Below are 221380 nucleotides of genomic sequence, written 5' to 3'. Positions count from 1 at the left end.
CCGGAGATCGCGTCGGGCGCAGCGCCCTGCCACGCCGACGCCTCGCCGACCAATTGGAAGTCGGCGTCTCCGCCGTCCGATCCCTCGGACTCCGACGCCTCGTTTTGCTCCTGCCCGGGGTACTCCCAGTCGTCGAACGGTCCCTCGACGAGTTCCTCCTGCTCCCACATCGCGTGGATGAACGGCTGGGTCTCGCCGTTGGGGAGTTCCATCGCGGTCGGCACCGGGTCGTAGACGGGTCCCTGGTCGGTCGGTCGGATCGGTAACACCACGCCGTGCGTGTGGTGGATCCGCCCCGCGATCGTCTCGTCAGGCGTGAGCGGCAGTTCCTCGTCGAGGGGCATCCGGTATCGCTCGTCGCGCACCGTCTGGGTCGTCATGAAGTGGATGACGCGGAACCCATCCTCGGTTGCCAACTCTCCGTTGACGTTGACGTTACCGACGCCCCACGACGCGCCGTAGGTGTACGCCTGTGGAAACAGCGGCGAGCCGGTCCCGGTGATCCCGTGAAGTTGCTGGCCCTGCAGGACGCCCCCGCCCGTCTCGTAGCCGGGAATGGGCGGTTGCACGACGTGGTCGTGTTCGATTTCGTACTCGTTGCCCGCCGGGTCGGTGAACTGCGCGTCGAGGTCGACCGCATCGGTCGTCTCGCCCGGTTTACCGGGGAGATCGTACGGCTGGTGATCGTGGTAGGTAATCTCGAACGAACCGCTGGTCACTTCGGCATTATCGCTGTACAGCGTCGGTTCGGTAAACCGCTCCTGAGCGATGCCGTCCGACTCTCCGTCTTCGATCGGTTCCCGGGCCTCCTCCGGCGCGGCCACGAGCGGCGGAAGGTCCTGCAGGAGCTGCGGAATCGCCTCGTCGAGCGGTTCCGGCATCCCCTTCGCCTGTTCGATGCGCGCCTCGAGCAGGTCGGTCCCTCGCAGCGGGTTTTCGGGCGTTCCGAACACCTGCGGGCTCAGCCGCCGCTCGCCCGGCAGCACCCAGTAGAAGGCGTTGCCCGGTTCCTGTCGCACCGTGACGCCGTGCCCGGAGTCGGCGGTCCCGTCGCCGCCGTCGTCAGTCTCGTGTTGGTCGAACGCCGGCCGGTTCGATCCTGCCCCGACGCGTCCGACGAGCGCACCGAACGTCGTCGCGCCGCCGGCTGCGAGCAGCGCTCGCCGCGCTACGCCGTCGTTCGAATCGTTTTTATTCGTCATGTGTTACCACACCTGGATGCCCGTCGATTCGGGAAAAGAAAGGAGAGAATCGTTGTGGCACGGCAAGTGCTCATTCACGTAATACTTTTGTAGGACTCGTTCCGAGCCCGGGCGCACCCGAGCGATCCCGGTCGAGATCGACGCGGCTAACCCTCTCTTACCGGTTTGAACGTCGGCGAAAAGGGTCAGTACCGGATGGCGGCGTCGAGCGGGTACCGGCGGGTCGATCGAGGCTCGCGGGTACGCCGCGCCTCGAGTCCCGATCGATCGTTCGAACTCTCGGCTCGAGGAGGGGCTCTCGAGGGATCTCAGAACGTGATGATCTCGTAGTCGTCGTCGACCAGCGACCGCATGCTGGGATGCCCGTCGTTCTCGTCGATGCGCACGAGGCCCGCGTCCTCGACCGCGTCGTCGGCATCGAACGCTCCGGCGCAGTAGTCACAGACGGCCGCTTCGTCCTGGACGGACCGATAGAGGTCGTGGTAGTCGTGGTTCTCGTCCTCGAGTTCTTCGACCCACTGCGTGGCGGCGCCGTCGAAGATGAGTTCCAGATCGTCTTCGTCGTTCTCGGAGAACTCCTTGGCTGCCTCGAGGCCGTTGACCAGTCGACCGGTATCTGCGTGCGATTCGGTGCCCGCGAGAATGACGATGGCTGCGTTTACCATTGCACTCGAACGCAGGCGACCTGCGCATAAAACGGGCCGGCGCCCGTGTGCGCTCGATGCATCACCGCCGGGATCGAGTACCCTGGGACCCCGGACCGAGATTCCGGGGTTAGTGGTCGTGATCGTGGCTGTGGCCCCCCTCGTGATCGTGCTCGTGGCCCCCATCGTGACCGTGATCGTGGTCACGACCGCCGCGGGTGAACTGCCCCGAGAACGCCCGCTGAACGACCTCCGATAGCGCGGGGTGGATGTGCACCGACTCGCGGATGTCCCGGACCGTCCCCGACCCGGCAGTCATCGCGACGACGACCTCCTCGATGAGGTTCGACGCGTTCGGGCCGACGATGTGACAGCCCAGGATCTCGCCCTCGAGGGAGAGGAGCGGCTTGACGAACCCCTCTGCGTTCATCGCCGAGCCGCGGGCCGTCTCCTCGTACCGGTACGTTCGCTTGGCGTAGTCGCGATCGGCGGCCCGCAGTTCCCCCTCGGTCGCGCCGACGCCAGCCACCTCGGGCGAGGAGAAGACGGCGAAGGGCATCGCGGTGTAGTCGACCGGCTCGAGGTCGTCGCCGAAGAGGTTGCGCGCGACGGCCTGCGCTTCGTGGTTGGCGTTGTGCTTGAGCAGGTACTCGCCGACGATATCACCGAGCGCCCAGACCCCCTCGGCGGTCGTCCGCAGGTACTCGTCGGTCTCGACGAAGCCCAGTTCGTCAGTCTCGATCCCCGCCGCGCTCACGTTCAGGGTGTCGGTGTTCGGGACGCGTCCGGTCGCGACGAGCAGTTCGTCGCCGGTGACGGTGACGCGCTCGGCCACCCCCTCGCCGCTCTCGGGCCCCGGATGCGGAGTCGACTCCGCTTCCGCCTCTGCTTCGGGACCCGGATACGGTTCCGCTTCGACGGTCACCTCGCCGTTCGACGACGAGACCGCGGTGGCCTCGTATCCCGTATAGACGTCGAACCGATCGGCGAAGCGGTCGGTGAACTCGGCGGCCACCTCCTCGTCGGCGTCGGGCAGCAGTTGCGGTCGACGGCCGACGATCGAGACGTCGCTACCGAACGCGCCGAAGAACTGGCCCAGTTCGGCCGCGATGTAGCCGCCGCCGATCACGACGAGGTGGTCGGGCGGTTCCTCGAGTCGCAGCGCTTCCGTGCTCGTCAGGTAACCGACGTCCTCGATGCCGTCGACCGCCGGAACGCCGGGCCGGGTCCCGGCCGCGACGAGGACCGTCTCGGCGGTCACCCGCTGGCCGTCGCGGTCGCCGCCCGAGAGTTCGAGCGTCCGGTCGTCGACGAACCGGCCTTCGGCCTGATAGAGGTCGTGCTGCGAGGACGACTCGAGACCCCGGCGGATCGATTCGGAACTCTCCGCGACGTCCTCGTTGACCTCTCGAACGATCTCTGCGAAGGCGACGTCGTCCACCGAGGCTTCGATGCCGAACTCCTCGGCGCGCTCGACCGTCTCGAGGACCTCCGCGCGGTACAGCAGCTTCTTCGAGGGGATACAGCCGCGGTTGAGGCAGGTACCGCCGAGCCGTCCCTTTTCGACGACGGCGACCGACTGGCCCCGCTGGGCGGCCGCGTTCGCCACGTCCAACCCCGACCCGGAACCGACGACCAGAAAATCGTACTCCTCCATGATGAGAGGTGGCACGCCTGCGGTAATGAAGCACAGGCCGGAATGCCCACGTTGGGGAACTGCGCGCCGTTGCAGGCGCTCGAGCACTACACCAGCGCCGAGAGCGCGAGGACGACGGCGGCCGCGAGGACGGGATAATCGAGCCGCGAGAGCGCCAGCGCGGGGAGGGTGGGGTTCCACGCGAAACACCGCGCCTGCATGGCGAGCGCGAGGCGGTCGGCCCGGTCGAACGCCCGCGTGAGGCCCAGCAGCCCGAGCGTACTCGCGCGGTCGACGGCGCTGCGCTGATCGCCAAGTCGGGCCGCCATCGCGTCGCGGATCGTCCGGAGGTCGGCCTGCAGAACCGGGAGGAACCGGAAGACGAGGGCGACGCCGACGCCCAGTAGCTGACCGGGTTTGCCGGGAACCGTCCGCTGTATCGCCGCTCGAGACGCGCGGACCGGCGTCGAGCGGACGTAGGCCGCGCTGACGAGCAGGACGAGCAGGACGCGGTAGCTCGCCCGCGCGGAGGCCAGCCCGTCCGCGCGGTCGATCCACGGCGATCCGAGAGTGACGGCGGCGAGCAGCGGCGCGAGCGCGAGGAAGACCAGCGCGAAGCGGTAGGCGTACAGCGTCTCGAGCAACGAGACGCGAGCGGCGAACAAGATCAGCGCTGTCACGACGGAGAGGGCGACCAGTGCCGGAAGCTCCGTATGGGCCAGCGCGGTCGCGGCGAACCCGAGCTGGACCGCTAGCTTCGAGCGGGGGTCGAGTCGGTGGGCCAGCGTGTCGTCGGATTCGTAGGTGAGCATCGTCGGTAGGTCGAAGCGGACGCGAACGGTCAGGTGTCGACGTCGGGGACGCGAACCGCGAGATCGGACAGCGCCTCGAGCGCGCGTGCGGGGTCGTCGTCGACGACGATCCGACCGTCGGCCATGCCGACGACGCGGTCGGCCAGTTCGAGCACGTCCCGGAGGTCGTGCGTCGAGAGCAGGATTCCGGTGCCGTCGGTCGACAGCGCCTCGAGTCGGTCGAGGACCGATCGTCGAGACGGATCGTCGAGACCGGTGAACGGTTCGTCGAGGACGAGATGGGTGGGGTTCATCGCGAGCGCGCCGGCGATGGCCACGCGAGACTGTTCGCCCCCCGAGAGCGCGTCGATGCGCTCGTCCCCGCGACCGGCCATGTTGACGGCCTCGAGGGCCTCGGTGACGCGGCGGTCGATCGCGTCGCGCTCGAGACCGAGGTTCTCCGGGCCGAAGGCGACGTCGGCGCCGACCGTCGCGGCGACGAACTGGTCGCGGGGGTGCTGGAAGACCATGCCGACGCTCGAGCGGGCGCCGACGAGGTCGTCAGCGACCGGCGTCCCGTTCACGAGCACCGCGCCCGCGTCGGGCGTCAACAGCCCGTTGCAGTGGCGCAACAGCGTCGTCTTCCCGCTGCCGTTGGCGCCGGCGAGGAGGACGAACTCGCCGTCGTCGACGGTGAGCGAGACGTCCTCGAGAACGGGCACGTCGTCGAACGCGTACGAGACCGATTGGAACTCGATCATCGCGTCCTCGCCGGGACGGTCGACGGCGCTCGAGCGATCACGAGTCGACCGGTTCGAGTCGCCCCGTCCTGACGATCGCGATCGCGGCGACCATCTTGAGCAGTTCCGCGGGAACGAACGGGAGCGCGTAGCCGGCGATCGCCTCCCAGGGCTCGAGGTGCTGGAGCCACGCCGCGTACCCCGCTCCCATGCCGTAGATGACGATCGTTCCGGCGACGAGCGCGACGACGACGATCGGCAGGGGGACGTCCGCGGGGTTCCGGAGGTCGGTGCCCCGGTGGACGACGGCGCCGATCAGCGCCGCCGCGACCGGGTACGACCAGAGGAAGCCGCCCGTGTGTCCGACCAGCGGACCGAACCCGGCCTCCATCCCGGAGAAGACCGGCAGGCCGGCCGCGCCGGCGGTCAGATAGCAGAGCATCGAGACGGCTCCCCAGACCGGCCCCAGCACGAGTCCGGCGAGGAAGACGAACAGCACCTGTAACGTGATCGGCGCCGGCGAGAACGGGTACGGTATCGTCACGAATATCGACGCCCCGACCAGCGCCGCGAGCACCGCCGCGCGAGCGAACTGCCTGACGACGTCCCCCTCGACGAGTTCGACTGCGTTTCGTTCCGTTGCCATACGAGTGGCACTCTCGTAAACCGAGTTCAACACTTCGGTTTCCGAAGGAAGAGACAGCCCGCTGTCAGTTCCGGGTGGTCGGTACGACGCCGGCGCCGCAAGGAACGGCGAAACAGCGCGCTTCCGCCCGACAGTCGGACCGGTGCGGTGTCGGCACCGACGACGAACGCGGATTCCCACGAGAGTCGGGCTACCCGTCCGTCTGCAGCCACGACGACGACGATCGTGAGGGGCGTAATGGCCTATTACGTTCGATTTCTGACCGAAACGACCGCGGGGCTTATGCAGTCGTTCGGACCGATGATGGGAAACCGATGCTATCTGTATGTCGACGGTTCGAACCGGGGTTGCACGACAGTTCGGTAGGGACACGCTGCACGTCGAAACGGGACCGGCGCGAAACGCGGTTTCTCGAGCGATCGGTCGGTAGCCGAGGCCAATCACCCCTCGTGAGGAGGGGGAGCGGACAGGCTGTGACGCTGCCGCCGAAACGGAGTCCGAACGGCAGCCACACGGGCAGCGGAGGGGCCGAATCATGAACCAGGGCCTCGGTGCCGCGATCGGGGCGGTCGCGGTCGCGATCCTGGTGGTCACGAGCGTGCTGGCGCTGCCGTTGCTGGGCGTCAGCGTCGGTCCGTTCGACGACGGCGGTAGCGAATCCGTCCAGCAGGAGAACGGCGAGACCGAGTCGACGGAGACCGATACCGACGACGGCGAGTCGCTCGAGTTGGTGTCGATGGAACCGACGACCGACGCCGACGGAACCGAGGCGAACGCGAACGGCTCGGGCGCTGAAGGCGGCACCGACGCGGAGGGTGCCGAGGGCGGCGCCGACGCGAGCGCGTCGCTCGCACAGGAGCAGGTCGACGCGGTCGAGGCCGGCGTCGACGAGGGGATCGAACTCGCCCAGTCCCAGGGCGTCGAGGTGACCCAGGAACAGCGCGAGGCGGCCGTCGAGGGCGCCCGCGAGTCGGTTACCCGGCATCAGGGGGCCGACGCCGAACAGGTGCAGTCGGCCACGGCGGGCGCCGTGCACGGCTCGCTGATGCAAGAACAGGCGGTCGAGGCCGAGCAGGTCCAGTACGCCGTCGGCGGGGCGACCGACGGTGCCCTCGCCCAGCACCAGTCCGTCGAGGCGAGCCAACTGCAGAGCGCGGCGTGGGGCGCGACCCACGGGTCGATGGCCCAGAGCCAGCGCGTCGAGGTCGAGCAACTGCAGGTCGCGGCCCGCGGCGCCGCCGCGGGGGCCGCCCACGAGGCCGGCGAGTCGGGCGTCGACTCGACGCCGAAGATCCAGGAAGCCGCGCAGGGGGCGTCGTACGGCGCCCTCGAGCAGTACCAGACGATCACGGTCGAACAGCGCCAGCGGGTCACCCTCGAACACGTCCAGAACGCGGCGGCCGGCGCGTCCTCCGGCGCGCTCGAGGGCAGTTCCGAGGCGGCCGTCGACGAGGAGCAACGCGACGAAGCCGAACAGTACCAGCGGATCGACATCAAGCAGGTCCAGAAGGCCGCGATAGGGGCCGCGAAGGGCGCGCTCGTCCAGCGCCAGGAGGTGACCGTCGAGCAGACCCAGGCGGCCGCCCACGGTGCGGCCAAGGGCTCGTTGAAACGACTCCAGACGGTCAGCGCCGAGCAGGTCCAGCGCATCTCGATCACGCAGATTCAGGAGGCCTCGTTCGGCGCCGCCAAGGGTTCGATCCACCAGAGTCAGTCGGCCACGGTCGAGCAGATTCAGGCCGCCGCCGACGGCGCCGCGGGCGGGGTCCTCGTCCAGCAACAGGAGATTTCGATCACGCAGATTCAGTACGCCGCGTTCGGCGCGTCCCAGGGCGCGATCGAGTCGGCCGTCCAGTACCAGGAGATTTCGATCACGCAGATCCAGGCCGCCGCGTTCGGCGCTGGCGAGGGTGCGGTTCTGCAGAAACAGGTCGTCGACGTCACGCAGGTGCAGATGCTGGCCAGTGGCAGCGCCAGCGGCGCCCTCTCCCAGTACCAGTCGGCGACCGTCGAACAGATCCAGTTCGCGGCCCGTGGCACTGGTCAGGAGATCGCTCAGGTGATCCAGTACCAGCGGATCAGTATCACGCAACTCCAGATTCTGACCCAGGAGACCGCCGCGGACGCCACCGCGTACGTGGCCCAGGAGGGGATCGACGACGTCGGCGAACTCGAGCAGTACCTCGAGGACGACCTCGAACAGCGTCTCGACGACGTCGAGGAACGCGAGGGTGAGGCGTCGATCACGTTCGACGATCAGGAGAGCGACGGCGAGTCGGTCGTCGTCGACGAGGTCGACCTCTCCGACGGCGGCTTCGTCGCGATCTACCCGAGCGACGCCGCCGCCGATCCGGCCGCCGTGATCGGCACGTCCGACTCGCTCGAGGCCGGCGAATACGGCAATGTCAGCGTCGACCTCGAAGAATCGATCGAGAGCGACCAGTCACTGGTCGCGGTGGTCCACCACGATACGACCGGCGACGGAACCTTCCAGTACGCGGAGAGCGACGGCCCGGAGGACGACCCCTACGTCGGTTCCAGCGGCTCGCCGGTGCTCGATACGGCGCTCGTCACGGTTGGCGGCGGTGACACACCGGAGGAGCCCAACGAGATGGACCCGGGCGAACCGAACGCGACGCTCTCGGTGACCGATCAGACCGGCGACGGCGAGTCGCTTGTCGTCGACGAGGCGAACGCAACCGTCGAGTACGTCCTCTCGGCCGAGTACGACGGCGACCGCGTCGACAGCGATTCGTTCGAGGCGAACGAGACGGTCTCGAACGAGACGCTCGACCTCGAGCCGCCGCTTTCGGAGAACGCGACCGTCGACGTCTCGATCCGCGCGGCAGACGACGACGCGGTGTTGGCGAACGACTCGATCGAGTACGCGCTCGAGGAGGAGGACGATAATCTCGTCACTACTGCTAACGAGGCAGAACTTGCAGTAACTGACTTCGAGATCGACGTTGGTGAGGGGAATCAATCGGATGAATACGTTACGTTACAGAACACCGGCAACAATACCATCGACTTCTCGGGGTGGACACTACAGGATCGATTGAACGAGGGAATCGTCGATACCCCCGGCGGTGGAAGCGCATTGGAGTTTCCTGACGGCTTCGTGCTTCAACCTAATGCGGAAGTGACGATCGTTACGGGTTCTGGCGAGAATACGGAAGAGACTCTACACTGGGGTATTGAACGTCCGGTCTGGAACGCTTCCGGAGACGAGGTTGTCGTTCTCGATAACGACGGAGATATCGCTCTACAGGAACCGATTGAAGCCGAAGAATCGAACGAGTCGGAGCCGTCGGCAACCCTCGAAGTGGCCGACCAGACGGGTGACGGCGAGAACCTCACCGTCGAGTCGGCGAACGCGTCGGTCGAGTACGGCCTGACCGTCACCGACGCGGACGGCGAGCAACGCGCGGCGACCGACACGTTCGCGGCGGGCGAAGCGGTTTCGAACGAGACGCTCGACCTCGAGCCGTCGCTCGAGGAGAACGCGACGCTCGACGTGAGCGTCGTCGACGGAGCGGGGGCGGAACTGGCGACCGACACCCTCGAGTACACCGTCGCGAACGAAACGGAGCCGTCGACGGCGTTCGAGGCCGAGTTCGTCGACTGCTCGCGGGCCGAGGTCACCGGTTCGTTCGAGGACGGCGACACCATCGTCGTCGCGACCGGCTTCTACGAGTCGAGCGGCTTCGGGAACTCGATGGGCGAGTACGCGATCACGGTCGGCGACCACGTCGACGCGCCGCTCGAGGGAACGGTCACGTTCGAGACCGGCGACGAGTTCGCGGTCGCAGAGACGGACGACGGCGCGAACGTGACGGTGCCCGAAGGCGAGTTCGGCGCCGCGATGACCGGCTTCGCCTCGCCGGACGCGATAGCGGGCGATATCGACCACCCGAACCCGCAGGGGCGCGAGTGCCTCGACGAGGTCCGGCCCGAACAGCCGACTATCTCCGTCGAGAACGCGACGCCCACCGAGGACGGCATCGCGGTCACGTTCGGCTACGACAACCCGAACGACGCCCAGCTGTTCGCGGACAGCGAGTTCGTCGAGGGAACCACCGACGACGTCCCCGTCGAGGAACTCGAGCCCGGGGCCAACAACTTCACCGTGGAGTGGACGCCCGAGAGCGACGACGAGCGACTCGTCTGGGAGGTCGGGCTGAGCCACTACGACTACGAGGAGACGCTGACCGCCGAGACGCCGCCGGCCGGCGAGATCCAGTCGGCCGACCCGTCCAATCAGACGGTCGGGATCGAGGACGCCCCCGAGGAATCCGAGACGACGGCGACACAGGAGCCGACGGGCGATGAGCCGACCGAACCGGAGGAACCGACTGAGCCGACGGAGCCCGCCGACGCCGGAGAATCGGCTAACTCGACGGAACCCGCTGCACCGACGGAGCCTGCTGAACCGACGGAACCGGCAGAGCCCGCCGAATCGACTGAGCCGTCTGAGCCGGCCGAATCGGATCCGTCCGCAGAAGCGCAGGAGCCCGCCGAAACGCAAGAAACACCCGAGGAACCGACCGAACCGGAGGCGCCGACCGAATCAGAGACGCCGGCCGAACCCGACGCACCGGGGCCGGAGACGGAATCGGACGGGAACGCGTCCGCGGCGTAGGTTCGCGGCACTTCTTCTATTAGGGAAATCAGCGCCGGGTCGTTCCGTCCGTTTTCGCTGCTACCGCGGCAGCGGCGACGGTGACGATCGAACGCGTCGCTTCCGTTTCGGTCGCGACGGTCGGAAAATTCCGCTCGAGTCGATTCTCGGCGCGATTCGGCGGTCGTATTCGAGGCTCCTCGCGACTGACGTTTCGTCGGTCAGTGCTGGTGTCCGGTCGCTTCGCCGTAGGTGACGCCGAAGCGTTCCTCGAACAGTTCCATAACGCGGGCTTCCTGGGCCTCGAGTTCCGCGTCGGCGTCCTCGCCGTGGTGGACGATGTGGTGGGCGCGGCTGGCGAAGGAGAGCAGCGCGATGTCGCCGATCGTTTCGGCGTCGCTCTGATCGCCCTCGGCGACGAGGTCGACGAGCCCCGCGGGGATCGTGATGTCGTCGGTCGTGCCGTCGTCGGCGCTGATCTCGAAGGTCGTCGTCTCGACTTCCTCGGTCATACCCCTACCGTAGTGAACCGTCCCTAAAGGTGCTGTGGCTTGCGTCGGGTCGGGACGGGTGAAACCGTGGTGTCCCGTCGCGTTTTTGGCTCACTCGTCGCCCGCGGCGGCCCGCCGGACCGACTCCCACCGGCCCTCGGACTCGAGGTGGGACTGGAGTTCGTCGGCGTACTCCTGGGTGAGCCGTTCGGCCGCCCGTCGTTTCTCGGCGTCGGAGCCGCCGTCGTCACCGCCGCCCATGCCGAGGGCGTCCTTGATCGATCCGAGGACGCCGCCATCGCCGGAGCGGTCCTGCTGGTTGGGTCCCGGACCCCCCATCGCACCCATCCCGGTCGGCATGTTGTCGAGTTCGGGGATCACCTGTTCGACCTGCTCGGTGTTGGCGACGAGCTGCGCACGGTCGGGGTCGTCGGCCTCGTGGATCTCGAACTCCGTCGCGGTCATGATCAGACTCCACTGCTGGCTCGAGAACTGCGACTCGGTGATCCGCGAGGAGAACTGTTGATCGACGGTCATCCGCGCACCGACGATCCGATCCGTCCACGATGTGTCGCTCATGGCTATCGCTTCGCACGGGGGCGCTATCAGGGTTTTCATCGGGCGGCTCGCTCGAGTCGTCGAGACGCTCGCGACGAGCGTCTTCGATCCACGGATCGATACCGCCACAGGTCCGGCGTGCGGTGGCGCGCGCTGCACGAGCAGGACGCTCGAGCGCCACCGACTCGCCGCAAAAACGGATCGGAGTCAGTCGATTCGTTCGGAGGTTTCGGCGTATTTCCGCGAGAGTTCCACGTAGCGGTCGGCCGTCGCCTCGAGGTGGGACCCGTCCTCGATCTCGGTCTTCGGTTCCGCGGGCGCGCCGGTGACCAGCGTCGAGGGCGGGACCTCGGTCCCTTCCGTCACGACGCTGCCGGCCGCGACGACCGCTCCTTCACCGACGTGCGCGCCGTCGAGGACGACCGCGTTCATGCCGACCAGCCCGCGCTCGGCGACGGTCGCGTCGTGGACGATTGCGCTGTGACCGACCGTCGAGTAGGGCTCGAGTGCGGCGTGCTCGTGGAGGACGGCGTTATCTTGAATGTTCGCGCCCTCGGCCACGACGATCCGCCCGTGATCGCCGCGGATCGTCGTGTTCGGCCAGACGCTGGCGTCGTCCTCGATGACCACGTCGCCGATGACGACCGCGGCCTCGTCGACGTACGCCGAGTCGGCGACCTGTGGCTCTTTTCCGTCGAACGATCGTAGCATGTCCGCATCTGCCTCGAGGAACGCCTTGAACCTGACCATCGGGACCCGCGGGAGACGCACCTCGATCGGTGGTCGACGACTCGATACGCGACGTCTCACCACCCATCCCAATATTGTTTGGCACCGCGGCTATTGCACAGTCTCCCGAACCGAGAAGATGCAGCGGCGCCGCGTCACCGACGGGCGACGTTCCGCTGCTGTGTCATCCCACCCATCCCGAACCACCACGGGGCACCACCCCCGTCTTCGCTCCACGCCTCCCCCCAACGCGCTCCTGCTTTCGACCATCTGCTTCCGACTCCCCCATTTCGCTCCCGTCGCCTCGAGACGCGTCTCCAACCGTTATTCGTCCGGCAGTCGTTCGGAGAGACGGTCGAACCGGTCCTGCGCGTCGTCCCGTCGCTCCCGTTCCGCCGACGGCCGATACGTCAGTTCGCGGATGGGGTCGCTCTCCTTCGCGTCCCCTTCCTCGTCTCCGTCTTCCCCCTCGTCCTCGAGTTCCAGATCGAAGACGGCCCCCTCGTGTCGGCCGTCCTCGGGAAGGCGGTCGACGTCGAGGACGCGCTCGTCGACCACCGCGCCGTCGACCTCGAGTAGGAGCACGGCCGTCTCGCCGTCGACGATTCGATCGAGGACCGCGGTGTAGGTCTCGGTCATCGTCCCTGAGTAGGGGCGGGAACACCATCAACCACCGGTGCCGGCGGCTGTCCGAGCGCCGGCCGAACCGGCGCAGGTTCCTCGAGCGGCGGTCGCGGCTGGAGCGACGACGAGTGCTCGAGCGGTCCCCGTACCGAGGACGACGACTGCGCCTCGTGCTTTCGCTCGAGCAGCGCCGCCGGATCGGTCGGCCCCTCGCGTTCGGTCGTCACCGAGACGTTCTCGCCGTCGGTCTCGAGGACGATATCGCCGTGGACGCCGGTCCAGTAGGTCTCGATCCCGCGGTCGGCGAACGCCTCGAGCACCTCGTCGTGGGGGTGGCCGTACTGGGAGTCCAGCGCGCTCGAGACGACCGCGATTTCGGGGTCGACGGCCTCGAGGAACGGCGCCGTCGACGAGGTCGAAGAGCCGTGGTGGCCGGCCTGGTAGGCGTCGGCCGCGAGGTCCTCCGCGCGCTCGTCGACGAGGCGCCGCTCGGCGGTCTCCTCGGCGTCGCCCGTCGTCAGGTACGAGAAGCCGCCGTACTCGACGGCGAGGACGACGCCGTCGGCGTCGATGTCGTCCCCGCCGTCCTCGGGTGGGTTCAACACGGTCGCGTCGACCGACTCGTCCTCGAGGGGTAACGAGTCGCCGGCGGTGACCTGATAGAGCGAGACGTCGTACTCCTCGACCGCGTCGAGGTAGCGGTCGTAGGTCGCACTCGTGGACGCGACGCCGGGGTCGTAGACGGCCCCGACGCCCTCGCCGCGCTCCTCGAAGTGTTCGATGACGGCCGGATGACCGCCGATGTGGTCGGCGTGACCGTGGGTCGTGACCAAGTGGTCGATCCGGTCGATGCCTTCGGCCTCGAGGTAGTCGATGACTTCCCGACCGTCGGCCCGCCAGTCGCCCGTGTCGATCAGAATCGTCTCCCCCTCGGGCGTGATCAGCAGCGTCGAGTCGGCCTGTCCGACGTCGATGTGGTGGATCTCGAGCTCGCCGTCGGTCGCGTCGGGGGCGTCCTGGGCACCGTCGCTCGGCGCGATCGCACCGAGACATCCCGACAGGACGAGCGCTCCGGCGACCGTCGCGACCACGAGACCGCGGTGGCGTCGCATACCCGTTCCGACGAGGCCGCCGACCATGTGGGTTCGGACCGGTCGGTCTCGGTTACTGTCGCCGGTGGCGACGGATCGGCCGGACGGCCGGACCGACGGGATCGCCGGTACTCGAGACGTTGCACTCGGATCGCGTTCCTCGCGTGGTCCTCGACGGTGTCGCCTGCTGACGTGCTCAACGTCGCCTTCCGACACGCTCAACGTCGCCTACTGACGCGTTCAGGCGGCGTTGCCCTCGAAACTCGTCTCCGCGTGGAGGCTGTCCTTCAGCGCGTCGTGGACCTTGCAGAGTTCGAAGGCGCGCTCGATGATCTCCTCGCCGGTGTCCTCGTCGACGTCGCCCTCGACGCGGATGTCGAACTGGACGGACTCGAGTTTGTCGTCGTCGTTCAGTTCGCCCGTGATGTCGATCTCGATCCGCCCGAGGTCGTCGGCGTCGCGCTGCTGACCGCCGACGCGCAGTGCGGGGACGTAACAGGAGCCGTAGGCGGCCAGTAGGGCCTCGAGCGTGTCCGGCGCCTCCTCGCCGGTGGCGTCGATCGTCGTTTCGAACTCCCGGGTCTCGTTCGTGGCGCTGTATCCCTCCTCGGAGACGGTGGTGACCTGCTTCGCCATAGCACTCGAGTCGTCCACGAGCGACGCTGTAAACGTTTGGTGGTGTACTGCCGGTGCGAGCCAGCGAGCGCGAACCGCGTCTACGAGCGCGGTTCGTCGATCGGACGACGACGTGGCGAGCGCGTCGTCGCACCGAGAACGGGACCCTGCGTTTGCAGCGCGATTCGATTTATCAGTTCGTACGAAACGTTCGCGGACGAACAATGATGCGATCCGACAGGGAATCGGCGAACGGACTCGGCGTCGTCACGCCGCCGCGGGACGGCGCGCGACGGTGTTCCCTCACGGGTCGCGAACGAGCGGGTTCGCCTCTCTCGGCGCTGCCATGCGGTCGTCGCGAGTTCCCGGCACCGGGACGCCGGTCGTATCGCACCCTCGAATCACTCGACGGTATCGGTCACTCGAGTACCGATGGTTGACGTCACCGGGCACTTCGGCATGGCGCTGTTGTTCGCCGCACCGGCGTGGCTAGTCTGGGGACGGCGAGGAGCGATCGCGTTCACGGCGTTTGCGATGGTGACGGCGATGATCCCGGACGTCGATCTGGTCCTGCAGGGCTACCTCCCGATCACTCACCACGGGATGACGCATTCCCTGCTGTTCGTGGTGCTGATCAGCGTCCTCGTCGGTGCGATCGCCGCCCGGTATCTCACCGACTGGTTCAACGCCCACCGACGGATCCGAAGCACCGAAATCGAGAGCGAGACGGTCTTCGTCTTCGCGACGGCGGGACTGCTTACCGGCGGCGTCAGCCACCTGTTCGCGGACATCCTCTCCGCGCCGGACATCGCCCCACCGATCAAACCGTTCTGGCCGGTCTACTCCGACCCGGTGATCGTCGACGTGATCTACTACGACTCGCCGGTCTGGAACTTCGGACTGCTCGCCGTCGCCATCGGCCTCCATCTGGTGCTGGCCCGATACGAGCGCTATCCGCTCGAGACGCGCTACCGGATCGGCGGCCGCTCCGAGAGCGATAGCTGATACGACACGAGCGGGAACGACTGAGGACTCGCGGCAGCACTCTTTCTTTCGAAGAAACGCCCAGCCGTCGGTGATCGACGGTCCGTCGTCCGTCGACGCGCCCGCTCACCTCACAGTTCGTACGGTTCGCCGGTCTCACTCCGTCCAGAAGCCGCGTTGGCGCTCCTCGATTGCTGTGAGTACCGTCGAGAGGACGTCACGCCAGTCGGACGGATGTGACACGTTCGTTCCCGGTGTCGGCGCATCGGGTCCGGGATGGACGTGATCCCGGGTGTTATGATCGGAGGGATGTCGATCCCATCGATGGTCGAACGTCCCCTCGGCGTGGTCCTCGTGATAGTGAACGGTGAAGTCGCCGTTCTCGAACCAGACGATTTCCAGTCTCGCCTCGCGAACGCTGCGCGGATAGAACCCGGGATCGTAGACGCACGCTACTCGGTCCGGTGCGAAGTCGGGGGTCGCCTCGACTTGCGTGAAGCGATCGTCCGTCGAGAGCCGTTCGGCGAGGAGGTCGAGGCGATCGAAATCGACCGGTGCGCCGTTGCCGTCGGCGCTCGCCCCCTCGTCGCTCCGGTCGGTCATACGGCGGTCCGTTCCTCGGAGGATCCACCGGAGCCGGTCGTGATCGCTCGCTCGAGGAGGGCGATCCGTCGTCGAGTCGTCTGCCACGCGGTGACGTCCTCCCAGACGTCTTCCACCGTTCGATCGACTTCCGACGCGTGCGCCGTTATCGAAACCGCGTCCGGGGAGTCGACGTCGAACCGGTCAGCGTACTCCTCGTCGCGCTCCGTCTCTGCCGACAGATACTCGAGGAGTTCGTCAGTGGTGTACTGAGTTCGGAGCCGTTGGATCCGACGCCAGCGAAGGTACTCCTGGTTGCGTTCGTAGGTCGCGGGCGACTCGGTGACCTGCGTCGCGATCCCCATCCGTTCGAACCACTCGAGGTACTCCCGCGCCGCGTCCGTGCCGTGACCGGCCCGATCCGCAATGTCGCTGATCGTCGCCGGGCTGTCGAGTCCGAGAACGGCGTCGAAGAAGTCGTCGCGCGTTCGCTCACCACGAACCAACTCTCGAGGTGGCGTCAGTGACTCGAAATCCGGTGACTCCGCGCGTTCGTCGGCGTCCGCCTTCAGATCCGAGCGCGGCTCGTCCATGCTCGAAGCGACGGGCTCTATCGGAATAAAACTCGGGTTCTTCGGTATATTCCGCGGATCCCATTCCGCAGCCCGCTGTCTCGAACGGGTTCCCGCCAACTGACGGTCCGATTCGAACGCAGTTCTCGAGACGCGTGTCGAAAAAACGAGCCTCGGATCGGGATCAGCGACGGCGCTTCAGATCTCGTAGGTCTCGTCGCCCTCGAGCGCGACGACCTCGGCGTCGCTGCCGGTGCCGGCGACCTCGCTCTCGAACTCCTCGGGGTCCTGCTCGATCGGCGGGAACGTGTCGTAGTGTTGCGGGAAGGCGACGTCGACGTCGAGCCAGTCGACGGCGATGGCGGCCTGCTGGGGCCCCATCGTGAAGTGGTCGCCCATCGGAACCGCGGCGGCGTCGGGTTCGAGGTACGGGCCGATGACCTCGCGCATCTCGGTCATCAGCGAGGTGTCGCCGGCGTCGTAGAAGGTCGTCGACTCCTCGTCTTCGATCTGGGTGGGTTTCGTATCGGAGATCACGAAGCCGGCGGGCATCCCGCCGGTCGCGTCGTAGTCGGTCATGATCCCGTTCGTGTGGTCGGCACGGACCATCGTCACGTACGCGTCGCCACACTCGACGGTGCCGCCGAGGTTCATCCCCATCCCGCCGACGGCGTCTTCGAAGCCGAACTCGTCCTCGCAGTAGGAAACGATCTCGGGCGTCGCGACCAGCGTCGCGTCGGAGAACTCGCCGGCGTGGGCGATGTGGTCGGCGTGGCCGTGCGTCAACAGTACGTAGTCGGGCGCGTCGACGTCGGCCGGCTCGAGGTCCGTCTTCGGATTGTCGAAGAACGGATCGATCAACAGTTCCGTCTCCCCTACGGTGACGTGCCACGTCGAGTGGCCGTGCCAGGTGACTTGCATTGCGTGCGATTCGTTCGGCCGAACGCAACTTAAAAGTGGCCGAGCGGGCCGAAACCGGCCGAGAATCTGTCGATCGAACGCCCTCGGCTACGGGAGATCGATCGTCCCGACCGTGAGATATCGGCCCCCTCGGCTATCGGGCGCTGGCCGGGGCGTCGCCGGCGCGAACGTCGGGATGGTCACCGGCACCGGCACCGATGGCCGGTGGCCGTCCCCGTGTCGTTTTTTACCCCCGGCCCGTACGGCGACCATGCTCTCGCTGACGCTCGAGGAGTTCATGATAGAGTTGAACGACGGATCGATCAAGAACGTCGGTCCGGCGAACAAGTCGGCGACGGTCAAGCTGTTCGAGGTCGAGGACGCCGAGGCCCGCGAGTTCGGCGACAAGCGGGTCAAACTCGTCTTCGAGGACGCCGACGGCAGCGAGGTTCAGGTGTCGCTGTTCCCGGAGGACGTGCGAAAAATCGCCGACGACATCGAGACGCTCGAGGCCGAGTCGCCGGCGTTCGACTGACGGCGCGGCCATCGCGTCCGCCGGGCAGCCCCCAGTAGCGGGCGAACGCATTTCGACAACCGTTTTAGGGCGAAACCGCTTGGTCCGAATAGATGGGTAACTGTATCATCTGCGGCACAGCCGTCGACGGCGAGATCTGCGAGAGTCACGAGGAGGACGCGGTGTTCGAATTCCGTGGCTCGGCAGCCTCGCAGCTGACTCCCGGTCGGTACTACCGGGGGACCGTAGACGGCTACGCCGACTTCGGTGTCTTCGTCGACATCGGAGCCCACGTGACCGGTCTGTTGCACAGAAGCGAACTCGACCAGCGACTCGAGAGCCTCGACTGGGAGTCGGGCGACGACGTCTTCGTTCAGGTCCTCGACGTCCGGGACAACGGCAACGTCGACCTGGGCTGGTCGATCCGCCAGCGCGAACGCGAGTTCCGCGGCAAACTGATCGACACCGGCGACGAGGAGGTGCTGCCCGAGGACGTCGACGACGCCGGATCCGACTCGGCGGTCGACGAATCCGAGGCCGACGCCGACCAGTCGTCCGGTTCCGCCGCCGCGTCCGAGTCGGCGTCCGGGTCCGAGTCGCAACCCGAGCCCGAACCCGAACCCGAGTCGCCCGACGAGGTCGAGGCGGGCGAGTTGCAGGCGGCCGCCGACGACACCGGCCCGTCCGACGAGACGTCCGCGACGCCGAACGCGCCGGAGGCCGTCGCGGCCGGCAGCGGCAGCGCGTCCGTCGCCACCGAGACGGCCACCACCGGCTCGGCGCCGGCGACCGACGACGCCGCCGACGCCGAACCCGAGGCCGAATCGGCGCTCAACCGCACCACGATCGACGCCATCGAGAACCAGATCGGCAGCGTCGTCCGCCTCGAGGGCGAGATCACCGGCGTCCGCCAGACCAGCGGCCCGACGGTGTTCGAACTGCGCGACGAGACGGCCACCGTCGAGTGCGCCGCCTTCGAGGAGGCCGGCGTCCGCGCCTACCCCGACGTCGACGTCGACGACGCCGTCGTCCTCGAGGGCGAGGTCGAACGCCACCACGGCGACCTCCAGATCGAGACCGAATCCCTCGAGATCCTCGAGGGCGAGGAGCGAGAGACCGTTCGCGACCGCCTCGAGAGCGCGATCGAGCGCGAGGCCCGACCGGCCGAGATCGACCTGCTGGCCGATCACGAGGCAGTTACCGCCGTCGAGGAGGACGTCGCCGACGCCGCGACCGCGATCCGCCGGGCCGTCGTCGAGGCCCGCCCGATCGTCGTCCGCCACGGCGCGACCGCCGACGGCTACGTCGCCGGCGCCGCCATCGAGCGGGCCGTCCTCCCGCTGATCCGCGAGAAACACACCCGCGAGGACGCGGAGTACCACTACTTCGAACGACGTCCGCTCGACGGCCGCGTCTACGACATGGACGCCGCGACCAGCGACGTCACCTCGATGCTCGAGGCCCGCGACCGCCACGGCGAACAACTGCCGCTGGTCGTCGTCGCCGACGCCGGCTCGACCGAGGAGTCGGTCGACGGCTACGATCTGCTCTCACTGTACGACGCCGAGACGGTCGTCGTCGACGACAGCCGCGCCGACGAGGCGATCGTCGATGCGGTCTCCGTCGCCGTCGCGCCCTCGCTCGCCGGTGCCGACGTCTCGGACGTCACCTCGACGGCGCTCGGCGCGAACGTCGCCGCCCACGTCAACGACGACGTCCGGAGCGACCTCGAGCACCTCCCCGCGGTCAGTTACTGGGAGGACACCCCCGAGGCCTACGTCGACCTCGCGACCGACGCGGGCTACGACGAGACCGCGCTCTCCGAACGCCGCGAGGCCATCGCGCTCGAGGCCTTCTACCAGTCGTACAAGGACAAGCGCGAACTCGTGATCGACCTGCTGTTCGGCGACGGCGAGGAGACGGCCGCGCGAGACGGCGACCTCGCGGCCCACGTCTCCGAGCAGTTCCGCGCGAAACTCGACACCGAACTCGAGACGGCCCGCGAGAACCTCGCGCTTCGGGGTATCGACGGCGTGACGGTCGCGATCCTCGACACGGACGCGTTCACGCACCGGTACAACTTCCCGACGACGCCGCTGCTGCTCGACGCGCTCCACCGACGACAGCGCGATCAGGCCGACCACCCGTTCGTCACGCTCGGCGTCGGCGACGACGAGCTGCACGTCCGGGCCACCGAGACGATCGACGTCCGCGAACTCGGCGACGCCGTCCGCGAGGCGGCGCCCAACGCCGGCGTCAGCGTCGTCGGCGGCCGGGACGGGCACGTCGAGTTCCTGCCCGGCGAACGCGACGCCGTCCGCGAGGCCGCACTCGAGGCGCTCGGCGAGACGCTCGCGTAAGACTCGTTCTCCTCCATCGTCCACCGCCGCGTAGCGACGGCAGTACCGACTGTGTAGCGACGGCGCTACGACCGTGTACTGGCGGCGCTCCCGGTTGTGTAGCGACGCCGCTGCGGCGACGCCTCTGCTCCGAATTCGGGTCTCGCGGCTCCGATTTCTCACTCGATTTCTAACTGCCCGCTTCCACCATCCCCGTCACCGCCGTTCTCGTCCCACTCGAGTTCGAACTCGATACTCAACTCGCCGGGACTATCCGTCGGCCCCTCGCGTTCGGCCTTGACTTCGAAGGTCGGACGGGCTGGCGGATCGAGCGTCACCGACTCGGTGCCTGCTTTCAGCGAAATCGCGTTCCCGCTTTCGAGGTTCTCTGCAACGGTGCGAAGGTACGATGCGATCGCTTCTCTGCTCTGGCTGCTCTCGGACTCGAACAGGACTTCTTCGGGCATACGATACCCGATACAGTGGACGACCCGATAAGTGCATCCGCCCTACCGACTGGTTTCGCCGTCGATGACTGGACGCTCGAGGTACCAACACCTCGACCCATCAATGTATTTTCAGTTCAGGGAGAATGACCGCGTATTGACGCCCTCGAGACGCTCCGCGAGCGCTACGCCGCGGGGGAACTGACGGACGACCAGTTCGAACGGAAACTCGAGCGGTTGCTGGAGACGGGGACGCTCGAAGACGCCGACGAGTGGGTGCGCGACCGCGGGCGCGAATCCGATGGCGCGAGGGAAGCGGACCGGAATCGGGAGTACGAGTACGATCGGTGAGTCCGCTCAGTCACCGGACTCCTCGGTTCGCTCGGATCGGTCGGCTCGTTCTGTTCGTTCGGATCGATCGGGTCGCTCGACGGCCCCGGGATCGGGCCAGGTGACGCTGCCCTCGAAGGGCACGCCGATCTTCTCGGCTGCGCGGGCGATCATGTGGGCGCCGGTCGGAACGGTCAGGAAGAGGAAGCCGATCCCGATCAGCGCGGTCATCCCCTCCTGGCCGGGGCCGAACTGGGCGAACGCGGCGAGGAAGATCGCCGCCGTGCCCAGCGTCGTGGGTTTGCTCGTCGCGTGCATCCGGTTGTAGACGTTGGGCAGGCGGAGCATGCCGATGGTGCCGACGGTCAGGAAGAAGACGCCGACGACGATCAGCGCGGCCACGACCGTCGCGTGAATCATTCGATCACCTCGCCTTCGGTGACGAACTTGGCGACGGCGACCGTCGCGATGAAGCCGATGATCGCGAGCACCAGGCTCACGGTGACGAACAGGCCGCGATCGGTCAGGATGGCGAAGAGGGCGGCGATGGCGACGACGTTCGTCGCGATGGCGTCCAGGGCCACGACGCGGTCGGGGTTCGTCGGTCCGCGGATCACTCGGTAACTACAGACCACGCAGAGCCCACTGACGAGGATCAGCGCCACTCGAACGACGGCGTCGAGCAGCGCCGGATCGGCGGCCTCACTCATCGCTCTCACCTCGCCGTTCGCGGCCCTGATCCCTGTCTCTTTCCCCGCCGGAGACGACGATCGGCGGCGCGGGATCGCCGGGGGAGGCCTCCTCGTCGAACATCTCGAGGGCGTAGTCCTCCCACGTCCGGATCGGCGCGGCGATCGCTTCGGGATCGCGCCCGTCGACCGCGTGGACGTAGAGCGCGTTGGTCTCCTCGTCGTAGTCCAGCGTGACGGTGCCGGGCGTGAGCGTGATGCTGTTGGCGATGGTCGTGACCGCGAGGTCGGTTTCGACGCGCAAGGGCACCAGAATCACCTCGGGTTCGATCGGCATCCCCGGCGAGAGCACCCGGTAGGCGACGTCGAGGTTCGCCCGGACGATCTCCCACGCGAACGTCGCGAAGTAGAGGCCGGCCGCCGGGAGCGCACGCGCCCCGCGAGCGACGTCGACGCGCTCGATGTACAGCCGGCGGAAGACGAAGGCCGTCGGCAGGCCGACGACGAGGCCGAAAATGAGCTGGCCGAGCAGCGCCGACGGCGTCAGCGTGGTGCCGCGGACGAAGATCCACAGCACGGCGAAGACGACGCCGGCCAGCGGCCAGGTTTTGACCCGCATCAGTGCTCACCTCCCTCGCTCTCGAATTCGCCCGGTTCGATCGGATCGACGGCCTCGACGTACGCCTCGCTGTCCAGGGCAGCCGTCGCGGCCGCGTCGGCGAACTCGTACACGGGTTCGAAGCCGACGCCGACCGCGACGATGGCGACCGCCAGCGCGACGACGACCCCGACCTGCACGCCGTCGACGGCCGCGTTCTCGACGGCGTCGGTCTGAACGCCCCAGAAACTCCGGTTCCACGTCCGGGTCATGTAGGCGATGGTCAGCAGGGAGCCGAGCAACAGGAGGCCGACCACCGGCGCCGACCCGACTCGAGCGGCCGCGTCGAAGACGAGGAACTTCCCGAAGAAGCCCGACAGCGGTGGAATCCCGACGAGCGCGAGCGCGCCGACGAAGAAGCCGATCGCCAGCGGCGGCGACCGCCCCGCCAGTCCGCCGAGGTCGGCCAGCCGACTCGTCCCGGTCGCCGACCGGACCGCGCCGACCGCCAGGAATAACAGCCCCTTCGCCAGCGTGTGGTTGAGCGCGTACACGAGCGCGGCGACGACGGCGAGGTGGCGCAGTTCGGGCGCGGTCGCCGCGATGGCCACCGGGATCGCGATGAAGCCGACCTGCGCGATGCTCGAGTAGGCGAGCACGCCTTCGATCGACTCGCGTCCGACGGCGCCGACCCCGCCGACGAGGATGCTCGCGGCCGCCATGACGAACAGCGCGCTCCCGACGAACACGAGCGGGGAGTCGCCGGAGACGGCCAGTTCGGTCCCGGGGACGGCGAGTTCGACGGGGACGTCCGCGTCGGCGAAGACGGTAAAGGAGAGGCGGATGATCGCGTAGATGCCGACCTTCTTGGTCGCGCCGGCCAGCAGAGCGGTGATCTGGGGCGGCGCGGCCCGGTAGGCCGTCGGAATCCAGAACTGGAAGGGGACGAGGCCGGCCTTGATCGCGAACACCGACAGGAGCAGGGCGAAGAGGCCGACGACGGGGGCGGGTTCGATGCCGTACGCCGCGGGGTCGGCGAGTCGCCGCGAGAGGTCGGCCATGTTGAGCGTCCCCGTCGTCGCGTAGATCCCGCCGACGGCCAGCAGGAAGACCGCGCTCGCGAGCAGGTTCAGCGCGACGTACCAGAAGGCCGCCCGGGTGTGCTGGGGACCGCCGTAGTAGGCGACGAAAATGTAGCTGGCCATCAGCATCACCTCGAACCAGACGAACAGGTTGAACAGGTCGCCGGTGAGGAAGGCGCCGGTGACCCCCAGCGCCAGGAAATGAAACAGCGGGAAGTAGTAACTGCGTCGGTCGATCTCGGGCAGTACGCGGGTCGAGAAGATCAGCGACGCGATCCCGAGGACGGCGACCATCGTCAGCATGAACGCCGAGAGCCCGTCGACGACGAGCGTGATGCCGAACGGCGCCGGCAGGTCGCCGACCTGGTAGGTCGCGATCCCCGGCGCGTCCGGCGCGAGGACGACGTACCAGTCGATCGCCGCGACGGCGATCGCGTAGGCCGCGCCGCCCGCGAGGCTCACGCCGATCCGCGCCCGCGGCCATCGGCTCAGCAGCAGGCTTCCGACGGCGGCGACGAGGACGATCAGCATCGGCGCGATCACGAGTTGCGATTCCGTCCCCGCGGGGAGCGCCGCGAGCGTCACGAGGGCTGTGTCCGCCGTCAGCGTCGATATCGTCATTCGCGATCACCCAGATCGGAGACGTCCAGCGTGTCGTGTTCCTCGTACACCCGATACGACAGCACGAGCGCGAAGGCGGTCATCCCGAAGCCGATCACGATCGCGGTCAGCACGAGCGCCTGCACCAGCGGATCGGCCGTCTCCGGGACGTGGTCGCCGTGACCCGCGAGGACGGGCACCGAGTCGGCGGTTCCCGCGGCGATGCCGCCCATCGACAGCAGGTAGACGTTCGCGGCCTGGCTGATGATCGCCAGCCCCCAGACGACCCGGATCAGGTCCCGGCGGAGCAACAGGAACGTCCCGAGCGCGAACAGCGCGCCGACCACGGCCGCGAGGACGACGGCGGTCATTCGGCACCCACCACCGAGAGGATCGTCAGCAGGCCGCCGACCACGACGCAGTAGACCCCGAAGTCGAACGCCAGCGCGCTCGCGATCTCGAGGTGGCCGTAGACCGGCACGTGCTCGAATATGACGTACGTCTGGCTGAGGAAGGGCAGGCCGAACAGGAGGGGCACCAGCCCGCTCAGCACGGCGATCGCCAGCCCGTACTCGAAGACCCGTCGGTAGGCCACGACGACGCGGTCCCGAGAGGGTTCCTTGCCCGAATCGACGTCCCGGCCCAGCACCCCGCGCTCGAGGAAGTCCAGCCCGAACGCGAGGTAGATGACCGCGAAGGCGGTCGTGGTGAGCACGCCCCCGATGAAGCCGCCGCCGGGGAGGTTGTGGCCCTCCACGAACAGCGAGATGGCGACGACGAGGATGATCGGGACGATCACGCGGGCGGTCGTGCGCATGACGACGGACGTCGTCATCGCTGCTCACCTCGCGTTCGACGCCGATTTCCGGGACGTCGCGCGTCGACGATCATTCGTCGCCACCTCCGGAGCGCATCACGATCAGCGTCAGGATCGAGATGGCGGCCATCGCGACGACGACGAGTTCGCCCATCGTGTCGAAGCCGCGGAAGTCCACGAGGATCACGTTGACGATGTTCGTTCCGCCGCCCTCCGGGACGGCGTTCTCGGTGTAGAAGCGGGCGATCTCCGTACGCCCTTCGGGCCGGGCGTCGGTCGTGACGAGGACGGTGACGAACGCCGTCGCGCCGACGGCCAGCGAGACGACGGCGTCGCGGGCGTACTTGCCGAGTTCGACCTCGTAGTACTCGGGAATCTCCTCGACCACCAGCAGGAAGATCAGGAGGATGAGCGTCTCGACGACCAGCTGGGTCAACGCGAGGTCGGGCGCGCTCGCGAGGATGTAGAAGATGGCGACCATGAAGCCCAGGATCGAGAGCGTGAGGATCCCGGCGATGTGGGAGGTCGAGAGCACGACCGCGAGGCCGGCCACGACGGCGACGAGGAGGACGAGCGCGACCGCGGGCGGCGCGTCGACTCCGACGAGTTCGGTCGGCGCGATGGCTCCCGCCGCGGCGAAGCCCACGAGCGCGAGCCCGCAGGTGCCGAGCAGCGTCCAGGTCGCGTACGTCCGGAGCAGTCCGTTGTGGATCCGGTCGCCGACCCAGGCGCCGGCGCCCGTGAGGTTCCCGATGACGGCGTCGTACCACCAGTTCGCGGCGACCGGCGGGGTCGTCCGCAGGACGGTGCGGATCCCGCGGTGGATCCGGTCGTAGAACGGGTAGGCGGCCAGTCCGAGCGCGATCGTGACCGCGCTCATCCCCACCGGCGTGGAGTAGCTGGTGGGGAGCCCGGCGTGCATCTCGTGGGTCTCGAGCGCCGTCGCGTCGACCCCCGACTGGACGATGACGTCGACGGCCAGTTGCGGCCTGATGCTGACGACGGCGGCGAGGATCGCCAGCACGGCCGGCGAGACGAGCAGCGTCGTCGACGGCCGGTGGACGTGGCCCAGTTCCTCGGGCCGATCGCCGAAGAACAGCGCGAGAAAGCGCAGCGAGTAGAGGACGGTGAAAATGCTGCCGAAGACCGCGACGGCGGGGTAGAGCCAGCCGAGGGCGCCGATGTCGTGATAGTGGCTCGCCTCCACGGCCGCCTCGAACAGCAGTTCCTTGGAGTAGAAGCCGTTGAAGGGCGGGATACCCGCCATGCTGAGCGCGACGACGACCGTGATCAGCGCCGTGATCGGCAGGTCGCGGCGGAGCCCGCCGAGGCTGTGGATGTTACGGGTGCCGGCTTCGTGGGCGACGATGCCGGCGACGAGAAAGAGCGTCGCCTTGAACAGCGCGTGGTTCAGGAGGTGAAAGACGCCGGTCTCGGCCCCGTAGACCGACGTGAAGCCGAAGCCGGCGACCATCAGTCCGAGGTGGCTCGCCGTCGAGTAAGCGAGCAGTTCCTTGATGTCCGTCGCGGCGACGGCCATGATCGCACAGACCGTCATCGTCGTCAGGCCGAGCGTTGCGAACAGGAAGAGCCACTCCTCGCCGACGAGGATGGGCCGCATTCGGCCGACGAAGTAGACGCCGACTTTCACCATCGTCGCGGAGTGCAGGAACGCGGAGACGGGCGTCGGCGCGGCCATCGCGTTCGGTAACCAGAAGTGGAGCGGGACCTGCGCGGACTTGGTTCCCGCGCCGATGGCGAGCAGGCCCAGCACCGGCAGGAACAGGCCCTGCTCCCGGAGCCCCTCGGCCATCGCGTCCGCGTTCTCGAGCATCGCGGCCAGATTGAACGCCGCGTCGGGGCCGACGACGTCGCCGGCGACGACCGACAGCAAGAGGAGCCCGACGAGCAAGAAGAGGCCGCCGCCGACGGTGATGAACATCGCCATCCGGGCGGCGTACTGCGAGGAGTCGTCGGCCGTGTAGTGGCCGATCAGGACGAACGAAGCGAGGCTGGTAAGCTCCCAGAACAGGAAGATGGCGATCAGATCGGCGGCCAGCGCCACGCCGATGATCGAGCCCATGAACGCGAGCAACGCGGCGTAGAACCGCGGCAGGTGGGACTCGCCGTGCATGTACGCCGGCGAGTAGAGGAAGATCAGCGTCCCGATGCCACAGGCCAGCATCGCGAACAGCAGTCCCCAGCCGTCGACGTAGAACTGCAGCGCGACGTCCAGCGAGGGAATCCACTCGAGAGCGACGGCTCCCTCGGTGCCGTACTGGGTCGCGAGCAGGAGGAAGGACGCCAGCGCGACCGCCACGCCCGCGTAGCCGGTCCGTTCCCCGAGGAGCCGATACAGGACCGGCGTACAGACGGCGGCGGCGAAGGGCAACCCGACGGCGGCCAGCACCACCGACAACTCTGGCGGCATCTAGTTTCTGTAACCTACCGTGAGAGTGTACTTAAATCGTCGCCTTTCGCCCCGCGTCCCGGCCGATCCGGTCGTCGATCATCGGCCGATTCGAGCGCGACCGGCGGCCGGAGTCCGTCGTCGTCGAGTCGCTCGGGACGAGCGTCGATACCGCGTCGTGGAGCCGCTCGTCTCGAGGCGAGGTCGACGACGCGCCGCGCAGCCGTCGACGTCGCGGGAGACGCGGAACGCTTTTGCCTCGACTCTCGAACCCGTACGTATGGCGCTCGCGGAGTCACCCCTGGTCGCCGCCCTGGGGATCGTCTCGGTGCTCGCGGTGTTCGGGATCACCTACTGGGACGCGGCGCGGATCGACACGTCGCGGCCGCTGCTGTGGGCCGTCGTGACCGCCGGAACCCTCGCGGCCGGGTTCTTCCTGTTCCTGTTCGTCCCCGACGCGCCGCTGACCGGCGTGATCATGACGGCCAACACCGGGTCGGTGCTCTACACCTTCGAACGGGAGGTGACCACGGAGGACGACGAGCCCGCGGAGCCGGGCACGCTTCCCCACGAGCCCGCCGGCAGCGGTTCCCTCGAGTCGAGCGAGCGACCGCCCGGATCGAACGACGAGTAATCCCTCGAGCGACGCCGACCACACGGTTTTTGTTCGGGCCGGTCCAAGCGGAGCCATCATGAGCGACTCCGCCGACGGGGCCGCCGGTTCGGCTCCCGGCGACGAACGGGACGAGGGCGAGGACGGCGGACCGATGCAGGTCTCGAGTCCGGACTACCACAGCGAGAACCACACGGCCGCCCAGACCTGCGGCTGGACGGCAAACGCCATGCGCGGCGAGGGCAAGTGCTACAAGAACATCTGGTACGGAATCGAGTCCCACCGCTGTATCCAGATGACGCCCGTCGTCAAGTGCAACGAGCGCTGCGTCTTCTGCTGGCGGGACCACCAGGGCCACGCCTACGAGATGGACGACGTCCAGTGGGACGACCCCGAGGCGGTCGTCGACGCCTCGATCCGACTCCAGAAGAAGCTGCTCTCCGGATTCGGGGGCAACGACGAGGTCCCCCGCGAGGTCTTCGAGCAGGCGATGGAGCCGCGCCACGTCGCCATCTCGCTGGACGGCGAACCGTCCCTCTATCCGTATCTGCCAGAACTCATCGAGGCCTTCCACGACCGCGAGATCACCACGTTCCTCGTCTCCAACGGCACCCGACCCGAGGTGCTCCGGGAGTGCGATCCCACCCAACTCTACGTCAGCGTCGACGCGCCCGAGCGCCACACCTTCGATCAGGTCGTCGGCGCCATGGAGGACGACGCCTGGGCAAACCTCCTCGAGACGATGGACGTCCTCGCCGAGAAGGACGAGACCCGTACGGTGCTCCGAACGACGCTCGTTCAGGGCGAGAACATGCACCACCCCGACTGGTACGCGGGCTTCTACCAGCAGGCCGACCCCGACTTCGTCGAACTGAAGGCGTACATGCACGTCGGCCACTCGCGGGGTCGCCTCGACCGATCGGCGATGCCCGACCACGAGGACGTCGTCGACTTCGCAGAGTCGGTCCGCGAGTACATGCCCGAGTTCACCGAGTGCAAGGAGGTGCCCGCCTCTCGAGTCGCCCTGCTCGCGAAGACGTCGGACACCTGGGTGCCGAAACTGAAGAAGGACAGCGAGTTCTGGGAGCGCGATCCGGTTACGGGCGACTGAGCGCCGAAACCCGCGCGGATCGGCGGGCCGCGACGCACCGTCCCCGCGGGATCCTACTGCCCGAGCCGCGAACTGCGGACGACGCCTCTGATCGTCACGCGGAGCTTCCGGCTGATCGCGGTCAGCGTGACGCCGTAGACGACCGCCCCCAGCCCGATGATCGCCAGGAGATGGTACCACTGCTCGACGGCGACGGCGCGTTCCGCGGGGACGATTACGGCGAGCATGACGAACCCGGCCGCGAACTGTTCGGCGAGCGTTCGCGGGAACAGCACGACCTCGGAGAGTTCCCGTTTGATGACGATCGCGGAGAGGCAGTAGCGGAGCGTCTCGGCGATGGCCGTCGCGACGACGACGCCGATCGCGCCGTAGACGAGCGTCAGCGCGACGCCGAGAACGACGTTGATCCCCAGCGTCACGGCCGAGATTCGCGTGTTGACGTCGGGCCGATCGATCCCGTAGATCACGCTCGAGAGCACGCCGGCCTGCGTCTTCGCGATCTGGTACGCCGCGAGTCCGACGAGCAGCAACGCGGCCTCGGCGTAGTCGGGACCGAAGAACGTCACGACGAGCCGCTCGGGCATCGCCACGGCGCCGAAGAACATCGGGATCGCGATGATGCTCGTGAACGCCAGCGTGTTCGAGACGTCGTCCCCGAGTTTCTCCCCCTCGCTGTGACGGCGGCTCACCCGAGCCATCAGGCCGCTCGAGGCGGCCATCGTGACGAACGTCGCCGGAACCGTGAGTTTGAACGCGACCTCGTAGTGGCCCGCGGCGGCGGGCGCCAGCAGGTAGCCCAGCAGGATGATGTCGAACCGATCGTAGGCCTGCCCGAGAAACGAGTTCGGAATGCTGTACTTGGCGTACGACCAGACGTTCGCGACCGTCTCTCGCGACGGAGCGACCGGCCGCGCCTGAACGTAGTACGCGAGGATCGGCACCGTCAGGAAGGTCGCGCCGGCCAGCCCGTAGGCCATGCCGGCGGCGCCGAGGCCGAGCAGGATCAGTCCCAACTGGAGCGGAAAGGTGAGCAGGGACCGGAGCGTATCGGTCCACATCGAGGCGCCGACGCGGCCCCGCGCCTGTACCATCAGATCGAGCGGTTCGAAGAGCGTGACCGCGAGCAGCAGGACGACGAACAACACCGGCGCCTCGGGGAGGCCCGTGTAGGAGACGAGCCAGCGGGACGTGACGAGCGCGACCGCCACGGCCAGCCCCATCCAGACCAGCGTGAACAGGGCCTGGCTGCCGACCAGTTCGCCCGTCGGGGCGTCGGCCTCCGAGAACCGCTTTTTCACCGCTGTTCCCCACCCGTTGACCGCCCGATCGGCGATCTTCACCAGCGAGAAGAGGAGGTAGTAGCCGCCGAACCCGGACGGGCCGAGCACCCGCGCGAAGACGATCGTCCCGAGGAACCCGATCGCGGCCATCGTGAACTTCGCGGCCGTCGCCTTGACGGTCTCGCCCCCGAGGCTGACCGAGGTCGCGTCGCTCATGGGTCGCGGGACCTCCGGCGTGGCGGCTGCGTGCGGCGAGGTATTCGACTCACTCCCGTGGGCCGCTGACGGCGCTCGAGCGCCGCCGCGGACGGAGAGCACGCTCGGCCGTCCACCGTCGATCGACTCGAGCCCACCGTCACAGGTATCCCAGATCCTCGAGCTGTGATTCCAGACCGGACAGATCCGCCTCGGCGAGCCCCTCCCGCGTCTCGAGGTCGGCGATCAAGCCCTCGAGTTCGGCCTCGAGGACCGCCGGGTCGCAGTCGCCGAGCAGTTCGGTCCCGGAGAGGCCCTCGAAGTAGTAACAGTCGGCCGTCGCGATGCCGTGGCGTTCGCGGTCGACCGGCCCGACGTCGTACCCGTCCTCCTCGAGCGCGATCGCCCGCCGCTTCGAGATGCCGTGGAACTCCAGCAGCCCACTCGACCGGGGCTCCGACGCGAGCGGGTCGCTCGAGAGCAGCGGCTGGAACGAAACGCCGCGGCGGTGGTCGGACTCGATTCCGGCGATGTCGAGCACCGTCGCGTAGACGTCCAGCAGGTTCACGAGGGCGTCCCGCGTCGGCCGGTCCGCGCCGTCCGCGTTCGGGGTCCGGTGGTCGGCGTTCGGCCCGGGCGCGGAGACGACGAGCGGAATCTCCGTCACGGGCGGGTGGAGCCCGGCGCCGTGTTGCCACGCGCCGTACTCCCCGAGCGCCTCGCCGTGGTCGGCGAGGGTCACGACGTAGTCGAACTCCGCCGCGAGTTCCGCGTAGATGTCGCGGTAGATGTCCGAGAGGTACCGCACGGCGTCGTCGTACGCGGTCCTGATCCGGTCCGGATCGGCCGAGGGCTCCCCGAGCGTGGCCTTCACGCTGTCGAAGTGGGGCGACTCCTCGTCCGGGTAGGTCCGGTACTCGTCGGGCGGATCGTACGGCAGGTGGGCCTCCATGAGGTTCGCGAAGAGGAATTCCTGACCTCGGTTCCACGACCGGTCCCGAACGTACTCGAGGAACTCCGCCGCGCCGTCGTCGGGGTGGCGCCCCTTGAGTCCCATATCGCGGAGCTTCATGAGGGCCCCCTGCTTCAGCGACTGGGTCGTATCGCAGTCGCCGTCGACGCAGCGCCAGAGCGCCCGGAGGTAGCGTTCGGGGCCGTCCGACCGGTGTTCAGCGATGAACTCGTCCCAGTCGAAGACGTCCTCGCCGAGGCCGCTGAGCCGCCAGCCGCCGTCGAACTCGTCGAACCCGTGGTGCCAGCCCAGTTGCTCCGAGATGTTGACGTTGCAGCTGAACGCCCGCGTCCGATACCCCTCGTCCTGAAGCAGTTCGGGGAGGCGAGTCGTCTCCCGGTCGAAGTCCTGGGACTTGATCGTCACGCCGGCCTCGACCGCGTAGCGGCCCGTGAACAGCGAGGCGTGGGCCGGGGCCGTCCAGTGGGTCGTGCTCCACGCGTTCGTGAACTGCACGCCCGGCAACCAGTCGAAGTGCTCGTCGAACGAGTCGGCTCGAAGCGTATCGAGCACGACGAGGGCGATTGATGGCTCGTCTCCCATGGTCGCGGTTCCGTTCATCGTTCCATACCTCCGGTAAAGAACCTACTCCCGGCAATGGAACCGGCCGCCGGAGGGCGTCGAGTCCCCGTCACAGTTCCGCTCACAGGACCGTCGCGACCCCCTCCTCGAGGGCCTCGACCTGCGCCTCTTTCTCGCGCTCGAGTCCGTCCATGTCGAACCGGACCGGTTCGCTCGTGACGTCGCCGTCGATCGGCACCCGGTCGAACAGGTTCGCTCGCGGGGTGTCGAAGTAGAACTGGGCCCGGTTGCCGTAGGTCAGCGCGGGGAGGCAGGCGTGGATCCGGTCGGACCGCACCACGTCCGCGTTGGCGTAGAGGAAGAGGTAGTCGGTCACCAGATCGGAGACGAAGACGTTCTCCTCCTCGAACAGCGGCGTCTCGAGGCCGACCAGTTCCCGCGCTCGCTCGCCGACCGGGAAGTGGTACGGTTCGTCGAAGGGGGCGTGGTCGGGCCGGATGATCGTCGACGCGCCGTCGACGTCCGGTTCCTCGCCCTTGTCGAACGTGTGGACGTCGAACTCCTGATTCGCTTCGGGCGGCTGGTGAGCGTCGCCCAGGAACAGCGAACAGTCGATCCCGTCGTACAGGTACTCCACGAGGTCGCCGTATTCCTCGTGGGCGGTTCGATCCCGCGTGAGCAGGACCTCGATGTCGAGCGCGTCGAAGACGGCCTCGACGTCCTTCCGCTCGGCCTCGTCGTACTCCTCGCCGCCCCCGCCGATAATAACGATCGGAATCTCTCGCTCCCGGAGTTTCCGGAGGGTGTCGAAGTACTTCCGGAACGTCGGCCGGGAGAGCACGCAGCCCGGCAGGACGGCCAGATCGGCGTCGATCAGTTCGCTGACGTTCATCGTATTCTGCCGAATCCGGTGGGTCGGCGACTCGTAGTCGGACTGCCCGAACCCCGTCATCCGGGCGAGCTTCCGGGTGCCGCCCCACAGCGCCGCGGTGTCCGCCGCGTGGTTGGGGTAGCCGCCGGTCTCGACGATGTCCGCGTCGGGAAACGCCCGCTCGAGCATCGCCCTCGCCCCGTAGTCGATGAATCCGTTTCCGATGTTCGTCGTCCACGTCCGCAAAAGCAGGATTCTCATTACGCCCGTCTCCACCGGAACGGGCCATAATTATGGGGCGACTACGGACAGACAACAGTTCGATTCGGTACCGAATGGTGATTGTAGATGCCGATCTCGAGTCGAGTTGCGTCGAGCGGAGCGATCCGTGATGATCGTATACGGTAATCCGCCGCTGACGACTCCGTACGGATCACGTTCCGAGAGTTTGGTAGTCTCTCTGAGACGGGAAGCGAATATCAAGCCTTAATCGTGGCCAGCAGAGAGTAGAGGACAGCGGGATGGGATAGCCAGGAGATTCCGGCGGGCTCATAACCCGCAGATCGGTAGTTCAAATCTACCTCCCGCTATACTTTTGCCGCGAGCAAATCCGCGAGCGGCGAGTATAGCACGGTGGTAGTTTGAACCAGTCGAGACGCGCGCAGCGAGAGCGCGGTCGCAAACGCGACCGCGATTGCGAACGGCGCGAAGCGCCGTGAGCGAGCACGTCTCGGCGTGGTTCAAATCGTCAAATCGCGCCAACCTTCTTCTCGAGGCGGCCACGAACTCGTGTGACTGTTCGGAAATTCCGGACTCGAGGTCATAACGCTCTGAAGTCGGACATCAGAGGGTCGAATGCGACCATCCCGTCTGCAAACGGGAGGCAACTGCTACGCGGACGTGGAAAGAAGACAGCGAAGCGGTACCGGAGAAATGCGACGAGTCACAGCCTGCTATCGTGGCGGCAGGGAATAGCCACACCCTCCCCAGCCGATTCGCTCACTTCGTTCGCTCATCCCTCGCGCAGTGTGTCGACCGCCCTCGTTAGCACTCGGTCGGTCGACAGCGCGCGCCACCGCGTATCGGTCGGTCAGCAGGAACAACATGGAAGTCATTGATACCGATCGAGACACCGACTGACGGCCGAGCGGTTCGGTGTCGCGGTCAGTCGAGGTAGCCGAGTTCGCGCAGGCGTTCGGTCGGCATGTCGATCCCCTCGTCGTCGGATGCGCCCGTTTCGGACGCCGCCGCGCGCTCCTCCACCCACCGGCGCACGTCGTAGACCGATTTCGGATACGTGTCCGCCGTGGAACTCGCGTACGCGCGCCAGGAGTGACTCGCCGGCTTCTCGCCGGCGTCGGGCGGGTAGAACTCGGTTCGCATGCCGTGGTCACTGACGACGAGGAGTTCGTCGTCCTCGCCGAGGGCGGCGACGATTTCCTGGACGTACTCGCCGACGCGTTCGTAGGCGCGACGCAACGCCTCCTCGTCATCCGCGTAGGCGTGGCCCGCCGCGTCCAGCGTGTGGACGTGGACGCCGGCGATCGAGACCGGGTGCTCGAGCATCTCGCGGGCCCAGCCGAACTGCTGGGCGCAGAGGCCGAACAGTTCGCGCTCGAACTCGCTGCGGGACATTCCCTCGGCGACTGCGTTCATCAGGTCCCACGCTCGCTGGAGCGGCTGGCCGTCGTGGACGCCCGGCCAGTTGTGGACGACCGCGTCGTCGGCGTCGAACATCGACTCGCGGTCCGTCTCGCCGATGCGCTCGCGCGTGCCGGTTCGCGACCGCACGAGCTTCCCGAGCGTCCCCCGCGTCGACTCGTCGAGGTGGCCCGTGACCGTCGACGCGAGGTCGAGCGCGGGATTCTCCCACTCGCTCGTGCCGCCGCCGGTGATCCCGTGCTCGGCCGGCTCGAGTCCGGTCGCGACGGTCGCCCAGACCTCCGGGGTATAGGGGACGTCCTGGGTGTTCGCGAACGTCTCGATCTCGCCGCCGGACGCGAGGCGGTAGGCGTCGAGATCGAAGTGGTCGATCAACCCGGCATCGAGCGCGTCGAGCGCCAGTACGACGACCGTCATGCGTAGCCGAGATCCTCCAGGTCTTCCTGCAGCGCGTCCTCCTTGACGACGTAGGCGGGATCGAACCGCTCGCGTTCCCGCTCGAGGGAGGGGTCTTCCACCCGCTCGCCGTCCTCGAGTCGATACGTGCCGGCCTCCGTCGCGATGTGGTCGGCGGTCATCGCCGCCTTTCGGTCCCCGTAGGCGGCGAATGCGATCTCGCGGTCGAGCGTCCCCTGGCGGTGTTCGGCGCCGGTCAGGATCGTCGGGACGTCGATCAGGGAGACGACCTCGCCGACGTCGGGGGCGTTGCGCGTTCCGAACGGGACGTTCAGCAGTTCGGGGCGCATCTCGCCGGGGTGGCCCCAGAGGCCGTCCTCGCCGAGCAGTTCGCCGTGATCGCCGCAGAAGACGACGCGCGTTCCGTCGGGGATCGCGTCCCAGAGGGACTCGAGGGCCGCGTCGAGTTCGGCGACCTCCCGTCGGTAGAGGTCCCGGACGAGGGCCTCGTCCTCGTCGGAGCCGCGATCCGAGAGCACGCGGCGGGTGATCCGCTGTGCCTCCGCTCGGTCGATATCCGCGCCGTCGGGGTCGTAGGGATGGTGGGGCTCCATGAAGTGCAGCCAGCCGAACCACTCGTCGCGGCCGGAGACCTCGCCGAGAAACTGGTCGACGACGTCGTCCGCGGGGCGGAACGACTTCTCGGTCTCCTCGACGTAGCTCCGGAGCTGCTGGTAGCGGTTGTACCCCCAGCTGGCGACCTTGTAGGGGAGCGAGCCGCGCTCGAGCAGGATCGCGCCCTTGTCCTTCAGCGACTCGCCGCCGCCCTTGGGCGACGTGAACGAGTCGAAGCCGGTCGCGTAGTCGTACTCCGCGGACAGCAGGTGGTTCGTCGTGATTCCGACGCAGCGGGCGTCGAACTCGTGGGCGACGCTGGCCTCGGGCTCGAGGCCGCTCCCGGTCGGGTACTCCCCGCCGATGATCGCGGGGAAGCTGCCGGGCGTCGCGGTGCTCGTGGCGAAGGCGGCGTCGTGGGTGTCGTCCAGGAACTCCAGGGTATGGGGCATGTACTGGACGTGATCGGTCCTGAGGGAATCGACCGTGACTAGCAGTGTGGTGTCCGTCATGGGTTCGTATTCGTGTTCATCGTTCGAATCGAGTTCGTGCTCACAGGTATCCCAGATCCTCCAGTCGCGCGCGACTCGCCGCGTCGACTTCCTCGGCGTGGCCACGTCCGTCGCGCTCGTCGTCGGCGACCCAGTCGCCGAAGGCGGATTCGAAAAGCCCGTCGGGTACCGTCTCGTCGGGCAGTTCGACCCCTTTCGACGGCGGTCCGGAGACGTCGTACACCGCCTCGGCGCCGAGCTGGTCGCGGTAGTACTTCCGCTCGCCCTCGTAGACGACCCGCTGGCCGCGGTCCCAGTACGATTCGTCCCCGCCTTCGGGGATGCCGGAGCCGGAGCCGACGATCTCTGCGCGGGCGCGCTCGCGCTCGAGGGCGAACGGATCGAACGGGTCGTCGCTCGCGATCGACCGGACCAGGTCGCCGAGGTCGGCGTGCGAGCTGAGTCCGGTCACGTCGACGGGGCCGGTAGCACCGTCGGCGGTCGCGCTCCGTTCGTCGGCGCCGGTGGCGGCGTCGATATCGTCGACCGCGAGCTCGAGGGCGCGGTCGCTCGTGGGGACGACGTCGAAGGGGACGTGCAACAGCCCCTCCGAGAGGCTGCTCATGTGGTTCATGAGGTAGCCCTCGGACTCGTAACCGAGGTTCTCGCCGTGGTCGGCCGTCACGAGCAGGATCGACTCGCGGTCGTCGCCGGCCGCCAGCGCGGACAGGAGGTCGTCGACGACCCGATCGAGGTAGTCGACCGTCGCGGCGTACAGTCGACGGACGCGCTCGACGTCCGACTCATATTCGCCGAGGCCGTCAGCGACGTTGACGTCCGAATCGCGGAACGAACTCGAGTGAAAGTCGCTCGAGACGCCGTGGATCGAGTCGTCCAGCCCGCGAAACGCGGTGTGGGGCCCGTGGGCGTCCATGAGGTTTGCGAAGGCGACCACCGGCCCGTCGGATTCGGTGACTTCCCGCTCGAGCGTCCGCGCGATCGCCCGACCGCCGAAGTCGGTCGGCTTCTCGATCGGGAGCTTCCGGCTCACGTCGTCGAGTTTGAGGAGGACGCCGTTGGCCAGCGACCGCAGCGGGTAGTCGTGGGCGAGGGCCTCGCGGACGAAATCGGCGTAGGCCTCGACGCCGTCGGTCGACCGATCGGAGATGTGTTCCTGGACGTCCATCCCCTCGGGCAGCCTACGGCTCGGCGAGATGGGGATCGTCCGATCGAAGAACCGGTCGAACCCGAAGACGGGGCTGGCGTAGATGTTCGACGTGACGCAGACCGACTCGTACCCCTGCCGCTCGAGGGGCGCGATCCACGTGTCCTCGCGGTCGATCGGATCGAACCGCCGCTGGTGGGCGTGAACGCCCGTCTCGGAGGGAACCGAGCCGGTCAGCATCCCGGCGTGGCTCGGGACGCTCCAGCCGCCGAGCGCCCGCATCCCCTCGAAGCGGACGGCGGCCCGCTCCCGGAGTCGGGTCGCGTACCGGTCGTAGACGTCCTTCCTGACGGTGTCGAGACAGAGGACGACGATATTCGGTCGTTGGGTTTCGGTCATGCGAGTGCCTCCAGCGCGGCGCCGAAGCGTTTGCCCTGATTCGATTCGGTCAGATCGGCGACGAGGTCTCGCTGGTCGTTCGCGGTGGCCTCCCGTTCCGCCGGCGACCGCTCGAAGGTGTCCCGCAGCCCCTCGAGCAGCCCCCGTTCGGTCGGCGGGACGACCTGCCGAGCGGGGAGGAGTTCCCGAACGCCGGTCGCCTCGGTGACCACCGTCGGCGTCCCCGAGAGGATCCCCTCGAGCGCAGCGACAGGGAAGGCGTCGCCGCGCGACGACTGGACGTAGACGCTCGCGCGCTCGAACCAGTCGGCGAAGGTATCCAGATCGACGAACCCGGGCGTGAGGACGCGGGATCGATCCGCGTACCCTTCCCTCTCGTGACCCTCGCCGAGTATCACCAGTCGAACGTCGCTTTCGACCGCGTCGGCGAATCGCTCGACCGCTCGAGTCAGTCGATCGTAGCCGTTGGCCGGTTTGGCCTCGCCAGCTGAGAGGATCGTGAACGGATCTTGCGGCGAGTTCGGCGAGAGCGACGCGAGCCGTTCGTACTTCCCGTCGTCGATCGGCGGCCGGACGTACGCGACCGGAACGTCGCCGAGGTACGGTCGCCCCCAGCGGTAAACGTCCCGACCGACCGCAATCACGCCGTCGAGCAGTCGACTCGAGAGCGGCTTCAGTCCGCGCCAGAAGAATCGCGTCGGCCGCTCGGACAGGGTGTAGAACGTCTCGTCGGCGGCGAGGTAGACGAGGGTCGTCCCCGGGTGGCGCAGTTTGTACGCGAGCCCGGTCTGGAGCGGCGCGCTCCCCTCCGCGATGACGGTGTCGTAGGCGGGGAGGGTCCCGGCGGTTCGGAGCCGATCGGCGATTCGTTCGGTGTTCCCCCCGGATCCGGGCGGTCGCCCGGTCTCGAAGTGGCGCCGATCGGCGCCGACGGCGTCGGCGAACACCCGGTGGGCGGGGTGGGCGTCGCTGTTCTGGTAGAGCAGACACCGATTACCGGATTCCGATTCCCGGGGACGTGCGTGATCGGGGTCCGTCCGGCCCCGGGACCCCCTCGAGTCGCCGCCCTCGCCGCGAGCGGTCGTGCTCGCCGTCACCGATCGGCCACCCCCTCAGCGCGCTCGTCCTCGCGCCGCTGCTCGGCGCGTCGATCCTCGTCTGCGCGGTCCGATTCCGTTGTCGACTGCGACGCCGGCTCTGCTTCCGGTTTCCGCTCCGTCACTGGCACGGGTTCCGGCGCGGCGGTCTCGGGTGCCGCCACATCCTCGATAACCTCGCGCAGGCCCGCCGCGAAGCGGTCGTACTCGTACCGTCTGGCCTCCGCGCGGATCTCGTTCGCGTCGAAGTCGGCGGGATCGAACCGCCGAACCGTCTCGCGGATCGACTCGACGGTCGGTTCGAAGAGCAGCCCCGTTCGACCGCCCTGTACCTGATAGGCCGTGAAGCCCTCGTTCACGCCGAGCAGGGGTTTCCCGGCCATCATGGCCTCGGCGCCGACGAGGCCGAAGTCCTCCTGCTTGGGGGCGTAGACGACCGCGGTGGCCCGCGCGACCAGCGACTCGATGTCCTCGACGTAGCCCCGCACCTCGATGTTGTCGTAGTTTTTCGCGAAGGCCTCGAGTTGCTCGCGCTGTTCTCCGTCGCCGGCGATCACGAGCCGCTCGTCGAGCCCCGCGAAGGCCTTCGCGATGGTGTCGATCCGCTTCTCGGGAGCGAGCCGGGACCAGGTGACGAAGTAGCCGTCGTCGCCGTCGTCGCGCCAGTCGCCCGTGACCGGCGGGTAGACGACCGTCGCGTCGCGGTCGTAGAAGCGTCGGATACGGTCCCGGACCAGTTCGCTGTTCGCGACGAACCGGTCGACGTAGTCGTTGGCCTCCTTGTCCAGCGCCCGCCACCCCTTCGCGTAGGCCTTGAGCCCGGTCTCGACGAACGGGGCCGTGAAGCCCGAGAGGCGGTCCCGGTAGAGGTCGTACAGCCACCGCGGCGGGCTGTGGGGGTAGTGGACGATCCGCTGGCCGACGTCCGGGACGTAGTACTTCGACAGCGGCGCGCTCTCGAGTATCACGTCGTACTCCGTCAACGCGGGGTGGGCGTCGGTCATGTCCAGCGCCACGTTGAGCGTCTCGAGGGGGTTCATCCCCTCGTTCTTCCACTCGAGGAACGGACGCCACGGCAGCGAGGTGTACTTGGCCTGCTGGAACGGGATCACCTCGACGTCGTCGGGGATCTCGGTCCCGTCGGCGACGTAGGCCGTGTAGATCGGCGCCTCGAGGACGCGGGCGGCCTCGATGGCGAACTCCTCGCCGCCGCCGATGCCGGGGAACCGATCGTGGAGGATCGCGACGTTGGCGTCGGTCACTGTAACACCTCCCGTAGTTCGTCGTCGGGCGCCCAGGTGCCGTCGTGGGTATCCTCGTCGCCGTCGGCGCGGGCCCGGATCAGGGAGACGCTCGCGCGCAGCAGCGAGATCTGGGCGTCGAACAGCGAGTAGAGGGGTTGGAGCGGCCCGAGGGCGTCGCGCGAGCCAAGCGCCGTGAAGGCGAGGACGCCGGCTGGGGTAACCAGTCCGGCGGGACCCAGCAGGGCGAGCGAGCCGACGGTCGCGAGCGCGACGCCGGCGCCGACGAGCCACGGCGAGACCACCATGAACCACCAGTTGAAGGGCAACACGACGCGACCGTAGGCGCCGTGGCTGCCGAGCGCGTCGCGCTGGCGCCACAGCAGGCGCAGCAGTCCCATCGCGCGCCGATCCTTCTGCTCGCGGCGCTTGCCGAAGTCGGAGTGGGCGGCCTCCTTGTAGTGGATCTCGGGATCGAAGACGACCCGGCCCCCGTTGCGCCGGATCTTCAGCGCGAGTTCGGTGTCGTCGGCGATCGAGTCCTCGTCGATCGGGACGATCTGGTCGCGCTCGAACGCCGAGAACGGGCCGTGGAAGATCAGCGTCGAGTCGATGTGGGACTCGAGGATCTGGATCATCGTCTGGATGTCGCGGTAATTCTGCTCGACGTCGCTCCCGCCGAGGACCTCGGCGTTGCGGCCGGTCACCGCGGCGACCGCCGGATCGGCGAGGTTCGCGACGGCCCTCCGGACGGCGTCGGACGCGATTCGGGAGTCGCAGTCGGTCTTGACGACGACCTCGTTCGCCGCGGCGGCGTAGGCCTCGTTCAGCGCGGTCGCCAGGCCTCGCCGTTCGTCCTCGCGGATGAGCGTGAGCTTCGGTTCCGATCGGCCGGCGAAGAAGGTCTCGACCAGATCCGCCGTTCCGTCGTCGCTCGAGTCGACGACGACGATTTCGACCTTCTCCATCGGGTAGTCCAGTTCGACCAGTTCCTCGAGTTTCGATTCGACGATTCCGGACTCGTTGTACGTCGGCAGGACGATGCTCACCGACGGTTCCCGGGGCCACGCGTCGGCGGGCGTCCCCGACGGTCGTCGGAGGTAGTACACCCCGAGGTAGATCAGATACGGAATGCCAGTCAGTGCGATCAGCCCGAACAGGGCCTCGAGGAGCCGCTTCATGAGAGTACGGGTGTACGCTCAACAGACCGCATGATAGCCAGACGGCTTGCATTGTGCAAGGGGTACTCCCCCTCCCCTACTGATCCCGTCCCGCGTCGGCTGGTGCCGAATCCGCGCTCAGCCACGGGTACGCGCATCGTCGGGACGTGATGCGGTGGCGCGTGCGGCGCGGCGACGAGCGATCAGCGAGGCGCCGCACAAATGCGCGCGAGGGATGAGCGAACGAGCGGAGCGAGTGAGCGAATCGGCTGGGGAGGGTGTGGATACCCCTAGTTGCCAGGTTAGGCAGAACGCACACTGGAGAATCGGTATAGTGAGATTTCGCCATCGGGACTGTATATTACACGAGCGCCGATGCACCCCCGACGACCCGAGCGCCGATACACCCCCGACGACCGGTGGCTTTTTGCACACTGCCCGGAACATCCGGATACGCGATAAACGCTCGACAACGCCATCACAGTTTTGGCATGCATGCCACATTCGGTATGCTTTTAGGGAGTCCGCCCATACCCACGCGTATGTCAGTCTCAGCTGCGTCCGCCGTCGGGCACGACGAACTCGCCGTGCTCAAACTGCTCGCGCTCGAGGGAGGCCTCGAGGGCGACGTCAAGATCTCCTGTTCTCACCTCGCGGATCGACTGAACGCCTCGAATCAGACCGCCTCGCGACGGCTCCAGCGCCTCGAGAGCGCCGACCTTCTCGAGCGCGACACCGTCAGCGACGGCCAGTGGGTGGCGATCACGGACGAGGGCGAGCGCGCGCTCCACGCCGAGTACGAGGACTACCGTCGCATCTTCGAGACGGACTCCCAGATCGAACTCGAGGGGACCGTCACCAGCGGCATGGGCGAGGGTCGCCACTACATCTCCCTGCCCGGCTACCAGCGCCAGTTCGAGGACCGGCTGGGGTACGAGCCGTTCCCGGGAACCCTGAACGTCGATCTGCGGGAGGACAGCGTCCGCCGGCGCAGCGCCATGGCCTCGCTCGAGCCCGTCCCGATCGACGGCTGGGAGGACGAGGAGCGCACCTACGGGCCAGCGGTGTGTCACCCCGCGACGGTCGAGACGGCCGACGGCGAGCGCTACGAGGGAGCCTACACCATCGCGCCCGAACGGACCCACCACGACGACGACCAGCTCGAGGTCATCGCGCCGGACAAGCTGCGGGAGGAACTCGACCTCGAGGACGACGACCACGTCACGGTCTACGTGGGTGATCGCGAATGACGGGCCACCACGCGGGCCCGCGGTCCAACGCGGCGACGGACGGCGAAGCGAACGCGACGGCGGAGGGCGAGGCGAACGCGACCGCCGACGGCGGAACGAACCGGGCGACGACCGCCGACGCCGTCGACCGCGCGCTCGAGGCGCTGCGAGTCGGCGAGCCGGTACTCGTCCACGACGCGGCCGACCGCGAGGGCGAGACGGACCTGATCTACCACGCCGACGCGGTCACGCCCGAGGCCGTCGCGCGCCTGCGAAACGACGCGGGCGGCCTGGTCTGCGTCGCGCTGGGCCACGAGGTCGCCGAGGCGTTCGACCTGCCCTTCTACACGGAGGAGGTCGACCACCCCGCGAGCGGCGACCACGAACTCGGCTACGACGAGCGCTCGTCGTTCTCGCTGACGGTCAACCACCGCGACACCTACACCGGGATCACCGACAACGACCGCTCGACGACGATTCGAGCGCTGGGCGAGGCCGCCGCCGCGCCCGCGGAGACGGAGTTCGCCGCCGAGTTCCGCGTTCCGGGCCACGTCCACCTGCTGAAAGCAGCGCCCGACCTGCTCGCCCAGCGGGAGGGCCACACCGAACTCGGCGTCGCGCTCGCGAACGCGGCGGCGCTCTCCGCGGCCGTCGTCGTCTGCGAGATGCTCGACGACGAGACCGGCGAGGCGCTCTCGCCCGTCGACGCCCGCGCGTACGCCGATCGACACGGCTTCACCTACCTCGAGGGCAGCGAGGTCCTCGAGCGACTGGGATAAGAGTCGACGCTCGAGAGCGACCGGAACAGCGGTTTTCGGCTGTGTTTCGTTGACTCGGCGAGATTGTAGACGCGCGAACTGAACACTATCGCTGCGAATTACGCAGGTGTCACTATCGCTGCGAATTACGCAGGTGTCGGATTCCGTATTCAATTCCACCGACGATCAGACCGATAAGCAGCAGGAGAACCCAAAATGGAGCGATGAGGTCGAACAGGGTCGGTGTGAGACCTGCGCCCTGCGACTGTGCTGAATCAACCGTGGCAGACCACGAGATGAGAAGCGTCCATCCGTATACCCCGACGGCAATAAGAACGGATGAGATGACTCGGTATCGTGCGGGGGTGAACGCCGAAATAGCCCCGAGGAGAAATGACCCGACAACTAGCCAGAACGGCAGTAGTATCCCCGGAGCAAGTCCGTCACCGTACTCGAAACGCGCCATGTAGAGATGGACGAAGAGCGTGGTGGCAGCCAAAATAAGACCGATGGTGATTGCAAACCTCTGCTGCGAGTACCACCGGCGAAGCCGATTCATAGTTGATACTGATACCGTATGTACTGTTACTCCTCTCTCCTGTCCTGTCCAATTGGGTGTTCGCACGGGGTCGATCGGTAACGGCTAGTCCCCATCGGGTCCGGACGACGCGGTTTCACGATTCGTCTCGGTGCCGGCCCCGGGGCCGCTCCGATAGACCGCGTAGAGGACCAGCACGGCGATCGCGAAGTCGAACCCGTGCTCGACGAGGTGGTGGACCGTCATCGGCACCAGTCCGAACACGGTTCCGAGGCCGACGACGGAGCGTACCACGAGCAGTCCGAGGACGGCCGTGATCAGCAGATAGCGCGTCGATCGGCGCCGCGAGTACGCGACGACTCCACAGCAAAAGAGGACGGCCGTCCCGGCGGCGGCGAAGACGATCACGGCCAGCAGGACCGGCGCCAGTTGCGGGTCCAGCCACGGGACGTCGAGGGGGCTCGTGTAATCCATCCGCGATACGCTAGCTCGGTCGGAGAGCACCGTATGTGCTTCGGTCGCGTACCTCTCGCCTCCAGCGCTCCGCGGCTCAGTCCGACCTGTTCTCACCCGCGGCTCAGTCCGACCTGTTCTCACCCGCGGTTCCGTTCGACCCGTTCTCACCCCTCGATTCCGTCCGGCCCGTTCCCACCGGCCGGGAACGAGCGGAAGCCGTTATCAGGGCAGCGGCGCTAGCCGATAGTAACGCCCCCAGTATCGCGGGGTCTCCAGCCACGACGACCAGGTTCACAATGAGCGAGACTCGAGACCAGATCAGGGCACAGGTTCGGGCGAACGCCGGCATTCACTTCAACGAACTCGTCCGGGAGTCGGCGTTCGCGCCGGGGCAGATCCAGTATCACGTCCGCCGGCTGATCGAGGCTGACGAACTCGTCCGCGAGGAACGCTACGGGCAGACCCACTACTATCCCCCGGAGTACGACGAGTGGGAGCGGGCCGCGCTCGCCCTCTTTCGGCGCGAGACGGCACGCGAAATCGTCGTCTTCCTCCTCGAGCACGGCCCGAGCCGTCCGGCCGCGGTCGCCGACGACCTCGACGTCGCCCGGAGCACGCTCGAGTACCACCTCGACAACTTGGTCGAGTGCGACGTCGTCGCGAAGGCTTACGGCGAGCGCAACCGCGTGACGCTCTCGCTGGCCCGGCCCGATCGGACCGCAGCGCTGCTCTCGGAGGTCTCCCCGACGGTTCCGGACCGACTGGTCGACCGGTTCACCCGCCTCGTCGACGGCGTCCTCGAGGACGCGACCGAGTCGCGGTGATCGGCCCGTTCGGGCGCCGTCCCGCGGGTCGAACCGCGAACACTTAGTACGGTGGCTTGTAACACTCTCGACCATGGGATTCGACGAGATGGACGTCGACACGATCTGGATGGACGGCGAGTTCGTCGACTGGGACGACGCGCAGATCCACGTGCTCACGCACGGGCTCCACTACGGGAGCGGCGTCTTCGAGGGCGCGCGCTGTTACGACACCGCGGAGGGCCCCGCGATCTTCCGCTGGGAGGAACACCTCGAGCGGCTCTTCCAGTCCGCCAAGCCCTACGAGATGGACATCGACTACACGAAGGAGGAGCTCACCGAGGCGACGAAGGAACTGATCCAGCGTCAGGACCTCGAGTCGTGTTACATCCGGCCGATCGCCTTCTACGGCTACAACTCGCTGGGCGTCAGTCCGAAGGACTGCCCGACCCGCACCGCCATCGCGGTCTGGCCGTGGGGCGCCTATCTGGGTGAGGAGGCCCTCGAAGAGGGGATCGAGGTCATGATCTCCTCGTGGCGGAAACACGCCTCGAGCCAGATTCCGACGAACGCGAAGACGACGGGACTGTACGTCAACAGCATGCTCGCGGGCGAGGAGGCCCGCCGCAACGGGTTCGCCGAGGCCATCGTCCTCAACAAGGAGGGCAACGTCGCCGAAGGCCCCGGCGAGAACCTCTTTCTGGTCCGGGACGGCGAGATCCACACGCCCGGCCTCTCGGAGTCGATCCTCGACGGCATCACCCGCGACACCGTGATCGAGATCGCCGAGGACTTGGGCTACACGGTCCACGACAGCGTCTCGATCTCCCGCGGCGAACTCAATACGGCCGACGAACTGTTCTTCACCGGCTCCGCGGCCGAGGTCACGCCCATCCGGAAGGTCGACAACGTGGTCATCGGCGACGGCTCCCGCGGTCCGGTCACCGAGGAGATCCAGCAGCGGTTCTTCGAGATCGTCGAGCGCGAGACCGACGCGTACGACGAGTGGTTCGAGTACGTCTGAGCCGCTCTTCCTTGCTTCCGTTTCGGGCAAATCGACCGCCGTCCGTTTGATCACTCCGTCGCGAGCCGAATCCTCTTGTAACCGGGCCGCCAGCACTCGAGCATGCGCGCGGAACACCCGTTCGAGGCGGTGGGTCCCCGGGACGTCGATGCGCTCGTCCGCGAGGAACTGGCGGTCTCGTCGTCGTTTCGATCGTGGCTGCTCGAGCAAGTGGGGATTTCGACGGATTCGGCGGCGCTACTCGGCTCGCGGGACTCCATAGCCGAGGTCCGTGCAGGGGCGGGCGATCCGGCAACGGCTCGAGGCGGCGTCGAGATCGATCTCGAGTGCGACGGCGAGCGAACGCTCGTCGTCCTCGCCACGGCCGTAGCCATCGACGGCGCCGACTCGTTCTCGCGCCCGACGGCCCAGCTCGATCGAATCCGGACGCGTCGCGAGCGCGCGCTCGAAGCGGAGTGGGACGCCTGCCACACGGTTCTGCTCGCACCCGCCGAGACAGGGGCGACCCCGGGCCCGAGCGCGGAATCGCCGTTCGACGCGACGATCGCACTCGAGTCGCTCCGGGACCGATTGGCTGCGCGCGACACCGACCGGGGCGACTACCGGGCGGCACTGGTGGACGCCGCGATCGAGCGCGGGGCCCGTGATACGACCGATGGTGGGCCACCGTCGATCGTCGACGAGTATCAGTCGCTCGTGACGGAGCGCGAACCCGCGTTCGAACTCCGCGTCGGTCCCGATCTCGAGACCGGGAGCGACGACATAACGCGTTCCGGCGCTCCGACGCGTACTGACGCCGCGACGGTCGGGATCGAGGCACCGTCGCTCGCCGACGACCACCGACTCGTTCACGACCTCGAGCGCGGAACCGTCGACCTCCGTATCCCCGGTGCAGCGGACCACCTCCAGCCGTTCGCCGCTCGCCACGCGGCCGCGATCCCGCCGGCGACCGATCTGGTGACAGACGGCGACGCGCTCGTCCTTCGGCTGTCGGTCCCGCCGCTCGACCCCGACTCGAGCGACGTCGCGCCCGCGATAGACGAGACGCTGGAGACCGTCCGGGATCTCCTGACGGTCTCGGAGCGTGTCGGGAAACGGGGCGCGTAGGCGGCGCTCGAGTCCGATTTCCGGACACGGGCGTTTCGCAGCGCTTTTGCCGGTTGTCGGGAAACGACGCGGTATGACTACCGGCCCCTGGGACGACTGGAACCATATTCTCAAGATCGACCCGGACAAGGAGCTCCCCGAGGGCGTCACCTACGGAGACCTCTGTGCGACCGGCACCGACGCCATCGAGGTCGGCGGCACCATGGGAATCACCGAGGAGAAGATGGAGGCCGTCGTCGACGCCTGCGCCGAACACGACGTCCCGCTCTATCAGGAACCCTCGAGCCCCGACGTCGTCATCGACAACCGGGCGCTCGAGGGCTACCTCATCCCGACCGTCTTCAACGCCGGCTCCCCGTTCTGGATCACGGGCGCCCACAAGGACTGGGTGCGAACCGACGACGACATGGACTGGGACCGAACCTGGACCGAGGCGTACGTCGTGATGAACCCCGAGGCGGACGTCGCGGAGTACACCGAAGCCGACTGCGACTTAGAGCCCGCGGACGTCGCCGCCTACGCCGAGGTCGCCGAGCGGATGTTCGGCCAGGAGATCGTCTACCTCGAGTACTCCGGGACGCTCGGCGACGAGGACGTCGTCGAGGCGGCGAGCGAGGCGATCGACGAGACGACGCTATTCTACGGCGGCGGCATCCACGACTACGACTCGGCCGCGTCGATGGCGCAGTACGCCGACGTGATCGTCGTCGGCGACCTCGCCCACGACGAGGGCGTCGAGGCCGTCCGCGAGACGGTCGAGGCGGCGCGGGACGCCTGACTGGACTCGAAACCGTCCTTTCGAGTCGACACTCACGCGACCGAACCCGTAGGGAGGGAACTGATTCGTCGATCCCCCGTATCGTCCCGCATGGATATCGACGCCACCGGCCCCCCTTTCGTTCGTGGCCAGTAGCCAGAATAGAGCTTTGATACAGGCGTTTCGAGACGCTACGCTCCGTCACTCTTATACTGATATCCGGCCTTACACTGATGATGGCAACCCAGTCACCCTCACGGCCCGCTGACGGCGAACCGCTTTCGGTTAGGGTCGTTCGCGAGATCGCGGCCCACGACGGCGTCGATCCCATGGACCTGTCACCGCCGCTGTTTCACTGTCTCGACCCCGCTGCGCTCGACGACCTGTTCGAACAGACCGGTCGCGGCGGCCCCCGGTCCGGCCGCGTGACGTTCACCTACGACGGCAAACGCGTCACCGTCGACAGCGACGGCGAGGTCACGATCGACCCGAACGCGCCGATCGACCGAGGTGGATCCCGATGAAGTTCTGTCATAACTGCGACTGGTTCGCGGCCGTCGAGGACGGCGCCACCGAACGGGAGCGCTCGCAACAGGCACTCGAGCACTTCCTCGAGACCGGGCACTCCATCGACTCGAGCGACTCCGTCGGGCGGCCGACGACGCCGTCGATCTGCGAGGCGTTTCTCGTCCGCGATCTCGTGGGGCTCTCCGGCTGACGGGACCGTCCCCGATCCGTTCTCGACTCGATAGCGCTCGTTATCGGCTCTCGACTAACTCCCGAAGCCGCGGCAAAACCTCGGTCACGTCCTCGCGGTAGATCGCGTCGGCGACGTCGTCGACCGGCGTCGACTCGAGGTTGACGATCCCGAGCGTCGCGCCCGCCGAGGCCGCCCGTCGGGGCAGCGACGCGGCCGGTTCGACGACCAGCGAGGAGCCGATCGCGAGGAAGACGTCGCTCTCGCGGGCCAGCGACTGGGCGCGCTGGATGACCGCGCCCGGGAGCTGTTCGCCGAAGAGAACCACGTCGGGTTTGAAGACGCCGCCGCAGTCGCAGGTCGGGGGAATCTCGCCGTCAGCGGCGCGTTCGAAGACCGGACCCCCCTCCTTGCGCTTGCCGCAGTCCGTACAGCGGACTCGCTGGGAGTTGCCGTGTAGCTCGAGGATGGTCGTGTCGTTGCCCTCGTGGGTCGAGCCATCGGATTTCGCGACCGTCTCGGCGGCCTTCCCGTGGAGGCCGTCGGTGTTCTGCGTGAGAATTGCCTCGAGGTGGCCGTCTCGGCCCATCGCAGCCAGCGCCTCGTGGGCCGCGTTGGGCTGATAATCCTCGTCGAACATCACCCGCTGGAGCTCGACGCGGTCCGCCCAGAATCCCTCAGGATCGCTCCGAAAACGGCCGTAAGTGAACTGGCCCTCGTCGAACTGCTCCCAGACGCCGTCGTCGCCGCGGAAGGTCGGCACGCCCGAGGGCGCGGAGATGCCCGCGCCGGTGAAGGCGACGACGGTCGCTGCGCTGCGGATCTCGTCGGCGAGTGACTCGAGGTCGTCCATACCGGTGGCACGTGGCGAACGTTAAAATTCGCCGTGGTGGTTACGATTAGCGTAACATACACATACACAGAATCAGTACTATAGATACACAGATGAGTAGCAAAACGGTTAGTCTAAAAGACGAAACCTATCGCAGGCTCCGGAGAGAAAAACGGGAGGACGAGAGCTTCAGTGATGCGATCGACCGACTGCTCGCTGAAGAAGACGAGAATCCGCTTCGAGAATTAATTGGATTAGTCGACGAAGACGAACTCGAGACCGTCCGAAAGCGATCGAACGAATTCCGCGAGGACGTGAACAAGCGGTTCGGTACGTCTGGACGGTCAGACGAGAATCCATAAATGGTGTTGTTAGATAGCTGCTTTCTCATCGATCTCTTCACCGAAGATGCGGCCGCGGTCGCGAAATTAGACGAGTTCGATTGGCGAGAAGTGTCGGTTTCTACACTTACCGTTTCAGAAGTCGGATTCGGACTGTCAGATTCGGACCGGGAGCGTTTCGAGACGATCGTTCAACGAGCGGACGTTCTTCCGTATGGACTCGCCGAATCGCGGAGAGCGATAGCGGAACAGAGACGGCTCCGAGAGCGGGGAGACCAAATCGGTGCTCTCGATGCGATGATTGCAGCAACGGCAATCGAGGCGAATAAACCCGTGGTAACCAGGAATATCGACGAGTTCCAACGGACGAATGCCGAGGTCACTCCGTACTGAGAACAGTAGTGCTGGCCGTCTCGAACGATTGCGCTTAAGTTCCGGCGACCGGAATCGGGTGGTATGCAGGACAGAACCTACACTGCCGACGCCGAGCCGGGCGACGACGTCACCGTCGCCGGCTGGGTCCACGAGATCCGGGACCTCGGCGGGATCGCCTTCCTGATTCTCCGGGATACGACGGGCAAGATCCAGATCAAGTTCGAGAAGGACGAGATGGACGACGACCTCGTCGAAACCGGTCTCGACGCCGCCCGCGAGAGCGTCGTCAAGGTCTCGGGCGCGGTCGAGGAGGAACCGCGCGCGCCGACGGGCGTCGAGGTCACGCCCGAGTCGGTCGAGGTCATCGCCCCGGCGGACCCCGAACTGCCGCTGGACCCCTCCGGAAAGGTCGGCGCCGAACTCTCGACCCGACTCGACAACCGTACGCTCGACCTTCGTAAGCCCGACGTACAGGCCATCTTCGAGATTCGCTCGGAGATCCTGCGCGCCGTCCGCGAGCAGTTCCGCGCGTTCGACTGCACGGAGATCAACACGCCGAAGATCGTCGCCACCGGCACCGAGGGCGGCACCGAACTCTTCCCGATCACCTACTTCGGCGAGGAGGCGTTCATGAACCAGTCGCCGCAGCTGTTCAAGCAGCTGATCGCCGGCTCGAACGTCGAGCGCGTCTTCGAGATCGGCCCGATCTTCCGCGCCGAGGAGCACAACACGCCCCGCCACCTCAACGAGGCCACCTCGATCGACTTCGAGGGCGCCTTCTGCGACCACACCGACGCGATGGACGTCGTCGAAGGCGTCGTCAAGGCCGCCTACGACGCCGTGAGCGAGAACTGCCAGGAGGAACTCGAGGCGCTCGGTCTCGAGGAGGAGTTCGAGGCGCCCGAGGGTGACTTCCCCCGGATCAGCTACGAGGAGGCCATCGAACGGATCAACGCGACGGGCGAACTCGACGAGCAACTCGTCTGGGGCGACGACCTCTCGACGGAGGCCGAGAAGGCCCTCGGCGACGACGTCGGCGGCCACTACTTCATCACCGACTGGCCCAGCGAGATCAAGCCCTTCTACATCAAGGACCACGACGACGACGAACAGCTCTCGACCGGCTTCGACCTGATGCACCCGCGGATGGAACTGGTCTCCGGTGGACAGCGCGAACACCGCCACGAGAAACTCATCGAGGGCTTCGAGCAGCAGGGACTCGACCCCGACCAGTTCGAGTACTACACGAAGATGTTCAAGTACGGCATGCCGCCCCACGCCGGCTTCGGCCTCGGCGGCGAGCGCCTGATCATGACGATCCTCGGGCTGGACAACATTCGGGAAGCTGTTCTCTTCCCGAGAGACCGGCAACGACTCTCGCCGTAGGCGAGGTGGCTGTTCGTCGATCGGGAGCTCGCGGGATCTCCGATCCCGCGTTGTTCCCGCGAGATCGCCAGCGTTTGTCGTCGTAGGCGACAGACCTGAGAGCCAGCAAGACCGAGCAATTCGAGAGTCTTGCGGGATCGCCAGAGATTGAGCCCATGGGGCGAAATCTCTGGGAGCAAGCGGAAACCGCGAGCGTACGCGAAGCGCGTTTCCGCGTGATCGCCACCGTCTGAGTCCGTAGTGCGAATCCCTCGAAGAAAAATCGACGGGCCGACGAGGACGAGGTCCGGTTGGCCGTCGCTTACAGCCGGACGCGACGGGTCGAATCGTTGCCGGCGGCGTCGGTGACCCGGACCCTGACGTAGGTGCCGTCGTTGTAGAACGGCGGGTCGAGTTCGTGGGTCCCCGAGGCGCTCGGGCCGGAGACGCTCGTACGCGTGCTGTCCAGCCGGTTGCTGCTCGAGCCGAAGACGACGGACTGGACGGACGACAGGTCACCGTTGGCGTCCGAGACGGACCACTCGACGGTGATGTCGTTGCCCCAGTAGCTCCGTTGGTCCACCGACAGCGAGTCGATGGTCGGCGCGGCGTCCTCGCCGCCGTCGCCGTTGTCACCGTCGTCGCCGTCGCCGTTCCGGTCGACGCCGGGCTGGAAGTTGCTGATGTACGCCTGCCCGAAGCCGGTACTCGACTTGTAGGTCGTGTGGCTGCCGACGGAGTCGCTGACGTCGACGTCAGCGTAGTTGTCGGGCAGCGAGCCGCCGCCGAAGCCACAGTCCGCCGGCCCGTTCCCGAGCCGCGCGATGGAATCGTTCGTCGAGTAGTAGTTGCCGGCGAACGTCGCGACCTGGTCGATGGCGTCGTGGAACTCCGTCCCCTCGCAGGGCGCGTCACTGACCTCGTAGGAGCCGATGGAGTCGACGTTCGCGACTTGGAAGCGGCCGGCCGCGGCCGCCATGAACTCGAAGGCGACGATACCGCCCATCGAGTGGCCGAGGACCCGGATCGTCGTTCCCGGATTCGCCTGGATATACTCCTCCATCCAGTCGGCGAAGTCCGCGCCCTGCTGGCGGGCGCTGGACTCGGCCGAACTGGGAAGCCCGCTGTCGTCCCAGGTGACCGCGGTTACCGTCTCGGTGTTGCCGAACTCGCGAAGCGTCGACTGGAGGGTCTCCGACTGGCTGACGCTGGCCGACGAGCCGGTGTAGCCGTGGACGTTGAAGATCACCTCGTCCTCGCCCTGTGGGGCGTCGGTGACCGGCGAGATCCCGCCCCGCAGGTCGACCTCCATAATCTCGTCCGTGTCCGCGGCGGCCGATCCGGTCGTCGCCGCGAGTCCGGCCACACCGGCCACGGCCGCGCCGCCGTACTGCAGTATCGTCCGTCGGTTCGTCTCGATCGATTCGTCGTCGGAGTCGATCCGGTCGGTGTCGTCGTTCATTTCCGAGTAATTCATCGCTGCGCCCGGCACTATTCCTTTCCACTCGATACTGCGTTTATTTATATTTGGTCTAACTCCCACTGATCAGATCAGGTTCGCGGATCGGCGCGCGGCGTGAATCGGTAGTCGTTCGATGGTCCCAGAGACGACCGAGAACGGGATCGGATGCTGACCAAGCGGGAGGGATGTGACCTGCCCCGAGTGGCGAGGAAAAGCGGCGCTCGGACCGGCAGAATCGGTACGTAGTCCGCGGTTGGCGAGAGTCGGTCGTTAGAACCAACCCCAGCCGTCGTCGCCGTCACTGCCGTCGTCACCGCCGCCGCTGCTGTCACAGGAGCCGCTGTTGATGGCGTCGGCGAGGTCCGAACCGACGGCGCCGTCACCCAGATACTCGAGGTGACCCCCGACGCTGCCCGTGACGTCGACGTCCGTGTAGTTCGAGCCGGGATCGCAGCCGGCACCTTCGGTACCCAGTGCAGTGTCACCGAAGCCGCCGTAGGCCCCGCCGACCGTCGAGTCGTTATTCGAGTGGTAGTTGCGGACTTCGCAGGCGTTACCGAGCCCGGGGTTCCACGGGTCGCCACAGATCTCGGAGCCGTCGGCGGCCGCGCCGAGGCCGGCGACGGTCTCGATCTCGTAACCGCTGCTCAGCTTGGTCGCCGTCCAGTAGACGCAGCGGCCGCCCAGCGAGTGACCGACGAGGCGGATGTTGCCGCCGCCGTTGTCGTAGAACTCCTCGACGAGACCGGCGACGACGTCACCGACGTCTTCGGTGTCGGCCTCGGCACCGGCGAAATTGAGGGTAGTACCGGGCCACTCGATCGCGACGGTCTCGTCGGGCGAGTAGCCGCCCGACTCGAGGGAGCTTTCGACGTCGGAGGCCTGGCTCGAGGCGGTCGTGTCGCCGAACCAGCCGTGGATGAAGATCAGCAGTTCGTCGGTGACCGGCAGGCTGCCGTCGGCGCTCCAGCCACCGAACCAGCCGCCGTCGTCGATTTCGATCACGTCCGGGCCGCCCCACTGTGCGGACGCCGAACCGGACGTCGCGGCGAGTCCCGCGCCGCCGACGAGCGTCGTCCCGGTCGCCTTCAGGAGCGTTCGTCGAGTCGTGACGGTCCGGTCTGCTGCCGAATTCTGGCGTTGTTGGCGATTAGTGTCCGTCATACTGTACTAATTACTATCCCTGAATGTACGTTAGTCGTATCCGCTCACTTCTGCGTTCATTTATATTAACTCACATGCACTGCCCCGACAATTCCGACGGATCCGGACGGTGCGGCTCTATACAGGACGATCTATGGAATAGCGTACGCGCTGTCGAGGATCGCGTGGCGACTCCACTGGAGGCTCGAGACGTTCGGGCTCGGCGAGTCGCCGTCGCCTCGGTCGCGGGCCGACTCCGCGACGACGGAATCTACAAGGTTATACCGACCGAGTCGTAACCGTGGTGCAATGCGCGAGGAGGCGACGGCGTTCGTACCGGGGCACATCACGGGCTTTTTCAGCGCTCACCCAGACGACGATCCGACGAAGGCGGGCTCTCGCGGTGCGGGGCTGACCCTCACCGACGGGGTCGAGGTGACGGTCGAACCCGCCGACGGCGCGGAATCGACGATCGTTCTCGACGGCGAGGAGATCGACATCGAACCCGTCGACACCGTCCTCGAGACGCTCGAGGCGACGGCCCGCGTCGAGGCCGAGTCGGCGCTCCCGCTCGGGTCGGGCTTCGGCGTCTCGGGGGGGATGGCGCTGGGAACCGCGCTCGCGGCCAACCACGTGTTCGAGCGCAAACTCTCGTGGAACGAACTCGTCACGATCGCACACGGTGCGGAGGTACAGGCGGGGACGGGACTGGGCGACGTGGTCGCCCAGGCCGCCGGCGGCGTTCCGATTCGCCTGGAACCGGGCGGCCCGCAGGTGAACAAGCTGGACGCGATTCCCGCGCGAGCGCGCGTCGAGTACGTCTCGTTCGGGGAACTCTCGACGGCGGACGTGCTCTCGGGGGAGACCGACCGCCTCTCGGCGGCCGGAAAAGAGGCGCTCTCCCGGGTCGTCGAGGAGCCGACGCTGCTCTCCCTGATGTACGCCTCGCGGCTGTTCGCTCGCGAGGCGGAGTTGCTGACCGATCAGGTCGCGCGGACCATCGGTGACGTGACCGACGCCGGCGGGCAGGCGTCGATGGCCATGCTGGGCGAGACCGTCTTCGCGCTCGGGACGGGGCTCTCCGACGCCGGATACGACCCGAGCGTTTGCGCGACCCATCCTGCCGGCGCGATGCTCAAGTGATCTGTCAGCTGTAGCGATCCCCACAGATCGTCCCGCGAATCGAAACCAACGAGTCAGATCGTTCGCCGGATCGCTCGCTTCAGTTCGTCTCATTTACTCCAGCCCGCCCGGGTATTGTGGGATTCATAACATATCAAAATTCAGAATATTGGCCGGAGGTTTATTATGATGGGTTCCAGTTATCAGCTCAAGTTTACGAATGTCTTCAACCAGTGAAATTCATCGGAAACTGTTTCGGCTGTACGAACACTACGTCGGGGAACCCGACTCGAGCAAGGACGTCTACGGCTACTGGGTCTTCATCGTCGGCTACCTCCTGGGTGCGGCCGGAATCTTCACGTTCGTCGTCGGCTACGCCGGCAACGCGGAGTCGTACGCGTTGATCAAGATCTCGGGAGTCACGGCCGCGGCTGGACTCGCGCTCTGTCTGTTCGGGATCGTCCTGATGTTGCCGGTACGCAGGATCGGGATCTACGTGAGCGCGCTGGGACTGCTCATCGCGATCGGGGGCGTCGTCTTCTTCGGCTGGGCGTACCCGTACAACTGGCGCGATCTGGGTACAGACTACAGCGTGCAGGTCGTCGCCGTCTACGCGGCCGGTATCGGCCTCATCGCGGGCGTCACGGCGCTCGTTCCGATCCTCACGGGACGGAAAGGCATGTTCGTCGAGGAGGAAGGCGCGACCGACGATCCGGATATTCTCACGGGCGACTCGCTCGAGGGCGCCCAGTTCGCCGTCTTCCGCGACGAGGACGGCGACTGGCAGTGGCACGTGCTCCACCTCGAGGCGCTGGCGGGCAGCGATCACAGCGCCGCGACCCGCCCCGAGGCGACCGAGAGCATCGAGCGCGTCCAGTCTCAGATCAGCTCCGCGGGGCTGATGGAGCTGACGACCTCCGCGTTCCGCCTCTACGAGGACCGCGACGGCACCTGGCAGTGGACGCTCGCCCGCGACGACGGCAGCGTCGTCGGCTCGAGCACCGCCGAGTTCGACCAGCGCGACGGCGCGGAGAACTCGGTCAGCTTCATGAAGGACCGCGGCCCGGACGCGGACGTCATCGAGATCGAGGGCGCCGCGTTCACCTACGAGGAGAAGCGCGACCAGTGGTACTGGCAACTGGTCGACGACGACCGCAACCCGCTGGCCTCGAGCGACACGGGGTACCGGACGCAGGAAGCGGCCGAGGACGCCGCCCAGACGTTCGCCGAGCGCTTCGACCGCGCCCGACTGCTCGACATCGAGCACGTCGGGGTCGAACTCGTCGAACGCGACGGCGAGTGGACGTGGCGGTTCGTCGACGCCGACGACGAGGCCATCGCCACGGCCTCCGACTCGTTCGAGGGCCGCCGGGACGCCGAGGAAGCCGCCGAGGCGCTGCTCCCGGCACTCGAGGAGGCGTCGGTGACCGTCGCCGGCGACCCCACCTACGAACTGTACGAGTCCGGCGAGCAGTGGCGCTGGCGGCTCGTCGACGAGGCCGAGCACGTCATCGCCCGCAGCCCGGACGCGGCGACGGCCCACGACACCGTCGAATCCGGCGCGGACGAGTTCGGCGACAACGCGCTCGAGGCCGACGTCGTCGAGATCGACGACGCGGAGTACGAGGTCTACCCCACCGCGAGCCAGCCGCCGGCCGGCGAGGACGACGACGACAACCTCCCGGCGACGGTCGACGAGGCGATGGCCGACGGCGGCACCGAAGTCACGTTCGGCGAGGGAACCGAGCAGGGGCCGAGCGGTCCCGACTGGCACTGGCGACTCGTCACCGAGGACCGGGAGATCGTCGCCGCGAGCACCGAACCCCACCCCGACGACGAGTCGGCGGCCGAGGCGATCGAGCGGGTCCGCGAACAGGCCGGCGAGGCCGACCTGATCGAGTTCGAGCACGCGGCGTTCCAGGTCTACGAGGCCGACTCCGGCGAGTGGCGCTGGCGGCTCATCGACGAGGACGGCAACGTGCTGGCCGACAGCGGCGAGGAACACACCTCCCGCGGCGAGGCCGCCGAGGCCATGATGACGCTCAAGGAGCAGGCCCCCGAGGCCGAACTGCTCGAGATCGAGACCGCCGCCTTCGAACTGTTCGTCAACGAGGACGACGAGTGGGGCTGGCGGCTCATCGACGAGGCCGGGAAACTGGTCGCCGAGGACCCCGCGACGCACCCGACCCGCGGGGCCGCCCGACAGGCGATGAACCGCCTGCTCGAGCACCTCGACTCCGACGTGCGGACGATGGATCGCGCCATCTTCCAGACGTACGCGGACGAGGACTGGCAGTGGCGGTTCGTCCTGCCGACGGGCGAGACCGTCGCCGAGGCCGGCGAGGCCCACCCCACCCGCGACGAACTCGTCGAGAGCGTCGACGACGTGCGCGAGGCGGCCGCGTCCGCCCAGACGCACACGATCGGCGACGTCGCGGTGCAACTGTACGACAGCGGCGGCTGGCACTGGCGGCTGCTCGACCGCGACCGCGAGGAGATCGCCGACTCGACCGTCACCTACGATGACCGCGACGCCGCGATGGACGGCGCCGAGCAGTTGAAGTCGACCGTCGCCGACGCGCCGGTGTTCACCGTCGAGGACGCGGTCGTGCGACTCGACGACGAGGACGGCTGGACGTGGAACCTCGTCGACCGCGACCGCGAGGTCATCGCGAGTTCGGTCGGCGCCGTCGCGTCCAAGTCGGCGATCCTCTCGGACATCGAGGACGTCCGACAGCTCGCGCCGATGGCCGGCCGGGTCGACTTCGACGTGGCCTCGTTCGAACTCGTCGCCGACGAGGAGGACCGCTGGCAGTGGCGGCTCATCGACGAGGACGGCCACACCATCGCGACCGGCACCGAGACCCACGAGTCCAGCGAGGCCGCCCGCGCGGCCCTCGAGGACGTCCGCGGACTGATCGCCGAGGCGAGCATCCTCGAGATCGACGGCGTCTCCTTCGAACTCCACACGGCCGACGAGGGCGAGGGCTGGGTCTGGCAGCTGATCGACGAGTACGGGACGACGATGGCCGAGAGCACCCAGACCTACGAGAGCCGCACCGAGGCCCGCGAGGCCATGAACGACGTGAAGGCCCACGCGCCCGACGGCTGGATCACCTTCACGGAGTAACCGCGCCGACGGCCGCGGCAGCCGCAGCGGTTCGAATCGCTCGCTGATCGACGCTCGTTTTCCCCCGTTCGTTCCGAACGTTTCACTGCGTTCGTCGTTTCACTGCGTTCGTTCTGGACGGTCGTCCGGCCGACGCGGTCGATTCGGATTCACCGCGTGCGCGAGGAGTTCTGCGGCGGACTCGAGGGGGTACTCGAGGACGCACTCGGGATTCTCGAGCAGCCATCCGACCAGGGGTTCCGACACCCGCGCGACCGGATTCCGGGTGTCGTAGTACGCGTCGTACACGGCCCGCATGTCCGCGGCTTCCATGTACAGATAGCACGCGTAGCCGTCCTCGCCGCGCTCGAGCACGAGCGACTCCGTGTACATCCGTTCGGCGTCCAGCATCTCCGCACTCCGGGATTCGATGCGGCCGAGGTCGAGGTCGCCGTCGATCACGCGCCGGCTCACGCGCTCGAACCAGTCGGCGAACCGTTCGGGGAGACCGGGTCTCAGCCGCATTCGAGCCAGATCGACGTCGATGCCCGGGACCGTGCCGTCGACGGCCACCGCGAGCGATCGCGTCTCGCCGGCGCTCGAATCACTGGGCGCGAGCGTCCGCGGTCGCGTCGGATTCGCGGCGTGGACGAGCAGCGATCGATCGGTCGGCCGGGTCGGTTCCTCGAGCGCGTCGTGAGCGATCGGAAACGCGTCGGCGACCGTCCGGTCGGGATCGGTCCACTCCGAGACGACGGCGCGCGGGACTTCGACGTACCAGACGAGTTCGGGCTCGTCTCCGCGTCGATCGAGAAAGAGCGAGGCCGTGCTCGCGCCCTCGAGGCCGAGCAACCGCCGCGAGTCGCTCCCGGTGAGCGTCCGTACCACGTGTTCGGTGACCGCGTCGACGCGGCCCGGGTCGATCCGCCGGCCGACGAGAAACGCGGCCCCGTGGCGTTCGGTGATGATGCGCTGCGCGTTCCCGGATGGCTCGCGCTGCTCGCTCGCGGACGGCTCCGTGCGGGAGCGGGACGCGGCGTACGCGGCGGCGCCGATCGCGCCGAGCGGGAGTCCGTAACGCAGCCACCGTCCGAGTCGTCGGTCCATACCGCCGATTGCAGCGGCGCCGTCCTCGAACTACTCCCGATACCTATCGGGGTTTTATGCGCTCTCGGCGACACGCTCGAGCCATGAAGTCGATGGGCATCCGGCTGCAGTACGCCCCGGAGGCGGTGCCGCCGCTTCACGAGGGGCTCTGCGAGTCGCCCGACCTCGAGCGGGAGGTCATCGTCGGCGGGCAGGCGGTCGACGGCGTCGAGACGATCACGTCGTTCGTCTACGGCGATCCCGAGGCCTACGAGGCGCTGCTGGCGGACCTGGAGACCGTTCTCGAGTACGATATCACGCCGACTGAGGACGGATTTTTCCTCTACCTTCGACGGGGGCTCGGTGCGGACGGCCTGTCGCTGTTGAACGCTCTCGCACAGGAGACCGTCGTGGTCGTACCGCCGATCGAGGTCCGTTCAGATCGGACGCTTCGGCTGACCGTCGTCGGCCACCCGGCCGCCCTCACCGCCGTGATGGACGAGGTGCCCGACGGGATGACCATGGACGTCCGCTGGGTGAGCGGCGACGTGACGGTCACCGGCACGTCGATCACCGACCGCCAGCAAGCGGCCCTTCGCGCGGCCCGGGCGGTCGGTTACTACGAGATTCCACGGGAATCGGGTATCGAGGCGGTCGCCGACGAACTCGAGTGTGCCGTCTCGACGGCGTCGGAACTCGTCCGCCGCGGCGAGGCGAACGCGGTCGACCGGGTGCTCGAGGATGAGCCCTCGTCGATCGGTGAATAGTTCCACCAACCTCTTTCTCTGTCGTTCGAAAGACGCTTCGCGTCTTTCGTGATCACGAGACGCCGAAGGCGTCTCGAACGACGCTCCTCCCCTTGCGCTCGGTCGCTCGGCGGATGGATCGACGCTTCGATAGGAATGGATGGTGAAGAAAACTGTCCTGCTATCGTGGCAACCGGGAATCGCCACGCCCTCCCCAACCGATTCGCTCACTCCGTTCGCTCATCCCTCGCACGAAATCGTCAGCCGCCCTCGCTATCGCTCGGTCGGCCGACAGCGCGCGCCACCGCACGCCGGTTTCTCAGCCGAGCGTGGTACGTTCTCAGCCGATACTGAACGCGGCTTTCACGGGAACTGCGGATAACGAAACCGTGAACCGATCTACTGTGAGTAACGGGAGATCACGCGGCGTCTCGCTTCCCGCAAACGGCCGTGTACGCGGTGCCGAGGAAGTGCGTGTCGACGAGTTCGCACGTATCGAAGACGTCGTCCAGCGACTCCGCGACGTCATCGTCGGGGTTCCAGTTCGCGTACCAGCGCAAGAACCGTCGGACGAAGGGGTTCAGGACTCGAGCGGGGCCGCTCGGAAACGGCCGAACGTCGACGACCGCGAGGCGCGCGCCGGGGACGAGTGACTGGGAGACGGTCTCCGCGGCGCGGCGAACGTCGGGCATAACCGAGAGGGAGAGCGTCGCGAGCGCCGCGTCGAAGGGCTCGTCGAACTCGACCGTCGTCGCGTCGGCCCGGAGCACCCGGACGTTCTCCCAGCCGTGTGCCTCGATTCGTTCGCGTGCGTTCTCGAGCATTCCGGGGCTGTAGTCGACGGCGACGAGTTCGCCCTCCGCGCCGATATCGCGTCGAACCCGCTCGAAGTTGACGCCGGGACCGCAGCCGATCTCGAGCACGCGGTCGCCCCGCTGCAGGTCGAGTCGGTCGATGGCCGCCTCGCGAATCGGTTCGAAATCTTTCTCGCTCATGCCGTACCAGTCGCTCCAGCGGTCCCAGACCGTCCGACTGCGCTCGAGGTGGTCGGCGTGGTCGTCGTCCGTGGCGGGGGGATCGGCTGTCGGGGTTCGGTCTCGTCGGTCCGTGACCATACGTGGAGATGCGTCGCCTCGAGTGAGTAGCTTCACGCGAAACCTATCGGGGCTTTATGAGTAGAACTGGCGACAGGATCGATTCCCCCGATCTAAACGGGATCCTCGCGAGTGCGATCGGACCGGCGCCGTTCGACCGGGCCGCGGGCAGTCGCCGGATCGGGCCGTTTTTTATCGATCGAACCAAGTGATCGATCGTGACCGATTACGACACCGTCTCCGCCGACGTCGAGCACGAGGAGGAGATTCCGGAGGACCACCCGAGATACCAGGACCTGCTCACCCGCCACCGAATCGAGAAGGGCGTCGAGAAGGGGATCACGCACCTGCAGGGGATGCACGCCGAGGGCCGGGGCAGCGCCTTCGATTACCTGCTCGGCGAGGAGACGATCCCCAGCGCCGACGAGGCCGAGCGGGCGGCCGCCGCGCACTTGCTGCTCGCCGAGCGGCCCGTGCTCTCGATCAACGGCAACGTCGCCGCGCTCGTCCCCGGCGAGATGGTCGACCTGGCCGAGGCCACCGGTGCCGACCTCGAGGTCAACCTCTTCAACCGCACCGACGAGCGAATTCAGGCGATCGCCGACCACCTCCGCGAGCACGGCGCCGAGAACGTTAGGGGGCTCGAGGCCGACGCGCGGATTCCGAACCTGGACCACCAGCGCGCGAAGGTCGACGCGGACGGGATCTACGCGGCCGACGTCGTGCTCGTCCCCCTCGAGGACGGCGACCGCGCCGAGGCGTTAGACGAGATGGACAAGGTCGAAATCGTGATCGACCTCAACCCGCTCTCGCGGTCGCCGCAGGTCGCGGACGTGCCGATCGTCGACAACATCATCCGCGCCGTCCCGAACATGACCGAGCACGCGCGGGAACTCGCCGACGCCGACGAGACGTCGTTGCGAGCGATCATCGAGGAATTCGATCGGGAGGCGGCCCTCGAGGCCGCCGAGGACCGGATTCGGTCGGGTGAGCTATAGCGACTGACTCGAGGTGCGACCCGCCCCAATCGGGACTCAGAATCGGTCCGTGATCGTCGGCGAGACGGCGTCGCGCGCGTCCTCGCGATCGATGACGTAGTTCCGTTCGGCGTCGATACCGGGGAGTCGCGATTTTATCGACGCGATGCGTTCTTCGACCCGATAGTACGACAGCGAGAGGTACTCGCTGGCCGCCCGCGACAGGGAGTCGTCGATCTCGTAGGCGATCCCGTCGGAGCCGTTGAGACACCGCCGCTCGTAGTCGACGAGCCACTTCCGCGCCAGCCTGACGCCCTTCTCGGCGTCGTACGCCCGCGCGACGTAGTGTTTGTACGGATGCCGGATCCACGAGTGCTCCCAGTGGGCGTAGACGTCCACCTTCTCGGCGTCCTCGATCGCGTGGAGTACGACGTGGAGCTGGTCGTCCGCGAGCGGCGACGGCCGCCACACCCACGATCCCTCCGAGGTGTTGCCGTCCAGCCGGACCTACAGCGACGCGATGGGGTTGCGCGAGAAGCCGAGGTCCTCGAGGATCGACTCGAGTCGGGCCTCCGAACAGTGGGCCGTCAGCGCGTACTCGTCGGCCGTGGTGTGGCTGACGGCGTAGCCGCCGAAGCTGCCCTCGAAGAGGTAGTGAAGCTGGGGCAGGAGGCTTCGCCGGAGGGCGTTGATGGCGTCCTCTCTGTAGGTCATCGTCGGGCCGAGTACGCGAGCCAGCGGCAAGTGTATTCGGGACGCTCCCGCGGCTATCATGGCCGGGCCTGCCACAGCCGGTAGAAACGTTAGGGGGATCACTGCCGACAGTCTGACCGATGACCGAGTCGATCGATCCGCCGGACGACGACGATATCGTCGCGCGCCGCGAACTCGAGACGACCCGGAACGCACCGGCGGTCCAGCTCGTGGAGCTCGTCGCCGAGCTCGAGGAGACCGACGCAATGAACCTCGCACCGATCTACGACCGCGCCGACGATCTGGTCGCCGATCTCTTCACGTCGCCGCCGGAGCCGGACGCCGACGCCGAACTCGAATTTTCCTATCACGGCTATCGCATCCACGTTCAGCAAGATGGGACCGTCACGGTTCGACGGGATCTGGCGGAATCGGCATAACGCTCGCTGAGCCGCCTCGCGGTGGCGGTTCGTGACGTGCTCCTCACCCGCCGACTGGGTTCGAAGTGACTCGATTTCTTTCGAATCGGTAACTACTATTCCCTCACGGGTCGAATCGCGGACCGATGCCATCGCTCGAGCCACCGTGTCTGCGATCCGAACACGCCTCCCGCGGCGCGGCCGAGAGAGCGAAACTGGGCGGACGAGTCGGCGGCGTTGCCGGACCCGCGGGCGGAGCGGTCGGGGTCGGCGTCGGTGCGGCGACCGGCTACCTCGCGGGAACGGCCCGCGAGCGGGTCGAGTCGCTGAAACCGTTTTGAGAGCGGCCGACGCGTTCACAAAGTCATAAATCCGTCCGCTGATTTCACTTCGACAGGAATGGATACCTACGACCTGATCACCCGAAACGCCGAGGAGGTCGTGACCGACGAGGAGGTGCGCGAACTCGCCGACGATCCCGACGGCAAGCGCGCTTACGTCGGTTACGAGCCCTCGGGCGTGCTCCACCTCGGCCACCTGCTGACGGCGAACAAGCTCATCGACCTGCAGGAGGCGGGCATGGGGGTCGTCGTCCTGCTGGCGGACGTCCACGCCTACCTCAACGGGAAGGGCACCTTCGAGGAGATTCGCGACACCGCAGAACAGATGAAGGCGCAGTTCGTCGCCTACGGCCTCGACGAGGAGCAGACGGAGTTCGTCTACGGTTCCGAGTTCCAACTCGACGAGGAGTACGCCCTCGACTTACACGAACTCGAGCTCTCGACGACGCTCAACCGCGCTCAGCGCGCGATGGCCGAGATTCAGGGCGGCGAGACCGCGAAGGTGAGCCACGTCGTCTACCCGCTGATGCAGACGCTGGACATCGAGTACCTCGACCTCGACCTCGCCGTCGGCGGCCTCGACCAGCGCAAAGTCCACATGCTCGCTCGCGAGGAACTGCCCGAACTCGGCTACGACGTGCGGCCCGCCCTCCACACGCCCATCGTCGCCGACCTCACCAGCGGCGAGGGGAAGATGTCCTCGAGCGAGGGCGTCACCATCTCGATGGAGGACTCGACGGACGACCTCGAGGAGAAGGTCAACTCGGCGTTCTGTCCGCCGACCCGGGATCCAGAGGGCGACCTCGAGAACCCCGTGCTCGAACTCTTCGAGTACCACGTCTTCCCCCGTTTCGAGGAAGTCGTCGTCGAACGACCCGAGAAGTACGGCGGCGATCTGCGCTACGACGACTACGAGTCGCTGGCCGCGGACCTCGAGTCGGGCGAACTCCACCCCGCCGACGCGAAGGGGACGCTGGCGAGCTACCTGGACGAACTGATCGCGCCGGGTCGGGAGAAACTGCTCGAGATTCGGGGATAGGTCGGTCGATACGCCTCGCGCGTCGACTCACTCGACGAAGACGCCCTCGTCGTTCGTACCGAGGAGGCGACTGAAGATCTTCCCCTGCGCGGTCCGGAGGTGCTGTGAGAACGTCGCCGGCGAGATTCCCAGTTTCTCGGCGAGTTCGGCGGCCTCGTGTTTCCGCGGCCAGTCGTAGTAGCCGTTCATGTACGCGGTCAGGAACACTTCCCGCTGCCTGTCGGTGAGCGAATCGACGATCGTCTGCGTGAAATCGTGGTGCGTGAGCAGCGGCGTCGACCGCGACCGACTGCGATAGCCCTCGACGGTGGCCGTCGGGTGCTCCCGTTCGAACCGATCCACGAGTTTGGTTGCGGCGAACGGCGACGCCACTTCCGCGACGACGCGGCCGCTCCCGCCCTTGGCCTCGACGACTCGCGGAATGGCGCCGAATTCGACGGTCGTGATCGCGACGCAGCGCTCGCGGACGTGGAACCGGAGCCGGCCGCCGTCGTCGTGGCGCGCGATGAGTTCCGCGTCGACGTCGTCGCAGCCGTCGACCACGTTCAGGATCCGCTCCGGGTGTCCACCTTCGAGGGTGAAGTACTCGACGAACCCGTCCTCGGAGTGCGGAAAGATCACCTCGAGGTCGAGCCGACAGTCCTCGGTCCGCGACGCGTCGACGAACGGATACGACGGGTCGTCGACCCGAAACTCGACCTCGACGGCGTTCTTCTCGCTACGGCTTCGGCTCATCGGTGCTCGCCCTTCGCCCCCTCGGCACTGTTCTCTTTCGCAGTCCATAGCAGGGGGTATTTCGTTCGTCGCCGCGTTCGGTCACCGCTGGCTCGCCGGCCGCCGCTCGTCGATGGGTTGACGGGCTTCGCTCTCGAGTATCGTGGTATGTCTTTCCACCTCGAGCCGGAGCAGGAAGCGATCCGCGACGCGGTCCGGACGTTCGGCGAGAACGAGATCCGACCGGTCGCCGCGGAGTACGAGGCCGAACAACGGTATCCGGCGGAACTGCTCGCCGAGGCGGCCGCTCTCGATTTCGTCGCGCCGCACGTCCCGACAGAGTACGGCGGCGCCGGCATGGACCCGATTTCGACCGCGATCGTCACCGAGGAACTGTGGCGGGCCGATCCCGGCGTCGGCGGGTCGATCGCCGCCGCGGACTTCGGGACCGGGATGCTCGTCGAGTACGGCGACGAGTGGATGTGCGAGGAGTGGCTGCCCCGGATTACCGCTGGCGAGACGCCGATCGCGACCGGAATCTCAGAGCCGGCCCACGGATCGAACGTCGCAGGGATGGAGACGCGCGCCGAAAAGAGCGAGGCGCAGCGCGCCTCGGAACGGAGCGGCGCAGCCGCGGAGAAGGAGGGCGACGAGTACGTCATCGACGGCCAGAAGATGTGGATCACCAACGGGACGGTCGCGGACGTGACGATCATCATGGCCAAGACCTCGCCCGAGAAGGGCCACGCCGGGGTCACCGCCTTCCTCACGCCGACCGACGTCGAGGGGTACGAGGCGACGCCTATCACGAACAAACTGGGGATCGAGGCCCAGGACACCGCCGAGATCGTCCTCGACGGCCTCCGCGTCCCCGAGGAAAACGTCGTCGGCGAGGTCGACCGCGGCTTCTACCAGTTGATGGAGTTCTTCGCGCCGGCCCGCGTCGACGTCGCAGCGCAGGCGACCGGCGTGGCGCAGGCGGCCCTCGAGGCGGCCATCGACTACGCCGGCGAGCGCGAGCAGTTCGACCGACCGATTGCGGAGTTTCAGGCGATCCGACACAAGATCGCGGAGATGGCGACGGGGATCGAGGCGGGACGGTCGCTCGCCTATCGCGCCGCGAGCGCGCTCGAGTCCGGCGATGACGCCACCGCGACGAAACTCGCCGCGATGGCGAAACTGTTCGCCAGCGAGAACGCCGTCGACGTCACCGACGAGGCGCTGCAGGTCCACGGGGGCGCGGGCTACGTCTCGGACCACCCGGTCGAGCGGTTCTACCGGGACGCCCGGATCACCAAGATCTACGACGGCACGAGCGAGATCCAGAAGAACATCGTCGCGGATCAGTTGCTATAGCGGTCGGTGCGGGAGCCGCGATACCAGCAGTAGCAGGCGGCGCCGGGCGTCGCGATGGACGTTCCCGAGACTTGATGCGCAGCCGCGAGGATCCCGCCGACGGATGGGACCCACGACGGCGTCGATCCCGGCCGATTGAAGTACGAGCGCGCCCCTCTCGAGGGCATGAACGAGACGCGACGAGCGATCCTCGAGGCGCTGTCCGACGGGCCGGTCTCGGGGCCGGACCTGGCCGACTCGCTGGATATCTCGCGGGCGGCGGTCTGGAAGCACATCGACGGCCTGCGCGAGGCCGATTTCGAGATCGAGAGCGGACCGAACGGCTACGAACTGGTCGCCGTCGAGGCGTACAACGGCCCCGCCGTCGAGTTCGGCCTCGAGGCGCCGTTTACCGTCGAGTACCACGACTCGATCGGGAGCACCAACGACCGCGCGCGCGAACTCGCCGGCGAGGGGGCCGCGGACGTCGCGGTCGTGGCGGACGAACAGACGGGCAGCCGCGGCCGCCTCGAGCGGGAGTGGTCGGCGCCGTCGGGCGGCGTCTGGGTGAGCGTCGTCAGCCGACCCGAGATCGCGCCCGCACGGGCCCCGCTATACACGCTCGCGGCGTCGGTCGCGACGGCGCGGGCGGCCCGCGAGGCTGGGGTGGACGCTCGGATCAAGTGGCCCAACGACGTGGTGGTCCCGGTCGGGTCGGAGGGCGACTACCGGAAGCTCGCGGGGATCCTCACGGAGATGGAGGGCGAAACCGACCGCGTCGACTGGCTCGTCGTCGGGATCGGCGTCAACGCGAACCTCGACGCCGACGCGCTTCCGGAGGGCGCGACGAGCGTTCGGGACGAGGCTGGCGACGTCGACCGCCGACTGTTCGTCCAGCGACTGCTCGAGGAGTTCGACGGCTCCCGGAACGACCTCGAGTCGGTCCTCCCGGCCTGGCGCGACCTGGCGCTGACGCTGGGGCAGCGAGTCAGGGTTGACCGGCCCTCGGGCGAACTGGTCGGCGAGGCTGTCGACGTCACGGCGTCGGGCGCGCTCGTCGTCGAGACCGACGACGGCCGGGAGACGGTGTCGGCGGGCGACTGCGAGCACTTGCGCCCCGTCTAAGGAGAGTATTGCCGATCACTCGGCAGCGACGCGTTCGCGGTCCCGCTGCTCCTCGCGCTCCGTCGGTTCGACCTGCACGGTCAGCACCGGTACGTCCGCCCTGCGGACGACGCGCTCGGTCACGCTGCCCAGCAGGAGGCGATCGATGCCGCCGCGGCCGTGGGTTCCCATGACCACGAGGTCGCACTCGCCCGGTCGGGCCTGGTCGACGATGACGCGACTCGGCGCCCCCTCGAGGACCTTCGTTTCGACGTCGACGTCGTCGGGCGCGAGCTCCTCGACCCGCTCGACGGCCTGCTCGCCCTCGTCCCGGAGCGCGCCGCTGATCCCCTCCATGGCGGTTTCCATGGGGAGGCCGCCGTAGTTGGCGACGCTGACGACGTAGACCGTCCGGACCGTCGCGTCGTGCGTGCGCGCCAGATCGAACGCGTAGTCGACGGCGCGTTCGACCTCCGGCGACCCGTCGGTCGGAACGAGGATGCAGTCGTACATGTTATATGTGATCATACAACACGGAGTTACAATAACGTTTCCACGGCTCGAGCGGACCGTCAACCGAAGCGATAGGAGGATGAGCCGGTCAGATCGTCTCGGTTCCGAACACGACCTCGCGGACGTCGTCGACGCCGGCCCGTCGGACGACGGCGCGGACGGGATCCCGCGCGCCGGCGAGGTTGTGCGAGTCGCCGTCCAGTACCAGTAGGCGTGCCTCTCGACCGGGTTCGACGAGGCCGTACTCGCGGTCGGCGATCTCCGCGCCGTTGACCGTGGCCATCCGGAGGATCTCGTCGGCCGGCAGCTCCGAGAGCTTGGTGAGGAACTCCATCTCCCGGAACATCGACGGCGAGTTGAGCATCACGTTGTCGGTCCCGAGAGCCAGCGTCGTACGCTCACTGAGTTCCTCGTATGGCGACAGTCCGACGTCGGTCACGAGGTTCGAGCGCGGACAGACCACGATCGGAACCTGCTGTTCCGCGACGCGCTCGAGGTGATCCGGCTCCGGGTGAACCATGTGAACCAGAAACTCCGGTTCGAGGTCCAGCGCGGGATCGATATCGCTGGAATCGACCTCGCCGGCGTGGATGCCGAACGGTTTGCCCGCCTCGCGGGTCGCCGCCCGCTCGGCCCCGAACTCGGAGTCGTTGGCGCCGCTCGCGCCGAACCCGTCGCCGGCGCGCATCGCGTCGATCGAGCCCCGGGCGAACGAGAGCGCGTCGATCGCGAGGCCGTCGGCGGCCCGCTCGAGGGTCTCGACGCCCTCGACGCCGCCCTCGCGGAAGTCGAGACAGGCGGCGGTCCCCGATTCCTGCATGAACTGCAGCGACCGGCGCATCGCGGCGGCGAGTTCGTCTTGCGACGCCGCCCGGAGGAGCCGGTGTTTCAGCCCGTCTGGCGGCGCGACCAGTTCCTCGAGCGAGAGGCCGCCGCCGGCCTCCTTCGCGATCGAGTCGCCGATGTGCGTGTGGGCGTTGACGAACGCCGGGAGGATGATATCGTCGCTCTCCACCGCCGTCTCTTCGATCGCTTCGATCCGTCCGTCGTCGTCGATCACGACGCGACCCTCGACGGGTTCGAACTCGCGGCCTCTGAGGATGGTCCCCGTTCGTTCCATACGGCTGTCTACGTCGTCTGCGCCTTCAACGATTCGACGTCGGGCGGCCGACCGACCGACTCTCCGTGTCATTGCTGTCCGCGGTACCAGCTAACGACGGCAACACAGGCAAGCGACTGGACAGTTTTGTCTGTTAGCATGAATCAGATCGAGGTGTTCGCGGAGATCGACGCCCCGCCCGAGGTCGTCTGGGATGTCCTCCTCGAGTTCGAGAGCTATCCCGAGTGGAATCCGTTCGTCCGCGCGATCGAGGGCGATCCGACCAAGGGCGAACACCTCCGGGTGCGGATCGACCCGCCGGACTCCCGCGGGATGACCTTCAAACCCGAAGTCGTCGCCGTCGAGGAGAACCGCCGGCTCGCGTGGCTCGGCCGACTGGTCGTCCCCTTCGCTTTCGACGGCTACCACGAGTTCCGCCTCGAGCCGGTCGGGGACGGCGAGCGGACGCGACTGCTCCACCGGGAGACGTTCCGCGGCGCGCTCGTCCCGCTGTTGTTGAACCGAGATTCGCTCGAGGCCGGGTTCGCCGCGATGAACGCCGCGGTCAAGGAGCGGGCGGAGCGCCGCGTCGCGGCGGCGGAGTAGGGAACCCGACGGCAGTTCCGGGATCCGACGGGGGAGAAGCCGTGGCGTGTGCATGGCCGCTGCTCTCGGTGACGTGGTTCCCACGAGGGGCATAGGATTTTCCGATCGACTGACGGAGACGCTGCCGTTCGGCGAACGCGGCCTCGAATATCAGTGTCCCGCGTGCGGAACCGTTTTCGATACGGCACACCACCGATGCCAGGAGTGCGGCGAACTCGACGTTCGCGAACGGGGGAGTTTCGAATTTCATCCGAAGTAGCGTCCAGAAATCGCTTTCTCGAGTAATCTCGCCGATCCCGGTAGTCCGGAGGTTCAAGTACGGACGGGCGGCCAGCACCGGCGATGGAGTGCCAGCCCAGCCGCCCCCGTCCCCCGAGGACCGTCCACGATCGCTCGTCGCGTCCAAGTCGGGTGGGCGATGGGGCATAGAGCGCTCGTCGCCTACCGACGACCCGACCGCCGGTACGACCTGCGATACAGCCACTGGGGCGGCGACGCGTCCCTCGGCGAGCGGATCACCGCCGAGACGCCGCTGGCCGACGGCACCGTCGACGCCGAGGTGCTCGCGTCCGGGATCGATCGCGACCGGATCCTGACCGAGTACCTCGACCCCTGCGTCCATGAAGCGCTGTATCTCGTCGAACCCGGCGGTGACTACCACGTGTCCGCCTACCGAGTCTGCTGGCTCGAGTGGGGTGACGGTCGCGACGACGGCCGCGGGGCGATCGTCGCCGTCGCGAACGACGCCGCCGACCGTCGCGTGCGGACGTGGTTTCGCGCGACCAAGACGGCGCTGGCCGACGTGATCGAGATGGGGGCGCTCTCGCGACGGGCGGCCCAGGCGTACCTCGAGGCGCGCGTCTGCGAGGACGAGGACGGGACGGTCTACACGTACGGCCGCGGTTCGGACGAGGGGACGTACGAGCCCCCACCCGACTGGTGGCTCGAGGGCGACGGCCGGCAGAACCGTGACGGTACCGGTCCGCGAAACCGCGACGGCGAAGGCTCGCTGAGCCGCGACGACGACGGAACAGACGCCGGACGGCGGCGGTCCGACGAGGAGGACGACCGCCGCTAGTCGCTCTCCGTCCCGCTCCAGCGGGCGTCGGCCAGCGTCCGCTGGACGACGTCGTTGCCGACCGCCTCCGCGAGCGTCTCGAAGCCCACGCGTTCGCCGCGGTCGTCCGCGTTCGCCACGAGTCGCGAGACGATGAACTCCGGCGTCGACCGCCCGACCGTGTCGAAGCGTGGCTGGTAGTCGACCAGCAACTCGAGGTCGGGGTTCAGTCCCTCCGCGAAGATGCCGTCGACCCGCGCTTCCGGGGGCAGGGGCTCGAGGTCGTCCGCGAGGTGGGTGACGAACACGCCCAGCGCCTCGCGGTCGACGGTCAGCGTCACCAGGCCGTGCAGGAGGTCGGCCGCGCTGCCGGGTTCGGTGATCGCCTCGAACTCGTCGACCAGCATCAGGGTGCGCCCGCCGGCCGACAGCGGCGGCACGATCGAGCGCAGCGTGGACTCGAGGACGCCAGCGTTGAAACTCGCGTGGCGGCGGTGGAAGACCAGCGCGTCGACCGGCGTCATCTCGGCGCGGTCGGCGGGGACGGGCAGCCCCATCATCGCCAGCAGGACGATCTGACACAGCGTCTCGAGCAGGGTCGTCTTCCCGCCGCTGTTGGCCCCGGTGAGGACGGAGACGCGCTCCTCGCCGGGCACCGCGTTCACGCCGGCCGGCACGTCGGTCACCGTGTGTTCGCCGAGCGCGTAGGTGACCGGCTGGACCGCCTCCTCGTCGGTCACCGCGAGCGTGAGGTTGCGAGCGTTCACGACGGAGACGGCGGCGTCCTGCCCGTCGCGGAACACCGGCCGCGTGCAGTCGTACTCGAGCGCGAACCGGGCCAGCGAGAGGTGGAGGGCGATGTCGTCGACCGCCGACACCGCCTGATCGACGGCCTCGCGGTTGTCCGCGAGGGTCCCCTTCAGGTCGCTCGCGACCAGCACCTCGCGCTCGTCGATCGCGGCGGTGAGATCGCTCCGGAGGGTTCGCAGCGTGGCGCCGACGAAGTCCGTCGCGTCGGTCGCGTCGGTCGGCATCGCCTCGCGCACTCGATCGATCGTCACCTCGGTCTCGGTCAGCAGGTGATCCTCGAAGGCCTCGCGGAACTGGCCGACGTCGCGGACGCCATCGTCGCGCAACTCCTCGATCAACTCGAGGGCGTTGGCGTCCATGTCCTCGATCGTCCCCAGCGCCGCCCGGTAGCGGTCGAGTTCCTCGTCGGCGCCCTCGCGCACGCGGCCGTCGTCGAGCGCCGCGAGCGCCTCGGCGGCCTCCTCGAGTCGCTCCCGCTCTAAGTCGGCGACGGCGGCGAACGGTCCGGAATCCACGCCGGCCTCGAGCAGGGCGAGCGCGGCCTCGACGGCGGCGTGTTCGCTCTCCGCGCGCTCGTCGTAGCGCTCGTAGGCGGCGAGGACGGCCTCGCGATCGGTCTCCGTGAGGTCGGCCCACGCGTCGCGGGCGGCGAGCACGTCGTCCAGGCGATCTTCCACGGCCTCGCGGTCGGTCAGCGGCGTCAGCACCCGAATGCGGTCGGCCGCGCGCTGCGTGACGGCGTGTTCGACGGCCAGATCGAGCAGTTCCTTGTACGCCGACCGGGCGTCGCTGGTCGCCAGAACGTCCATCCCGGCGCCGCCCGTCGCGCGGCGCAGGATGCGCGTCGCCCGTCCGCGGGCGAGGCCGGCGTCGGCGAGCGCCCGAACGTCGCCGCCTTCGATCGCTCGGATCGCGCGCTCGTTGCCCAGTTCCTCGACTAACGTCGCCCGCGTCTTCGGCCCGACGCCCCAGTACTCCTCGAGTCGCATACTGGTCGGATTCGAGTCAACTGTCTTGAACACTGTGCCTCGAGGGCCGGATCGATCGCTCGCGCCAACCTGTGGTAGCGACGATCGACCGACGACGCGGCTATCCGCGATGTGTACACGATCGTGGATACAATTCACGTCGGCTGACTGAATTGGACGCACAAACACGGGGATTTTTATCGACTCGGACGCCTACTGACTTCCATGACTGATGGGCGGGGCGAGACTCCCCGGCGAACAGGAATGACCGAAAAGTGCGGCGTCGTCGGCGTCTCACTCGACGGTCGGGACGCGGCGCGGCCGTTGTACTACGCGCTCTACGCGCTCCAGCACCGCGGCCAGGAGTCCGCGGGGATCGTCACCCACGACGGCTTTCAGCAACACAGCCACGTCGAAATGGGGCTCGTCGGGGACGCCTTCGGCGAGGGCGACCTCGACACGCTCAACGGCTCGGCGGGAATCGGTCACGTCCGGTATCCGACCGCCGGCTCGGTCGACTCCTCCTGCGCCCAGCCCTTCTCCGTCTCCTTCAAGAGCGGGTCGCTCGGCCTCTCGCACAACGGCAACCTCGTCAACGCCGACGAGATCCGCGACGAACTCGCCGCCGTCGGCCACGCCTTCACCAGCGACGGCGACACCGAGGTCATCGCCCACGACCTCGCGCGCAACTTACTCGAGGAAGACCTCGTGCGCGCCGTCAAGCGCACGATGGGCCGGATCCACGGCTCGTACGCGCTGACGATCAGCCACGACGACACCATCCTCGGCGTCCGCGATCCGCAGGGGAACCGCCCGCTCTGCATCGGGAAACTCGAGGACGGCTACATGCTCGCCTCGGAGTCGGCGGCCATCGACACCCTCGACGGCGAACTCGTCCGCGACGTACGACCGGGCGAACTGGTCGTCCTCGAGGACGACGGCTCGGGCTTCGATTCCTACCAGTTAGTCGAGAACGAGCACACCGCGCACTGCTTCTTCGAGCACGTCTACTTCGCCCGACCCGACAGCGTCATCGACGAGACGCTGGTCTACGAGGCCCGCCGAAATCTGGGGCGCAAACTCTGGGAGGAGAGCGGCGTCGAGACCGACGTTGTAATGCCGGTCCCCGACTCCGGGCGCGCCTTCGCTTCCGGCTACGCCGACGCCGCGAGCGAGACGACGGCCGACGGCGAGCCCCGCGCGTCGGACGACGCCGGCGTCGCGTTCGCCGAGGGGCTGATGAAGAACCGCTACGTCGGGCGGACGTTCATCATGCCCACGCAGGACGAGCGCGAGCGCGCGGTTCGCCTGAAGCTCAACCCCATCAAATCGACGGTCGAGGGCAAGACGGTCACGGTCATCGACGACAGCATCGTCCGCGGGACCACCTCGACGCAGCTCGTGCAACTGCTCAAAGACTGCGGCGCCGAGGAGGTCCACGTCCGAATCGGCGCGCCGGAGATCGTCGCCCCCTGTTACATGGGGATCGACATGGCGACCCGCGAAGAGCTGATCGCCTCGGACAAGTCGACCGAGGAGATCCGCGAGGCGATCAGCGCCGACAGCCTCGCCTACCTCTCGACCGACGCCGTCGCCGAGGTGCTCGGGAAGGAGCGCATCGACCTCTGTCTGGGCTGCGTGACGGGCGAGTACCCCTACGACATCGAGGGCGAGGAGACCGACCGCGACGTCACCCGCCCCGACGTCACCGGCCAGCAGTTGCCCGCCGACGACTGAGTCCGGCCAGCGATCCGATTCTGACTGCGTCTCCGTAGCCACTCGAGCGGGCGCGAGCGACCAGTTCGCCGCAGCCGAAACTCGTGTTATCTGTCATCGGTTGACATAGATAGGGACCGGCGCTATCCTCGCTGCGCACCTTCCTCCGGTATGGAGCACGGACACATCGATCAGTTGGAAGACTTCGGTACGCGGTCGCTCGTAACGCACGCCATCATGGCGGTGACGTTCGCGGGAGCGATCGGAGCGGGACTGCTCGTCGACGGAACGCTCGGCGTGGTCTCGTTCGTCGCGTTACTCAACTTCACCGCGGGCGTCTGGATCTCGCAATCGATTCACTCGCTGGGCAACGCGAGGACCGACGATTCGTACGACGGAATCCTGACGGTGTTGCTCGACACCACCGGCGAGAAGCGCTACCACGGCGTCGATACCGGTCGTCTGGCCCGCCTGCTCACGCTGATCGCGGGCGTGACCGCAGTTTCGTTGTTGACGGCCGGGCAAGTCCTCTCGGGCACGCTGGCCTCGATCGGGGTCGTCGCCATCGGCACCGTCGCCGTCGTCACGGCGATGGTCGGCTTCCTGATCGCCCTCGGATCGTCCTACGACGCGGCCGAGCGCCGCACGACTATCGAGATCGACGACCGTTCGGAGCCCGGGACGGCACCCGGACGACGCCGAGTCGGACCGGAAGCGAGCGCCCGCGACGAGCAATCCGAGCCGACGGAGGAGAGTTAACTCAGTCGGTGAGTTCCTCGAGTTTCCCCTTCGCCTTCTCGACCCCGGACTCGAACGTCGACTCGAGTTCCTCGACGGAGCGTTCGACGTAGTGGACGCGCTCGTGTGGCACCCGCCGAATGACGTCGTTGCCGTCCTCGTCGGTTCCGTAGGCGAACAGCCAGTGGTTCTGGAAGTAGGCGATGTGCTCGTTGTCGACGGTGACGCGTTCGACGTCCTCCGCCGGCGTCTCGTAGACGATGGTCGCGGTGCCGAGTTCGCGCTCGGTGTCGGTCTCGGTCTGGGTGCCGCTGTCGATATCGATGTCCGTCATGGTCGTGGCGTCCACCGGCGGTCGTGTAGGCCTGTACCCGGCAGATGCAGCCGTGGCTCGAGTCGCTCGGGCCGCTCTCGGTGGCTGACTCCGGAAGGTCCCCGGCGTCGGCGTCACTGCCGGCGTCAGGAGAGTTCGGCGGTGACGTCCGTCGAGGAGACCATGCCGACGTAGTCGTCCTTCTCGACGACCGGCAGGTGGCCGATGCCGAGGCTGGTCATCATCGCGGCGACCTCCTCGAGGTAGAGGTCCGGCGGCACGGTCTCGACGGATTCGGTCATCACGTCGGCAACCCGCACGTCGGTCGGATCGCGCCCGTCGGCGGCGGCGTCCAGCAGATCGGTGCTGGTGACGATCGACGGCGGATTTGACGGCACGACGAGCGCGGTGATCCCCTTCTCGCGCATCGCCGTGGCTGCCTCCTGAATCGTCGCGTCCTTCGAAATGGTCTCGAGGGGCGACGACATCACGTCGTCGACGCGGGTACTGTCGGTCGTGGACATACGCTCGAGTACGTGAACGACCACCATTGGTCTTGCCCACGACGTTCCTTCGAGCCGCGTCGGGTGGGAACGACGGTGAGCGCCGCGTCGATGGCGGGTTCAATCGTCTTTGATCCGGCTTCCGCCCGGCGGCATGAAGTGCTGGATGCGGTCCGGGCTGGCGATCTTGCGGACGAAGGATTCGTCCTCGAAGCGCTCGCGGAACCGGCGGTACATCCGCTTCGCCGCGTCGGCCTGCGCGTAGCGGCCCGGCTCGAGTTCGATCGTCGTCTCCGCCCGGCCCTCGACGGCCGACGGTGGGCCGCCGATGACGCGGGTGTAGGGCTCGCATTGAATCCCCACGGCGACGCCGACCGGCGTGTCGTCGTAGTAGGTCCGGTCCCCGCGGATCGCGAACCCGCCCTTCTCGAGGTACTCGCCGCTCTCCGGCGTCTTGGTGACCTGGTCGGAGTCGACGGCGTAGACGTCGCCGGCGTAGCGGCCGTCCTTCCAGACCGACGCGTAGGAGACGGCGAACTGCGCGGCCTCCTCGATACTCGATTCGGGCAGTTCGATGTCGCTCGAGGAGGCCTCGCTGGGATCGGTCGCCTTCAGCACGGTGACGGGGCCGCCGTGGGCCTGCGTGTGGAGGACCGTGTCGCCGGGCTCGAGGTACTTCTTGACGAGTTCCTCGTTCTGGTCGGCGTTGCGGCCGCCGATCACGAGGTAGCCGTCGCTCGTGTGGAACCAGCGAAAGCGATCGAACCAGGGTTCGTTCTCGCGGATCGGGACCGACGGCATCGAGAGCCAGTCCCGATCTTGCTCCTCCTCGTCCTCGTCGTCATCGCTCGCGTCGGCCTCGTCCGCGGCCTCCCACTCGTCGCGACGGCGCTTGGCTTCCTCGAGGTCCTCGCGGGTGTCCTCGATGGCCGCCAGCGCGCCCTCCTTCTTCTCCTCGACGCGCTTGGCCTCGGTGTAGAGGCGGTCCGCGTTCTGCTCGACGCCCTGCTGGGCGACGAGGTCGATCCGCTCGTCGTCGATCTCGACCGTGACGACGCCCTCGCTGCCGTCGACGTCGACGACCGCCTCGGCGGCCGCGATACCGCGTTCTGCGCCCTCCTCGAATCGCTCCTCGATCTCGTCCCACGGCCGATCCTGCGCGCGAGCGTTCTGGATCGTCGAGATGATGTCGTCGACCAGCCCGTACTCGGCGTACAGCAGTTCGGCCTGCTCGCGCAGCGCGTCGGCCTCCTGCTCGAACCCCTCGATCGCCCCCTGCTGTTGCTCGATGATCCGCTCGTGTTTGGCGATCTGCTCGTCGAAGTCGGGGCGCTGTTCGGTCGGATCCGGCTCCGACTCGTCCTCGAGGTCGAGCCGGAAGAAGTAGTCGTCCAGCGCCGTCAGGAACGAGTCGTAGGGGTCGGACGCGAGGTCGGCGTGCTCCTCGAGCGGGAACGGCGTGACGTCGACGACTCGCTCCGGGGTGGCATCGTCGCCCTCGGTCTCGGAACCGTCTCCGTCCTCGTCCTTGGTCTCGGAACCGCCGCCGTCCTCGTCGTCGCCCTCGGCCTCGAGGTACAGCCGCGGCTCGAAGTTCCCGTTCCGGATGTCGAGCGCGAGCCGTTCGATGGCGTCGTAGACGCGGTCGTAGACGTCCTCGTCGGCCTCCGCGATGTCCAGTCCCTTCTCCACGCCGGCGCGGGTACAGACCTCCTCGGCGTAGAGGCCGCCGAAGTTGAGTTGCGTCGCCAGCGTCCGGACGACGTCCGTGTCGGAGTCGTCCATCTCGCGGTCGAACGCCTCTCGCGAGACCGTCAGCGGATTCGTCCGGCTGTCGGGGAACTCGTAGCGCGACCCCGGGACGACGGTTCGGGACTTCAACCGGACGGTCTCGAGGCAGTCGATCACCTCGTACTCGCCGTCGGTGACCGCGACGTTGCCCTGCCCGAACAGTTCGACGATGATCCGGGTCGTGCCGTCGTCGCGCTCGAAGACGAACTCGAGGATGCGGTCGAACTCGTACTGCTCGACGCCCGCGAAGTCGGCCCCCGAGAGCCGGTTACGGAGCATCATGGCGAACTGCGGCGGCCGGCCGGGCGCGTCGGGCACCCGCTCGGGGGCGACCGTGTGGGCGCGCTTGACCTCGCCGACCTCGAGCACGAGTTCCATGCGACCGCGGTCGAAGTCGCGCATCTTGAGCCGGACGAGATCGTCGCCGTAGAGGTAGGCCTTGTCGACCTTCGCCCCCTCGTAGGCACCGAGTTCCCCGACGAGGGCGGCGAGGTCGACGCTGGTAAGCTCCCGCTTTGGATCCATACCTCACACTGTCCGGCGCTGTCAAAAAGGCGTGTCGCTCCGCGTCCTCCTCGCTCGGGCGCGACGCCAGCGGGGCCGAGCGCATCGCCACGGGGCCGAACACATCGCCACCCGCGCTCGAGTCGTCGCCCGGGTCCGTCGGAGTCGGAAAGCCTAATCCGGCACGCGGCCCTCCGTGGACGTATGACAGACGCTGTCGACATCGGGACGCGGTGGCGGAGCCGGACTGGGCCCCTCCGCAACTGGGGCCACGACCGACGACGAGCGCTCGGCGAGGTGTCCAGACCGTGAGTCGGCCCGACGACCGCCCGTGGCAGACCGTCTCGCGGTTCCCCACGTTCGTCGATCACCTCGAGGACGAGGGGGCCTTCTCCGTCCGGGAGATCGTCGCCAACCTCGACGTGGACATTCCCGTCGACGGGATCGTCTACCACGACCGCGGAATCCGAGCGCCCGGCTACGACGCCACGTTCGTCCACGAGCCCCAGCGGGGCCGCCCCGCGTTCAGTCTCGAAGTCGACACGATCGGGCCGCGCAACACGTGGGCGGTGTTCGACGCCCAGCTGGGCTGGGACCTCTACCTGCTCCAGACCGACGACGTGGCCGCCCTGGCGTGGGTCAGCGACGAGGAGTACAAGACCGAGGAGGCCGCGACGTTCGACTCGAAGATCGACGCCCTCGGGGCGGGCCGGTTCTCCTTCGGCGTCTTCCTCTACTCGGGCAGCGACTGGGAGGAGCGGGTCGCCCGCATCGAGGGCACCGACGCCCCCGCGTACCTCAAACGCGACGACGGGACGCCCGTGATCCCCCAGACGCCCGCCGAGTTCTACGACTACATCGGCTCGAGCGCGACCGAGTTGCGACAGAGCGGCGGCGGCGCACCGCCGTATCTGGGGATTCTGGAACTCGAGGTCACGGTCGACTGACGAGTCCGGGACGACGTCGCCCAGGGGACTCACCACGGCTCGGACTCGCACACAGAGCGGACGCGCTCACAGGTCCCATCCCTCGAGCGTATACGCCATCTCCCAGAATCGGTACTCGAGTTTGGCGCTCGTGCGGAACGCCTCGCGCATCGCCGCGTGCTCCCCGGGATAGCGCTCTCCGCACTCGTCGACGAACTCGCGACACCAGGCCGTCGCCTCGCGGAACTCCCCGCCCGTGTACAGCTCGATGAAGGGCGTGTACCGGTGTTCCTCCTCGGCGAGGTCGGCCATGTGGTCGGCTACGTCGAGATATCCCTGCATGCACGGGTACAGCGCCGCCGCGATTTCGGCGATGGTGCCTTCGTAGGCCGTCCGCACGAGGAAGTTCGTGTAGGCGACGCAGGTCGGCGCCTTCTCGACGCCCTCGAGGTCCGCCCGCGAGATGCCGTAGTCGGCGGCGAACTCCCGATGGAGGTCCATCTCGCGGTCGAGCACCTCGTGGGCGACCCCCAGCAGGTGGGTCATCGTCTCCTCGTCGCGGGCCTTCGTCCCGGCGATCGAGAACACTCGCGCGTAATCGAGCAGGTAGCGGTAGTCCTGTTTCAGCCAGTGCTGAAACGCCGCCTCGTCCAGCGTCCCCGCCGCGAGTTCGCGGACGAACGGATGCTCTCGCTGTGCCGCCCAGATCTGCTCGCCGTCCTCGAGTAACTGATCGCTGAAGGCCATCGTCGCTCGCATCCGACGGTGCGCTCGATCTTATACGTGTTTGATAAACGCGACGGCACCCGGATCGATCGGGACTCGAGCGTTCGGCTCGGCACTGCTCGGATGGATTCGTTCTCGAGACGTGGCCGTCGCTGATTGCGTCGAAAGGGGATATCACGCCGGCGTCGGTCGCTCGGTGGGGAACGAGCGGTTCAGGGAGCAGACACCGGCGTGTTGGGTGAGAGGCAACTCGGTGTGCCGCTGTCGGTCTGGGGAGTGATGACAACGGTGCCGACGAATGTCGGCGGACTATCCTTCCCGAACGATTATGATAAATTTTCTGAATAGGTACGTTATTTTACTTCTCAGACAGTCAGATGTGATGTAGTTTAGCGGGCGAAAAGCCGGGCGCAGGTGATTCGAGACTCCCGTCGCGGCGACTCAGCATAATTCGAGGTGAAGCCTCCGACCTCAAGGAACGAGTAACACGAGTGAGTAGGTCGGAGAGGAAACTGACGAAGGACGACGTAACTACACGATAGCAGCCACTTGACTCGCGGACTTATAAGTACCATCGAGTGGTGATCTGAAATATGGAGGTGCGTCGAACTGCGCCGGTCAAACTCATCGTTCCCGATGAAAACCGCGACGACCTCCACGAAACTGCCGAGCAGTTCCTCTACTGTGCGAACCGTGCCGCCGAGTTCTGTTGGGACGACAACTCCTACACGAACTGTATCTCCACGAACGCAATCGCGAGAGACGCACTCTACACGGAACTGCGAGAGGAAACCGACCTCACCGCCAACCTAGTTCAAGAGGCCATTCGACGCGCTGTTCAAGCGACGAAAGGCTGCGTCGAACGGTGGAAGAAAGACAATCGAGTGAGCCAACCGGAGTTCACCTCATGGAGCATGGTCTACGATAAGCGAAGCGCGACGTTCTACCGAAATCGCGTTTCCCTTTCGACTATCAGTGGGCGCGTCGAGTGTGACTTCGAACTCCCGGCGGATAGTCCGACACCTTACGAACAGTATGTTCTCTCTGAGGAGTACGAGCTCCGAACGAGTACGTTACAATACGACAAGGTGAGCGACGAGTTCTACTTCCACATCACAACCCGAAAACACGGCAGCGATTCTGATGAGGAGTCCGAGGTTTCGGAAGATACTGAGCACCAAACAGTCCTCGGTATCGATCTCGGCGTTAACAGTCTCGCAGTGGCTTCAACCGGTACATTCTGGCAGGGCGATGAATACGATCATTGGTGCCGTGAGTTCGAGAAGCGACGTGGAGAGATGCAACAGCGCGGGACGCAAGCCGCACACAACGCCTTGCTTCGACTCGGCAAGCGCGAAGAAGCGTGGCGGAAACAGTACATTCATACAGCCGCTAACGAGATCGTCATGGAAGCTGTCGAACACGAATGCGACGTGATCGTGTTCGAGGACTTGACGGACATTCGAGAAGAGATTCCGAACGCGAAGTGGCACCACGTATGGGCGTTCCGACGATTGTACGAGTACGTCGAGTACAAGGCTCCGAACCGAGGCGTTTCCGTGGAAAAGGTTGAACCGAACCATACGTCTCAACGGTGTTTTCGGACAGATTGTGGGTTTACGCACCCGGACAACCGCCACGGTGAACAGTTCTGCTGCCAGAGGTGTGGTTATGAGGTCAATGCGGATTACAACGGCGCGAAGAACATCGGACTACGATACGCTCGGAAACGGCAATACAGACTCCGTTCCTCGCCCAAGTCGGGGAACGGAGACGCACCAGTAGACGTGCGTTTGAATGGTGGGACGGTGAACGGTGAGAGTTACCAGCCGATTGCTGGGGATTGATTGCCGGGAGTCCACATCAAAGCCTCTCCCTCAACGAGTGAACCTCGTATGAGGTGAGCGAAGTAGGGTGGGGTAGTTTACAGGCGCTTGCTGACGTACGGGCCGTCCTGATGGTAGCCGAGTTTCTCCCGGTAGTATTCCCGGGCGCCGATGCCGGAGATGACGCTGAGTTTGTCGTAGCCGGCGTCGGCGGCGAGTGCCTCGGCGCGCTCCATCAGCCGGCGGCCGTAGCCGCGGTGCTGGTGTTGATCCAGTTCGCCCTCCCCGCCGACCGACACTTCGCTCCCGTAGACGTGCAGTTCGCGCAGGAGCGCGGCGTTCTCGAGTTCCGGTCGCACCGGATCCTTCGGGAACCGAAGCCGGCAGAAGCCGACCAGCAGGTCCTTGTCGAAGTCTTCGAAGGAGATGAAGTGCTCAGTGCCGCCGCAGGCGTCGTAGCTCATCACGTCGAGTTCGACGTTCTCCGGCTCCTCGTCGTTCATCCCGGCCTCGCGACAGCGGACGCACTCGCAGGTCCAGTCGTGGTCGTCCATCCGCTGGCGGGCGAGTTGCCGGAGGTTGGACTTCCAGACGCCGGCGTCGATGTAGTCCGCGGGGATGTCCCGCTGGACGCGCTGGAGGCGCGTGTAGCGCGGGATCATGTCCTTGATCTCGGCGATCAGGTCCGCGGCCTCCTCGTTACCCAGCGGGTCGAACTCGCCCTCGTGCCACCAGTCGTAGGTCGCCGTCCCGCGGACGATCAGCATCGGGTAGATCTTCAGGTAGTCGGGCTTCCACGCCTCTTTCTCGAAAATTCGCCGGAAGTCCTCGAGACACATCTCCTTCGACATGCCGGGCTGGCCGGGCATCATGTGGAAGCCGACCTTGAACGCCGAGTCGCGCAGGCGCCGGTTCGCGTCCATCGACTCCTGAACGCCGTGGCCGCGGTGCATCTCACGGTTGATGCGCTCGTAGGTGGTCTGGACGCCGACCTCGACTTTCGTCCCGCCCAGATCGAGCATGCGGTCGATCTGCTCTGGGTCGCACCAGTCCGGTTTGGTTTCGAAGGTCGTCCCGATGTTGCGCACGTCCGCGGTCTCGTTTTCGGCGATGACGTCCTCGAGGTACCGCCACTCGTACTCCTCTGGGTCCTGCGCGAAGCTGACCCCCTCGGCGGGTTCGGGCTGCTTGTCCACGTCGAAGTCGTTCATCGCCTCGAGGGCGCGCTTGACGAACCACTCCTGGTAGTCGTGGCTCCGGGCGGTCATCGTGCCGCCCATCAGAATCAGTTCGACCTTGTCGACGGGATGACCGATCTCGCGCAACTGCTCGAGACGCAGGGTGACCTGCCCGTAGGGATCGTAATCGTTCTGGACCCCGCGGGCCGCTGCGGGCTCCTCGCCCGTGTAGCTCTGGGAGGAGGAGAACTCCGAGTCGGGGCCGCCGGGACAGTAGAGGCACTTCCCGTGGGGACACCGCTCGGGCGAGGTCATGATCGCGACCGGCGAGACCCCCGAGGCGGTTCGGACGGGCTTGCGCCGGAGGACCTCCTCGAGTTCCTCGCGGCGCTCCTGTGGCGCGTAGTCCAGCAGTTCGGAGTTCTTCGGCACCTTCGGCGCCGAGTGCTCCGAACAGGCCTCGAGTTTGGCCTTCTCGACTTCGTCGCGCTCGATTTCGCCCGCGAGGATCCGGTCGACGAGCGTCTCGCAGACGCGCTCGAACGCGTCGGTCTCGGTCGGATCGGATTCGGGCGTCTCGGTACTCACTACGCGGAATCAGTCGCCGCCGGCGAATAAGCGTGTCGGACTCGCGACCGATCGTCCGGCCGCTCGAGGCCCAGCGACGACTCTTCGGGGTGTAGCGATAAATCAAAAACTGGACCGCGATCACCGTCGCCGAACGGCGACGGGGACGTCGGTATTAGTTCCGAACGACGTTCGTCGCTCGGGGACCCTTGGGGGCCTGCTCGATGTCGAAGTCGATGTCCTGTCCCTCTTCGAGGTCCGGGCCGCCGACGTCCTCCATGTGGAAGAAAACGTCCTCGTCCGCGTCGTCAGTCTCGATGAATCCGTAGCCGCCTGTGTTGTTGAAGAAATCAACCGTACCGTTTGCCATTACGACCAAAGGGAGGGGTGGTACACGGATAACGCTTCCGAGGGTCACGGTACCACGAGTGGATCGAATCGCGTGTGGCGCTCGAGTTCGTCGATCCCAAGTGCAGTTCACCGCTCGAGCGCGGCTACGCGGACCCGCGAACGCGCTCGAGGACCGCCAGCGTCCCGTCGGCGTGGACGTCCTCGAGCACCTCGTCGGCGGCCGCCTTCGCGGTCTCGTCGGCGTTGGCGACGGCGAAGCTCCGGCCGACGGCCTCGAACGTCGAGACGTCGTTGACCGAGTCGCCGACGGCGACGGCCCGCTCGAGGTCGATATCGACGTGCTCGGCGATCCGCTCGACGCCGTCGCCCTTGTTCGGCGCGGCGTCCTTGACGTGGTAGGCGTAGCCGGTGTCGATCACCTCGAGGCCGTGGTCGGCGGCGATCTCGCGCAGCGGTTCGATCGGCTGCTCGAGATTCACCGCGATCTCGGTCTCGCGCCAGCGGTTCACGGTGTTTTCGGGCCCCCAGCCGGTCTCGTAGCCGGCGGCGCGGTACGCCTCGAGGACGGCCTGCGCGGCCTCGCGGTCGGCCGTGACGAAGACGTCGTCGCCGGTGTAGACGACCCCGCCGTTCTCGGCGACGACGAGTTCCGGGACGCCGATGAAATGGCAGAGCGCGACGGGGTACGGGAAGGCCTTCCCGGTCGCGATCACGACCGGCGCGTCCCACGCGCGGATCGGATCGAACACGCGCGGATCGATGCCCCACCCCTCGGGGCGGGTGAGCGTCCCGTCGATATCGAGAACCAGCGGCGGATCGGCGGTCATACCGAGAGATGTGCGAGCCTGCTCCTAAAACGGTCGGGTCGGTGGGATCCGCCCGGACTCGAGGAGAACCGCGATCAGTATCGCTTCTTCTTCGGTTTCGTCGCCTTGAGGACGACGGGGTTGACCGGGCCGCCGGTCGCCCGCTCGACGTGCAGCGGTGCCGACGTCAGCAGGAAGTCGTAGATCCCGTCGTCGGCGCACTGGGACGCGAGTTCCTCGAGCCACAGGATCTCGTTGAGCGAGACGCCCAGATCCCGCAGGAGCGCGCCGTGCAGCGGGAGGACGAACGTGTGGTCGCCGACGGTCTGGGTCACCTTCTCGACGGCGACGTTATCAGCGCCGATCATCGGGATCTCCATGTCGTGGACCCAGCGGATCAGGTCCTCGCTGAAGACCAGGCCGGGCTCGTTCATCGGATCCCACTCCGCCTCGGGGTCGGCGACGCGTTCGATCGATCCAGTCCGGAGCAGGACGACGTCGCGCTCTCGGAGTTCGACCCCCTGTGCCTCGGCGGTCGCTTTCATGTCTTCGAGGGTCACTTCCGCGCCGAGGTCGAGCCATCCGCGGTCGTCGCCGCACGCCCGGCCGACGTCGAGCAGGACGCCGCGACCCGCGACGCCGGCGTCGGCCAGCGGGGAGACGTCGACGGCCGAGTGGCCGTGCGTCTCCTGGACGTTGCCGGCCTCCCCGTCGACGCAGCCGGGGACCGGCCGGTCGAACTCCTTCGGCGCTGCCGTGACCGCCTCGTCGCGGCCGTTGTACACCTCGTTGCCGTACCAGCCGTGGCCGAGGGCGTCCATGTGGGTCGTCCCGTGGAGGAAGAACTCCGTGACGAACCGGTCGTCGGAGAACTTCATGCCGCCCGGGTAGGGTTCGGCGGTCCGCGCATCCGCAGCGTTGTCGCGACGGGCCGGCGTTCGCCCGGGGAACATCGGATCGCCGGTATCCCTCGTCGGCGCGTCGGTCTCCTCGTCGACGAGGGCGTCGACCGCCTCGCCGGTCATCGGGGTCTGGAGAGTGAATCGTTCGATCCCCTTCGGCCCTCGTTTCATCGCCGCCTCCATCCCCGCGTACGCCTCCTCGCTTCCCAACAGATTGAGCGCGCCGAGTTCGTCGTCCTCGCCCCACCGACCCCAGTTGTCCGGTAGATCCGCGAGGAGCGCGTCGAGGTTCGACTCCATCGCGGCGACGGAGTCGACGCTCAGCCCGGCGGCGGCGATGGCCGCGGCCGCCCCGCAACCCCGTACGAAGTTCCGTCGATCGATGCCCGCATCCGAATCGTGATCGTGTTCTTCCATTGTGGTACGTGCTACCAATGATCGAGACTGTGAGGGATAAATTCGGTCGGTCGCTACACGTGGTGAACCGGGGCAGTACACTTATGACGAGCTTGACGCTCGAGTGATGGTATAAACCATCTAATTAGTAACATCAGATGATGAAACGCCGGATCTCGAAACGGGGCCGCGAGAACATCTCGAGCGTTGTCGGATCGGCCCGAATATGATAGTTACATTATTTTATTCGAGAGTTAAAATTCAGATGAATCAGAGGCCGAGATAGCCCGCGTTGGGCAGGAGCCCGGCAAGATACAGGACGCCGAGCACGAACATGAACGCCGCGATGGCCATCGCCGGCGGGTCGACGTGCGTCCCGGAGTGCGAGTAGAACACGCGCTGGGAGAGTTCACCGAGGAGGCCGGCGATCGCGCCGAACGCGCCCGCGACGAGCAACACGATGGGGTCGCTCCCGACGGCTGCCGCCGCGATCACGGCACCCGTCGACCCCAGCAGCGTGATGTGGTGGGTCACGGGGATCTTCTCGACGCCGAGGTTGAGGAACAGCAGGCTCATCGCCGAGATGGCGTAGCCCATGAAGATGCTCCCGGTCTCGAGCCAGATGAAGCCGCCGAGGATTCCGCCGACGATGCCGATAGCGGTGACGCCGGACCACTCGTACTGGTGAGGGAGCCAGGGCTCGGTCGCCAGCCGTTCGGTCTCGGTGCCGCCGTCGGCTGCCACGCGCGTCTCCTCGCGCTCGAAGGGGGACATGTCGAGGATGCTCGAGCCGCCGACCCGACCGACGAGCGGGTAGCCGAACGCGAGTCGGGCGAGGAAGGCCGTCGCGACGACCGAGAGCGCGATGTTGTCCGTCGGGAAGCCGATGCCGGCCATTACCCGCGTGATGAGCATCCCGAGCACGCCGAACAGCGCCCCGACAGCGAGGATGTCGGGTTTGGTGCCGAACGCGTAGAGGATGTTCTTCCCGAAGTGGTAGTCCCAGTCGTCGGGTTCCATCTCGGGGTACTTCCGTCCCGCGTAGGCCGTCGCGGCGACGCCGCCGGCGAAGGCGATGTGGGGGCCGGTGACCGCGCCGAAACCGATCGTTCCGGTGATGCCGGTCGCGATGTCGCCGGCGCCGGCGGCATCGAGGCCGCCGAGTTCGCCCTCGAGGACGGCGATACCCTCGCCGAGGAAGACGACGAACCCCGTGAAGACGAACGAGGGCAGCGCGCCGAGCGCCGCGCCGAACGCGCCGCCGGCGAGGGCGGCGATGAGCAGGACGGCGAACGCCTCGAACTCCATGCCGATGACCGGAACCTGAAGGAGCGTCCCGTACATGGTTCACTCCTCGCTGTCCCGCGCCCAGTCGAGCGATCGGTCGACGGCCTCCGTCCAGCGCCCGTACCGCTCGTCGGCCCGCGCGGCGTCCATTTCCGGTTCGAACTCGCGGTCGACCTGCCAGTTGTCCCGCAGGCTGTCGACGTCGTCCCAGTAGCCGACGGCCAGCCCCGCCGCGTAGGCGGACCCGAGCGCGGTCGTCTCGTCGACGACCGGGCGGACGATATCCGAGCCGATGATGTCCGACTGGAGCTGACAGAGGTAGTTGTTCTTGACCGCGCCGCCGTCGACCTTGAGGCTCGTCATCTCGATGCCCGAGTCGGCCTCCATCGCCTCCGCGACGTCGCGGGTCTGGTAAGCGATCGACTCGAGGGTCGCGCGGACGATGTGTTCCTTCCGGGTGCCCCGCGTCATCCCGACGATGGTGCCGCGGGCGCGCTGGTCCCAGTGGGGCGCGCCCAGCCCGGTGAAGGCGGGGACGACGTAGACGCCGTCCGTCGAGTCGACGCTGCGGGCGAGTTCGGCGGTCTCCGCGGGGTCGTCGATCAGCGAGAGGTCCTCGAGCCACTCGATGGCCGCGCCGGTGACGAAGATCGAGCCCTCGAGGGCGTACTGGACGTCCTCGCCCGACTTCTGGAACCCGATCGTCGTCAGCAGGCCGTGGTCGCTCGTGACGGCCTCGCTGCCGGTGTTCATCAGGAAGAACGAACCGGTGCCGTAGGTGTTCTTCGCGTCGCCGGCGTCGAAACAGGTCTGGCCGAACAGCGCGGCCTGCTGGTCGCCCAGCGCGCCCGCGACGGGGATCTCGGCCTCGAGGAACCCCTCCGGATCGGTCGATCCGTAGGTCGCGTCGTCGCTCGAGGGGCGGACCTCGGGCAACATCGCCTCGGGAATCGAGAACTCCGCGAGGAGGTCGTCGTCCCACGCGAGGTCGTGGATGTTGTACAGCATCGTCCGCGAGGCGTTCGTGACCTCCGTAATGTGCTCGCCCGTGAGGTTGTAGATCAACCACGAGTCGATGGTCCCGAACAGGACCTCGCCCTCCGCCGCGCGGTCGCGGATGTCCTGCGGGCGGGAGCGCTCGAGTTTGATCGGATCGGCGTTGTCGAGCAGCCACTCGGCTTTCGTCGCCGAGAAGTAGGCGTCGGCCTCGAGCCCGGTCTTGTCGCGGATGGTCTCGACCAGTTCGTCCGCCTCGAGTTGCTCGACGCGGTCGGTCGTCCGCCGGTCCTGCCAGACGATGGCGTTGTGGACCGGCTCCCCGGTGTCGGCGTCCCATAGCAGGGTCGTCTCCCGCTGGTTGGTCACGCCGATGGCCTCGAGCTGGTCGGGACCGATCCCCGCCTGACCCAGCGCCTGCGTGATGACGGCCTTGGTGTTCTCCCAGATCTCCATCGGGTCGTGCTCGACCCAGCCGGGTTCGGGATAGATCTGTTCGTGCTTTTCGTAGGCGTTCGCGACGACCTGGCCGCCGTGATCGAACACGATGAATCGCGTGCCGGTCGTCCCTTGGTCTACCGCACCGACGTACGTGGATTCTGTCACTGGTGGTCACCCCTCTGTGTCCACGCGGCGTCTTTACTGACGGTCGCGTGATACTGGTAAACAATTCCTACGATCATTATAAAATTTGCCGAACTCATAATACTACACTAGTAATTATTATATCAGTATCCGCTCCATTATCCGGAGTAGGCCGGTATTTCGACGGCTACCCACGACTCCCGCTCGATACTGACGATCGAATGGTAACGAAATAACCGATCGAAAATCGGAATCGTATCCGATTGTTATGGCTATTCGGGAAGCGCCGATAAAATAAAGAACCGGGAGCAAGAGGTACGAACGAAGGGATGGCAACGGACACCGAGGTCCTCGTTCTCGGAGGTGGTTCGACCGGCTGTGGCATCGCGCGCGATCTGGCGATGCGCGGCCTCGACGTGACCCTCGTCGAACGGGGCAATCTGACCGACGGCACGACCGGTCGCATGCACGGACTCCTCCACAGCGGCGGCCGCTACGCCGTCTCGGACCGGGCCAGCGCGACGGAGTGTATCGAGGAGAACGAGATCCTCCGGGAGATCGCCGGCCACTGCGTCGAGTTGACCGGCGGCCTGTTCGTCCAGCGGCCCGAGGACTCCGACCAGTACTTTCGGGAGAAACTCGAGGGCTGTCGCGACTGCGGGATTCCCGCGCGCGTCCTCTCGGGGCGAGAGGCCCGCGAGATGGAACCCTACCTCGCGAAAGACGTGAAGCGGGCGATCGAGGTCCCCGACGGCGCGGTCGACCCGTTCCGGCTCTGCGTCGCGAACGCTCTCGACGCCGAGAACCACGGCGCGCGCGTCGAGACCCACGCCGAGGTGGTCGACCTCCTGCGCGAGGGCGACGACGTCTACGGCGTCGCAGTCCGCCACGAGTCGGGCCCCGGCAAGCGAACGCACGAAGCCGCGGGGACCACCGAGGAGATCACCGCCGAGTACGTCGTCAACGCGACGGGCGCGTGGGCCGGCCAGATCGGGGCGATGGCCGACCTCGAGGTCGAGGTCCGCCCCTCCAAGGGCGTGATGACGATCATGAACGTCCGGCAGGTCGACACCGTGATCAACCGCTGTCGGCCGAAGGGCGACGCCGATATCGTCGTCCCCCACGAGACGACGGCGATCCTCGGAACGACCGACGAGGAGGTCTCGGACCCCGACGACTACCCCGAGGAGCAGTGGGAGGTCGACCAGATGATCGACACCCTCTCGGAACTGGTGCCGATCCTTGAAGAGGCCCGGACGATTCGCTCGTTCTGGGGTGTCCGCCCGCTGTACGAACCGCCTGGCACTGGCACGCAGGACCCTACCGACATCACGCGGGACTTCTTCCTGCTCGACCACGCCGAGCGCGACGGCGTCTCCGGCATCTCGAGCATCGTCGGCGGCAAGTTTACCACCTACCGGGCGATGGCCGAGGAGATCTCGAACCACGTCTGCGAGAAGTTGGGCGTGAGCGCGTCGTGTGCCACGGCCGACGAACCGCTGCCCGGCAGCGAGAATATCGAAACGCTCGAGGCTGGCATGGACGACTTCGGCCTCCGCTCGCCGGTCGCGCGCCGGAGCAAGCAGCGACTCGGGAGTCGGGCGAGCGAGGTGCTCGAGACGAGCGAGGCGAACCCCGTGCTCTGTCAGTGCGAGGGCGTGACGCGTGCGGAAGTCCGGGACGCGATCGAGCAGTCAGGATCGGACCTGAACGCGGTCCGCATCCGCACGCGGGCCTCGATGGGTAACTGTCAGGGCGGCTTCTGCTGCCAGAATATGGCCAACGAACTCCACCCCGAGTACGACGAGGAGACGGTCCGCGCGGCGCTGGACGAACTCTTCGAAGAGCGCTGGAAGGGCCAGCGCCACGCCCTGTGGGGCGAACAGCTCTCGCAGGCGATGCTCAACTACACGCTGCACGCGACGACGATGAACCGCGATCGCGATCCGGCGGACGACGACGAATCGGCCGAGATCGAGTTCGACGCGTTCGACGGAGGGGCCTGAGATGGCCATCGAAGATGACGTCCTCGTGATCGGCGGCGGACTCGCGGGCGCGACCGCGGCGCTCGCGGCCGCCGACGCCGGGCGCGACGTCCGCGTGCGGCTGGTGACGTACAAACAGAGCACGCTGCGCCACGCCAGCGGCCTGATCGACGTGCTGGGGTACGCACCCGCGAGCGACGGCAAGGCCGAGGGACCGCTCGTCGATCCGTTCGACGCGCTCGCGGACCTCCCCGAGGGCCATCCCTACGAGCGCGTCGGGAGCGAGGCCGTTCGCGAGGCGCTCGCGTTCTTCGACGACATCGCGGGTGACGCCTACGCCGGCGACCACACCGACCGGAACGCGTTGGTTCCGACCCACCGCGGCACCGTCAAGCCAACCGCGCGCTACCCCGTCTCGACGGCCGAGGGACTGGCCAGCGACGACCGGGACGCGCTACTGGTCGGCTTCGAGACGCTGCCGGACTTCGAGGCGCCGCTGGCCGCGGCCCACCTCGAGGCCGCGGGCGCACCGTTTTCGGCCCGAGGGGTTACGATTCCGTTCCCCGGCATCGTGCGCGACGACGCGAAGGTGACCCGCTACGCGCACCTGCTCGACCGCGACGAGACGGTGACGACGGGCGCGGGCGAGACCGGCGCGCGCGAGGCGCTCGCGACGACGGTCCGCCAGCACCTCGAGGGCGAACCCCGCGTCGGTTTTCCAGCGGTACTGGGCGACGAACGCGCGGCCGAGGTCCGCACCGCGCTCGCGGACGCGCTCGGCGCCGACGTCTTCGAGGTCCCGATGGGGCCGCCGAGCCTCCCCGGGATACGGCTCGAAGACCTGCTCTACGGGGCGCTCGAGGACGCGGGCGTCCGCGTCACGTCGGGGGTGCCGGTGGTCGATTACGAGATGGCCGACGCCGCGGGCGCAGGCTCGGCGGGTGCGGGAACGGCGGCCGACGGCGGCGGCGTCGGCGACCGCATCGACCGCGTCGTCGTCGACCGGAACGGCACCGAGATCCCCCACCGCGCCGACCAGTACGTCCTCGCGACGGGCGGGCTGGTCGGCAAGGGCGTCCGTTCTGAGCGCGAGCGGGTGTTCGAGCCGATCTTCGACTGCCACGTCCCCCACGCCGAGGACCGCTACGACTGGTTCGTCGACGACGTCTTCGGCGAGCAGCCTTACGCGCGCTTCGGCCTCGCGCCCGACCGCGAGCTCCGCCCGCTCGACGCCCGCGACGAACCCGAGTTCGCGAACCTGCGCGCCGCGGGTGCGGTACTGGGCGGCTACGACTTCGCGGCCGAGAAGTCCGGCGGCGGCGTCTCGCTCGCGACGGGCTACGTCGCCGGCCGGCGGGCCGCCGAGGAGGTGGACGAATGAGCGACTCGAGCGCGCATCGGCGACCGAGCGACTCGAGCGCGAGTTTTGAGACGCGACGACCGACACGAGTGATTTCATGAGCGACGCAGAACGACCGACCGACGACCACGTACCGGGCGCGGAAGACGAGGAGTTCGAACCCGTCCGGGTGTTCCCCGAGGCCGAAGAGATGGACCTCCGGCCGGGCGCGGACAACTGCTACAAGTGCTCGACCTGCGATACCAACTGTCCCGTCGCCGAGGTCGACGACGAGTTCCCCGGGCCGAAGTTCCAGGGGCCCGAGCAGTGGCGGCTCAAGCGCCAAAACGACCACGACATCGACGACTCGGTGATGAAGTGCTCGAACTGCATGCGCTGCGACAGCGCCTGCCCCTCCGAGGTCCCCCTCTCGCAGATGCACAACACCGCACGCGGGGAGTACGTCGAGGAGAACATGGACAAACGCTCCCGCGAGTACGTCCGCAATCGGATCCTCGCGAACTACCGGCGACTCGCGCCGCTCGCGGCGGCGTTCCCGCGGACGGCCAACTTCGTGATGGGGCTCTCCGTCACGAAGTGGATTGGCGAGAAGGTTCTGGGGATCACGAGCGAGCGCGACTTCCCCGAGTTCGCGACGGAGACGTTCCGGGAGTGGTGGACCGAACGAGGTGGCGCGAAGATCGAGAACCCGAATAAGCGCGTCGCCTACTTCCACGGCTGCTACGCCAACTACAACACCCCCGAGGTCGCGAAGGCGCTCGTGCGGGTCTACGAGCACTTCGGCTACGAGGTCATGGTCCCCGATCAGGACTGCTCGGGGACGCCGATGTTCGCCAACGGCATGCTCGAGGACGCGCGCCGGGCCGCCGAGACGAACGTCGAGGAACTCGCCGCCGCGATCGAGGACGGCGCCGACGTCGTCGCCTCCTGCAGTTCCTGTTCGATGTCGCTGCGCCAGGAGTACCCCGAACTGTTCGACTTCGAGGACACCGAGGACGTCGCCGCGAACACCTGGGACGCCGTCGAGTACCTCCGGGTCCACGAGGACCTCGAGGCCGAACTCGAGGGGACCTCGCTGGCGGGCGAGTCGTTCGCCTACCACGCACCGTGCCATTCACGTAACCAGGGACTCGACGGACAGACGATCGAACTGATGGACGCGATCGACGGGGTCGAGGCCCACGACGTCGGCGACTCCTGTTCGGGGATCTCCGGCACCTACGGCTGGAAGGCCGAGAAGTACGAGACGTCGATGAAGATCGGCGAGGAGATGTTCGAGCACATGGCGGCGGCCGACGCCGAGCGGGGGCTGACGGAGTGTCCGACCTGCTCGATGCAGATGGAACACGGCACCGGCTACGAGATCACGCACACGCTCGAGGTCCTCGAGGCGGCGCTGGTAGGGGACGCAGACGCGACGGAGCGACGACAGGGGGCGGGGTAGATGGACCTGCAGGAGCGCATCGCCCGCCGACGGTCGGCACGACAGGGTCGGGAGATCGTCGTCGACCGCGACTACCTCAGTCCGGTCGTCCACCCCGGGGAGCCGGTCGGCCGCGGGCCCGTGCTGGAGCAGGTTCTGGACGCCCTCGAGCCGGTGTTCGACGGCGAATTGCCGCCGCCGGTCGCCGTGGTCGGCCCCGCGGGAACGGGCACGTCGGCGATCGTCACGGCGATCTTCGACGCGTTGAACGAGCGACTCGGGGAGTCGACCGGGACGATCGGGACGACGACCCGCGCCGGGAGCGGCGAGCCGACGACCTGGTTCGTCTACGTCGACGGCCGCCGCGTCGAGAGCGCGTTCGCCTTCTACCGGGCCGTCCTCTCGGTGCTTTCGCCCGATCCCGTCCCCGAGCGGGGCGTCGGCACCGACGACATCCGCGACCGACTCCGGGACTGTCTCGGCCATCCGTCCCACCGCGCGGTCGTCGCCGTCGACCACCACGACGAACCCGACACGCTCTCGTACGCGCGGGGCCGCGAGCTCCTCGAGCCGGTCGCCGATCACGTGTCGACCGTGGCGGTCGGCCGGACCGTCCCCGAGGACTGGACCGACGACCAGCCGACGGTCCCCGTTCCGCCCTATCGCCGTCACGAACTCGTCGACGTGATCACCGAGCGCGCGTCGACGGGACTGGCCGCCGGCGCGCTCGACCACGAGTCGATCCGGGAGCTGGCGGGGTGGGCCGACGGCAACGCGCACGACGCGCTCGCGGCCCTGTTCGGCGCCGCCGTGCTCGCGAGCGCCGACGGCAGCGAGCGGATCGACGCCACCCACCTCGAGCGCGCGCGGGCCGACGTCCCCGAGGACGGCGTCCACCTCGACCGCGTTCTCGCGCTCCCGGAGACGCGCCAGCGCGTTCTGCGCGGTCTCGTCGCCGTCGACGCGACCGACAGGCCGATTCGCGAGCTCGCGACCTCGATCGCCGACCGATCGTCGCTGACCGCGGGGACGGTCAAACGATTCCTCTACGAACTCGCCGACAGCGGCATCGTCGAACGGATCCCGCTCGAGGCGTCGGGGAGCGGTCGCCGGCCAAGCGCCGTCGTCCCGCGGTTCCCGACGATCGCGTTCCGCGCGCTGAGTCCGAGTGCGGACGAGACGGAGGCGAGTGGCGCCGACGAAACCGGCGAGAGCGGCACGAAATCGTGAGTCCGCTCGAGACCGAGAACTGAATTGGGCGACCGGAATCGACGCTCAGTACTCGAGGTCGTCCGTGTACCAGTTGACGAGCAGGACGGCGCCGGCACCGACCAGCGCCGTCGCGACGGCGACGCTCGGCGTCCCGATGGCCGTCTCGCCGAGGTTCGTCCAGACCCGCTCGACGGGCAGTCGCAACGCGCCGACCATCAGGCTCACCAGCGCGGCCAGCGTCGCGGCTCGGTAGTGCTCGAGGGCGTACCCCACTGCGTGGGCCATCGTGAACAGGCCGACGACGGCGCCGGTGCAGAAGACGGCGACGACCGTCCCGGTCTCGATCACGGGCGCCAGCGTGCCGCCGTCGAGCAGGCCGACGAGTCCGTCGACGAATCCGCTCAGCGTGCCGGTCATGTACTCGTACTGGCCGAGGATCAGGAGGAAGAACGCGCCCGAGACGCCCGGGAGGATCATCGCACAGATCGCGATCGCGCCGGCGACGAGGACGATCGGAAGCCCGTGCGGGACGTCACCCGCGGCCGCCCCTGAGATCACGAACGCGACTGCGATCGCGCCGACCGAGAGCGCCACGCGGCCGCCCGTCCACCGGCCGACCTCGCCGTAGAGGACGACCGCCGACGCCGCGATCAGTCCGAAGAAGAACCCGTACGTCGCCACCGGGTACGTCGTCGCCGCCTCGTGCATGAGCTGAGAGAGAACGACGATCGCCGTCCCGACACCCAGTCCCAGTGCCAGCAGGAACGGGATATCCATTCGCTCGAGTTCCGTCCGAAGCCGCGCTCGCGCGTCGGGATCGGTGGGGTGTAACGCTGGTCGAAAGGCCCGGGGGTCGATGGCCGTAATCGCCCGGATCAGTCGATCGTAGATGCCGACGATGAGCGCGATCGTTCCGCCCGATACGCCGGGGACGACGTCGGCCGCCCCCATCGAGAACCCCTTGAGATACACGGAGAGAAACTCCCGCATCGTCCGGAGGTATTTCGGACGACGGCAAAAGCGTTCTCACTTTCGTAGGTCGCTGCAGCGGACTCGGGCCGGGCCTACTGGATTCGATTCGAGTATGTTAGACCCGGCTCGAGTAGGTCGGATCGGGCTCGAGTAGGTCGGATCGGGCTCGAGTAGGCCGGATCGGGCTCGAGAATCGACCGGGTCACCCGGATCGACCGAGACGAACGGGTCGACGATACCCGATAGTCGCGGTCAGTTATCTTCGGCCTGGGCGCCGTCCGAACCCGTGTCAGAAGTGCTGTCGTTGGTTTCGTTGCCGCCAGTCTCGTTGCCGCCGTCCGATCCGGTGTCGGTCTCGTTGCCACCGGTCCCGTTTCCGTCTCCCTCGTTGGGGTCCTCGAGTTCGGTCTGCTCGAAGCCGTCGACGGTGATCGTGTCGCCCTGAACCACTGCGGTCTCGGGGACCTCTGTTCCCGCTTCGTAGCCGGTCTCGCCCGGTTCGCCGACGGTCACGTTGTACTCGCCGGTCGCTTCGACGGCGCTGTTCGTGTAGCCGTCGTCGACGCCGAGTTCGTCGGTCGTCGCGTACGGCACGGTCACCTCGAAGCCGCCGTCGTCTCCGAGCTCGGCCTCCTGCGTGTAGTTGAACGTCCGACCGGCGTTCGTCTCGAGTTCGACCTCGACGGTGGCCGCGGTGTCGTTCCCGAGCACGCCGGCCTCGTCGTCGACGGTGCCGGTCAGCGTCGCGCCCTCGACGCGTTCGAACGTCTTCAGCGCCGTGGCACGCTGGCCGCTCAGGATCTGCTGGGTCGGATTCTGCTGGATGCGCTGAATCTGCTGGAAGCCGAGTTGCCGGGTCGAGATCGACGGCCGACCCTCACCAGGCGCGGCGAACTCGCCGTTCTGGTAGTAGATGATGTCGCCCGCCTCGTAGCCCAGTTCCTGCAGTTGCTGTGCGGCCTCTCCCTGGATGGCGTTGGGGTTGTACAGCTGCGCGTAGGTCACGATGGTCGCGGTCCCGGCCTCGCCGTTCTCGTGGACGAGCCGGTACTGCTCGAGGCCGTCCGCGTCGTCGAGGTACAGCTGCGCCAGCATCGTGTCGTGGTACGGGAGGGAGCCGGAGCTATTCTGATAGTCGTCGATGTTGAGCGGCTCCCCCGCCTCGTGGTCCTGCGGCGTCACGTAGTGTGCGTAGTTCGGCCCGGACCACGCGGTGATCGGGGAGAACTTCCCGCCGGCCATCGCGTAGTCGATCATCACGTACCGCATCTCCTCTTGTGTGGCGTCTTCGGATAGCGACTCGAGTTCCTCGGTGGACTTGTCGGCCGGGTTCTCGCCGGCGGCGATGGTGTCGAGCACCAGTTCGCCGCGCTCCTCGGACTCGGCCGTCAGGAACGCCGAGGCGGATCGGGCGTTCTGCTGGAACGGGTTCGCGTGGGGGATCCGCTCGGCCTGGGTCGTTATCAGATGGCCGTAGTCCCACCACGACATCACGCCGTAGGCGCCCTCCGGATAGTTGTAGTTGCTATCGGCGGGCGGCTGGTACGTCCCGAAGTACTCGAGTTGATCGGCGTTTTCGTGCTCGCCCCAGTTACCCGGCTCGGGCGTGTTGTTGGCGAGCCACTGGTTCGATCCCTCCCAGAGCATGGCGTCGCTGGACGGACCGGTTCTTTCAGCCTGATCCCAACTGGTCGTCCCGCCGGCCGCGATCGGCGGGAGCAGCGGTGCGAACAGCAGGATCACGACGAGGAAGAGGACGATAACCTGGTAGGTCTCGATCCTTCGAATCGACTCGAGGCTCGCCGTGAGATCTAGATTGAAGAGTCGGACGAACTCCGCGACGAACGCGGCGTTGACGACTGCGATCGCCAGGACGAGGTAGTACGAGAAGCGAACCTGCGTCGCCGCCATGCTGATCAGGAACAGGGACCAGACGATGACGAGGGTGTGCTCGGCGCGGAATTTACGGCCGAAGAGTGGTCGGATCGCAAGGAAGGCGATTCCGGCGAGCATCGTGTAGAACGCGCTGCCGAATTCGTTGAAGACGCTCTCGAAGAAGTCCTCCGGCGGCTGCGCTTCGGCGATCGTGAGGTCGGTCGCCGTCTCGCCGATTGGGAGCATGCGTTGCGTCGCGTTCCCGACGATCGAATCGAACAGGCTGGGGAGGAGAAGCCACATCGCCAGCAGCGCCGCGGCGATGAGGCCGCCGATGGCGACGGGATAGTACCGTCGATCGAGATCACGACCGTTCCATTGGCGGGCGAACCAGGCCATGAAGATGCAGCCGACGGCCACGAGGAAGGCGGCGATCGGCTGGAGCAGCCCGAGGCTCGTCGGGCTCGTACTGCCGGGTTGTTCCATCAGGAGGAGAGTCAGGACGGCAGTCACGCCGAGACTCACCGCACCGACGAACGCGACGTGGTCCGGGGAGATCCCGCGGGCGTAGTCCAGACAGAGTTGCACGGCGAAGAAGACCCCGAAGATCCCGACCAGGAGGACCGCCGAGGGCCAGACCCAGATGTAGAGCGTGAGCGCGAGTCCAGCGAGAACGCTGTAGATGGTCGACGTCCGAAGGGCGTCCCAGTCCCTGTCGACGACCAGTTCGTAGATCGGCTGTTCGCGTTCGGCGACGGAGAGCGCGACCATCATCGCGACGACGGCGATCGCCATGAACAGCACCTCGCCGACGTGGTGGTCGAGCTGGCCGACCGTCGATCGGGACAAGAACTGTCCCTTCGCGAGCGCGAGGATTATCACGGAGACGATACCGCCGAGCGTGCCGCCGAGGCGCCGACCCGCGTAGAAGACCGGGATCGCCACGAGTGCAGCCATTGCGGGAATCATCAGCAGTGCGACCGTGTAGAGCGTCTCCGGTGACGGATCGCCGAGCCCCACGATCATCGCCACGGTGACGATGAGCTGGTCGAACAGCGTGCCGAACTGACCGACGTAGTTCCCCTCCGGGAACCCGGTCCACACCTCGTACGGCATCGTGTTCGGGTAGTTCTCCGAGGTCCACCGGATCGTTCGCCAGTGGTACCACGAGTCGACGCCGGCGAGGGCGGGTGCCCCGTCGTCGGTGACGAATCGGTCGTACGCCTGGGTTCGCACCCAGAACATGAACAGCATCACGACCCCGATCAGGGGGAGGTGATACCAGTCGCGGAACGTCTCGAGGACCGACGAGGACGTCTCGGTCCCCTCCTCGACGCGTTCGGTATCCGTGCTCATTAGGTTGCACCAGACACAAGTGGAGAATAAGCCTTGTCATCTACCGGCCGGATCTTGATATCCCCGCCCCTAGCAGCCACGTAGCCGTGAATCTCAGATCTCGAAGAACTATCGCCGGCGGACCCGCTACGGCCGTCGGTGTGCGAAGGAAAAAGTTTATTCAGCATTCATCGCAATCGAGGGGCGATGAACGTCTCCGTCGTCATCTGCACCTACGCGATGGAGCGCTACGACGTGTTCTCCGAGTGCGTCGACAGCGTTCTCTCTCAAACGTACGATCCGCTCGAGGTCGTCCTCGTCGTCGATGGGAATGATGAGGTCTTTGAACGAGTCCAGAACGATTACAGCGACCTCGACGATGTCGTGTTGCACTGCAACGATCGGAATCAGGGGATTTCGTACAGTCGGACGCGTGGTGCTGAGATCGCGACCGGCGACGTGGTCGCGTTCATCGACGACGATGCCGTGGCCGAGGACGACTGGGTCGCTGAACTGGCTCGCGTCTACGAGGAGACCGATGCTCTCGCCGTCGGCGGCCACGTCGCTCCCGACTGGGTGACCGAGAAACCCGACTTCTTCCCGGCGGAGTTCTACTGGCTGGTCGGCTGTGACGAGCGCGGCATGGGAGAACACATGGAGGAGTTGCGAAACACGTACGGCTCGAACATCTCGTTCCGTCGGGAGGTGTTTTTGAACGTCGGCGGCTACGACGAGAACACGGGCCGACACGGTGATCGGCACGTTCAGGCCCACGAGGCGCCGGTCTGCATTCGTATCGCGAACAAGTATGGCAAGGGCGTGATTTACAACACGGACGCCGTAGTCCACCACAAGCTGTTCGACTACCGTGGTGACTTCCGATGGCTGGTGTTTCGCTCGTTCTGGCAGGGCTACTCGAAGCGGATCATGGATCTGCTGTTGCCCGAGGCATCTGGAGACAAGAACGAGTACCTGAAGGATCTCGTGTTCGGATTCGTCCCGGAGCGGTTGTCTGATCTCGTGCGACGACCCTCGAGTGCGAAAGCGAAACAGTTCGTAACGATCTGTATCTTTACTGCAGCGGTCGGCTTCGGGTATCTGTACGGACTACTCGAGGTCGATCGGTCGGAGCTGAGCGTTGATCGCGATACGGCCGTGGATGCCTAACGAGACGAGTTCTCGTAGTACACTCGAGAGAATTACTCGAAAATCAATTCTGGTTATCCCGTTGGTTGGAGAGTGCTATTGCTCGAGTCGTGGGATTCCCTCGAGGTCGTCGCGTCGATCGCCGGTGAGATATTCCTGGTAGTAACCCATGCCGCGGACGCCGGTGAGGAGCGTGGAAAGTGCTCCGAAGGCGAGTCGATCGCGCGTCTCGAGCTCGGGATCGGGTGACTTGACGCCACTCGGCCGCGGCGGGACACCTGGCGTGCCGTATCGATCGGAATGGTACCGCTGGAGTTGGCAGAGGCCGCGGCCGACGCGGCGGTCCTTTTTGACGAGTTCGCGGACGGTGTTTCGCGTGGGGTGATACATCGTGACGTCCTCGGCGAAGTGCATGTCGTAGCCCGCCTCGTGGACTCGATTCCCGAACTCCTTGTCTCCGCCGGAGACGAGTCTGTGATCGAAGAGGCCAACGTCCTCGAAGACTTCTCTGCGAACGAAGAGACAACAGGTCGGGGCGAACTGCTGGTGCTCGAGGTATTGCTGGACGGGGAAGCCAGTGTGGTGGTCGTAACGGGCTGCGAGGGTGGGGTTGTCGGTGAGGGTGAGCTCGACGTTATAACCCATGTAGTCAGCGCCGGTTGTTTGGAATGTATGTAGGGCGGACTCGAGCCAGTCATCGGGGACGGTCATGTCCGCATCGACGAAAGCGAGGATGTTGCTGTCCGTGTTACGGATGCCGGTGTTACGGGCAGCGTAGGAGGACTGGATTTCGGTTTCGTGAGCGAGGGTGAGTCGGTCGTTTTCATAGGACCGGACAATCTCGAGGGTGCTATCAGTGGAATTGTTATCGACGATGACTATTTCGTGATCGTGGTCGGCCTGTAGGGTGAGGAGAGACTCGAGGGTAGTCACAATGCCCTTGGGATCGTTATAGACTGGGACGACGATCGAAATCATCTAGATGTTTCCTTGTCTGAGCGACGTTGTGAAAGCGTTTCCCGAATCGCACCGTAACTCTGGGTGAGTTTCAGGATGTACTCGAGCAGGTAGAACCCGACGAGCGACGGTATTGAGGTGCCTTGGCCCGAGAAACGTCGGCGGAGGCGGAACGGACTCGGTGGGAGGAAATTGCTTGGATGCACCGGGTGGTGAGAGGTGTTAGGGTAGTACTCGCGCTTCTGTGCCCGTCCGCGACCGATCCGGAGTGCCTTTGAGCGAAGCGCGTCCCAGGAGTCCCGCGCTGGGTGGTATGCGGTTACGTCCCCAGCGTAGCACTGTTTGAAGCCGGCGCGGTAGACACGTTGGCCGAACTCCTTGTCGCCACCGGACTCAAGTCGTTCGTCGAATAGTCCGACTTCTTCGAAGACCTCGTGTCTGACCGCGAGGGCACAGGTGGGAGCGAAGTGTTTGTGCTCGAGGTAGCTCTTGATGGGGAAGGAAAACGACTGCTCGTATGCTTCCCAGAAATTGTGGTCCTCAGCGACGACCTTGACATTACAACCGAGGTAGTCGCAGTCGCGAGACTCGAAGGCGGTGACCATTTCCCCAATCCAAGTTTCAGGGACCCACATGTTCGCATCGAGAAAAAGGTAAATATTTCCTGATGCGTGTTTGATTCCTGTGTTACGGGCGGCATAAGAGGACTGGGTGTCGGTTTCCTCAACTGAGTAGATGCGGTTAGAGCAGGCATCGCTTGCCTTCTTTATTACATCGTTGGTCTCGTCAGTCGAATCATTATCGACCGGTATAACTTCGTAACTATCATATTTTTGCGGAAGTGTTGACTCAAGAGTGGTTTGAATACCTTTTGGGTCATTGTAGACGGGAATAATTACAGAACATTCTACCATAGTTATTTCTCCATAATTATTGTAATTAAATCAATATATCTCGGAGTTGAATGATAATTCCAATCTTTTCGGTTCTAGTGAGTGGAAGTAGCGGAACTGTTGGCACGACTCTTTGTGAGCGTTTGATCGAAGAGGGCTATGAAGTTACTGATACGGACATCCGATCGAACCCTTAGTTGAACACTATTGACGAGCGGACAATCACGCACGATCTCAGCGACAAATCGGCGCTGATTAAACACCCTGGAATCAATCGATTTAGTTGTTCATCTCGTTGCGACCATTCTGATTCACAAACTCGTTTGGAACCCTAATATATTTATCAGTCAAAGTTCCCCTCTCTATAAGATATGTTGGAAACTGCCGATGAACTCGTGTCCAAAGCACAGGACCATGCAGAGTGGCGATACCTCCAGGCGAGACACTACTTAAACTCTGGAATATATGAGAACACCATCGATGGTGTCTCTGCTACGTTCCATACGGATTCGTTCCGGGAGTTTCTCCGGGCGGTCGACTACCAGAACGAGGCATTCCTCATTCGAGCAATTATCGAGGAAGTCGAAACAGACGACGTATTCTGGGACATCGGCGCGAACATCGGTACGCACACATGTTATATCGGTCAATTAGTTGCTAACGTGGTGAGCGTTGAACCGCATCCGCGGACTGCCTCGAGACTCGCAGAGAATTGCGACCTCAATAACATTGATGCGACAGTCGTCGAGTCGGCTATCGGGAGTGATAAGGGGACTATCGATCTCCACGTTCCTAACAACCTTGACGACGAACTCGGCCTCGGAACGTTCACGACCCGCGGAGTCGCTAACTCGAGTAATATTTGTACCGTTCCGCAGACCACGGGAGACGATCTGGTCGACAATCGCGACCTCGCTACACCGACAGTCATGAAAATCGATGTTGAGGGCGCTGAGCACGACGTTCTTACGGGGTTCGATATTGCTCTGGAATCCTGCCGAGTAATATTCGTCGAAGTTCACGATCGGTTTGTTGAACCAGAGGCTATCACCGAAACACTCACTGAGTCAGGTTACGAGGTCGAAACACTTCATGACCGGGCCCGAGAGAATCATATCGTTGCGAAGAGATAATGTATCTATACTACAAATATCAGGGTATCCAGAAAATCCTCGGAAACGCGATCTCAGCGGTAAGCGATACGGTTTCGGGGACGCCGATCTGGGATAAGGAGTGGGATGTTCTCTGTGTCGCCGACGCGTGCCGGGTCGATACGTTCCGCGAGTTTCATCCGGAGGCCAGCTCGTATTGGTCGGTAGGGTCAACGAGCGAAACGTGGATCGCACGGACGTTTGGTGGCCGGTCGAACAAATCTGTCGGGCTCATCACTGGGAATCCGTATGCGAGTGATTTAGACCCTCACGATTTCGGTTATTTCCATTTGGAACCCGTCACCAAACACAAATTAGGCGTCGAGACAGTGCTGCCGGGGACGCTCCGAGACCATGCAGCGACGGCGTGGCGGGAGCGCGATAAACTCGGCATCGATAAGCTCATCGTTCACTTCATGCAACCACACGTGCCATTTCGAAGCCGTCCTGAGTGGTTCTCTGATTTTGAAGGGACGGATACTTGGGGGTCGTTTGTCTGGAAACAACTTCGGGACGGTGAGATAAGTCTTAACGAGTTTTTTGAAGCCTATCGGGACAACCTCGAATGGGTGCTTGAGGATGGCATTTATCCGCTTGAGGATCTAATCACGGCAACTGTGGGAATCACAGCGGACCACGGAAACGCCGCGGGAGAGTTCGGAATCTACGGCCACCCGGATTCGGTGGTCATACCCGAAATTCGAAAGGTTCCGTGGGTTACAATGGAAGCTGAGAACACTGGTGCAGATATCGATGAAGCTGACCTCGAGACTCGAACGCTCGCAGATGAAGAAGTCAAACAGCAACTCGCAGCGTTAGGATACCTTGACGGCTAAGAAAGGAACGGACCGACAATTTTAGAGTCTGATCAGCGTAACCACTACCTGTACCCGTCTCGGCAAAGGTCACGGGTGTTTCCGCTTACCGTTCTTCCGTTTTGTCGGCATCGCGCTCTATCTTGATCGATGAGGTGTTAATTAACAGGTCATCACAACGGAAAGTGTCCCAAAGCGGGGCCGGATTGGATCGGACCCGAGTTGAAGGCAGTGCTCGCAAGGACGGCCGCTTGGTGAGGCCAGTCGGCCGTAGTGAGTCGACCGAGTAGCCGTTTCTCTATGACTCTGAGCCAGAACAGATCCCTTACTGTACACACAGTTGTCAGGCGGGGCAGCGTACGCCGCCTACGACTGGTGAGGCGACAACAAGGATCGTCCAACGGGTCATGACTTCGAGAAATTCGAATATAAGTGCGATCATGCAGAGTGGGTCGCCCATGATATCCATAAACCATCATTAAACGGAAGAAATAAATTGTATCTGTTTCTATTACGTATGAGTGGGAGTTAGAGAAAGAAATCGTTTCTCGGTTTGATCAAATAATATCGATATCTATGGAAATAAATAATCTCCCTGGTCGCACTATCCGAAAACTCCGGTCGGAAGGGGCATCAGAACTCTTGGAAGAGGGAAAAAACACTCTCCTAATCGATTTTCTTTATTATAGATTTATATATGAATACATTCTCCGGGAGAGGTTGGAAATACTCTCACGTGAAGAAATACGACAAAAATCAGATTTGAAAAAGCAATATGAGGGACTGATCCGACTAAAGGGCAATCGCGGTTTTAGAGGACAACCCGAGCCAGAGTACTACGAGGCGGGAGATCGATTCGTCTGCGAAGTATCGAACGCGAAGGTACTCGGACCCGCTGGACCTGGAGTAACTCCTGACGGGAAAATCATCGCCGATACGGTAGGGACGCCCCCATTAACACACCGCAGGGTAGGAATTAGTCTTTCACAGTCAATGAGTACCAACGGTGTCAAACGAACGATTGATTTGCTTTCGGGATCAGGGGAGACTAGTCAAAAATTCGACCAGGCAGCTATCGCACTTCCCCCTTGGAAAAACTACTATCACTGGATGGTTGAATGCCTAATTCGAATTCGTCTGCTTGAGGAGTACGGATCGGATACCGGCATCTACCCAACTTTACTGGTTCCCGGAAACCTATCATCGTGGATGACTGAATCACTAGAGATAATCGATTACCAGGGAGAAATTAGGAAGTGGGACGGTGGAACCGCGTCTATCGACACCCTAGTCGTGCCCACGTTTCCTGATCCGACGCCGACGGAATGCGTTTGGCTCCGAAATCGGATGCGGACCGACGATTTGAACAAAACCGGTACCGAACGGATCTTTATCGCGCGAGATGATGCAACAGTTAGGCGTGTCACGAATATCGATGCTGTCCAAGGGGTGCTCAATCGGTACGACATTGAGACACATGTCCTCGGCCAGCTAAGTGTTCACGAACAAATTGATCTCTTCTCGCGTGCAGAACTCGTCGTCGCCACACATGGGGCGGGATTAACTAATATAATCTTTGGCTATGATCTGTCTGTGGTTGAAATCTTTGGTGACAAGAAAATGGCAACGTTTGATCGAATAGCTGAAAACATGAGTCATAAGTACTCGTATCTTGACTGCCAGCAGAGGGGTCCAGATATAAAGGTTGATACGAGAAGACTGGAAACAGCTATTCGACGTGCGCTTGAAGATTAGAGCAGCCTATTTAGATATCCGAGGTACTGAGTCAATCTTCGGAGAAACAGTTTCTAAATCCTATTTCGGAGCAAAACATGAGACTATATTTACCGCCATGGTCTGCTGTCGTTTCTACCTACAGCATTTGTCGCATACATGGCAGCAGGCAATCAATTACGCAACAATAAAATCCGAATTCTCCAATATCTCGCCGTAATCCACTGCGATCACTACATCGTTACTGTCGAAAGTTTCAGCTGCTGTCGCCGCGCTACAGATGGATTGAGAGATGATCACTTAATGAAGAATGTTCTGAAGCGGTCGAAAGTTTACCGCTGGCGGAAGCGTATCTTATTGTATCAGAGTCTATATGATCGTTACACCGATTCTGCCGCAACTGTCTTGTCCTACTGTCTTGAGGTTACTTATCTAGCCAATGTTATCAAAATTATTATGTCTATTTTATTTAAACCGTGCTCGAAGAATCAACAGTTACATCTAAAATGAACCAGGGATATCTTCAGTGTTCTGTATATCTTTCTCAAAAAATTTTCTGTTTTCCTTTATTATCTCCTCACCATGTTCCCACCAAGAAAGGTTAATTAATTTTTTGCGGACATCTTGTGGAAACCTATATTTGATATGTTTTGCGGGTACTCCTGCAACGACAGAATACGGTTCAACATCCTCTGTGACAATTGAACCGGCGCCAATTACTGCCCCATCACCGATATCTACACCAGAAAGGATTATTGATCGAGCACCAATCCAGACATCATTACCGACTGAAATTGGACCTGATGAAACGTGTTCTAGTTTACTGTCTAACACTTTGTTATAAAACCGCATTTGCATGGCTGGTTTGCTTGTTTGATGATTTTTCTGCTGAAAAAGAACATCTCGGGCGATTGCACAGTACTTTCCAAATGAAACCTCCCCAACGACTTCAGTATTTTGATTTATATTTGTCCATTCTCCGATTTCGATATCTCCCATAAGGACACATCCTGTTGATAATTTAGAATGAGGCCCTAGTCGGATATTCCCTCTCACTTTAGTGTTTTTTGAAATAATTGCACCTTCTTGTAGTTCTACATCCTGGGGTTTAAGCAGATAATTCGAGAGAGAAAGTGCAACCCGCGGATGACCGAGTTTAGATGAAACAAGCTCAGCTAACTCTAGGATCCTATTCATAGGTTTGAGGTCCATTTTGAACTAAAGGATATTAACATTACGGAAGGAGAAGTCCATTTGTCGAATTTTGGATAATATCGAAAGTTAGAATAGAAAGCATATACAATAATTTAAACATATCATGCAGGGTGGCTCTTTTATATGAATTAGTCTCATTATCTGTACCCCAGAGCCCGAAGTCTATCTTCAATCATCTCGTCTGATTTTGTCTGTTGATCGATAGGAAGGGATGATTCGATTTTTCGACGGGTATCGGAGGGTATTACCAACCAAGGAACTTTCACGAGTTCAGGTGTGTATACTCCGTAGGGGTGTCCGTATTTCTTTCTTGTAGGAATAGGGGATAACCGTTCTCCAACCAGGTTTCCGTGATCTGCAGTGATCACCGTTTTTCCGATGACGGTATCCAACAGTGTCCTCACATGTTCGACAACTATGTCAAGATTTTCTAGGTATGCCTCCCAAACGGTCTCCAGATCAACATTTGTTGTGTCATTGCGAAGGTGGCCCCATATTGATGTTCCGTTAATAGTTACATCATCTGTCGTCCAGCCTCTCGCCTCTATTTGTTTCCCAGTCTCACCGATAAAGGGATAATGCGGTTGCATAAAGTGTATAATGAGACGCTTGTTCGGAAACTCCTCATGAGCCTTATGTGCCGCATTGCAGACTGTTTCCGGATGAACAGTTTGTAGTTCCGAATCCCACTCATTGAGGAGATCGACGACGGCATGGAACGTCCCATCGTCAAGATCAAGTCGAGGAAGGTACGGATTCGTATTGACGTAGACTGTATCGTGGAACGTGTCATCGCCAAAGTTACGCTCAAGGAACTCCTCACTTGTTGAGCCAAGTGAGATACGAGACTCTAGTTCTCCCTTGAGGTCGACTCGCTCTGAAAACATATCGTACCGACACGCGTCCAAGATTACGAGGTTGTCCCAGTCCTCATTCATTACTTTTGTTCCGGATCCATGGCGAAGGCGGAAGACGAGATTGTTGATTTCAATAGGAATGTATCCAAGCGTTGCCTTAGCCAACTCCTTCGAGCCTCGGGTATCGTATACGTGCTTCGCCCGACGGAGGTGGTGGCGCATAGCAAATTCTACCTGTATCCCCCGTAATAACACTGCCGTCTTAGTTCGAGACAACTAAAACCCAAAAGGTTATTCTGGTTTCTCCTAGATCCGGTTATAGGCCTTTATGAAACTCGGACAGACTTCGATTGTTTACTTCCTGTCGCGATTTCTTGCGTCATTTCTCGGATTCATCGCTACGATCTACTTCGCACGACTGCTCGGTGCGGAACCACTTGGCATCTACTACCTTGTAATTGGATTGGTTTCCTGGCTCGCAATAGCAGGAAAAATAGGATTTTCAGGTGCCGTCAAGAAACGGGTCAGTGAGGGAGAAGAACAAGAAGAGTACGCTATCGCAGGCATGGCACTAATTACTGCTATATTTGTGATTATTTCGGTCGGAATACTCTTGTTTCGCCCGTACGTCGACAGCTATATCGGTTATCCGGCCACGGAATTCGTAGTTCTCTTTCTGTTCGTCACACTGAGCAACGCAATCGTCAACTCGTTGCTAGTGGGTTTTCACCTTGTTCACGTCAACGGGATTCTCTCTCCAACGAGAACCGGTGGGCGAGTAATCCTCCAAATCGGGGCTGTCGTAGCTGGACTCGGACTCACTGGATTGTTCGTCGGCTACGTTGCAGGATATGCGGTCGTAGTACTGATTGGACTGTCGATAGCCTTACGACGTTTCGATGGGTTCTCGCTGCCTCAAAGACGTCATTTCCGGAGCCTATTTGACTACGCGAAGTTTTCCTGGCTCGGCAGTTTACAATCAAGGATGTTCAACTACACAGACGTAATCGTCCTCGGTATCTTCGTTCCCTCAACACTGATCGGCGTTTACTCGATTGCTTGGAATGTCGCACAGTTTCTCATTCTCTTCGCCGGGGCCATTAGCACCACATTTTTTCCCGAAATTAGTGAATTATCCTCGAAGCGTAATACTGAATCTGTTACTGATCTCGTTGAGAATGCGCTTTCATATTCCGGTTTACTGTTGATTCCGGGGTTAGTTGGCGGAACGATTATCGGGGAACGACTCCTTCGTATTTACGGTGAAGAATTTATTCAGGGGACAACTATTCTCGTAGTGTTAATCATCGCGAACCTAATTATGAGTTATCAGAGCCAGATTCTCAATACGCTTAACGCTATTGATCGCCCGGATCTCGCGTTCCGGGCCAATGTAGTGTTCGTAGTCGGTAATCTCTTCCTCAACGTTCTCCTCATCTATTTCTATGGCTGGTTTGGTGCAGCTGTCGCAACGGCGCTGTCGATAGCGATCAGTCTTGTTGTGGCCCATCACTACCTTCAATCGATTGTCGACTACGCCATCCCGTATACGGAGATCAGCCGCCAGTGGATCGCCGCCATCGTCATGGGTGTGATCGTGTACGGCGGGGTTCACCTCGAAAACACATATGCCGTACTCGGACATAATGTCGCTACCGTCATTCTCTTAGTCGGAATCGGTGCAAGTGTATACTTCGTGACGTTGCTCGGACTCTCACCACGCTTTCGGACAACTGTCGACCGAAACTTGCCATTCAATATTCCGCTGGCTCGAAATTGACGATTGTACTCATTCGCCTTCCATGCTCCTTCTCCTTAGATAAATAGCTACGGTCTTCTACTCTGGGTAACGGCGTTCGCTATGGTTTCAATCCGCTGGAATACGCGTCATATCCGTTCCCCCTTCTACAAGGGTACTCGCATCCAGTTCTCTCGGGATACGCCTCGCCAGTATCAGTAAGTACGTAAATCCTCGAGACGTTTCTCTGAGTCCGTAGGAAGCCTACCGCCGATATTGAAGACGGATGTAGCTTCGGAGACAGCGATGCCGTAACAGCCGAACGACGAGCCGGCCGGCTCAGAGCGGGCGACGACAGGAGCGACGGTTTACTCTGGGCCGATGCCGGAGGCGTTCGAGCGCGAGACCGGTCGATCCGAGAACGACGATACCGACACCAGAGGTGCGGACGATGAGTAACCGCGGGTCACTAACTGACCGTCCAAGACTGCGATCGAGCACCTTGAGGCCCTCGAGCGAAAGGACGATCATATCGAGATCTCAAGTTCGCTCGCGACGATGTGTCCAATGAATTCGAGTCTAAGTCGCTCACAAGACATATAATCCCCGACTGAAACCATATAGAATATGCAAGCAGTCGTTTTAGCAGCCGGAAAAGGAACCCGCCTCCGCCCCCTCACCGAAGATAAACCGAAGGTCCTCGTCGAGGTAAACGACAAACCCCTCATCGAGGACGTCTTCGACAACCTCCTCGAGATCGGCGTCACCGACATCGTCGTCGTCGTCGGCTACATGAAAGAGAAGATCATCGAGCGCTACGGCGACGAGTACGAGGGCGTGCCGATCACGTACGCCCACCAGCGCGAACAGCTCGGCCTCGCCCATGCGATCCTCCAGGCCGAACCGCACATCGACGACGATTTCGTGCTGATGCTGGGCGACAACGTCTTCCGGGGGAACCTCGGAGACGTCGTCAATCGCCAGCAGGAAGACCGCGCTGACGCCGCGTTCCTCGTCGAGGAGGTCCCCTACGAGGAGGCCTCCCGCTACGGCGTCCTCGACACCAACGAGTACGGCGAGATCGTCGAGGTCGTCGAGAAACCCGACGATCCGCCGTCCAATCTCGTCATGACGGGGTTCTACACCTTCACGCCGGCGATCTTCCACGCCTGTCACCTCGTCCAGCCCAGCGACCGCGGCGAGTACGAACTGCCGGACGCGATCGACCTGCTCATCCAGTCGGGCCGGACCATCGACGCGATCCGGATGGACGGCTGGCGGATCGACGTCGGCTATCCCGAGGACCGCGAGGCCGCCGAGGAACGTCTGCAAGACGCCGAGGCGGAAGAGGTCGGAGCAGCTGCGACCGCCGAATAAGGCACTACCAGCCACTTTTCTCTCGATTCGTTCGAGAACGACGCTCCAGAACTGCTCGAGTCGCTCGTCGGATTACTCACGAACAGGCTCGATCGCGTCTCGAACACAAGCAACCGGCTCGCTGTCCCACGTACCCAGAACGACCAGAGACAGCGCGTCTGACGACGGTAGATATTCGGCGTATCACGTCTTACGACGATGCATACATGCCGTCGATCAGCGCTCGAGTCTCCGACGAAGATGCTGAAGAACTGGAATCGGTCGCCGAGCTTATCGGCGACGACAAGAGCACGGTTGTCCGTCGCGCCCTCAGGAAGGGGCTGTCCGACATTCGGATTCAGTTCGCAGTGGATCGGTACCAGACCGGTGACGTGTCGGTCAACCAGGCGGCCCAAATAGCCGGCGTCAACCTCGCGGAGTGGCTACAGATCGCCCGCGAACGCAATCTCACGTCCCAGCTGTCGCCGGAAGACCTCGACGCGGACGCGTCGACTGCCCGGGAGTTATGACGATGATCGACGCGTTCGGTCTCATCGACGATGTCTCCGCGGAGTTACTGACCAGAACTCGTCACCGGAGAGAAACACGACCCAACCGTTGAAGTCGATCAACTGCATACCCACTAGTAATGGCGACCTCTCAGTATCGAATCGTTTCCGGGGACGATTCGGATATTCACGATGAACCCCATTTGCCCGACAGTCGAGTCACGGTTCGGGAGATCCGCACTCGAGTCGAAGAGCGCGGACGGAGTCCCGAAGCGATTGCTGACCGGTTCAGTCTTGACATCGCAGACGTATACGAGGCACTCGCGTACTACCACTCCAACCCCGAGGAGATGCGTGCCGTCGAACGACGACACGAACGGGCGGACGACGTTGCGAGACGACGGTCTTCGATAGCACCGCCGACAGACGAATAGATGAGCTATCGGTTGTTGCTCGACGAAAACGTCGAGCAAGAGATCGGGTTTCGTCTCGAAAACTACGGTCACGACGTGGAACACGTCGACTATCTTTCGACACTCGGAAAAGGGACCATCGACGACCGAATCGCGGCGTATTCGCGTGATCACGACTGGTTGATACTCACGTACGACGACGATTTCGTCCTCGAGTTCGACGACGAGTCGTACCGTGCTGTACTCTACGTTCCGGAGCTATCGATACCACCTGCCGACGTCGCCGATATCGTCCACGAGATGTCAAAACACTACCCGCAGCCACAGATTACTGGTCTCGAACGGGTCAGCACTGAATGGCTGTGAATCCACTTGGACGCTCGTCAGATCGTCACCCGTTTCTCGAGCCTCGATAACCGATCCCCGAGATCGATCAAAACCGTGTTTCCCTTACCAAGGTTCGTTCTTCAGCCCGAGCTTGTACGCGATCATATTCGTCGTGACGTGCAGGATCGGCGTCAGGATCACGACGACCGCGACGATCGCCCAGGTAAAGACGTCGAAGAACCAGTCGGGCGCCAGCAGCGCAGTCAGGGGAAGGGAGACGACGACGAAGTCCAACTGGTCGACGCCGGGGAACATCGCACCGCGCTGGCGGCCGGTCCGTCGCTTGAGAAACGAGGCGAGGATGTCGCCGAGCATCGCGCCGCCGGCGAGGCCCAGCGCGGCCAGCGGTGCGAACTCGGGGACGTCGATCCCGGTCGCGGCGCTCACGTCGCTCGCGAAGAGGGTCAAAAACCCCGCGAGGGCGAGTCCGGCGATGATTCCGGCGGCGGTGCCGCGCCAACTCTTTCCGTCGCCCAGCACGCGCTTGTCGCCCCACGTCCGGCCGCCGTCGATCGGTCGGCCGCCGCCGGCCAACACCGCGGCGTTGTTGGGCACGTACGCAGGTAACATCGCCCAGAACGCGATAACGATAGTCTCGAGTACTGCCATGTCCGCGGGAACGAACCGGGGTGTCTTAACCGCCGGTGGTTCGATTCGAGCGGGGCGACGGCGCTGAAATCCGCTGCGGAATCGTTCGACTCCCCTCGAGACGCCGTCTCCCGGCCCAGTCCCCACCTCGCCTTGAAGTGTAAACAGTATCTGTATCCACTATACACGAAACAATTTTACCGCTCCCTGTGGACCCTCGTCGCAGGGTCTGTTACCATGTCTCGAGACGTTTTCGACGACGCCGAATACGAACGTCGGGTCGAGCGGACGAAAGCGCGGTTGCGCGAGGAGGACCTCGACGCGATCGTCGTCGCCGATCCGGCCAACATGAACTATCTCACGGGATACGACGGCTGGTCGTTCTACGTCCATCAGGCGGTCGTCGTCACGCCCGAGCGCGACGAGCCGGTCTGGATCGGCCGCGGGATGGACGCCGGCGGCGCGCGGGCGACCACTAACCTCTCCGAGGAGAGCATCCTGTCGTACAGCGACGATCACGTCCACTCGCCGTACGACCTGCACCCGATGGACTTTGTCGCGGGCGTCCTCGAGGACCTCGAGGTCGCGGACGGTCGCATCGGCCTCGAGATGGACGCAGCCTACTTCACCGCGAAGTCGTACACGCGTCTGCAACAGAACCTCCCCGAGGCCGAGTTCGAGGACGCGACGCTCCTCGTGGGCTGGGTGCGGATCAAGAAGTCCGAGCGGGAACTCGAGTACATGCGCGAGGCGGCCCGCATCTCGGAAAACGCCATGCAGGCGGGGCTGGACGCAATCGAGGCGGGGGTCCCCGAGTACGAGGCCGCGGCGGCCATCTACGACGCGCTCATCAACGGCACCGACGAGTACGGCGGCGACTACCCGTCGATCGTCCCGCTGCTGCCCTCGGGCGATCACACCGATACGCCCCACCTGACGTGGACCGACCGGCCCTTCGAGGACGGCGATCCGGTCATCATCGAACTCTCGGGCTGTCGTCACCGCTATCACTCGCCGTTGGCACGCACGACGTTCGTCGGCGACCCGCCCGCGGAACTCGAGGAGACCGCCGACATCGTCGTCGAGGGGATCGAGGCCGCCCTCGACGCCGTCGAACCCGGCGTCACCTGCGAGTCAGTCGAGGAGGCCTGGCGGGAGACGATCGCTCAGTACGGCCTCGAGAAGGAGGATCGCATCGGCTACTCGATGGGACTGGGCTACCCGCCGGACTGGGGCGAACACACGGCGAGCATCCGCCCCGGCGACGAGACGGTCCTCGAGGAGGACATGACCTTCCACATGATCCCGGGCATCTGGACGGCGGACGTCGGCATGGAGATCAGCGAGACGTTCCACGTGACGAGCAGCGGCGCGGAGACGCTCGCGGATTTCCCGCGGCGGCTGTTCACGACGTGATCGTCACCTACGCGGCGCTCGAGACACGTGGGTTCTCTGGAGCGACGGAATAGTCGGCCGACGTGGAGATCAGTACCGTTCGATACCGATGTACGAACCGAGTCGTCCGACGACCTCGTCGACGACCCGCTCGTCTAGCGTCGCGAGCTCGCGATCGATTTTTGTGGCGTCGACTGATGCGACCGCCCACGGGAGGATCGAACTGTCTTTCGGGAGACCGCCATCGACGATATCGTCGGCGTCGAGCGGAACGCGTTCGTCGTACCACGTTTTCGTCGAGAGCGTGAGTGCAATGTACTGTTCGCCGTGAAACGGCGCCTCGTCCGTTCCGACGATCAGCCACGGTCGACTCGTACCCTCGCCTTTGAACGGATCGTCTGCGAGGACGATCGTCCCTCGAGCGTGCGTCATTCGTCTGCGCGTTCGCTCGCCTCGATCCACTCGTCGCGGTCTTCCTCACCGTAAAGTTCGTTGAACCGCTGGATCGTCCGATGGAACTGGTGGGCACGACGAAGTCGCTCCGTGTCGTCCGTAATAGCCCAGTACGACCCCTTGTGGCGGACGAGTTCCTGCTCCTTTAGCCGGTTCAGTACCGCCGAAATCGAGTTTTCGTTGACGTTCGATCGGTCGGCGATCGTCGACGCCTTCCACGCCTTGTCCCTGTTTTCGAAGAGGAACCGGAGCACTCGTTCGGCGTTGCTCGGCTCCTCGAGTTCCGCCGACGTGCGCTCCTCGAACTCCTCGATGTCGATGGACATACCTGTGAGAAGAGTCCGCATCGGCAAAAATGTATTTGTCGTATCATTCGTATGGAATATGGGTGTGTACGGGAGTATTCCATGTATCCTATCTTTCGCCAACGATTAGATCGAACCGACATTCTCGCGACTGGTCTCACAGCGCCGGAGAAGTCGACGGCGTTCCGTTTCTGTCAATTTGGAGCCGAGACGAGCGAACGAATCGTGGACACAGTCACCACGCTCGAGTCCATCGAACGGATCGCAACTCGGGTATCAGACGACGCCGCTCAGTTCGAGTCGGGTCGACGGACGACGTTCTCGAGGTCCCCGCCCTCCTCGAGCGCGTCGACATTGTGCGCGACGATGTCGGCCAGCCGATCCCAGTGTTTCGGCGTGTGGCCGCCGGTGTGGGGCGTGATGAGACAGTTCTCGAGGTCCCAGAGCTCGTGGTCGTTGGGCAGCGGTTCGGGATCGGTGACGTCCAGCGCGGCCCCGCGGATGCCCTCCGTCTGTAGCGCCGAGACGAGCGCGTCGGTGTCGACGATGCCCCCGCGAGCGGCGTTGACGACGACGGCGTTCGGCGGGAGCGTCGCCAGTTCGGCCTCGCCGACCAGCCCGCGCGTCAGGTCGTTGAGCGGACAGGCGAGGACGACGTAGTCGCTCCGGGCAAAGGCTTCGTGAATATCGTCCTCGTCGAAGCCGAGCACCTCGTCGGTCGGGCCGCCCTTCTCGGGCGTGTAGCGGATGCCGATCGTCTCGATCTCGAACCCCTCGAGTCGCTGGACGATCTCCTGGCCGATCGAGCCGAGGCCGACGATCGTGACGGTGCTGTCGGTGAACTCGGACGACTGGAAGTGGCGCCATTCGTGGTTCTGCTTGCGGCGCCAGCCCTCGTGGAGGTTCCGCGCGAACACGAGCATGTTCCCGATCGACTGCTCGGCGATGCCGGGCGCGTGGATCCCGCCCGCGTTCGTCACGGCGACGCCGCGGTCGGCCAGCGCGTCCGTCGGGAGGTGGTCGGTGCCGGCGAACGTACACGCGAACAGTTCGAGTCGGTCGGCCTCCTCGAGGAGGGCTTCCTCGAGCGAGATACCGGTCGCCACCCGCGCCTGCGGGACGAGTTCGCGTTCGTCCCTGGGAGTCCGGGCGAGCGCGACCTCGCGGTCGGGTAACCGCTCGCGCAGCGTCTCGGTGTACGATTCCATCGACAGCCCTTCCGTCCCCTCTCGGAGGACGACGACGTCCGGATTCGTGCTCATCGGTGGTCCGCGTCGATACGACGCGATACTATAGGGTTGTCACCGGTTCTCTTATCCTTTTTGCGTATTCGTCGTAAACATCTATTGTGTACAGTTAAGGAGATCGACCGCGTTAGCTACCCGCATGACCGAGCCGATTCAGGATCGACTCGCGACGGTTCGCCGAAGCTTCCACCGCCACCCCGAGCCCGCGTGGCGCGAGTTCTTCACCACGGCCCAGCTCGTCGAGGAGATCCGGGCCATCGGCGTCGACGAACTGGCCGTCGGCCCCGACGCCTACGACCCCGCCGATAGGATGGCCATCCCCGACGACGACCTCGAGCCCTGGCTCGAGCGCGCCCGCGAGCGCGGCGCGGACGAAGCCCTGCTCGAGCGGATGGGCGGGGGCAACACCGGCGCGGTGGCGGTCCTCGAGCGCGGCGAGGGGCCGGCGATCGGCCTGCGCGTCGACATCGACGGGCTGTTCGTCGAAGAATCGACCGACGCGGAACACGTCCCCGTCGCGGAGGGCTTTCGCTCCGAGATCGACGGGACGATGCACGCCTGCGGCCACGACGCCCACATGACCTGGGGACTGGCCGTCCTCGAGCACATCGCGGAGAGCGACTTCTCGGGGCGGCTGGTCGTCTTCTTCCAGCCGGCCGAGGAGACGGGCGGCGGCGGCTGCCCGATGGCCAAGAGCCGGTTCGCGGACGATCTGGACTACCTGCTCGCGATCCACGTCGGTCTCGACCATCCGACGGGCGAGGTGATCGCCGGCATCGAGAAACCCCTCGCGATGTGTCACATCGACGCGACGATCGAGGGGACCTCCGCCCACGCGGGGAAGGCGCCCAACGAGGGAGCGAACGCGATCCACGCCATGGGGACCGCGATCGTGAACACCTACGGGATCCCCAGACACAGTGACGGGATGACTCGCGTGAACGTCGGGAAGGCCGAAGCGGGGACCTCGAGCAACGTCATCGCCGAGCACGCCAGCATGGCGGCCGAAGCGCGCGGCGAGACCACCGAACTGATGGAGTACGTGAAGCGCCGCCTCGAGCGCACGATGCGGTCGGCCGCGGAGATGCACGGCTGCCGGGCCGACGTCGAGGTGGTCAGCGAGTCGCCCCGGGCCGACAGCGACCCCGAACTGCAGGCGCTGGTGAGCGAGGTCGCCGAGGGCGTCACGGGAATCGACCGCGTGGTGCCGGCCGCCGACTTCGGCGCGAGCGAGGACGCCACCTTCCTGATGGAGCGCGTGCAGGACGAGGGCGGCCTGGCGACGTACATGATCGTCGGGTCCGATCACCCCACCAGCCACCACACGCCGACGTTCGACGTCGACGAGCGGAGCCTCGAGCACGGCGTCGAGGTGCTGGTCGGGACGATCGAGGAACTCGAGCGTCGCCACCCCGTTCCACACGTCGGGGACGAAGCGGACGTGGCGCACGGGGACGGCGGGCCGCTCGGGGAGCGCGGAGCGATCGGAGAGGGCGGAGCAATTGGGGAAGACGGCGCGCTCGGCGAGGACGGCGTCCGCGCGGAGGACGACGGATGAGCAGGGACCGCGCCAGCCACACGACGCTCGTCACTCGCGAGGACGTCGAAGCCGCCCGGGAGCGCATCGTCGACGTCGTCCACGAGACACCGCTCGATACGTCGCGGACGTTCGCCGAGCTGAGCGGCGCGGCCTCGGTCGGACTCAAACTCGAGAACGTCCAGCGGACGGGGTCGTTCAAGATCCGCGGCGCGTACAACAGGATGGCCCAGTTGTCCCCCGCGGAGCGCGAGGCGGGCGTCATCTCCGCGAGCGCGGGCAACCACGCGCAGGGCGTGGCGCTGGCCGGCGATCTGCTCGATATCGAGACGACCATCGTCGTCCCAGAGGTGACGCCCGCGGCGAAGATCGAGGCCACGCGGGGCTACGGCGCCGAGGTGGTCGTCGAGGGCGACATATACGAGCGATCCTACGAGTACGCCCTCGAGCGCGCCGACGAGACCGGTGCGACGTTCGTCCACCCCTTCGACGACGAGGCGGTCGTCGCCGGCCAGGGGACGATCGGTCTCGAGTTGCTCGAGCAGTATCCCGAGATCGATACGGTCCTCGTGGCGATCGGCGGCGGCGGGCTCATTTCGGGTATCGGGACCGTGTTGAAGGCCGCAGAGCGCGATATCCGCGTTATCGGGGCCCAGCCCGAGGGGGCATTCCACGCGAAGCCGTCGCTCGAGGGCGACGCGATCCGCGAACTCGAGACCGTCGACACCGTCGCGGAGGGGATCGCCGACACGCGGATGCTCGAGACCACGTTCGAGATCGCCCGCGAGGTGGTCGACGACGTCGTGAGCGTCAGCGACCGGGAGATCGCCGCTGCAGTCACGCTGCTGGCCGAGCGCGCGAAGACCGTCGCCGAGAGCGCCGGCGCGACGCCGCTGGCGGCCGCGCTCTCCGAGTCGGTCGAACTCGACCTCGAGGGCGAACACGTCGGGGTGGTCATTTCGGGCGGGAACGTCAACCTCACCGAACACGCCGAACTGACCCGGACGGGGCTGCACGAACTCGAGCGCTATACCGAGGCGCGACTGGCCGTTGCGGGGTGGCCGTCGACTGTGGGCGCAGTGGTCGAGGCTGTGGCGTCGGAGGGCGCCGAACTGGACGTCCTCGAGCGCGCGCGACGAGGCCCCGTCGACGAGCCGAATCGAGTGCCAGTGACCGTCGGACTCGAGGGGAGCGGGCCGGCGCACCTCGAGGGGGTGCTCGAGGCGCTGGACGCGCTCGATGGGGTTTCCGTCCTCGAGCACTCGCTCGAATGATTCTCTCGAGCACACTGTTGGCGCGCTGAACCGCGACGGAGTCGCGGTTCGAATATCGCGAGGGATGAGGGAGCGAGCGAAGCGAGTGAGCGAATCGGCTGGGGAGGGTGTGGAATCCCTAGTTGCCAGTGTGAGCGAGACGCGTTTCTGTATCCGATTACTGCTGCTGGTCGCTCACTGATCGTGGCAACAGGGAGTGCTACACCCTCCCCAGCCGATTCGTTCGCTCCCACCGGTCGCTCACTCATCCCTCGCACATAGTCACCGCCGCGCCTTCGCAGTGCTCGGGCGCGCCGGCAGCGCGCGCCACCGCACGTGGACGGTCCGAACTGTACGAGCAGCGGCCCGAATACCGAGTCTCGAGTCGCAGGATCAGAATCAGAAACGAAAATCGATTACGCGGCTTTCGCGCTCGCGCCGACGGCCTCGATCGCCTCGAGGAAGATCCCCATCCCCAGGTCGATCTCGCGCTCGCTCGAGTCCAGCGGCGGCAACAGCCGAATCGTCTTCTTCCCACAGCCAAGCGTCAGGAGCCCCCGTTTCAGCGCTTCCTGCACCACGGCGGTCCGCCGCTCGGGGGTATCGAACTCGACGGCGAGCATCAGTCCCTTCCCGCGCACGTCGTCGACGTAGTCCGGAGCGTTGTCGCGCAGCAGTTCCTTCGCCTGCTCGCCGCGCTGGGTCGCGTTCTCGAGCAGGTCGTACTCGTCGATGGCCTCGAGCGTGAACGCGCCCATCATCGATCCCAGTAGGTCGCCCGCGCCGAACGTCGAACCCAGCCGGTTCTTCTCGCTGGGGAAGATTTCCGAGCGCGAGATGGTCGCGCCGACGCGGAGGGCCTTCGCGCTGGCGATGACGTCGGGTTCGATCGGGTAGTGGTCGGAGGCCCAGATCTCGCCGGTGCGGCCGATCCCGGCCTGGATCTCGTCGACGACCAGCGGGATGTCGTACTCGTCGGTGACGGCCGCGACCTCCCGCATGAACGCCTCGCTCGGGAAGCGGTAGCCGCCGACGCCCTGAATCGGCTCGAGCGTGAGAAACGTGATCTCGTCGGGGTCGATGTGGCCGCCCTCGGGCGCGAGCATGCTGCGAAGCTGTGAGCCGCCACCGGCGAAGAAGCCACAGTCGCAACTGTCGGCGTCACAGCCCCGGTCGGCGCAGAACGGGACCGTCTCGATCCCGCTGAGCTGGGGGTAGTGGCGCGTGTAGACCTCCTTGGACTTCGTGATCGAGAGGGTCCCGAGGGTGCGGCCGTGGAAGCTCCCCGAAAACGCGACGCCGTACTTCGAGGGGGCGCGGTAGTCGTTCGTGATCTTCATCGCGTTCTCCATCGCCTCCGCGCCGGAGTTCGAGAGGAAGACGGTGTCCATCCCGTACTGGCTCGAGACCTCCGTCAGTTTTGCCATGAGGTGACTCGAGCCCGGAACGGCCGACTCGTCGGGCGAGGGACCGGCGCCGTAGTACATATCCTGGCCGGCGATCTTCATCGGCTCGACCAGGTCGAATTCCTCGAGTTTGTCGGTGAGCTTCTCGTTGTTGTACCCGAGCGGCGCCGCGCCGATGTGGCAGGTGAAATCGAGGAGCACGTTGCCGTCGACGTCGGTGACGAACGGCCCGTCGGCCTCGCGCGTGATGTCCCAGACGAACTCGTGGGAGTACTCGCTGGGCGCCGCGTGCTGCCCGTGGAACTCGATCCACCGGCGGGCGTTCGGTCCGGGGAACCCGTCCACGTCCGGTTCGGCGGTGTCCCTATTCATACACAAATTATGTATACGTCGTACATTAAATCTTGTTATAGATGGGCACGGTGGTCGGATCGAGACGCCCGTGGCCGGCACGCCGGAGTCGGGAGGGGAGAGTCGCCGATCCACCCTGCGCAAGACTGACCCCGCACAGCTACGTCGGACGTGACGCGACTGCGAAAAAGCGAATCGCCGGTCGGGTCTCAGTCGTCGTCGCCCGGCTCGGCGGCCGTCGTCGGTTCGTCCTCGGTTCGGCCGCGAGCCGAACCGAAGATCACCGTCTTCTCCTGGAGCAACACGCGACCCCGCGTCCCGCTGAAGTCCTTGACCAGACAGAGCAAGGCGGCGAAACAGACGATCGCGAACGGCGCGCCCGTGATGACGACCGCGTCCTGCAGTGCGCCGGTACCGCCTTCACCGCCGAGGATCATGAGGATCGCGGCGGTCAGACCGAGGACGATCCCCCAGAAGACGCGGTTGATCGTCGACGGGGACGCCTTGCCGCCGGTGGTCATCATCGAGACGGCAAGGGTCGAAGAGTCCGCCGAGGTGACGAAGAACGTCGTCACGATGACCATGAATCCGATTATCAGGAGCGAATCGATCGGTAGCGTGACTCCGGCGATCGAGATCGAGAGCGCGTCGAACAGGATGAATCCGGCGACCTCCGGACCGGCCTCACCCGATATCACCGCACCGAAGTCGGCGACGCCGTTGTGCTCCGCCCACACCGCGGTACCGCCGACGAACGTGAACCACGGAATGGTCGCCGCGGACGTCGCGACGATGCCGGTAAACGCGACCTCGCGAACGGTCCGTCCCTTGGAGATGCGAGCGATGAACAGGCCGGCGAACGGCGACCACGAGAGCGCCCACGCCCAGTAGAAGACGGTCCAGCTTTCCACCCACCCCGTGCCACCCTCGCCGGCACCGGTGTAGAGGCTCATCGAGACGAAGTCGCTTATCATCCCGCCCATCGCCTGCGACCCGAGCAACAGGAGGAACATCGTCGGTCCCGCGATGAACGTCGCGAACATGATCACGACGAACAGCCCCATGTTGAAGTTCGACAGTCGCCGGATCCCCTTGTCGACCCCGAGGACCATCGAGATCGTAAACAGGATCGTCATGGTCGTCACCACGACCAGAATGCCGGCGTCGCCCATGTCGATCCCCCACTGGTAATCGAGTCCGGAGATGAACTGGCTCCCGATGAAGCCGAGCGAGGTCGCCACCCCGCCGATCGTCGCGAACACGGCGAGGATGTCGATCACCTTCGCCGCCGGCCCGTCGAGGTTCTCCTTTCCGAGGAGCGGCGTGAGCGCCGACGACACTCGCAGCGGGACGTCGTCGTAGTTGTACGCGAAGTAGCCGATCGCGATGCCCATGATCGTAAACACCGCGAGCTGGGGCAGCGCCCAGTGGAACAACGTCTGCTGGATCGCGAGCGTCATCGCCGCGCCGGATCCGGCTTCGACGTCGAACAGGGGGTTCGGATCGGCGTAGTAGAACAGCCCCTCGGTCGGCCCCCAGAACACCACCCCCGCGGCGAATCCGGCCGAGTACAACATCGTGAAAAACGAGAAGAAGCTGTACTCGGGGTCCTCGTCACCCATCTTGATCTTCCCCCACGGGCCGACGATCAGGAACAGCAAGAAGAGGACGATGAGGAAGACGATCACCAGCAGCGCCCAGTTCATGTAACTGAGCATCTCCCCGTGAACGGTAGTGATCCCGTTAGCGACGAACTCGCGATCGAGGAAGAACGCGACGATCACGCCGACCGTGAGTAACGCACCGAACAGGAAGACGACCGGATCGAGCTCGTCGAAGAACCGCCTCATCATCCCCGCCTCGGCGTCGCTCATCGTCTCACCCCCCGTGGCGAATGCGCGTTCGGTGATCGACTCTCCCAGCACCGATCGTTCGCCTTGCTGCGCGATGGCATACCAAACCCGTCCATGATATACACAATAAGTGTTTCCCCATTACCGGGATCATCTACGGATTATGTATACAGTCCGATCGAACGATCTACGATCCGTCTGCCATTACCGTTACTATCGGAGAATTATGCCGCGTACCGCGACGTACCGAACGGTAGCGTGACGAGTAGGAAGTGATTGATCGGGAGCTCCGGTATCGGGACTCGAGTCGGTGGGCGTCGAGTTCCCGCTCGGCGAGGGTCGTCGTCTCGAGTCAGTTCTAGTTCGTCAGTTGGTCAGTTCCTCGAGGTTCCGCTCCCTAGCGTCGCTGCTCTCGGCGAGCCGTTCGGCGAACTCGTCGACGCGGTCTTTGATCTCCTCGCGGGTCGTCTCCGGCGAGAACGCGTCGGACATCGTCAACAGGCGGACGAACGCGCGGAGTTCCTCGTCGGTGAGCTGGGCGAACTCCTCGTTCTCGAGTTTCTCGATCACGTCGTCGACGTCGATCTGTCCGACCGGTTCGACGTTGAACTCGACGTTGACCATCCGGTAGTTCGAGCCGGCCAGGCGCTGTTCGGCCTTGCCGACGCCCTCCGAGAGCATGTCCTTGAACGGCGTGTGGTAGCCCATCGTCCCGAGGTGGAGGAAGGCGAGCATGTCGGTGATCCCCTGCGTGTAGGCGTCGCGGTCCTCGTCGTCGGGATCGAAGACGGTCTCCCGGTCCCGTTCCTCCATGCATTCGAAGAGGATGCTGAAGTCGAGAACCGCGTTCCGAACGCGGCGACGAATTCGGTTCCGCTTCTGTTTCTTCGAGTGGTCCGTGTAGTCCGTCTTCCGGCCGAGCAAGAAGTCACGGTCGGAGGGTGTGAGGATCCCACGCGGACGATCCGCGTCCGCCGCCGTCCGCAGTGACTCCGGCACGTCGTCCTGACTCATACAGGGTACACGAACTGCGCGCGAAATAACGTTTCCCATGCGGCGAACGTGACGACTACTGAACAGGATGTCGGAGTCGCATTACGGCCGTCGACGGGAGAGCTCGGTGGCCGTCTCGGTCAGCAACGCCACGCCGATCTCGAGGCTTGACTCGTCGATGTCGAACGTCGGCGTGTGGTGGCTGGTCGGGTGGTCGGTCCCGATGAGGACGTACGAGGCGAGCCCGCCCGCGTCCTGCACGCGCTCCATCAGGTAGGTGACGTCCTCGCTCACGCCGAACTCCTCGGTGGGCACCACGCGCTCGACGCCCTCGACCGTCCACGCGACGTTCCCGACGAGGTCCCGCAGTGCGGGATGGCTGTCCACGCTGGGCGACTCGCTGATGACCCGCGGCGTGACGTCGCAGTCGTGCATCTCGGCGGCGGCGTACAGCACGCGCTCGAGTTCCGTCCGCATGTACTCCATCAGCGCGGTGGTCTCGCCGCGGACCTCGGCCTCGAGGGCGACCGCCTCGGCGATGACGTTGCTCGCGGTGCCGCCCTCGATGCACCCGACGTTGACGCGGGTGATCCCGTCGCTGTGACGAGGAATACCGTAGGCGTTCTGGATCGCGGTCGCCGCCGCCTGCATCGCGTTCGCTCCTTCGTTGGGCGCCTTCCCCGCGTGGGCGCTCGCGCCCTCGAACGTTGCGGTCAGGTGGGCCATCGCCAGCGGCTTCTCGATGCCGGCGACGATCTCGCCGGTGGGATGGTCGAGACCGACGTGGAGCGCGAGGAGGTAGTCGACGTCGTCGAGGTAGCCGCTCTCGGCCATCGCCTTCCCGCCGCCGGAGATCTCCTCGGCGGGCTGGAAGAACACCTTCAGCGTCCCCTCGAACTCGCTGTCCTTGATCGCCTCGAGCGCGCCGAGCGCCATGGCGAGGTGGGCGTCGTGGCCGCAGGCGTGCATGTAGCCGTCGTGTTCGGAGCGAAAGCCCTCGGCGGCCGGCCGGTGGTCGCTCTCGGCCGACTCGTGCATCGAGATCGCGTCGAGATCGACGCGGAGCCCGATACAGGGCCCCGATCCCTGCTCGAGCACCGCGACGACGCCCGTGTGGCCGTCGGCGGTGCGCTCGAGCACGTCCGATCGAACGCCCGCCCCCCGGGCCCGCTCCCGCCACGCCTCGAGTTCTCCCGCGTCCGGAACGGCCATCCGCTCGTCGGTCGCGAGCGCCTCGCGACCGACGGCGATCTCGTCGACCCCGATCCGCTCGAGTTCCTCGACGACCCGGGCCGTCGTCCGGAACTCGCACCAGCCGGGCTCGGGATGGCGGTGGAACGCCCGCCGCAACTCGCGCACCCTGTTTTGTCCCTCGTGTGACATCGTTTCCCGTCCCTACCGCGGGCACTCACTTAACAGTAGCCGGCGTTTCACCGCGACTCGGCGTCGTTCGCCGGAGAACCGGCCGAGCCGTTCGGTATTCGTCATCGAGCGCCGACGCGTCGTGACGAAATCCGCGATCGGCTGTAACGGCGCGACGATCAGCCCAGGGACGCCGTCGCGTCCATCTCCACGCGGACGTCGTCGGGGAGCCGCGAGACTTCGACGCAGACGCGGGCCGGCGGATCGTCGCCGAACCGCGCGCCGTAGGCCTCGTTGACCGCGTCGTACTCCTCGAGATCGGTCAGGTAGACGGTCACTTTGACGACGTCCGCGAGGCCGTCGCCGCCGGCCGCGTCGACCACCGCCGCGACGTTCTCGAGCACGCGATCGGTCTGCGCGGCGATGTCGCCGTCGACGACGTCGCCCGTCTCGGGGTCGACGGAGCCGTAGCCGGAGACGTACAGCGCGTCGCCGGCGCGGACGCCCTGCGAGTAGGGGTTGTCGGTGCTCGGTGCGCCGTCGGTTTCGATGGAGTCGGTGTCTGCCATGCGCTCTCTGTCCTCGGCTCAGGCCGCCCCTTTCGCTTCCTCGGTCGCGTGTTCGATCGCCTCGACGACGACGTCCAGCGCCGTCTCGGCCAGGTCATGGGTGAGCACGAGCGGCGGGAGGAACCGCAGGACGTTGCCGTGGCGGCCCGCGGTCCAGATCAACACGCCGCGCTCGAAACAGTACGTCTGGATCGCGTCGACGAGGTCGCCGTCCGGCGCGCCGTCGGCGTCGACGAACTCGGCGCCGATGAACAGCCCCTTGCCGCGGACCTCGGCGAGTCGGTCGGTCTCGTCGGCGGCCTCGCGGAGTCGGTCCTGAATGTACTCGCCGAGTTCGCGGGAGTGGGCCAGCAGGTCGTGCTCCTGAATGTACTCGATGGCGCGGGTGCCGGCGCGCATGCCGACGACGTGGCCGCGGTAGGTCCCGGCGTGGTCGCCCGGCCCCCACGTGTCCAGCTCCTCGTGGTAGATCGTCGCCGAGAGCGGGAAGCCGACGCCGCCCAGCGCCTTCGCGGAGGTCATCACGTCGGGGGTGACGCCCGCCCAGTCGCAGGCCCACCACTGGCCGGACCGGCCCAGGCCGCTCTGGATCTCGTCGAAGACGAGAACGACGTCATTGTCGTCGGCGATGTCGCGCAGGCCCTGCAGGAAGCCCTCCGGCGGCGTGACGATGCCGCCCTCACCCTGGATCGGTTCGACGATGATACCTGCAGGATTGGCGAGGCCGCCGTAGGGGTCCTCGACGATGGCCTCGACCTCCTCGAGCGCGTGGTCGACCGCCTCCTCGGGCGTTTTGTCCTGCCGGAACGGGTACGGATAGGGGGCGTGGACGACGTCCGAGAGGAGGGGCGTGTAGTGGCCCTTGAACTTCTTGTTCGACGTGACGCTCATCGCGCCCGTCGTCGCGCCGTGGTAGCCCCCGCGGAACGCGATGAGCCCGTCGCCGCCGGTGTTGTACTTCGCCAACTTGATCGAGGCCTCGATGGCGTCGCTGCCGGTCGGCCCGCCGAAGACGACCTTGTTCTGGCCCTGCAGCCCGTCGGGCAGGATGTCGTCGAGTTTCTCGATCAATTCGAGGCGCGCTTCGGTTGGGAAGTCGACCGTGTGGACGAACTTGTCGGCCTGCTCGTGGACGGCCTCGAGCACGTAGGGGTTCGCGTGGCCGACGTTCAACACACCGATCCCCGCGAAGAGGTCGATGTAGGTGTTGCCGTCGGCGTCGCGGACCGTCGCGCCCGCCCCCTCCTCGAAGGCGATGGGGATGTCGTCCGGGTAGGCGACCGCGCTGCTGTCGATCTCGCGCTGTTTCTCGAGCAGCGCTCGGGTCTTCGGGCCCGGGACGGAGTCGACGTTCGGTGCGTCCTCGAAGTGGAGGTCGTCGATCGGCGGTCCGCGCGTCATACGTCACCACAGGTGAAACAGCTACTAATAACTTGTCCACAGTATCTATGAAGAGTGTATACAGATATTGAATACAGATGCTGAATACATCATCGCGTCCGAACCCCGTCGTCGGATCCACGATATCGGTTTTTGGAGACGGATACGAGGCGGAGCGGGCCCGCGAGACGGGTACCGGACTGCTACGAACGAGTGCTGTACCGGGCCGATGCGAACGACGAGTACTCTACCGAACCGGTACGAACGATGACCAACTGGGCTCGAGAGACAAACGAACTCCCTTAGGACTGGCCGGCAAACCACGCGGATATGATTCCGCCGATCGCGAACCGATTCGTCGCTGGGGAGTCCCCGGCGGAGGCCCTCGAGCACGTCCGCCGACTCAACGGGCGAACCGTCGCCGGAATCGTCAACCTGCTCGGCGAGCACTACGACGACCGCTCGCCCGTGCGGTCTGATGCCGCGACCTACCGGGTGCTGGCCGCGGACATCGGCAACTCGGATCTCGAGGCCTGTCTCTCGGTCAAACCCTCGCAACTCGGGCTCGATCTGGGCGAAGACGTCTTTCGCGAGGAGCTCGCGGGCGTCGTCGACGCTGCCGCCGACCGCGGGGTTTTCGTCTGGATCGACATGGAAGATCACACGACGACGGACGCGACCCTCGACGCGTTCGTGGATCTCGCCCGGGAACACGATGGGGGTGTGGGCGTCTGCGTACAGGCGAACCTCAGGCGCACTCGCGCGGACGTCGAACGGCTCGCGGACGTCCCCGGGAAGGTTCGGTTCGTCAAGGGAGCCTACGACGAACCGGCCGAGATCGCCTACACCGACTCCGAGCGAGTCAACCGGGAGTACGAGGCGCTGCTCGAGTACGCCTTCGAGCACTACGACGGCGGGATCGCCGTCGGAAGCCACGACCCCGCGATGATCGAGCACGCGATCGACTGTCACGAGGAACACGGGACCGAGTTCGAGGTCCAGATGCTCATGGGCGTTCGCGAGGACGCCCAGTACGACCTCGCTCGGGAGTATCCGGTCTTCCAGTACGTGCCCTTCGGCGACCGCTGGAAATCGTACTTCTACCGGCGCATGACCGAACGGACCGAAAACGTCAAATTCGCCCTGCAGGCCATTCTCGATCGGTGAACTACCCCACCCTACTCGCTCACGGCGTCAGCCGTTCGGTCCTTGAGGGTGAGGCTTCCTGATTCCAAGACGCGCTTTGCAGGAACCGAAGAGGCTCCCGTAGGGAGCGCAGTCTCCACAGGCGTTGATTCGGAGCGCCCCGCTCCTAACTGCTTGATACCGCGAGAAAGAATGTTCCATGCTGCGTTCCAGTCCCTGTCGGCCGTGAATCCACACGACGGACACGAGTGTTCGCGGACCCACATCGGTTTGTCGGTCGAGACGCCACAGGCTGCACACTCTTTGGTCGTCCCTGCTGGATCTACAGCGACGAAGTGCGTTCCTTCGCGTTCACACTTGTACTCGAGCATTCGGAGGAATGTTCCCCACGCTGCTCCGGCACGGTTCCGTGAGTTGCCGTCAAGTTCGACCAAGCCTTTCGCATCAAGGTCTTCGACCGCAACGAGGTCATACTCCCGAGCGTAGTACGCCGAGAGTTTGTGCAAGAAGTCCCGGCGCTTCCGCTTCAGGTCGGCGTGGCGTTCAGCAACGCTGTCGCGTTGTTGCTCGTAGTTGTTCGAGCCGTGCTCTTTGCGCGAGAGTTTCCGTCGCTCACGTTCGAGCCGGTCCCGTTCGTCCGAGAGGTCGACCGATTCAACAGCGTGGCCGTCAGTGTCGTGTGCGTACTTGAGAATACCCACGTCGATTCCAACGGCATTCTTCGGTCGGTCAGCCTTCTCCGGTGGCTCTCGGTTAACTTCGACGCCGAAGGTGGCGAACCACTTGCCCGTCGGTTCCTTCTTGAGCGTGACCTGCTTGAGTGTGGCGTCGTCGGGGATATCTCGGTGGAGTCGGATCGGAATGTCCGCGAGTTTCGAAAGTGACAGCACAGTCTGACCGCCCTTCTTGTCGAGCTTGAAGCCAGACTGGTTGTACGTGAAACTGCGGAACTCGCGCGGTGGTTTCCACTTGAGTTGGCCGACGCCGTAGCCGTTCTGCTTGAGTGCAGAAAGGCTACTGAGGTTATTGAACAGCCGTTCGACGACTGTTTGGAGAACCTTCGAGTACACGTCCGAGAGGTCGTTCCACCACTTCTTGAGGTCGGGAAGCTCCGACCGGAGTGTGGTCATGGACGGGAGTTCGCCGTGGTTCTCTCGATACTCGTTGAGGCGGTAGCGAGTGTGATTGTACAGTTGCCTACAGATATCGCGGTGGCGGTCCAACTCCTCGCGTTGAGCGACGGACGGCTCGAGACGATACTTGTAGGCGTAGTACATCAGTTCTCGCGTTCCTCGATAAGTTCGTCGAGCTGGTCACGGACGAACGACGAGAGGTTGAGGTGTTGCTCCTCAATCCACTCATCTTGGTCCTCCCGAATGGTGATAGTCTTCCGTTTCACAGTAATGCACACAATGCACGCTATACGTAAAAACTATCGATACCGTGGGCCTTTGGGCCTGCTATAGAACAGTCCAAGAAACACGAGAGGCGCTGTATCCCTCCCTGCTGGCGCCGAAGGCGCTCGCTGAGGAAGGGGGATTAGCGCCTCAACTCAGCTAAAGGGAAGGGCTCATTAGCCCCTAGTGAGAGTTGCAGTACATGGCTTCGTGGAAGCGGGATTTCGCGAGTGGGCTGATCGTCCTCGGCCCGATTCTGGTCACCCTTTACGTCATCTACTGGCTCTACGGGCTCCTCGCCGGCCTGACGCCCGAGCTCATTCTGCAGCCCGACGCCCTCGTGCCGCTCGTCCCGGGGACCGGCGACCAGGCCGTGCAGACGCGCAAGCAGCTCGCGCAGTTCCTCCGCGTCGTCGTCGCGCTGACCGTCTTCATCATCCTCACCTTTTCCGTGGGCTATCTCATGCGAACCACCGTCGGCAGCCTCGTCGAACGGGTCGTCGACAACGTCGCGAACCGCGTCCCCGTGATGCGGGTCGTCTACAACGCCTCGAAGATGGCCGCCGAGACGGCCTTCGGCGAGCAGGACTCGCTGCAGAAACCCTGCAAGATCGAGACCTGGAGCGGGTTGCGGATGACGGCGTTCAAGACCGGCAAGACGACCGACGACGGCCGCGAAGTGCTCTTCCTGCCGACCTCGCCCAACATCACCACCGGGTTCGTCGTCGAAGTCGAATCGGAAAACATCATCGAACTGGACGAAGACGTCGAGGACGCCCTGACTCGCGTGTTGAGCGCCGGATTCGGCGACGCGAACCGCAATCGCGGGATGGACGCCGGCGTCTCGATCGACGTCGTCGACGAGGCGCAGACGCGCTCGCTCGAGGGAGCCAACACCGATCAGGCCGACGACGACTGACGGGTCCTCGATCGGCCGATGGGCGCTTACCGACGGACTCTTCGATGGCTACGCAATCGCTCTGCCGTCCGAACGCCGTGCCACCGACGACTACACGCCCTGACTCATCAGGTGACTGCGAAGCACGTCGGCCTCCTTGTTCCCCGATCCCGTGTTGAGGATCACGACCGTCTCGTCGCCGTCGAACGCGCCGCGTTCGGCGAGTTCCCACGCGCCGCTGGCCGCCGCCGCGGCGCTCGGGACCATCTCGAGGCCCTCGCGCTTGGCGACCTGCACCGCGGCCTCGAGGATATCCGGGTCGTCCGTGGCGACCGCACCGCCGTCGGTCTCGCGGATCGCCTCGAGGATCCACGGGCTCGCGCCGGGATCCGGGATCTCGAGGCCGCCGCAGATGGTGTCGGGGTGTTCGACGGGGTCGTGTTCATCGCGGCCCGCTTCGTAGGCCTCGACGATCGGGGCACAGCCCGACGCCTGGGCCGCGTACAGCCCGGGGAGGTCGTCGATCAGCCCCAACTCGCGGAGTTCGGTCGCGGCCTTGTACATCCCGATCAGGCCGACGCCGCCGCCCGTGGGGTAACAGATCGCGTCGGGGACCGCCCAGTCGAGTTGTTCGACGGTTTCGTAGAGCATCGTCTTCTTCCCCTCGTGACGGTAAGGCGTGACGAACGTCTGGAGGGGGTACCAGTCGTCGTGCTCGTCGAGGGCCTCCTCGTAGGCCGCGCCGGCGTCGTCGATGCGCCCGCCGACGACGTTCATGTCGCCGCCGTGGACGTTGACCATCGCCTTGTTCGTAAAGCCCGAGCGCGAGGGGAGGTAGACGTGGGCGTCCAGCCCCGCTCGGCCGGCGTAGGCGGCCGCGGCCTGCCCGGCGTTGCCCGCCGAGGCCAGCGCGACGTCGGTCGCGCCGTGTTGCGTCGCCGCCGTCACGGCGACGGTCTGGCCGCGATCCTTGAACGTCCCCGTCGGATTCCGGCCCTCGTCCTTGATCAGCACGCGTTCGACGCCGAACTCCTCGGCCAGCGTCGGACAGTCGACCAGCGGCGTCGCCCCCTCGTCCATCGTCACGGCCGACTCGCGCGTGAACGGCAGCAGTTCCTCGTAGCGCCACATCGAGCCGAACGGCCGCGACTCGAGGGTCTCGCGATCCAGATCGATCGCGTCGTACTCGTAGCTCGGGTCGAGGATCCCCCCGCAGTCGGGACAGCGGTGGGATTCGTCCGCCGCGTCGTAGGTGGCCTCGCAGTCGCGACACTCGAGACCGGCGAATGCGTCCGTCGTCTCCATACGCGACTGTTCGCGGGCCGGAACTAATGGCTGTCCATCGGCCGCTGGCTATCGAGACGACGCTGCATCAGTGGGAACCGAACAGCGGCCAGCGATCCTCTCGACGGGGCGATCGACGGGTTCGAGGGTGTCGCCGAAGAGGCACGAAAACGCGGCCGAGACGCGTCGCTCGAGCGCCGTTCGTCGCTAAAGTCGAAAAGTAAGACCCGATCCGATCAGTTGTCGCCGGACTTCGACTGCCACTCGTAGTCGCGGCGTTTGGCGGATTTGCCGAAGCCACACGAGGAGCAGACTTTCTTCCTGCTGTGATAGGACTTCTCGCCGCAGCGACGACACTTCACGTGGGTCGTCTTGTTCTTCTTTCCTTGGCTCGGGGTTCCTGCACCAGTCATGGAGTGATCGAAACGACGTTATCGCCGCGTATAATCGTTGTGTCTTCGACCGGCGTCTCGTCTTCGAGTTCGCCCTCGAGGGGAATCGTCACGTCCTCGAGTACGAGGTTCATGTGCTGGTCGTACCCGGCGAGGTCGCCGACGTACTCGTCGCCACTCTTGAGTCGCACCGTGACGCGTTCGCCGAGCGACGCCTCGAGGACGTCCAGCGGTCGTCCACTCATACGAAAGACCGCAGTTGATGGACACTTAATCGTACCGGTCCTGTGTCTGACGACATCGGTCTGGGCGGGGATAAGCAGTCGTTTCCACCGCGTGAGGCGGGGGGGGGGGGGGTGGATCGTTGGGACTTGGAGATATCGAAACCGATCGCCGGACCAGTCAATATGTGCGTTCGAATGGAACCTCGCTTCGATAGGAGTGGTGAAGGAAACTGTCCTGCTATCGTGGCAACAGGGAGTCGCCACGCCCTCCCCAACCGATTCGCTCACTCGCAGGCTCGTTCGCTCATCCCTCGCACGAATTCGTCGGTGAACCTCGCCCTGCTCGGTTCACCGACATCGCGCGCCACCGCACACCGGCCTCTCGGTCTGGAGCGGAGTGTACGGTTTCTGGCCGTTACTGAACAGAGAGGGGGACCGTGTCTGTTTCTACCGGAGACGGGATTCGCCGACTCCGTTCAGCGACATCCAGCAAACAGTATAAGTATCCAGTCGTGGACTCACTACACATGGGCGACACGAAATTCACCCTCATCGAGTTGCACCTGGACGGCGACACCCAGTTCGGACCCGGATCGATCGGGAGGGCGCTGCCGTTCGGCTCGAGCAGCGAGTCCGAGGAGACGCCGGAGTACGAACCCGAAACGGAGATCGAAGAGACCGACGAATCGGACGAGGACTCGAGCGGCGGCAAGCCCATCGGCGCCGTCATCGCGCTCGTCGCGCTCGTCGGCATCGCCGTGGCGGCCAAGAAGTTCCGCGGCGGCGACGAGGAGCCCGACTTCGAAGCCGAGGAAGAGCCCGACGTCATCGTCAACTGACCGGCGTCGGTCGAATCGAGCCGAACGCTTTTGCGCGTGCTTCCCCTAGTGGGAGTCGTGAATCTCTATCGTAGCGCCCGGGCCGTTGCCGGGGCGTCCGGCGACGACATGATCGACTGGCAGTCGGCCGCCGACGCGGCGAAGGCGGTGACCGACCCCGGCTCGCTCGAGCTCGAGCCGGACGAGCGCGAGGGCTACGCCAGCGACGTGCGGGAGGCCAGAGCAGCCGTCCGATCGATCTCGGGCGTCGACTTCGACGTTCCCGACACCGTCGAGATCCAGAACCGTCACCACTGGATCGACGCCAACATCGCGACCTTCGAGCGCGTGATGGGCGCCCTCGAGGAGGAGGTCCCCGCCGGCGCCTTCCCCGGCGTCGCCCGGACGATCAACACGGGGACGATGACCGTCCTGCTCGCGTTTCTCGGCCGAAACGTCCTCGGCCAGTACGATCCGCTGTTGCTCGCGGACGACCCCGACGAGAACCACGCCCTGTACTTCGTCCGGCCGAACATCCGCAACGCCGCGGACTCCCTCGAGGTCGACGCCGACCGGTTCCGGCGCTGGATCGCCTTCCACGAGGTGACCCACGCGGCCGAGTTCGGCGCCGCCCCGTGGCTGTCGGACCACCTCGAGGAACGCATGAAGGACGGCATCTCGGCGCTGTCGGACGGCTCGCTGGATCGCGCGTCGTTTCAGGAACTGGACGCGGCGATGACCGTCGTCGAGGGGTACGCGGAACTGCTGATGGACCACGCCTTCGACGACGAGTACGAGGATCTCCGGCGGAAACTCGACGCCCGCCGACAGGGGCGGGGCCCGCTCCAGAAGCTGTTCCGCCGACTGCTCGGCCTCGGACTCAAGCAACGCCAGTACGAGCGCGGCAAGAACTTCTTCGAGACGGTCGTCGAGAACCGCGACCTCGAGACCGCGAGCCGCGTCTGGGAGGGCCCCGAGAACCTCCCGACGCAGGACGAACTCGACGCGCCGACGCTGTGGATTCAGCGCGTCGATCGCTGAGCGTCGACCGCTGAGCATCGACCGCCGAGTACCGTTGGGCGTCGGCCGTCGAGTACCCTTTTCGCGTCCATCGAGCGGACTGTCGAGTCGATTCGGATCACCGAGTCGCGTCATCCGTGGGTACACGTCGCCTCACCCGAGGATCCAGAGCAGATACCACAGCAACGCGGCGCCGGCGACGACCCCGCCGAGAGCCGTCAGCGCGACGACGAGCAGCGATGCGTCGCCCTGCAGGGCGATCGTGGCGCCGGAGAAGCCGACGAGCAGGACGAACGCTCCCTTGAGTCGATTCGACGGCTCCGCCATCGTGCTCGAGCGGGCGGGCCCGCGTTCGGAGCCGCGACCGGGACCGCGGCTCATAGCTCGTCGGCGGTGCTGACGTGCAGCGTCGCGAACTGCCACGCCGGCGGTTCGGTCTCGTCGTCGCTCGCGTCGTCGTTCGCGCCGGCCGTTCGGACGAGCGTGCCGCTCCAGCGCGTCTCGAACCGCTTCCGTTCGCCGGTCTCGGTGTCGGTCCAGTTCATCGTCACCGCGTCGGCGAACGCGGCGACGCCGTCGCGCTCGTCGACGGTGAGCCGTCGACTCTCGACGGCCCACTCCGCGGTCGTCTCGGTCTGTTCCCGCAGCGCCTCCGAGACGGCGTCGAAGCCGAACAGGGACTCGCTGATCCCGAACTTGACGGTCGACTCGGCCTCGAGGAAGTACGGCGCGAGGGCGTCGCCGTTCCGGAGCGCGTCGTAGTAGTCGCCGACGACGGATTCGGCGCGGTCGCTCATGGACGGACTGTCGGAGGCCGCGCTCAAAGGCTCACCGGACGCAGTCGCAGGGAGCGGGCGAGTGCCGCGAACGCCGCTAACGCCGCGAACGCTGTCACCCGCCGATTTACATGAAGCCGCGGTCGACCTCGTCGGTCTCGATCAGTTCCTCGAGTTCCGTGTTCAACAGGTCGTCGGCCTCCTCGAATCGCTCCGAGAGCTCGTCGAGCGCCTCGGGACGGTCGTACTGGTCGTACTCCATCGGGCCGAACGCGGGGCTCTCGAGGGCCTCCATCACGTCGTCGAACAGGTCCTGGGGCCGGGTCGGCGCGTCGGCGTGGGTCTCGAGGACGGTCTCGAGGCGCTTCGAGACCGTCTCGGCCTGCTCCTCGTCCTCCGGCGGCGACTGGACGGCGAAGCGCCCGCCCGAACCCTCCTCGGGGAGGAACGAGCCGATCTCGTCGTCGAGATTGCGGGCGACCGTCGTGCCGACCCCGCGCACCTCGAAGGGGTTCTTCGCGTAGGTCTTCAGGAAGAAGACGCCCGCGTTCGGATGCGCGAGGTACATGTCTTCGCCGACGCCGCCGGCCCGGTCGCCGGCGACCGCGCGCCAGTCCTCCGGTTCGACGTTCCGGTCAGTGACGTCCTCGAGTACGTCCTGCCACTCGCGAATCCGCATGATCGATCGTTGTGGCGCGGAGCGAATGAACGTATCGGTCGCGACGAAAGACGCCGCCGGTCGACGGGTCTGCCTCGATTCCGACCAGTCTCGACGGTCGGGAAGAACCAAAAGGGATAGAACGGCTCCCGAGACAGATGGAGTAACCGACTGTTGACCATGTCCGTTCGCCACTCACTCTCGCTCGTCGAACTGTTTCTCGCGGCTCCCGCCAAGAGCACGCTCCTCGCCGTGGGACCGCTCGCGCTGGCACTCGGACAGCTCGGAAATAGCTACGTTAACGGCGTCTCTCCCGCCGCTTCGATCGCGTTCGCCGTCGTAATGGTCGGCTTCGCCGTCGTCGCGACGGGCCACCACGCCGCCGAATATCGGCTACGGCGCCTCGAGGGCGACCTCGAGTCCGGCCGCGACTCCGACCGCGAGGCGGAGTTCGGGTCGACGCGTTAGGCGATTCGAACCGGTTTCTAGGCTCGCGCGGAGTCGGTCGCGACCTGCCGCGCTTCGCGGGCCTCGTAGACGTTGTAGCCCGCGAGCCCGGCGACGAGCAGGCCGGAGGCGATCGTGCTCCAGAACAGGCCGTCCGGCATGTCGAGCACCACCGGAGCGACGACCAGCCAAAGCCCGAGCAGGACGAGAAGCGAACTGACGCCGGTGCTGAGCGGAATGTCGTTGGAGAGTCGATAGGCGTTGTAGACGCCGGCCAGCGCCACGACCCCACCGACGAGCGCGTTGTTCCACAGCGCCGCCTCTCCGAACTCGAAGAACAGCAGCGAGACGGCGACCCAGACGCCGACCGCGGCGATGACGATGCTGAGTAGCGACGTCTTGCGCCGCCGTTCCTCGTCGGCGATGGCCGTCCCGTCGTCCCGCGGATCGCGGCCGCCGGGCCGATCACCGACGCCGGTCCCGGAGTCGACGTCGGAGGCGTTCCGTATCCGTTCATCGCGGCCGGTTCCCCCCGACGTGCCGCTCGCCGTATTCGGATCACGGTCGTCCCTGTTCGAGTCACTCATGCCAAGAGCGAGTTCAGACCGGTCGGCAAAAAACGACCGCGACCGTTCCACCGCGGGCGGCGGACACTCGTCGGTAATAGATCGTTATGCCGACCGTTTCGGCCGTTTATCCGCTCAATCGCCGACCGTTCCGGCCGTTCGGTTCGCGCCACCGCCGACGAGATTCGTCCTTCGTCTCGAGTGTGCCACTGTAACGCATCTCGAACCGGGCGTCACAGTCCCGTTTTGGAGACCGCTTTCGTCTACGGACGCCAGAAGTGATGGCGCTTCGCACGCGACCGATAGCGTTTTTGACCGCTCGCGCCTGACGACTACTCGTGCACGTACGCGGAACCGTCGCCGGCGAAGTCGAGACGAAGACGGTGTCGACGAGCTACGGCGAGAGCGACCTCGCCGAGGTGCCGCTTCGAATCGCGGCCGTCGGCGACGAGGCGGCCCGAACCGGCGCGACGACTCGAGACGCCGGGAGCATCACCGACGGCGGGACGAGTTCGGACGCTGAAGGCGGGACGATCGCTGACGCCGACGGAAGCGATGGTGGAACGAGCGCGGGCGCCCACCTCGCGGACGGCCACGAGCCCACGACGGTGACCCTCTGGAACAAGTGGACCGAGTCGGCCGACTACCTCGAGCCCGGGATGGAACTGCTCGTCACCGACGCCGCGGAGGACGAGTATCAGGGCGAGACGCGGTACAAGACCACCGGGGACTCCTACGTCGTCGTCGAGCCGAGCTTTCTGGTGAACGTGACCTCGATCCGCAACTGGGTCGAGTGTCCCCGCCTGTACTACCTGAACAAGCTCTCCGGGGTGCCGCTGAACTATCCGGTGGTGAAGGGGACGCTCGTCCACGAGGTCTTCGGCGACCTCCTGCGGGGACGGGACTTAGCGGAGTCCATCGACGCCCGCGTCGACGAACGCGGCCTCGAACTGGGCCTGCTCGGCGAGACGGCCGACGCGGTCGCCGAGGACGTCCGCGAGAACGCGACGGCGATCGAGGGCTGGCTCGAGCAGGGCCGCCTGACGGAGGAGGATAGCTGGCGATCCGAGCAACTGCTCATCAGCGAGACGTTCGGCATCCGCGGGCGCGCCGACGCCGTCCGGCGGGGCGCGCCGGTCGAACTCAAGACGGGCAAGAACCTCAAGAAGGAGCCCCGGTTCAAGGACAAGGTGCAGGCCGCCTGCTACGCGCTCTTGCTCGAGGAACACGGCGGTGACGTCGACACCGGAACGCTGCTCTACACCAAAAACTCCACGCTGAAGCGCAACGAGGAGACCGGCGACCTCACGCCGGCCAAGGAGTTCTCGATGGGCGAGGGACTCCTGAAGTTCGTCGTCCGCCAGCGCAACGAACTCGCGGCGATGGAGGTCGCGGGCGATATCCCGACCGGCTACGAGGGGTCGGCGAAGTGCGAGTACTGCTTCGAGCAGGACACCTGCATGGTCGTCTCGGGACGCCTCGATCAGGAGTCCAAGGCCGGCCAGATCGGTCAGGCCCTCCCCGACGAGGAACTCGAGTACTTCGAGCGATTCTACCGGGCGATCGAGGAGGAGCGCCGCGAGGTCCACCGCGAGTACGCCAAGCTCTGGGAGCAAAGCGCGCAGGAACGGGCGGACGACGACCGCGCGCTGATCGACCTCGAGTTCCTCGAGAAACGCGAACTCGAGGGCGGTCGCTGGGAACTCAGGGCGCGCCGAACGAGCGGCGCGAACTCGAAGATTCGGGAGGGCGATTTCGTGCTGGCGAGCGACGGGCATCCGGTCCGGGGCAATTCGGAACTCGCGATAATCGAACGATTAGACGACGAAATCGTGCTTACGGCCGACGAACCCGTCGAGGTCACCCGACTGGACGTCTACCCCTCGGAACTGACGACCGATCGGCTGCTCGTTGCCATGCACGACTTCCTCCTGAAGGGCGACGAGCGCCGCAAGGACGTGCTCTTCGGCCGGGCGGACCCCGAGTTCGAGACCGTCGAGGAGACGTTCATCGACAACAACGACGCGCAGAACGAGGCCGTCCGGATGGCCGTCGGCGCCGAGGACTTCGCGCTGATCCACGGCCCGCCGGGCACCGGCAAGACCTACACCATCGCCCGGGCGATCCGCGCGATGGTCGAGCGGGGCGAGCGCGTCCTCCTCTCCGCGTTCACGAACCGGGCGGTCGACAACGCCCTCGAGGCGCTGCTCGACCAGATCGGCGACGTGATCGAGGAGGACGGCGTTGCGTCTCCGACGCAACGGAACGGAGACGGCGAAGCCGTCGACGTCGTCCGCGTCGGCTCCGAGAGCGGCGTCCGCGACGACATGGAGCCCTACCGCCTCGAGCGCTCGGGGAACCCAGAGGATCGCGTCGCGAAGTTGCAAAACGCGCAGGTCGTCGCGGCGACGACCGCGACCTGCGGCTCTCGAGTCATGAAGGAGCAGGCCTTCGACGTCGCGCTGGTCGACGAGGCCGCCCAGTTGACCGAACCCGGCACGCACGCGGCGGCCAACCTCGCTGAACGCTTCGTCCTCGTCGGCGACCACGAGCAACTGCCGCCGGTCGTCCGCGCGGAGAACGACCTCACCGAGTCGCTGTTCGAGCGCCTCGTCGACCTGTATCCCGAGGCCGGCGTCATGCTCGACCGCCAGTACCGGATGAACCAGCGCATCCAGGTCTTCGCCTCGAACGAGTTCTACGACGGCCAGTTGCGGCCCGCCGAACCCGAGGTCGCCGCCCGGACGCTGGACGACCTCGAGGGGGTCTCACGAGATACCCTCCCACCCGAATTGCGGGACCCGGTCTCGTTCGTCGACGTCGAGGGCGACGGCGGGCGGTACACCGACGGCGAGGAGGCCGCGCGGATCGCCGACCTGATCGAGACCTACGAGGCGGCGGGCCTCGAGCGTAGCGACATCGGCGTCATCGCGCCCTTCCGCGCGCAGGTCTCGGAAATTTCGAAGCACGTCCCCGACGACGTCGCCGTCGACACCGTCGACCGCTTCCAGGGCTCGAGCCAGGAGGTTATCATCGTCTCCTTCACCGCGACGGGGACGCTCGAGGGCCCCATCTTCGAGGATTACCGGCGGATCAACGTCGCGCTCACCCGACCCAAGCGGGCGCTGGTACTGGTCGGCGACTCGCGGGCGCTCGCGTCCGATCCCGTTTACAAGCGGATGCTCGAGTGGGCGCGGGCGTAGCGGTCGGCACCGCGGCGTCGGGGCCGTCGATCGACAGTATTTATTCCCGGAAGACAGTGGGTTCGCGTGATGCGACTCGAGGAGGCCAGCGCGACAATACGCGAGGCGTTCCCGGCGGCGTACGCAGACCTCGTCGTGCTCGTCACGGAACTCGGCGGGACGACGGTCCCGATGATCGTCCTCGCCGTCCTCTTCTGGTGCGGGAACCGCCGGCGGAGCGCGCTCGTGATCAGCTACGCGGTCGCCGGACTCGCCCTCTTGCTGTCGATCAAGGCCCTGCTCGGCCTGCCACGACCGCCGGCGGACGCCCTGCTGGTCCCGCTCGAGGGGGAACGCGAGGGGTACGGCTTTCCGAGCGGGCACGCCTTCGCCGCGGCGGTCGTCTACGGCGGACTCGTGGCCGCGTACGACCGGACGCGAGATGCGCTTGCGGTGACGGCAGCCGGCACGGTAATCGCGCTCGTCTCCCTCTCCCGGGTCGTCCTCGGCGTCCACTACCTCGGGGACGTGATCGTCGGCGCGCTCCTCGGCATCGCCTTCGTCGGCGCCATGGACCGATTCACCCGCGGCGATCCACGACTCGGTTTCGCCGTCGCGGTCGTCCTCGCGGCCGTCGCCGTGCCCGTCGCCGGCGTCACCGAGGACTCGCTGCTCGGCCTCGGCGGATCGATCGGCGGCCTCTGTTCCGCCGGGTGGATCGATCGCCGTCCCGACCCCCGCTCTCGCCTCGAAGCGGGCGCCCTCGTCGTCGTCGGCGGTGCCGGAGCGGTTGCACTCGAGGCGGCCGAAGCGGTCGTCGCGTTCGCACCGGCGCTCGTCGCGCTCTACGCTGCGCTCGTCGCGTGGATATTCCTATCACCGATCGCGGTCGGTCGCCTCGATATCGGTGTGGCCGACGCGTCCCGTCGGTAGTGGCCTCCCCGCCGCACTGCGCGACTCACTTCGTCCGCGGACCGGCGACGCTTTTCACGGTCCGCGTCCGACCCGAACGCATGGAGATTCCGCTGGGAACCGACGCGATCGACGTTTCTCTGCCCCACTGCGACGTGACGGTCGCCGAACCGGCCGGCGGCGCCACCGTCGACGTCCGCGCGGCCGCCGAACGCGCGCTCGAGGAGCCGATCGGCCCGCCGCTCGAGGCGCGCGTCGATCCGGCCGACGAGGTTACGATCGTCGTCACCGACATCACCCGGAAAGCGCCCGACGACGTGTTGCTGGACGTCTTGCTCGAGCGCCTCGCGGACCGCGGCGTCGACCGCGACCAGGTGACCGTCGTCATCGGTCTGGGGCTCCACCGGCCGATGACCGACGACGAGATCGAGGCGATGCTGGGACCGCACGCCGATCTGGCGGTCAACCACGACCCGGAATCGGTGGTGGACGTCGGCGCGGTCGGACCGGACGACGACGTGCCGGTCGAGATCGGTCGACCGGTCGCCGAGGCGGACGCGGTACTGTCCACGGGCGTCGTCGAACCCCACCAGTACGCCGGGTTCAGCGGCGGCGCGAAGACCGTCGTCGTCGGCGCCGGCAGCGAGTCGATCATCCGGTACACGCACGGCCCCGAGATGCTCGCCCGCGAGGGCGTCCGTCTCGGCCGCGTCGCGGACAACCCCTTCCGGGAGACCATCGATCGGGCGGGCGATCTCGCGGGGCTGGACTTCTCGATCAACCTGAGCTACGGACCGTCGGGCGTGCTCGGCGTCCGCGCCGGCGAGAGCCGTGGGGTCGTCCGCGAACTCGCCGCGGTCGCTCGAGACGCGCTCTCGGTGCCGATCGACCGCACGTTCGACGCCGTCGTCTGCGGCGTCGGCGCGCCGAAGGACGCGAACCTCTATCAGGCGACCCGCGGGGCGACGTACGTCGCGCTCGGTGACCGCAATCCGCTCCGCGAGAGCGGTCGACTCGTCGTTCCCGCCGCGCTGCCGGAGGGGGCCGGCGACGGCACCGGTGAGCGGCGCTTCTACCGCCGATTGAGCGAGACCGCCGACGCCGAGACGCTCTACGCGGCGATGCGCGAGGGGTACGAACCCGGCGCCCAGCGCGCGTTCGTCGTCGCGCGGGTCCTCCGCGATCACGACCTGTACGTGACGAACAGCGGGGCGCCCGGCGTTGTCGAAGAGTGTCTTATGCACGCCGAATCCGATGTCTCGGACGCGCTCGAGGCCGGCAGCGAGGTCCTCGTCGTGCCGGACGCGCTGAACACCCTGCTCGTCGACGGCGGCGGGCGGTCGCAGGGCTGACGCTGAACTGGATTCTCACGCCGTCCGATCGTCGGCCGCGGGCAGCGTAACGACAAACGTCGTTCCGTCGCCGGGTTCGGAGTCGACGGTGATCTCGCCGCCGACAGACTCGCTTCGCTCGTCTGTCGAGCCCGGCCTCAACGATGTTCGGCCGGACGCCATGGCGCTCGACGATCCGCTCGCACGGTACGGTCTGATCCCGGTGTGCCGACGGTCCGCCGCGATCCGCCCTCGCGGCCGCGTCCGACGGCTCGTCACGCCTCGCCGTCGGCCCGCTCCCAGAGAGGGTACAGATCGTCCTCGATCGGCTCCGTGATCGACTCGCCGCCGAGCACGAGCGCGGGGTCGCCCGCCTCGACCGTCCCGATCTCGGCGCACTCGAGTCCCGCGTCAGCGAGCGCCGCGAGGCAGTCCTCGACCGCGTCGCCGGGAACGGTCGCTAGCAGCGCCCCGGAGCCGAAGATCCGCAGCGGATCCACGCCGGCGGCCTCGCAGAGCCGCCGGGTCTCCTCGCGGATCGGCACGGCCTCGCGGTCGACGGCGAGTCGGACGCCGGAGGCGCGGGCGATCTCTAACAGGCCGGCCGCGACGCCGCCCTCCGTCGGATCGTGCATCGCGGTCGCGTACTCGCGGACGATCCGGGCGTCGGGGACGACGCTGATCTCGTCGACGAACGCCTCGGCGCGCTCGCGGACCGCGTCGTCGACCGCGAAGACGTCGCCGAAGTCGGTCGCGAGGATCGCGGTTCCCTCGAGTCCCGCCGCCTTCGTGAGCACGACGCTGTCGCCGGGTTCGGCGCCGCCGGTGGGGACGAACGAGTCGGCGGCCCCCATCGCGGTCAGCGAGAGAAGGGGGCGCTCGAGCTGGTCGACGTACTCCGAGTGGCCGCCGACGATCGTCGCGCCGACGTCGCGCGCGGCCGCGTCGAGGTCTCGGGTGATCGCCTCGAGGTCCGTCTCCTCGTCTGGGAGCATGATGACGACCGTCAGCCAGCGCGGGTCGGCGCCGGAGGCGGCGACGTCGTTGCAGGCGACCGGGACGGCGAGCGTCCCGACCCCCTCGGCGGCCAGCGAGATGGGGTCGGAGCTGACGACGAGCGTCTCGTCGCCGCCGAACGGGGCGATGGCGGCGGCGTCCTCGCCGTCGGCGGGCCCCTGCAGGACCGTCTCGTCGGCGGCCGTTCCCGTGCGCTCGAAGACGTGCGCGAGCAGGTCGTCCGGACTCACTTTGCCGGGCATACCACGAACTCCGTGGATCCGCGGTTTGTAGCTGTCGAAGGAAGCAGTTCGACGGAGCGGGCGCCTCGATCAGGCGTCCGGCGCCATCGCGTCCATCGTCTGTCGGATCTCGTTCTCGTCGGCGCCCCGCGGGAAGCTGACCGCGACGGCGTCGATGCCGTCGACGGCCTCGTAGCGCTCGAGTTTCTCGCGTGCGGTCTCGGGATCGCCGAACGCGCAGAGGTCCTCGAGGATGTCCTCGTCGACGATCTGGATGGCTCGCTCGCGGTCGCCGTCCTGCCAGGCTTCGTGGACGTCTACGGCCTCGTCGTAGCCCTGTCGCTCCAGCGCATCGCGGTAGAACGTGCCCATCCCGCCGACGTAGAAGGCGAGGTGCTGGCGGGTGAGTTCGCGGGCGCGCTCGGCGTCCTCGAGGGCGCAGCAGGTGACGCCGGCGGTGACCTGCACCTCCGACGGGTCGCGGTCGCCGAGTTCGGCGCCGCGCTCGATGTCTTCGATGCGGTCTTTCGTCCCCTCGGGGGTGAGCATGATGCCGTGCCAGCCGTCGGCGAACCGGCCCGCGAGTTCGACGGCCTTGGGGCCCATGCCGGTGACTTCGATCGGCGGCTGCGTCTCCGGCGGCTCACAGCGCAGGCGGAAACCGGACAGGTCGAAGTCGTCGCCGTCGTAGTCGACGGTCTCGCCCGAGAGCACCTCTCGGACGATATCGACGGTCTCGCGGGTCCGTCGAAGCGGATTCCCGTACTCCATCCCGTGCCAGTTCTCGATCACGACGGGGCCGCTCGGGCCGAGGCCGAGTCGGAACCGACCCTCGGAGACCTCCTGGAGCGTCGCCGCCGTCTGGCCGAGCAGGGCCGGCGAGCGCGAGTAGGTGTTGAGGATGCTCGAGCCGATATCGATCGAATCGGTGCGTTCGGCCATCGCCGTCAGGACGGTGACGCCGTCTCGTCCCCACGTCTCGGGGAGCCACGCGCAGTCGTAGCCGCCCTCCTCGGCGCGCTGGGCGTACTCGGCGATCGAGTCGATCGTCGGCTGTGCCGCCACCGGCAGGTGAACGTCTCTGTCTGTCATCGTTGTTCACAGAGAATCGCCGGCCTTTTGGGTGTATGGGAATCGGTGACGTGAGAACTCGGGTTTACTCTGGCGTGCGGACTCGAGGGGACGCCGGACTCGCAGTTCAGTGAAGAGAACACGCGAAGCGCTCGGTGAGTCGATTCTCCGGCACGCACGGCCAACGATGCGTCGACGGAGGCGACGAACGACGCTTAGACGTCGTGCTCTTCGCTGATCTGCGGGACGCCCTGCGCCGTGATCGTCTCCCCGACGAGGTACGACGAGGCCGGACTCGCGAGGAACTGCGTGACGTCGGCGATCTCGTCGACGGTGCCGATCCGGCGGGCGACCTCCTCCCGGTCGATGTTGTCCGCGGAGACGCCCATCTGGCTCTCGACGCCCGGCGTGGCGACGAAGCCGGGCGCGATGCAGTTGACGCGGACGTCGTGTTCGGCCCACTCGTAGGAGAGCGTCGTCGTGAGGTTGATGACCGCCGCCTTGGCGGCGCCGTAGGGGCTCATCAGCGGCGAGCCGCGCTGACCCGCCACGCTGGCGAAGTTGACGACCGTGCCGCCGCCGTCCTTGAGGTGCTCCGCGGCGGCGTGGGTGCAGTGGTAGGTGCCGTGGAGGTTGATGTCGACGATGGTCTTCCAGCCGTTCTCCGAAATCTCGTCGAACTGGGCCATGAAGGAGGCGCCGGCGTTGTTGACCAGCACGTCCAGCCCGCCGAACCCCTCGACGGTGGCCTCGACCAGCGCCTCGACGGCCTCGCGGTCGGTCACGTCGCACTCGACGGCCAGCGCCTCGCCGGGCGCGTCTCCCTCGTTGATCTCCTCGGCGACGGGGTCGACGTTCTCCTGCTCTCGGGAACAGACGACGACGTCGACGCCGTCTTCGGCGAAGCGTTCCGCGATTCCCCGGCCGATGCCGCTCGAGGACCCGGTGACGATGGCGACGTCGCCGTCGACGCTGAACTGGTCGGTACTCATCCGCGAACACCCGTAAACCGCTGTGGCGTTTCCATTGTTAGATCCAGTCGCACATATGGAGCAATTGTTAATAAAGGTGGGTATCGCCACCGTATACCGTATCGTTAAGTGAGTGGCAATCGCTGGCACAGACACGCAGCCGACGGCGGGCCGGGCCCGGATCTACGCAGTGACGGCTCGGTACCGTCGATCCACGCTAAACCACGCCGAACCACGACGATCGACGACGATCGACAGCGATCGACAGCGATCGACGACACTACTCCACAGGACGACCCATGACAGACGATACGCCACAGCCCGATCCGTCGGACGACGCGCCCCGAACCACCCCCGAGTACGGGCCGAACCGCCAGCAGGAGGTCTACATGCGCGGGATGCTCGAGGACGAACTCCCCGAGTTCCCCGTCTCCTACGAGGACCTCGTCGAACGCGCCCGCGAGGAACTCGACGCGGAGGCCTTCGCCTACGTCGCCGGCGGCGCCGGCTCCGAGTCGACGGTCGAAGCGAACGACCGGGCCTTCGAGAAGTGGCAGATCGTGCCGCGGATGATGCGGGACGTCTCGAGCCGCGATCTCTCGGTCGAACTCTTCGGCAACGAGTACCCCGCGCCCGTCCTGCTCGCGCCGATCGGCGTGCAGGAGATCCTCCACGACGAGGCCGAACTCGCCGTCGCCCGCGCCGCGAGCGAGTTCGAGGTGCCGATGATCCTCAGTTCCGTCTCCTCGCACACGTTCGAGGACGTCGCGGACGAACTCGGCGACAGCCCCGGCTGGTTCCAGCTCTACTGGAGCGCCGACCGGGACGTCGCCGCGAGCTTCCTCCAGCGCGCCGAAGACGCGGGCTACGAGGCCGTCGTGGTCACCCTCGACACGCCGAAGATGGGGTGGCGCGAGCGCGACATCGAACTCGGTTACCTGCCGTTCCTCGAGACGCAGGGCCTGCAGAACTACTTCGCGGACCCCGCGTTCCGGGACCGACTCGAGGCCGATCCGGAGGACGACCCCGAGGCGGCGATCCTCTCGTGGAAGCAGTGCTTCGGCGACGCCTCGCTGACGTGGGACGACCTCGAGTGGCTCCGCGAGCAGACCGACCTGCCGATCCTCCTCAAGGGCGTGCTCCACCCGGACGACGCCCGCGAGGCGGTCGATCGGGGCGTCGACGGGCTGATCGTCTCGAACCACGGCGGCCGACAGGTCGACGGCGCGATTCCGGCCCTCGACGCGCTGCCCGACGTGGTCGACGCGGTCGACGACGCCACCGACGCCGACGCAGCGTTTCCCGTGCTCTTCGACAGCGGCATCCGCCGCGGGAGCGACGTCTTTCGGGCGGTCGCACTGGGTGCCGACGCGGTCCTGCTGGGCCGCCCCTACGCGCTGGGACTCGGTATCGGCGGCGAGGACGGCGTCCGCGCGGTCCTCGCGAACCTGCTGGCCGACGTCGACCTGACGGTGGGGCTCTCGGGGTGTGCGAGCGTCGACGAGGTCGATCGCTCGAAACTGCGGAGGGCAGAGCGATGAGCGAGCGAGATCGAGGAGCGGACGCCTCCGACGCCACCGAGTGGGAGGCCGTCTTCTGGGACATCGGCGGCGTCGTCCTCGAACTCGAGTCGGTGCAGGGCGCCCACGCGGCGTTCGTCGAAGGGCTGGTCGAGGAACAGGGCCTCGAGATGAGCGTCGAGGAGGCCATCGACGTCTGGCGGACGGCCGTCGGGGACTACTTCCGCGAGCGCGACGGCACGGCGTTCCGATCGGCCCGCGAGGGGTACGCGAAAGGCGTCGAGGCCATCGTCGGTGACGACCTCCCGCGCGAGCAGTGGGAACCCGAGTTCGAAGAGATCGTCAATTCGTCCGTCGAACCCGAGCCGGGCGCGCCCGAGACCATCGCGGCGCTCGCCGAGCGGGACCTCCACGTCGGCGTCATCAGCGACGTCGACGACGCGGCCGGCAAGGAGATGCTCGAGGCGTTCGGCGTCCGCGAGCACTTCGACTCGATCACCACCTCGGAGGAGGTCGGCCGGACCAAACCCGATCCCGCGATGTTCGAGACCGCCCTCGAGAAGGCCGGCGTCGCCCCCGAGCGCTCGCTGATGATCGGCGACCGGTACGACCACGACGTGAAGGGCGCCGACGAGATGGGGCTGCACGGCGTCGCCTTCGGCGCCGAGGACGGGCCGGCCGTCTCGTATCGGATCGAGTCGCTCGAGGAAGTGCTCGAGATCGTCGACGAGGAGTAGCGGTCGCGGGCCGGCGCCGGACTATTCTCGACGCAGCACCGCGAGCGCCGCGAGACCGCCCCCCGCGATGACGAGCCAGTACGTCGCGACGCGGTAGGTCAGGGTGATTGCGTAGGCTTCGGCGGAGCTGACGGCCACCAGTGCGACCAACAGACCGGTCAGCGCGGCCTCGACGCCGCCGAGGCCGCCCGGCGACGGGACGTAGCCCGCGAGCATGCTGGCCGAGACGGCAATAAAGAGGACCAGCGGGTCGATGGCGACGCCGAACGCGCGGCCCGCGAAGTACAGCGGCAGGACGTACAGCACCCAGCCGAGATAGGAGTAGCCGAGCACGCTGGCCAGCAGCCGCGGCTCGTCGGCGATCCGCCCGAACGCCGCGCGCAGGTCGAAAAGTCGTTCTCGCAGGCCCTCGAGCGTCACGACGGGGAGCCGCCGAACGATCGGCGCCACGAGGCGCTCGAGGGATCGCCCGAAGGCGATCTGGTACCGCCACCCGACCAGCGTGCCGACGAGCACGCAGAGGGCGACGACTGGAACTGCGCCGGCCAGCGGCTCGATCGAGTCGGGCAGATCGACCCGCCAGACGAGCAGGGCGAGGCTGGTCGTCGCCAGACTGAACGACGCGATCAGGTTCAGCAGATCCCCGGTGACGACGCTGGCGAGACTCTCCTCGTAGCTCGCACCCGTGTCCCGCGAGAGCACGTAGGCGATGAACGGCTCGCCGCCGGCCTGGCCCATCGGCGTCACGGCGTTGGCGAACATCGCCGTCACGTAGGTCACGTACAGCCGCGGAAACGGCGCCTCGACGTCGGCGATGCCGAGCACGAGCTGCCAGCCCCGGGTCCAGGCCGCGAAACAGCACACCGTCGAGCAGCAGGCGAGGACGAGCCACTCGAGGCGCGCGGTCGCGAGCGTCGCCCGGAGCTCCGCGAGGCCGGTTCCGGCGGCCAGCACCGCTAACAGGGTGACCGCGACGGCGAAGCCGGCGCCGATGCGAAGCAGTTGCGACCGCGAGGCGAGCCACAGTGTTCGATGGCGGTCGGCCATTACGATTCGATGCGGGCGCTCGGCGTCGGTTCTCGCTCGCTGGACGGCGAGCGGCCGATCGGCGGTCGTCGCTCGCCTCGGTCGGTCGCTAGTCCTCGCTTGCCTCGGTCGGTCGCAGATCGGTCGGTCGTCGCCCGGCGGTCGTGACGGCCGGCGCCGGCGGCGGCGCTTGCCCCACGTGGCATCCGGACGGCCGGGACTATCACTACTGTTGTCACGTCTTGTCCGGAGCGACGGGGCCGGTGCTCACGATTCTTTCGTTCTGGATGCCGGGTTCCTCGAGCGCCGAGACGCTCTCGCGGCGGGCGTCGTCTAACAGGACGCGGCCCCGACGACTCCGACTGCGGGGCCCGACTGACGCGACGACTCCCGAGGGACGGCCCCAACAGATCGCACGACAGCGGCGGGATCGAGCGGACTGGTAACTCTCATCACGGAAACAATGTAAAAAAGAGTTTCCAGCGAAACTATTTTCGTAAAGGGGAGACGCGTTAGTACCGTACACACATGCCGAGCACGCATCGCGATCCGACGGAGTTCACCGCATCACAACCCCTCAGCAACCCATGAGCGACGAGTACTACGACCGACTCGTCGACGAAGAGAACCTGGTCGACTACCTCGAGGAGCACCTCGGGGACGTCGACGACTACGCGATCGAGCGCCACCAGGAGGGGCACTCGAACGAGACGCTGTTCGTCACCTGGGGCGGCGAGAACCTGGTCATTCGCCGACCGCCGCCGGGCGAGACCGCCGACACGGCCCACGACGTCCTCCGGGAACACCGGGTGACGAAGGCGCTCGCCGACACCGACGTGCCCGTCCCCGAGACCAAGGTCGCCTGCGACGACCACGACGTCATCGGCAGCGACTTCTACGTGATGGAGCGCCTCGAGGGCGACGTGCTCCGGGAGGACGAACCGGAGCGGTTCGCCGATCCCGACCACCGCACGCGGATCGGCGAGGAACTCGTCGACACGCTGGCGAAGATCCACCGGCTGGACTACGAGGAACTCGGTCTCGGCGAGTTCGGGCGCCCCGCCGGCTACACCCAGCGACAGGTCGACCGCTGGGGGAAACAGCTGGCGTGGGCGTTCGAGGTCACCGAAGACGAACGCGAGGTGCCCGACCTCCACGAGGTCGGAGACTGGCTCGAGGAGAACACGCCCGAGGATCACCCCCACTCGCTGGTCCACGGCGACTACAAGCTGGACAACGTCATGTTCGCCCCCGGCACGCCGCCGGCGCTCAACGCCGTCTTCGACTGGGAGATGGCGACCCTGGGCGACCCGCGGGCCGATCTGGGCTGGATGCTCTCCTACTGGCGCGACGCGAAGGACCCCGACCCGGAACTACCGGAACTCGCGACTCGATTTATGGAGCGCGAGGGCTACCCCACCCGCGTCGAACTTGTCGAGCGGTGGGAGGAGCTGACCGGCCTCGAGTTCGAGCACGAGCGGTTCTACCGGACGCTGGCGGTCTACAAACTCGCCGGCCTCGGCGAGATGTTCTTCCGCCGGCACCTCGAGGGCAACGCGGACAACCCGCTGTACCCGAAGATGCGAGAGCGCGTGCCGGCGCTGGCCGCGCGCGCCAAGCGGATCATCGAAGGCGACGAGCCGCTGTAATCGGGCCTCGAACGGCGGGTTCGTGTTTTCGGCGCGGGGCGCTTCTCGAGCGCAACCCGTCCAGCGTTCGTCTGGGGCCGTGTGAATAGAGAACGGATTCGGCATACTAACTCCGTTTATTCCGGAAAGTATGCGTTGAGTCAGCCAATCAGTAGAACTGCGGATGGGACGACGCTTCGATCGACAAAAACGGTGCTTCGACTGACGAAGTGGGTGAAGCGAAGTGTCCTGCTATCGTGGCAACAGTGAGTCGCCACACCCTCCCCAGCCGATTTCTGCTCACGGGCGCTGCGGGACGGCAAAGCCGTCCCGGCAGTCGCGGCGCGTAGCGCCGCGCTCTGCCCGTTCGCATGGTTCGCGGAACCGGAGGTTCCGCGCTAACGCTCGTTCGCAGGCTCACTCGCTCATCCCTCGCACGGCTCCGTCGGCTGGCCTCGTTGTCACTCGCCCAGCCGCCAGCGCGCGCCACCGCAGGTCGGACGGTCGGGCCGAAGCGGGATGCTTGTCGACGATACTGAACAAATCGAACGTTTATCCGTGCGTGCGACGGACGGGCACAGCGTTATCCCGCTCGCTGTCGTACTTCCGGGGATGGCAGACGACAAAAAGGGCCGAAACAAGCAAGCCGACGACGAGGAGCGACGCCAGCGGGAACGAGAACTTCAGGAGGCGCGCGAGCGCAACGACGAAGCCGAACCGGAAGCCCCCGCGCTCGAGGACGAACTCGGCGACCTGAACGAGGAACTCGAGGACCACGAGTACCCGACGACGGCCGACGAACTCGTCGGCGCCCACGGCGACCACGAGGTCGACACGAGCGACGGATCGGAACCCCTCGAGGACGTGTTCGCGCCGGTCGACGACGAATCGTACGACTCCGCCGACGACGTTCGGGGTCGGATTCTGGAATTGATCGACGGCTGACGGGTGGGGCTGCCTCGAACGAGTCGACGTCGGACCGTAGTCACACCTCGCCGAAATAAACTCGAGCCACCGTTACCGTAGTTCACCGAAGCTCCGAATCGACGTACGCGCGGAACAACCGAAGACAACGCGCTTAACATTGCTAAGACGGTGTCGGTGGTATTAAGACGGTCCCGATAGACCACTCGACCATGTCACTGGACAGCATCGACCGCGTCGCCGTGCTGGGCGCGGGCAACATGGGGCACGGAATCACCGAAGTAACCGCGATGGCCGGCTACGATGTCACGATGCGTGACATCAAAGACGAGTTCGTCGAGGACGGCTACGACTCCATCGAGTGGAGCCTCCGGAAGCTCGAGGAGAAGGAGTTGATCGAGGAGTCAGCCGACGAGATCCTCTCGCGGATCGACACGACGACGGACTTGGAGGAGGCCGTCGCCGAGGCCGACCTCGTGATCGAGGCCGCGCCCGAGGATCTGGACCTCAAACACGACATCTTCTCGGACCTCGAGGAGTACACCAGCGGCGACACGCTGCTGGCGACGAACACCTCGAGCCTGCCGATCACGGACATCGCGGAGGCAGTCGACACGCCCGAGCGCGTGCTCGGCCTGCACTTCTTCAACCCGCCGGTCAAGATGGACCTCGTCGAGGTGATCTACGGGCAGGATACCAGCGACGAGGCCGCCGAAGCGGGCTACGAGTGGGTCGAGTCGATCGGCAAGACGCCGATCTACGTCCGCAAGGACGTCCGCGGCTTCGTCGTCAACACCATCGTCGGTCCGTTCGGCGGCGAACCCGCGTTCATGATCTCGGAGGGCGAGGCGACGATCCGCGAGGCCGACGCGACGATGGTCCACGAGCGCGGCTACCCGATGGGACCGTTCGAACTCGCCGACCTCACCGGCATCGACGTCGGTTACCACGTCCGCAAGGAGGGCGGCAGTCCGATCCCGCCGATCACGGAGGAGAAGGTCGAGGCCGATGAACTCGGGCAGAAGACGGGCAAGGGCTTCTACGACTACGAGGACGGCGACGGCGCCGACTACGAGCCAGAGGAGGCGGGCAACTTCGACTGGCTCCGCGTCGAGGCTCGCATGGTCAACCGCGCGGCATTCCTCGTCGGCGAGGACGTCGCCACCCCCGAGGAGGTCGACACGGGCGTCCAGCTCGGGCTCGGCTTCCCCGAGGGCATCTGCCGACGCGGCGACAAGATCGGCCTCGATACGGTTCTCGAGAAGCTCGAGACCCTCTACGAGGAGACCGGCTCGGACCGCTTCGAGCCCCACCCGTACCTCGAGGAGCTCGTCGCGGAGGGCAAGACCGGCGAGGACGCCGGCGAAGGCTTCTACAGCTACGACGACGACAGCCTCGGCCCCTACCACGACCTGAACTACGAACTCGAGGACGGCGTCCTGTCCGTCGAACTCGACCGCCCGTCCCGAATGAACGCGCTCTCCGAGGATCTGCTGGGGGAGATCGACGACCTGTTCTCGTCGGTCGACACCGACGAGGTCCGGTGTGCGACGATCGAGGGCGCGGGCGACCGCGCGTTCTGTGCCGGCGCGGACGTCTCCGGCTTCAGCGACGCCTCGCCGACCGACCTGATGGACGTCACGCCCGCCTTCGAGACGGTCAACGACTTCGAGCGCCCCGTCGTCGCGAAGATCGACGGCTTCTGTCTCGGCGGCGGCCTCGAGCTCGCGCTGGCCTGTGACCTGCGCGTCGCGACCGAGCGCTCGTCGTTCGGCGCCCCCGAGATCAACCTCGGCCTGATCCCCGGCGGCGGCGGCACGCAGCGCCTCCTCCGTACCCTCGGGGAGGCGCGCGCCAAGGAACTCGTCTTCCGCGGCGAGCACATCGACGCCGACCGCGCCGAGGAGTGGGGCCTGATCAACCGCTCGGTGGATCTCGACGAGTTCGACGACACCGTCGAGGAGTTCGTCTCCGACCTCGCCGGCGGTCCGCCGATCGGCCTCAAGATCGCCAAGAAGGTCATGAACGAGGGCGAGGACGCGAGCATGGAAGCCGCCCTCGCGATGGAGAGCCAGGGCTTCGGCCTCCTGACCAGCACCGACGACGTCATCGAGGGCACCGCCGCCTTCGCCGAGGACCGCGAACCCGAGTTCGAAGGCGAGTAACGGAATGCGGGACCCGGAGGATTCGGCCGACTCGTCCGATTCGGACCGCGCGGACGACGCTACCGGCTGGCCCGAGTGGCAGTCGTTCGTCGACAGCCACGGCTACCTGTCGTGGCTCGACGTCCGCGTCGAGTCCCTCGAGCCGGGTCGCGCGGTTCTCGCGATCGACCACGACGAGGAGTTCGAGAACCCGGTCGGCAACGACGGGTACGATCCGATTCACGGCGGCATCGTCGCCAGCCTGATCGATACCGCGAGCGCGTTCGCGCTCCGCGCGACGTTCGACGAGCCGACCGAGGCCGGCCTGACGACGACCGACCTCAACGTCTCGTATCTCCGTCCGGCGACGGGCGACCTCCGCGCCGAAGCGGAGGTCGTTCGAGCCGGCAACACGTCCGGCGTCACGCAGGTGTCGGTCATCGGCGCCGACGGCGAAGCGGCCGTCGGACGAACGACCTATCGCCTCTTCCGGCCGACCGGCGACGACGAACGCTGATCGCCGGCGGTCGACACTCGATAGAAGACTAGAAATCGGAACCGCGTGTGCGTGCTACTCTGTCTCCCTGTGTAGGTCCTCGTAGATCTGCGGGTCCGTCCGGAACTTGAGGACGTTGTGGACCGCCGAGTTCCTGATGTTATCGATGACGTCGCCGTGTTTCTTGTAACAGTCGTGGATCCACTTCGAGATGTCCTGGCGGTCCCGGAACATCATGACGGTCTTCCACTGGTACTCGCCGTCCGAGAGGAAGAAGAACAGGGTGTGTTTGTTCCCCTGGATGTACTCCATGGCGTCGCGCCACCCCTCGTCGAAGTGTTCGGTATTGAACCTGAACTCGAACAGCGCGAAGGTGTAGTACTCCTCGTTCGGGATGATCGCCTCGCGGAAGACGCCCTCGTCGCGCATCCGGCGGATCGACTCGCTGACGGTGACGTGGGAAACGTCGATGCCGTAGTCGGACTCGAGGACGCTCGTCAGCTCCCGGGAGGAGAGCTGCGGGTCGTTCGATAGCTCACAGAGGATCGCGATGTCGCGATCCTTGAAGTCCCAGTTCGGTGGTTCGCCGCCGTCAGTCATATACTCGGATTGTTTTCTCCTGCATCGTTATGTGTCCATTCATTCGAGGAAGTCGAGTAGCCGGTCGGCGTAGGCGTCGGGGCGGTCCTCGGGGACCCAGTGGTAGGCGTCCGAGAGCGGCGCGAGTTCGGCGTCGGCGAGGTCGTCCGCCAGCCGCTCGGCGTAGTCGTAGGGCTGCATGACGTCGTCTTCGCCCCACAGTAGCAGCGTCTCGGCGTCGATCGCGTCGTAGTCGATCTCGGTCGTGTGGTTGGTGTTCGTCGCGACCGCGTTTCGCACCAGCGACAGGTGGCCCTCGTCGGTCAGCCACGGCGCCTTCATTCCCTCGACGAATTCGGGGTCGGCATCGCCGTAGGCGCCGTCGACGAACGCCGAGTCGAGGCGGCCCTCGAGTTCCTCGCGCTCGAGGTCGGCCGTCGACGGCAGGCCGAGGTTCGAGACGAACTCGACGGGCCAGGAGTCGTAGCAGACGGCGTTCGAGAGGACCAACTGGTCGACGACGTCGGGGTTGTGCGCGGCGAAGCGCAGGGCGACCCCGCCGCCGATGTCGTGAGCGACGAGGACGATCCGGTCGATACCGAGGTCCTCGAGCAGTCCCTCGAGCATCGCCTCCTGGGCGCGGATCGAGCGGTCGAAGTCGTCCGACACGGCGGAGTTGCCGTAGCCGACCATGTCCGGGGCGATGGTCCGGCGCTCCTCGGCGACCGCCGGAACGACGTCGCGCCAGAGGAACGACCAGGTCGGGATGCCGTGGACGAAGACCACGGGCGGTTCGTCGCCCCCGTCCGCCGCGTCCGGGCCGTCCTCGTGGTAGGCGACCTCGAGGTCGTGGCCGTCGACGGTGACCGTCGTCGTCGCCTGGTCGTCGCTCCAGGACTCGTGGTCGGCCATCTAGGCACCCCCCGAGGCGGGCCTCGTGGTCGAAGGGGACTGACGAGGGGGACGCGCCCCGCCGGCTTCCGTCGCGCGTGCGGTCGATTCGACTCGTGATTCCGCCGTTCCGATCGGTGTGACTAACTCTCGCATTGGTAGCGCTAACGCGTCACAGTTCAGTTTCCAACATAAAGTCAGTTTGGGCGACGGCTACCGCTGTTAACCGGCGCGACGGGGCGGGGAAACGGAGCGCTATTCGTCCGTGGCCCCGGCCGAGAGCCCCTGTAGCGACTCTTCGCCGATCTCCTCGAGGACGTGGTCGTGAAACGCCTGCAGTGCGGCGCTCTCGTCTTCCGCGAGGACGACGTCGCTGGCCGAGAGGGTCGCGAGCCCGAACGCGCGCGGCGTCGGCGAGTCGAGGAGGTGACGTGCGACGGTTAGCTCGCCGCTCTCGAGGTCGCCGACGATCGCCTCGATCTCGTCGACGTTGAGTTTGTCCTCGAGGATCTCGCGGTAGGTCTCCTCGATGACGGCGAACTCCTCTAAGTCCTCCGCGAAGCCAAGCAGCATCTCGCTGGAGACTTGCTGTTCGCTGGCGGACTTCTCGTAGCCCTTGTACCGCTTGAGGATCATCAGCGAGCGGGTCGCGTTGATCCGGAAGTACCGCTGGAGGAGGTCGGTGCCGGCGAGCGCCGCGCGCAGGTCGTCGCGAACGTCGTCGGGAGCGAGGTCGTCGACGATACCCTCGATGTCGACCTTCCGGTTCAGGGGCATCGAGAGGACGAAGCCGTTGTCGGCGACGGCGACCTGGACGTTGGCGGTCGCCTCCTGGGCGCAGCGGTAGGCCAGCAGCCGCGAGAGGCCGTCGTTGAACTTCCGCCCGTACGTGGAGTGGACGTAGTAGTGGCGCTCGTACTCGTCGCGGTCCCGAACCACTTCGATCGCGAGGCGGTCGCGGGTGCTGACGCTCTCGGTTCCGGCGTACCGGAACTGGTACTCGAACAGCCGGGCGATCGCGCGCACGCTGTCGTCGTCCAGCGGAAACTCCCGCAGCCACGCGCGGACCTGCGGGGGGCCGCCCTCGTCGTAGCGCTCGAGGAGGGCGCCCTGAAAGTCGAGGATCTCTCGGCCGAGGTCGTAGGAGAGGGGCAGGCGCTCGGAGTACCACGATGGGACGGTCGGGCGCGCGCTCGTGCGATCGACGTAGACCTTCGAGCCCCGCCGGTAGCGGTACTCGAAGTGGTCGCCGCCCAGCACGAAGACGTCGCCCTTCTCGAGGGTGTCGAGGTAGCTCTCGTCTAACTGGCCGACCCACTCGTCGCCCGCGCGCGTCTTGACGTCGCAGGTGAACGAGTCCGGAATGGTTCCGATGTTGGTCATGTAGATGACCCGCGCCAGGCGGCCGCGCTTGCCGATCAGCCGTTCGCCGACGGGGTACGCCTCGTGGTGGTGTTCGCCCTCCGGCGGATCGTTCTCGTCGCGCCAGATCTTCGCGTAGACGTTGCGGTCCTCTAAGCCGGCGTACTCGGCGGTGAGATACCGCACGAGGGACTCCCACTCCGCGTCGCCGTAGTTTCGGTAGGGGTACGCGCGCCGGAGGATACCCGTCACCTCCGACTCGGGGCGGATCTCGGCGATGGCCATCCCGTAGACCTGCTGGGCGGCGACGTCCTGGGCGTTCTCGGGGATGGAGACGGAGTCGACGAACCCCTCTTCGGCCTTCTTGAGCATGACCGCACACTCGAGGAGTTCGTCCCGATCGAGGGCGATCACCCGACCCGTCACCGTCTGGCCGACGCGGTGGCCCGCGCGGCCGACGCGCTGGAGCAGCGCGGCGACGGATTTGGGAGACCCCACTTGCACCACGAGGTCGACGTGGGGCATGTCGATCCCCAGTTCGAGGCTCGTCGAGGACGTCACCACGTCGAGACCGCCCTCCTTGAGTCGCCGCTCGACGTCGTGGCGGACGTCCTTCGAGAGGCTGCCGTGGTGACAGCCCGAGTTCTTCTCGTCGTAGGCGTCGAACGTCTCACGGAGGTTGTGCAGGACCCGCTCGGCGCCCGACCGGGTGTTCGTGAAGACGAGCGTGTTCGTGTGGTCCTGGATGTGCTCGTGGAGCATCCGGTAGAACCGCTGCTGGACGATCTCGCGGGGCGTGTTGATCAGGTCGTCGGTCGGACACTCGAGTTCGATGTCGAACTCGCGGGCGAAGCGCGCGTCGACGATTTCGTAGTTTCGAGACGGTCCACCCGGCTCTTCTCGGCCGACCAGAAACTCCGCGACCCCCTCGAGCGGTTCGATCGTCGCCGAACAGCCGATTCGCGTGATCTCGTCCTCGACCATCGCCTCGAGTCGCTCGAGGCTCACTGAGAGGTGGGTTCCGCGCTTGCCAGCCGCCAGCGAGTGGATCTCGTCGACGATGACGTACTCGACGGTCCGCAGTTTCTCGCGGAACTTCGGCGAGTTCAACAAAATTGCGAGCGTCTCGGGTGTCGTGTTCAGAATGTGGGGCGTCTCCTCGAGCATCTTCTGACGGTCGCTCGAGGAGGTGTCGCCGTGGCGGATGGCGTGGCGGATCTCGCCCATCTCCGCCCCGTCGTCCCGTTCGTCGACGATTCTTTCGATTCCCTCGAGGGGGACCTCGAGATTCCGGTGGATGTCGTTGGCCAGCGATTTGAGCGGCGAGACGTAGAGGCAGTAGACGGAGTTCTCGAGGCCGTCGGCGCGCTCCCGATCTTTCTGGTACAGATAGTTGATGATCGACGTGAACGACGCGAGCGTTTTGCCGCTCCCGGTCGGCGCACAGATCAGCGTGTTCGTCCCCTCGTGGATCTTCGGGATCGCGCCCCGCTGGGGCGGCGTGAAGAAGCCCTCGTTCTCGGGAACGTACTCGCCGAACGCCTCGAGCCACCACTCCTGGACCGCCGGCTCGAGGAGGTCGAAGACGTCGCGATCCTCGATCGACGTCGCGTCCGGATCGAAGGGGAGGGCGTCGTCGGCGACCGGCAACTCGAGGCGGTCGTTCCCGCTCATTGTCGTCGTCTCCGGGGCGGGTATGTAAGAGGGTTTGGTCAGCGGAGCGAAAGTGAACGCCGGCACCGAGTGGCCCAGCGCCGTCAGATGACGGCGGCAGCGATCGTCACTGCGACGAATGCGTGCCAGCCGATGGCCGCCGTTCTGACGCGCGTCGACTTCGTCGGGATCGGCGGGTGGCGAAACATCGCGTCGTAGACGAACAGCGTGACGATCAGGGCGCCGCCGGCCAGCCCTGCCGGGAACGCGATCGACGTGGCGAGTCCGAGCGCCGCCCCGAGGCCGAGGCTCCCGACGATGGCGAACAGGAGTTTGTCGTAGTAGTCGAGGTGTGGCACTGGCGTTCTAGTTGGAGAGACGCGGTCCGTCCGCGAAAATTCCCGCCCGATTACGTTTCGGTGGGAATCGGTCCGACCACTTACGGGGCCGGAGTTCGACGACGACACCGCCAACCACGCCATCGTCAGAACTCGGTGACGACTTCGATCCCCCGCGTCTCGTAGTCGGTCATCGCCGCGAGCCGGTCCGAAACGTCCTCGAGTCCGACGCGCCGCGTGACGAGTTTCTCGGGCTCGAGTCGGCTGCCCTCGATCATCCCGAGGAGTTCGTCGTACCGCGAGGGCGGCATGCCCCGCGAGCCGACGACGGTGACGTCCCAGCGGGTCAGTTCGTCGATCGGAAGGGGGACCTCCCCCCGTTCGGCGGCGGTCGTCAGCCCGATCTGGACGTGCGTCCCGCGGATGCGCAGGCAGTCGAGACTGTTACGACAGGTCTCGGCGCGCCCGAGCGCGTCGACGGAGACGTGGGCCCCCTTCTCGGTGAGTCGCTCGATTTCGCTCGGAACGTCGTCGCCGTCCGCGAGTTTCGCGGCGTTCACCGTCGCTTCGGCGCCCAGATCGGCTGCCATCTCGAGCGGCGCTTCCCGGACGTCGACGGCGATCGCGCGGCCGCCGAGAGCGGTCGCGATCTGGACCGCAGCGAGCCCGAGGCCCCCGCAGCCGTGGACGGCCACCCAGTCGCCCGCCTCGAGGTCGGCCCGGTGCGCGAGCGCGTGGAACGCCGTGACGTACCGACACCCCAGCGCGGCGACCGCTTCCGGGGAGACCCCGTCGGGCAGCGTCGCCGCGTTGAAATCGGCGTGGGGCACGTGGACCCGTTCGGCGAACGCGCCGGGGACGTCGGACTCGAATCCGAGCGCGTAGCCGTCCTCGCAGACGTTCCCGTGGCCGTTTCGACACTGGTAGCACGACCCCTCGCCCAGGTTGAACGGGACGGCGACGCGGTCGCCCGCTTCGACCGTCTCGACCCGTTCGCCCACCCGCGCGACGCGGCCTGCGGGCTCGTGACCCAGGATCTGGCCGAGGGGAACCCGATCGTCGGCCCACTCGCCGTGGCCCCGCCAGGCGTGCCAGTCGCTCCGGCAGATCCCGCAGGCCTCGACGTCGACGACGACGCCGTGGGGCGCGAGTTCCGGGTCGACGACCGACTCGATCGACAGCGGTTCCCCGTAGCCCTCGAGTACTGCAGCGCGCATACCGTCGTCATCGCGCGCCGACGTGGTAACGGCTCCGGCTCCCGTGAGCGAGTCCCACCGCAGCGCCTCGAGTCGGTCGCGAGAAGCTAGCCTTATCGGAGCGGCCGTACGAGCGGTACGTATGCGCGTCACCTTCCTCGGAAGCGGCAGTGCGATGCCGACCGGCGAGCGGTTCCAGACGGGAATTCTCGTCCAGGACGACGGTCGGACGGTGCTGATCGACTGCGGGTCCGGCGTCCTCCACCGGTTGCAGCAGTCCGGCGTCGGCTACGAGAACGTCTCGACGGTCCTTCTCACGCACCACCACCTCGACCACGTCGCCGACCTGCTCCCGCTGATAAAGGCCCGCTGGCTCGCCGGCGAGGAGCACCTCGAGGTCGTCGGCCCGCAGGGAACGAAGTCCCTGCTCGACGAACTGCTCGAGGTCCACGAGTACATGCAGGGGAAAATCGATCTGCAGGTGCGCGAGGTCGTCCCCGGCGAGTTCTCGGTCGCGGGGTTCGACGTCACCGCGTACGAGACCCGTCACTCGCTGCCGTGTCTCGCGTATCGCTTCGGCGACCTGTTCACGTTCAGCGGCGACAGCGAGGCCTTCGCCGGCCTGGCGAACTTCGCCGAGGGATCGGCGGTGGTGGCCCACGACTGTTCCTTCCCCGACGACGTCGACGTCTCGAACCATCCGACGCCCGACGCGCTCGGTCGGGAACTGGCCGGGCGGGAGATCGGTCGGATCTACCTGACCCACCTCTATCCGCACACCGACGGCCGCCACGAGGAGATGCTCGAGTCAATCGGGGCCCACTACGACGGCGACGTTCGATTCGCCGAGGACCTGAAGACGGTCTCGATCGAGTGAGGTGGGGTACCGGTCGACGCCGATCACCGTCTGTGACGGAAGCCGGCGACTTCTCGCGGAAGTAGTCACGCGATGCGAAAGCGACCCGATCGAGCGGTCGCTCCATCGCAGTCGAACCCTGCCCTCTCTTGCGAATGTCGCGCATACTGATGTCCGTATCCGAACAGGTATATGCCCCGAGTTTGTAGGATCGTAACAACAGAATGGTCTTCAGGACGGAATCGACGAATTTCGGAGGCATAATCGGATGAGCGTGCCGGATCGGCTCGCGGACGCGGTGACGGGCCACTCCCGGATCGTCATCGTCGTCTTGCTGGTATTCACGGCGCTGGTCGGCGCCGGGATGCCGATGGTCGACGACGACTCCTCGCTCGACCAGTTCGAGAGCGAATCCGAGGAGGCGAAGGCTCTCGAGCGAATTCAGGGCAACTCCGAGGGCGGCATCGAACCCTACTTCGCGACCGAGGGCGACGAGAACACCACCAGCGTACAGGTGATCGTCCGCGGCGACAACGTGCTCACCAAGGAGTCGCTGATCGCCTCCCTCGAGTTCCAGCAGGAACTTCGAGACGACGAGTCGATCAATTCGACGCTGGTCGAGAATCAGTCGATCTTCGGCATCGAGAACCTCGTCGCGAACGCGGCGATCATGAACCAGCAGATGGCTGACGGCCAAGCGCAAGGTGCCAATAGTCAGCAGCCACAGGATGGCCAGCAGGCACAGGACGGTCAGCAGACGCAGCAAACGCAGGACGGCCAGCAGACCCAAGCGGGCCAACAGGCGCCCGGAGCGGGCGGCGGTGACCAGCCGACGCTCGAGGAACAGATCGCCGCCCTCGAGGACCTCGACGACGAGGAGTACGAGCAGGTCCTCGAGCAGACGCTCTCGGAGACCGACGGCGGGCAGAACCCCGCGCTCGCGCTGATGCCCAGTTCCTACGATCCGGGGAGCACCGAGGCCGAGACGCGGATGACCGCGGTGACCCAGTCCACCACCAGCGACGCCACGGGCGGGATGGGCGGTGGGGCCGTTAGCGAGCAGATCGTCGAGAGTCAACTCGAGATCCGCGACCTCGCGAACGCGCAGGACGAGGACTACATCGTCTTCGGCGGCGGTATCATCACCGACGAGATCGACCGTTCGATGGGCGACAGTCTCGCCATCGTCGGCCCGCTCGCGCTGGTGTTCGTCGTTATCGCCCTGCTGGTCGCCTACCGCGACCTGCTGGACATCGTGCTGGGCGTCGTCGGCATCGCCGCGGTGCTCATTTGGACGTTCGGCTTCATGGGCTGGGCGGGCATCGCGTTCAACCAGATGTTCGTCGCGGTGCCCGTCCTCTTGATCGGGCTCTCGATCGACTACGCGATCCACGTCTTCATGCGTCACCGTGAACAGCGTGAGGAGGACGGCAAAACCAGTACCGTCCGCGGCTCGATGAGTATCGCGCTGGCCGGCGTCGGCGCCGCGCTCGTCTGGGTGACGGCGACGACCGTCATCGGCTTCCTCTCGAACCTCGTCAGTCCGATCGGCCCGATCCGCGAGTTCGGGATCGTCAGCTCCGTCGGGATCGTCGCCGCGCTGATCGTCTTCGGCGCCCTGATCCCCGCGCTGAAGGTCGAGATCGACGAGTTCCTCGAGGGGCGCGGCCTCGATCGCCGCAAACGCGCGTTCGGGACCGGGGGCGGTCGCTTCAGTCAGATCCTGACGGTCGGCTCGACGGCCGCCCGAAAGGCGCCGATGGTCGTCCTCGTCCTCGTCCTCCTGCTCTCGGCGGGTGGCGCCTACGGCGCGACGCAGGTCGACACCAGCTTCCAGGAGGAGGACTTCCTCGCGGAGAGTCCGCCGGCCTGGACCGAGAAGCTGCCGGGCGGAATGAGCCCCGGCGAGTACCACGCGAAGGACGATCTGGAGTTCGTCAACCAACACTTCCAGCGCCAGGACAGTCAGGCGCAGATCCTCGTCGAGAGCGACGGGGGCGGCGTCGACGACCCCGACCTACTTGCGGAGATCAACGAGACGCGCAACGACGCCGCGGCGAGCGACGTCGCCTACGAGATGGCGAACGGCGACGCCGACGTCCAGGACCCGCTGTCGACGATGGAATCGGTCGCCGCGCAGAACGAGAGCTTCAACGAGTCGTTCAGAGCGGTCGACACCGACGGCGACGGCGTCCCCGACGAGAACGTGACGGCGCTGTACGATCAGCTGTTCGAACTCGACGGGGAGGCCGCCAGCCAGGTCCTCCATCGGACCGACGGCGGCGAGTACGACGCGGCCCGAATGGTGGTCGGCATTCAGGGCGGCGCCACCGCCAGCGAGACGACCGAGGAGATGCGGACGCTCGCCGAGAACATCGAGGACGGCGGCGACGGTCGCTGGAGCGCCATCGCCACCGGCAGTCCGATCGTCAACCACATCGTCGAACAGGACCTGCTGAACACCGTCCTCGAGAGCCTGCTGATCACGCTCGTGGCCGTGTTCGTCTTCCTCTCGGGCGCGTACTACCTGACCGGCGACACCGCCACGCTGGGTGCCGTCACCCTGTTGCCCGTCGCGTTCACCGTCAGCTGGATCCTCGGCACGATGTATCTCATCGGGATGCCGTTCAACGTGCTCACGGGGATGATCACGAGCCTCACCATCGGGCTCGGCGTGGCCTACAGCATCCACGTCAGCGATCGCTACACGCTCGAACTCGAGCGTCAGGGCAACGTCTGGTCGGCGCTACAGACGACCGTCACCGGGACCGGCGGCGCCCTGCTGGGCAGCGCGGCGACGACCGTCGGCGGCTTCGGGACGCTCGCCTTCGCGATCCTCCCCGCGCTTCGGCAGTTCGGCATCATCACCGGGCTGACGATCACCTACGCGTTCCTCGCCAGCGTCATCGTCCTGCCGTCGCTGCTGGTGCTGTGGACCCGCTACTTCGGCCCGGACGTCTCGTTCGACGTCCCGAGTGCACGGGCCGGTGCGGCCACCGCGAGCGACGGCGGGACCGAGACCGACGACGCGTCCCGCGGAGGTGGCGACGAGTGACCGAGAGCGAGGGCGAGGCCGTCGAGGCCTTCGAACGGCTGGGGCTGACCAGCTACGAGGCGAAGGTGTTCATCGCGCTCCACCGGCTGGGCGCGGGAACGGCCAGAGACGTCGCCGACGTCACCGACGTCCCGCGCTCGCAGGTCTACAGCGTCGCCGAGAGCCTCGAGGAGCGCGGCCTCGTCGAGACCCAGCAGTCGAATCCGATCCGATACCGGCCGGTGAGCCTCGAGGAGGGCCAGCGAATACTCGAGGAGCGGTTCGAACGCGAACGCGAGCGGGCGTTCGACTACGTGGACGCGGTCAAACAGGAGGCGACGACCGAAGAAACGCAGGAAGACATCTGGACCGTCCGGAGCCGCGACCGCGTCGACGATCGGGTCGTCGATCTCCTCTCGCAAGCGACCGACAAGATCGTCATCGGAGCGCGGCTTCCGGAACTGCTCACGGAGTCGATCGAACGGACGCTCGAGGAACGGGCCGCGGCCGGCGTCTCCGTGCTCGCGATCAGCCGGGACGACGGGATCCGGGAGCGACTCGGCGCCATCGACGGCGCCACCGTCGAGACGCCGCCGCCCTACCGCGAGGGCGACCAGCGATCGGGACGGATCGTCATCGTCGACGACGACGGGATCTTGCTGAGCGTCCTCGACGACGACGGCAGCGAGACGGCGATCTGGAGTTCGGGATCGCTGTTCGCGTCCGTGCTGATCGAACTGATCGAGGCCAGCGACGAACTGCAGCCCGGGTCGGAGTGACGCGGTTTCGGTCGGGGTGACGAGATCTCGGTCGGAGTGACGGGGTCCCGATTAGGGTGACCAGGCCTCGACCGGTCCCGTCGTCCCGCCCCCCGTCACTCGAGTCGATACCGCAACAGGGCGGCGATTCCGCCGAGGTTCGAGAGCTGCTGGCCCGGCGGGAACTCGCTCGAGAAGACCGTCACGTCGCCGCCCTTCTGCTCGGTCGTGCGGACGATGTCGTCGACGCTGATGGCCCACTCGCCGTCGGGGCCGCGTTCCTTCTGTAATCGGTCGTCGAGGACGAGCAGGCGTTCGATCGCGCCGAACTCGGCGGCCTGCTGGACCTGCTCGGGGCCGTAGGCCGCTTTCGCGCCCTCGGCCATCCGGCGGGTGAGTTCGTCGATGTACTCGGCTTCGCTCTCGATGCGGGTCTCCTGCTGGACGTCGGCGACGGCGCCGCGCTTGAGCACCTCGTGGACGCCGCGGTCGCCGACGCTGGCCGTGTCGACCATCGTGATCGTCTCGGTGAGTTCGGGTTCGTTCTGCTCGATGTACTTGTAGGCGTCCTGCTTCGTGAAGCCGGGTCCGGCGAGAATGATCGCGTCCGCGTCCTGGCGTTTCAGGACCGTCGCGAGTTCGTCGAACAGCTCCGAGCGTCCGCGGGCGTACTCGCCCTTTCCGGTCGTGCCGGTGATCGTCGCCCGCTCCTCGGTGCCGTACTGGGCGACCGAGTGGACGTGGGCCTGCCCCTCCTCGACGGTCGCGATGGCGACGTCCGGGTTCTCGGTGGCCTCCTCGGCCTCCTCGAGGCGGGCCTCCTGATCCGGCTTGAACCACTTCTCGATCGAGAGTTCGTCGCGCTCCTCGACGTTCAGCGTGTGGTGAAAGCCCAGTTGATCCTCGCGCGAGCAGGCGACGATCTCGCCGCCGACCCGTAGCCGATTGGCGAACTTGTGGAACTCGACGTCCTCGACGGCGATGGCGACCCACATGTGCTCTCGCTCGCCGCCCGTATCCCGCATCTGGTCGTCGTTGCGCTGGATCCGCCGGGTCGTGTCTCCCGCGACCCGATCGCCGGGCTCGAGGACGTACTGCAAATGCCAGAGGTCGTCGACGCTCTCGGGGACGACGGTCACCCGTTCGCGCCCGCCCTCGACCTGTTCCCGGTCTTTGATCTGCATGGGCGTGGCTTTGCGGGGTGGCGGTAAGTGGGCTGCGATCCCGGTGACGGTCGCTCGCGGTCGCTCAGTAGACGACGTGCAAGAGGACGTAGACGACGATCCCAAGCGAGAACGAGATCAGCCAGAGGCTCGCCGCGACCCGGCCAACGCGGGCGTGGGCGGTCCGGCGGAGTTCGGAAACGGGGTAGGCGCCCGCGAGCAGCAGCGCGTAGTAGACCAGCGGCACGCAGACGATCGCGAGGAAGATGTGCACCGCGAGGATCGGCAGGTAGACGAACTGCCTGATCGCGTCGGGACCGGGGAACGGCTGGGGGCCGCCCATGGCGACCAGCCGGTAGAGGTAGAACGTCAGGAAGGCCGCGAACAGGACGAACGAGGCGACCATCGCGGCCCGATGCCTGTCGACGTCGCCGCGGCGGATCGCCCGCCAGCCGACCGTGATCGTTCCGATCGCCGTCGCGCTGATGAGGGCGTTGAGGAGGGGAATCGCGTCGAGAATCCATTCGGGCGCGGCCGGTACCGTCGACTGCGGAATGCGGCCGCCCGCAGCCGCGAAGACGATCGCGAGCGACACGACGCTCAGAACGGCGGTGAGGAGGGTGACGCGCTCTCGAGGGACGTGCTCCATAGTTCGCAGTTCGGCCCCGGCAGGAAAGTGGTTACTGTCCTGGTCGATTGCGCATCGCATCAACGATACTAATGGAGCCATCGCTCGAAGACTTGAATATCGACGGATCCGAACAGTGCTGTTGCTGTTTGATGCGCTTTCATTTAGAAATTATTAAATATCATAGCAGCCACATATTTCATATGGGAGTACAGCGTACTGTCCCTGTTGCACTCAACGTGGACAGCGACGACGCTGCACTCCTCGAAGACACTGTAGATACGTTCCTCTGGTCAGCGCAATACGTTGTGGACTACGCTTTCAAAGGCGAATACGTCACTACCAGCAAAACCACACTGGACAACGAAACCTACAACAACGTGCGCGAGAAGACAGACGGTTTCAATGGCGGTCTCGTCCAAGCCGCTCGGAACAAGGCTGCTGAAGCCTGCAAGAGCGTTGTTGCTCGCTGGAAGAACGGGAAGCAAGCGTCGAAACCACACTTCACCAGTCCACATGTCGTCTATGACAAACGCACCGCCACCTTCCACGAGGACTACGTGAGCCTTGCCACGACCGAAGGCCGCGTCGAAGCTGATTACGTGCTACCCGACGAGAACAGCGACACGCCGCACTCCGAATACCTGTTTTCGGACGAATACGAAACCACGGGTGCGGAACTGCACTCTCGAGACGGTAACTGGGTGCTTCACGTCAACTGCAAGACGGACGTGGAGTCCGACACGTCGGAACAGGCAACCACCGAGAACGGAACGGTTCTCGGGATTGACCTCGGCGTGAATAACCTTGCCGTCACCTCAACGGGCACGTTCTGGACGGGTGACGAGTTCGACCATTGGCGACGAGAGTACGAAAAACGACGTGGCTCGCTACAACAGTGTGGGACACGCTGGGCGCACGAAAACAGCCAATCTGTTGGACAGAAAGAGGAAGGTCGGTTCAAGTTGATGTTACACCACATCAGCAACGAACTCGTCGCTGAAGCCCGTGAGAACGGGTGTTCGGTTATCGCGTTCGAGGACTTAACCGATATTCGAGAACGCACTGGCGCATCGTGGGGACATAAGTGGGCGTTCGACCGTCTCTACGAGTACGTCGAGTACAAGGCAGAGGAATATGGAATCGCGGTCGAACAAGTCGACCCTGAGAACACGTCGCGGCGTTGCTCACACTGTGGGTTCACACACCCTGACAATCGAGACAGCGAGGACTTCGAATGTCGGAAGTGTGGGTATGTGAATCACGCGGATTACAACGCCGCAAAGAACATCGGTTTGCGGTATCTCCGTCGCAACCAAACTGGGGGCGACGGAGGCGCACTCTTGGGCGTGCGCTTGAACAGCGGGACGGTGAACGTGAACGGAGGCTATTCTCCTGCCACTAATAGTGGCCAGAACGGGAGTCCACGCTGAATCCCACCGCTAAAGCGGAGGGAAGCTCAAGCGTGGGTGATGTCTACGAAGGAAAATTACCTGCATCGTTTCGCTCAACGGTAAAACCGCCTCACGTTTGGTGGAGATCGCCCACCCATGCGATGCGTGGGACCGGATTCGAACCGGCGGACCCCTACGGGACAGCGCCCTCAACGCTGCGCCGTTGGCCTGGCTTGGCTACCCACGCTCGCGGTGTCTTTGTCTTACTGCACTCCTTCGTAGCCAACGGCATTACAAAACACTTTCTTTTCGGTCGGGTCCTGCGGCGGGGTCACAGGGGACTGACCGGATTCGAGGCGGTGATTTGAAATGCTCGAGTTGCCAAAAGGTACCATGGCTAAGTATTCGACGGGTTCGTCGTCCGGCGGCGGCGGGACGAACTGCGAACTCTGCGGTGCCGAGAGCAACTCGCTTCGACTCGCCACCGTCGCCGGCGCCGAACTCGAGGTCTGTCCGGACTGCGCGCCCCACGACGACACGCAGAAGCGCTCGCGGTCCCGGGGTGGGTCGGGTTCCGGCTCCGGCGGCGGAGGTGGAGGCGGCTCGAGCGACGAACCGAGTCGCAAACAGAAGGCGGCCCAGAACGTCGCCAAGGCTAATCCCGTCTGGGACGGCGACTCCGAACACTGGGAGAAAGAGGGGACGAACTACGACGACGATCCGCTCCCGTACCTCGTCTCGAGTTACGGGGAGAAACTGGAAGCGGCCCGTCAGGAGGCCGGCCTCCAGCGCTCGGAACTCGCCGAGGAACTCGGTGCGCGCGAGAAGGACCTCCTCGCGGTCGAACAGGGTCGGGCGACGCAGGCCGGCGTCGGCGGCGGGCTGATCACGGCCCTCGAGGAGCGACTCGACGTGACGCTGTCGGAGTGACGACGCCGAGCGCCCGCGGTCGACAGCGGCGCCCGCTGGCGATGCGCGGCAAGCAGACTTTTCATGGCGGACGATAGAGTGAGTCCAATGACCGGACAACGGGCGGCGGCGGAGCCGTACACCACGCGGTTCGAAACCGAGGTGACGTCCATCGACGGCTGCAGGGTCTGGCTCGAGACCAGCTACTTCTACGGGGAGAGCGGCGGGCAGCCGGCCGACCGGGGAACGATCGGCGGCGTCGAGGTCGCGGACGTCCGGTACGTCGACGGCGAGCACGTCCACGTCCTCGCCGCGGAGCCGTCGTTCCGGGTCGGCCAGCGCGTGCTCTGCTCGATCGACTGGTCGTTCCGCATGTACTGTATGCGGGCCCACACCGCCAGTCACGTCCTCTACGGCGCCGGAAGGCGGCTCCTCGAGGACCTGGGCTACGGCGGCTTCGACATCAGCGAGGAGAAGGTCCGCGTGGACCTCGAGACGAGCACGGAGATCGACGACGAGACGCTGCTGGAACTGGACACGCTGGTCAATCGGGTAGTCTGGGAGTCCCGGCCGGTGACGTGGGAGGACGTCCCGGTCGCGGACGCACGCGAGCGCGACGACGTCGCGTTCAACGAGGCGACCGAGGAGGGCGCCTTCCGAAAGGGTCGGGTCCGCCTCGTCACGATCGGGAGCGACGACGCCAATGGTAACGCGAACGGGCTCGTTCGCCGGGACGGCGGCGCCCGAGACCGGTGGGACGTCGCGGCCTGCGGCGGCACGCACGTCCGCAACACGCGGGAGGTCGGCCCGGTGACCGTCCTCGGGCGCTCGAACCCCGGCGAGGGACTGACGCGCGTCGAACTCGCCGTCGGGCCGCGCGCGATCGACCGCCGCGAGGCGGAGAAACGCGTCGCGCTCGCGTCCCGTCGGACGCTCGGGGCGCCGCTCGAGGAGGTCGAGGGCGAACTCGATCGACTGACCGCCGAGCGCGAGGAACTCACCGACGAGGTGCGATCGCTTCGACGGGAACTCGCCGAGACGCGACTCGAGGGCGCGGCGCCGTTCGAGCGAGACGGGTTCGAGTGGGTCGCGACGACCCTCGAGGACGTCGACGCGAACGAGGCCGGTGACGTCGCGAGCGACGCCGCGGGGGAGCTCGCTGACGTCGTCGTGCTCGCGGGCGATGCGAACTCGCCGTACGCGGTCGTGGCGACGGACGGCGCCGTCTCGGCCGAAGACGTGGTCGCCGAGTTGACCGACGAGTTCGGCGGCGGTGGCGGCGGGTCGGCGACGCTGGCGCAGGCCGGCGGCTTCGACGCGACGCCGGCGGAGATCCTCGCGGTACTGGACGACTGACGACGCTCGGGACGGTACCGTCGCCGGGACCGCCTCGACGGCCCGCTCCCATCAGTCGCAGTCCCGTGTTATTACTGCTCCGCCGGTGACCGTTCGGTATGGGAGTCGATTACTCACGGCTGCACGACCCGAACGCCGAGTACACGATGCGTGAGCTCTCGGCGGAGACGATGGGCGTCAGGCGCGAGCGCGGCGGCGGTCGAGACGTCGAGATCACGGACGTACAGACGACGATGGTCGACGGCAACTTCCCGTGGACACTGGTACGGATCTACACCGACGCCGGGATCGTCGGCACCGGCGAGGCCTACTGGGGCGCCGGCGCGCCGGAACTCATCGAGCGGATGGAACCCTTCCTGCGGGGCGAGAACCCGCTGGACATCGACCGGCTCACCGAGCATCTCGTCCAGAAGATGTCCGGCGAGGGCTCGCTCGGCGGCGTAACGGTGACCGCGATTTCGGGCATCGAAGTCGCCCTCCACGATCTGGCGGGCAAGATCCTCGAGCTCCCAGCGTATCAACTGATGGGCGGGAAGTACCGCGACGAGGTGCGGGTCTACTGCGACTGTCACACCGAGGAGGAGGCCGATCCGATCGCCTGCGCCGACGAGGCCGAACGCGTCGTCGAAGAGCTCGGCTACGACGCGCTCAAGTTCGACCTCGACGTCCCGTCGGGTCACGAGAAGGACCGGGCGAACCGCCACCTCCGCGAGCCCGAGATCGATCACAAGGTGAGTATCGTCGAGGCGGTCACCGAGGCCGTCGGTTCGCGAGCAGACGTCGCCTTCGACTGTCACTGGACGTTCTCCGGCGGCAGCGCGAAGCGACTCGCGAGCGCCCTCGAGCCGTACGACGTCTGGTGGCTCGAGGATCCGGTGCCGCCCGAAAATCACGACGTCCAGCGGGAGGTGACCCAGTCGTCGACCACGCCGATCGCGGCCGGTGAGAACGTCTACCGCAAGCACGGCCATCGCCGACTGCTGGAGGACCAGGCGGTCGACATCATCGCCCCCGACATGCCGAAGGTCGGCGGGATGCGCGAGACGGCGAAGATTGCGGACAAAGCCGACATGTACTACGTGCCGGTCGCGATGCACAACGTCTCCTCGCCGGTCGCGACGGTGGCCAGCGCTCACGTCGGCGCCGCCATTCCGAACTCGCTGGCCGTCGAGTACCACTCCTACGAACTCGGCTGGTGGGAGGATCTCGTCGAGGAGGACGTCATCGAGGACGGCTACATCGAGGTCCCCGAAGAGCCCGGGCTCGGCGTCACGCTCGATCTGGACGCCGTCGAAGAGCACATGGTCGACGGCGAGGAGTTGTTCGACGAAGCGTAGCTTCGTCGAGCCAGCAAATCTTCGATTTGCGCTGTTTGACGAGGCGTAAGCCGAAGTCAAGCTCGGTGAGGTCTGCTCAGCGGTGTTCGACGAAGCGTAGGCGGGAGCGGCGGCGATCAGCCCTCCATGCCGCCGAAGGAGAGCCCGCTCTCGACGTAGTTCTGCGCGGCGAAGTAGATGATCGCGACCGGGAGCGCGAACAGGATCGCGAAGGCCGCGAACTCGGTCCACGGCGTCTCGTAGTCGTCGACCAGCGCGTACAGTTCGACCGAGAGCGTGTAGTTCTCCGGCTGCAGGAGCGTCTGTGCGATGATGAACTCGTTCCAGCCGGCCAGGAACGTGAAGATGAGCACGACGGCGATGCCCGGCTTCGACAGCGGGAGGATCACCTCGCGGATGACCTGCCACTGGCTCGCGCCGTCGACGATCGCCGCCTCCTCGTAGGAGACGGGGATGTTGTCCATGAACGTCTTCAGCAGCCAGGTGTTGAACGGAATCGCTCCCGCGGCGTAGAACAGGCCGAGCACGAGCAGGTTGTTGCTCAGTCCGAGGTTGACGAACAGGGCGTACAGCGCGACTAGGGTCGCGATCGAGAGCCCCGCGCCGACTTGGGTGAAGAGCACGTAGCCGTAGAGGACCTTCTCCCGGCCCGCGAACTGTCGCCTCGAGAGCGCGTACGCGCCGGGAATGACGACCGACAGCGAGACGCTGACGGTGACGAAGACGACGATCAGGCTGTTGAACAGCGCGCCCGGCTTGCCGACCTCGCCGTTCTCGAAGACGAAGTTCGATTCGAACAGCACCCATCGGTAGGCGTCGAGGTTGTACGTCGAGGGATCCGCGAACAGGCCCTCGGAACTCAGCAGGCCCGCGCCCTGCGAGAACGAGGCCGTGACGATCCAGTACACCGGGAACATCAACAGCACGACGAGCAACGCGGCGCCGCCGCTTCCGGCGACCGTCTTGCCGACGTCGCGGATCGTTCGTCGCCCGGTGCGCACCTGTTCGACCGTCTTTCTGATCGCGTCGATCATTCGTTGCTCACCCCGTCAGCGAGATCGCCTTTCTTCACCGCGAGCCACATGAACGCGCCGACGAACGCCAGCGCCGTGACCATGATTGCCGACGAGAGCCCGTACTGGTTGAGTTCGATCGCCTCGCGGAACCCGTAGACGAGGATGAGTTCGTTGTCCCGCGCGGGGCCGCCGCGGTTGAACACCCACGGGACCAGGAACTGCTGGAACGAGGCCGCCGCGGTGAGGATCGAGGCGAACATCACCGGGCGCTTGATCGCCGGCAGCGTGACGTGTCTGAACCGCTGGAGGTAGCCCGCACCGTCGACTTTCGCCGCGTCGTGGAGCTCCATGGGCACGTCCTGGAGGGCGCTGACGATGATGATCACCATGAACGGGTACGCCAGCCAGACTTCGGTCACGACGTACGAGCCGAAGGCGCTCCAGCGACTGCCCAGCCACGCGATCGGGACGTCGGCGAGCAGGAGTTCCGGGGCGGTGATCGACGCGAAGAACAGCGCGGAATCGATCGCACCGAAGACGGTCGTCACGGCCCCGTTGTAGATCGAGAGGAGCTCGTTGAACGGTCCGAATCGGGCGCTGCTGAACATCCCGCGCCAGACCGTGATCGAGAAGATCTCCGGGAATCCGAGCGGAACGATCACCAGCGCGCGCATGTACCGCTTCCCGCGGACGCGGGCGTGTGTAAGGACGACCGCGATAGAGATCCCGACGACGATCTTCGCACTGACGCTCACCGCCATGAACAGCCAGGTGATCCCGAGCGAGTTCCAGAAATTCGAGTCCGAAAACAGGGACACGTAGTTGTCCAACCCGGTGAAGCTCGCACCGCCTCCGATGACGGTCCCGGTGTGGGTCGCGTCCGTAAACGAGAGGTAGATGAGGAACGCGATCGGGAACAGCATGAACGACAGGAACAGCGCGATCCCCGGTGCGACGAGGAGAAACGCTACCCAGTCGCGTTCTTCCAACCGGTCCGGGAGCCGTCGCTGACTGCGTCGCGAAAACCGCTCGAAGAATGACGTGGACATACTGTGAGTGGGTGCTCGAACCGTGCTGAGTTAGTCCCAGCGGCCGCGAATCTCTTCGGCGGCCGTCTCCATCGCCTCCGCCGGACTCGCCTGGCCGTTGAACGCCTGCTCGAGACCGTCCTCGACCGGGTTCCAGACCTGATCCATCCGTTCGTGGGCGGGCATCTGGACCCCCATGCCGACCGTCTCGGCGAACGCGGCGACGTCCTCGCCGAGGTCGTCGTCGTCGGCGTACTTCTGGTGGACGGGGATGAAGCCGTGGTCCTCCGCGTTCGAGAGGATCGCGTCCTCGCTGGTCGAGTGGTACTCGGCCCACTCGACGGCCGTTTCGAGTTCCTCGTCGGGCGCGTCCGCGAGGTTCGAGGTGAAGTACCACAGCTGAATGCCCGTGTACGGCGTCGGGTCGCCGCCGTCGATCTCCGGGAACGAGGTGACGGTGACGTCGACGCCGCCGTCTCGGAAGCCGCCGACCTCCCACGGGCCGTTGATCGCGAACGGGGCGTTTCCGTCGGCGAAGACCGGTACCTGGACGTCGTAGTTCGGATCCTCCGGGACGTACGGCCAGATCCGGTCTCGGAGCAGTTCGACGCCTTCGATGAACTCGTCGTCGTCGATGCGGGTGTCCTCCGTCTCGGAGTCGAAGAAGCGGCCGCCGAACGCCTGCGTGAACGCGCTGATGAAGTACGGATCGGCCGGCGGGCAGGAGAGTCCGTACGTGTTGTTCTCCGGATCGTGGTGCTCCTCCATGATATCGACCATCTCGTCGAGGGTCTCCGGCGGTTCGTCGACGAGATCTTCGTTGTACATCAGCGTCGTCGTCTCGGCGGCGTAGGGGAGGCCGTAGACGCCGCCCTCCCACCGCGCGGCGTCGGCCGCGGCCTCGGTGAACGTCTCGTCGAGGTCGATCGAGAGGTCGTCGGACGCGTCGTAGACGAAGTCGCGATCGTAGTAGGTGCCGACCCAGTCGTGGGCCCAGGCGAACGTCTCGGGCCCTTCCCCCGAGGGGATCGCCGTGTCGAGCTGATCGACGATTTCGGGTACCTGTTCGACGTTCAGTTCCTCCTCGCGGTCCTCGTTGAACGCCGCGACCTGTTCCTCGAGGGTCTCCTGCTCGCCGTCGTTGAAGTCGTGCCAGAGGGTCGTCCCCTCGTCTTCGTTCCCGAGACAGCCGGCCGCGGTCAGCGTGGCCATCCCGCCGATCCCCGCCAAGAGCTTCCTGCGTTGCAGTGCCATGAAAGTAGTTACGAATTATGTCTTCATATATTTAATCGTTAGGGTCGGCCCCTCACGACCCGTTTCGCCTGGAAGAGCCGATTCACCGTGGGGAAAATTCGGACTGGACCGAATTCCGGAAATTAGTGGTGAAATATTACTTCTCGTATTGTCGATTTTGGGAAAGACTTTATGATATCGGGACGAACTGCTGGCAAATGGCACGGGTAACCATCGACTCCCTCCGGAAGGAGTACGACGTCGGCCGGGTCGTCGCGGTCGAGGACCTGGACCTCGAGATCGATGACGGCGAGTTCGTCACCGTCGTGGGACCGTCGGGGTGTGGGAAGACGACCACGCTGCGGATGCTGGCCGGCCTCGAGACGCCGACGAACGGTCGCATCGAGATCGGGGGCCGAGACGTCACGGACGTGCACGCGAAGAACCGCGACGTCGCGATGGTCTTCCAGAACTACGCGCTGTACCCGCACAAGACCGTCTTCGAGAACATGGAGTTCGGGCTCCGGATGAGCACCGACATGAGTGAGGCCGAGCGGGAACGGCGCGTCGTCGAGACCGCGGAGATGATGGACATCGACGACCTCCTCGAGGACGAGCCGGACGAACTCTCCGGCGGACAGAAACAACGCGTCGCGCTCGGGCGCGCGATCGTCAGGGAGCCGGACGTGTTCCTGTTCGACGAACCGCTCTCGAACCTCGACGCGAAGCTCCGGACGAGCATGCGCGCGGAGATCCAGCGACTGCAGGAGGAGCTCGACATCACCGCCGTCTACGTGACCCACGACCAGGAGGAGGCGATGACGATGGAGGACAAGATCGTCATCCTCAAAGACGGGAAACTCCAGCAGGTCGGCCACCCCAACACCGTCTACGACGAGCCGGCCAACCGGTTCGTCGGCGGGTTCATCGGCTCGCCGTCGATGAACTTCGTTCGCGTGACCGTCCGGCGGCCCGACGATCGACTCGTTCTGACCGACGACGAGGGCTTCCGGTACCCGCTCTCTCTGGAATACTCGAGGGAACTCCCCGTCGAGGAGGGCGACACCGTTGTCGCCGGTATCCGGCCGGAGCACGTCGAGCCCACCGACGGCGGACGGGGGATCGAGACGACCGTTCGGGTGGTCGAACCCGTCGGCAGCGACAACTACCTCTACCTCGACCTCGGCGACGACGTAGACGAGTTCATGGCCCGGGTCGACGCCGACTTCGAACCGGAACCGGAGGATCGGATCGGGATCGCCTTCGACGAGAAAGATCTCCGTCTGTTCGACGACGAGACCGGCGAATCGCTGCTCCACGAGAGTGCGAAACCGACGACGCCGACGCCCTGACGCCGGCGAACCGCTCCGTTTCTAAGTAGTGTTGTAATAGTTCTTCATCCATAAACGATAAATCGACGCCACCCGTTCGGGCCCGTATGCACCAGCCGGGTCCGCCGCGCTTCTGTGCCGTCGGCGAATCGGTCGAACTCGCGCCTCGGGATCCGGATCCCGAGCGCGAGTCGAGTTACGAGTGGTCGATCCTCGAGTCTCCCGCCGAGAGCGACGTCGCCGCGCCGACCGATCCGGTCTGGCGGTTCGAGCCCGACGAACCCGGGATCTATCGGTTCGCGCTCGAGACGCCGGCGGGACGGTACGAACAGCGCGTTCGCGCGTTCCCGGACGTCCGCCGAGCGACGAGCTTCGATCTCGAGCGCGATCGACTCCCGGCGCACGACCCCGAGGAGGTATCGATCATGGGGCCGTTCAACGAACACCTGTTCGATCGAGAGCATCCGACGCTCGAGGACGGCACTTACCAGTACGAGATCGACGCCGAACCGGGCACCCACCGCTACGGCTACGTTCCGGGTGACGACTTCGAGAACGCCGTCTGGGAGGAGAAGAAGGTCCCCGGGCCGGGCAAGCCTCGAGTCTTCCTCGAGGGGCCGGGTGACGCCGTCGACGGCGCCGAGACGACGATTACGGCCGACGCGAAGCCGGGAACCGACAGCGAGTACGCGGCCGACGAACTGGACGTCGAGTTCTACGTCGACGATCGAGATCCGCTGACCGACGATTCCCTGGTCGTCGACGGTCGGGAAACTCGCGTCCCGCTCGGCGAGCTCGAGGAGCCGGTCCGCGTCCACGCCGTCGCCGTCGGCGAACGGCACAGCATCGCCGACTGCGTTCTCGTCCACCCGGACGGTCGCGTCGAGCGCCGCAACGATCCGCCGGAGTGGGCCCGCGACGCCGTCGTCTACGAGATCTTCGTCCGCTCGTTCACCGACGAGGCGACGTTCGAGTCGCTCGAGCGCCGAGTGCCATACCTCGAGTCGCTGGGCGTCGACTGCCTCTGGCTGACGCCGGTGCTCGAGAGCCCGACCGAGCACGGCTACCACATCACGGACTACTTCGACACGGCCTCTGATCTGGGCACGCGCGAGGAGTTCCAGTCGTTCGTCGACCACTGTCACGAGAGCGACATCCGGGTCGTCTTCGACCTCGTGATCAACCACACGGCGCGCGAACACGCCGCGTTCGACATGAGCGCGGCCTGCGTTCCGGAGTACGAGGACTGGTACGTCTGGGAACCGATCGCGGAGACGCCGACCGACGCCGCCGCGCTCGAGGCCGAGGACCCGCGCGACGACTACGCGCCGCCGGTGCGGACGACGCCCGAGGGGGAGACCGAAGTCGCGCAGTACTACTTCAACTGGCGCGGGATCCCGAACGTCGACTACGACTCGCTTTCCGTCCGCTCGTTCTTCCTCGACGTCGTCGACGAGTGGGTCGACGTCGTCGACGGCTTCCGCTGTGACGTCGCCTGGGGCGTCCCTCACGGCTTCTGGAAGGAGATCTCCGAGCGCGTGCGGGCGCGGGACGCGGCGTTCCTGCTGCTCGACGAGACGGTCCCGCGCGAACCGGAGTACGCCGAGTCCGAGTTCGATGTCCACTACGACACGACCCTCTACTACGCGCTGCGGGACGTCGGGAACGGCGAGCGGCCGGCCGAGGACCTCCTCGAGGCGGCGACCGCGCCCGAACGGGAGGGGTTCCCCGACTGGTCGCTGCACATGCGGTACGTCGAGAACCACGACGAGACGCGGTACCTCGAGGAGTGCGGTCCGGAGGCACAGCGCGCGGCCGTGACGGCCGTGCTCACGCTGCCGGGCGTGCCGATGATCTACTACGGGCAGGAGCGCGGCGCGACCGGGTACCGACAGCCGATGCCCTGGGAGGGCGACGGCGAGGCGACGACGTTCCACCGCCGACTCGTCGCCGCCCGTCACGACAGCGAAGCGCTCTCCCGCGGCGACCTCTCGCCGCTCGAGTGCGCGGCCGACTCGGACGCGGTCGTCGGCTACGTGCGCGAGACCGATACCGAGCGGGTCGCCGTCGTCCTGAACTTCGGCGGCGGCTCGGAGCGCGTCCGACTCGATCGCCCGCTCGAACCGGTCGATCTCGTCACCGGTGACGAACTCGAACTCGAGCGCGACGGGGGATCGACCGTCCTCGAGGTCAGCGACGCGGTCGTCGTGCGCGTCGCTCGAGACTGAGCCGCGCTGGAATCGATTCGAGAGGAGGGGAGAGGAGAGTCGGCGCCGCCGAACGTCGACGCCGGCGATCGGGCGACTATTCTCGAAGGGCCGGTTCGTTCGACTGCGCTACGGACCGAGACGACTCCGTCCGCTCGAGCGCGCTGGCGGTGACGAGCCGGATCGCGTGGGGCCATCCCAGCGGCGTCGCGCTGTCGGGCGTCCCGTCGTCGAAGAACTGCTCGGGGAGGTAGTCGCCGGCCCGTCGGAGCGGACCGTCGGGCGCAACCAGCGCCAGCAGCGCTCGCGCGCGGTCGTCGAACTCGTCGATCAGCTTGCGATCCCGGTCGTTCGCGGCCAGCAGGTCGCGGCACTCGACGGCCGCGTGGGCTCCCCACGCCGTCGTCACCGTCCAGATCTTCGCGTCGTCCTGATCGCGGCGGCGCCAGGGGTCCCCTTCGAACCGCGCCAGCCCCTCGATCGGTCCCTCGGGGTCGCGGTAGAGGCCGTCGAGCGTCGTCTCGAGGTGAGAGACGAGCCGTTCGAACCGATCGTCGTCGATCGTGCCGATCGCGTCGTACTCCCCGTGAGCCGACGCGAGCGCGAGCGTGCTCCCGTCGAGCCGGTCGTCGAGCTCGCCCTCGTGGCGTCGCATCGCGTAGCACCCGCGCTCGGAGATCCACAGGTCGTCGAGCGCGTCGTAGACGCGGTGGGACTGCGCTCTCGCGTGGGCCGCGACGTCCTCGTCGACCGGTGCGCGTGCGATCGCGGCGTAAGCCTCGAGGAACGTCGCCGCCGTGTGGGTGAATCGGCCGGTCATGTTCTCCCAGGCGTTCTGGACGCGCTCGGGCAGTCCGTCGGCGGCCAGCGTCGCGTCCATCCCCTCGAGGGCGGCCGTCAGGGACTCGCGGACTCGTTCGTGGTCGGGGTCGATCCGGCGGAGGTAGGTGGCGAGAAACGCCGCGACGCTCGCGGTCTGATCCGCCTGATACTCCGCGGAGTCGTCGCCCTCGAGGCGACCGTTGGCCCAGCCGGGTGCCAGCCGACCGTTCGACGGCCAGACGCGATGGGGCCACGTCCCGTCGTCGAGTTGCGTCTCCGCGTAGAAGCGCGCGCTCGCGGCGTGCCACGACTCGAGTCCGAGTTCCGCCCGCCGATCGGCCTCGAGCAGGAATTTGGCGATTTCGGCGTCGTCGCGGAACCAGGTGTAGCCGTAGCCGCCGGAGTACCGGTAGAACGGGTCGAACTCGGGGCCGGCGATCCGCGCTCCCGTCGACGACCGCAGCAGGCAGAGCGCTCGCAGATCCGCGAACCCCCGTTCGATCCCGGTAGCGTCGGTCGTGAGCCGTTCGCGAGCCTGACGGCGCCCCGTCTCGAGGATCGCCTCCCGATCGTCGTGGGCGCGGGCGGCCGTTCGGACGCGCTCCAGCGCGTCGATTCGATCCGTATCGTTGGTCAACAGCGTCGCGACGGTCGCGCTCGGCGACGCACCCGCGACGTCGAACTCGAGCAGCGTGATCGGACTGAGCTTGGCCTCCTCGTAGCGGTCGTCGTCGCCGGACCGCGGGAACTCCGCCGGCTCCGGCGCGAGCAACTCCTCGAACCGTTCGGGAATCCGTCCGGTGATCGAGACGTCGGTCGAGGCGGTGACGAAGTCCCGTTCGCTGTCGTGGTGGACCTCGACGGCGTCGTCGTGCCGGAGCTGCCCGATCCGGCTGGACTGCCGTTCTGGGGCGAACCCGAAACACGCTCGGATCGAGACGTCGACGTCGCCGGAGTCGGCTCCCTCGAGCGCGAAGTGCGTCACGTGGAGTCGATCGAACGCGAGGTCGTACTGGGTGCAGGTGTAGCCGCCGACGTCGTGGACGGTTTCGACGACGGCGGTGTCGTCGACGTATCGCTGGCTGCCGCCGTCGAACCAGTGGCACTCGCCGTCTATCGCGAGTCCGAATCGGGAGCGTTCGATACCGGCAACGCCGGAGAGCGGATAGGAGTAATCTCTGATCGATCCGTCGGGCGCGACGTGAACGAGCCTGTCGTCGAGACCGGAGAACAGTCCCGTCGTCGACCGCCGCTCCCCGGGGAACCGGCGGGGATCGCCGCGTGAGCGCTTGAAATCGTTGAGGGCCCCGTGTAATTCCATCGTTCACTCGGTTCGTGCCCGGGCCATTAAATCTTGTTGAAAAATGTATTCCCACTTTTCGGACCGGGGCGAGCGCCGTTCGCGACGAGACGGATCTCGTTTCGCGTCTCGCCGAGGAGATCGGTGGGGGTCGCCGCGTTACCGCGACGTCGACGAAGTCGAGACGGTCTCATCGGGAATCTTTTACATCGACCGATCGATCTGTGAAATACTGAGTATACATGGAGTCAGAGGAGCTCGGCGATCTGCTCGAACGGTTCGGCCTCTCCGAGAAGGAGATCGACACCTATCTCGCGATTCTCGAGCACGGGGAGTCGAAGGCCAGCACGATCGCCAACGCCGCCGACGTATCGAAGCGGTACGTCTACAGCATCAGCGAGGAACTCGAGGAACGAGGGTTCGTCGAGGTCGACGATCACGCGGTTCCGACCGTGATCCGTCCCGTCGATCCCGAAACCGTCGTCGATCAACTCACGAGGAGCGTCGAAGCGATCGAACCCGAGCTGCGATCGCGGTACACGACCAGCGAACGCGGCGGGGAAGAGTTCGAGGTGATCAAGGCCCGCCAGACGGTGCTCAAACGCATCGAGAGTCTGCTGGCCAGCGCCGAGACGGAGGTCACCCTCTCGCTCCCCGCGGCGGTCCTGCCGCGGATCCGCTCGACGCTCCAGGCGACGGTCGACCGGGGCGTACTCGTCTTGCTCCTCCTGGGCGGAGCGGACGAAGAGCAGGACATCGCCTCGTTGGCCGGGACGGCGAGTACGGTCCGCACCTGGGACGCGCTCGTCCCCACGATGCTCACCGTCGATAGCCGCCACGGGCTGCTCGCGCCCAGCAAGATGCTCACGAGTTCGACGAGCGAGACGCGCGCGATCGCCATCTCCCAGCCCCAGCTCGCTCCCGTCTTCGTCGGCTCGTTCCTGGCGAACTACTGGCCGACCGCCGAAGAACGCTACGTCACGACCCCCGCCGAACTTCCGCGGACGTACGACGGGTTCCGAAACGCGGTCTTCCAGATCGCCCTGCATCGAGCGACCGACACCCGCATCCAGGCCACCGTGACCGGTTCGGCGGTCGGCGATCGGGAACTCGACTCGACGCTCACCGGCGAAGTCGTCGCCGTCCGGCAGAGCCTCGTCCGACCCGTCACGTCGACGTTGCCCATCGAGAACGCCGTCGAGATCGAGGTCGACGGCGAGCGATACACGATCGGCGGTCCCGGGGCCTTCCTCGAGGACTTCGAGGCGGAATCGGTCACCGTCGAACGGCTCGAGGAGTGAACGGAGGCTATCGTGTTTTTTCATCTGTGAGTTAATTTCTTGATCCGGGGGAGCGAACGGTCCCCGTGATGAGTCGTCACCACCGCGCGTCCGGAGGGATCGCCGAATGACTGACGCCCGAGCGATCAGGGACCGGATCGTCGAGAGCGGCGTGATCGCCGTCCTCCGCGGAATCGACGAGGACCGGATCGTTCCCGTCGCGCGAGCGATCCACGAGGCGGGCGTCGACGCCCTCGAAATCACCGCGGACGGGACGCGCGCGAGCGAGCAGATCGCCGCCGTCGACCGCGAACTAGCGGACACCGACGCGATCGTCGGCGCGGGGACCGTCCTCGACGCGCCGACGGCTCAGTCGATGATCGACGCGGGGGCGGAGTTCGTCGTCTCGCCGCACACCGACGTCGAGACCGTCGAACTCTGTAACCGGCAGAGCGTCCTGGCGGCGCCCGGAGTCATGACGCCGACGGAGGCCGTCACGGCGCTCGAGGCCGGTGCCGACGTCCTCAAACTCTTCCCCGCCTCGACGGTCGGGCCGAGCCACATCGGCGCGATCCGCGGCCCGCTGGGCGATGTTGACGTGATCCCGACCGGCGGCGTCTCGCCGGACAACGTCTCCGAGTTCTTCGACGCGGGCGCCGTCGCCGTCGGCGCCGGCAGCGCGCTCGTCGACTACGGGGCGATCGACGCCGACGATATGGATCGCGTTCGCGAATCCGCCGCCGACTTCGTCGACGCCGTGGACGCCGCGCGCGGCGACTGAGTGCGGACGCGGCCACCGCTCGCAGGCCGCTCGAACGGAGCCGCTCGGTCGGCCGCGCCACTGAACGGAAACTATTACTATTTCTGGAGTAATTATTATCACCATGGGAGTCGATTACTCACGGTTGCACGACCCGAACGCCGAGTACACGATGCGCGACCTCTCGGCGGAGACCATGCAGGTCACCCGGGAGCGCGGGGGCGGCCGGGACGTCGAGATCACCGACGTACAGACGACGATGGTCGACGGCAACTTTCCGTGGACGCTCGTTCGGGTCTACACCGACGCGGGAATCGTCGGGACCGGCGAGGCCTACTGGGGCGCCGGCGCGCCGGAGTTGATCGAACGCATGAAGCCCTTCCTGCAGGGCGAGAACCCGCTGGACATCGACCGGCTGACCGAACATCTCGTCCAGAAGATGTCCGGCGAGGGCTCGCTCGGCGGCGTAACGGTGACCGCGATTTCGGGCATCGAAGTCGCCCTCCACGATCTAGCGGGGAAGATCCTCGAGGTGCCGGCCTACCAGTTGCTGGGCGGGAAGTACCGAGACGAGGTCCGGGTCTACTGCGACTGCCACACTGAAGAGGAGGCGGACCCGATCGCTTGCGCCGACGAGGCCGAACGCGTCGTCGAGGACCTGGGGTACGACGCCCTGAAGTTCGACCTCGACGTCCCCTCGGGCCACGAGAAGGACCGCGCGAACCGCCACCTCCGGGGCCCCGAGATCGAGCACAAGGCCAGCATCGTCGAGGCGATCACCGAACGCGTGGGTTCGCGGGCCGACGTCGCCTTCGACTGCCACTGGACGTTCTCCGGCGGCAGCGCGAAACGCCTCGCGAAGCGCTTGGAGGAGTACGACGTCTGGTGGCTCGAGGACCCCGTCCCGCCGGAGAACCACGACGTTCAGCGGGAGGTCACCCAGAGCACGACGACGCCGATCACCGTCGGCGAGAACGTCTACCGAAAGCACGGTCAGCGCCGCCTCATCGAGGAGCAGGCCGTCGACATCATCGCGCCCGACATGCCGAAGGTCGGCGGGATGCGCGAGACCCGGAAGATCGCAGATCTGGCGGACATGTACTACGTGCCGGTCGCGATGCACAACGTCGCCTCGCCGGTCGCGACGGTGGCCAGCGCTCACGTCGGCGCGGCGATTCCGAACTCGCTGGCCGTCGAGTACCACTCCTACGAACTCGGCTGGTGGGAGGATCTGGTCGAAGAGGACGTCATCGAGGGCGGCTACATCGAGATTCCCGAGGAGCCCGGCCTCGGCGTCACCCTCGACATGGACGCCGTCGCCGAGCACACGGTCGACGGGGAGGAACTCTTCGACGAAGCGTAGCGTCGTCGAGCCAGTAACTCTTCGATTTGCGCCGTTCGACACGGCGTGAGCCGTGTTGGACTCGCTGAGCGGAGCTCAGCGTTGTTCGACGAAGAATAGCCGCTCGAGTCGACGGGGGACGCTCGCGACCGGCCGAGTTCGACCGAACTCGCACGGTTACCGGGTGTCGCTCAGCCCCCAGAATCGCCCGCTGCTTCTGCTGGTCATCGTTTTATGCCGTTCCTCGGGGTGGAACCCCGCGTGAGTCGAGATTACTGCACGCGGCGGCGACTCCTCGGCGCGATCGGGGCCACCGCGGCGCTGGGCGTCGGAGGCGTCGGGGGCGGCGTCGCACAGAACGAGACCGAGAGCGCGAACACGACGGCCCAGGAGGGACAGGGCGACGGCGTCGACAGTCCGTACACGGCGGTGTATCGCAACACCATCGACTCCGTCGTCCTCGTCACCGTCTCCGGGACGGGCGGTCCCGGTCCGGGCCCCGGCCCCGGCGGCGGTGGTGGCGGCGGTGGCGGACTCGGTTCCGGATTCGTCATCGACGATCAGCACATCGTGACGAACAACCACGTCGTAGCGGCCGCGAGCGAGGACGGTATCGAGATCCAGTTCAGCAATCAAGAGTGGCGGACCGCGTCGATCGTCGGCACGGACGTTTACAGCGACCTCGCCGTCCTGCGCGTCGACGAGATGCCCGACGTCGCCGGCGGACTCTCGTTCGTCGAGTCCCAGCCGGCGATCGGACAGGAGGTACTCACGCTCGGCAATCCGCTCGGCTTCAACGCCTCGATCTCGCAGGGAATCGTCAGCGGCGTCAACCGCTCGCTGCCGAGTCCGACGGGGTTCGCGATTCCGGCGGCCATCCAGACCGACGCGTCGGTCAACCCCGGGAACAGCGGCGGGCCGCTCGTGAACCTCGACGGCGAGGTGCTTGGGGTCGTCTTCGCCGGGGCCAGCCAGACGATCGGCTTCGCCATCTCGGCACGGCTCGCGAACCGTGTCGTGCCCGCGCTCATCGAGGACGGCGCGTACGAACACGCCTACATGGGCGTCGGCGTCCTGCCCGTCGGCCCCGAAATCGCCGACGCGGTCGGCCTCGAGGAAGCGGCCGGCGTCCTGGTCGCGCAGGTCGTCCGGGACGGACCCGCTGACGGGGTACTCGAGCCGGTCCGCCGCGGCCGTCCGGGCAGCGGTGACGTGATCGTCGCCATCGACGGAGCGGAGATCTCGACGCAGGCTCAGCTCTCGTCGTACCTCGCGCTCGAGACCGCCCCCGGAGACGAGATCGAACTCGAGATCGTCCGGGACGGCGAGCGCCAAACCGTGGCGTTGACGCTCGAGGAGCGGCCGGACGACGTCGGACCCTGACGGTCCGTCACGGACGCCCGGTCTCTCCCGCCGGTACCTCTGTGGCAGCCTCGAGACGAGCACGGTCGCGCGCCGTGGGCAGTCGAGTGTCACGTGAAAGTGCTCGACGCACGAATCGACGGCCGTCCAGTCGAAGACGACGACGGTCGCACTCCGAGAAATCGCGAACGCGTATTGCGATTGAACGTCCGTTTCGTGTGAACTGATTTGCGAAAACCGCCCGACGGGATCCTGACGCGGTACTAGTTGCCGTCTCGAGACGCCGTTTGACCCATAAATCGCTCGTGTTCGTCGGTGGACGTGATCCACGCGAACCGATCCGAGAAACCGACGTTCGGAGTCCGGGTAGCGGCACTCGGACTGCACCTCCGTGATCTTATACGTTCGTTCAATTTCACCTGGCAGTCCGTTTTTATGACGTGTCGATTCCAATCCCCGGTTCCAACGGGGAGGATTACCGATGCAATGCGTGAACTGTGGGCGAGACGCCGGATACAATCGAGCGGTGATCGAACTGTTCAGCGGAACCACGATCGGGGGGCTCTGTATGAACTGCGAAAAGGACGAACTCGGACGCAGCGTTCGCTACTGGGCGTCCGGATCGGAGCGCCGCTGTGCGTTCTGCAAGCGGGACGGCCAGATACGCTTTCCGCGGTACGTTCCCGAGCTCACGTCGTCGGACGGCGATCTCGTCGTCACGTCGTCGATCGAGGACGACGAGGCGGTTCCCTGCCTCTGCGACGAACACTTCCACGAACTGATCGAGGGCGACGAGCGGCTTCGATCGGTGAAACGATGAGAGTCGAGGTCCGCAAGCACGCGGAGTGGATGTCGAAGAACGACGATCGGATTCTCGAGTATCTCGCGTCGAATCCCGGGAAGCGACCCCACGAGATCCGGACCGAACTGAGCGACGCGGCGATCGCGCTCCAGCCGCGGTACATCGACAAGCGACTCGAGTTACTCGAGCGGGCGGCGCTCGTCCGGAGAGACGGACTGCGGTACGAACTCTCCGACCGCGGCCGCGCGTATCTGGTCGGCGAGTACGCGGTCGAGCCGATCGCGTGATGCTCGGGAGGGGGTCCGAAGAAATCGTCCCGTCGCCCGTCGAGGACTCGATTCGCTCGAGCGACGACTGCGTTCTCTCAGCGGTGACTCGAACGGCCACGGCCCCGATTCGAACGCGGGTCGATTGCGGATGCGGCCCGCGTCGTCAGGCCTCTTCGGCCTCCTCGAGGTCCTCCAGGTCCTCCGCGTCCTCGCGGGGCGCGTTCTGCGTTCCGAGGTCGTCGTCGCCGGCGTCGATCTGATCGGGGTCCTGATCGACGCGCTCCATCTCGTCTTCGATCTCGGCTTCCCGTTCCGCCTCGTACTCGTTCGCGCGGTCGGCGTCATCTTCGGCCATAGCAGAGGGAATTCGGCCTCGAGCGGTTTGGTCGGCAGGCCATCGAGTGCAACGTCGGCCTCGATCGACGTGTTTTCCATCCGAAACGACTAGCGACACGAAAGACAGATAAAAGGCGCCGCGTTGTGAACGGATATACATGGACGTTCCCTACGACCTCACCTCGTACGTTCGGGTGTTGAAGATGGCGACGACGCCCACGACCGAGGAGTTCCTCCAGGTATCGAAGATCGCCGGTGCAGGAATCCTGCTCATCGGGTTGATGGGCTTTCTCATCGGCGCAATCATGCTCGTCCTGACCGGACAGGTGGGTGTCTTCTGATGGGCATCTACGCCGTCAAAACTACGGCCAGTCAGGAGCGCACCGTCGCGGACATGATCATCAACCGCGAGGAGCCCGAGATCCACGCGGCGCTCGCGCCCGACTCGCTGACCTCCTACGTGATGGTCGAGTCCGAGGGCAACGCCGTCCTCGAGCGCGTCCTCGAGGACATCCCCCACGCCCGGAGCATCGTGCCGGGAACGTCAGACATCTCGGAGGTCGAGCACTTCCTCTCGCCCAAACCGGACGTCGAGGGGATCGCCGAGGGCGACATCGTCGAACTCATCGCCGGTCCGTTCAAGGGCGAGAAGGCCCAGGTACAGCGCATCGACGAGGGCAAGGATCAGGTGACCGTCGAACTCTACGAGGCGACGGTCCCGATTCCCGTGACGGTTCGCGGGGACCAGATCCGCGTGCTGGACAGTGACGAGCGCTAACGCGCTCGCCGGTCAGTAGCGACTCGGTTCGAACAGCGCGACCCGTGGGTCGAGTTCCGCGGGAGTTCTCGACGATATTTCGCGAAGAAGGACGGTCGACGCGGACTGCAGCGTCCGCTGAAGGCCGTCGTACTGTCATCGTATCCGTGACTCGGGTTCCGTTCTCGAGTACCGCACAGAGGGGTACGCGGCCGACTCCGATCTCCCGCGCAGAGCGGAACAACGATGATTAATGTTTATAGTTTTCACAGTGGGCAACGGGACACAAGCTATTTTCGGTGCGCTACCGTCGTTCCGAATGCACTCGTGTCCGGGTTGGGGTAGTGGTAATCCTTCAGTCCGTTTCGACTGAGACGCGTAGTTCGATTCTCGCACCCGGACCTCACGGATACTATTGCCGACCGTTCACTTGATCTCGAGTCGAAGATCCAGACTCATTTGTGCGGCCAGTACAGCGAACGGCCCGTTTTGAGCACTCTCCAGAGCGGACTACAGCCGCGTTCCCAGACGAGAATGGGCATCGGCGTGGCGCCGAACCCTTCCTTGAACCGGAAGACGCCGTCCTCGAAGTCCGCGTTCGAACTCCCGAAGTCGTAGCTGTCGAACCCGTTGTCGATCCCCCACTTGATCACGTGGTCGTAGAGCAGTTCCGACGCGTGATCGCCGAAGTATTCCTGTGGAACCGCGGCGAAGAAGCCGTGGATGGAGGAGCGCTCCTCGTCGATGAGTTCCAGAAACCCGCCCGCGTACTCGCCGTCGATTCGGATCGTGACGAGCAGCAACCGCGAGTCCATCGCCAGCAACCGTTCGAAAAACGAGAGCGGATAGACGTCGCCGTCGACGCGGTGCATAACCCGTTCGTACACCTCGTGGAATCGCGCGATGTTCGATCGTGTGAGCGGTTCTTCGACGATTTCGTAGTCGCCGTCGCGGCCGCGGTCGATCCCCTTCTGCCTGCTCTTGCTCATCCCCTCGCGGATCTCCTCGTACCCCTGCGTGAGATCGAGGACGAACCGACACTCCCGCCGGTAGGGTTCGTACCCCTCCGCCTGCAGGAAATTATTGTACCGGAGATAGTTCGTATCGAGTCCACGGATCTGGTGAACGACCGTCCGTCCCGAACAGAGGTCGGTGGCGGCCTCGGTGAGCAGCGAGAGCGACTCGGGGACGTCGGTGGTGACCAGCGGGCCGCCGAATCCGGGATACGACGACGAGAGCCGGCGAAACGGCGTCTTTTCGATGTCGACGACGAAATTTGGGAGCAACCCGATCAGATTGCCGTCTTTTTCGACGACGAGATGTCGCGGCGTGTACTCGAGTCCGATTTCGATCGCGTCGAGCCACTCGTGGCGATGGAAGACGCTGCCACACGTCGTTTGCTCGACGACGTCGTTCCACTGGGCCGCCGGGATCGCTCGAATCGTTTCGAGAACCCGTACCTCGAGACCGGACGCCGACTCGGTCAGCGTCCTGATCGACTCGCTGGTAGCGGTAGCACCGTCCTCCCCCCCGTCCGATGCGGAAGGTACCGCGGTCGTCTGGACCATTCGTGATTCGTAGAAATTGGACGATCGTGTTAAGTTATGTTCCGATAACAGTGCGGAGCCGCGTCGATATCTCACGTCGGATGACGGATCCGTTGACCCTGAATCGGGGGTATACGGGGCTGAAGCGCGAGGTAGGACGATATTAACGATCCGATACGGGGCGGTCCTATCAGTCCGATTGCTTTTCCCGTGGTGAGTCCAGACGCGAACTGCATCAACGACTCGCCCACCGGTTCGAACTGCGGGGACGCGGTCGACTCGAGGAGGTTGCGGTCGGCTCGAGCGGGGTGCGATCAGTCGACGAACTGATCCAGCGTCGCGTCCAGTCCGTCCCGGACCTCGCTGACCAGCGCCCCGTCGATGTCCAGTCCGAGCGTTTCGACCGCCGACCGGCCGACCTGGTCGCGCATCTCGGGCGGCGAGTAGACGCCGAGGCGCCACTGGGAGTACTGGCTCGCGCGCAGCGCCTCGACTAACGGCGACTGTTGCTCGAGCCGACGGATGTCGCCGTTGACGACCACGCTCGTGGTCGACTCCTTCATCGACGGACGGCTCGGGACGTCGAGGATCACGCACTCCGGATCGATCCCCGCGTCGTCGGCGATTTCCCGCTCGAACTCCAGCAGCGCCTCGTGGTCGGCCTCGATGATGCCGCCGGGCACGTCGTCGATCTCCGCCCAGACGGCCCGCTTGTACAGGTCCCGGTGATCCAGTCGTCGCGAGAACTCCGACGTCTCGGGGCAGGACCGGAGGGCGGCGATCAGGTCGTGGTCGTCCATCCGCTGGAGGCGGGCCGCGTCGACGTCGGTCTCCGGCGAGTCGAGGAGCCGTTCGGACGCCCGGCGGAGCATCGCCTTGCCGATCCGCGCGACGCTGTGGCTGTAGACGGCGGGGTTCATCAGCGCTCGCGCGACCAGCAGGCTCTCGGCGGTCTGGACGTTCCCCTCGTCGAGGACGAGTTCGCCGTCGGCGAACGTCAGTTCGCGGACGAGGCGGCCGTGGTCGATCGTCCCGTAGGGAACGCCGGTGTGGTGGGCGTCGCGCACGAGGTAGTCCATCCGGTCGACGTCGAGTTCGCCCGAGACGAGCTGGCCGAACCGGCCCTCGCCGGCCACCAGGTCCGCGACGGCCGACGGCTCGAGGTCGTGCTCGCGGAGGACGTCGCCGACGGCGCCGTCGGCCAGCAGGTCGTGGACGTCGTCGTGGTACCGGCCAGTTCGGCGGTGCGTGATCGGCTCCAGGTTGTGGCTGAAGGGACCGTGACCGACGTCGTGCAACAGCGCCGCGGCGTGGACCCGTTCGGCCCGTTTCCCCTCCACGTTGAGGTGATCGAGGGCTTCACAGGCGAGGTGGTACACGCCGAGGCTGTGTTCGAAGCGGGTGTGATTGGCCGACGGATAGACCAGCGAGACGGTCCCGAGCTGGCGGATGTTCCGGAGTCGCTGTACCGCGGGCGTATCGAGGAGGTCGCGAGCGACCCCGTCGATCCGAATGTGGTCGTGGACGCTGTCCTTGATGGTCTTCATACGCACCGCTTGGGCGCTCGTATACAAAAACTGTCGTGAGAATGGGGGATCGATACGCGACCACGTAAAAGCCCCCGTCACCTGACGCGGGGGTGCTTACCGGCGTGGCCGCCGTTCTCCCGTATCGATATGACCGAACTCACGATTCCGCCGGACGCCACCGAGGAGCGCGCCGCGACGCTCGTTCGCGAACACGTAACCGTCGGCGAGCTGGTCGAAGTCTGGGAGCGCGACCGGACCGGCGCCGACGATCCGGAGTACATCGGTGAAGTGACCGGTATCGAGCCGGGCTATCTCGAACTCGACGACCAGTCGCTCGAGGGCGGGAGCATCCGCTACGACGAGATCGGGACGGTCGTCAAGGTCGAGCCGGCCGGAGAGTGACGCGGCCTCGCCGACGATACGCGGGAGCTGAGGCGATCACTCGCGGACGAGGATGCCTCACTCGTTGACCAGCAGGAGTTTGCCGAGGAAGTTCCCCTCCTCGCCGCGGCGGTGAACGTCCGCGACCTCGTCGAACGCGAACCGATCCTCGATGTAGGGTTCGACGGCGCCGTCGTCGACGAGCGCCGCGATCTCCGCGAGTTCCTCGCCGATACGCTCCTGTCGATCGCCGAGTAGAACGGGCAGGATGACCAGTACGACGCCGAGTTCGAGCGAGTTCTCGTGCATCGGCGCGAGGTCCACGTCCTGGGCCGCGCTCGACTCGGTCGTCACGACGCTGCCGTAGGGACGAACCGCCTCGAAGGCCGTCTCGAGGTGGTCGTCCCCGATCGGATCCACGACGAGGTCGAACCCCGCGCCGCCGGCGTGCTCGTCGACGTAAGTTGTGACGTCCGTCTCGGTGTAGTCGACCGTCGCGTCCGCGCCGAGTTCCTCCGCGAGGGCGCGTTTCTCCTCGCTCGAGCCGGTCCCGGTGACGGTCGCCCCGAAGTGATCGGCCAGCTGAACGGCGATGTGGCCGACGCCGCCGCTCGCGCCGTAGACGAGTACCTCGTCGCCGTCGGCGACGCTGGCCTTGTCGGTGAGCAGTTCCCAGGCGGTCAGCGCGACGACCGGGAGGGCCGCGGCGTCGGCCAGCGGGAGCGTCTCGGGGGCGCGGGCGAACGTGCCAGCGTGGCCGACGACGTACTCGGCCAGCGCGCCCTGTCGTCCCGCGCCGCCGGGCATCCCGTAGACCTCGTCGCCTTCCGCGAAGTCGTCGACCGCTTCCCCCACGGCGTCGACGACGCCCGCGACGTCGCAGTGCAGCGTCGCGGGGAACTCGGGGGCGAAGTCCGGAATCGCCCCCTGCCGGATCTTGTAGTCGACGGGGTTGAGGCTCGTCGCGACGACCTCGACCCGGATCTCCTCGGGACCCGGGTCGGGGACGTCGACGGTCGTCCGCTCGAAGACGTCCGGATCGCCGAACTCCTCGATCACGTGGGCGGTCATCTCCGAAGCCATAACGGTCGACGGTTGGGTCGCCGGGCGGGAAAACTCGAGGCTTTCGGAGAACCCTGCTGGTCACTCCGCGGCCGACTCGCGGTCCGCCACCAATCCCTCCCGAAGCGGGGCCGGGAGCGGCGTCGGCCCGTCGTCGTCCACGACCACGGCGACGGTCGTGACGGTGGCGACCACCGCGTTCTCGCGGTCCCGGAGTTCGTACTCGAGGGTAAAACTCGTCTCGCCGATATCGGCGACGTCGACGCCGACGGCGACCGGCGCGAGCGTCCCCAGTCCCCGCTCGTAGTCGATCTCGAGGTGGACGACCAGGTGCTCGAGATCATCGGGATCGTAGCCGCGGGCCGCGAGGTACCGGTCGCGGGCGAGATCGGTGTAGGCGACGAACTTCGAGTTGTTGACGTGGCCGCTCCGCCCGAGGTCGTCGGTCCGGACGTCGATCGACGTCTCGTAGGCTGCCATATCCCCGTGGAGACGACGGGGTGGCGTGTACGTTACGGAGTCGGCGGTTAGCGCTCCCGTTCTCGTTCGCGGTTTCGGTCGGCCTCGCGCTCGCGGTTTTGGTCAGCGTCGCGACTGCGATTTCGGTCGCGATTGTCCTCGAGGTTTTCGCTGTCGTCCTCGAGGGTTCGGTCCCGTTTCCGTTCGCGCTCGAGCGAGTCAGTCCCGGGATCGGCATCCGTTCCCGCCGTTCCGTCGGCCGACCCGGTGGCGAACGCGTCGTCGGGTAACTCGTCGACCGCCACGAGGCGCTCGAGGCGTCGTTCGAACTCCGCGTCGTCGATCTCTCCCGCCGCGTAGCGACGCTTGAGTTCCTCGAGCGGGTCCGCGTCGACGTCCGGTTCGGTCTGGTGGGACGGCGCGGTCGATTCGTTCTCGCCGTCGCCGGCCAACAGGACGGCGACCTCCTCGCCCCAGAACAGCAGGATCGGCGTCAGCAGGAACCACCCCGCAACCGCGACCGCGCCTGCGAGCGCCTCGAGGCCGGCGACCCCCACGATACTGGTCAGTCCGAGCGTCACGACCGCCACGAAGAGCCAGGCATCGTCGGCGACGAACTCACGAATTCGGTCGTCCATTCCTGCGTAAGGGTTTTCAGCGAGACTACAAAAGTTCTGTCAGGTGATCGTCGCTTCTCCTCGAGTGAGCGGGTTGGGTACGTCCAGTTCCAACGCGGCGGTCGTTCCCGTTCCCAGCGAACGACCCCTCGGATTCGACCGCTACGAACTCGACATCGAGATACGGTTCTCCTGTCCGCCGACGCCCTGTTACACAGTAGATGCCAGTCTTGTGCAGTGGTGCGCGCTGTTCCGCGATGAACGAAAGTGAATCGCGGGACGAAGCCGTGCGGGGTCTTCGCGAGTTTCACGAGCGACCGCAGGGAGTGAGCGAATCGGCTGGGGAGGGTGTGGTTCTCCTCGTTGCCAGCACGAGAGGACGGCCGGTGGACTGTCTCGGGTCAGCAGTCATGCTGGCAACAGGGAATTGCCACGACCTCCCCAGCCGATTCGCTCGTTGCACTCGCTCATCCCTCGCGCGTTGTCATCGGCTGCCCTCACATTCGTTCGGTCAGCCGACAGCGCACGCCACCGCGGAGCGATTGTCCGCCCACACGAACTCAGACCGACTCTCTCAGGCGCTCGTGCTAGTCCAACGTCACCCACTCGCCGCGCTCGTCGCCGTCCTCGATCGCCGCGAGGATGCGCTGGGCCTCGAGACCGTCCTCGAAACTCGGTTCGAACTCGCTTCCCGAATCGATTGCGCTCAGGAACTCGTAGTTCTCGTGGACGAAGGTGTGCTCCCAGCCCAGCACGTGGCCCGGCGGCCACCAGTGGTCGACGTAGGGGTCGTCCGCGTCGGTCACCAGAATCGTCTCGTAGCCGCGGTTCTCGTCCCGGCGGAGCACCTCGAGTTCGTTCAGGCGCTCGAGGGAGAACCGCAGGCTGCCCTCGGAGCCGTGGATCTCGATCGTGTGGTCGTTCTTGTGGCCCGTCGCGAACCGGGAGGCCTCGAGCGTCCCCATCGCGCCGTTCGCGAACGCGAGTTGCGCGGAGTAGGCGTCGTCGACCGTCACGGGTCTCGTTTCGCCGTCGTCCTCGTCGACTGGTCGCTCGTCGACGAACGTCTGCAGGTGCCCGCTGACGCGTTCGATGTCGCCAGCGAGGTCGTCGTCACCCACGAGGAACCGGAGCAGGTCCACCGTGTGCGCGCCGAGGTCACCCAGCACGCCCGACCCGGCCAGCTCCTCGTCGAGGCGCCACGACCACGGTTCCGCGGGGTCGACCAGCCAGTCCTGCAGGTACCGCCCCCGGACGTGGCGGATCTCGCCGAGTTCGCCCGCCTCGAGCAGCCCCTTCGCGTACCGGATCGCGGGCACGAACCGGTAGTTGAAGGCGCAGCCGGCGGGGACGTCGGCCTCGCGGGCCGCGTCGGCCATCTTCCGGGCGTCCTCGAGCGTGGGCGCCAGCGGTTTCTCGCAGAAGACGGGCGTCCCGGCCTCGAGCGCGGCGATCGAGGGCTCGGCGTGGACGTGATTCGGCCCGAGGTTGTAGAAGACGTCGGCGTCGGCGACGACGTCGGTCCAGTCGGTGGCGATGGCGTCGAAGCCGAGTCGCTCGGCGGCGTCGGTCAACGCCTCCTCGTCGCGACCGATCAAGACGGCGCGTTCGACGTCGGGCGCGTCCGGAAAGAACATCGGCAGCCGCGCCATCGCGTTTGCGTGTGCTTTGCCCATGAATCGATAGCCGAGAACGCCGACCTCGAGGGTCATACGCTGCCGTTCACCGTCCCGACAGTTAGCGCTTTGCCGTCCGGCGGTGCGGTCCGGTTCCGCGATCGGTTTTTCGTGTGGGTCGATACCGTTTCACGTACGCGGAGCGTACGGTTACGCACCGAGGGGTGGACACATGAGCGTGACAATCGATCTCGACGACACCGAGAGCATCCAACTGACCGAAACCGACGTCGAGCGACGACCGCCCGATCGGCTCGAGTTCGCAGTCGAGGGGAGTCTGACGGTGACTCCCGACCTGCTCGCGAACTTCGAGGGCGCGACGCTGGACCCCGTTCAGGTCACGGTGTCGTCCGGCGACGCCGATCCCGTGGCGATCGACCTGACCGATGCGGCGACGCTGCGCCTCGAGACCGTCGACGTCGGCGTGGCGACGCCGGACGGGGAAGACGTCGCGGAGGGGTTGGGGGCAGTCGCCTCGACGGCGACCGGTAACGGCGGATCGGTCGACTCGCCCCCCGGCGTGATCTCGTTTTCCGTCGACGGGGTCCTTCGGGACGTCCCGACGGCGACGCTCGAGGCGGTCGGGAACGACGCGCCGGAACTGGAATCGCTCACGTTCGCCGTCGAGGAGTCGCTCCGGAGCGACGGCGGATCGGACGACGACAACGTTGTTTTCGAACTCACGCTGCTCGGCTACGGGATCGTCGTTCGCCGCGACGGGTCGATCGTCGTCGGTACCGACGGTCCGCTGGACAGTATCGATCTTCCTTGAGCGCCGGGGTCGGGTTCGGTGAGGCCTCAGGCCCTGACGGCCTCGAACCGGAGCCGCCGGTAGTCGGCGGTCCAGGTCGCCGATGTCTCGTCGTACAGTTCCGGCTCGAGTCGCGTTTCGACGTCGTCGATCACCGCCGCGCGCTCAGCGGCCGACAGCCCCTCGAAGAGGCTATCGCCGAACATCTCGAGCCAGTTTTCCATCCCCGACGGGCCGCCCTCGAGTTCGGTCGGCCGGTCGAACAGTCGCGCGTACCGGACCTCGAATCCGTGGGCCTCGAGTCGGCTCGCGTACTCGCCGACGCTCGGGAAGTACCACGGCGTCTCGGCCTCGTATCCCCGGGCCTCGAGTGCCGCCAGCGTCGCGTCGACTATCTGCTGGACGTTGCCCGTTCCGCCGAGTTCGGCGACGAACCGGCCCCCGGGACGGAGCGCGTCCCGGACGCGGGAGAGGACGGCGTCCTGGTCGTCGTCGGGAATCCAGTGCAGCGCCGCGTTCGAGAAGACGGCGTCGAACGACTCCTCGAACGACAACGTGCGGGCGTCCGCGCGGACGAACCTCGGCGCCGAGTCGTCCGCCCGGTCCGTCGGCACCGAGTGGTCTGCCGAGCCCTCGTCCGCCGGCTCCGTCGGCGTCGAGTCGATCGTCGGAACCGCGTGTTCCTCACGGGCGCGCTCGATCATCTCGGGCGCGCTGTCGACGCCGATGGTGGTCGCGCCGGCGTCCGCGATCCGGGCCGTCAGGTGGCCCGTCCCGCAGCCGAGGTCGAGAATCCGTTCGCCCGGTTCGGGGTCGAGGAGTTCGAGGACGTCCGACCCGTACTCGTAGACGAACGAGTGGTCGTCGTCGTAGTCGTCGGCGTCCCAGCGGTTCGACTCCTCCTCTTCGTCGACCATACGGGGTAGATCCGTACGAGCCACTTGAACGTGGCTGGTTCCGGACCCGACTCACTCGTCCCAGTCGATCGCCTCCGTCCGCTCCGCGCGGCGGAGGATGAACGGTCCGAGGGAGCCGGTTCGCTTCGAGACCGTGGCGATTCGCAGCACGTAGACCGCGAGCAGGAAGAACGGGAGGAGCGCGATCGTTCCGCTGGCGCTGACGACCCACACGATATTGTCGACGCCGAGGGTCGCGCCCGGGACCAGTTCGGGATCGAGGTACAGCACCGTCGCCGTCGCGGCGATCACGCCCGGCAGGCCGGCGTACAGGATCGACCGCGTGAGGTGGACGAGTTCCCACTGGAAGTACAGCGACTTGAAGTGCTCGAGCGCCGGACCGAACATCGTCAGGCTGTCGATCAGCCCGTCGAACGCCGCCAACTGCTCCTCGTCGAGGGTCTCCCCGTGTTCGTCGCGCAGTCGCCGGACCGCGTAGATCTTCCAGGAGTAGTTGTAGTTCAATCCCGAGCGGAGGACGCCGAACTCGCCGAACTGGGAGGTCTCGAGCTGCGAGCGGATCTCGTCGGAGTTCCGACAGACGTTCTCGACGAGTCGCTCGGCTCGTTCGCGGAGCGCGTCGTCGTCGGTGTCGGCGACGGCTTCGCGAAGCGCCTCCGCTCGATCGCTGCTGGTCTTCACGAGTTCCTGCAGGAACTGCGCGGGGTCGGGCGGTCCGACCCGTCCGAACAGCTCCTCGGCGTCGCTGCGGTAGGTCATCGCCTCGTCCATCCACGTGTACTGGTCGCCCAGCCGCCCGAGTTCCTGCGAGAGCACCAGTTGATTGATCGAGACGACGAGCGTGACGCCGGTGAGGATAGCGGCGATCAGCGCCTGGAACGCCGTATCGATCGGCGTCCCGTTCTCCACCGCCTCGCGGAACGGCAGGGCGATCGCGCCGAGTCCCACGAACGTGGCGAATGTCGCGACCGACAGGATGCCCGCGAGCAGCCATCGGTCGACGTCGAGCAGGAGCCAGTGGGCGATCCGGTTCTCTCCGGTTCGCCCGCGGAGCGTGTCGCTCGAGAGCGGGTCGTCCATACCGATCGTTCGCCGGCCGGACGAAAAGCGATTGAGCCTGCCCGGGTCTGCCCGGGTTGCTCGAGCGAGCCGAGTGACCGCGGGCAGCTCGTCGACTGGATCCCTCGTCGTGCACTGGGTCGACGAACGAACCGGGAGTCGACGGCCGATGGGATGCGGGAGTCACCGGAAAACCGGAAGTGAGAGAGAACAGATGAGAGCGAAACCGAGCCGCGATTCGCGGGCGCGTCAGTCGTCGGCCGGGGTCGGCGCACCGCGCTCGATATCGACGTTGCCCTCGTCGAGATCCGCCTCGACGTTGCGGGCGGCCTCGACCATGTTCGCCATCTTGCCGTAGGCGACCTCGCGGGGCAGCAGCTTCACGCCGCAGTCCGGCGAGACGACCAGTTGTTCCGGCGGGACGACCTCGAGGCCTTTCTTGATGTTCGCCTCGATCTGCTCGACGGACTCGACCTCGGCGACGTGGGCGTCGGTGACGCCGAGCGCGAGGTCCTTCGTGAACTCGGGGTCCTTGAAGACGTCCAGCTGTTCGTAGTCGCCGTTGGCGAGCTCGAGGTCGAACTCGTCGACGGGGAACTCCAGAATTTCGGGGTAGATCCGGGAGTAATCGCCGTAACAGACGTGGAGGCCGATACGGACCTCGTCGTCGATGTCGGCGACGATTCGCTCGAGGGCTTCGCCGACGATGGCGTGGTCGTCGGGCGTGGTCGCGAGCGCGGGCTCGTCGATCTGGATGTAGCGCGCGCCGGCCTCGACGAGCTTCTCGATCTCCTCGTTGACCAGATCCGCGAGGTCGTAGGCGAGTTCCTCGTCGTCGTCGTAGGCCTCGTTAAAGGACCAGTTGGCCAGCGTGTAGGGACCCGTGATCGGCACCTTGACGGGGCGGTTCGACGCGGCGGCGGTGAACTCGTACTCGTCGACGAGCCAGTTCTCGTCGTACTCGACTTCCGAGACGACGGAGGGCTTGTCGAAGTAGTTGTGGCCCCACACCTTGACGGGGCCGTTGAACTCGTAGCCCTCGATGCGGTGGGCGAAGAACTCGACCATCTCGTTGCGCCGCATCTCGCCGTCGACGACGACGTCGAGGCCGGCCCGCTCGTGTTCGTTCGTGATGAGGCGGGCGGCGTCGTCCTTGGCTTCCTGATAGTCGTCCGCGTCGAAGCCGTGGTCCTCGTCCTGGTAGAGCTCCTTCGCGCGGTTGAGCCACTTGGGCTTGGGATAGCTGCCGACGACGGTCGTCAGCAGGAAGTGGTCGTTCTCGTGCTCGTCGGGTCGGAACTGATCTTTGTTCTCGTTCGTGCTCATGCGGCGGTCACCTCCGCGAGGTCCGCGGCCTCGGCGAGGACCTCGAGTTTCTCCACGTACTTGCCGTAGGGCAGGTAGAACGTCTCCGTGTTCGTCGTCAGGTACACCGTCTCGAACTCGGTGACCTGTAGCTGTTCTTCGACCCAGTCGACCCGGTCGCGGATCGCCTCGGGATCCTCGACGAGCGTATTCTGGCCGTCGGCGAGGCCGAGCGCGACGTCGTCGGTCGCGCCGTACTCCTGGATGTTGTAGAGGTTGTCGTCCTGATTCGCGACGAAGTCGAAGCCGACTGCGTCGATATCTGCGTCGAGCAGATGGGCGTAGACCTTCTCCTCGAGCGCGCCCCAGTAGGGCTGGACGACGACGTCGGCGTCCGTCGCGCTCGCGACCCGATCGATCGCCTCGCTCGCGCGTTCGTCCTGGCCGTCTTCGGGCGCGTTCTCGACCAGCGAGGGCTCGAGCAGGAACAGCGTCTCGACGTCCCGGAAGGCCTCGGCCTCGCCCGCGAGGAAGTCGGCGATGGCCGAGAGGAACTCCGCCTCGTCGCCGTACTGCTCGTCGGTCGCGAGATCGGCAAGCGAGTACGGGCCGGGGAGGACGGCCTGCAGGCCGTCGTCACCGTCGACTAGCTCGGCCGCGGCCTCGAGTTCGCCCGCGACGTCGCCCGAGAAGTCCAGGTCGTCCTGCACGACCGGCTCCCGGTAGAAGTTGTTGTTGTCGTAGTAGCGGACGATCCCGCGCGTTTCGACGGCGTCGTGGACCGCCAGCGGGTGGGCGAGCATGTCGTCCCAGCGCAGTTGGCCCTCGACGATCCGGTCGAGTCCGGCGTCGCGCTGCACTTCGATCACGTCCTCGCGGGCCTCCTCGTAGGCCGCCGTGATCGCCTCGCTCTCGTCGCCGCTGATGAGGTCGTGCTTCTGGTGCCCCTTGAGATCCGAAAGGTCGTCTTTCGCCCAGTCCGGGAGCGGATAGAGCCCCGGCGTGGTCGAAACGTACTCAGTCATCGTGAACGCGGCTAGGCTATACCGACGCTTAATATTTTCCATCTGTATTAATTCGCCATAGTAATTTTCCGTCCGGCGTTCGATCGACGATATCGAGGTAGAGGGGCGTAGAGACGCTGATATTTACGTGTCTGGCGCTGGACGGAATCGTATGGCAGCAGTTGACATCGAACGCTCGACGGACCCCGATCAGGCGGTCGTCACGATCGACAGACCCGCGTCCGGCAACGCCATGTCGCCGACGGTCGTCGCCGAACTCGATGCCGCGATCGAAGACCTCGCGGAATCGACCGGGACGCGAGCGATCGTCGTAACCGGCGCCGAGGGGACGTTCTCGGCGGGCGCGGACGTCGACGCCTTCGCCGACAGAGCGACCGATCCCGACGCGGTCCTCGAGTACCTGCAGTCGTTTACGGACCTGTACGAGCGGATCGAGGCCGTTCCGGTTCCCGTGGTCGCCCGCGTGAACGGGGCCGCTTACGGCGGCGGCTACGAACTCGCGATGGCGTGTGACGTCCGGTTCGCGGCGACGACGGCCGAACTCTGTCCCGCCGAACTCAGGATGGGGATCGTGCCGCCGTTCGAACGGCTCGCGCTGGAACTCGGCGAGGGCCTCGCGCGGGAGGTGTGTTTCACCGGTGGCGTCATCCGAGCCGAAGACGCGGCCGAGACGGACCTGTTCAGTCGGGTCGTCGACGCCGACGAACTCGACGCGGTCGTCGAGGCGTTCGTTCGTCGCGTCGAAGCGCGCAGTCCGAACGCGGTCGCCCAGACCAAGCGCGCGATGGTCGCGCACCGATCCGAGGCGATCCGCAGATCGGCGGCGTACCGCTACGCGCTGAACGAGCAGTGCGTTCGCCACCCCGACTTCGCCGAGAGCGTCGCCGCGTTTCGCGAGGATCGACCGCCCGAATACGAGTCGTAGGGAGTCGTAGGGCCGCTCGAGGACGCCACGGGTGACGATCCGACTACCGGAGCAACTCGAGGACCGTCAGCGTCTCGAAGGGGAACGACTCGTCGGCGACGGCGACGGCGCTGAAGCCGTGCTCGCCGGCTTCTTCGACCACGTCGTCGACTCCCGTTAAACTGCTCACGAGCAGATAGACCACGCCGTCGGGCGCGAGCACGCGAGGGACGCGCTCGAGGAAGGGGTCGATGACGGCGCGCCCGTCCTCGCCGCCCGAGAGGGCGCGTTCCATCCAGTCGTCCCACTCGTTGTCGGGATCGGTCGGCAGGTACGGCGGGTTGAAGACGACGGCGTCGAACGCGGCGTCGGCGAACGGCGAGACGAGGTCGGCCCGGACCGTCTCGAGCCCCTCTTCGCGGGCCTGCCGGACCGCGTGGGGGTTCAGATCCGCGGCGACCACGCGGGCGGGCGTCTCCGCGTCGATCCGCCCGGCGACGTACCCCGAGCCGGTGCCGACCTCGAGGACGCGATCGTTCTCGTCGGCGTCGGCGAGGCCGTCGCAGGCCGCGTCCGCGAGGAGGTGGGAGTCCTCGGCCGGCTGGTAGACCTCCGGTTCGGCGTCGCGGCGGTCCTCGAGTCCCATCTCAGTGGCCCTCCGTCCGCGTCATCCGTCAGTCGCCCTCCGTGCGTTTCATCGCTCAGTCGTCCTCCGTGTGCCGCATCTCGGTTTTGGCTTCCGTCTCCGCCGCTGTCTCCGTCGCTCGCCCGTCCCTGGACGCTCGAGACTCGCCGTCGGCGATCCGGAAGCCGTCGGTCTCGGCCCGGCCGGAGAGTTCGCGCTGCGGGTACGGGATCTTAATCTGCTCGTCCTCGAAGGCCCGTTTGATCGCGTTGATCGCGTCCGTTCGGGCCTTCCAGCGGCGGCGGGCGGTCGGCTTGTCGATCCAGAACCGCACGCCGAGGACGACCGACGAGTCGCCGAAGGACTTCGTGACGACCTGCGGCGACGGCGCCGCCAGCGGGCGATCGAGGTTCTCGACCGTCGTCTTCGCGATCTCCGCGGCCGTCTCGACGTCGGTCGCGTAGTCGACGCCGACGTCGACCTCGATCCGCAGGCGGCCCCGCCTCGAGCGGTTCGTGACCACGCTCGAGGAGATGACGTCGTTGGGGACCATGACGTACTCGCCGTCGAACGAGCGAATGCGGGTGTTGACGATGGAGATGTCGGTGACGATCCCCTCGTGGTCCTCGACTTCGATCCAGTCGCCGATCTCGAAGGGACGATCGAACATCAGGACGAAACCGGCGAGGATCGTCCCGAGGGTCTGGCGGGCGGCCATACCGACGACGATACCGAAGAACCCGGCCCCGACGAGCAGGCCGCCGAGGTCGTCGACCCAGACGCTCAGCACGATGACCAGCGACACCGACCAGATGACGACCTGCGAAATGCGGTGCGTGATCTCCCGCTGGTGATCCGTCACGGCCGTCGCCGAGCCGAGCACCTCGTCGATGACCCGCCTGACGAACCGCGTGACGATGAGCGTCCCGACGACGAAGATCACCGTGACGGCCGCGTCTACGAACGCGGCTTCGCCGAGACCGACGTTGTTCCGGAGGGTGGAGACGCTATCGGTCAGGCCCCACACCTCGAGGACGACGCTGAGGGAGAGCGCGCAGGAGCCGATGAGGACGGTCGTCGTGACGATATCGCTGTACAGCGGACTGGTCCGCTCGCTGAGCCACCCCTGCAGTCGTCGATAGGAGAGCAGGACGGCCAGCAGGACGGCGACCGCCGCGACCGTCGCCGCGATCTGAAATTCCGCTCCGAACGCGTCGACGAGCCGATCGAGAACGGTCAGTGGCACGGACATGGGATCACGCTTCGTCTCTCGAGCGAATGGTTCGTGCAGGCTTGAGTATCCGTCGGTTGGACGTGAGTTCCAAGCTCGAGCCGGGGCCGTTCACCGCCGCCTTCCCTCCCGCAACCCCTGTCGTCACTGTCCCTCGCCCGCTCACGGCTCCCGCTGGTCGCCGCTCACAGCTCGAGGCCCTCACTGCGTCTTCGCGCGGCGATTCCGCGCGAACGGTCTGCGAGACCGTCGGTCTCGCACTATTCAGTCCTCGCACGGCTCACCCACGTCGACGGCAAGTTTCGCCAGCGCGGCGAACTCCGTCGGCGCCATCGCGTCGGCTCGCTTTCGAAGCACGTCCTCGTCGGCCGCGTCGACGACCGCCTCGGGCGCCTCGAGCCCCGAGATGTGGGCCGTGTTGCGGATCGCGTTCCGGATCGTCTTCCGGCGCTGGGTGAACAGCGCCTTCACGAACCGTAGGAAGAACTCCTCTTCGTCGACCTCGTAGTCGGGGTTGCGAGGCCGGAGGCGAACGACCGCGCTCTCGACGGCGGGCGGCGGCGAAAACGCTTCCTTCGGGATCGTCTCGACGATCTCGGGCTCGGCGTAGTGCTGGGTCGAGACGGAAAGGCGGCCGTACTCCGAGGTGCCGGGCTCGGCGACCATCCGCTCGGCGAACTCCCGCTGGAACATGAGCACGAGGGAGCGTTTCTCGGGCAGCAGCCGGAAGGTGATCTCGCTCGAGACGCCGTAGGGGAGATTCGAGAGGGAGGCCGTGAACGCGGGGAGGTCGACCTCGAGGGCGTCGCCTTCGATCACAGTCAGATCGCCGGCGTCGATTTCGGCCGCGAACTCCTCGCGCAGGAATTCGGCGAGGTCGCGGTCGCGCTCGACGACGGTCACGTGGTCGCCCTCGTCGCCCATCGCCAGCAGGCGGTCGGTCAGCGCCCCAGTTCCGCCACCGATCTCGAGCAGGTGTGAGGTATCGGCGTCGATCTCTTCGAGGTAGGTCGGGAGCCGATCCAGCACCCGGTCGTCGACGAGGAAGTGCTGGTCGCGGTTCGGATCGCCGCGGACGCCCGCCCGCGCGATCAGTCCGTCTGGGTCTCTCATTGCCGGCGCTTGGGCGGGCACTGGTGTAAACGCACCGTCTCACCGGCTCGGACGGGGGCGCTCGAGCGCTCGCTTCGAGCAATCGCCGAACCGCGAGTACTCCGTAGTGTCAGTATCACCCACGATGCTTGCTGACGCAGCCCGTGTGATGAACAGGACTCGTGTCCGAGTCTCGAGTAGAGTTCACATGGCATCCCCACAACGCCGACCGGACGCGTCGAGCCTCGCCGAGGTGCTCGATCGGATCCTCGACAAGGGCGTCGTCATCGACGTCTGGGCGCGCGTTTCCGTCGTCGGAATCGAACTGCTGACGATCGAGGCTCGCGTCGTCGTCGCCTCGGTCGACACCTTCCTCCACTACGCGGAGGAGATCGCGAAAATCGAACAAGCGACGGCGGAGGGCGACCTCGAGGATCTGGAGGAACTCGAGGTCGAACCGCGTCCGGAATCGTCGCCAAAGTCTGCGGCCCAGTAGCGCCCGAAATCAGCCGGATCGGAGTGGCTCCACAGCCGTCGCACAACCGGGACCGCCTCCCGTCGCGGCGCCTCGGCCGTCAGTTCGCGGACAGCCGTACGCGCACTGCTCGCAGGATCGCAGACGTATCTCCCGGGAGATGGTTTCGGCAGAATCCTCGAGACCGCGCACTCGAGCGAGCCGCGCTACTGGTTCTGTTCCTGTTCGCGCCGGCCGACGAACGTCTGGTACTTGAGGTCGTCGTCGCGCAGTTCCTCGAGAATGCGCTCGACGAGGATCTCGTCGGGGTCGTGGAGGCCGGAGACGCGTTCGGACAGCTCCTCGAAGCTCTCGAAGGGTTTGCGCTTGCGCTCGTCGAGGATGCTGTTGCGGAGCTTCTTCCCGATCCCCGGCAGGAGGTTCAACTGGTGGAGCCGCAGCGTGATCGGCTGGGCGTCGTTGTAGAAGTCGACGAACCGCTGTTCCTCCTCCTCGACGAGGTCGGCGACGACGTACTCGAGTTCCGACTGGGCGCCCGAGGAGAGGTCGTCGTACTCGACGCGCCGGGCCTCGGTGACGATCTCGCGCGCGTCGCGTGGCTCGAGAACGACGTCGCTTCCGATGGTGAGCCGTTCGTCCTCGTCGAAGGCGACCTGATAGAGCTCGAAATCGTCGGTCTCGAGGGCGTAGCCGGCCGGTGACTTCTCGTACTGCGGGCGGCTATCGTCCGAGAGCCCGTGTGCGAGGTAGTCCAATACGACCGCGCGACGGACGTCCCTCTCGTCGCCGTCGGATTCAGTCATTGCGATAACCATACGGCAACAGCGCACTTAAAGAGTCGGCTCGGTTGCAGCCCGATCTCGACGGCGATCGACGGCCGACGCAGCGTTCGCGCCCTCGTCGCGGTCCGGTCGTTCGAATACCGTTCGCCGCACGTACACTTAACCCGCGAACGGTCGGACGGTCGGTATGGAGTTCGAACTGACCGACGAGCAGGAAGCGCTGCGGGACGAGAGCAGAACGTTCGCGGCCGAGGAGATCCGACCGAACGCAATCGAACTCGATCGGGCGGAGGAGTACCCGAGCGAGATCCTCGCGGAACTCGGCGACCGCCGGCTCACCGGGCTGACCCTCCCGGAATCTCACGGCGGCCGCGGCGAGGGGCTCGTCGAGTTAGCGATCGTGATCGAGGAACTCGCGGCGGCGCTGATGTCCGTCGCGAGTTCGCTCGCGCTCCACCTCGGCACGGCGACCGTCATCGACCGGTTCGGAACCGAGGCCCAGCGCGACGAGTATCTCCCCGAGATGGCGACGTTCGACACCGTCGGCGCGCTGGGGCTCAGCGAGGAATCGGCGGGCGCGAACAAACTCGAGATGGAGACGACCGCCGAGAGAGACGAAGACGAGTGGGTCCTCGACGGCCACAAGCAGTGGGTGACGAACTTCTTCGACGCGGACTACGTCCTCACGTACGCGAAGACTGGGTCCGAAGAAGCGGCCCCGCACAACATCTCCGCGTTCTTCGTCCCCGCCGAGGCGTTCGACGTCGAGACGGAGTGGGACACGCTCGGCTCGTGGAGCGTGAAGTCGCCGCGGGTCCGTCTCGAGGACGTCCGCGTCGACGACGACCGGCGGATCGGCGAGGTCGGCGAGGCCTACGTCCAACGCGGTCGACTCCACGACGGGATCAACGTCCCCGCTCGCGGCGTCGGGATCGCCCGCGCGGCGCTGGAGGACACGGTCGCGTACGTCAGCGAGCGCGAGCAGTATCACCAGCCCGTCGGGGAGTTTCAGGGGGTTCGTTGGGGGGTCGCCGAGATGGCCGAGCGGATCGAGACGGCCCGTCTACTGACGCTTCGGGCGGCCGCGCGGGCCGACGCGGGCACCGACGTCTCGAGGGAGTTCCCGATGGCGAAGATCCGGGCGACGGAGGCCGCGATCGACAACGCGAACGATGCGATCCGGTTTCTGGGCGGTCGCGGGTATACGACCGACTACCACGTGGAACGCTATCTCCGGGACGCGCGGCTGCTGACGATGGCCGGCGGACCGAACGACGTCCACCGAAACTCGCTCGCGGATGCGGTGTTCGACGAGTACGGCGGTTCGAGCTAGCCGCGATGGAGCCACCCACTCGAGTCGTGAGTCCGCGAGGAGCGGTCGCGCGATGCGACGCACGATCGCGATGCGACTCGAGAGTCGGCCGTGGTGGTCGGTACGACGGACAGGAGAACCGTCGCCGTGGCGTCGTCGATGCGCCGACGCCGGTGAAAACGCGTGCGTCGCCGAGCGGTTCCGCGATCCCGCGATCAGGCGTACTGGGCGACGACGTTTAAGATCTCGTCGAGTTCGTCGCCCGACAGCGAGTACCGTTGCTGTGCGTACACCGACCGGAGTTCGTCCCGGTTGCGCGGCAGGAGGTTCGCGATCTTGTATGCCGTGGCTTCGTCGACCTTCTCTACGTCCTGCAGGTCGTCGACGAGGTTCTGGGCCTCTTCAGGCTCGAGGACGGTGAATCGGTTGACGTGTTCGATCGCCCGCGCGAGTTCGTAGCGAAGCTCGCGGTCCTCGTCCATCGCGCGTTCGGCTTCGATGTCGGCGAGCAGTTCCTTCGTTTCCGAGACGGTCAGGAACTCCTCGTCGACGATCTCTTTGAAGATCGTCATCCTGGCTCAGATCCGGGACTTCTCCTGGTTCTGGGCGTGCATGTGGGCCGCGGTGACGATCAGCGTCTTCTCCTTGCCGCGGTCGCTGATCTGCACCTTGAAGGCGTCGCCCTGTTTGCCGACGACTTCGCCGGTCTGTCCGTCGAAGCGCGGGTGGAAGCGTCCATCGTGGACGCTCGGGTCGATCTTCAGGTGGACTTTTTCGCCTTCCTCGTACTCCTGAATCGCTCGCTGCGGCGGCGAGGTGCCTCGGTCTCGAGGATCGTTCGCGAGCTTTCTCCGCGTTCCCTGACGAGGGCCATTAGAGTTCGGCATAGTCGTACGACGGTGTTGTCCGGTCGGCGTTATAAAACGCACGTATTCCTGCGGCCGCGTGGCCACCGACGCGGTCGCCGTCGCCGTCTGGCGGTAGGCACGGCGAATTCTGGTCCCGCCGGACGCGGCTCCCGACTCGAAATTCCGGTAGTCGGCCCGTTCCCACTCAGTGGGAGCGTAGTGAGCGTTTATTGAAGGGATACTGTGGTATCCACACACGTTCATGCGTCAGTACGAACTTCGGCTCTCGCCGCAGCAGGGGTGGTTCCATCCGTTCGAGCGACGGATCGGTCGCACCGACGGGGTCAGGCGCGTCGCGATCCACCGGATCCGCCTCGTCGGCGACGAACTGGGGATGATGCTGTACGAACTGGGTGGCGACTTCGAGCGCGCCGAAGAGCTCGTCGACGACGAACTCGGCTCGATGGGGTACTGGATCGACGAGTTCGACGGCCGCATCTTCGTCTGCTCGCTGTTCGGTCCCAACGAGACCGTTCGCGAACTCCTGCGGGTGACGCGGGACTTCCGGGTGTTCCTCGACCCGCCGCTGATCTACGTCCGCGACGGCGATCTCAAGGTGACGCTGTTCGCGACCGAGCGGTCGTTTCAGCAGGCCCGCTCGGTCGTCCCCGACGACGTCGAGCTCACCCTCGAGACCAAGCGGTCGTTCGATCCCGAGGAGAACGTTTTCCTCGCGAAGCTCACGCCCCGGCAGCGCCGGCTGTTCGAGACGGCGATCGATCTCGGCTACTACGGTTCGCCCCGGGAGACGACCTACGAGGAGATCGGCCGCGAGGTCGGTATCGCGGGCGGCACGGTCGGCGAACACCTCCGGAAGATCGAGGCGAAACTCGTCGATCACGTCGTCTCGGAGTCGGTCGCCGACACGCCCCAACCGCAGCGAATCCGCTGAACGCAGCGCTCAAGTGCGACCGTCGGGCGCCGGACGAGTGCGCCGGTCACCGCCGAGAGCAAGAGTCACCCCGCTCGAGGCCGTTCGACCGGTATGGACGATTCCGACAGCCGCAGTGACGACGACCGCAGCGAGCAGGAAGGCCACCGGATCGAGACCCGCTCGATCCACGCCGGTCAGGAGCCCGACCCCGAAACGGGCGCCCTGATGACGCCCATTCACGCCAACTCGACCTACGAGCAGGACGCGCCCGGCGACCATCGGGGCTACGAGTACTCCCGCACCGGGAACCCCACCCGGACCGACCTCGAGGCGAACCTCGCGAGCCTCGAGAACGCCGACTACGGCCGCGCGTTCGCCAGCGGGATGGCCTCGATCAACACCGTGCTCAACCTGCTCGAGGCGGGCGACCACGTCGTCACCGGCAACGACGTCTACGGCGGCACCCACCGCATCTTCACGCAGGTGTACGAGGACTACGACCTCGAGTTCTCGTTCGTGGACATGACCGACCTCGACGAGATCGAGGCGGCGTTCCGCGAGGAGACGGCACTGCTCTGGCTCGAGACGCCCACCAACCCGCTCATGTCGATCGTCGATATCGCGGGTGCGGCCGAGATCGCCCACGACAACGACGCGCTCTGCGCGATCGACAACACGTTCGCGACGCCGTACCTCCAGCGACCCCTCGATCTGGGCGCCGATATCGTCTCCCACTCCCTGACGAAGTATCTGGGCGGCCACTCGGACGTCGTCGGCGGCGCCCTGCTGACCAACGACGAGGACCTCGACGAGCGACTCGGCTTCTACCAGAACTCCGTCGGCGCGACGCCGGGCCCTTTCGAATCGTTCCTCGTCCTGCGGGGCACCAAGACCCTGCCCGTCCGGATGGACCGCCACTGTGAGAACGCCCGCGCCGTCGCGACCTGGCTCGACGACCACCCAGACGTCGACCGCGTCTACTACCCCGGCCTCGAGTCCCACCCCGGCCACGAGATCGCCGCCGAGCAGATGGACGACTTCGGCGGCATGCTCAGCTTCGAACTCGACGCGAGCCTCGAGGAAGCGAGCGAGGTCGTCTCGAACACCGAGGTGTTCACGCTCGCCGAGAGCCTCGGCGGCGTCGAGAGCCTGATCGAACAGCCGGCGCCGATGACCCACGCTGCGATTCCCCGCGAGGAACGAATCGCGGCCGGCCTCTCGGACAGCCTGATCCGCGTCTCGGTGGGAATCGAGCACGTCGACGACCTGATCGCCGACCTCGAGGGCGCGATCGAGTCGGTGCTCGAATAGCACGATCTGACGACACGGGTCCCAGCGCGGGTCCCGGCGGCGCGACCGCGAATAATCAGTTCTTTCGTCCTCGCGGGAGACGGCTCGAACATGTCATCCGACGCAGAACGCGAGGCCGGCGTTCACGTCCTCCCGATCACGGTCGATTACGGCGGCAGAGCGTTCACAATCACGCCCACGCTCGTCGAGACCGAGCGCGGACTCGTCCTGATCGACGCGGGTCCCGAGGGGTGCCTCGACGGGATCCGGACCCACCTCCGGTCGCTCGAGTACGACCTCGAGGACATCTGGCTCGTCCTCCTGACCCACCACGACGGCGATCACGCCGCCGGCCTCGCGGATCTGCTCGAGGCGGTCGACGCGGTCGTCGCGACCCACCGCGAGGAGGCGCCGTACATCACCGGCGAGCGCGATCCGATCAAGGGCGACGGCGACCGGTATCCGCCCGTCGACGTCGATATCGAACTGACCGGCGGCGTCCGGATCCCGACGCTCGCCGGCCCGATGGACGTCGTCGAGACGCCCGGCCACGCGCCCGGGCACGTCTCGCTGCACTTCCCCGAGGACGGCCTCCTCCTGGCCGGCGACGCGCTCGTCGCGGACGGCGAGGAACCGCTGTCCGGGCCGAAGCCCGACTTCACGCCCGATATGGACCGCGCGCTCGAGTCGGTCGCGGCGCTCGCGGCACTCGAGGTCGACCACGTCGTCTGCTTCCACGGCGGCTACGTCGACCGCGGAAGCGAGCGGATTCGGGAGATCGCGGATCGGCGTTGAAATCGGAGGGGGCGTTCGCAGGGGATCCGCGTCGACCTCGATGCCTCTGCGTGTCCCGGACGAAGAGAGACTCTCGGCATCCTTTCGTCCGCTACTGCCACCGGCCGCGTTCGGTTCAGCCGCTCCGCTCGACGATGAGTCGCCCCGAATTTTGCACCCGCACGGCGTACTCGTGGTCGTTGTGGATCGTCAGATCGATCGTGACGGAAGTGGACCCGTTCCGTCCGGTGACGATCTGGTCGAGCGCCGTCGGATCGACGTGGTCGTAGAGCGTAATCCCGAGGTCGCTCGGCGAGGCTATCGGATCCACGTTTTCGATGGCGGCGATGGCCTGCACGATGGCGATGCTCGGCGGCGTCTCACCGTCGAATCGGTGCTCGACACGCACCGGGGCGTCGGGGTCGTCGGAGAAGTCCGGATCTGAGGGAGACATCTGGCTGGTAACTCGGATCATCCTTACCCGCCGAGCGGTGTGGTACTGTCGGGTGCACTCGCAGGGATATCGGTTCAAATCGCGGCCTACACGTTCTGAGAGTGGGTTTTCGTTGTCGGATGAGAGTCCCGTTCGATGGCTGGTCGCGCTCGATAGTCGGACCTTGTTACCGGACGCTCGATCCCGGATCGCCCGCGTTCGGGCGGCTATTCGCGGACGATCCTGCTCTCGTGGGAGTGGCCGATCTTCTCCGTAGCGGCCTGCGTCCGCTTGCAGACGGTGCCGATGCAGTCGCCGTCTTCGCGACGGTCGGACTCGAGCGCGACGTGAGGGCCCCGAAGCGGAATTCTCATCGGTGTCGAGTCCCAATCGTGGGGCAATGCGACTCGAACTGCGCGTCTGTCAGCACTGTCTCGAGGGCGACGAGGGCCACGGGGGCGCCCAGAAGTCGGACCTGCTGCAGGACATGGTCGCCTGCGCCGAAGTGATTCGGGAACACAAGGACGCGCTCGACCTCGACGCCGTCCACATTCGGCGCGTTCGCGACGACGAACAGGGGAAGCCGGAGGCGCTGCCGGTCGTCGCGGCGACGATCCAGAACGACCAGATCGTCCTCAACGACACGCAACTCGTCGCCGAAGGGCAGGACGGGAACATGCTGCTGTACGCCAACCCCGACGACATCCTGACGGTGCTGGCGGGGAACGTCGACGAGATCAGCAAAGCCGTTCCCGGCGACGTCACCGTCGACCTCTCCGAGGTCGGTGCCCGGATCGTCTCGGAGGCCGGTCTCGGCGCGGATCCGGACCGCCAACCCGATCCCGACTCCGGCCCCGATCCAGGGGTCGGCCAGTAGCCGGTCGACCGAGTTTCGGCACTCCGGCGCCGTCCCCCGACGCCTGCCGACGCCCGCAGACGTCCATCGACGGCCACCGTCGCTTTCCGCTCGACGGGCTACTTCTTTCTCGTTCGAGTCCAACGGTCGGTATGCGCACCGAGGCGTTCAAACAGCGGTTCGTCCTCGAGCGAGCGACGGTCCCGATGCGGACCGCTGGCTGGAGTAGCGTGAACGGTCGAAAAACGGGTCGAGTCGCGTGCGAACCGCTCAGATGCGGCCGACGTTCTCGACGCCGACGCTCTCGACGCCCTCGACGTCAGTGAAGCTCTCCTCGACGGCCTCCGTGCCGCCCGCGCCGTCGGGGACGATCACGGTCGGGTAGAGCGCGACGAGGCCGAACGCGACCTCCTCGCGTTCGACGCCGTTGATCTTGGCGCCCTCGGGGAGGGTGCTCTCGAGGCGCTCCTGGAGGGCGTCCAGGTCGATTTCGGGGCTGTCCGGCATGACCTTGATTTTGGCAGCTACTTTTCCCATGGGTAGTTATGGGCCGGTGAACCCGCAGTCCGGGCACTTGTAGAGGTTGCTCTGTTTCCGGCACTTGGCGCAGCGGTAAATCTGGGCGCCGCAGTCGGGACACTTGAACGCGGCGGCGTTCGTGCCCGCGATGTTGATCCCGCAGGAGACGCAGGACCGGCGCTGCTGATCGTCCGTCGTACTCATATCCCTCCCTTTCCGCCCGGCGTTTTTAAACTACTCGATAGCAGACTCTCGCCCGCTCCCGTTGCTCACGGTCGGCGGTCCGATCCGCTCACCCTCGAGGTCCCGTCGCCCCGACCGTCGCGTTTTCTGAACGAGAAAACGCGCCTGTGGGTACTTATCGTTCCGCTCGTAAGGACTACTCGAGGTTCGGTGGGTGCCAAACCGATCCGAACCTCTGCCTCTGACATTCTGCCCCGAAATGCAACATTCAAACGGGCCCCGCCCCTACTGGGAGTGAATGCGCCTCGACGACTACATCGAGGAGTTAGAGCCCGACGAGGAGGCCGAGCGACGGCGCCTCGCGAAGGAGAAGTCCTACGCGATCACGGACCACCTCGAGGAGTTCGAGCGGAACTTCGAGCAGGCGCTGTCGGGTGACTCCCTCGTCGGATCGACGGCCCCCTCGATCTTCGTCGGGCGGTCGAACTACCCCGACATCCCCGTGGGCGTGCTCTCGCCGGTCGGGGACGAGGACGCCGCCGAGGAGTACGTCACCGACGGGAACTGGTACCAACAGGGGTACGACATCCCGGACGTCCTCCAGCGCCGAACGGGGCTGCTGAACTCCAACAAGCGCGCGAACGTCGATTCGCCGAGCATCGCGAGCCGACTCGCACCCTCGGTCCACGACACCTGGGACGGGTTCGTGGGCGTCCAGCGCGAGGTCGCCATCGCGGGCCGGCCGGTCGACCTCGAGATCGGCCTCGACGATACGCCCGACCTTGGCCTCGACACCGGGACCGACGTCGCGACCCCGCGCGGGCCACGAGCCAACGCCCGCAACGCGGAACTACGGGAGAACCCCTACGTTCCGAAACCAGTCAAGAAGACCCTCGAGGACGACGACTGGCAGGCACAGGGGGCGATGACCTACCTCTACCGGCGCGGGTTCGACGTCTACGACATCAACTCGATCCTCTCGGCGGGCGCGCTCGGCGAGACCGACCAGCGCCGCCTCGTCCCGACGCGGTGGTCGATCACCGCCGTCGACGACACGGTCGGTCAGTTCCTCCGCGGGCGCATCCGCAACGCGCCCAGCATCGACGAGGTGCAGGTCTGGGCCAACGAGTACATGGGCAACCGCTACTGGGTCGTCCTCGCGCCGGGCAACTGGGAGTTCGAACTCGTCGAGATGAAAGCGCCCGGCAGCATCTGGAACCCCGATCCGGAGGGGAACACCTGGATGGCCAGCGCCAGCGAGGGGTTCGAAGGGCGCTCGAGTTACGTCGAGGAGACCGCCGGGGCCTACTACGCCGCCCGACTGGCCGTCCTCGAGCACCTCGAGTCGATCGGCCGACAGGCGAAGTGCCTCGTCCTCCGCGAGGTGAGCGACGACTACTGGGCGCCCGTCGGCGTCTGGCAGGTCCGCGAGAGCGTGCGCAACGCCTTCGAGGGGGAGTACGGCGAGTCCGAGACCTTCCACCAGGCGGTCGCGGAGGTCGCGACGCAGTTGCCGGTCTCCCACGCTCGCCTCCGCCGGAAGTCCGAACTCGCAGCGGGACTGCAGTCGAATCTCGGCGCGTTCTCTGCTCGAGACTAGGTACGGAACTCGTGTTCGAGGCTGAGGCGTTACCATTCTCTGGCCGACTGTCCGGCGCAGTGGCGCACGCTGGACTGCGGTGAGTCCCTGACGAACCGCAGTCTGAACTCGTGCGAGGGATGAGCGAACGTATGTGAGCGAATCGGCTGGGGAGGGCGTGGTGATTCCCTGTTGCCACGATAGCAGAACGCTTCTTTCAGTTCACTCTCTCCCTCGAGCACACCACTCGCCGATCGCTCAACGATCACTCAACGAGCCGTGGTACGACGAACCCGAGTCCCTAAATCGCTCGAACGTCTCCGATCGGTATGGCTCTGGCGCTCGTGAGCAGCGAATTCCTCATCGCGATCGGGCTGCTCGTTCTGCTCGTCGGCGTCCCGCTGTTCGTCGTCGCCGTCCTCGCGGTCGTCTCGGCGTACATCCAGTACGACGCCGAGCGGTATCTCGAGGAACTCGAGGGCGCCGACGGCGAGGAGTCGCCTGACGATCGCCGCTGACGGGTCGATTCGATCGCGGGTCTCCGCGTCGTCTCGAATTGTCTCGAGCTGTCTTGTGTCGTCTCGTGTCGTATCGATCGTTCGTTCCGCGTTTCGTCTCCGGTCGGTGCCGGCCACCGATCGGTACTGCACCACTGATCGACAGCGGTCGTTTCCGTTCGTCGCTATCCGTCGACGTTCACCGTTGTTCGCTACTGTACCACCCGAAAACGTCATTGTGGATACCTGTGAGATCGCCGTCGGGATTCTCCGATGGATTATCATTGATAATAGAACACGCTTCTTTTATTCCTCAGCCGCATACAACGGGTGATGTCACTGGATTTCACGCCGACGACGGTCGCGGACATCGATCCGGAGCGACGGCCTTCGGTCGGGCTGGCGCTCGTCCCGGTGTTCGCCGTCGTCGTCTTCCTCGGCGTGGGATCGGCCGTGCTCGGGCTCGATCCCCACGTCCCGCTGCTCTGGAGTATCGTCTTCACGGGCGCCTTCGGCCACTATCTGGGCTACGCGTGGGAGGACCTCTACGACGGGATCGCCAACGGCCTCCTGATGGGGCTACAGGCGCTGCTGATCATCTTCACCATCTACGCGCTCATCGCGACCTGGGTCGACGCCGGGACGATCCCGGCGATGATGTACTACGGCCTCGAGTTGCTCACTCCGTCGGTGTTCCTGCCCGTCGCGGCGGTGCTGGCGGCGGTCGTCGCGTTCTCGATCGGCTCCTCGTGGACGACGGTCGGGACGCTCGGCGTCGCCTTCGTCGGCATCGGCGAGGGGCTGGGCGTTCCGGCGGCGATGACCGTGGGTGCGGTCCTCTCGGGCGCCTACGCAGGAGACAAGCAGTCTCCGCTCTCGGACACGACGAACCTCGCGGCCGGCGTGACGAACACGCCGCTGTACGACCACATTCGACGGATGCGGACCGGAACGGCCGTCGCGTTCGGGGTCGCCGTCGCGATCTTCGCCGTGCTCGGCCTGCAGTCCAGCGGGGCCGTTCCCGCCGACCGCGTCGCCGAGATCCAGACCGCGCTCGCCGGGGCCTACGACGTCTCGCTGCTCGTCTTCCTCCCGCTCGTCGTCACCTTCGGCCTCGCGCTGCGGGGCTACCCGGCGCTGCCGACGCTCGTGGTCGGCGCCATCGCCGGCGTCGCCACGTCGATGCTCGTGCAGGGGACCGGGTTCGTCCCCGCGTGGGAGGTCTTCATGGGCGGTACCGCCCCCGAGACGGGAACGGATCTCGTCGACGGCCTGCTCGAGACCGGCGGCCTGACGGGATCGGCGTGGACGATCACGGTCGTCGTCGCCGCGCTGGTGCTGGGCGGCCTGCTCGAGAAGACCGGCGTGCTCGCGGTGCTCGCGCATCGACTCTCGCAGGGCGTCCGGAGTTCGGGCGGGCTGATCGCCGGCACCGGCGTCTCCGCGATCGCGATCAACGCGCTGACCGCCCAGCAGTACATGAGCATCGTCCTGCCGGGGATGACGCTGCGGAACCTCTACGAGGAGTTCGGGCTGGACAGCGACGAACTCTCCCGGGCCGTCGAGGCCGCCGGGACGCCGACCGGCGCGCTCATCCCGTGGCACGCGGGCGGGGTCTTCATGGCCTCCGCGACCGGCGTTCCGACGCTCGAGTACGCGCCGTACTACCTGTTCGGGCTCCTGTCGCCGCTCGTGCTGTTCGCGATGGCCGCGACCGGGTTCGGCGTGCCGACGACGCGCCGGTCCGAGCGCGCCCAGACCGCCGACTGACGCTGCTTCTCACCGATTCACGTGGAGACGACCCGCTCGCTCGAGCCCGATCAGTCCGCGCCGTCCGACTCCGAAAGCGGTTGCTCGGCGCCGGCCGCGGCCGGCGACCCGGCTGCCGGGTCGGGTTCCGCCGCGCTCGATTCGTCGCCCGCGATGACGACCCTGTTGAAGACGTTCACGCCGGCTTTGAACATCGCGAGCAGGACGGGACCGAGGAACAGTCCCATGATCCCGAGCAGGTAGATGCCGCCGATGACGCCGATGATGACGGCCGCGGGGTGGAGTCCGGAGCCCCGATCGACGAAGATCGCGCGCAGGTAGTTGTCGACCAGCGCGAGGGCCGTGAGCCCGTAGGCCAGGAGGAGCGCGGCGGCGACCGGCTCGCCGATCGTCGTGAGATAGCCCACGGCGGGCGCCCAGACGAGCCAGACGCCGATCGCGGGCAGGAACGAGACCAGGACCATGATCACCGTCCAGAAGGCCGCGTTCGGGACGCCCAGCAGGACGAATCCGAGTCCGCCGAGCCCGCCCTGGACGATCGCGACGAGGACGTGACTGTAGATCACGGCCCAGGTGACGGTCTGGACCTCCTCAAAGAGTTCGTCGCGCACGTGCGGATCGAGCGGGGCCACGTCGCCGAGCCAGGCGACGAACTCGTCCCCGTCGACGAGCAGGTAGTACAGCAGGAAGACGAAGACGGCCAGCCCGATCGCCATCTCGACGCTGGCGTTGACCAGCCGCATCAGTTCGCCGAGGGCGAGTTCGGCCGCGCTCGAGAGGGAGGTTTCGACCTCGGTGTGAATCGCCGTCTCGATCGCGTCGATCTGCTGGCTCTCGAGGCCGAGATCGTCCTCCGCCACCCCGCGGACGGTTTCTATCGCGCGTTCGGCGTCGAAGTCGGTGAGAAACGAGACGGCGGTGTCCAGCACGACGAGGGAAAGAACGAGCAGCGGGACGACGGCGGCGACGATGGCGATCCCGGTCAACAGGATGGCCGCCGGTCGCGAGCCGAACCGCGGCTCGAGGCGCTCGTACGCGGGGTAGAGGACGAACGCGAGGAGGGCGGCCGCCATCACGTACTGCAACAGCGGGGCGATCAGCAGCGTCGTGATCACCCCGAGAACGACGAGGAGGAGGGCGAAGAACGCGGTTCGGGAGTCCATAGGGGACGATCCGCGGGATCGTACGTAAACCTTGACATTTCTATTCGCTAATTAGAACCCGCTGATAGGCGGCCGTGACCGGGCGCCCGTCGACGAACTGGCGGGACCGATCTGTCGGCACCCTCGGACCGGGTGCTGGCGGTTACAGCGGAACCGGCAGCCACTCGAGAAACCGAAGGAACGGCGTGGGGTCGAACAGCGGGTCGTGGAGGACGAGCCAGTCGAGCAGGACTAGCCCCGCGCCGTGGGCGACCACGGAGGGCAGGATCGAGTCGGACTCGTAGTCGACCGTGCCGAAGAGGACGTCGGTCGGCCCCGATAGCAAGAACTCGATCGGCGGTTTGCTGGCGTGATGAAGCATGTAGACGATCGGACTGATGAACACCGCTTTCCGGCCGATTTCCCTGACGCCCACGCAGAGCAGGCCGCGGTAGTAGGTCTCCGCGGCCAGCGCGAGCAGGAACAGCCTGAGCGCGTGGGGAACGAACTCCCCCAGCGCGGCCGAGGTCTCCCACATCGGGTAGAACCCCCGGATCGTCGGCAGCGTCGATCCTACGAGGTAGAACGGCAGGACGAACAGCGAGAGCAAGACCGTGTTGCGGACGGCGACGCGGTTGACGTTCCAGCCGAGGTGCTCGCCGTGGGTCACCCCGAGCGCGAGCGGCACGCCGATCAGCAACACGGTGTCGATCACGGCTCGCCGCCCGATATCGTCGGGAACGACCTGCACCCATAGGAGGGTCACCACCGCGCCGGTCAGCAGCGACTTCTGGACCCACGTGAGGCGATTGAACTGGTCGCGAAGCCAGCGAGCGCCGCTTCGGACCTCCTCCGTCGCCACAGATTTACTCGTCGGCGGTCGTGACCGGACCGGCGCCGATCACGTCCCGAACGTGCGTCTCGAATTCCTGGTGGCGCTGGAAGTAGGTCTCGTCGAGCTCCTCGAGGACGGCCGACAGCTCCCGGGGTCCGTCGGGCGTCCGAATGACGCTGTCGCCCTCGAGGCGATCGACTTCGCTCTTCTCTTTCGGCCAGGTCAGTCGGGACGTGACGCGGGCGAGCGGGGCGCCGTCGACGGGCGTTCGCTCGCCGAGCGCGACGGCCGGCTCGTCCTCGTCGTCCTCGTCGCTCATAGCCTGCCGTTTGCGAGCCGATAGATTCAACCTTTCGTTTCCGGGAATCGGTCGCGGTCCGCCGGTCGCCAGTCACGATCCGCCGGACGCGAGTCGCCTCTCGGAGCGGTCGAAACTCTCCGTCCGGCGAGGTGTGTCTGACGTAGCGTTTTGTGGGGGGAGCCCTAACCGATCGTACATGACAAGTCTGACGGAGGTCTACGACGGGACCGCACGGGAGGTGGCGAGCCCCCGGCAACTGTACGCCGGGACGGCGCTCGTCCTGGTGGGGGCGATCCTGGCCGTCGTGGCCGTCCTTATGGCGACGACGGACCTCTTCAGCGGCGCCGCGACGGCGCTCTCGCCGGGCGTCGAGGAACCCTACGCGTCCGTTCGCGTCGCCGGCGTGCTCGCCGGCCTCGGCGTTCCCACCGCGCTGGTCGGGGTCTTCCTCGTGTTGCCCGCGGGCAAACGAGTCCAGGCCGCCGCCGCGATCAGCGTGAGCCTGTGTCTGCTCGGGGTCGTCCTCTTCTGGGGCGCCTACCCCTACGACTGGCGGAGCTACGGCGCCGACCACACGCTGCGGGTCTCCGCCGTCTACCTGTTCGGGCTCTTCCTGGCCGTCTGGAGCCTGTTCACCGCCGTCGTCAACTTCAAGACGCGCAACGACCCCGGCGGCGCCCTCCAGATGAACGTCACCCGCCAGAACAAGACGGTCGTCGAAGTCACCGAGTCGACCGACTCGAGCGGGCTCGGCGGCATCGGCTTCCTCGGCGGCACGCCAGACGGCGACGTCGAGACGCAGACGAACGCGGACGACCCGACCGCCGCCTCAGACGCGGACTCGAGCGTCTCGAACTCCGGCGTTTCGAACTCCGGCGCCTCGACCTCGAGCGGGTCGAACGCGAGTCGCCGACTGTCGACCGGGACGGGATCCGGCGCCGGTCCTCGCGGCCCGGGCGCGGCGACCAGCGACGGCGGGACGACCACCGCGGACCTCTCCTCGCCGCTGGACGGCGACGGCCGCGACGCCGAAATCGTCGAGTCGGAGCCCTCCCGGTCCGCCGCGCCGACGGACCGCTACTGCGGCAACTGCGAGCACTTCGAGTACGTCCGCTCGTCGGAGGGGATGGTCCCCTACTGCGCCCGCCACGAGACCGCGATGGACGACATGGACGCCTGCGAGGAGTGGGCGCCGAATCGCTAGCGCCGGGTCGTTCAGTTCGTCGTTTTTCGAGCCGTTCTCCGTTTTCGTTCGGTTGGCACGCCGGTTCGGTGTGTCACTTAGTTCTCGTCTGGTTCTCGAGCACTATCGCCAGTCTATTCGATTTCGACGAGGACGTCGGACGCTGAACTATCCAGCCGGCGTGCGGTGGCGCGCGCTGTCGATCGGTCCGAGGACTCGAGGACCGATCGATGTTACTGCGCGAGGGATGAGTGAGTGAGCGGAGTGAACGAGCGAATCGGCTGGGGAGGGCGTGGCAATCCCTGACCGCCAGAATGAGCAGAACACTTTCGGACGTTTCCACTGTTGTTCGCGATCGGTGTTGATGGAACACGACTCGACGGTACGGATAGAACCGCGGTCACGAGTGAAGTGAGGGACAATGAGCACCGTCCTGCGATCGTGGCAACGGGGAATCGCCACGCCCTCCCCAGCCGATTCGCTCGTTGCACTCGCTCATCCCTCGCGCGGGTTCGTGCCGCAGTTCGTCGATGACTCACTGCGGCCCGGCGCACGCCACCGCACGCCGGATGGTCAGGGAGGGGAAAGAATTCGAGTCCAAAAGCGATACCGAATCGAACCGATTCGAACCTACAGGCCGGCCATCTGGCGGCCCATCTCGAAGCCCCACTGCGGGATTTCGAAGACGATCAGCGCGACGAGCGCCAGTTCGAGGACGGTGATGACCATCGTCATCACGTCCGCGTGTCTGCTGCTGACCGCGACGCCGACGGGGAGGCCGAACTCCTTCTTCCAGAGCGGATAGAACAGCGCGATGCCGCGCTTGCTCCCCGCGACGTCGAGCACGTAGTGCGTGAGCACGCCGATCCAGACGTACTCGAGGTTGCCGAACACGTACGGGAAGGCGACGAAGCCGACCAGCACCGGGAGGTTGTGCAGCGTCTTCCGGTGACGCCCGAACGCGGTGTCGACGTCCGGGAAGAGCGCCCCCAGCGTCACCGGCACGCCGATCATGATAATCGTCCGAAACGTCTCGACATCGCCCGACGGCTCGAGCACGTACCCCAGTCCGAGACTCAAGAGCGCGGCGTTGAGAACGTGACCCTTCTTGTTCATCTATCGGGTACTGGGAATGCGAGTGCCGAATAGTTTACTCTCCGAGACTGTCTTTCCTTCGGGCGGTTCTGGAGCGAACGAGACGGGTCGCTGACGATTCGAACGTCGATGCGACGCTCACGACTCCCGTTCCTCGATCGCCGCGAGCAGGTCCTCGAGGGCCCGATCGACGGTCTTCGCCCGGACGTCCGCGCGGTCGCCGTCGAAGACGTACCGCGAGACGGACGCGAAGGACGACTCGCTGCCCCACGGGCCGGCGTAGGCGACGCCGATGTAGACGGTGCCGACGGGGTTCTCTTCGGTGCCGCCGGTGGGTCCGGCGACGCCGGTCGTCGAGATCCCCCACGTGACGTCCGCGGCGTCGCGGACCCCACGCGCCATCTCGCGGGCGACGGGTTCCGAGACGGCGCCGTGTTCGTCCAGCGCCTCGCGGCTGACCCCGAGGTGGCGCCGTTTGGCGTCGTACGCGTAGGTCGTCAGCCCCGAATCGAAGTAGTCGGTGGCGCCCGGCACGGCCGTGATCGCGGCCCCGATCAGTCCGCCGGTACAGGACTCGGCGACGGCCAGATTCTCCTCGCGGTCCCGCAGCGCGTCGGCGACGTCCATCGGCAGGTCGCGGTCGATGTCGTCGTTCATCGGTACTCGAATGCAGGCGCCGAGGCGACGTGAATGCCGCGGTCGTCCCTCGCTCGGCGAGCGGGACCACGAACCGGCCGCGCCGGAAGCGCGAACGGAAAGAACGACGGTACGGGCCGACGCGCTATCCCACATGGAGTACGAGACGCCGCTGTTCTTCCACGTCATGGAGTACGCCGACCGGGCGGCGGGCGACGTCGTCGACATGGTCAGCGGAAACCCCGACTGGGAGCCCCCCGAGGCGCTCCGGGAGGGGCTGCGAGCGTACGCCGACCTCGAGCCGGATCGCTTCCAGTACCCGCCCAGCGAGGGGCTGCTCGAGCTCCGCGAGGAGATCGCCGCCCGGAGAGGCGTCGACGCCGAGCAGGTGGTCGTCACCAACGGCGCGGGCGAGGCGAACTACCTCGCGATGGCGCGGGCCCTCGAGCGCGATCGGGGGGACGAGATCGTTCTGACCGATCCCGTCTACCCGTACTACCCCGGCAAGACGACGATGCTCGGCGGGACCCAGCGGTTCGTCGCGAGTGACGCGACGGGGCAACTCGATCCGGACGACGTCCGGGACGCCGCCAGCGACGAGACGGCCGCGATCGTGGTCAACACGCCGAACAACCCGACCGGGGCGGTCTACCCCGAAGCGACGGTACGGGAACTCGCGGCCATCGCCGAGGAGTACGACGCCGTCCTCGTCAGC

At 66.0% G+C, this 221380-nt stretch carries 212 protein-coding genes, 2 tRNA genes and 3 pseudogenes (2 of these 217 running past the window's edge); 96 read left to right on the top strand and 121 right to left on the bottom strand.

Going from position 1 to position 221380, the window contains the following annotated elements:
* The 6 genes from J0X25_RS20690 to J0X25_RS20665 form a co-directional block, all read right to left on the bottom strand.
* Positions 1-1202, bottom strand: the 5' portion of a protein-coding gene (locus tag J0X25_RS20690) for a cupredoxin domain-containing protein (RefSeq protein ID WP_207289342.1). Its footprint begins 247 nt before the window's first position; the window shows 1202 of its 1449 coding nt (coding positions 1-1202); it begins with the start codon at positions 1200-1202; its stop codon lies off the left edge, out of view.
* 308 nt (positions 1203-1510) lie between these two features.
* Positions 1511-1867: a DsrE family protein gene (locus J0X25_RS20685; RefSeq protein WP_207289341.1), complete on the bottom strand. Its 357-nt coding sequence runs from the start codon at positions 1865-1867 to the stop codon at positions 1511-1513.
* Between the two features lie 109 nt (positions 1868-1976).
* Positions 1977-3503, bottom strand: a complete 1527-nt coding sequence (locus J0X25_RS20680) for a dihydrolipoyl dehydrogenase (RefSeq protein WP_207289340.1) — start codon at positions 3501-3503, stop codon at positions 1977-1979.
* 86 nt (positions 3504-3589) lie between these two features.
* On the bottom strand, positions 3590-4294 hold the full coding sequence (locus tag J0X25_RS20675) for an energy-coupling factor transporter transmembrane component T family protein (RefSeq protein WP_207289339.1): 705 nt from the start codon (positions 4292-4294) through the stop codon (positions 3590-3592).
* 29 nt (positions 4295-4323) lie between these two features.
* Entirely contained in the window at positions 4324-5034 is a 711-nt protein-coding gene (locus tag J0X25_RS20670; protein ID WP_207289338.1) for an energy-coupling factor ABC transporter ATP-binding protein, read from the bottom strand.
* A gap of 37 nt (positions 5035-5071) precedes the next feature.
* Entirely contained in the window at positions 5072-5659 is a 588-nt protein-coding gene (locus J0X25_RS20665; protein ID WP_207289337.1) for a biotin transporter BioY, read from the bottom strand.
* 535 nt (positions 5660-6194) lie between these two features.
* Here J0X25_RS20665 and J0X25_RS20660 point away from each other — a divergent pair.
* A complete protein-coding gene (locus tag J0X25_RS20660; RefSeq protein WP_207289336.1) occupies positions 6195-10301 on the top strand; it encodes a lamin tail domain-containing protein in 4107 nt (1368 codons plus the stop codon).
* Between the two features lie 200 nt (positions 10302-10501).
* Here J0X25_RS20660 and J0X25_RS20655 read toward each other — a convergent pair whose 3' ends face one another.
* The 6 genes from J0X25_RS20655 to J0X25_RS20630 all read right to left on the bottom strand — a co-directional run bounded on the left by J0X25_RS20655 (position 10502) and on the right by J0X25_RS20630 (position 14409).
* Positions 10502-10792 carry a DUF7545 family protein gene (locus J0X25_RS20655; protein ID WP_207289335.1) on the bottom strand — a complete coding sequence of 97 codons (291 nt, stop codon included), beginning with the start codon at positions 10790-10792 and terminating at the stop codon, positions 10502-10504.
* Between the two features lie 90 nt (positions 10793-10882).
* Positions 10883-11350 carry a DUF5799 family protein gene (locus tag J0X25_RS20650; RefSeq protein ID WP_207289334.1) on the bottom strand — a complete coding sequence of 156 codons (468 nt, stop codon included), beginning with the start codon at positions 11348-11350 and terminating at the stop codon, positions 10883-10885.
* Positions 11351-11536: 186 nt separating this feature from the next.
* On the bottom strand, positions 11537-12079 hold the full coding sequence (locus tag J0X25_RS20645) for a gamma carbonic anhydrase family protein (RefSeq protein ID WP_425600925.1): 543 nt from the start codon (positions 12077-12079) through the stop codon (positions 11537-11539).
* Between the two features lie 303 nt (positions 12080-12382).
* Positions 12383-12697 carry a DUF3006 family protein gene (locus J0X25_RS20640; RefSeq protein ID WP_207289333.1) on the bottom strand — a complete coding sequence of 105 codons (315 nt, stop codon included), beginning with the start codon at positions 12695-12697 and terminating at the stop codon, positions 12383-12385.
* On the bottom strand, positions 12694-13794 hold the full coding sequence (locus J0X25_RS20635; RefSeq protein WP_207289332.1) for a ComEC/Rec2 family competence protein: 1101 nt from the start codon (positions 13792-13794) through the stop codon (positions 12694-12696). The genes J0X25_RS20640 and J0X25_RS20635 overlap by 4 nt, the downstream gene beginning before the upstream one ends.
* A 219-nt stretch (positions 13795-14013) precedes the next feature.
* Positions 14014-14409 carry an OsmC family protein gene (locus tag J0X25_RS20630; protein ID WP_207289331.1) on the bottom strand — a complete coding sequence of 132 codons (396 nt, stop codon included), beginning with the start codon at positions 14407-14409 and terminating at the stop codon, positions 14014-14016.
* A gap of 411 nt (positions 14410-14820) precedes the next feature.
* Between J0X25_RS20630 and J0X25_RS20625 the strand changes: the two genes are divergently transcribed.
* Positions 14821-15393 carry a metal-dependent hydrolase gene (locus J0X25_RS20625; RefSeq protein WP_207289330.1) on the top strand — a complete coding sequence of 191 codons (573 nt, stop codon included), beginning with the start codon at positions 14821-14823 and terminating at the stop codon, positions 15391-15393.
* Positions 15394-15528: 135 nt separating this feature from the next.
* Here J0X25_RS20625 and J0X25_RS20620 read toward each other — a convergent pair whose 3' ends face one another.
* The 3 genes from J0X25_RS20620 to J0X25_RS20610 form a co-directional block, all read right to left on the bottom strand.
* The gene (locus J0X25_RS20620) at positions 15529-15975 is read right to left on the bottom strand and encodes a toxin-antitoxin system TumE family protein (protein ID WP_207289329.1); all 447 of its coding nucleotides are present in this window, start codon (positions 15973-15975) and stop codon (positions 15529-15531) included.
* Positions 15972-16547 carry a DUF7342 family protein gene (locus tag J0X25_RS20615; protein WP_207289328.1) on the bottom strand — a complete coding sequence of 192 codons (576 nt, stop codon included), beginning with the start codon at positions 16545-16547 and terminating at the stop codon, positions 15972-15974. Before J0X25_RS20615 ends, J0X25_RS20620 begins: the two co-directional genes overlap by 4 nt.
* Positions 16548-16724: 177 nt before the next feature.
* Entirely contained in the window at positions 16725-17447 is a 723-nt protein-coding gene (locus J0X25_RS20610; protein WP_207289327.1) for a metal-dependent hydrolase, read from the bottom strand.
* 250 nt (positions 17448-17697) lie between these two features.
* On the opposite strand from J0X25_RS20610, the gene J0X25_RS20605 reads away from it, so the two are divergent.
* Both J0X25_RS20605 and J0X25_RS20600 read left to right on the top strand, forming a co-directional pair.
* Positions 17698-17961, top strand: a complete 264-nt coding sequence (locus J0X25_RS20605) for a hypothetical protein (protein ID WP_207289326.1) — start codon at positions 17698-17700, stop codon at positions 17959-17961.
* Between the two features lie 92 nt (positions 17962-18053).
* Positions 18054-20300 (top strand): DHH family phosphoesterase, encoded by a 2247-nt coding sequence (locus tag J0X25_RS20600; RefSeq protein ID WP_207289325.1) that lies wholly within the window; start codon positions 18054-18056, stop codon positions 20298-20300.
* 158 nt (positions 20301-20458) lie between these two features.
* Here J0X25_RS20600 and J0X25_RS20595 read toward each other — a convergent pair whose 3' ends face one another.
* Entirely contained in the window at positions 20459-20746 is a 288-nt protein-coding gene (locus tag J0X25_RS20595) for an amphi-Trp domain-containing protein (protein WP_207289324.1), read from the bottom strand.
* A 138-nt stretch (positions 20747-20884) separates the two neighbouring features.
* Between J0X25_RS20595 and J0X25_RS20590 the strand changes: the two are divergent.
* A pseudogene (locus tag J0X25_RS20590) lies at positions 20885-21076 on the top strand (SHOCT domain-containing protein); the annotation flags it as partial.
* A 6-nt stretch (positions 21077-21082) separates the two neighbouring features.
* Here J0X25_RS20590 and mnhG read toward each other — a convergent pair.
* The 7 genes from mnhG to mbhE are packed head-to-tail and all read right to left on the bottom strand — an operon-like array spanning position 21083 to position 27272.
* Positions 21083-21475 carry a monovalent cation/H(+) antiporter subunit G gene (gene mnhG, locus J0X25_RS20585; RefSeq protein ID WP_207289323.1) on the bottom strand — a complete coding sequence of 131 codons (393 nt, stop codon included), beginning with the start codon at positions 21473-21475 and terminating at the stop codon, positions 21083-21085.
* Positions 21472-21765, bottom strand: a complete 294-nt coding sequence (locus J0X25_RS20580) for an MrpF/PhaF family protein (protein ID WP_207289322.1) — start codon at positions 21763-21765, stop codon at positions 21472-21474. The genes mnhG and J0X25_RS20580 overlap by 4 nt, the downstream gene beginning before the upstream one ends.
* Positions 21758-22363, bottom strand: a complete 606-nt coding sequence (locus J0X25_RS20575; protein WP_207289321.1) for a Na+/H+ antiporter subunit E — start codon at positions 22361-22363, stop codon at positions 21758-21760. Before J0X25_RS20575 ends, J0X25_RS20580 begins: the two co-directional genes overlap by 8 nt.
* The gene (locus J0X25_RS20570) at positions 22363-24045 is read right to left on the bottom strand and encodes a complex I subunit 5 family protein (RefSeq protein WP_207289320.1); all 1683 of its coding nucleotides are present in this window, start codon (positions 24043-24045) and stop codon (positions 22363-22365) included. Before J0X25_RS20570 ends, J0X25_RS20575 begins: the two co-directional genes overlap by 1 nt.
* The gene (locus J0X25_RS20565) at positions 24042-24395 is read right to left on the bottom strand and encodes a sodium:proton antiporter (RefSeq protein WP_207289319.1); all 354 of its coding nucleotides are present in this window, start codon (positions 24393-24395) and stop codon (positions 24042-24044) included. Before J0X25_RS20565 ends, J0X25_RS20570 begins: the two co-directional genes overlap by 4 nt.
* A complete protein-coding gene (locus J0X25_RS20560; RefSeq protein WP_207289318.1) occupies positions 24392-24859 on the bottom strand; it encodes an MnhB domain-containing protein in 468 nt (155 codons plus the stop codon). Before J0X25_RS20560 ends, J0X25_RS20565 begins: the two co-directional genes overlap by 4 nt.
* A 52-nt stretch (positions 24860-24911) precedes the next feature.
* The gene (mbhE, locus tag J0X25_RS20555; protein ID WP_207289317.1) at positions 24912-27272 is read right to left on the bottom strand and encodes a hydrogen gas-evolving membrane-bound hydrogenase subunit E; all 2361 of its coding nucleotides are present in this window, start codon (positions 27270-27272) and stop codon (positions 24912-24914) included.
* Positions 27273-27531: 259 nt separating this feature from the next.
* Between mbhE and J0X25_RS20550 the strand changes: the two genes are divergently transcribed.
* A complete protein-coding gene (locus J0X25_RS20550) occupies positions 27532-27885 on the top strand; it encodes a hypothetical protein (protein ID WP_207289316.1) in 354 nt (117 codons plus the stop codon).
* A gap of 58 nt (positions 27886-27943) precedes the next feature.
* Positions 27944-28975: a 4-demethylwyosine synthase TYW1 gene (gene twy1 / locus J0X25_RS20545; RefSeq protein WP_207289315.1), complete on the top strand. Its 1032-nt coding sequence runs from the start codon at positions 27944-27946 to the stop codon at positions 28973-28975.
* Positions 28976-29028: 53 nt separating this feature from the next.
* On the opposite strand, the gene J0X25_RS20540 is transcribed toward twy1, so the two are convergent.
* The 3 genes from J0X25_RS20540 to J0X25_RS20530 all read right to left on the bottom strand — a co-directional run bounded on the left by J0X25_RS20540 (position 29029) and on the right by J0X25_RS20530 (position 33116).
* On the bottom strand, positions 29029-30471 hold the full coding sequence (locus J0X25_RS20540) for an oligosaccharide flippase family protein (RefSeq protein WP_207289314.1): 1443 nt from the start codon (positions 30469-30471) through the stop codon (positions 29029-29031).
* A 139-nt stretch (positions 30472-30610) separates the two neighbouring features.
* Complete coding sequence (locus tag J0X25_RS20535; RefSeq protein ID WP_207289313.1) at positions 30611-32023, bottom strand: sulfatase-like hydrolase/transferase; 1413 nt, start codon at positions 32021-32023, stop codon at positions 30611-30613.
* Positions 32024-32105: 82 nt separating this feature from the next.
* Positions 32106-33116 (bottom strand): polysaccharide pyruvyl transferase family protein, encoded by a 1011-nt coding sequence (locus J0X25_RS20530; RefSeq protein WP_207289312.1) that lies wholly within the window; start codon positions 33114-33116, stop codon positions 32106-32108.
* A 254-nt stretch (positions 33117-33370) separates the two neighbouring features.
* Between J0X25_RS20530 and J0X25_RS20525 the strand changes: the two genes are divergently transcribed.
* Positions 33371-33445: transfer RNA gene (locus tag J0X25_RS20525), tRNA-Met, on the top strand.
* A gap of 574 nt (positions 33446-34019) precedes the next feature.
* Here the strand turns inward: J0X25_RS20525 and J0X25_RS20520 are convergent.
* The 6 genes from J0X25_RS20520 to J0X25_RS20495 are packed head-to-tail and all read right to left on the bottom strand — an operon-like array spanning position 34020 to position 41102.
* A complete protein-coding gene (locus J0X25_RS20520) occupies positions 34020-34934 on the bottom strand; it encodes an alkaline phosphatase family protein (protein WP_207289311.1) in 915 nt (304 codons plus the stop codon).
* The gene (locus tag J0X25_RS20515) at positions 34931-36040 is read right to left on the bottom strand and encodes a sulfatase-like hydrolase/transferase (protein ID WP_207289310.1); all 1110 of its coding nucleotides are present in this window, start codon (positions 36038-36040) and stop codon (positions 34931-34933) included. Before J0X25_RS20515 ends, J0X25_RS20520 begins: the two co-directional genes overlap by 4 nt.
* A gap of 40 nt (positions 36041-36080) precedes the next feature.
* Positions 36081-37583, bottom strand: coding sequence for a sulfatase-like hydrolase/transferase (locus J0X25_RS20510; RefSeq protein WP_207289309.1), 1503 nt, complete (start codon positions 37581-37583; stop codon positions 36081-36083).
* Entirely contained in the window at positions 37580-38680 is a 1101-nt protein-coding gene (locus tag J0X25_RS20505) for a glycosyltransferase (protein WP_207289308.1), read from the bottom strand. The genes J0X25_RS20510 and J0X25_RS20505 overlap by 4 nt, the downstream gene beginning before the upstream one ends.
* The gene (locus J0X25_RS20500) at positions 38677-39942 is read right to left on the bottom strand and encodes a glycosyltransferase (protein ID WP_207289307.1); all 1266 of its coding nucleotides are present in this window, start codon (positions 39940-39942) and stop codon (positions 38677-38679) included. The genes J0X25_RS20505 and J0X25_RS20500 overlap by 4 nt, the downstream gene beginning before the upstream one ends.
* On the bottom strand, positions 39939-41102 hold the full coding sequence (locus J0X25_RS20495; protein WP_207289306.1) for a glycosyltransferase: 1164 nt from the start codon (positions 41100-41102) through the stop codon (positions 39939-39941). Before J0X25_RS20495 ends, J0X25_RS20500 begins: the two co-directional genes overlap by 4 nt.
* A gap of 521 nt (positions 41103-41623) precedes the next feature.
* Between J0X25_RS20495 and J0X25_RS20490 the strand changes: the two genes are divergently transcribed.
* Both J0X25_RS20490 and ribB read left to right on the top strand, forming a co-directional pair.
* Positions 41624-42331 (top strand): DUF120 domain-containing protein, encoded by a 708-nt coding sequence (locus J0X25_RS20490; protein WP_207289305.1) that lies wholly within the window; start codon positions 41624-41626, stop codon positions 42329-42331.
* Entirely contained in the window at positions 42328-43089 is a 762-nt protein-coding gene (gene ribB / locus J0X25_RS20485; RefSeq protein ID WP_207289304.1) for a 3,4-dihydroxy-2-butanone-4-phosphate synthase, read from the top strand. Before J0X25_RS20490 ends, ribB begins: the two co-directional genes overlap by 4 nt.
* A gap of 112 nt (positions 43090-43201) precedes the next feature.
* On the opposite strand, the gene J0X25_RS20480 is transcribed toward ribB, so the two are convergent.
* Together J0X25_RS20480 and J0X25_RS20475 are read right to left on the bottom strand one after the other, a co-directional pair.
* Positions 43202-43627: a hypothetical protein gene (locus tag J0X25_RS20480; protein WP_226776982.1), complete on the bottom strand. Its 426-nt coding sequence runs from the start codon at positions 43625-43627 to the stop codon at positions 43202-43204.
* Between the two features lie 84 nt (positions 43628-43711).
* Entirely contained in the window at positions 43712-44080 is a 369-nt protein-coding gene (locus tag J0X25_RS20475) for a DUF7471 family protein (RefSeq protein ID WP_207289303.1), read from the bottom strand.
* Between the two features lie 278 nt (positions 44081-44358).
* Here J0X25_RS20475 and J0X25_RS20470 point away from each other — a divergent pair, with 278 nt between their 5' ends.
* From J0X25_RS20470 to J0X25_RS20445, 6 genes are all read left to right on the top strand, one after another.
* The gene (locus J0X25_RS20470) at positions 44359-44886 is read left to right on the top strand and encodes a winged helix-turn-helix transcriptional regulator (protein ID WP_207289302.1); all 528 of its coding nucleotides are present in this window, start codon (positions 44359-44361) and stop codon (positions 44884-44886) included.
* A gap of 73 nt (positions 44887-44959) precedes the next feature.
* Positions 44960-45889 carry a branched-chain amino acid transaminase gene (locus J0X25_RS20465; protein WP_207289301.1) on the top strand — a complete coding sequence of 310 codons (930 nt, stop codon included), beginning with the start codon at positions 44960-44962 and terminating at the stop codon, positions 45887-45889.
* Between the two features lie 102 nt (positions 45890-45991).
* Entirely contained in the window at positions 45992-46996 is a 1005-nt protein-coding gene (locus tag J0X25_RS20460; RefSeq protein ID WP_207289300.1) for a hypothetical protein, read from the top strand.
* A 73-nt stretch (positions 46997-47069) separates the two neighbouring features.
* Positions 47070-47774 carry a phosphoglycerol geranylgeranyltransferase gene (locus J0X25_RS20455; RefSeq protein ID WP_207289299.1) on the top strand — a complete coding sequence of 235 codons (705 nt, stop codon included), beginning with the start codon at positions 47070-47072 and terminating at the stop codon, positions 47772-47774.
* 215 nt (positions 47775-47989) lie between these two features.
* Positions 47990-48277: a HalOD1 output domain-containing protein gene (locus tag J0X25_RS20450; protein ID WP_225896710.1), complete on the top strand. Its 288-nt coding sequence runs from the start codon at positions 47990-47992 to the stop codon at positions 48275-48277.
* Complete coding sequence (locus J0X25_RS20445; RefSeq protein ID WP_207289297.1) at positions 48274-48471, top strand: hypothetical protein; 198 nt, start codon at positions 48274-48276, stop codon at positions 48469-48471. The genes J0X25_RS20450 and J0X25_RS20445 overlap by 4 nt, the downstream gene beginning before the upstream one ends.
* Positions 48472-48511: 40 nt before the next feature.
* Here the strand turns inward: J0X25_RS20445 and J0X25_RS20440 are convergent, their stop codons facing one another.
* The gene (locus J0X25_RS20440; RefSeq protein WP_207289296.1) at positions 48512-49303 is read right to left on the bottom strand and encodes an SIR2 family NAD-dependent protein deacylase; all 792 of its coding nucleotides are present in this window, start codon (positions 49301-49303) and stop codon (positions 48512-48514) included.
* Positions 49304-49395: 92 nt separating this feature from the next.
* Between J0X25_RS20440 and J0X25_RS20435 the strand changes: the two genes are divergently transcribed.
* The 3 genes from J0X25_RS20435 to aspS all read left to right on the top strand — a co-directional run bounded on the left by J0X25_RS20435 (position 49396) and on the right by aspS (position 51384).
* Complete coding sequence (locus J0X25_RS20435; protein WP_207289295.1) at positions 49396-49644, top strand: antitoxin VapB family protein; 249 nt, start codon at positions 49396-49398, stop codon at positions 49642-49644.
* Entirely contained in the window at positions 49645-50016 is a 372-nt protein-coding gene (locus J0X25_RS20430; RefSeq protein ID WP_207289294.1) for a type II toxin-antitoxin system VapC family toxin, read from the top strand.
* 63 nt (positions 50017-50079) lie between these two features.
* Positions 50080-51384, top strand: a complete 1305-nt coding sequence (gene aspS, locus J0X25_RS20425; protein ID WP_207289293.1) for an aspartate--tRNA(Asn) ligase — start codon at positions 50080-50082, stop codon at positions 51382-51384.
* Positions 51385-51685: 301 nt separating this feature from the next.
* On the opposite strand, the gene J0X25_RS20420 is transcribed toward aspS, so the two are convergent.
* Both J0X25_RS20420 and J0X25_RS20415 read right to left on the bottom strand, forming a co-directional pair.
* Positions 51686-52825, bottom strand: a complete 1140-nt coding sequence (locus tag J0X25_RS20420; protein WP_207289292.1) for an esterase/lipase family protein — start codon at positions 52823-52825, stop codon at positions 51686-51688.
* A 270-nt stretch (positions 52826-53095) separates the two neighbouring features.
* Positions 53096-53989, bottom strand: coding sequence for an alpha/beta fold hydrolase (locus J0X25_RS20415; protein WP_207289291.1), 894 nt, complete (start codon positions 53987-53989; stop codon positions 53096-53098).
* Between the two features lie 288 nt (positions 53990-54277).
* On the opposite strand from J0X25_RS20415, the gene J0X25_RS20410 reads away from it, so the two are divergent.
* Positions 54278-55111: a pantoate kinase gene (locus tag J0X25_RS20410; protein WP_207289290.1), complete on the top strand. Its 834-nt coding sequence runs from the start codon at positions 54278-54280 to the stop codon at positions 55109-55111.
* A 199-nt stretch (positions 55112-55310) separates the two neighbouring features.
* Positions 55311-58220: a DUF1508 domain-containing protein gene (locus J0X25_RS20405; RefSeq protein ID WP_207289289.1), complete on the top strand. Its 2910-nt coding sequence runs from the start codon at positions 55311-55313 to the stop codon at positions 58218-58220.
* A gap of 99 nt (positions 58221-58319) precedes the next feature.
* Here J0X25_RS20405 and J0X25_RS20400 read toward each other — a convergent pair whose 3' ends face one another.
* Positions 58320-59306 (bottom strand): hypothetical protein, encoded by a 987-nt coding sequence (locus tag J0X25_RS20400; protein WP_207289288.1) that lies wholly within the window; start codon positions 59304-59306, stop codon positions 58320-58322.
* Between the two features lie 83 nt (positions 59307-59389).
* Between J0X25_RS20400 and J0X25_RS20395 the strand changes: the two genes are divergently transcribed.
* A complete protein-coding gene (locus J0X25_RS20395; RefSeq protein ID WP_207289287.1) occupies positions 59390-60052 on the top strand; it encodes a helix-turn-helix domain-containing protein in 663 nt (220 codons plus the stop codon).
* A 398-nt stretch (positions 60053-60450) separates the two neighbouring features.
* Here J0X25_RS20395 and J0X25_RS20390 read toward each other — a convergent pair whose 3' ends face one another.
* Positions 60451-61146: a class I SAM-dependent methyltransferase gene (locus J0X25_RS20390; RefSeq protein WP_207289286.1), complete on the bottom strand. Its 696-nt coding sequence runs from the start codon at positions 61144-61146 to the stop codon at positions 60451-60453.
* A 197-nt stretch (positions 61147-61343) separates the two neighbouring features.
* Here J0X25_RS20390 and J0X25_RS20385 point away from each other — a divergent pair, with 197 nt between their 5' ends.
* Positions 61344-62123, top strand: coding sequence for a 4-phosphopantoate--beta-alanine ligase (locus J0X25_RS20385; RefSeq protein ID WP_207289285.1), 780 nt, complete (start codon positions 61344-61346; stop codon positions 62121-62123).
* Positions 62124-62159: 36 nt separating this feature from the next.
* Here the strand turns inward: J0X25_RS20385 and J0X25_RS20380 are convergent.
* Positions 62160-62816: pseudogene (locus J0X25_RS20380) on the bottom strand (hypothetical protein).
* Between the two features lie 119 nt (positions 62817-62935).
* Between J0X25_RS20380 and J0X25_RS20375 the strand changes: the two are divergent.
* The 3 genes from J0X25_RS20375 (at position 62936) to J0X25_RS20365 (ending at position 64594) form a co-directional block, all read left to right on the top strand.
* Positions 62936-63235 carry a HalOD1 output domain-containing protein gene (locus J0X25_RS20375; protein ID WP_207289284.1) on the top strand — a complete coding sequence of 100 codons (300 nt, stop codon included), beginning with the start codon at positions 62936-62938 and terminating at the stop codon, positions 63233-63235.
* 125 nt (positions 63236-63360) lie between these two features.
* On the top strand, positions 63361-63555 hold the full coding sequence (locus tag J0X25_RS20370; RefSeq protein WP_207289283.1) for a hypothetical protein: 195 nt from the start codon (positions 63361-63363) through the stop codon (positions 63553-63555).
* Between the two features lie 58 nt (positions 63556-63613).
* Positions 63614-64594: a tyrosine--tRNA ligase gene (locus tag J0X25_RS20365; protein ID WP_207289282.1), complete on the top strand. Its 981-nt coding sequence runs from the start codon at positions 63614-63616 to the stop codon at positions 64592-64594.
* Positions 64595-64621: 27 nt separating this feature from the next.
* On the opposite strand, the gene J0X25_RS20360 is transcribed toward J0X25_RS20365, so the two are convergent.
* On the bottom strand, positions 64622-65329 hold the full coding sequence (locus J0X25_RS20360) for a helix-turn-helix domain-containing protein (protein ID WP_225896709.1): 708 nt from the start codon (positions 65327-65329) through the stop codon (positions 64622-64624).
* Positions 65330-65476: 147 nt separating this feature from the next.
* Between J0X25_RS20360 and J0X25_RS20355 the strand changes: the two genes are divergently transcribed.
* Together J0X25_RS20355 and J0X25_RS20350 are read left to right on the top strand one after the other, a co-directional pair.
* The gene (locus J0X25_RS20355) at positions 65477-66664 is read left to right on the top strand and encodes an acyl-CoA dehydrogenase family protein (protein WP_207289280.1); all 1188 of its coding nucleotides are present in this window, start codon (positions 65477-65479) and stop codon (positions 66662-66664) included.
* A 165-nt stretch (positions 66665-66829) separates the two neighbouring features.
* The gene (locus tag J0X25_RS20350) at positions 66830-67768 is read left to right on the top strand and encodes a biotin--[acetyl-CoA-carboxylase] ligase (protein ID WP_207289279.1); all 939 of its coding nucleotides are present in this window, start codon (positions 66830-66832) and stop codon (positions 67766-67768) included.
* A gap of 15 nt (positions 67769-67783) precedes the next feature.
* Here the strand turns inward: J0X25_RS20350 and J0X25_RS20345 are convergent, their stop codons facing one another.
* Both J0X25_RS20345 and J0X25_RS20340 read right to left on the bottom strand, forming a co-directional pair.
* Positions 67784-68260, bottom strand: a complete 477-nt coding sequence (locus J0X25_RS20345) for a universal stress protein (RefSeq protein ID WP_207289278.1) — start codon at positions 68258-68260, stop codon at positions 67784-67786.
* Between the two features lie 88 nt (positions 68261-68348).
* Complete coding sequence (locus J0X25_RS20340) at positions 68349-69380, bottom strand: amidohydrolase family protein (RefSeq protein ID WP_207289277.1); 1032 nt, start codon at positions 69378-69380, stop codon at positions 68349-68351.
* A 138-nt stretch (positions 69381-69518) separates the two neighbouring features.
* Between J0X25_RS20340 and J0X25_RS20335 the strand changes: the two genes are divergently transcribed.
* Both J0X25_RS20335 and J0X25_RS20330 read left to right on the top strand, forming a co-directional pair.
* Complete coding sequence (locus J0X25_RS20335) at positions 69519-69965, top strand: SRPBCC domain-containing protein (RefSeq protein WP_207289276.1); 447 nt, start codon at positions 69519-69521, stop codon at positions 69963-69965.
* A gap of 418 nt (positions 69966-70383) precedes the next feature.
* On the top strand, positions 70384-71043 hold the full coding sequence (locus J0X25_RS20330; protein ID WP_207289275.1) for a DUF6735 family protein: 660 nt from the start codon (positions 70384-70386) through the stop codon (positions 71041-71043).
* Here J0X25_RS20330 and J0X25_RS20325 read toward each other — a convergent pair.
* Positions 71040-72821, bottom strand: coding sequence for a MutS-related protein (locus J0X25_RS20325; protein WP_207289274.1), 1782 nt, complete (start codon positions 72819-72821; stop codon positions 71040-71042). The genes J0X25_RS20330 and J0X25_RS20325 overlap by 4 nt on opposite strands.
* A gap of 243 nt (positions 72822-73064) precedes the next feature.
* Between J0X25_RS20325 and purF the strand changes: the two genes are divergently transcribed.
* Both purF and J0X25_RS20315 read left to right on the top strand, forming a co-directional pair.
* On the top strand, positions 73065-74537 hold the full coding sequence (purF, locus tag J0X25_RS20320) for an amidophosphoribosyltransferase (RefSeq protein ID WP_207289273.1): 1473 nt from the start codon (positions 73065-73067) through the stop codon (positions 74535-74537).
* A 150-nt stretch (positions 74538-74687) separates the two neighbouring features.
* Positions 74688-75275, top strand: coding sequence for a hypothetical protein (locus J0X25_RS20315; RefSeq protein ID WP_207289272.1), 588 nt, complete (start codon positions 74688-74690; stop codon positions 75273-75275).
* Position 75276: 1 nt separating this feature from the next.
* Here J0X25_RS20315 and J0X25_RS20310 read toward each other — a convergent pair whose 3' ends face one another.
* From J0X25_RS20310 to rqcH, 3 genes are all read right to left on the bottom strand, one after another.
* Positions 75277-75588, bottom strand: a complete 312-nt coding sequence (locus J0X25_RS20310; protein ID WP_207289271.1) for a hypothetical protein — start codon at positions 75586-75588, stop codon at positions 75277-75279.
* Between the two features lie 125 nt (positions 75589-75713).
* A complete protein-coding gene (locus J0X25_RS20305; RefSeq protein ID WP_345778470.1) occupies positions 75714-76091 on the bottom strand; it encodes a CBS domain-containing protein in 378 nt (125 codons plus the stop codon).
* 99 nt (positions 76092-76190) lie between these two features.
* On the bottom strand, positions 76191-78386 hold the full coding sequence (gene rqcH / locus J0X25_RS20300) for a ribosome rescue protein RqcH (protein WP_207289270.1): 2196 nt from the start codon (positions 78384-78386) through the stop codon (positions 76191-76193).
* Positions 78387-78673: 287 nt separating this feature from the next.
* Here rqcH and J0X25_RS20295 point away from each other — a divergent pair, with 287 nt between their 5' ends.
* A complete protein-coding gene (locus J0X25_RS20295; RefSeq protein WP_207289269.1) occupies positions 78674-79312 on the top strand; it encodes a hypothetical protein in 639 nt (212 codons plus the stop codon).
* A gap of 66 nt (positions 79313-79378) precedes the next feature.
* Here the strand turns inward: J0X25_RS20295 and tenA are convergent, their stop codons facing one another.
* Positions 79379-80038, bottom strand: coding sequence for a thiaminase II (gene tenA, locus J0X25_RS20290; RefSeq protein WP_207289268.1), 660 nt, complete (start codon positions 80036-80038; stop codon positions 79379-79381).
* Between the two features lie 572 nt (positions 80039-80610).
* Here tenA and J0X25_RS20285 point away from each other — a divergent pair.
* Positions 80611-81864, top strand: a complete 1254-nt coding sequence (locus J0X25_RS20285) for an RNA-guided endonuclease InsQ/TnpB family protein (RefSeq protein ID WP_207289267.1) — start codon at positions 80611-80613, stop codon at positions 81862-81864.
* A 77-nt stretch (positions 81865-81941) separates the two neighbouring features.
* Here J0X25_RS20285 and J0X25_RS20280 read toward each other — a convergent pair whose 3' ends face one another.
* From J0X25_RS20280 to glpK, 6 genes are all read right to left on the bottom strand, one after another.
* Entirely contained in the window at positions 81942-83609 is a 1668-nt protein-coding gene (locus J0X25_RS20280) for a tRNA uridine(34) 5-carboxymethylaminomethyl modification radical SAM/GNAT enzyme Elp3 (RefSeq protein WP_207289266.1), read from the bottom strand.
* Positions 83610-83763: 154 nt separating this feature from the next.
* A complete protein-coding gene (locus tag J0X25_RS20275) occupies positions 83764-83958 on the bottom strand; it encodes a cold-shock protein (protein ID WP_207289265.1) in 195 nt (64 codons plus the stop codon).
* A 124-nt stretch (positions 83959-84082) separates the two neighbouring features.
* Positions 84083-84766 carry an HAD-IIB family hydrolase gene (locus J0X25_RS20270; protein ID WP_207289264.1) on the bottom strand — a complete coding sequence of 228 codons (684 nt, stop codon included), beginning with the start codon at positions 84764-84766 and terminating at the stop codon, positions 84083-84085.
* A gap of 74 nt (positions 84767-84840) precedes the next feature.
* Complete coding sequence (locus tag J0X25_RS20265; protein WP_207289263.1) at positions 84841-86064, bottom strand: cyclase family protein; 1224 nt, start codon at positions 86062-86064, stop codon at positions 84841-84843.
* A 249-nt stretch (positions 86065-86313) separates the two neighbouring features.
* Positions 86314-87387: a DUF7973 family transport facilitator gene (locus tag J0X25_RS20260; protein ID WP_207289262.1), complete on the bottom strand. Its 1074-nt coding sequence runs from the start codon at positions 87385-87387 to the stop codon at positions 86314-86316.
* Positions 87388-87390: 3 nt separating this feature from the next.
* Positions 87391-88932 (bottom strand): glycerol kinase GlpK, encoded by a 1542-nt coding sequence (gene glpK, locus J0X25_RS20255; protein WP_207289261.1) that lies wholly within the window; start codon positions 88930-88932, stop codon positions 87391-87393.
* Positions 88933-89240: 308 nt separating this feature from the next.
* Here glpK and glpA point away from each other — a divergent pair, with 308 nt between their 5' ends.
* From glpA to J0X25_RS20235, 4 genes are all read left to right on the top strand, one after another.
* On the top strand, positions 89241-90917 hold the full coding sequence (gene glpA / locus J0X25_RS20250) for an anaerobic glycerol-3-phosphate dehydrogenase subunit GlpA (protein ID WP_207289260.1): 1677 nt from the start codon (positions 89241-89243) through the stop codon (positions 90915-90917).
* A gap of 1 nt (position 90918) precedes the next feature.
* Complete coding sequence (glpB, locus tag J0X25_RS20245) at positions 90919-92277, top strand: glycerol-3-phosphate dehydrogenase subunit GlpB (protein WP_207289259.1); 1359 nt, start codon at positions 90919-90921, stop codon at positions 92275-92277.
* Between the two features lie 76 nt (positions 92278-92353).
* A complete protein-coding gene (locus J0X25_RS20240; RefSeq protein ID WP_207289258.1) occupies positions 92354-93700 on the top strand; it encodes an anaerobic glycerol-3-phosphate dehydrogenase subunit C in 1347 nt (448 codons plus the stop codon).
* Positions 93701-94909 (top strand): Cdc6/Cdc18 family protein, encoded by a 1209-nt coding sequence (locus J0X25_RS20235; RefSeq protein ID WP_207289257.1) that lies wholly within the window; start codon positions 93701-93703, stop codon positions 94907-94909.
* A gap of 45 nt (positions 94910-94954) precedes the next feature.
* On the opposite strand, the gene J0X25_RS20230 is transcribed toward J0X25_RS20235, so the two are convergent.
* Together J0X25_RS20230 and J0X25_RS20225 are read right to left on the bottom strand one after the other, a co-directional pair.
* Entirely contained in the window at positions 94955-95881 is a 927-nt protein-coding gene (locus J0X25_RS20230; protein ID WP_207289256.1) for a DUF368 domain-containing protein, read from the bottom strand.
* A gap of 234 nt (positions 95882-96115) precedes the next feature.
* Entirely contained in the window at positions 96116-99094 is a 2979-nt protein-coding gene (locus tag J0X25_RS20225; RefSeq protein WP_207289255.1) for an oligosaccharyl transferase, archaeosortase A system-associated, read from the bottom strand.
* A gap of 186 nt (positions 99095-99280) precedes the next feature.
* On the opposite strand from J0X25_RS20225, the gene aglG reads away from it, so the two are divergent.
* The gene (gene aglG / locus J0X25_RS20220; RefSeq protein WP_207289254.1) at positions 99281-100240 is read left to right on the top strand and encodes a glucosyl-dolichyl phosphate glucuronosyltransferase; all 960 of its coding nucleotides are present in this window, start codon (positions 99281-99283) and stop codon (positions 100238-100240) included.
* Between the two features lie 75 nt (positions 100241-100315).
* Here the strand turns inward: aglG and J0X25_RS20215 are convergent, their stop codons facing one another.
* Positions 100316-101197: a glycosyltransferase family 2 protein gene (locus J0X25_RS20215; RefSeq protein WP_207289253.1), complete on the bottom strand. Its 882-nt coding sequence runs from the start codon at positions 101195-101197 to the stop codon at positions 100316-100318.
* On the bottom strand, positions 101194-102090 hold the full coding sequence (locus J0X25_RS20210) for a glycosyltransferase family 2 protein (RefSeq protein WP_207289252.1): 897 nt from the start codon (positions 102088-102090) through the stop codon (positions 101194-101196). The genes J0X25_RS20215 and J0X25_RS20210 overlap by 4 nt, the downstream gene beginning before the upstream one ends.
* 50 nt (positions 102091-102140) lie before the next feature.
* On the opposite strand from J0X25_RS20210, the gene J0X25_RS39960 reads away from it, so the two are divergent.
* The 4 genes from J0X25_RS39960 (at position 102141) to J0X25_RS20190 (ending at position 105790) form a co-directional block, all read left to right on the top strand.
* On the top strand, positions 102141-102266 hold the full coding sequence (locus J0X25_RS39960; protein WP_207289251.1) for an NAD-dependent epimerase/dehydratase family protein: 126 nt from the start codon (positions 102141-102143) through the stop codon (positions 102264-102266).
* Positions 102267-102440: 174 nt separating this feature from the next.
* Positions 102441-103202, top strand: coding sequence for an FkbM family methyltransferase (locus J0X25_RS20200; protein WP_207289250.1), 762 nt, complete (start codon positions 102441-102443; stop codon positions 103200-103202).
* Entirely contained in the window at positions 103202-104056 is an 855-nt protein-coding gene (locus tag J0X25_RS20195; protein WP_207289249.1) for a hypothetical protein, read from the top strand. The genes J0X25_RS20200 and J0X25_RS20195 overlap by 1 nt, the downstream gene beginning before the upstream one ends.
* Before the next feature lie 555 nt (positions 104057-104611).
* Positions 104612-105790 carry a glycosyltransferase family 61 protein gene (locus J0X25_RS20190; protein ID WP_207289248.1) on the top strand — a complete coding sequence of 393 codons (1179 nt, stop codon included), beginning with the start codon at positions 104612-104614 and terminating at the stop codon, positions 105788-105790.
* A 480-nt stretch (positions 105791-106270) separates the two neighbouring features.
* Here J0X25_RS20190 and J0X25_RS20185 read toward each other — a convergent pair whose 3' ends face one another.
* Positions 106271-106966 (bottom strand): CatB-related O-acetyltransferase, encoded by a 696-nt coding sequence (locus J0X25_RS20185; RefSeq protein WP_207289247.1) that lies wholly within the window; start codon positions 106964-106966, stop codon positions 106271-106273.
* Positions 106967-107121: 155 nt separating this feature from the next.
* Positions 107122-108063: a hypothetical protein gene (locus J0X25_RS20180; RefSeq protein ID WP_225896708.1), complete on the bottom strand. Its 942-nt coding sequence runs from the start codon at positions 108061-108063 to the stop codon at positions 107122-107124.
* A 106-nt stretch (positions 108064-108169) separates the two neighbouring features.
* On the opposite strand from J0X25_RS20180, the gene J0X25_RS20175 reads away from it, so the two are divergent.
* The 5 genes from J0X25_RS20175 to J0X25_RS20155 all read left to right on the top strand — a co-directional run bounded on the left by J0X25_RS20175 (position 108170) and on the right by J0X25_RS20155 (position 112223).
* Positions 108170-109621: a flippase gene (locus tag J0X25_RS20175; protein ID WP_207289246.1), complete on the top strand. Its 1452-nt coding sequence runs from the start codon at positions 108170-108172 to the stop codon at positions 109619-109621.
* A 585-nt stretch (positions 109622-110206) separates the two neighbouring features.
* On the top strand, positions 110207-110956 hold the full coding sequence (gene aglF, locus J0X25_RS20170; RefSeq protein WP_207289245.1) for a UTP--glucose-1-phosphate uridylyltransferase AglF: 750 nt from the start codon (positions 110207-110209) through the stop codon (positions 110954-110956).
* 206 nt (positions 110957-111162) lie between these two features.
* The gene (locus J0X25_RS20165) at positions 111163-111465 is read left to right on the top strand and encodes a UPF0175 family protein (protein ID WP_207289244.1); all 303 of its coding nucleotides are present in this window, start codon (positions 111163-111165) and stop codon (positions 111463-111465) included.
* Positions 111466-111584: 119 nt separating this feature from the next.
* A complete protein-coding gene (locus J0X25_RS20160) occupies positions 111585-111878 on the top strand; it encodes a DUF433 domain-containing protein (protein ID WP_207289243.1) in 294 nt (97 codons plus the stop codon).
* Entirely contained in the window at positions 111879-112223 is a 345-nt protein-coding gene (locus tag J0X25_RS20155) for a DUF5615 family PIN-like protein (RefSeq protein WP_207289242.1), read from the top strand.
* Between the two features lie 84 nt (positions 112224-112307).
* Here the strand turns inward: J0X25_RS20155 and J0X25_RS20150 are convergent, their stop codons facing one another.
* Positions 112308-112853 carry a CDP-2,3-bis-(O-geranylgeranyl)-sn-glycerol synthase gene (locus J0X25_RS20150; RefSeq protein ID WP_207289241.1) on the bottom strand — a complete coding sequence of 182 codons (546 nt, stop codon included), beginning with the start codon at positions 112851-112853 and terminating at the stop codon, positions 112308-112310.
* Between the two features lie 216 nt (positions 112854-113069).
* Here J0X25_RS20150 and J0X25_RS20145 point away from each other — a divergent pair, with 216 nt between their 5' ends.
* Positions 113070-114248, top strand: coding sequence for a M24 family metallopeptidase (locus J0X25_RS20145; RefSeq protein WP_207289240.1), 1179 nt, complete (start codon positions 113070-113072; stop codon positions 114246-114248).
* Positions 114249-114317: 69 nt separating this feature from the next.
* Here the strand turns inward: J0X25_RS20145 and J0X25_RS20140 are convergent, their stop codons facing one another.
* The 3 genes from J0X25_RS20140 to J0X25_RS20130 form a co-directional block, all read right to left on the bottom strand.
* Positions 114318-114659: a type II toxin-antitoxin system PemK/MazF family toxin gene (locus tag J0X25_RS20140; RefSeq protein ID WP_207289239.1), complete on the bottom strand. Its 342-nt coding sequence runs from the start codon at positions 114657-114659 to the stop codon at positions 114318-114320.
* Positions 114656-115006, bottom strand: coding sequence for a MarR family transcriptional regulator (locus tag J0X25_RS20135; RefSeq protein ID WP_207289238.1), 351 nt, complete (start codon positions 115004-115006; stop codon positions 114656-114658). The genes J0X25_RS20140 and J0X25_RS20135 overlap by 4 nt, the downstream gene beginning before the upstream one ends.
* A 269-nt stretch (positions 115007-115275) precedes the next feature.
* Complete coding sequence (locus J0X25_RS20130) at positions 115276-116247, bottom strand: D-2-hydroxyacid dehydrogenase (protein ID WP_207289237.1); 972 nt, start codon at positions 116245-116247, stop codon at positions 115276-115278.
* A 124-nt stretch (positions 116248-116371) separates the two neighbouring features.
* Between J0X25_RS20130 and J0X25_RS20125 the strand changes: the two genes are divergently transcribed.
* The gene (locus tag J0X25_RS20125; RefSeq protein ID WP_207289236.1) at positions 116372-117790 is read left to right on the top strand and encodes an amidohydrolase; all 1419 of its coding nucleotides are present in this window, start codon (positions 116372-116374) and stop codon (positions 117788-117790) included.
* On the top strand, positions 117787-119043 hold the full coding sequence (gene ilvA / locus J0X25_RS20120; protein ID WP_207289235.1) for a threonine ammonia-lyase: 1257 nt from the start codon (positions 117787-117789) through the stop codon (positions 119041-119043). Before J0X25_RS20125 ends, ilvA begins: the two co-directional genes overlap by 4 nt.
* Before the next feature lie 395 nt (positions 119044-119438).
* On the opposite strand, the gene J0X25_RS20115 is transcribed toward ilvA, so the two are convergent.
* From J0X25_RS20115 to J0X25_RS20090, 6 genes are all read right to left on the bottom strand, one after another.
* Positions 119439-120800, bottom strand: coding sequence for an aminotransferase class III-fold pyridoxal phosphate-dependent enzyme (locus J0X25_RS20115; RefSeq protein WP_207289234.1), 1362 nt, complete (start codon positions 120798-120800; stop codon positions 119439-119441).
* A gap of 188 nt (positions 120801-120988) precedes the next feature.
* A complete protein-coding gene (locus tag J0X25_RS20110; RefSeq protein WP_207289233.1) occupies positions 120989-122653 on the bottom strand; it encodes a BCCT family transporter in 1665 nt (554 codons plus the stop codon).
* A gap of 345 nt (positions 122654-122998) precedes the next feature.
* Positions 122999-123646, bottom strand: coding sequence for a DUF8102 family protein (locus J0X25_RS20105; RefSeq protein WP_207289232.1), 648 nt, complete (start codon positions 123644-123646; stop codon positions 122999-123001).
* A gap of 81 nt (positions 123647-123727) precedes the next feature.
* Positions 123728-125008 (bottom strand): amidohydrolase, encoded by a 1281-nt coding sequence (locus J0X25_RS20100; protein WP_207289231.1) that lies wholly within the window; start codon positions 125006-125008, stop codon positions 123728-123730.
* 158 nt (positions 125009-125166) lie between these two features.
* Positions 125167-125556, bottom strand: a complete 390-nt coding sequence (locus tag J0X25_RS20095; RefSeq protein WP_207289230.1) for a Rid family detoxifying hydrolase — start codon at positions 125554-125556, stop codon at positions 125167-125169.
* Between the two features lie 18 nt (positions 125557-125574).
* The gene (locus J0X25_RS20090) at positions 125575-126957 is read right to left on the bottom strand and encodes an aspartate aminotransferase family protein (protein WP_207289229.1); all 1383 of its coding nucleotides are present in this window, start codon (positions 126955-126957) and stop codon (positions 125575-125577) included.
* A gap of 309 nt (positions 126958-127266) precedes the next feature.
* Here J0X25_RS20090 and J0X25_RS20085 point away from each other — a divergent pair, with 309 nt between their 5' ends.
* On the top strand, positions 127267-128103 hold the full coding sequence (locus J0X25_RS20085) for a proline dehydrogenase family protein (RefSeq protein ID WP_207289228.1): 837 nt from the start codon (positions 127267-127269) through the stop codon (positions 128101-128103).
* Positions 128104-128114: 11 nt separating this feature from the next.
* Here J0X25_RS20085 and J0X25_RS20080 read toward each other — a convergent pair whose 3' ends face one another.
* Together J0X25_RS20080 and J0X25_RS39775 are read right to left on the bottom strand one after the other, a co-directional pair.
* Positions 128115-129359: an RNA-guided endonuclease InsQ/TnpB family protein gene (locus J0X25_RS20080; protein ID WP_207289227.1), complete on the bottom strand. Its 1245-nt coding sequence runs from the start codon at positions 129357-129359 to the stop codon at positions 128115-128117.
* Positions 129359-129481: a hypothetical protein gene (locus J0X25_RS39775; protein ID WP_284145173.1), complete on the bottom strand. Its 123-nt coding sequence runs from the start codon at positions 129479-129481 to the stop codon at positions 129359-129361. The genes J0X25_RS20080 and J0X25_RS39775 overlap by 1 nt, the downstream gene beginning before the upstream one ends.
* A gap of 200 nt (positions 129482-129681) precedes the next feature.
* Here J0X25_RS39775 and J0X25_RS20075 point away from each other — a divergent pair, with 200 nt between their 5' ends.
* Positions 129682-130398 (top strand): DUF502 domain-containing protein, encoded by a 717-nt coding sequence (locus J0X25_RS20075; RefSeq protein ID WP_207289226.1) that lies wholly within the window; start codon positions 129682-129684, stop codon positions 130396-130398.
* A 90-nt stretch (positions 130399-130488) separates the two neighbouring features.
* Here J0X25_RS20075 and J0X25_RS20070 read toward each other — a convergent pair whose 3' ends face one another.
* The 3 genes from J0X25_RS20070 to J0X25_RS20060 all read right to left on the bottom strand — a co-directional run bounded on the left by J0X25_RS20070 (position 130489) and on the right by J0X25_RS20060 (position 132298).
* Complete coding sequence (locus J0X25_RS20070; RefSeq protein WP_207289225.1) at positions 130489-131682, bottom strand: threonine synthase; 1194 nt, start codon at positions 131680-131682, stop codon at positions 130489-130491.
* A gap of 215 nt (positions 131683-131897) precedes the next feature.
* The gene (locus tag J0X25_RS20065) at positions 131898-132074 is read right to left on the bottom strand and encodes a 50S ribosomal protein L37e (protein WP_207289224.1); all 177 of its coding nucleotides are present in this window, start codon (positions 132072-132074) and stop codon (positions 131898-131900) included.
* Complete coding sequence (locus J0X25_RS20060) at positions 132071-132298, bottom strand: LSM domain-containing protein (protein WP_207289223.1); 228 nt, start codon at positions 132296-132298, stop codon at positions 132071-132073. The genes J0X25_RS20065 and J0X25_RS20060 overlap by 4 nt, the downstream gene beginning before the upstream one ends.
* 506 nt (positions 132299-132804) lie before the next feature.
* Here J0X25_RS20060 and J0X25_RS20055 point away from each other — a divergent pair.
* Entirely contained in the window at positions 132805-133116 is a 312-nt protein-coding gene (locus J0X25_RS20055; protein ID WP_207289222.1) for a hypothetical protein, read from the top strand.
* 57 nt (positions 133117-133173) lie between these two features.
* Positions 133174-134136, top strand: a complete 963-nt coding sequence (locus J0X25_RS20050) for a zinc-dependent metalloprotease (RefSeq protein ID WP_207289221.1) — start codon at positions 133174-133176, stop codon at positions 134134-134136.
* Positions 134137-134268: 132 nt separating this feature from the next.
* Here the strand turns inward: J0X25_RS20050 and J0X25_RS20045 are convergent, their stop codons facing one another.
* From J0X25_RS20045 to J0X25_RS20035, 3 genes are all read right to left on the bottom strand, one after another.
* The gene (locus tag J0X25_RS20045) at positions 134269-134496 is read right to left on the bottom strand and encodes a hypothetical protein (RefSeq protein ID WP_207289220.1); all 228 of its coding nucleotides are present in this window, start codon (positions 134494-134496) and stop codon (positions 134269-134271) included.
* Positions 134493-134912, bottom strand: coding sequence for a nuclear transport factor 2 family protein (locus J0X25_RS20040; protein WP_207289219.1), 420 nt, complete (start codon positions 134910-134912; stop codon positions 134493-134495). The genes J0X25_RS20045 and J0X25_RS20040 overlap by 4 nt, the downstream gene beginning before the upstream one ends.
* A gap of 106 nt (positions 134913-135018) precedes the next feature.
* Positions 135019-135570 (bottom strand): hypothetical protein, encoded by a 552-nt coding sequence (locus J0X25_RS20035; RefSeq protein ID WP_207289218.1) that lies wholly within the window; start codon positions 135568-135570, stop codon positions 135019-135021.
* Positions 135571-135729: 159 nt separating this feature from the next.
* On the opposite strand from J0X25_RS20035, the gene J0X25_RS20030 reads away from it, so the two are divergent.
* The gene (locus J0X25_RS20030) at positions 135730-136017 is read left to right on the top strand and encodes a hypothetical protein (protein ID WP_207289217.1); all 288 of its coding nucleotides are present in this window, start codon (positions 135730-135732) and stop codon (positions 136015-136017) included.
* Between the two features lie 17 nt (positions 136018-136034).
* Here J0X25_RS20030 and J0X25_RS20025 read toward each other — a convergent pair whose 3' ends face one another.
* Positions 136035-136583, bottom strand: a complete 549-nt coding sequence (locus tag J0X25_RS20025; RefSeq protein ID WP_207289216.1) for an SPW repeat domain-containing protein — start codon at positions 136581-136583, stop codon at positions 136035-136037.
* Between the two features lie 317 nt (positions 136584-136900).
* Between J0X25_RS20025 and J0X25_RS20020 the strand changes: the two genes are divergently transcribed.
* The 3 genes from J0X25_RS20020 (at position 136901) to J0X25_RS20010 (ending at position 142008) form a co-directional block, all read left to right on the top strand.
* Positions 136901-139765, top strand: coding sequence for an AAA domain-containing protein (locus J0X25_RS20020; protein ID WP_207289215.1), 2865 nt, complete (start codon positions 136901-136903; stop codon positions 139763-139765).
* Positions 139766-139834: 69 nt separating this feature from the next.
* Entirely contained in the window at positions 139835-140677 is an 843-nt protein-coding gene (locus J0X25_RS20015) for a phosphatase PAP2 family protein (protein WP_207289214.1), read from the top strand.
* 80 nt (positions 140678-140757) lie between these two features.
* Positions 140758-142008 carry a lactate racemase domain-containing protein gene (locus tag J0X25_RS20010; protein WP_207289213.1) on the top strand — a complete coding sequence of 417 codons (1251 nt, stop codon included), beginning with the start codon at positions 140758-140760 and terminating at the stop codon, positions 142006-142008.
* A 254-nt stretch (positions 142009-142262) separates the two neighbouring features.
* Here the strand turns inward: J0X25_RS20010 and J0X25_RS20005 are convergent, their stop codons facing one another.
* The 3 genes from J0X25_RS20005 to J0X25_RS19995 form a co-directional block, all read right to left on the bottom strand.
* Positions 142263-143246 (bottom strand): AIR synthase family protein, encoded by a 984-nt coding sequence (locus J0X25_RS20005; RefSeq protein WP_207289212.1) that lies wholly within the window; start codon positions 143244-143246, stop codon positions 142263-142265.
* A 69-nt stretch (positions 143247-143315) separates the two neighbouring features.
* Positions 143316-144317 carry a TIGR04024 family LLM class F420-dependent oxidoreductase gene (locus J0X25_RS20000; protein ID WP_207289211.1) on the bottom strand — a complete coding sequence of 334 codons (1002 nt, stop codon included), beginning with the start codon at positions 144315-144317 and terminating at the stop codon, positions 143316-143318.
* A 194-nt stretch (positions 144318-144511) separates the two neighbouring features.
* A complete protein-coding gene (locus J0X25_RS19995; RefSeq protein WP_207289210.1) occupies positions 144512-145288 on the bottom strand; it encodes an SDR family NAD(P)-dependent oxidoreductase in 777 nt (258 codons plus the stop codon).
* Between the two features lie 278 nt (positions 145289-145566).
* Here J0X25_RS19995 and J0X25_RS19990 point away from each other — a divergent pair, with 278 nt between their 5' ends.
* Together J0X25_RS19990 and J0X25_RS19985 are read left to right on the top strand one after the other, a co-directional pair.
* On the top strand, positions 145567-146808 hold the full coding sequence (locus J0X25_RS19990) for a lactate 2-monooxygenase (RefSeq protein WP_207289209.1): 1242 nt from the start codon (positions 145567-145569) through the stop codon (positions 146806-146808).
* Positions 146805-147524, top strand: a complete 720-nt coding sequence (locus J0X25_RS19985; RefSeq protein WP_207289208.1) for an HAD family hydrolase — start codon at positions 146805-146807, stop codon at positions 147522-147524. The genes J0X25_RS19990 and J0X25_RS19985 overlap by 4 nt, the downstream gene beginning before the upstream one ends.
* A 21-nt stretch (positions 147525-147545) precedes the next feature.
* On the opposite strand, the gene J0X25_RS19980 is transcribed toward J0X25_RS19985, so the two are convergent.
* On the bottom strand, positions 147546-148571 hold the full coding sequence (locus J0X25_RS19980) for a lysylphosphatidylglycerol synthase transmembrane domain-containing protein (protein WP_207289207.1): 1026 nt from the start codon (positions 148569-148571) through the stop codon (positions 147546-147548).
* A gap of 566 nt (positions 148572-149137) precedes the next feature.
* Between J0X25_RS19980 and J0X25_RS19975 the strand changes: the two genes are divergently transcribed.
* From J0X25_RS19975 to J0X25_RS19960, 4 genes are all read left to right on the top strand, one after another.
* Complete coding sequence (locus tag J0X25_RS19975; RefSeq protein ID WP_207289206.1) at positions 149138-150199, top strand: phosphotransferase family protein; 1062 nt, start codon at positions 149138-149140, stop codon at positions 150197-150199.
* 591 nt (positions 150200-150790) lie between these two features.
* On the top strand, positions 150791-151123 hold the full coding sequence (locus tag J0X25_RS19970; protein ID WP_207289205.1) for a DUF5789 family protein: 333 nt from the start codon (positions 150791-150793) through the stop codon (positions 151121-151123).
* A gap of 191 nt (positions 151124-151314) precedes the next feature.
* Complete coding sequence (locus J0X25_RS19965; RefSeq protein ID WP_207289204.1) at positions 151315-153267, top strand: 3-hydroxyacyl-CoA dehydrogenase/enoyl-CoA hydratase family protein; 1953 nt, start codon at positions 151315-151317, stop codon at positions 153265-153267.
* Between the two features lie 4 nt (positions 153268-153271).
* Positions 153272-153763, top strand: coding sequence for a PaaI family thioesterase (locus tag J0X25_RS19960; protein WP_207289203.1), 492 nt, complete (start codon positions 153272-153274; stop codon positions 153761-153763).
* Positions 153764-153817: 54 nt separating this feature from the next.
* Here J0X25_RS19960 and J0X25_RS19955 read toward each other — a convergent pair whose 3' ends face one another.
* From J0X25_RS19955 to J0X25_RS19935, 5 genes are all read right to left on the bottom strand, one after another.
* Positions 153818-154342, bottom strand: coding sequence for an Lrp/AsnC family transcriptional regulator (locus tag J0X25_RS19955; protein ID WP_207289202.1), 525 nt, complete (start codon positions 154340-154342; stop codon positions 153818-153820).
* Positions 154343-154381: 39 nt separating this feature from the next.
* On the bottom strand, positions 154382-155233 hold the full coding sequence (locus tag J0X25_RS19950) for an alpha/beta fold hydrolase (RefSeq protein ID WP_207289201.1): 852 nt from the start codon (positions 155231-155233) through the stop codon (positions 154382-154384).
* 234 nt (positions 155234-155467) lie between these two features.
* Positions 155468-158248 carry an ATP-dependent helicase gene (locus J0X25_RS19945; RefSeq protein WP_207289200.1) on the bottom strand — a complete coding sequence of 927 codons (2781 nt, stop codon included), beginning with the start codon at positions 158246-158248 and terminating at the stop codon, positions 155468-155470.
* Positions 158249-158331: 83 nt separating this feature from the next.
* Positions 158332-158586, bottom strand: coding sequence for a DUF8015 family protein (locus J0X25_RS19940; protein ID WP_207289199.1), 255 nt, complete (start codon positions 158584-158586; stop codon positions 158332-158334).
* Between the two features lie 125 nt (positions 158587-158711).
* Positions 158712-159782, bottom strand: coding sequence for a zinc-dependent alcohol dehydrogenase family protein (locus J0X25_RS19935; protein ID WP_207289198.1), 1071 nt, complete (start codon positions 159780-159782; stop codon positions 158712-158714).
* A gap of 121 nt (positions 159783-159903) precedes the next feature.
* On the opposite strand from J0X25_RS19935, the gene J0X25_RS19930 reads away from it, so the two are divergent.
* The 3 genes from J0X25_RS19930 (at position 159904) to J0X25_RS19920 (ending at position 164430) form a co-directional block, all read left to right on the top strand.
* A complete protein-coding gene (locus tag J0X25_RS19930) occupies positions 159904-160638 on the top strand; it encodes an MBL fold metallo-hydrolase (protein WP_207289197.1) in 735 nt (244 codons plus the stop codon).
* A gap of 247 nt (positions 160639-160885) precedes the next feature.
* A complete protein-coding gene (locus tag J0X25_RS19925) occupies positions 160886-163672 on the top strand; it encodes an efflux RND transporter permease subunit (protein ID WP_207289196.1) in 2787 nt (928 codons plus the stop codon).
* On the top strand, positions 163669-164430 hold the full coding sequence (locus J0X25_RS19920; RefSeq protein ID WP_207289195.1) for a TrmB family transcriptional regulator: 762 nt from the start codon (positions 163669-163671) through the stop codon (positions 164428-164430). The genes J0X25_RS19925 and J0X25_RS19920 overlap by 4 nt, the downstream gene beginning before the upstream one ends.
* A gap of 95 nt (positions 164431-164525) precedes the next feature.
* Here J0X25_RS19920 and J0X25_RS19915 read toward each other — a convergent pair whose 3' ends face one another.
* Positions 164526-165593 (bottom strand): mRNA surveillance protein pelota, encoded by a 1068-nt coding sequence (locus J0X25_RS19915; protein ID WP_207289194.1) that lies wholly within the window; start codon positions 165591-165593, stop codon positions 164526-164528.
* A 64-nt stretch (positions 165594-165657) separates the two neighbouring features.
* Entirely contained in the window at positions 165658-166221 is a 564-nt protein-coding gene (locus J0X25_RS19910; protein ID WP_207289193.1) for a DUF420 domain-containing protein, read from the bottom strand.
* Between the two features lie 182 nt (positions 166222-166403).
* Between J0X25_RS19910 and J0X25_RS19905 the strand changes: the two are divergent.
* Positions 166404-167646, top strand: a pseudogene (locus tag J0X25_RS19905) (RNA-guided endonuclease InsQ/TnpB family protein).
* A 110-nt stretch (positions 167647-167756) separates the two neighbouring features.
* On the opposite strand, the gene J0X25_RS19900 reads toward J0X25_RS19905, so the two are convergent.
* Positions 167757-167841 (bottom strand) — tRNA-Leu (locus J0X25_RS19900).
* 146 nt (positions 167842-167987) lie between these two features.
* On the opposite strand from J0X25_RS19900, the gene J0X25_RS19895 reads away from it, so the two are divergent.
* From J0X25_RS19895 to J0X25_RS19885, 3 genes are all read left to right on the top strand, one after another.
* Entirely contained in the window at positions 167988-168524 is a 537-nt protein-coding gene (locus J0X25_RS19895) for a helix-turn-helix domain-containing protein (protein WP_207289191.1), read from the top strand.
* An 87-nt stretch (positions 168525-168611) separates the two neighbouring features.
* Entirely contained in the window at positions 168612-169859 is a 1248-nt protein-coding gene (locus tag J0X25_RS19890) for an alanine--tRNA ligase-related protein (protein WP_207289190.1), read from the top strand.
* A 98-nt stretch (positions 169860-169957) separates the two neighbouring features.
* The gene (locus tag J0X25_RS19885) at positions 169958-171196 is read left to right on the top strand and encodes a mandelate racemase/muconate lactonizing enzyme family protein (protein WP_207289189.1); all 1239 of its coding nucleotides are present in this window, start codon (positions 169958-169960) and stop codon (positions 171194-171196) included.
* 116 nt (positions 171197-171312) lie between these two features.
* Here the strand turns inward: J0X25_RS19885 and J0X25_RS19880 are convergent, their stop codons facing one another.
* The 3 genes from J0X25_RS19880 to J0X25_RS19870 are packed head-to-tail and all read right to left on the bottom strand — an operon-like array spanning position 171313 to position 174494.
* On the bottom strand, positions 171313-172230 hold the full coding sequence (locus tag J0X25_RS19880; RefSeq protein WP_207289188.1) for a sugar ABC transporter permease: 918 nt from the start codon (positions 172228-172230) through the stop codon (positions 171313-171315).
* Entirely contained in the window at positions 172227-173261 is a 1035-nt protein-coding gene (locus J0X25_RS19875; RefSeq protein ID WP_207289187.1) for a carbohydrate ABC transporter permease, read from the bottom strand. The genes J0X25_RS19880 and J0X25_RS19875 overlap by 4 nt, the downstream gene beginning before the upstream one ends.
* Positions 173262-173291: 30 nt before the next feature.
* Positions 173292-174494 (bottom strand): extracellular solute-binding protein, encoded by a 1203-nt coding sequence (locus J0X25_RS19870; RefSeq protein WP_207289186.1) that lies wholly within the window; start codon positions 174492-174494, stop codon positions 173292-173294.
* 197 nt (positions 174495-174691) lie between these two features.
* Between J0X25_RS19870 and J0X25_RS19865 the strand changes: the two genes are divergently transcribed.
* Together J0X25_RS19865 and J0X25_RS19860 are read left to right on the top strand one after the other, a co-directional pair.
* A complete protein-coding gene (locus J0X25_RS19865; protein ID WP_207289185.1) occupies positions 174692-175825 on the top strand; it encodes an ABC transporter ATP-binding protein in 1134 nt (377 codons plus the stop codon).
* 86 nt (positions 175826-175911) lie between these two features.
* Complete coding sequence (locus J0X25_RS19860; protein ID WP_207289184.1) at positions 175912-178032, top strand: alpha-amylase family glycosyl hydrolase; 2121 nt, start codon at positions 175912-175914, stop codon at positions 178030-178032.
* Between the two features lie 76 nt (positions 178033-178108).
* On the opposite strand, the gene J0X25_RS19855 is transcribed toward J0X25_RS19860, so the two are convergent.
* Positions 178109-180154 carry a DUF7997 domain-containing protein gene (locus tag J0X25_RS19855; protein ID WP_207289183.1) on the bottom strand — a complete coding sequence of 682 codons (2046 nt, stop codon included), beginning with the start codon at positions 180152-180154 and terminating at the stop codon, positions 178109-178111.
* Between the two features lie 221 nt (positions 180155-180375).
* Between J0X25_RS19855 and J0X25_RS19850 the strand changes: the two genes are divergently transcribed.
* The 6 genes from J0X25_RS19850 to J0X25_RS19825 all read left to right on the top strand — a co-directional run bounded on the left by J0X25_RS19850 (position 180376) and on the right by J0X25_RS19825 (position 185966).
* Positions 180376-181434: a TrmB family transcriptional regulator gene (locus J0X25_RS19850; RefSeq protein ID WP_207289182.1), complete on the top strand. Its 1059-nt coding sequence runs from the start codon at positions 180376-180378 to the stop codon at positions 181432-181434.
* Positions 181435-181540: 106 nt separating this feature from the next.
* Complete coding sequence (locus tag J0X25_RS19845; protein WP_207289181.1) at positions 181541-182194, top strand: bifunctional 4-hydroxy-2-oxoglutarate aldolase/2-dehydro-3-deoxy-phosphogluconate aldolase; 654 nt, start codon at positions 181541-181543, stop codon at positions 182192-182194.
* 103 nt (positions 182195-182297) lie between these two features.
* The gene (locus tag J0X25_RS19840; RefSeq protein WP_207289180.1) at positions 182298-183536 is read left to right on the top strand and encodes a mandelate racemase/muconate lactonizing enzyme family protein; all 1239 of its coding nucleotides are present in this window, start codon (positions 182298-182300) and stop codon (positions 183534-183536) included.
* 213 nt (positions 183537-183749) lie between these two features.
* Positions 183750-184898, top strand: coding sequence for a S1C family serine protease (locus J0X25_RS19835; protein WP_207289179.1), 1149 nt, complete (start codon positions 183750-183752; stop codon positions 184896-184898).
* 547 nt (positions 184899-185445) lie between these two features.
* Positions 185446-185697 carry a hypothetical protein gene (locus tag J0X25_RS19830; protein WP_226776981.1) on the top strand — a complete coding sequence of 84 codons (252 nt, stop codon included), beginning with the start codon at positions 185446-185448 and terminating at the stop codon, positions 185695-185697.
* Positions 185694-185966 carry a hypothetical protein gene (locus J0X25_RS19825; RefSeq protein ID WP_207289177.1) on the top strand — a complete coding sequence of 91 codons (273 nt, stop codon included), beginning with the start codon at positions 185694-185696 and terminating at the stop codon, positions 185964-185966. Before J0X25_RS19830 ends, J0X25_RS19825 begins: the two co-directional genes overlap by 4 nt.
* A gap of 145 nt (positions 185967-186111) precedes the next feature.
* On the opposite strand, the gene J0X25_RS19820 is transcribed toward J0X25_RS19825, so the two are convergent.
* On the bottom strand, positions 186112-186303 hold the full coding sequence (locus J0X25_RS19820) for a hypothetical protein (protein WP_207289176.1): 192 nt from the start codon (positions 186301-186303) through the stop codon (positions 186112-186114).
* Between the two features lie 139 nt (positions 186304-186442).
* On the opposite strand from J0X25_RS19820, the gene J0X25_RS19815 reads away from it, so the two are divergent.
* Positions 186443-186625 (top strand): protein translocase SEC61 complex subunit gamma, encoded by a 183-nt coding sequence (locus tag J0X25_RS19815; protein WP_207289175.1) that lies wholly within the window; start codon positions 186443-186445, stop codon positions 186623-186625.
* The gene (locus J0X25_RS19810) at positions 186625-187062 is read left to right on the top strand and encodes a transcription elongation factor Spt5 (protein WP_207289174.1); all 438 of its coding nucleotides are present in this window, start codon (positions 186625-186627) and stop codon (positions 187060-187062) included. Before J0X25_RS19815 ends, J0X25_RS19810 begins: the two co-directional genes overlap by 1 nt.
* 434 nt (positions 187063-187496) lie before the next feature.
* Here the strand turns inward: J0X25_RS19810 and J0X25_RS19805 are convergent, their stop codons facing one another.
* Positions 187497-188609 carry a GNAT family N-acetyltransferase gene (locus J0X25_RS19805; RefSeq protein WP_207289173.1) on the bottom strand — a complete coding sequence of 371 codons (1113 nt, stop codon included), beginning with the start codon at positions 188607-188609 and terminating at the stop codon, positions 187497-187499.
* A gap of 293 nt (positions 188610-188902) precedes the next feature.
* Positions 188903-190135 (bottom strand): HD domain-containing protein, encoded by a 1233-nt coding sequence (locus J0X25_RS19800; RefSeq protein WP_207289172.1) that lies wholly within the window; start codon positions 190133-190135, stop codon positions 188903-188905.
* Between the two features lie 129 nt (positions 190136-190264).
* Between J0X25_RS19800 and J0X25_RS19795 the strand changes: the two genes are divergently transcribed.
* Positions 190265-190519, top strand: a complete 255-nt coding sequence (locus J0X25_RS19795; RefSeq protein WP_207289171.1) for a hypothetical protein — start codon at positions 190265-190267, stop codon at positions 190517-190519.
* 57 nt (positions 190520-190576) lie between these two features.
* Here J0X25_RS19795 and J0X25_RS19790 read toward each other — a convergent pair whose 3' ends face one another.
* The 4 genes from J0X25_RS19790 to J0X25_RS19775 form a co-directional block, all read right to left on the bottom strand.
* A complete protein-coding gene (locus J0X25_RS19790; protein WP_207289170.1) occupies positions 190577-191581 on the bottom strand; it encodes a zinc-binding dehydrogenase in 1005 nt (334 codons plus the stop codon).
* 60 nt (positions 191582-191641) lie between these two features.
* Positions 191642-192040, bottom strand: coding sequence for an acyl-CoA thioesterase (locus tag J0X25_RS19785; protein ID WP_207289169.1), 399 nt, complete (start codon positions 192038-192040; stop codon positions 191642-191644).
* A gap of 47 nt (positions 192041-192087) precedes the next feature.
* On the bottom strand, positions 192088-192657 hold the full coding sequence (locus tag J0X25_RS39890) for an SHOCT domain-containing protein (protein WP_207289168.1): 570 nt from the start codon (positions 192655-192657) through the stop codon (positions 192088-192090).
* A 566-nt stretch (positions 192658-193223) separates the two neighbouring features.
* Positions 193224-194348, bottom strand: coding sequence for a Gfo/Idh/MocA family protein (locus J0X25_RS19775; protein WP_207289167.1), 1125 nt, complete (start codon positions 194346-194348; stop codon positions 193224-193226).
* 136 nt (positions 194349-194484) lie between these two features.
* Between J0X25_RS19775 and J0X25_RS19770 the strand changes: the two genes are divergently transcribed.
* Positions 194485-195084, top strand: a complete 600-nt coding sequence (locus J0X25_RS19770) for a hypothetical protein (RefSeq protein ID WP_207289166.1) — start codon at positions 194485-194487, stop codon at positions 195082-195084.
* Between the two features lie 26 nt (positions 195085-195110).
* Here the strand turns inward: J0X25_RS19770 and J0X25_RS19765 are convergent, their stop codons facing one another.
* From J0X25_RS19765 to J0X25_RS19750, 4 genes are all read right to left on the bottom strand, one after another.
* A complete protein-coding gene (locus J0X25_RS19765) occupies positions 195111-195980 on the bottom strand; it encodes a class I SAM-dependent methyltransferase (RefSeq protein ID WP_207289165.1) in 870 nt (289 codons plus the stop codon).
* Positions 195981-196031: 51 nt separating this feature from the next.
* Positions 196032-197060 carry a DUF7972 family membrane protein gene (locus J0X25_RS19760; RefSeq protein WP_207289164.1) on the bottom strand — a complete coding sequence of 343 codons (1029 nt, stop codon included), beginning with the start codon at positions 197058-197060 and terminating at the stop codon, positions 196032-196034.
* A gap of 228 nt (positions 197061-197288) precedes the next feature.
* Positions 197289-198365, bottom strand: coding sequence for a methionine synthase (locus tag J0X25_RS19755; RefSeq protein WP_207289163.1), 1077 nt, complete (start codon positions 198363-198365; stop codon positions 197289-197291).
* A complete protein-coding gene (locus J0X25_RS19750) occupies positions 198362-199369 on the bottom strand; it encodes a 5-methyltetrahydropteroyltriglutamate--homocysteine methyltransferase (RefSeq protein WP_207289162.1) in 1008 nt (335 codons plus the stop codon). Before J0X25_RS19750 ends, J0X25_RS19755 begins: the two co-directional genes overlap by 4 nt.
* Positions 199370-199520: 151 nt before the next feature.
* Here J0X25_RS19750 and J0X25_RS19745 point away from each other — a divergent pair, with 151 nt between their 5' ends.
* Complete coding sequence (locus tag J0X25_RS19745; protein ID WP_207289161.1) at positions 199521-200294, top strand: enoyl-CoA hydratase/isomerase family protein; 774 nt, start codon at positions 199521-199523, stop codon at positions 200292-200294.
* Between the two features lie 43 nt (positions 200295-200337).
* Here J0X25_RS19745 and J0X25_RS19740 read toward each other — a convergent pair whose 3' ends face one another.
* The 3 genes from J0X25_RS19740 to J0X25_RS19730 all read right to left on the bottom strand — a co-directional run bounded on the left by J0X25_RS19740 (position 200338) and on the right by J0X25_RS19730 (position 203242).
* Positions 200338-200919 (bottom strand): HemK2/MTQ2 family protein methyltransferase, encoded by a 582-nt coding sequence (locus tag J0X25_RS19740; RefSeq protein WP_207289160.1) that lies wholly within the window; start codon positions 200917-200919, stop codon positions 200338-200340.
* A gap of 55 nt (positions 200920-200974) precedes the next feature.
* Positions 200975-202150 (bottom strand): mechanosensitive ion channel family protein, encoded by a 1176-nt coding sequence (locus tag J0X25_RS19735; RefSeq protein ID WP_207289159.1) that lies wholly within the window; start codon positions 202148-202150, stop codon positions 200975-200977.
* Between the two features lie 243 nt (positions 202151-202393).
* The gene (locus tag J0X25_RS19730; RefSeq protein WP_207289158.1) at positions 202394-203242 is read right to left on the bottom strand and encodes a 16S ribosomal RNA methyltransferase A; all 849 of its coding nucleotides are present in this window, start codon (positions 203240-203242) and stop codon (positions 202394-202396) included.
* A 187-nt stretch (positions 203243-203429) separates the two neighbouring features.
* Here J0X25_RS19730 and gvpA point away from each other — a divergent pair, with 187 nt between their 5' ends.
* The gene (gvpA, locus tag J0X25_RS19725; protein WP_207289157.1) at positions 203430-203717 is read left to right on the top strand and encodes a gas vesicle protein GvpA; all 288 of its coding nucleotides are present in this window, start codon (positions 203430-203432) and stop codon (positions 203715-203717) included.
* A gap of 185 nt (positions 203718-203902) precedes the next feature.
* Here gvpA and J0X25_RS19720 read toward each other — a convergent pair whose 3' ends face one another.
* Complete coding sequence (locus tag J0X25_RS19720) at positions 203903-204499, bottom strand: DUF655 domain-containing protein (protein ID WP_207289156.1); 597 nt, start codon at positions 204497-204499, stop codon at positions 203903-203905.
* Between the two features lie 166 nt (positions 204500-204665).
* Here J0X25_RS19720 and J0X25_RS19715 point away from each other — a divergent pair, with 166 nt between their 5' ends.
* The gene (locus tag J0X25_RS19715; RefSeq protein WP_207289155.1) at positions 204666-205811 is read left to right on the top strand and encodes an acyl-CoA dehydrogenase family protein; all 1146 of its coding nucleotides are present in this window, start codon (positions 204666-204668) and stop codon (positions 205809-205811) included.
* A 194-nt stretch (positions 205812-206005) separates the two neighbouring features.
* On the opposite strand, the gene J0X25_RS19710 is transcribed toward J0X25_RS19715, so the two are convergent.
* On the bottom strand, positions 206006-206362 hold the full coding sequence (locus J0X25_RS19710) for an RNA polymerase Rpb4 family protein (RefSeq protein ID WP_207289154.1): 357 nt from the start codon (positions 206360-206362) through the stop codon (positions 206006-206008).
* A gap of 6 nt (positions 206363-206368) precedes the next feature.
* Entirely contained in the window at positions 206369-206677 is a 309-nt protein-coding gene (locus tag J0X25_RS19705) for a 50S ribosomal protein L21e (protein ID WP_207289153.1), read from the bottom strand.
* 223 nt (positions 206678-206900) lie between these two features.
* On the opposite strand from J0X25_RS19705, the gene J0X25_RS19700 reads away from it, so the two are divergent.
* The 3 genes from J0X25_RS19700 (at position 206901) to J0X25_RS19690 (ending at position 209657) form a co-directional block, all read left to right on the top strand.
* Complete coding sequence (locus J0X25_RS19700; RefSeq protein WP_207289152.1) at positions 206901-207590, top strand: helix-turn-helix domain-containing protein; 690 nt, start codon at positions 206901-206903, stop codon at positions 207588-207590.
* Positions 207591-207683: 93 nt separating this feature from the next.
* The gene (locus J0X25_RS19695; RefSeq protein WP_207289151.1) at positions 207684-208883 is read left to right on the top strand and encodes a cystathionine gamma-synthase; all 1200 of its coding nucleotides are present in this window, start codon (positions 207684-207686) and stop codon (positions 208881-208883) included.
* A 90-nt stretch (positions 208884-208973) separates the two neighbouring features.
* A complete protein-coding gene (locus J0X25_RS19690) occupies positions 208974-209657 on the top strand; it encodes an MBL fold metallo-hydrolase (RefSeq protein ID WP_207289150.1) in 684 nt (227 codons plus the stop codon).
* 115 nt (positions 209658-209772) lie between these two features.
* Here J0X25_RS19690 and J0X25_RS19685 read toward each other — a convergent pair whose 3' ends face one another.
* Both J0X25_RS19685 and J0X25_RS19680 read right to left on the bottom strand, forming a co-directional pair.
* A complete protein-coding gene (locus J0X25_RS19685; protein ID WP_226776980.1) occupies positions 209773-210111 on the bottom strand; it encodes a HalOD1 output domain-containing protein in 339 nt (112 codons plus the stop codon).
* Between the two features lie 185 nt (positions 210112-210296).
* On the bottom strand, positions 210297-210443 hold the full coding sequence (locus J0X25_RS19680; RefSeq protein WP_207289148.1) for a hypothetical protein: 147 nt from the start codon (positions 210441-210443) through the stop codon (positions 210297-210299).
* 26 nt (positions 210444-210469) lie between these two features.
* On the opposite strand from J0X25_RS19680, the gene J0X25_RS19675 reads away from it, so the two are divergent.
* Positions 210470-210946, top strand: coding sequence for a hypothetical protein (locus J0X25_RS19675; protein ID WP_207289147.1), 477 nt, complete (start codon positions 210470-210472; stop codon positions 210944-210946).
* A 249-nt stretch (positions 210947-211195) separates the two neighbouring features.
* Here the strand turns inward: J0X25_RS19675 and J0X25_RS19670 are convergent, their stop codons facing one another.
* Positions 211196-211462 carry an elongation factor 1-beta gene (locus J0X25_RS19670; RefSeq protein WP_207289146.1) on the bottom strand — a complete coding sequence of 89 codons (267 nt, stop codon included), beginning with the start codon at positions 211460-211462 and terminating at the stop codon, positions 211196-211198.
* Positions 211463-211468: 6 nt separating this feature from the next.
* Entirely contained in the window at positions 211469-211648 is a 180-nt protein-coding gene (locus tag J0X25_RS19665; protein ID WP_207289145.1) for an HVO_2753 family zinc finger protein, read from the bottom strand.
* Positions 211649-211925: 277 nt separating this feature from the next.
* On the opposite strand from J0X25_RS19665, the gene nreA reads away from it, so the two are divergent.
* The 3 genes from nreA (at position 211926) to arcD (ending at position 215473) form a co-directional block, all read left to right on the top strand.
* Positions 211926-213227 carry a DNA repair protein NreA gene (gene nreA, locus J0X25_RS19660; protein ID WP_207289144.1) on the top strand — a complete coding sequence of 434 codons (1302 nt, stop codon included), beginning with the start codon at positions 211926-211928 and terminating at the stop codon, positions 213225-213227.
* A gap of 308 nt (positions 213228-213535) precedes the next feature.
* Entirely contained in the window at positions 213536-213724 is a 189-nt protein-coding gene (locus J0X25_RS19655) for a hypothetical protein (protein WP_207289143.1), read from the top strand.
* A gap of 312 nt (positions 213725-214036) precedes the next feature.
* Positions 214037-215473 carry an arginine/ornithine antiporter ArcD gene (gene arcD / locus J0X25_RS19650; protein WP_207289142.1) on the top strand — a complete coding sequence of 479 codons (1437 nt, stop codon included), beginning with the start codon at positions 214037-214039 and terminating at the stop codon, positions 215471-215473.
* Positions 215474-215523: 50 nt separating this feature from the next.
* Here arcD and J0X25_RS19645 read toward each other — a convergent pair whose 3' ends face one another.
* The 3 genes from J0X25_RS19645 to J0X25_RS19635 form a co-directional block, all read right to left on the bottom strand.
* A complete protein-coding gene (locus tag J0X25_RS19645) occupies positions 215524-216636 on the bottom strand; it encodes an AI-2E family transporter (protein ID WP_207289141.1) in 1113 nt (370 codons plus the stop codon).
* A gap of 142 nt (positions 216637-216778) precedes the next feature.
* Positions 216779-217477, bottom strand: coding sequence for a CPBP family glutamic-type intramembrane protease (locus tag J0X25_RS19640; RefSeq protein ID WP_207289140.1), 699 nt, complete (start codon positions 217475-217477; stop codon positions 216779-216781).
* Positions 217478-217481: 4 nt separating this feature from the next.
* Positions 217482-217769, bottom strand: coding sequence for a DUF5789 family protein (locus J0X25_RS19635; RefSeq protein ID WP_207289139.1), 288 nt, complete (start codon positions 217767-217769; stop codon positions 217482-217484).
* 178 nt (positions 217770-217947) lie between these two features.
* Here J0X25_RS19635 and J0X25_RS19630 point away from each other — a divergent pair, with 178 nt between their 5' ends.
* A complete protein-coding gene (locus J0X25_RS19630; RefSeq protein WP_207289138.1) occupies positions 217948-218955 on the top strand; it encodes a cell division protein CdpA domain-containing protein in 1008 nt (335 codons plus the stop codon).
* Between the two features lie 609 nt (positions 218956-219564).
* Here the strand turns inward: J0X25_RS19630 and J0X25_RS19625 are convergent.
* The gene (locus tag J0X25_RS19625) at positions 219565-220050 is read right to left on the bottom strand and encodes a metal-dependent hydrolase (protein WP_207289137.1); all 486 of its coding nucleotides are present in this window, start codon (positions 220048-220050) and stop codon (positions 219565-219567) included.
* A gap of 117 nt (positions 220051-220167) precedes the next feature.
* Positions 220168-220686 carry a CinA family protein gene (locus J0X25_RS19620; RefSeq protein ID WP_207289136.1) on the bottom strand — a complete coding sequence of 173 codons (519 nt, stop codon included), beginning with the start codon at positions 220684-220686 and terminating at the stop codon, positions 220168-220170.
* A gap of 133 nt (positions 220687-220819) precedes the next feature.
* Between J0X25_RS19620 and J0X25_RS19615 the strand changes: the two genes are divergently transcribed.
* Positions 220820-221380, top strand: partial view of a pyridoxal phosphate-dependent aminotransferase gene (locus J0X25_RS19615; protein ID WP_207289135.1) — the 5' portion only. Its footprint extends 540 nt past the window's final position; the window shows 561 of its 1101 coding nt (coding positions 1-561); it begins with the start codon at positions 220820-220822; the stop codon falls past the right edge of the window.

Origin of the sequence: Haloterrigena alkaliphila (genome assembly GCF_017352155.2) — an archaeon.
Lineage (GTDB): Archaea > Halobacteriota > Halobacteria > Halobacteriales > Natrialbaceae > Haloterrigena > Haloterrigena alkaliphila.
Note: the sequence above shows the minus strand (reverse complement) of the source record. Positions and strands in the feature narration are given on the sequence as shown.

What these genes read in the sequence shown, in the direction of transcription:
- J0X25_RS20685 (WP_207289341.1), bottom strand. Translation starts at nt 1,867, where the DNA reads ATGGTAAACGCAGCCATCGTCATTCTCGCGGGCACCGAATCGCACGCA.
- J0X25_RS20680 (WP_207289340.1), bottom strand. Translation starts at nt 3,503, where the DNA reads ATGGAGGAGTACGATTTTCTGGTCGTCGGTTCCGGGTCGGGGTTGGAC.
- J0X25_RS20675 (WP_207289339.1), bottom strand. Translation starts at nt 4,294, where the DNA reads ATGCTCACCTACGAATCCGACGACACGCTGGCCCACCGACTCGACCCC.
- J0X25_RS20670 (WP_207289338.1), bottom strand. Translation starts at nt 5,034, where the DNA reads ATGATCGAGTTCCAATCGGTCTCGTACGCGTTCGACGACGTGCCCGTT.
- J0X25_RS20665 (WP_207289337.1), bottom strand. Translation starts at nt 5,659, where the DNA reads ATGGCAACGGAACGAAACGCAGTCGAACTCGTCGAGGGGGACGTCGTC.
- J0X25_RS20660 (WP_207289336.1), top strand. Translation starts at nt 6,195, where the DNA reads ATGAACCAGGGCCTCGGTGCCGCGATCGGGGCGGTCGCGGTCGCGATC.
- J0X25_RS20655 (WP_207289335.1), bottom strand. Translation starts at nt 10,792, where the DNA reads ATGACCGAGGAAGTCGAGACGACGACCTTCGAGATCAGCGCCGACGAC.
- J0X25_RS20650 (WP_207289334.1), bottom strand. Translation starts at nt 11,350, where the DNA reads ATGAGCGACACATCGTGGACGGATCGGATCGTCGGTGCGCGGATGACC.
- J0X25_RS20645 (WP_425600925.1), bottom strand. Translation starts at nt 12,079, where the DNA reads ATGGTCAGGTTCAAGGCGTTCCTCGAGGCAGATGCGGACATGCTACGA.
- J0X25_RS20640 (WP_207289333.1), bottom strand. Translation starts at nt 12,697, where the DNA reads ATGACCGAGACCTACACCGCGGTCCTCGATCGAATCGTCGACGGCGAG.
- J0X25_RS20635 (WP_207289332.1), bottom strand. Translation starts at nt 13,794, where the DNA reads ATGCGACGCCACCGCGGTCTCGTGGTCGCGACGGTCGCCGGAGCGCTC.
- J0X25_RS20630 (WP_207289331.1), bottom strand. Translation starts at nt 14,409, where the DNA reads ATGGCGAAGCAGGTCACCACCGTCTCCGAGGAGGGATACAGCGCCACG.
- J0X25_RS20625 (WP_207289330.1), top strand. Translation starts at nt 14,821, where the DNA reads ATGGTTGACGTCACCGGGCACTTCGGCATGGCGCTGTTGTTCGCCGCA.
- J0X25_RS20620 (WP_207289329.1), bottom strand. Translation starts at nt 15,975, where the DNA reads ATGACCGACCGGAGCGACGAGGGGGCGAGCGCCGACGGCAACGGCGCA.
- J0X25_RS20615 (WP_207289328.1), bottom strand. Translation starts at nt 16,547, where the DNA reads ATGGACGAGCCGCGCTCGGATCTGAAGGCGGACGCCGACGAACGCGCG.
- J0X25_RS20610 (WP_207289327.1), bottom strand. Translation starts at nt 17,447, where the DNA reads ATGCAAGTCACCTGGCACGGCCACTCGACGTGGCACGTCACCGTAGGG.
- J0X25_RS20605 (WP_207289326.1), top strand. Translation starts at nt 17,698, where the DNA reads ATGCTCTCGCTGACGCTCGAGGAGTTCATGATAGAGTTGAACGACGGA.
- J0X25_RS20600 (WP_207289325.1), top strand. Translation starts at nt 18,054, where the DNA reads ATGGGTAACTGTATCATCTGCGGCACAGCCGTCGACGGCGAGATCTGC.
- J0X25_RS20595 (WP_207289324.1), bottom strand. Translation starts at nt 20,746, where the DNA reads ATGCCCGAAGAAGTCCTGTTCGAGTCCGAGAGCAGCCAGAGCAGAGAA.
- mnhG (WP_207289323.1), bottom strand. Translation starts at nt 21,475, where the DNA reads ATGATTCACGCGACGGTCGTGGCCGCGCTGATCGTCGTCGGCGTCTTC.
- J0X25_RS20580 (WP_207289322.1), bottom strand. Translation starts at nt 21,765, where the DNA reads ATGAGTGAGGCCGCCGATCCGGCGCTGCTCGACGCCGTCGTTCGAGTG.
- J0X25_RS20575 (WP_207289321.1), bottom strand. Translation starts at nt 22,363, where the DNA reads ATGCGGGTCAAAACCTGGCCGCTGGCCGGCGTCGTCTTCGCCGTGCTG.
- J0X25_RS20570 (WP_207289320.1), bottom strand. Translation starts at nt 24,045, where the DNA reads ATGACGATATCGACGCTGACGGCGGACACAGCCCTCGTGACGCTCGCG.
- J0X25_RS20565 (WP_207289319.1), bottom strand. Translation starts at nt 24,395, where the DNA reads ATGACCGCCGTCGTCCTCGCGGCCGTGGTCGGCGCGCTGTTCGCGCTC.
- J0X25_RS20560 (WP_207289318.1), bottom strand. Translation starts at nt 24,859, where the DNA reads ATGACGACGTCCGTCGTCATGCGCACGACCGCCCGCGTGATCGTCCCG.
- mbhE (WP_207289317.1), bottom strand. Translation starts at nt 27,272, where the DNA reads ATGCCGCCAGAGTTGTCGGTGGTGCTGGCCGCCGTCGGGTTGCCCTTC.
- J0X25_RS20550 (WP_207289316.1), top strand. Translation starts at nt 27,532, where the DNA reads ATGGCGCTCGCGGAGTCACCCCTGGTCGCCGCCCTGGGGATCGTCTCG.
- twy1 (WP_207289315.1), top strand. Translation starts at nt 27,944, where the DNA reads ATGAGCGACTCCGCCGACGGGGCCGCCGGTTCGGCTCCCGGCGACGAA.
- J0X25_RS20540 (WP_207289314.1), bottom strand. Translation starts at nt 30,471, where the DNA reads ATGAGCGACGCGACCTCGGTCAGCCTCGGGGGCGAGACCGTCAAGGCG.
- J0X25_RS20535 (WP_207289313.1), bottom strand. Translation starts at nt 32,023, where the DNA reads ATGAACGGAACCGCGACCATGGGAGACGAGCCATCAATCGCCCTCGTC.
- J0X25_RS20530 (WP_207289312.1), bottom strand. Translation starts at nt 33,116, where the DNA reads ATGAGAATCCTGCTTTTGCGGACGTGGACGACGAACATCGGAAACGGA.
- J0X25_RS20520 (WP_207289311.1), bottom strand. Translation starts at nt 34,934, where the DNA reads ATGACGGTCGTCGTACTGGCGCTCGACGCGCTCGATGCCGGGTTGATC.
- J0X25_RS20515 (WP_207289310.1), bottom strand. Translation starts at nt 36,040, where the DNA reads ATGACGGACACCACACTGCTAGTCACGGTCGATTCCCTCAGGACCGAT.
- J0X25_RS20510 (WP_207289309.1), bottom strand. Translation starts at nt 37,583, where the DNA reads ATGACCGAAACCCAACGACCGAATATCGTCGTCCTCTGTCTCGACACC.
- J0X25_RS20495 (WP_207289306.1), bottom strand. Translation starts at nt 41,102, where the DNA reads ATGAAGCGGCTCCTCGAGGCCCTGTTCGGGCTGATCGCACTGACTGGC.
- J0X25_RS20490 (WP_207289305.1), top strand. Translation starts at nt 41,624, where the DNA reads ATGTCAGTCTCAGCTGCGTCCGCCGTCGGGCACGACGAACTCGCCGTG.
- ribB (WP_207289304.1), top strand. Translation starts at nt 42,328, where the DNA reads ATGACGGGCCACCACGCGGGCCCGCGGTCCAACGCGGCGACGGACGGC.
- J0X25_RS20480 (WP_226776982.1), bottom strand. Translation starts at nt 43,627, where the DNA reads ATGAATCGGCTTCGCCGGTGGTACTCGCAGCAGAGGTTTGCAATCACC.
- J0X25_RS20475 (WP_207289303.1), bottom strand. Translation starts at nt 44,080, where the DNA reads ATGGATTACACGAGCCCCCTCGACGTCCCGTGGCTGGACCCGCAACTG.
- J0X25_RS20470 (WP_207289302.1), top strand. Translation starts at nt 44,359, where the DNA reads ATGAGCGAGACTCGAGACCAGATCAGGGCACAGGTTCGGGCGAACGCC.
- J0X25_RS20465 (WP_207289301.1), top strand. Translation starts at nt 44,960, where the DNA reads ATGGGATTCGACGAGATGGACGTCGACACGATCTGGATGGACGGCGAG.
- J0X25_RS20460 (WP_207289300.1), top strand. Translation starts at nt 45,992, where the DNA reads ATGCGCGCGGAACACCCGTTCGAGGCGGTGGGTCCCCGGGACGTCGAT.
- J0X25_RS20455 (WP_207289299.1), top strand. Translation starts at nt 47,070, where the DNA reads ATGACTACCGGCCCCTGGGACGACTGGAACCATATTCTCAAGATCGAC.
- J0X25_RS20450 (WP_225896710.1), top strand. Translation starts at nt 47,990, where the DNA reads ATGGCAACCCAGTCACCCTCACGGCCCGCTGACGGCGAACCGCTTTCG.
- J0X25_RS20445 (WP_207289297.1), top strand. Translation starts at nt 48,274, where the DNA reads ATGAAGTTCTGTCATAACTGCGACTGGTTCGCGGCCGTCGAGGACGGC.
- J0X25_RS20440 (WP_207289296.1), bottom strand. Translation starts at nt 49,303, where the DNA reads ATGGACGACCTCGAGTCACTCGCCGACGAGATCCGCAGCGCAGCGACC.
- J0X25_RS20435 (WP_207289295.1), top strand. Translation starts at nt 49,396, where the DNA reads ATGAGTAGCAAAACGGTTAGTCTAAAAGACGAAACCTATCGCAGGCTC.
- J0X25_RS20430 (WP_207289294.1), top strand. Translation starts at nt 49,645, where the DNA reads ATGGTGTTGTTAGATAGCTGCTTTCTCATCGATCTCTTCACCGAAGAT.
- aspS (WP_207289293.1), top strand. Translation starts at nt 50,080, where the DNA reads ATGCAGGACAGAACCTACACTGCCGACGCCGAGCCGGGCGACGACGTC.
- J0X25_RS20420 (WP_207289292.1), bottom strand. Translation starts at nt 52,825, where the DNA reads ATGAACGACGACACCGACCGGATCGACTCCGACGACGAATCGATCGAG.
- J0X25_RS20415 (WP_207289291.1), bottom strand. Translation starts at nt 53,989, where the DNA reads ATGACGGACACTAATCGCCAACAACGCCAGAATTCGGCAGCAGACCGG.
- J0X25_RS20410 (WP_207289290.1), top strand. Translation starts at nt 54,278, where the DNA reads ATGCGCGAGGAGGCGACGGCGTTCGTACCGGGGCACATCACGGGCTTT.
- J0X25_RS20405 (WP_207289289.1), top strand. Translation starts at nt 55,311, where the DNA reads ATGTCTTCAACCAGTGAAATTCATCGGAAACTGTTTCGGCTGTACGAA.
- J0X25_RS20400 (WP_207289288.1), bottom strand. Translation starts at nt 59,306, where the DNA reads ATGGACCGACGACTCGGACGGTGGCTGCGTTACGGACTCCCGCTCGGC.
- J0X25_RS20395 (WP_207289287.1), top strand. Translation starts at nt 59,390, where the DNA reads ATGAAGTCGATGGGCATCCGGCTGCAGTACGCCCCGGAGGCGGTGCCG.
- J0X25_RS20390 (WP_207289286.1), bottom strand. Translation starts at nt 61,146, where the DNA reads ATGGTCACGGACCGACGAGACCGAACCCCGACAGCCGATCCCCCCGCC.
- J0X25_RS20375 (WP_207289284.1), top strand. Translation starts at nt 62,936, where the DNA reads ATGACCGAGTCGATCGATCCGCCGGACGACGACGATATCGTCGCGCGC.
- J0X25_RS20370 (WP_207289283.1), top strand. Translation starts at nt 63,361, where the DNA reads ATGCCATCGCTCGAGCCACCGTGTCTGCGATCCGAACACGCCTCCCGC.
- J0X25_RS20365 (WP_207289282.1), top strand. Translation starts at nt 63,614, where the DNA reads ATGGATACCTACGACCTGATCACCCGAAACGCCGAGGAGGTCGTGACC.
- J0X25_RS20360 (WP_225896709.1), bottom strand. Translation starts at nt 65,329, where the DNA reads ATGAGCCGAAGCCGTAGCGAGAAGAACGCCGTCGAGGTCGAGTTTCGG.
- J0X25_RS20355 (WP_207289280.1), top strand. Translation starts at nt 65,477, where the DNA reads ATGTCTTTCCACCTCGAGCCGGAGCAGGAAGCGATCCGCGACGCGGTC.
- J0X25_RS20350 (WP_207289279.1), top strand. Translation starts at nt 66,830, where the DNA reads ATGAACGAGACGCGACGAGCGATCCTCGAGGCGCTGTCCGACGGGCCG.
- J0X25_RS20345 (WP_207289278.1), bottom strand. Translation starts at nt 68,260, where the DNA reads ATGTACGACTGCATCCTCGTTCCGACCGACGGGTCGCCGGAGGTCGAA.
- J0X25_RS20340 (WP_207289277.1), bottom strand. Translation starts at nt 69,380, where the DNA reads ATGGAACGAACGGGGACCATCCTCAGAGGCCGCGAGTTCGAACCCGTC.
- J0X25_RS20335 (WP_207289276.1), top strand. Translation starts at nt 69,519, where the DNA reads ATGAATCAGATCGAGGTGTTCGCGGAGATCGACGCCCCGCCCGAGGTC.
- J0X25_RS20330 (WP_207289275.1), top strand. Translation starts at nt 70,384, where the DNA reads ATGGGGCATAGAGCGCTCGTCGCCTACCGACGACCCGACCGCCGGTAC.
- J0X25_RS20325 (WP_207289274.1), bottom strand. Translation starts at nt 72,821, where the DNA reads ATGCGACTCGAGGAGTACTGGGGCGTCGGGCCGAAGACGCGGGCGACG.
- purF (WP_207289273.1), top strand. Translation starts at nt 73,065, where the DNA reads ATGACCGAAAAGTGCGGCGTCGTCGGCGTCTCACTCGACGGTCGGGAC.
- J0X25_RS20315 (WP_207289272.1), top strand. Translation starts at nt 74,688, where the DNA reads ATGGAGCACGGACACATCGATCAGTTGGAAGACTTCGGTACGCGGTCG.
- J0X25_RS20310 (WP_207289271.1), bottom strand. Translation starts at nt 75,588, where the DNA reads ATGACGGACATCGATATCGACAGCGGCACCCAGACCGAGACCGACACC.
- J0X25_RS20305 (WP_345778470.1), bottom strand. Translation starts at nt 76,091, where the DNA reads ATGTCCACGACCGACAGTACCCGCGTCGACGACGTGATGTCGTCGCCC.
- rqcH (WP_207289270.1), bottom strand. Translation starts at nt 78,386, where the DNA reads ATGGATCCAAAGCGGGAGCTTACCAGCGTCGACCTCGCCGCCCTCGTC.
- tenA (WP_207289268.1), bottom strand. Translation starts at nt 80,038, where the DNA reads ATGGCCTTCAGCGATCAGTTACTCGAGGACGGCGAGCAGATCTGGGCG.
- J0X25_RS20285 (WP_207289267.1), top strand. Translation starts at nt 80,611, where the DNA reads ATGGAGGTGCGTCGAACTGCGCCGGTCAAACTCATCGTTCCCGATGAA.
- J0X25_RS20275 (WP_207289265.1), bottom strand. Translation starts at nt 83,958, where the DNA reads ATGGCAAACGGTACGGTTGATTTCTTCAACAACACAGGCGGCTACGGA.
- J0X25_RS20270 (WP_207289264.1), bottom strand. Translation starts at nt 84,766, where the DNA reads ATGACCGCCGATCCGCCGCTGGTTCTCGATATCGACGGGACGCTCACC.
- J0X25_RS20265 (WP_207289263.1), bottom strand. Translation starts at nt 86,064, where the DNA reads ATGGAAGAACACGATCACGATTCGGATGCGGGCATCGATCGACGGAAC.
- J0X25_RS20260 (WP_207289262.1), bottom strand. Translation starts at nt 87,387, where the DNA reads ATGTACGGGACGCTCCTTCAGGTTCCGGTCATCGGCATGGAGTTCGAG.
- glpA (WP_207289260.1), top strand. Translation starts at nt 89,241, where the DNA reads ATGGCAACGGACACCGAGGTCCTCGTTCTCGGAGGTGGTTCGACCGGC.
- glpB (WP_207289259.1), top strand. Translation starts at nt 90,919, where the DNA reads ATGGCCATCGAAGATGACGTCCTCGTGATCGGCGGCGGACTCGCGGGC.
- J0X25_RS20240 (WP_207289258.1), top strand. Translation starts at nt 92,354, where the DNA reads ATGAGCGACGCAGAACGACCGACCGACGACCACGTACCGGGCGCGGAA.
- J0X25_RS20235 (WP_207289257.1), top strand. Translation starts at nt 93,701, where the DNA reads ATGGACCTGCAGGAGCGCATCGCCCGCCGACGGTCGGCACGACAGGGT.
- J0X25_RS20230 (WP_207289256.1), bottom strand. Translation starts at nt 95,881, where the DNA reads ATGCGGGAGTTTCTCTCCGTGTATCTCAAGGGGTTCTCGATGGGGGCG.
- J0X25_RS20225 (WP_207289255.1), bottom strand. Translation starts at nt 99,094, where the DNA reads ATGAGCACGGATACCGAACGCGTCGAGGAGGGGACCGAGACGTCCTCG.
- aglG (WP_207289254.1), top strand. Translation starts at nt 99,281, where the DNA reads ATGAACGTCTCCGTCGTCATCTGCACCTACGCGATGGAGCGCTACGAC.
- J0X25_RS20215 (WP_207289253.1), bottom strand. Translation starts at nt 101,197, where the DNA reads ATGATTTCGATCGTCGTCCCAGTCTATAACGATCCCAAGGGCATTGTG.
- J0X25_RS20210 (WP_207289252.1), bottom strand. Translation starts at nt 102,090, where the DNA reads ATGGTAGAATGTTCTGTAATTATTCCCGTCTACAATGACCCAAAAGGT.
- J0X25_RS39960 (WP_207289251.1), top strand. Translation starts at nt 102,141, where the DNA reads ATGATAATTCCAATCTTTTCGGTTCTAGTGAGTGGAAGTAGCGGAACT.
- J0X25_RS20200 (WP_207289250.1), top strand. Translation starts at nt 102,441, where the DNA reads ATGTTGGAAACTGCCGATGAACTCGTGTCCAAAGCACAGGACCATGCA.
- J0X25_RS20195 (WP_207289249.1), top strand. Translation starts at nt 103,202, where the DNA reads ATGTATCTATACTACAAATATCAGGGTATCCAGAAAATCCTCGGAAAC.
- J0X25_RS20190 (WP_207289248.1), top strand. Translation starts at nt 104,612, where the DNA reads ATGGAAATAAATAATCTCCCTGGTCGCACTATCCGAAAACTCCGGTCG.
- J0X25_RS20185 (WP_207289247.1), bottom strand. Translation starts at nt 106,966, where the DNA reads ATGAATAGGATCCTAGAGTTAGCTGAGCTTGTTTCATCTAAACTCGGT.
- J0X25_RS20180 (WP_225896708.1), bottom strand. Translation starts at nt 108,063, where the DNA reads ATGCGCCACCACCTCCGTCGGGCGAAGCACGTATACGATACCCGAGGC.
- J0X25_RS20175 (WP_207289246.1), top strand. Translation starts at nt 108,170, where the DNA reads ATGAAACTCGGACAGACTTCGATTGTTTACTTCCTGTCGCGATTTCTT.
- aglF (WP_207289245.1), top strand. Translation starts at nt 110,207, where the DNA reads ATGCAAGCAGTCGTTTTAGCAGCCGGAAAAGGAACCCGCCTCCGCCCC.
- J0X25_RS20165 (WP_207289244.1), top strand. Translation starts at nt 111,163, where the DNA reads ATGCCGTCGATCAGCGCTCGAGTCTCCGACGAAGATGCTGAAGAACTG.
- J0X25_RS20160 (WP_207289243.1), top strand. Translation starts at nt 111,585, where the DNA reads ATGGCGACCTCTCAGTATCGAATCGTTTCCGGGGACGATTCGGATATT.
- J0X25_RS20155 (WP_207289242.1), top strand. Translation starts at nt 111,879, where the DNA reads ATGAGCTATCGGTTGTTGCTCGACGAAAACGTCGAGCAAGAGATCGGG.
- J0X25_RS20150 (WP_207289241.1), bottom strand. Translation starts at nt 112,853, where the DNA reads ATGGCAGTACTCGAGACTATCGTTATCGCGTTCTGGGCGATGTTACCT.
- J0X25_RS20145 (WP_207289240.1), top strand. Translation starts at nt 113,070, where the DNA reads ATGTCTCGAGACGTTTTCGACGACGCCGAATACGAACGTCGGGTCGAG.
- J0X25_RS20140 (WP_207289239.1), bottom strand. Translation starts at nt 114,659, where the DNA reads ATGACGCACGCTCGAGGGACGATCGTCCTCGCAGACGATCCGTTCAAA.
- J0X25_RS20135 (WP_207289238.1), bottom strand. Translation starts at nt 115,006, where the DNA reads ATGTCCATCGACATCGAGGAGTTCGAGGAGCGCACGTCGGCGGAACTC.
- J0X25_RS20130 (WP_207289237.1), bottom strand. Translation starts at nt 116,247, where the DNA reads ATGAGCACGAATCCGGACGTCGTCGTCCTCCGAGAGGGGACGGAAGGG.
- J0X25_RS20125 (WP_207289236.1), top strand. Translation starts at nt 116,372, where the DNA reads ATGACCGAGCCGATTCAGGATCGACTCGCGACGGTTCGCCGAAGCTTC.
- ilvA (WP_207289235.1), top strand. Translation starts at nt 117,787, where the DNA reads ATGAGCAGGGACCGCGCCAGCCACACGACGCTCGTCACTCGCGAGGAC.
- J0X25_RS20115 (WP_207289234.1), bottom strand. Translation starts at nt 120,800, where the DNA reads ATGAATAGGGACACCGCCGAACCGGACGTGGACGGGTTCCCCGGACCG.
- J0X25_RS20110 (WP_207289233.1), bottom strand. Translation starts at nt 122,653, where the DNA reads ATGAGCGACGCCGAGGCGGGGATGATGAGGCGGTTCTTCGACGAGCTC.
- J0X25_RS20105 (WP_207289232.1), bottom strand. Translation starts at nt 123,646, where the DNA reads ATGAGTCAGGACGACGTGCCGGAGTCACTGCGGACGGCGGCGGACGCG.
- J0X25_RS20100 (WP_207289231.1), bottom strand. Translation starts at nt 125,008, where the DNA reads ATGTCACACGAGGGACAAAACAGGGTGCGCGAGTTGCGGCGGGCGTTC.
- J0X25_RS20095 (WP_207289230.1), bottom strand. Translation starts at nt 125,556, where the DNA reads ATGGCAGACACCGACTCCATCGAAACCGACGGCGCACCGAGCACCGAC.
- J0X25_RS20090 (WP_207289229.1), bottom strand. Translation starts at nt 126,957, where the DNA reads ATGACGCGCGGACCGCCGATCGACGACCTCCACTTCGAGGACGCACCG.
- J0X25_RS20085 (WP_207289228.1), top strand. Translation starts at nt 127,267, where the DNA reads ATGATTCCGCCGATCGCGAACCGATTCGTCGCTGGGGAGTCCCCGGCG.
- J0X25_RS20080 (WP_207289227.1), bottom strand. Translation starts at nt 129,359, where the DNA reads ATGTACTACGCCTACAAGTATCGTCTCGAGCCGTCCGTCGCTCAACGC.
- J0X25_RS20075 (WP_207289226.1), top strand. Translation starts at nt 129,682, where the DNA reads ATGGCTTCGTGGAAGCGGGATTTCGCGAGTGGGCTGATCGTCCTCGGC.
- J0X25_RS20070 (WP_207289225.1), bottom strand. Translation starts at nt 131,682, where the DNA reads ATGGAGACGACGGACGCATTCGCCGGTCTCGAGTGTCGCGACTGCGAG.
- J0X25_RS20065 (WP_207289224.1), bottom strand. Translation starts at nt 132,074, where the DNA reads ATGACTGGTGCAGGAACCCCGAGCCAAGGAAAGAAGAACAAGACGACC.
- J0X25_RS20060 (WP_207289223.1), bottom strand. Translation starts at nt 132,298, where the DNA reads ATGAGTGGACGACCGCTGGACGTCCTCGAGGCGTCGCTCGGCGAACGC.
- J0X25_RS20055 (WP_207289222.1), top strand. Translation starts at nt 132,805, where the DNA reads ATGGGCGACACGAAATTCACCCTCATCGAGTTGCACCTGGACGGCGAC.
- J0X25_RS20045 (WP_207289220.1), bottom strand. Translation starts at nt 134,496, where the DNA reads ATGAGCCGCGGTCCCGGTCGCGGCTCCGAACGCGGGCCCGCCCGCTCG.
- J0X25_RS20040 (WP_207289219.1), bottom strand. Translation starts at nt 134,912, where the DNA reads ATGAGCGACCGCGCCGAATCCGTCGTCGGCGACTACTACGACGCGCTC.
- J0X25_RS20035 (WP_207289218.1), bottom strand. Translation starts at nt 135,570, where the DNA reads ATGCGGATTCGCGAGTGGCAGGACGTACTCGAGGACGTCACTGACCGG.
- J0X25_RS20030 (WP_207289217.1), top strand. Translation starts at nt 135,730, where the DNA reads ATGTCCGTTCGCCACTCACTCTCGCTCGTCGAACTGTTTCTCGCGGCT.
- J0X25_RS20025 (WP_207289216.1), bottom strand. Translation starts at nt 136,583, where the DNA reads ATGAGTGACTCGAACAGGGACGACCGTGATCCGAATACGGCGAGCGGC.
- J0X25_RS20015 (WP_207289214.1), top strand. Translation starts at nt 139,835, where the DNA reads ATGCGACTCGAGGAGGCCAGCGCGACAATACGCGAGGCGTTCCCGGCG.
- J0X25_RS20010 (WP_207289213.1), top strand. Translation starts at nt 140,758, where the DNA reads ATGGAGATTCCGCTGGGAACCGACGCGATCGACGTTTCTCTGCCCCAC.
- J0X25_RS20005 (WP_207289212.1), bottom strand. Translation starts at nt 143,246, where the DNA reads ATGCCCGGCAAAGTGAGTCCGGACGACCTGCTCGCGCACGTCTTCGAG.
- J0X25_RS20000 (WP_207289211.1), bottom strand. Translation starts at nt 144,317, where the DNA reads ATGACAGACAGAGACGTTCACCTGCCGGTGGCGGCACAGCCGACGATC.
- J0X25_RS19995 (WP_207289210.1), bottom strand. Translation starts at nt 145,288, where the DNA reads ATGAGTACCGACCAGTTCAGCGTCGACGGCGACGTCGCCATCGTCACC.
- J0X25_RS19990 (WP_207289209.1), top strand. Translation starts at nt 145,567, where the DNA reads ATGACAGACGATACGCCACAGCCCGATCCGTCGGACGACGCGCCCCGA.
- J0X25_RS19985 (WP_207289208.1), top strand. Translation starts at nt 146,805, where the DNA reads ATGAGCGAGCGAGATCGAGGAGCGGACGCCTCCGACGCCACCGAGTGG.
- J0X25_RS19980 (WP_207289207.1), bottom strand. Translation starts at nt 148,571, where the DNA reads ATGGCCGACCGCCATCGAACACTGTGGCTCGCCTCGCGGTCGCAACTG.
- J0X25_RS19975 (WP_207289206.1), top strand. Translation starts at nt 149,138, where the DNA reads ATGAGCGACGAGTACTACGACCGACTCGTCGACGAAGAGAACCTGGTC.
- J0X25_RS19970 (WP_207289205.1), top strand. Translation starts at nt 150,791, where the DNA reads ATGGCAGACGACAAAAAGGGCCGAAACAAGCAAGCCGACGACGAGGAG.
- J0X25_RS19965 (WP_207289204.1), top strand. Translation starts at nt 151,315, where the DNA reads ATGTCACTGGACAGCATCGACCGCGTCGCCGTGCTGGGCGCGGGCAAC.
- J0X25_RS19960 (WP_207289203.1), top strand. Translation starts at nt 153,272, where the DNA reads ATGCGGGACCCGGAGGATTCGGCCGACTCGTCCGATTCGGACCGCGCG.
- J0X25_RS19955 (WP_207289202.1), bottom strand. Translation starts at nt 154,342, where the DNA reads ATGACTGACGGCGGCGAACCACCGAACTGGGACTTCAAGGATCGCGAC.
- J0X25_RS19950 (WP_207289201.1), bottom strand. Translation starts at nt 155,233, where the DNA reads ATGGCCGACCACGAGTCCTGGAGCGACGACCAGGCGACGACGACGGTC.
- J0X25_RS19945 (WP_207289200.1), bottom strand. Translation starts at nt 158,248, where the DNA reads ATGAGCGGGAACGACCGCCTCGAGTTGCCGGTCGCCGACGACGCCCTC.
- J0X25_RS19935 (WP_207289198.1), bottom strand. Translation starts at nt 159,782, where the DNA reads ATGCGCGCTGCAGTACTCGAGGGCTACGGGGAACCGCTGTCGATCGAG.
- J0X25_RS19930 (WP_207289197.1), top strand. Translation starts at nt 159,904, where the DNA reads ATGCGCGTCACCTTCCTCGGAAGCGGCAGTGCGATGCCGACCGGCGAG.
- J0X25_RS19925 (WP_207289196.1), top strand. Translation starts at nt 160,886, where the DNA reads ATGAGCGTGCCGGATCGGCTCGCGGACGCGGTGACGGGCCACTCCCGG.
- J0X25_RS19915 (WP_207289194.1), bottom strand. Translation starts at nt 165,593, where the DNA reads ATGCAGATCAAAGACCGGGAACAGGTCGAGGGCGGGCGCGAACGGGTG.
- J0X25_RS19910 (WP_207289193.1), bottom strand. Translation starts at nt 166,221, where the DNA reads ATGGAGCACGTCCCTCGAGAGCGCGTCACCCTCCTCACCGCCGTTCTG.
- J0X25_RS19895 (WP_207289191.1), top strand. Translation starts at nt 167,988, where the DNA reads ATGGCTAAGTATTCGACGGGTTCGTCGTCCGGCGGCGGCGGGACGAAC.
- J0X25_RS19890 (WP_207289190.1), top strand. Translation starts at nt 168,612, where the DNA reads ATGACCGGACAACGGGCGGCGGCGGAGCCGTACACCACGCGGTTCGAA.
- J0X25_RS19885 (WP_207289189.1), top strand. Translation starts at nt 169,958, where the DNA reads ATGGGAGTCGATTACTCACGGCTGCACGACCCGAACGCCGAGTACACG.
- J0X25_RS19880 (WP_207289188.1), bottom strand. Translation starts at nt 172,230, where the DNA reads ATGATCGACGCGATCAGAAAGACGGTCGAACAGGTGCGCACCGGGCGA.
- J0X25_RS19875 (WP_207289187.1), bottom strand. Translation starts at nt 173,261, where the DNA reads ATGTCCACGTCATTCTTCGAGCGGTTTTCGCGACGCAGTCAGCGACGG.
- J0X25_RS19870 (WP_207289186.1), bottom strand. Translation starts at nt 174,494, where the DNA reads ATGGCACTGCAACGCAGGAAGCTCTTGGCGGGGATCGGCGGGATGGCC.
- J0X25_RS19865 (WP_207289185.1), top strand. Translation starts at nt 174,692, where the DNA reads ATGGCACGGGTAACCATCGACTCCCTCCGGAAGGAGTACGACGTCGGC.
- J0X25_RS19860 (WP_207289184.1), top strand. Translation starts at nt 175,912, where the DNA reads ATGCACCAGCCGGGTCCGCCGCGCTTCTGTGCCGTCGGCGAATCGGTC.
- J0X25_RS19855 (WP_207289183.1), bottom strand. Translation starts at nt 180,154, where the DNA reads ATGGAATTACACGGGGCCCTCAACGATTTCAAGCGCTCACGCGGCGAT.
- J0X25_RS19850 (WP_207289182.1), top strand. Translation starts at nt 180,376, where the DNA reads ATGGAGTCAGAGGAGCTCGGCGATCTGCTCGAACGGTTCGGCCTCTCC.
- J0X25_RS19845 (WP_207289181.1), top strand. Translation starts at nt 181,541, where the DNA reads ATGACTGACGCCCGAGCGATCAGGGACCGGATCGTCGAGAGCGGCGTG.
- J0X25_RS19840 (WP_207289180.1), top strand. Translation starts at nt 182,298, where the DNA reads ATGGGAGTCGATTACTCACGGTTGCACGACCCGAACGCCGAGTACACG.
- J0X25_RS19835 (WP_207289179.1), top strand. Translation starts at nt 183,750, where the DNA reads ATGCCGTTCCTCGGGGTGGAACCCCGCGTGAGTCGAGATTACTGCACG.
- J0X25_RS19830 (WP_226776981.1), top strand. Translation starts at nt 185,446, where the DNA reads ATGAACTGCGAAAAGGACGAACTCGGACGCAGCGTTCGCTACTGGGCG.
- J0X25_RS19825 (WP_207289177.1), top strand. Translation starts at nt 185,694, where the DNA reads ATGAGAGTCGAGGTCCGCAAGCACGCGGAGTGGATGTCGAAGAACGAC.
- J0X25_RS19820 (WP_207289176.1), bottom strand. Translation starts at nt 186,303, where the DNA reads ATGGCCGAAGATGACGCCGACCGCGCGAACGAGTACGAGGCGGAACGG.
- J0X25_RS19815 (WP_207289175.1), top strand. Translation starts at nt 186,443, where the DNA reads ATGGACGTTCCCTACGACCTCACCTCGTACGTTCGGGTGTTGAAGATG.
- J0X25_RS19810 (WP_207289174.1), top strand. Translation starts at nt 186,625, where the DNA reads ATGGGCATCTACGCCGTCAAAACTACGGCCAGTCAGGAGCGCACCGTC.
- J0X25_RS19805 (WP_207289173.1), bottom strand. Translation starts at nt 188,609, where the DNA reads ATGGTCCAGACGACCGCGGTACCTTCCGCATCGGACGGGGGGGAGGAC.
- J0X25_RS19800 (WP_207289172.1), bottom strand. Translation starts at nt 190,135, where the DNA reads ATGAAGACCATCAAGGACAGCGTCCACGACCACATTCGGATCGACGGG.
- J0X25_RS19795 (WP_207289171.1), top strand. Translation starts at nt 190,265, where the DNA reads ATGACCGAACTCACGATTCCGCCGGACGCCACCGAGGAGCGCGCCGCG.
- J0X25_RS19790 (WP_207289170.1), bottom strand. Translation starts at nt 191,581, where the DNA reads ATGGCTTCGGAGATGACCGCCCACGTGATCGAGGAGTTCGGCGATCCG.
- J0X25_RS19785 (WP_207289169.1), bottom strand. Translation starts at nt 192,040, where the DNA reads ATGGCAGCCTACGAGACGTCGATCGACGTCCGGACCGACGACCTCGGG.
- J0X25_RS39890 (WP_207289168.1), bottom strand. Translation starts at nt 192,657, where the DNA reads ATGGACGACCGAATTCGTGAGTTCGTCGCCGACGATGCCTGGCTCTTC.
- J0X25_RS19775 (WP_207289167.1), bottom strand. Translation starts at nt 194,348, where the DNA reads ATGACCCTCGAGGTCGGCGTTCTCGGCTATCGATTCATGGGCAAAGCA.
- J0X25_RS19770 (WP_207289166.1), top strand. Translation starts at nt 194,485, where the DNA reads ATGAGCGTGACAATCGATCTCGACGACACCGAGAGCATCCAACTGACC.
- J0X25_RS19765 (WP_207289165.1), bottom strand. Translation starts at nt 195,980, where the DNA reads ATGGTCGACGAAGAGGAGGAGTCGAACCGCTGGGACGCCGACGACTAC.
- J0X25_RS19760 (WP_207289164.1), bottom strand. Translation starts at nt 197,060, where the DNA reads ATGGACGACCCGCTCTCGAGCGACACGCTCCGCGGGCGAACCGGAGAG.
- J0X25_RS19755 (WP_207289163.1), bottom strand. Translation starts at nt 198,365, where the DNA reads ATGAGCACGAACGAGAACAAAGATCAGTTCCGACCCGACGAGCACGAG.
- J0X25_RS19750 (WP_207289162.1), bottom strand. Translation starts at nt 199,369, where the DNA reads ATGACTGAGTACGTTTCGACCACGCCGGGGCTCTATCCGCTCCCGGAC.
- J0X25_RS19745 (WP_207289161.1), top strand. Translation starts at nt 199,521, where the DNA reads ATGGCAGCAGTTGACATCGAACGCTCGACGGACCCCGATCAGGCGGTC.
- J0X25_RS19740 (WP_207289160.1), bottom strand. Translation starts at nt 200,919, where the DNA reads ATGGGACTCGAGGACCGCCGCGACGCCGAACCGGAGGTCTACCAGCCG.
- J0X25_RS19735 (WP_207289159.1), bottom strand. Translation starts at nt 202,150, where the DNA reads ATGTCCGTGCCACTGACCGTTCTCGATCGGCTCGTCGACGCGTTCGGA.
- J0X25_RS19730 (WP_207289158.1), bottom strand. Translation starts at nt 203,242, where the DNA reads ATGAGAGACCCAGACGGACTGATCGCGCGGGCGGGCGTCCGCGGCGAT.
- gvpA (WP_207289157.1), top strand. Translation starts at nt 203,430, where the DNA reads ATGGCATCCCCACAACGCCGACCGGACGCGTCGAGCCTCGCCGAGGTG.
- J0X25_RS19720 (WP_207289156.1), bottom strand. Translation starts at nt 204,499, where the DNA reads ATGACTGAATCCGACGGCGACGAGAGGGACGTCCGTCGCGCGGTCGTA.
- J0X25_RS19715 (WP_207289155.1), top strand. Translation starts at nt 204,666, where the DNA reads ATGGAGTTCGAACTGACCGACGAGCAGGAAGCGCTGCGGGACGAGAGC.
- J0X25_RS19710 (WP_207289154.1), bottom strand. Translation starts at nt 206,362, where the DNA reads ATGACGATCTTCAAAGAGATCGTCGACGAGGAGTTCCTGACCGTCTCG.
- J0X25_RS19705 (WP_207289153.1), bottom strand. Translation starts at nt 206,677, where the DNA reads ATGCCGAACTCTAATGGCCCTCGTCAGGGAACGCGGAGAAAGCTCGCG.
- J0X25_RS19700 (WP_207289152.1), top strand. Translation starts at nt 206,901, where the DNA reads ATGCGTCAGTACGAACTTCGGCTCTCGCCGCAGCAGGGGTGGTTCCAT.
- J0X25_RS19695 (WP_207289151.1), top strand. Translation starts at nt 207,684, where the DNA reads ATGGACGATTCCGACAGCCGCAGTGACGACGACCGCAGCGAGCAGGAA.
- J0X25_RS19690 (WP_207289150.1), top strand. Translation starts at nt 208,974, where the DNA reads ATGTCATCCGACGCAGAACGCGAGGCCGGCGTTCACGTCCTCCCGATC.
- J0X25_RS19685 (WP_226776980.1), bottom strand. Translation starts at nt 210,111, where the DNA reads ATGATCCGAGTTACCAGCCAGATGTCTCCCTCAGATCCGGACTTCTCC.
- J0X25_RS19680 (WP_207289148.1), bottom strand. Translation starts at nt 210,443, where the DNA reads ATGAGAATTCCGCTTCGGGGCCCTCACGTCGCGCTCGAGTCCGACCGT.
- J0X25_RS19675 (WP_207289147.1), top strand. Translation starts at nt 210,470, where the DNA reads ATGCGACTCGAACTGCGCGTCTGTCAGCACTGTCTCGAGGGCGACGAG.
- J0X25_RS19670 (WP_207289146.1), bottom strand. Translation starts at nt 211,462, where the DNA reads ATGGGAAAAGTAGCTGCCAAAATCAAGGTCATGCCGGACAGCCCCGAA.
- J0X25_RS19665 (WP_207289145.1), bottom strand. Translation starts at nt 211,648, where the DNA reads ATGAGTACGACGGACGATCAGCAGCGCCGGTCCTGCGTCTCCTGCGGG.
- nreA (WP_207289144.1), top strand. Translation starts at nt 211,926, where the DNA reads ATGCGCCTCGACGACTACATCGAGGAGTTAGAGCCCGACGAGGAGGCC.
- J0X25_RS19655 (WP_207289143.1), top strand. Translation starts at nt 213,536, where the DNA reads ATGGCTCTGGCGCTCGTGAGCAGCGAATTCCTCATCGCGATCGGGCTG.
- arcD (WP_207289142.1), top strand. Translation starts at nt 214,037, where the DNA reads ATGTCACTGGATTTCACGCCGACGACGGTCGCGGACATCGATCCGGAG.
- J0X25_RS19645 (WP_207289141.1), bottom strand. Translation starts at nt 216,636, where the DNA reads ATGGACTCCCGAACCGCGTTCTTCGCCCTCCTCCTCGTCGTTCTCGGG.
- J0X25_RS19635 (WP_207289139.1), bottom strand. Translation starts at nt 217,769, where the DNA reads ATGAGCGACGAGGACGACGAGGACGAGCCGGCCGTCGCGCTCGGCGAG.
- J0X25_RS19630 (WP_207289138.1), top strand. Translation starts at nt 217,948, where the DNA reads ATGACAAGTCTGACGGAGGTCTACGACGGGACCGCACGGGAGGTGGCG.
- J0X25_RS19625 (WP_207289137.1), bottom strand. Translation starts at nt 220,050, where the DNA reads ATGAACAAGAAGGGTCACGTTCTCAACGCCGCGCTCTTGAGTCTCGGA.
- J0X25_RS19620 (WP_207289136.1), bottom strand. Translation starts at nt 220,686, where the DNA reads ATGAACGACGACATCGACCGCGACCTGCCGATGGACGTCGCCGACGCG.